The organism is Streptomyces sp. NPDC036813 (assembly GCF_055609245.1).
On the sequence record NZ_JBVJPV010000006.1, the window covers coordinates 1 to 226,875 of the forward strand.

General features: G+C 71.3%; 194 protein-coding genes, 10 pseudogenes and 1 riboswitch. Of the genes and pseudogenes, 95 read left to right on the top strand and 109 right to left on the bottom strand.

All coding sequences use genetic code 11. From position 1 onward, the window contains the following. Positions 1-229: 229 nt before the first annotated feature. Positions 230-427 (bottom strand): hypothetical protein, encoded by a 198-nt coding sequence (locus ACZ67Q_RS14430; RefSeq protein WP_471181110.1) that lies wholly within the window; start codon positions 425-427, stop codon positions 230-232. A gap of 298 nt (positions 428-725) precedes the next feature. Here ACZ67Q_RS14430 and ACZ67Q_RS14435 point away from each other — a divergent pair, with 298 nt between their 5' ends. Then, positions 726-1,628, top strand: coding sequence for a YhjD/YihY/BrkB family envelope integrity protein (locus ACZ67Q_RS14435; RefSeq protein WP_471181113.1), 903 nt, complete (start codon positions 726-728; stop codon positions 1,626-1,628). 28 nt (positions 1,629-1,656) lie between these two features. Here the strand turns inward: ACZ67Q_RS14435 and ACZ67Q_RS14440 are convergent, their stop codons facing one another. Together ACZ67Q_RS14440 and ACZ67Q_RS14445 are read right to left on the bottom strand one after the other, a co-directional pair. Then, positions 1,657-3,084 carry an MFS transporter gene (locus ACZ67Q_RS14440; protein WP_471181116.1) on the bottom strand — a complete coding sequence of 476 codons (1,428 nt, stop codon included), beginning with the start codon at positions 3,082-3,084 and terminating at the stop codon, positions 1,657-1,659. Further along, positions 3,077-4,993, bottom strand: a complete 1,917-nt coding sequence (locus ACZ67Q_RS14445; protein ID WP_471181119.1) for a glycoside hydrolase family 15 protein — start codon at positions 4,991-4,993, stop codon at positions 3,077-3,079. The genes ACZ67Q_RS14440 and ACZ67Q_RS14445 overlap by 8 nt, the downstream gene beginning before the upstream one ends. A 229-nt stretch (positions 4,994-5,222) precedes the next feature. On the opposite strand from ACZ67Q_RS14445, the gene ACZ67Q_RS14450 reads away from it, so the two are divergent. The 3 genes from ACZ67Q_RS14450 (at position 5,223) to ACZ67Q_RS14460 (ending at position 9,732) form a co-directional block, all read left to right on the top strand. Then, the gene (locus ACZ67Q_RS14450; protein WP_471181122.1) at positions 5,223-7,916 is read left to right on the top strand and encodes a winged helix-turn-helix domain-containing protein; all 2,694 of its coding nucleotides are present in this window, start codon (positions 5,223-5,225) and stop codon (positions 7,914-7,916) included. A gap of 344 nt (positions 7,917-8,260) precedes the next feature. Continuing rightward, positions 8,261-8,779: a hypothetical protein gene (locus tag ACZ67Q_RS14455; protein WP_471181125.1), complete on the top strand. Its 519-nt coding sequence runs from the start codon at positions 8,261-8,263 to the stop codon at positions 8,777-8,779. A 113-nt stretch (positions 8,780-8,892) separates the two neighbouring features. Then, complete coding sequence (locus ACZ67Q_RS14460; protein WP_471181128.1) at positions 8,893-9,732, top strand: class II glutamine amidotransferase; 840 nt, start codon at positions 8,893-8,895, stop codon at positions 9,730-9,732. A gap of 295 nt (positions 9,733-10,027) precedes the next feature. Here ACZ67Q_RS14460 and ACZ67Q_RS14465 read toward each other — a convergent pair whose 3' ends face one another. Beyond that, positions 10,028-10,921: a LysR family transcriptional regulator gene (locus ACZ67Q_RS14465; RefSeq protein WP_471181131.1), complete on the bottom strand. Its 894-nt coding sequence runs from the start codon at positions 10,919-10,921 to the stop codon at positions 10,028-10,030. A gap of 100 nt (positions 10,922-11,021) precedes the next feature. Between ACZ67Q_RS14465 and ACZ67Q_RS14470 the strand changes: the two genes are divergently transcribed. After that, a complete protein-coding gene (locus tag ACZ67Q_RS14470; protein WP_471181134.1) occupies positions 11,022-12,110 on the top strand; it encodes an alcohol dehydrogenase catalytic domain-containing protein in 1,089 nt (362 codons plus the stop codon). A gap of 81 nt (positions 12,111-12,191) precedes the next feature. Here ACZ67Q_RS14470 and ACZ67Q_RS14475 read toward each other — a convergent pair whose 3' ends face one another. From ACZ67Q_RS14475 to ACZ67Q_RS14485, 3 genes are all read right to left on the bottom strand, one after another. Next, positions 12,192-12,626, bottom strand: coding sequence for a VOC family protein (locus ACZ67Q_RS14475; RefSeq protein WP_471181136.1), 435 nt, complete (start codon positions 12,624-12,626; stop codon positions 12,192-12,194). 331 nt (positions 12,627-12,957) lie between these two features. Further along, a complete protein-coding gene (locus ACZ67Q_RS14480) occupies positions 12,958-13,683 on the bottom strand; it encodes a TIGR03943 family putative permease subunit (protein WP_471181141.1) in 726 nt (241 codons plus the stop codon). Continuing rightward, entirely contained in the window at positions 13,680-14,762 is a 1,083-nt protein-coding gene (locus ACZ67Q_RS14485; protein ID WP_471181143.1) for a permease, read from the bottom strand. The genes ACZ67Q_RS14480 and ACZ67Q_RS14485 overlap by 4 nt, the downstream gene beginning before the upstream one ends. Positions 14,763-15,195: 433 nt before the next feature. Here ACZ67Q_RS14485 and ACZ67Q_RS14490 point away from each other — a divergent pair, with 433 nt between their 5' ends. Together ACZ67Q_RS14490 and ACZ67Q_RS14495 are read left to right on the top strand one after the other, a co-directional pair. Further along, entirely contained in the window at positions 15,196-16,383 is a 1,188-nt protein-coding gene (locus ACZ67Q_RS14490; protein WP_471181922.1) for a S53 family peptidase, read from the top strand. 355 nt (positions 16,384-16,738) lie between these two features. Further along, a pseudogene (locus tag ACZ67Q_RS14495) lies at positions 16,739-17,580 on the top strand (IS5 family transposase). Positions 17,581-18,136: 556 nt separating this feature from the next. On the opposite strand, the pseudogene ACZ67Q_RS14500 reads toward ACZ67Q_RS14495, so the two are convergent. Beyond that, positions 18,137-18,318, bottom strand: a pseudogene (locus tag ACZ67Q_RS14500) (IS110 family transposase); the annotation flags it as partial. Positions 18,319-18,718: 400 nt separating this feature from the next. On the opposite strand from ACZ67Q_RS14500, the gene ACZ67Q_RS14505 reads away from it, so the two are divergent. After that, positions 18,719-19,393: a class I SAM-dependent methyltransferase gene (locus ACZ67Q_RS14505; protein WP_471181146.1), complete on the top strand. Its 675-nt coding sequence runs from the start codon at positions 18,719-18,721 to the stop codon at positions 19,391-19,393. Positions 19,394-19,579: 186 nt separating this feature from the next. Here the strand turns inward: ACZ67Q_RS14505 and ACZ67Q_RS14510 are convergent. Then, positions 19,580-20,271 (bottom strand): annotated as a pseudogene (locus tag ACZ67Q_RS14510) (methyltransferase domain-containing protein); the annotation flags it as partial. Between the two features lie 403 nt (positions 20,272-20,674). On the opposite strand from ACZ67Q_RS14510, the gene ACZ67Q_RS14515 reads away from it, so the two are divergent. The 4 genes from ACZ67Q_RS14515 (at position 20,675) to ACZ67Q_RS14530 (ending at position 25,789) form a co-directional block, all read left to right on the top strand. Continuing rightward, on the top strand, positions 20,675-21,232 hold the full coding sequence (locus tag ACZ67Q_RS14515; protein WP_471181149.1) for a DUF3291 domain-containing protein: 558 nt from the start codon (positions 20,675-20,677) through the stop codon (positions 21,230-21,232). Between the two features lie 220 nt (positions 21,233-21,452). Beyond that, positions 21,453-24,152: a beta propeller repeat protein gene (locus ACZ67Q_RS14520; protein ID WP_471181151.1), complete on the top strand. Its 2,700-nt coding sequence runs from the start codon at positions 21,453-21,455 to the stop codon at positions 24,150-24,152. A gap of 275 nt (positions 24,153-24,427) precedes the next feature. Further along, the gene (locus tag ACZ67Q_RS14525; protein ID WP_471181153.1) at positions 24,428-25,033 is read left to right on the top strand and encodes a dihydrofolate reductase family protein; all 606 of its coding nucleotides are present in this window, start codon (positions 24,428-24,430) and stop codon (positions 25,031-25,033) included. A 108-nt stretch (positions 25,034-25,141) separates the two neighbouring features. Further along, positions 25,142-25,789, top strand: a complete 648-nt coding sequence (locus ACZ67Q_RS14530; RefSeq protein ID WP_471181925.1) for an SDR family NAD(P)-dependent oxidoreductase — start codon at positions 25,142-25,144, stop codon at positions 25,787-25,789. 162 nt (positions 25,790-25,951) lie between these two features. On the opposite strand, the gene ACZ67Q_RS14535 is transcribed toward ACZ67Q_RS14530, so the two are convergent. Further along, positions 25,952-26,686: a dienelactone hydrolase family protein gene (locus ACZ67Q_RS14535; protein ID WP_471181156.1), complete on the bottom strand. Its 735-nt coding sequence runs from the start codon at positions 26,684-26,686 to the stop codon at positions 25,952-25,954. Positions 26,687-26,997: 311 nt separating this feature from the next. Here ACZ67Q_RS14535 and ACZ67Q_RS14540 point away from each other — a divergent pair, with 311 nt between their 5' ends. The 13 genes from ACZ67Q_RS14540 (at position 26,998) to ACZ67Q_RS14600 (ending at position 43,526) form a co-directional block, all read left to right on the top strand. Then, positions 26,998-27,699, top strand: coding sequence for a hypothetical protein (locus tag ACZ67Q_RS14540; RefSeq protein ID WP_471181159.1), 702 nt, complete (start codon positions 26,998-27,000; stop codon positions 27,697-27,699). A 254-nt stretch (positions 27,700-27,953) separates the two neighbouring features. Then, positions 27,954-29,663, top strand: coding sequence for a thiamine pyrophosphate-binding protein (locus tag ACZ67Q_RS14545; RefSeq protein WP_471181160.1), 1,710 nt, complete (start codon positions 27,954-27,956; stop codon positions 29,661-29,663). A 2-nt stretch (positions 29,664-29,665) separates the two neighbouring features. Next, the gene (locus tag ACZ67Q_RS14550) at positions 29,666-30,883 is read left to right on the top strand and encodes a CaiB/BaiF CoA transferase family protein (RefSeq protein ID WP_471181163.1); all 1,218 of its coding nucleotides are present in this window, start codon (positions 29,666-29,668) and stop codon (positions 30,881-30,883) included. Between the two features lie 39 nt (positions 30,884-30,922). After that, entirely contained in the window at positions 30,923-31,801 is an 879-nt protein-coding gene (locus ACZ67Q_RS14555; RefSeq protein ID WP_471181166.1) for a cyclase family protein, read from the top strand. Between the two features lie 35 nt (positions 31,802-31,836). Continuing rightward, complete coding sequence (locus ACZ67Q_RS14560; RefSeq protein WP_471181168.1) at positions 31,837-33,033, top strand: sugar ABC transporter substrate-binding protein; 1,197 nt, start codon at positions 31,837-31,839, stop codon at positions 33,031-33,033. A gap of 6 nt (positions 33,034-33,039) precedes the next feature. Continuing rightward, on the top strand, positions 33,040-34,608 hold the full coding sequence (locus tag ACZ67Q_RS14565) for an ATP-binding cassette domain-containing protein (RefSeq protein WP_471181171.1): 1,569 nt from the start codon (positions 33,040-33,042) through the stop codon (positions 34,606-34,608). Further along, complete coding sequence (locus ACZ67Q_RS14570) at positions 34,608-35,621, top strand: ABC transporter permease (protein WP_471181175.1); 1,014 nt, start codon at positions 34,608-34,610, stop codon at positions 35,619-35,621. The genes ACZ67Q_RS14565 and ACZ67Q_RS14570 overlap by 1 nt, the downstream gene beginning before the upstream one ends. Positions 35,622-35,712: 91 nt before the next feature. Next, a complete protein-coding gene (locus ACZ67Q_RS14575; protein ID WP_471181178.1) occupies positions 35,713-36,471 on the top strand; it encodes a cyclase family protein in 759 nt (252 codons plus the stop codon). Beyond that, positions 36,468-37,517 carry a hypothetical protein gene (locus ACZ67Q_RS14580; RefSeq protein ID WP_471181181.1) on the top strand — a complete coding sequence of 350 codons (1,050 nt, stop codon included), beginning with the start codon at positions 36,468-36,470 and terminating at the stop codon, positions 37,515-37,517. The genes ACZ67Q_RS14575 and ACZ67Q_RS14580 overlap by 4 nt, the downstream gene beginning before the upstream one ends. A 36-nt stretch (positions 37,518-37,553) precedes the next feature. Continuing rightward, a complete protein-coding gene (locus tag ACZ67Q_RS14585; RefSeq protein ID WP_471181183.1) occupies positions 37,554-38,267 on the top strand; it encodes a GntR family transcriptional regulator in 714 nt (237 codons plus the stop codon). A gap of 6 nt (positions 38,268-38,273) precedes the next feature. Next, on the top strand, positions 38,274-39,722 hold the full coding sequence (locus ACZ67Q_RS14590; protein WP_471181186.1) for a xylulokinase: 1,449 nt from the start codon (positions 38,274-38,276) through the stop codon (positions 39,720-39,722). Between the two features lie 314 nt (positions 39,723-40,036). Continuing rightward, positions 40,037-41,902 carry an alpha/beta fold hydrolase gene (locus ACZ67Q_RS14595; RefSeq protein ID WP_471181188.1) on the top strand — a complete coding sequence of 622 codons (1,866 nt, stop codon included), beginning with the start codon at positions 40,037-40,039 and terminating at the stop codon, positions 41,900-41,902. 103 nt (positions 41,903-42,005) lie between these two features. Continuing rightward, positions 42,006-43,526: a serine hydrolase domain-containing protein gene (locus tag ACZ67Q_RS14600; protein WP_471181191.1), complete on the top strand. Its 1,521-nt coding sequence runs from the start codon at positions 42,006-42,008 to the stop codon at positions 43,524-43,526. Between the two features lie 156 nt (positions 43,527-43,682). Here the strand turns inward: ACZ67Q_RS14600 and ACZ67Q_RS14605 are convergent, their stop codons facing one another. The 3 genes from ACZ67Q_RS14605 to ACZ67Q_RS14615 form a co-directional block, all read right to left on the bottom strand. Then, positions 43,683-44,948 carry a Cmx/CmrA family chloramphenicol efflux MFS transporter gene (locus tag ACZ67Q_RS14605; protein WP_471181193.1) on the bottom strand — a complete coding sequence of 422 codons (1,266 nt, stop codon included), beginning with the start codon at positions 44,946-44,948 and terminating at the stop codon, positions 43,683-43,685. Positions 44,949-45,301: 353 nt separating this feature from the next. Next, entirely contained in the window at positions 45,302-46,117 is an 816-nt protein-coding gene (locus ACZ67Q_RS14610) for a class I SAM-dependent methyltransferase (RefSeq protein ID WP_471181927.1), read from the bottom strand. Positions 46,118-46,332: 215 nt separating this feature from the next. Continuing rightward, positions 46,333-48,165 carry a cholesterol oxidase substrate-binding domain-containing protein gene (locus tag ACZ67Q_RS14615; protein WP_471181196.1) on the bottom strand — a complete coding sequence of 611 codons (1,833 nt, stop codon included), beginning with the start codon at positions 48,163-48,165 and terminating at the stop codon, positions 46,333-46,335. Positions 48,166-48,478: 313 nt separating this feature from the next. Here ACZ67Q_RS14615 and ACZ67Q_RS14620 point away from each other — a divergent pair, with 313 nt between their 5' ends. The 7 genes from ACZ67Q_RS14620 (at position 48,479) to ACZ67Q_RS14650 (ending at position 55,599) form a co-directional block, all read left to right on the top strand. Beyond that, positions 48,479-49,216 carry a flavodoxin family protein gene (locus ACZ67Q_RS14620; RefSeq protein ID WP_471181199.1) on the top strand — a complete coding sequence of 246 codons (738 nt, stop codon included), beginning with the start codon at positions 48,479-48,481 and terminating at the stop codon, positions 49,214-49,216. 587 nt (positions 49,217-49,803) lie between these two features. Further along, a complete protein-coding gene (locus tag ACZ67Q_RS14625) occupies positions 49,804-49,911 on the top strand; it encodes a keywimysin-related RiPP (RefSeq protein ID WP_219821928.1) in 108 nt (35 codons plus the stop codon). Between the two features lie 156 nt (positions 49,912-50,067). Beyond that, the gene (locus ACZ67Q_RS14630) at positions 50,068-51,924 is read left to right on the top strand and encodes a lasso peptide isopeptide bond-forming cyclase (RefSeq protein ID WP_471181201.1); all 1,857 of its coding nucleotides are present in this window, start codon (positions 50,068-50,070) and stop codon (positions 51,922-51,924) included. A gap of 115 nt (positions 51,925-52,039) precedes the next feature. Continuing rightward, positions 52,040-52,309 carry a lasso peptide biosynthesis PqqD family chaperone gene (locus tag ACZ67Q_RS14635; RefSeq protein ID WP_471181203.1) on the top strand — a complete coding sequence of 90 codons (270 nt, stop codon included), beginning with the start codon at positions 52,040-52,042 and terminating at the stop codon, positions 52,307-52,309. A gap of 97 nt (positions 52,310-52,406) precedes the next feature. Then, positions 52,407-52,823 (top strand): lasso peptide biosynthesis B2 protein, encoded by a 417-nt coding sequence (locus ACZ67Q_RS14640; RefSeq protein ID WP_471181206.1) that lies wholly within the window; start codon positions 52,407-52,409, stop codon positions 52,821-52,823. A gap of 2 nt (positions 52,824-52,825) precedes the next feature. Next, positions 52,826-54,751 (top strand): ABC transporter ATP-binding protein, encoded by a 1,926-nt coding sequence (locus ACZ67Q_RS14645; protein ID WP_471181208.1) that lies wholly within the window; start codon positions 52,826-52,828, stop codon positions 54,749-54,751. Between the two features lie 92 nt (positions 54,752-54,843). Next, the gene (locus ACZ67Q_RS14650) at positions 54,844-55,599 is read left to right on the top strand and encodes a DUF6585 family protein (RefSeq protein WP_471181211.1); all 756 of its coding nucleotides are present in this window, start codon (positions 54,844-54,846) and stop codon (positions 55,597-55,599) included. Positions 55,600-55,759: 160 nt separating this feature from the next. Here ACZ67Q_RS14650 and ACZ67Q_RS14655 read toward each other — a convergent pair whose 3' ends face one another. Further along, positions 55,760-56,713, bottom strand: coding sequence for a YihY/virulence factor BrkB family protein (locus tag ACZ67Q_RS14655; RefSeq protein ID WP_471181214.1), 954 nt, complete (start codon positions 56,711-56,713; stop codon positions 55,760-55,762). 220 nt (positions 56,714-56,933) lie between these two features. Between ACZ67Q_RS14655 and ACZ67Q_RS14660 the strand changes: the two genes are divergently transcribed. From ACZ67Q_RS14660 to ACZ67Q_RS14680, 5 genes are all read left to right on the top strand, one after another. Beyond that, positions 56,934-58,142 carry a phospholipase D-like domain-containing protein gene (locus tag ACZ67Q_RS14660; protein ID WP_471181216.1) on the top strand — a complete coding sequence of 403 codons (1,209 nt, stop codon included), beginning with the start codon at positions 56,934-56,936 and terminating at the stop codon, positions 58,140-58,142. A 402-nt stretch (positions 58,143-58,544) separates the two neighbouring features. Next, complete coding sequence (locus ACZ67Q_RS14665) at positions 58,545-59,408, top strand: SigB/SigF/SigG family RNA polymerase sigma factor (protein ID WP_471181219.1); 864 nt, start codon at positions 58,545-58,547, stop codon at positions 59,406-59,408. A 354-nt stretch (positions 59,409-59,762) separates the two neighbouring features. Then, positions 59,763-60,554 carry a bestrophin-like domain gene (locus ACZ67Q_RS14670; protein ID WP_471181221.1) on the top strand — a complete coding sequence of 264 codons (792 nt, stop codon included), beginning with the start codon at positions 59,763-59,765 and terminating at the stop codon, positions 60,552-60,554. A gap of 238 nt (positions 60,555-60,792) precedes the next feature. After that, entirely contained in the window at positions 60,793-65,250 is a 4,458-nt protein-coding gene (locus ACZ67Q_RS14675; protein ID WP_471181223.1) for an RICIN domain-containing protein, read from the top strand. 98 nt (positions 65,251-65,348) lie between these two features. Then, on the top strand, positions 65,349-66,038 hold the full coding sequence (locus tag ACZ67Q_RS14680) for a hypothetical protein (protein ID WP_471181225.1): 690 nt from the start codon (positions 65,349-65,351) through the stop codon (positions 66,036-66,038). Positions 66,039-66,326: 288 nt separating this feature from the next. Here the strand turns inward: ACZ67Q_RS14680 and ACZ67Q_RS14685 are convergent, their stop codons facing one another. Beyond that, a complete protein-coding gene (locus ACZ67Q_RS14685) occupies positions 66,327-67,445 on the bottom strand; it encodes an FAD-dependent oxidoreductase (protein WP_471181227.1) in 1,119 nt (372 codons plus the stop codon). Positions 67,446-67,498: 53 nt separating this feature from the next. Here ACZ67Q_RS14685 and ACZ67Q_RS14690 point away from each other — a divergent pair, with 53 nt between their 5' ends. Continuing rightward, positions 67,499-68,191, top strand: coding sequence for a TetR/AcrR family transcriptional regulator (locus ACZ67Q_RS14690; protein WP_471181230.1), 693 nt, complete (start codon positions 67,499-67,501; stop codon positions 68,189-68,191). A 188-nt stretch (positions 68,192-68,379) separates the two neighbouring features. On the opposite strand, the gene ACZ67Q_RS14695 is transcribed toward ACZ67Q_RS14690, so the two are convergent. Together ACZ67Q_RS14695 and ACZ67Q_RS14700 are read right to left on the bottom strand one after the other, a co-directional pair. Beyond that, a complete protein-coding gene (locus ACZ67Q_RS14695; RefSeq protein WP_471181232.1) occupies positions 68,380-69,213 on the bottom strand; it encodes a PIG-L family deacetylase in 834 nt (277 codons plus the stop codon). 310 nt (positions 69,214-69,523) lie between these two features. Continuing rightward, positions 69,524-70,198: a hypothetical protein gene (locus ACZ67Q_RS14700; protein WP_471181234.1), complete on the bottom strand. Its 675-nt coding sequence runs from the start codon at positions 70,196-70,198 to the stop codon at positions 69,524-69,526. Between the two features lie 232 nt (positions 70,199-70,430). On the opposite strand from ACZ67Q_RS14700, the gene ACZ67Q_RS14705 reads away from it, so the two are divergent. Next, the gene (locus ACZ67Q_RS14705) at positions 70,431-71,006 is read left to right on the top strand and encodes an antibiotic biosynthesis monooxygenase (protein ID WP_471181237.1); all 576 of its coding nucleotides are present in this window, start codon (positions 70,431-70,433) and stop codon (positions 71,004-71,006) included. Between the two features lie 238 nt (positions 71,007-71,244). Next, positions 71,245-72,078: a hypothetical protein gene (locus ACZ67Q_RS14710; RefSeq protein ID WP_471181239.1), complete on the top strand. Its 834-nt coding sequence runs from the start codon at positions 71,245-71,247 to the stop codon at positions 72,076-72,078. 83 nt (positions 72,079-72,161) lie between these two features. Here ACZ67Q_RS14710 and ACZ67Q_RS14715 read toward each other — a convergent pair whose 3' ends face one another. Further along, positions 72,162-72,830: a polysaccharide deacetylase family protein gene (locus ACZ67Q_RS14715; RefSeq protein WP_471181242.1), complete on the bottom strand. Its 669-nt coding sequence runs from the start codon at positions 72,828-72,830 to the stop codon at positions 72,162-72,164. A gap of 278 nt (positions 72,831-73,108) precedes the next feature. Between ACZ67Q_RS14715 and ACZ67Q_RS14720 the strand changes: the two genes are divergently transcribed. Further along, on the top strand, positions 73,109-74,548 hold the full coding sequence (locus ACZ67Q_RS14720; RefSeq protein ID WP_471181244.1) for a fascin domain-containing protein: 1,440 nt from the start codon (positions 73,109-73,111) through the stop codon (positions 74,546-74,548). A gap of 187 nt (positions 74,549-74,735) precedes the next feature. Here the strand turns inward: ACZ67Q_RS14720 and ACZ67Q_RS14725 are convergent. The 4 genes and pseudogenes from ACZ67Q_RS14725 to ACZ67Q_RS14740 form a co-directional block, all read right to left on the bottom strand. Further along, a pseudogene (locus ACZ67Q_RS14725) lies at positions 74,736-74,873 on the bottom strand (short-chain dehydrogenase); the annotation flags it as partial. Positions 74,874-74,901: 28 nt separating this feature from the next. Further along, positions 74,902-75,669, bottom strand: coding sequence for a metallophosphoesterase (locus tag ACZ67Q_RS14730; protein ID WP_471181246.1), 768 nt, complete (start codon positions 75,667-75,669; stop codon positions 74,902-74,904). 190 nt (positions 75,670-75,859) lie between these two features. Next, on the bottom strand, positions 75,860-77,266 hold the full coding sequence (pdxR, locus tag ACZ67Q_RS14735; RefSeq protein WP_471181249.1) for a MocR-like pyridoxine biosynthesis transcription factor PdxR: 1,407 nt from the start codon (positions 77,264-77,266) through the stop codon (positions 75,860-75,862). Between the two features lie 275 nt (positions 77,267-77,541). Continuing rightward, positions 77,542-78,474: an alpha/beta fold hydrolase gene (locus ACZ67Q_RS14740; RefSeq protein WP_471181251.1), complete on the bottom strand. Its 933-nt coding sequence runs from the start codon at positions 78,472-78,474 to the stop codon at positions 77,542-77,544. A 119-nt stretch (positions 78,475-78,593) separates the two neighbouring features. Here ACZ67Q_RS14740 and ACZ67Q_RS14745 point away from each other — a divergent pair, with 119 nt between their 5' ends. Both ACZ67Q_RS14745 and ACZ67Q_RS14750 read left to right on the top strand, forming a co-directional pair. Then, entirely contained in the window at positions 78,594-79,235 is a 642-nt protein-coding gene (locus ACZ67Q_RS14745) for a TetR/AcrR family transcriptional regulator (RefSeq protein WP_471181254.1), read from the top strand. Between the two features lie 205 nt (positions 79,236-79,440). After that, positions 79,441-79,857: an ester cyclase gene (locus ACZ67Q_RS14750; RefSeq protein ID WP_471181256.1), complete on the top strand. Its 417-nt coding sequence runs from the start codon at positions 79,441-79,443 to the stop codon at positions 79,855-79,857. 471 nt (positions 79,858-80,328) lie between these two features. Here ACZ67Q_RS14750 and ACZ67Q_RS14755 read toward each other — a convergent pair whose 3' ends face one another. Both ACZ67Q_RS14755 and ACZ67Q_RS14760 read right to left on the bottom strand, forming a co-directional pair. Beyond that, positions 80,329-80,499: a DUF5670 family protein gene (locus ACZ67Q_RS14755; protein WP_146464684.1), complete on the bottom strand. Its 171-nt coding sequence runs from the start codon at positions 80,497-80,499 to the stop codon at positions 80,329-80,331. A 181-nt stretch (positions 80,500-80,680) separates the two neighbouring features. Further along, the gene (locus tag ACZ67Q_RS14760; protein ID WP_471181259.1) at positions 80,681-81,313 is read right to left on the bottom strand and encodes a LysE family transporter; all 633 of its coding nucleotides are present in this window, start codon (positions 81,311-81,313) and stop codon (positions 80,681-80,683) included. Between the two features lie 498 nt (positions 81,314-81,811). On the opposite strand from ACZ67Q_RS14760, the gene ACZ67Q_RS14765 reads away from it, so the two are divergent. Further along, positions 81,812-82,636 carry an isocitrate lyase/PEP mutase family protein gene (locus ACZ67Q_RS14765; protein ID WP_471181261.1) on the top strand — a complete coding sequence of 275 codons (825 nt, stop codon included), beginning with the start codon at positions 81,812-81,814 and terminating at the stop codon, positions 82,634-82,636. 202 nt (positions 82,637-82,838) lie between these two features. After that, a pseudogene (locus ACZ67Q_RS14770) lies at positions 82,839-83,560 on the top strand (dienelactone hydrolase family protein). Between the two features lie 356 nt (positions 83,561-83,916). Here the strand turns inward: ACZ67Q_RS14770 and ACZ67Q_RS14775 are convergent. Continuing rightward, on the bottom strand, positions 83,917-84,450 hold the full coding sequence (locus ACZ67Q_RS14775) for a 2'-5' RNA ligase family protein (protein ID WP_471181264.1): 534 nt from the start codon (positions 84,448-84,450) through the stop codon (positions 83,917-83,919). Between the two features lie 259 nt (positions 84,451-84,709). Here ACZ67Q_RS14775 and ACZ67Q_RS14780 point away from each other — a divergent pair, with 259 nt between their 5' ends. Then, positions 84,710-84,994, top strand: coding sequence for a cupin domain-containing protein (locus ACZ67Q_RS14780; RefSeq protein ID WP_471181266.1), 285 nt, complete (start codon positions 84,710-84,712; stop codon positions 84,992-84,994). A gap of 161 nt (positions 84,995-85,155) precedes the next feature. Here ACZ67Q_RS14780 and ACZ67Q_RS14785 read toward each other — a convergent pair whose 3' ends face one another. After that, positions 85,156-86,604: an MFS transporter gene (locus ACZ67Q_RS14785; protein WP_471181930.1), complete on the bottom strand. Its 1,449-nt coding sequence runs from the start codon at positions 86,602-86,604 to the stop codon at positions 85,156-85,158. A gap of 177 nt (positions 86,605-86,781) precedes the next feature. Here ACZ67Q_RS14785 and ACZ67Q_RS14790 point away from each other — a divergent pair, with 177 nt between their 5' ends. Beyond that, positions 86,782-87,096, top strand: coding sequence for a DUF6980 family protein (locus tag ACZ67Q_RS14790; RefSeq protein ID WP_471181269.1), 315 nt, complete (start codon positions 86,782-86,784; stop codon positions 87,094-87,096). A 26-nt stretch (positions 87,097-87,122) separates the two neighbouring features. Here ACZ67Q_RS14790 and ACZ67Q_RS14795 read toward each other — a convergent pair whose 3' ends face one another. Further along, positions 87,123-87,539, bottom strand: coding sequence for a nuclear transport factor 2 family protein (locus ACZ67Q_RS14795; RefSeq protein ID WP_471181272.1), 417 nt, complete (start codon positions 87,537-87,539; stop codon positions 87,123-87,125). Between the two features lie 162 nt (positions 87,540-87,701). Here ACZ67Q_RS14795 and ACZ67Q_RS14800 point away from each other — a divergent pair, with 162 nt between their 5' ends. After that, a complete protein-coding gene (locus ACZ67Q_RS14800; protein WP_471181275.1) occupies positions 87,702-88,418 on the top strand; it encodes an alpha/beta fold hydrolase in 717 nt (238 codons plus the stop codon). Further along, the gene (locus ACZ67Q_RS14805) at positions 88,405-89,004 is read left to right on the top strand and encodes a cation efflux transmembrane domain-containing protein (protein ID WP_471181278.1); all 600 of its coding nucleotides are present in this window, start codon (positions 88,405-88,407) and stop codon (positions 89,002-89,004) included. Before ACZ67Q_RS14800 ends, ACZ67Q_RS14805 begins: the two co-directional genes overlap by 14 nt. Positions 89,005-89,271: 267 nt before the next feature. Here the strand turns inward: ACZ67Q_RS14805 and ACZ67Q_RS14810 are convergent, their stop codons facing one another. Beyond that, positions 89,272-89,682, bottom strand: coding sequence for a nuclear transport factor 2 family protein (locus ACZ67Q_RS14810; RefSeq protein WP_471181933.1), 411 nt, complete (start codon positions 89,680-89,682; stop codon positions 89,272-89,274). 692 nt (positions 89,683-90,374) lie between these two features. On the opposite strand from ACZ67Q_RS14810, the gene ACZ67Q_RS14815 reads away from it, so the two are divergent. Beyond that, positions 90,375-90,899, top strand: coding sequence for an HPP family protein (locus tag ACZ67Q_RS14815; protein ID WP_471181281.1), 525 nt, complete (start codon positions 90,375-90,377; stop codon positions 90,897-90,899). 242 nt (positions 90,900-91,141) lie between these two features. Next, entirely contained in the window at positions 91,142-92,410 is a 1,269-nt protein-coding gene (locus tag ACZ67Q_RS14820) for an extracellular solute-binding protein (RefSeq protein ID WP_471181284.1), read from the top strand. A gap of 126 nt (positions 92,411-92,536) precedes the next feature. Here ACZ67Q_RS14820 and ACZ67Q_RS14825 read toward each other — a convergent pair whose 3' ends face one another. Next, on the bottom strand, positions 92,537-93,073 hold the full coding sequence (locus tag ACZ67Q_RS14825; RefSeq protein ID WP_471181287.1) for an allene oxide cyclase barrel-like domain-containing protein: 537 nt from the start codon (positions 93,071-93,073) through the stop codon (positions 92,537-92,539). A gap of 106 nt (positions 93,074-93,179) precedes the next feature. Between ACZ67Q_RS14825 and ACZ67Q_RS14830 the strand changes: the two genes are divergently transcribed. Both ACZ67Q_RS14830 and ACZ67Q_RS14835 read left to right on the top strand, forming a co-directional pair. Continuing rightward, positions 93,180-94,079, top strand: a complete 900-nt coding sequence (locus ACZ67Q_RS14830; RefSeq protein WP_471181289.1) for a LysR substrate-binding domain-containing protein — start codon at positions 93,180-93,182, stop codon at positions 94,077-94,079. 501 nt (positions 94,080-94,580) lie between these two features. After that, the gene (locus ACZ67Q_RS14835; RefSeq protein WP_471181292.1) at positions 94,581-94,799 is read left to right on the top strand and encodes a DUF5133 domain-containing protein; all 219 of its coding nucleotides are present in this window, start codon (positions 94,581-94,583) and stop codon (positions 94,797-94,799) included. A gap of 118 nt (positions 94,800-94,917) precedes the next feature. On the opposite strand, the gene ACZ67Q_RS14840 is transcribed toward ACZ67Q_RS14835, so the two are convergent. Beyond that, a complete protein-coding gene (locus tag ACZ67Q_RS14840) occupies positions 94,918-96,180 on the bottom strand; it encodes a cytochrome P450 family protein (RefSeq protein WP_471181295.1) in 1,263 nt (420 codons plus the stop codon). 320 nt (positions 96,181-96,500) lie between these two features. On the opposite strand from ACZ67Q_RS14840, the gene ACZ67Q_RS14845 reads away from it, so the two are divergent. The 3 genes from ACZ67Q_RS14845 (at position 96,501) to ACZ67Q_RS14855 (ending at position 98,604) form a co-directional block, all read left to right on the top strand. Further along, entirely contained in the window at positions 96,501-96,908 is a 408-nt protein-coding gene (locus ACZ67Q_RS14845) for a YunG family protein (protein WP_471181298.1), read from the top strand. Positions 96,909-97,053: 145 nt separating this feature from the next. Continuing rightward, the gene (locus ACZ67Q_RS14850; protein WP_471181300.1) at positions 97,054-97,536 is read left to right on the top strand and encodes a DUF4231 domain-containing protein; all 483 of its coding nucleotides are present in this window, start codon (positions 97,054-97,056) and stop codon (positions 97,534-97,536) included. A 396-nt stretch (positions 97,537-97,932) separates the two neighbouring features. Beyond that, entirely contained in the window at positions 97,933-98,604 is a 672-nt protein-coding gene (locus ACZ67Q_RS14855; RefSeq protein WP_471181303.1) for a hypothetical protein, read from the top strand. On the opposite strand, the gene ACZ67Q_RS14860 is transcribed toward ACZ67Q_RS14855, so the two are convergent. The 3 genes from ACZ67Q_RS14860 to ACZ67Q_RS14870 form a co-directional block, all read right to left on the bottom strand. Further along, positions 98,586-99,185, bottom strand: a complete 600-nt coding sequence (locus ACZ67Q_RS14860; RefSeq protein WP_471181305.1) for an HD domain-containing protein — start codon at positions 99,183-99,185, stop codon at positions 98,586-98,588. The genes ACZ67Q_RS14855 and ACZ67Q_RS14860 overlap by 19 nt on opposite strands. A gap of 66 nt (positions 99,186-99,251) precedes the next feature. Next, entirely contained in the window at positions 99,252-99,710 is a 459-nt protein-coding gene (locus ACZ67Q_RS14865; protein WP_471181308.1) for a hypothetical protein, read from the bottom strand. A 119-nt stretch (positions 99,711-99,829) separates the two neighbouring features. Further along, positions 99,830-100,441, bottom strand: coding sequence for a hypothetical protein (locus ACZ67Q_RS14870; RefSeq protein ID WP_471181310.1), 612 nt, complete (start codon positions 100,439-100,441; stop codon positions 99,830-99,832). A 250-nt stretch (positions 100,442-100,691) separates the two neighbouring features. Between ACZ67Q_RS14870 and ACZ67Q_RS14875 the strand changes: the two genes are divergently transcribed. Further along, positions 100,692-102,200, top strand: a complete 1,509-nt coding sequence (locus ACZ67Q_RS14875) for a helix-turn-helix domain-containing protein (RefSeq protein ID WP_471181312.1) — start codon at positions 100,692-100,694, stop codon at positions 102,198-102,200. A 436-nt stretch (positions 102,201-102,636) separates the two neighbouring features. Here ACZ67Q_RS14875 and ACZ67Q_RS14880 read toward each other — a convergent pair whose 3' ends face one another. From ACZ67Q_RS14880 to ACZ67Q_RS14890, 3 genes are all read right to left on the bottom strand, one after another. Further along, positions 102,637-102,840, bottom strand: coding sequence for a cold-shock protein (locus tag ACZ67Q_RS14880; protein WP_361623846.1), 204 nt, complete (start codon positions 102,838-102,840; stop codon positions 102,637-102,639). Between the two features lie 325 nt (positions 102,841-103,165). Next, positions 103,166-103,834: an HAD family hydrolase gene (locus tag ACZ67Q_RS14885; RefSeq protein WP_471181316.1), complete on the bottom strand. Its 669-nt coding sequence runs from the start codon at positions 103,832-103,834 to the stop codon at positions 103,166-103,168. After that, entirely contained in the window at positions 103,831-104,373 is a 543-nt protein-coding gene (locus ACZ67Q_RS14890) for a GNAT family N-acetyltransferase (RefSeq protein ID WP_471181318.1), read from the bottom strand. The genes ACZ67Q_RS14885 and ACZ67Q_RS14890 overlap by 4 nt, the downstream gene beginning before the upstream one ends. 75 nt (positions 104,374-104,448) lie before the next feature. On the opposite strand from ACZ67Q_RS14890, the gene ACZ67Q_RS14895 reads away from it, so the two are divergent. Together ACZ67Q_RS14895 and ACZ67Q_RS14900 are read left to right on the top strand one after the other, a co-directional pair. Continuing rightward, positions 104,449-105,027, top strand: coding sequence for a TetR/AcrR family transcriptional regulator (locus ACZ67Q_RS14895; protein ID WP_471181321.1), 579 nt, complete (start codon positions 104,449-104,451; stop codon positions 105,025-105,027). Between the two features lie 123 nt (positions 105,028-105,150). Next, positions 105,151-105,852, top strand: a complete 702-nt coding sequence (locus ACZ67Q_RS14900; RefSeq protein ID WP_471181936.1) for a hypothetical protein — start codon at positions 105,151-105,153, stop codon at positions 105,850-105,852. A 205-nt stretch (positions 105,853-106,057) separates the two neighbouring features. Here the strand turns inward: ACZ67Q_RS14900 and ACZ67Q_RS14905 are convergent, their stop codons facing one another. Then, positions 106,058-106,648 (bottom strand): GNAT family N-acetyltransferase, encoded by a 591-nt coding sequence (locus ACZ67Q_RS14905; RefSeq protein ID WP_471181323.1) that lies wholly within the window; start codon positions 106,646-106,648, stop codon positions 106,058-106,060. A 126-nt stretch (positions 106,649-106,774) separates the two neighbouring features. Between ACZ67Q_RS14905 and ACZ67Q_RS14910 the strand changes: the two genes are divergently transcribed. Beyond that, the gene (locus ACZ67Q_RS14910; RefSeq protein WP_471181326.1) at positions 106,775-106,948 is read left to right on the top strand and encodes a hypothetical protein; all 174 of its coding nucleotides are present in this window, start codon (positions 106,775-106,777) and stop codon (positions 106,946-106,948) included. A gap of 93 nt (positions 106,949-107,041) precedes the next feature. Here ACZ67Q_RS14910 and katG read toward each other — a convergent pair whose 3' ends face one another. Further along, complete coding sequence (gene katG / locus ACZ67Q_RS14915) at positions 107,042-109,234, bottom strand: catalase/peroxidase HPI (RefSeq protein WP_471181329.1); 2,193 nt, start codon at positions 109,232-109,234, stop codon at positions 107,042-107,044. A 332-nt stretch (positions 109,235-109,566) separates the two neighbouring features. Here katG and ACZ67Q_RS14920 point away from each other — a divergent pair. From ACZ67Q_RS14920 to ACZ67Q_RS14930, 3 genes and pseudogenes are all read left to right on the top strand, one after another. After that, positions 109,567-110,350: pseudogene (locus ACZ67Q_RS14920) on the top strand (SDR family NAD(P)-dependent oxidoreductase). 10 nt (positions 110,351-110,360) lie between these two features. Then, on the top strand, positions 110,361-110,630 hold the full coding sequence (locus ACZ67Q_RS14925) for a hypothetical protein (protein ID WP_471181332.1): 270 nt from the start codon (positions 110,361-110,363) through the stop codon (positions 110,628-110,630). After that, the gene (locus ACZ67Q_RS14930; RefSeq protein ID WP_471181335.1) at positions 110,621-111,877 is read left to right on the top strand and encodes an MFS transporter; all 1,257 of its coding nucleotides are present in this window, start codon (positions 110,621-110,623) and stop codon (positions 111,875-111,877) included. Before ACZ67Q_RS14925 ends, ACZ67Q_RS14930 begins: the two co-directional genes overlap by 10 nt. 109 nt (positions 111,878-111,986) lie before the next feature. Here ACZ67Q_RS14930 and ACZ67Q_RS14935 read toward each other — a convergent pair whose 3' ends face one another. Next, positions 111,987-112,817 (bottom strand): dienelactone hydrolase family protein, encoded by an 831-nt coding sequence (locus ACZ67Q_RS14935; RefSeq protein ID WP_471181337.1) that lies wholly within the window; start codon positions 112,815-112,817, stop codon positions 111,987-111,989. Between the two features lie 121 nt (positions 112,818-112,938). On the opposite strand from ACZ67Q_RS14935, the gene ACZ67Q_RS14940 reads away from it, so the two are divergent. Next, positions 112,939-113,991, top strand: a complete 1,053-nt coding sequence (locus tag ACZ67Q_RS14940) for a GlxA family transcriptional regulator (protein ID WP_471181340.1) — start codon at positions 112,939-112,941, stop codon at positions 113,989-113,991. Between the two features lie 49 nt (positions 113,992-114,040). Here the strand turns inward: ACZ67Q_RS14940 and ACZ67Q_RS14945 are convergent, their stop codons facing one another. The 8 genes from ACZ67Q_RS14945 to ACZ67Q_RS14980 all read right to left on the bottom strand — a co-directional run bounded on the left by ACZ67Q_RS14945 (position 114,041) and on the right by ACZ67Q_RS14980 (position 122,688). Beyond that, positions 114,041-114,925 carry a TauD/TfdA dioxygenase family protein gene (locus tag ACZ67Q_RS14945; RefSeq protein ID WP_471181342.1) on the bottom strand — a complete coding sequence of 295 codons (885 nt, stop codon included), beginning with the start codon at positions 114,923-114,925 and terminating at the stop codon, positions 114,041-114,043. Between the two features lie 49 nt (positions 114,926-114,974). Then, the gene (locus ACZ67Q_RS14950) at positions 114,975-115,808 is read right to left on the bottom strand and encodes an ABC transporter ATP-binding protein (protein ID WP_471181345.1); all 834 of its coding nucleotides are present in this window, start codon (positions 115,806-115,808) and stop codon (positions 114,975-114,977) included. Next, positions 115,795-116,844, bottom strand: a complete 1,050-nt coding sequence (locus ACZ67Q_RS14955) for a taurine ABC transporter substrate-binding protein (RefSeq protein WP_471181348.1) — start codon at positions 116,842-116,844, stop codon at positions 115,795-115,797. The genes ACZ67Q_RS14950 and ACZ67Q_RS14955 overlap by 14 nt, the downstream gene beginning before the upstream one ends. 89 nt (positions 116,845-116,933) lie before the next feature. Further along, complete coding sequence (locus ACZ67Q_RS14960) at positions 116,934-117,812, bottom strand: ABC transporter permease (protein WP_471181351.1); 879 nt, start codon at positions 117,810-117,812, stop codon at positions 116,934-116,936. 322 nt (positions 117,813-118,134) lie between these two features. Further along, positions 118,135-118,998 (bottom strand): DMT family transporter, encoded by an 864-nt coding sequence (locus tag ACZ67Q_RS14965; protein WP_471181353.1) that lies wholly within the window; start codon positions 118,996-118,998, stop codon positions 118,135-118,137. A 346-nt stretch (positions 118,999-119,344) separates the two neighbouring features. Then, positions 119,345-120,007 (bottom strand): histidine phosphatase family protein, encoded by a 663-nt coding sequence (locus ACZ67Q_RS14970; RefSeq protein WP_471181356.1) that lies wholly within the window; start codon positions 120,005-120,007, stop codon positions 119,345-119,347. A gap of 117 nt (positions 120,008-120,124) precedes the next feature. Then, entirely contained in the window at positions 120,125-122,089 is a 1,965-nt protein-coding gene (locus ACZ67Q_RS14975) for an oxidoreductase (protein ID WP_471181359.1), read from the bottom strand. A gap of 20 nt (positions 122,090-122,109) precedes the next feature. Beyond that, positions 122,110-122,688 (bottom strand): TetR/AcrR family transcriptional regulator, encoded by a 579-nt coding sequence (locus tag ACZ67Q_RS14980; RefSeq protein WP_471181361.1) that lies wholly within the window; start codon positions 122,686-122,688, stop codon positions 122,110-122,112. A gap of 359 nt (positions 122,689-123,047) precedes the next feature. On the opposite strand from ACZ67Q_RS14980, the gene ACZ67Q_RS14985 reads away from it, so the two are divergent. From ACZ67Q_RS14985 to ACZ67Q_RS15000, 4 genes are all read left to right on the top strand, one after another. After that, positions 123,048-123,833 (top strand): alpha/beta fold hydrolase, encoded by a 786-nt coding sequence (locus ACZ67Q_RS14985; RefSeq protein ID WP_471181363.1) that lies wholly within the window; start codon positions 123,048-123,050, stop codon positions 123,831-123,833. 118 nt (positions 123,834-123,951) lie between these two features. Continuing rightward, positions 123,952-124,620, top strand: a complete 669-nt coding sequence (locus ACZ67Q_RS14990; RefSeq protein WP_471181366.1) for a HEAT repeat domain-containing protein — start codon at positions 123,952-123,954, stop codon at positions 124,618-124,620. 3 nt (positions 124,621-124,623) lie between these two features. After that, entirely contained in the window at positions 124,624-125,646 is a 1,023-nt protein-coding gene (locus tag ACZ67Q_RS14995) for a HEAT repeat domain-containing protein (RefSeq protein ID WP_471181369.1), read from the top strand. Between the two features lie 37 nt (positions 125,647-125,683). Further along, positions 125,684-125,908 (top strand): hypothetical protein, encoded by a 225-nt coding sequence (locus ACZ67Q_RS15000; RefSeq protein ID WP_471181372.1) that lies wholly within the window; start codon positions 125,684-125,686, stop codon positions 125,906-125,908. A gap of 50 nt (positions 125,909-125,958) precedes the next feature. On the opposite strand, the gene ACZ67Q_RS15005 is transcribed toward ACZ67Q_RS15000, so the two are convergent. The 9 genes and pseudogenes from ACZ67Q_RS15005 to ACZ67Q_RS15045 all read right to left on the bottom strand — a co-directional run bounded on the left by ACZ67Q_RS15005 (position 125,959) and on the right by ACZ67Q_RS15045 (position 132,060). Continuing rightward, positions 125,959-126,258, bottom strand: a complete 300-nt coding sequence (locus ACZ67Q_RS15005; protein ID WP_471181374.1) for a hypothetical protein — start codon at positions 126,256-126,258, stop codon at positions 125,959-125,961. 267 nt (positions 126,259-126,525) lie between these two features. Further along, on the bottom strand, positions 126,526-127,464 hold the full coding sequence (locus ACZ67Q_RS15010; protein ID WP_471181377.1) for an RNA polymerase sigma-70 factor: 939 nt from the start codon (positions 127,462-127,464) through the stop codon (positions 126,526-126,528). 138 nt (positions 127,465-127,602) lie between these two features. Then, the gene (locus ACZ67Q_RS15015; RefSeq protein WP_471181380.1) at positions 127,603-128,076 is read right to left on the bottom strand and encodes a carboxymuconolactone decarboxylase family protein; all 474 of its coding nucleotides are present in this window, start codon (positions 128,074-128,076) and stop codon (positions 127,603-127,605) included. A 194-nt stretch (positions 128,077-128,270) separates the two neighbouring features. After that, positions 128,271-128,840 (bottom strand): annotated as a pseudogene (locus ACZ67Q_RS15020) (hypothetical protein); the annotation flags it as partial. A gap of 146 nt (positions 128,841-128,986) precedes the next feature. Next, positions 128,987-129,445 carry a carboxylesterase family protein gene (locus ACZ67Q_RS15025; RefSeq protein ID WP_471181382.1) on the bottom strand — a complete coding sequence of 153 codons (459 nt, stop codon included), beginning with the start codon at positions 129,443-129,445 and terminating at the stop codon, positions 128,987-128,989. Positions 129,446-129,572: 127 nt separating this feature from the next. Further along, a pseudogene (locus ACZ67Q_RS15030) lies at positions 129,573-129,929 on the bottom strand (carboxylesterase family protein); the annotation flags it as partial. A 25-nt stretch (positions 129,930-129,954) separates the two neighbouring features. Beyond that, positions 129,955-130,766: pseudogene (locus tag ACZ67Q_RS15035) on the bottom strand (sensor histidine kinase); the annotation flags it as partial. 287 nt (positions 130,767-131,053) lie between these two features. Then, positions 131,054-131,881 carry a methyltransferase domain-containing protein gene (locus tag ACZ67Q_RS15040; RefSeq protein WP_471181385.1) on the bottom strand — a complete coding sequence of 276 codons (828 nt, stop codon included), beginning with the start codon at positions 131,879-131,881 and terminating at the stop codon, positions 131,054-131,056. After that, a complete protein-coding gene (locus ACZ67Q_RS15045) occupies positions 131,878-132,060 on the bottom strand; it encodes a hypothetical protein (RefSeq protein ID WP_471181388.1) in 183 nt (60 codons plus the stop codon). Before ACZ67Q_RS15045 ends, ACZ67Q_RS15040 begins: the two co-directional genes overlap by 4 nt. A gap of 345 nt (positions 132,061-132,405) precedes the next feature. On the opposite strand from ACZ67Q_RS15045, the gene ACZ67Q_RS15050 reads away from it, so the two are divergent. The 4 genes from ACZ67Q_RS15050 to ACZ67Q_RS15065 are packed head-to-tail and all read left to right on the top strand — an operon-like array spanning position 132,406 to position 136,245. Next, a complete protein-coding gene (locus ACZ67Q_RS15050; protein WP_471181390.1) occupies positions 132,406-133,323 on the top strand; it encodes an SDR family oxidoreductase in 918 nt (305 codons plus the stop codon). Continuing rightward, entirely contained in the window at positions 133,323-134,198 is an 876-nt protein-coding gene (locus tag ACZ67Q_RS15055) for an amidohydrolase family protein (RefSeq protein WP_471181393.1), read from the top strand. The genes ACZ67Q_RS15050 and ACZ67Q_RS15055 overlap by 1 nt, the downstream gene beginning before the upstream one ends. Positions 134,199-134,209: 11 nt before the next feature. After that, entirely contained in the window at positions 134,210-135,793 is a 1,584-nt protein-coding gene (menE, locus tag ACZ67Q_RS15060; RefSeq protein ID WP_471181396.1) for an o-succinylbenzoate--CoA ligase, read from the top strand. After that, entirely contained in the window at positions 135,790-136,245 is a 456-nt protein-coding gene (locus ACZ67Q_RS15065; RefSeq protein ID WP_471181399.1) for a MaoC family dehydratase, read from the top strand. Before menE ends, ACZ67Q_RS15065 begins: the two co-directional genes overlap by 4 nt. 90 nt (positions 136,246-136,335) lie before the next feature. Here the strand turns inward: ACZ67Q_RS15065 and ACZ67Q_RS15070 are convergent, their stop codons facing one another. Then, positions 136,336-137,907 carry an MFS transporter gene (locus ACZ67Q_RS15070; RefSeq protein WP_471181402.1) on the bottom strand — a complete coding sequence of 524 codons (1,572 nt, stop codon included), beginning with the start codon at positions 137,905-137,907 and terminating at the stop codon, positions 136,336-136,338. 316 nt (positions 137,908-138,223) lie between these two features. On the opposite strand from ACZ67Q_RS15070, the gene ACZ67Q_RS15075 reads away from it, so the two are divergent. From ACZ67Q_RS15075 to ACZ67Q_RS15085, 3 genes are all read left to right on the top strand, one after another. Then, complete coding sequence (locus tag ACZ67Q_RS15075) at positions 138,224-138,844, top strand: TetR/AcrR family transcriptional regulator (RefSeq protein ID WP_471181404.1); 621 nt, start codon at positions 138,224-138,226, stop codon at positions 138,842-138,844. Between the two features lie 141 nt (positions 138,845-138,985). Next, a complete protein-coding gene (locus tag ACZ67Q_RS15080; RefSeq protein WP_471181407.1) occupies positions 138,986-139,993 on the top strand; it encodes a YihY/virulence factor BrkB family protein in 1,008 nt (335 codons plus the stop codon). A 205-nt stretch (positions 139,994-140,198) separates the two neighbouring features. Continuing rightward, a complete protein-coding gene (locus tag ACZ67Q_RS15085; RefSeq protein WP_471181410.1) occupies positions 140,199-140,444 on the top strand; it encodes a DUF5133 domain-containing protein in 246 nt (81 codons plus the stop codon). 75 nt (positions 140,445-140,519) lie between these two features. Here the strand turns inward: ACZ67Q_RS15085 and glgX are convergent, their stop codons facing one another. The 7 genes from glgX to ACZ67Q_RS15120 all read right to left on the bottom strand — a co-directional run bounded on the left by glgX (position 140,520) and on the right by ACZ67Q_RS15120 (position 151,992). Next, entirely contained in the window at positions 140,520-142,613 is a 2,094-nt protein-coding gene (gene glgX / locus ACZ67Q_RS15090; protein ID WP_471181939.1) for a glycogen debranching protein GlgX, read from the bottom strand. Positions 142,614-142,793: 180 nt separating this feature from the next. Further along, a complete protein-coding gene (locus ACZ67Q_RS15095) occupies positions 142,794-143,369 on the bottom strand; it encodes a MarR family winged helix-turn-helix transcriptional regulator (protein ID WP_471181413.1) in 576 nt (191 codons plus the stop codon). Positions 143,370-143,413: 44 nt separating this feature from the next. Next, complete coding sequence (locus tag ACZ67Q_RS15100) at positions 143,414-144,418, bottom strand: SDR family oxidoreductase (protein WP_471181416.1); 1,005 nt, start codon at positions 144,416-144,418, stop codon at positions 143,414-143,416. Between the two features lie 4 nt (positions 144,419-144,422). Then, positions 144,423-146,189 carry a glycoside hydrolase family 15 protein gene (locus ACZ67Q_RS15105; protein ID WP_471181419.1) on the bottom strand — a complete coding sequence of 589 codons (1,767 nt, stop codon included), beginning with the start codon at positions 146,187-146,189 and terminating at the stop codon, positions 144,423-144,425. Between the two features lie 103 nt (positions 146,190-146,292). After that, the gene (locus ACZ67Q_RS15110; protein WP_471181422.1) at positions 146,293-148,116 is read right to left on the bottom strand and encodes a thiamine pyrophosphate-requiring protein; all 1,824 of its coding nucleotides are present in this window, start codon (positions 148,114-148,116) and stop codon (positions 146,293-146,295) included. 61 nt (positions 148,117-148,177) lie between these two features. Continuing rightward, complete coding sequence (locus ACZ67Q_RS15115) at positions 148,178-151,255, bottom strand: FAD-binding and (Fe-S)-binding domain-containing protein (RefSeq protein WP_471181425.1); 3,078 nt, start codon at positions 151,253-151,255, stop codon at positions 148,178-148,180. A gap of 311 nt (positions 151,256-151,566) precedes the next feature. Beyond that, positions 151,567-151,992, bottom strand: a complete 426-nt coding sequence (locus tag ACZ67Q_RS15120) for a DUF6003 family protein (RefSeq protein ID WP_471181428.1) — start codon at positions 151,990-151,992, stop codon at positions 151,567-151,569. 435 nt (positions 151,993-152,427) lie between these two features. Between ACZ67Q_RS15120 and ACZ67Q_RS15125 the strand changes: the two genes are divergently transcribed. Further along, positions 152,428-153,354: an NADP-dependent oxidoreductase gene (locus ACZ67Q_RS15125; protein ID WP_471181431.1), complete on the top strand. Its 927-nt coding sequence runs from the start codon at positions 152,428-152,430 to the stop codon at positions 153,352-153,354. Positions 153,355-153,478: 124 nt separating this feature from the next. Here ACZ67Q_RS15125 and ACZ67Q_RS15130 read toward each other — a convergent pair whose 3' ends face one another. From ACZ67Q_RS15130 to ACZ67Q_RS15145, 4 genes are all read right to left on the bottom strand, one after another. Then, a complete protein-coding gene (locus tag ACZ67Q_RS15130; protein ID WP_471181434.1) occupies positions 153,479-154,465 on the bottom strand; it encodes a GlxA family transcriptional regulator in 987 nt (328 codons plus the stop codon). Next, positions 154,453-155,100: an HD domain-containing protein gene (locus tag ACZ67Q_RS15135; protein WP_471181436.1), complete on the bottom strand. Its 648-nt coding sequence runs from the start codon at positions 155,098-155,100 to the stop codon at positions 154,453-154,455. The genes ACZ67Q_RS15130 and ACZ67Q_RS15135 overlap by 13 nt, the downstream gene beginning before the upstream one ends. A 209-nt stretch (positions 155,101-155,309) precedes the next feature. After that, positions 155,310-157,781, bottom strand: coding sequence for a S9 family peptidase (locus ACZ67Q_RS15140; RefSeq protein WP_471181439.1), 2,472 nt, complete (start codon positions 157,779-157,781; stop codon positions 155,310-155,312). Next, positions 157,778-159,559 (bottom strand): N-acetylglutaminylglutamine amidotransferase, encoded by a 1,782-nt coding sequence (locus ACZ67Q_RS15145; protein ID WP_471181442.1) that lies wholly within the window; start codon positions 159,557-159,559, stop codon positions 157,778-157,780. The genes ACZ67Q_RS15140 and ACZ67Q_RS15145 overlap by 4 nt, the downstream gene beginning before the upstream one ends. 275 nt (positions 159,560-159,834) lie before the next feature. Between ACZ67Q_RS15145 and ACZ67Q_RS15150 the strand changes: the two are divergent. Beyond that, a pseudogene (locus ACZ67Q_RS15150) lies at positions 159,835-160,182 on the top strand (SPW repeat protein); the annotation flags it as partial. A 68-nt stretch (positions 160,183-160,250) separates the two neighbouring features. On the opposite strand, the gene ACZ67Q_RS15155 reads toward ACZ67Q_RS15150, so the two are convergent. The 4 genes from ACZ67Q_RS15155 to ACZ67Q_RS15170 all read right to left on the bottom strand — a co-directional run bounded on the left by ACZ67Q_RS15155 (position 160,251) and on the right by ACZ67Q_RS15170 (position 164,261). Further along, positions 160,251-160,934: a polysaccharide deacetylase family protein gene (locus ACZ67Q_RS15155; protein WP_471181445.1), complete on the bottom strand. Its 684-nt coding sequence runs from the start codon at positions 160,932-160,934 to the stop codon at positions 160,251-160,253. An 8-nt stretch (positions 160,935-160,942) separates the two neighbouring features. Further along, the gene (locus tag ACZ67Q_RS15160) at positions 160,943-161,638 is read right to left on the bottom strand and encodes a glycoside hydrolase family 11 protein (RefSeq protein WP_471181448.1); all 696 of its coding nucleotides are present in this window, start codon (positions 161,636-161,638) and stop codon (positions 160,943-160,945) included. 342 nt (positions 161,639-161,980) lie between these two features. Next, a complete protein-coding gene (locus ACZ67Q_RS15165) occupies positions 161,981-163,186 on the bottom strand; it encodes a cation:proton antiporter domain-containing protein (protein ID WP_471181451.1) in 1,206 nt (401 codons plus the stop codon). Positions 163,187-163,322: 136 nt separating this feature from the next. Next, entirely contained in the window at positions 163,323-164,261 is a 939-nt protein-coding gene (locus ACZ67Q_RS15170; RefSeq protein ID WP_471181454.1) for a UTP--glucose-1-phosphate uridylyltransferase, read from the bottom strand. 146 nt (positions 164,262-164,407) lie between these two features. Between ACZ67Q_RS15170 and ACZ67Q_RS15175 the strand changes: the two genes are divergently transcribed. Beyond that, complete coding sequence (locus tag ACZ67Q_RS15175; protein ID WP_471181456.1) at positions 164,408-164,593, top strand: hypothetical protein; 186 nt, start codon at positions 164,408-164,410, stop codon at positions 164,591-164,593. Positions 164,594-164,595: 2 nt separating this feature from the next. Here the strand turns inward: ACZ67Q_RS15175 and ACZ67Q_RS15180 are convergent, their stop codons facing one another. The 10 genes from ACZ67Q_RS15180 to ACZ67Q_RS15225 form a co-directional block, all read right to left on the bottom strand. After that, positions 164,596-165,816: a GNAT family N-acetyltransferase gene (locus ACZ67Q_RS15180; protein ID WP_471181459.1), complete on the bottom strand. Its 1,221-nt coding sequence runs from the start codon at positions 165,814-165,816 to the stop codon at positions 164,596-164,598. Positions 165,817-165,956: 140 nt separating this feature from the next. Further along, on the bottom strand, positions 165,957-167,246 hold the full coding sequence (locus ACZ67Q_RS15185; protein WP_471181461.1) for a JmjC domain-containing protein: 1,290 nt from the start codon (positions 167,244-167,246) through the stop codon (positions 165,957-165,959). Next, on the bottom strand, positions 167,243-168,373 hold the full coding sequence (locus ACZ67Q_RS15190; protein WP_471181464.1) for a hypothetical protein: 1,131 nt from the start codon (positions 168,371-168,373) through the stop codon (positions 167,243-167,245). The genes ACZ67Q_RS15185 and ACZ67Q_RS15190 overlap by 4 nt, the downstream gene beginning before the upstream one ends. 50 nt (positions 168,374-168,423) lie before the next feature. Further along, entirely contained in the window at positions 168,424-170,778 is a 2,355-nt protein-coding gene (locus ACZ67Q_RS15195; protein ID WP_471181466.1) for a DUF4135 domain-containing protein, read from the bottom strand. 91 nt (positions 170,779-170,869) lie between these two features. Then, the gene (locus tag ACZ67Q_RS15200) at positions 170,870-171,025 is read right to left on the bottom strand and encodes a hypothetical protein (protein ID WP_361624005.1); all 156 of its coding nucleotides are present in this window, start codon (positions 171,023-171,025) and stop codon (positions 170,870-170,872) included. 184 nt (positions 171,026-171,209) lie between these two features. Beyond that, on the bottom strand, positions 171,210-172,226 hold the full coding sequence (locus ACZ67Q_RS15205; RefSeq protein ID WP_471181468.1) for an NADPH:quinone oxidoreductase family protein: 1,017 nt from the start codon (positions 172,224-172,226) through the stop codon (positions 171,210-171,212). Between the two features lie 126 nt (positions 172,227-172,352). Then, entirely contained in the window at positions 172,353-172,718 is a 366-nt protein-coding gene (locus ACZ67Q_RS15210) for a MerR family transcriptional regulator (protein ID WP_471181470.1), read from the bottom strand. Positions 172,719-172,735: 17 nt separating this feature from the next. Further along, positions 172,736-173,263 (bottom strand): hypothetical protein, encoded by a 528-nt coding sequence (locus ACZ67Q_RS15215; RefSeq protein ID WP_471181472.1) that lies wholly within the window; start codon positions 173,261-173,263, stop codon positions 172,736-172,738. Between the two features lie 112 nt (positions 173,264-173,375). Continuing rightward, on the bottom strand, positions 173,376-174,671 hold the full coding sequence (locus ACZ67Q_RS15220; protein WP_471181941.1) for a phosphatase PAP2 family protein: 1,296 nt from the start codon (positions 174,669-174,671) through the stop codon (positions 173,376-173,378). 210 nt (positions 174,672-174,881) lie between these two features. Beyond that, positions 174,882-175,361: a cupin domain-containing protein gene (locus tag ACZ67Q_RS15225; protein WP_471181474.1), complete on the bottom strand. Its 480-nt coding sequence runs from the start codon at positions 175,359-175,361 to the stop codon at positions 174,882-174,884. A gap of 171 nt (positions 175,362-175,532) precedes the next feature. On the opposite strand from ACZ67Q_RS15225, the gene ACZ67Q_RS15230 reads away from it, so the two are divergent. Then, positions 175,533-176,324, top strand: coding sequence for an SDR family NAD(P)-dependent oxidoreductase (locus tag ACZ67Q_RS15230; protein ID WP_471181476.1), 792 nt, complete (start codon positions 175,533-175,535; stop codon positions 176,322-176,324). Positions 176,325-176,746: 422 nt separating this feature from the next. Here the strand turns inward: ACZ67Q_RS15230 and ACZ67Q_RS15235 are convergent, their stop codons facing one another. Further along, entirely contained in the window at positions 176,747-178,750 is a 2,004-nt protein-coding gene (locus tag ACZ67Q_RS15235) for a flavin monoamine oxidase family protein (RefSeq protein ID WP_471181478.1), read from the bottom strand. Positions 178,751-179,057: 307 nt separating this feature from the next. Between ACZ67Q_RS15235 and ACZ67Q_RS15240 the strand changes: the two genes are divergently transcribed. The 3 genes from ACZ67Q_RS15240 to ACZ67Q_RS15250 all read left to right on the top strand — a co-directional run bounded on the left by ACZ67Q_RS15240 (position 179,058) and on the right by ACZ67Q_RS15250 (position 182,555). Further along, a complete protein-coding gene (locus ACZ67Q_RS15240) occupies positions 179,058-181,058 on the top strand; it encodes a CASTOR/POLLUX-related putative ion channel (RefSeq protein WP_471181481.1) in 2,001 nt (666 codons plus the stop codon). Positions 181,059-181,162: 104 nt separating this feature from the next. Next, positions 181,163-181,906 (top strand): SOS response-associated peptidase, encoded by a 744-nt coding sequence (locus ACZ67Q_RS15245; RefSeq protein ID WP_471181484.1) that lies wholly within the window; start codon positions 181,163-181,165, stop codon positions 181,904-181,906. A gap of 58 nt (positions 181,907-181,964) precedes the next feature. Then, positions 181,965-182,555, top strand: a complete 591-nt coding sequence (locus tag ACZ67Q_RS15250) for a histidine phosphatase family protein (protein WP_471181487.1) — start codon at positions 181,965-181,967, stop codon at positions 182,553-182,555. Between the two features lie 67 nt (positions 182,556-182,622). On the opposite strand, the gene ACZ67Q_RS15255 is transcribed toward ACZ67Q_RS15250, so the two are convergent. Together ACZ67Q_RS15255 and ACZ67Q_RS15260 are read right to left on the bottom strand one after the other, a co-directional pair. Continuing rightward, positions 182,623-183,375: a CbtA family protein gene (locus ACZ67Q_RS15255; protein WP_471181490.1), complete on the bottom strand. Its 753-nt coding sequence runs from the start codon at positions 183,373-183,375 to the stop codon at positions 182,623-182,625. A 19-nt stretch (positions 183,376-183,394) separates the two neighbouring features. Then, the gene (locus ACZ67Q_RS15260) at positions 183,395-183,616 is read right to left on the bottom strand and encodes a CbtB domain-containing protein (protein ID WP_471181493.1); all 222 of its coding nucleotides are present in this window, start codon (positions 183,614-183,616) and stop codon (positions 183,395-183,397) included. A 36-nt stretch (positions 183,617-183,652) separates the two neighbouring features. Further along, positions 183,653-183,795, bottom strand: a riboswitch (cobalamin riboswitch). A 121-nt stretch (positions 183,796-183,916) separates the two neighbouring features. On the opposite strand from ACZ67Q_RS15260, the gene ACZ67Q_RS15265 reads away from it, so the two are divergent. Then, positions 183,917-184,612 carry a GAF and ANTAR domain-containing protein gene (locus ACZ67Q_RS15265; protein ID WP_471181496.1) on the top strand — a complete coding sequence of 232 codons (696 nt, stop codon included), beginning with the start codon at positions 183,917-183,919 and terminating at the stop codon, positions 184,610-184,612. A gap of 90 nt (positions 184,613-184,702) precedes the next feature. Here ACZ67Q_RS15265 and ACZ67Q_RS15270 read toward each other — a convergent pair whose 3' ends face one another. Both ACZ67Q_RS15270 and ACZ67Q_RS15275 read right to left on the bottom strand, forming a co-directional pair. Then, positions 184,703-185,572 (bottom strand): class II glutamine amidotransferase, encoded by an 870-nt coding sequence (locus tag ACZ67Q_RS15270; protein ID WP_471181499.1) that lies wholly within the window; start codon positions 185,570-185,572, stop codon positions 184,703-184,705. An 86-nt stretch (positions 185,573-185,658) separates the two neighbouring features. Beyond that, positions 185,659-187,230, bottom strand: a complete 1,572-nt coding sequence (locus tag ACZ67Q_RS15275) for an alpha-L-arabinofuranosidase B (RefSeq protein ID WP_471181502.1) — start codon at positions 187,228-187,230, stop codon at positions 185,659-185,661. A 307-nt stretch (positions 187,231-187,537) separates the two neighbouring features. Here ACZ67Q_RS15275 and ACZ67Q_RS15280 point away from each other — a divergent pair, with 307 nt between their 5' ends. Further along, positions 187,538-188,074 (top strand): hypothetical protein, encoded by a 537-nt coding sequence (locus tag ACZ67Q_RS15280; RefSeq protein WP_471181505.1) that lies wholly within the window; start codon positions 187,538-187,540, stop codon positions 188,072-188,074. Between the two features lie 124 nt (positions 188,075-188,198). Here the strand turns inward: ACZ67Q_RS15280 and ACZ67Q_RS15285 are convergent, their stop codons facing one another. Then, entirely contained in the window at positions 188,199-188,579 is a 381-nt protein-coding gene (locus ACZ67Q_RS15285) for a hypothetical protein (protein WP_471181507.1), read from the bottom strand. Positions 188,580-188,778: 199 nt separating this feature from the next. On the opposite strand from ACZ67Q_RS15285, the gene ACZ67Q_RS15290 reads away from it, so the two are divergent. Beyond that, positions 188,779-189,690, top strand: a complete 912-nt coding sequence (locus tag ACZ67Q_RS15290; RefSeq protein WP_471181510.1) for a poly-gamma-glutamate hydrolase family protein — start codon at positions 188,779-188,781, stop codon at positions 189,688-189,690. Positions 189,691-189,745: 55 nt separating this feature from the next. Here the strand turns inward: ACZ67Q_RS15290 and ACZ67Q_RS15295 are convergent, their stop codons facing one another. Continuing rightward, positions 189,746-190,255, bottom strand: a complete 510-nt coding sequence (locus tag ACZ67Q_RS15295; RefSeq protein ID WP_471181513.1) for a GNAT family N-acetyltransferase — start codon at positions 190,253-190,255, stop codon at positions 189,746-189,748. Between the two features lie 220 nt (positions 190,256-190,475). Beyond that, a complete protein-coding gene (locus tag ACZ67Q_RS15300) occupies positions 190,476-190,886 on the bottom strand; it encodes an ATP-binding protein (RefSeq protein ID WP_471181515.1) in 411 nt (136 codons plus the stop codon). A gap of 228 nt (positions 190,887-191,114) precedes the next feature. Here ACZ67Q_RS15300 and ACZ67Q_RS15305 point away from each other — a divergent pair, with 228 nt between their 5' ends. Further along, positions 191,115-191,510 carry an STAS domain-containing protein gene (locus ACZ67Q_RS15305; RefSeq protein ID WP_471181518.1) on the top strand — a complete coding sequence of 132 codons (396 nt, stop codon included), beginning with the start codon at positions 191,115-191,117 and terminating at the stop codon, positions 191,508-191,510. Between the two features lie 86 nt (positions 191,511-191,596). On the opposite strand, the gene ACZ67Q_RS15310 is transcribed toward ACZ67Q_RS15305, so the two are convergent. Then, complete coding sequence (locus ACZ67Q_RS15310; RefSeq protein WP_471181521.1) at positions 191,597-192,031, bottom strand: hypothetical protein; 435 nt, start codon at positions 192,029-192,031, stop codon at positions 191,597-191,599. 241 nt (positions 192,032-192,272) lie between these two features. Here ACZ67Q_RS15310 and ACZ67Q_RS15315 point away from each other — a divergent pair, with 241 nt between their 5' ends. From ACZ67Q_RS15315 to ACZ67Q_RS15340, 6 genes are all read left to right on the top strand, one after another. Then, positions 192,273-193,454 (top strand): AI-2E family transporter, encoded by a 1,182-nt coding sequence (locus tag ACZ67Q_RS15315; protein ID WP_471181944.1) that lies wholly within the window; start codon positions 192,273-192,275, stop codon positions 193,452-193,454. A 581-nt stretch (positions 193,455-194,035) separates the two neighbouring features. Next, the gene (locus tag ACZ67Q_RS15320) at positions 194,036-194,956 is read left to right on the top strand and encodes an NAD-dependent protein deacetylase (protein ID WP_471181523.1); all 921 of its coding nucleotides are present in this window, start codon (positions 194,036-194,038) and stop codon (positions 194,954-194,956) included. A 163-nt stretch (positions 194,957-195,119) separates the two neighbouring features. Continuing rightward, a complete protein-coding gene (locus ACZ67Q_RS15325; RefSeq protein WP_471181526.1) occupies positions 195,120-196,208 on the top strand; it encodes a carboxylate-amine ligase in 1,089 nt (362 codons plus the stop codon). A 55-nt stretch (positions 196,209-196,263) separates the two neighbouring features. Continuing rightward, positions 196,264-196,398: a hypothetical protein gene (locus tag ACZ67Q_RS15330; RefSeq protein ID WP_471181528.1), complete on the top strand. Its 135-nt coding sequence runs from the start codon at positions 196,264-196,266 to the stop codon at positions 196,396-196,398. A gap of 135 nt (positions 196,399-196,533) precedes the next feature. After that, complete coding sequence (locus ACZ67Q_RS15335; protein WP_471181531.1) at positions 196,534-198,156, top strand: alkaline phosphatase D family protein; 1,623 nt, start codon at positions 196,534-196,536, stop codon at positions 198,154-198,156. A 112-nt stretch (positions 198,157-198,268) separates the two neighbouring features. Further along, positions 198,269-198,778 carry a phosphatase PAP2 family protein gene (locus ACZ67Q_RS15340; protein ID WP_471181533.1) on the top strand — a complete coding sequence of 170 codons (510 nt, stop codon included), beginning with the start codon at positions 198,269-198,271 and terminating at the stop codon, positions 198,776-198,778. 248 nt (positions 198,779-199,026) lie between these two features. Here ACZ67Q_RS15340 and ACZ67Q_RS15345 read toward each other — a convergent pair whose 3' ends face one another. Both ACZ67Q_RS15345 and ACZ67Q_RS15350 read right to left on the bottom strand, forming a co-directional pair. Next, positions 199,027-199,536 carry a DUF3618 domain-containing protein gene (locus tag ACZ67Q_RS15345; protein WP_471181536.1) on the bottom strand — a complete coding sequence of 170 codons (510 nt, stop codon included), beginning with the start codon at positions 199,534-199,536 and terminating at the stop codon, positions 199,027-199,029. After that, positions 199,533-199,904: a phage holin family protein gene (locus ACZ67Q_RS15350; RefSeq protein WP_471181539.1), complete on the bottom strand. Its 372-nt coding sequence runs from the start codon at positions 199,902-199,904 to the stop codon at positions 199,533-199,535. The genes ACZ67Q_RS15345 and ACZ67Q_RS15350 overlap by 4 nt, the downstream gene beginning before the upstream one ends. A gap of 404 nt (positions 199,905-200,308) precedes the next feature. Between ACZ67Q_RS15350 and ACZ67Q_RS15355 the strand changes: the two genes are divergently transcribed. After that, on the top strand, positions 200,309-204,412 hold the full coding sequence (locus ACZ67Q_RS15355) for a beta-galactosidase (protein ID WP_471181541.1): 4,104 nt from the start codon (positions 200,309-200,311) through the stop codon (positions 204,410-204,412). A 109-nt stretch (positions 204,413-204,521) separates the two neighbouring features. Here ACZ67Q_RS15355 and ACZ67Q_RS15360 read toward each other — a convergent pair whose 3' ends face one another. Then, complete coding sequence (locus tag ACZ67Q_RS15360; protein WP_471181544.1) at positions 204,522-206,087, bottom strand: phytoene desaturase family protein; 1,566 nt, start codon at positions 206,085-206,087, stop codon at positions 204,522-204,524. 230 nt (positions 206,088-206,317) lie between these two features. Next, on the bottom strand, positions 206,318-207,457 hold the full coding sequence (locus ACZ67Q_RS15365; protein ID WP_471181546.1) for a winged helix DNA-binding domain-containing protein: 1,140 nt from the start codon (positions 207,455-207,457) through the stop codon (positions 206,318-206,320). 132 nt (positions 207,458-207,589) lie between these two features. Here ACZ67Q_RS15365 and dnaN point away from each other — a divergent pair, with 132 nt between their 5' ends. Further along, positions 207,590-208,729, top strand: coding sequence for a DNA polymerase III subunit beta (dnaN, locus tag ACZ67Q_RS15370; RefSeq protein WP_471181549.1), 1,140 nt, complete (start codon positions 207,590-207,592; stop codon positions 208,727-208,729). A gap of 30 nt (positions 208,730-208,759) precedes the next feature. Here the strand turns inward: dnaN and ACZ67Q_RS15375 are convergent, their stop codons facing one another. Together ACZ67Q_RS15375 and ACZ67Q_RS15380 are read right to left on the bottom strand one after the other, a co-directional pair. After that, positions 208,760-210,316, bottom strand: coding sequence for a prenyltransferase/squalene oxidase repeat-containing protein (locus ACZ67Q_RS15375; RefSeq protein WP_471181552.1), 1,557 nt, complete (start codon positions 210,314-210,316; stop codon positions 208,760-208,762). A gap of 71 nt (positions 210,317-210,387) precedes the next feature. Beyond that, on the bottom strand, positions 210,388-210,873 hold the full coding sequence (locus ACZ67Q_RS15380) for an NUDIX domain-containing protein (RefSeq protein ID WP_471181554.1): 486 nt from the start codon (positions 210,871-210,873) through the stop codon (positions 210,388-210,390). 141 nt (positions 210,874-211,014) lie between these two features. On the opposite strand from ACZ67Q_RS15380, the gene ACZ67Q_RS15385 reads away from it, so the two are divergent. Further along, positions 211,015-212,301, top strand: a complete 1,287-nt coding sequence (locus ACZ67Q_RS15385; protein ID WP_471181557.1) for a cytochrome P450 — start codon at positions 211,015-211,017, stop codon at positions 212,299-212,301. On the opposite strand, the gene ACZ67Q_RS15390 is transcribed toward ACZ67Q_RS15385, so the two are convergent. The 12 genes from ACZ67Q_RS15390 to ACZ67Q_RS15445 form a co-directional block, all read right to left on the bottom strand. Continuing rightward, a complete protein-coding gene (locus ACZ67Q_RS15390) occupies positions 212,298-213,404 on the bottom strand; it encodes a ferritin-like domain-containing protein (protein WP_471181560.1) in 1,107 nt (368 codons plus the stop codon). The genes ACZ67Q_RS15385 and ACZ67Q_RS15390 overlap by 4 nt on opposite strands. A 211-nt stretch (positions 213,405-213,615) precedes the next feature. Further along, the gene (locus ACZ67Q_RS15395; RefSeq protein ID WP_471181562.1) at positions 213,616-214,032 is read right to left on the bottom strand and encodes an ATP-binding protein; all 417 of its coding nucleotides are present in this window, start codon (positions 214,030-214,032) and stop codon (positions 213,616-213,618) included. 131 nt (positions 214,033-214,163) lie between these two features. Beyond that, entirely contained in the window at positions 214,164-215,663 is a 1,500-nt protein-coding gene (locus tag ACZ67Q_RS15400; protein ID WP_471181564.1) for an APC family permease, read from the bottom strand. Between the two features lie 134 nt (positions 215,664-215,797). Continuing rightward, complete coding sequence (locus ACZ67Q_RS15405; RefSeq protein WP_471181565.1) at positions 215,798-217,165, bottom strand: aminotransferase family protein; 1,368 nt, start codon at positions 217,163-217,165, stop codon at positions 215,798-215,800. A gap of 55 nt (positions 217,166-217,220) precedes the next feature. Beyond that, positions 217,221-218,693, bottom strand: a complete 1,473-nt coding sequence (locus ACZ67Q_RS15410; protein ID WP_471181568.1) for an aldehyde dehydrogenase family protein — start codon at positions 218,691-218,693, stop codon at positions 217,221-217,223. Positions 218,694-218,988: 295 nt separating this feature from the next. Beyond that, positions 218,989-219,918 carry a LysR substrate-binding domain-containing protein gene (locus ACZ67Q_RS15415; RefSeq protein WP_471181571.1) on the bottom strand — a complete coding sequence of 310 codons (930 nt, stop codon included), beginning with the start codon at positions 219,916-219,918 and terminating at the stop codon, positions 218,989-218,991. A 39-nt stretch (positions 219,919-219,957) separates the two neighbouring features. Continuing rightward, positions 219,958-221,394, bottom strand: a complete 1,437-nt coding sequence (locus ACZ67Q_RS15420) for an MFS transporter (protein ID WP_471181574.1) — start codon at positions 221,392-221,394, stop codon at positions 219,958-219,960. A gap of 64 nt (positions 221,395-221,458) precedes the next feature. After that, positions 221,459-222,901 carry an aspartate ammonia-lyase gene (locus tag ACZ67Q_RS15425; protein ID WP_471181575.1) on the bottom strand — a complete coding sequence of 481 codons (1,443 nt, stop codon included), beginning with the start codon at positions 222,899-222,901 and terminating at the stop codon, positions 221,459-221,461. 88 nt (positions 222,902-222,989) lie between these two features. After that, positions 222,990-224,207, bottom strand: coding sequence for a M20 family metallopeptidase (locus tag ACZ67Q_RS15430; RefSeq protein ID WP_471181577.1), 1,218 nt, complete (start codon positions 224,205-224,207; stop codon positions 222,990-222,992). Between the two features lie 23 nt (positions 224,208-224,230). Beyond that, positions 224,231-224,905: a DUF1028 domain-containing protein gene (locus tag ACZ67Q_RS15435; protein ID WP_471181579.1), complete on the bottom strand. Its 675-nt coding sequence runs from the start codon at positions 224,903-224,905 to the stop codon at positions 224,231-224,233. Further along, positions 224,902-225,372 (bottom strand): RidA family protein, encoded by a 471-nt coding sequence (locus ACZ67Q_RS15440; RefSeq protein WP_471181582.1) that lies wholly within the window; start codon positions 225,370-225,372, stop codon positions 224,902-224,904. Before ACZ67Q_RS15440 ends, ACZ67Q_RS15435 begins: the two co-directional genes overlap by 4 nt. Before the next feature lie 10 nt (positions 225,373-225,382). Continuing rightward, entirely contained in the window at positions 225,383-226,669 is a 1,287-nt protein-coding gene (locus ACZ67Q_RS15445; protein ID WP_471181584.1) for a flavin-containing monooxygenase, read from the bottom strand. Positions 226,670-226,875: the final 206 nt, after the last annotated feature.

Here is a 226,875-nt window from a genome sequence, read left to right on the forward strand (position 1 = left end):
GGTGCTCATCTCTCTTCTCGCTTCCGGGCGGGCGCCCCGCCGCCGTCCCCGGCTGATCTCAGCGTGCACACGCCCACACCCACCCGACCTCACCCCCGGCGGGTGAAGTCCCCCGCCCCGCTCGGAACTGCGCCGATCAGGACGAGCAGGACGCCCGCGCACCGGCCGCGGCCGTCGCCTCGGGCCGGGTCCGCGCCGCTGCCCCGTGACAGCGGCTTCGCCGTCCGCATCAGTCGGGCAGCCGGCGCATCTCCAGCAACCGCAGCCCGAGCGACTGGCAGCGCTCCAGCAGCCCGTACAGGTGGGCCTCGTCGACGACGGGACCGTAGAGCACCGTCTCGTCGGAGATCACGACGTGGTCCAGCTCGGGGAAGACCTTGGCCAGTGTCTCCGAGAGGTGCCCCTCGACGCGGATCTCGTAGCGCATGTGCCGCTCTCCCGCCGACAGCCGATGGCAGTTTTCGTGCCGCTTCGTGTTCCAGCTTTCCGCCCTTCGGCGGCGTAGGGACTCACCCCGGGCAGGTGACCCGTGTCCGTCTGGTCATTCCGCTGGTGTCCCCGCCGCCCGCGGCGGGCGAACCGCCCGCGTCCGGTCGGCTGAAGGATCCTTGTGGCGCCCCCGAGGACGGGCGGACGACGGTTACGCTCGTGCCGGTTCGCACGTTTCGCGCACGTCTGGAGGCAGGGCGACGACTGGCATCGACCGCGACCGCCTCCTGCGGACGTTGACGTTCTGGTTGCGTCCCGCCTTTGCGCTGCGCGTCCTCAACCGCTTCCAGCGGGTCGTGGGGTTCGACCGCGCGATGGCCCTGGCGTCCAGCGCCTTCACGGCGCTTGTTCCGCTGGCCCTTCTGGTCGGCGTCGTGCTGGGCAGCATCGTCCACGTCGACGCCGCGCAGCGGATCATCCAGCGCTACGACCTCAGCGGCGCCGGATCCGACGCGGTGACCTATCTCTTCTCCCCCGCGCAGGGTGAGAGCGCCAGCACCGGCGTCTTCGGGGTGCTCTTCCTTGCGATCTCCGTGCTGAGCTTCGCGCGCGCCGCGCAGCGGCTGTTCGAGCAGACCTGGGAACTGAAGCCGCTCAGCGTGCGCAACTCGCGCAACGGCCTGTGGTGGATCCTCGCCCTCGGCGTCTACGCCTCGGTCAGCGGGTGGATCTCCGCGGTGCTCGGTGGGTGGGCGGCCGGTCTCGTGGCCGCCGTGTGCCAGGCGGCCGTGACGGCGGTGTTCCTCACATGGAGCGGCTGGATCCTGTCCGCGAAGCGGATCGCGTGGCGTGACCTGGTGCCGTTCGGAGTCACCGGAGCCGTGCTCACGTCCCTGTATTCCTGGGGCGCGGGCTTCTACCTGCCGCGTCTGTTCAACTCCTACGCCGACCGCTACGGGGTGGTCGGCAGTGTCTTCGCGCTGCTCTCGGCTCTCTTCGCGGCCATGTTCGTCCTCGTCGCGTCAGCCTCGGTGGGCCGCGAGGTGGGAGAGGAACTCGGCCGGATCCGGAAGGGCCGGCAGCCTTCCGAGCACGAGGTCCGGCAGCAGTGGGAAAGCCTGCTGGACCAGACACGTTCGCGATGGCGCGCGGCCCGCGGGGACATTTCTCGTCGCCGCAGGAAGGGCAACGGGTCGTGACGAGCGGGCCCGGGGCGCCGGCCTGTCGTCAGCCCTTCTTCCCGTACACGTCCGCGCCTCGCGGCGTGGGCACGGAACCATCGCCTCGCGTGCGCGGGAGGCGTGCGGCCGCGGCCAGACCGCCGAGTCCGGCCACGGCCAGAGTGAGCATCGCCGCCATGTAGGCGCCTGTGGTCAGACCCGAGACCAGGATGGTGCCGGCGATGGCGGTACCGAAGGAGGACCCGAGGTTCGAGACGCTGCGGGACAGTCCGGAGATCTCTCCCTGCTGCTTCTCGGGGAACTGCGACTGCACGACGTTGACCGAGGGTGTCAGCATGAGGCCCAGCCCCAGCCCGATCAGCAGCAGTCCCGGGACGAAGGCCCAGGCGGTGGAGAACGCCGCGACCAGGGCGACCAAGGCGGCCACACCGGCGTCGCACACGAGGAAGCCGGTCACGATGAGGGTTCGCTGCGGCGTCCGTCGTGCCAGTGGCTCGGCGGACAACGAGGTGACCAGCAGCCCCACTGTGGCCGCGGTGAACACGACCCCGGTCTGAACGGCGTCGTAGTGGCGCACGGTCTGCAGGTAGGCCGCCACCGTGAACGACGTGCCCATGAGCATCAGCCACTGGATGTTCTGGGTGGCCAGCCCGAGGTTGGAGACGCGGTCGCCGAACAGGCCGATCGACAGCAGGGGCTCCTTGCCGGACGCTTCCCGTGCCCGTACGGAGTGGAAGAACCAGGCGAGCACGGCCGCGCCGAGGAGCAGCAGGGCGATCATGAGCCAGATGTTGTTGTCCGCGGCCAGGATGCCCATGACGACGAGGACGAGACCCGCTGCGGAAAGGACCGCGCCGACGACGTCGAACGAACGGGTCGGGTCCGGCGGCAGTGGATCGTCGAGGCGGCGGCTGAGGACGACGATCACCCCGATCACCAGGGCTTGGAACACGAAGGCCGCACGCCAGCTGATGCCCGTGGTGATCAGTCCGCCGAGGAGTGGTCCGGTGGCGGCACCGATGCCGCCCAGCGCCATGACGATGCCGAAGGCGCGGGCGCGTTTGTTCTTGTCCGGGTTGAGGAGGGTCGTGAGGATGTAGACCGGCGGGATGAGCAGGGCGGTGCCGATGCCCTCGAGGAGCGAGTTGCCGAAGGTCAGGACACCCAGGTTGGGGGCAGCCGCGCTCAGCAGGGCGCCGATCGCGTAGACGACGAGGCCGGTGAGGAAACAGCGCTTGCGGCCGTAGCGGTCGGTCAGCCTGCCACCTGGGATCATCAGTGCCGCCATCACCACCAGGAAGACGGTGATGGCCACTTGCACGCCCTGGACGGTGGTGTGCAGGTCCTGGCTGATGTCGCTGATCATCACGTTCATGTTGGAGCCGGCGAAGCTGCAGATGAACTGGGCGAGGGCCAGCGCGGCCAGGGCCCGCCGTGGTCCGGCCGGTTGACGGCGCGCGGCTGGCTCAACCACTGCCGGGACTCGCAGCAGCGCTGTCGGTCGGCCCCCTCAGACCGTGCGTGGCGGGGTGCCGCTGGCCGTCGGCTCGGGGCCTGCTGCCCTCCTTGACCAGTTCCTCGTCCAGTGCCATGGCCGCGGTGACCAGGGCCAGGTGGGTGAACGCCTGCGGGAAGTTGCCCAGTTGCTCGCCCGAGGGGCCTATCTCCTCGGCGAAGAGGCCGACGTGGTTGGCGTAGGTGAGCATCTTGTCGAAGGCGTACCGGGCTTGGGCGAGCCTGCCGCTGCGGGCCAGGGCTTCGACGTAGAAGAAGCTGCACAGGTTGAAGGTGCCTTCGGACCCGCGCAGGCCGTCGGGGGACGCCGCGGGGTCGTAGCGGTAGACCAGGCTGTCGCTGACCAGTTCGTCGTCCATGGCGTCGAGGGTGCTGAGCCAGTCGGGGTCACGCGGCGAGATGAAGCCGACCTTCGGCATGAGCAGGAGGGAGGCGTCGAGAACCTCGGTGTCGTAGTGCTGTACGAACGCCTGCCGCTTCTGGTGCCAGCCGTGCTCGACGATCTGCCGGAACACCGCGTCCCGCGCCTCGGTCCAGCGGAGGGTGTCGCCCGGCCGGGAGAAGGCGTGGGCCGCCTTGATGCCACGGTCGAAGGCCACCCAGGTCATCAGCCGGCTGTAGGTGAAGTTCTGCCGGCCGCCGCGCGTCTCCCAGATGCCCTCGTCCGGCTGGTCCCAGTGATCGACGAGCCAGTCCAGGACGTCACTCAGCGCCTTCCAGCCGCGGATCGCGCCGATGTCCCCGCCGACGATCAAGGCGTCCGACGCTTCGCCGTAGATATCCAGCTGGAGCTGGTCCGCGGCCGCGTTCCCGGCCCGCACGGGATGAGAGCCCTGGTATCCCTCCAGGTGATCCAGCACTTCCTCCGTGAGATACGGATCGCCGTCGACGCGGTACATGATCTGCAGGGGATCGCCGCCCTGGGCGGTCTCCCGCGCATCGATACGGTCGCGCAGCCATCGGCGGAAGGCGTGCGCCTCCTCCTGGAAACCCAGGTCGATCAGGGCCCGGACCGACAGTGACCCGTCTCGGACCCACGTATAGCGGTAGTCCCAGTTGCGCTCGCCGCCGATCTGCTCGGGCAGCCCCATCGTGGCGGCGGCGATGGGAGCCCCGGTCGGCGCGTAGGTGAGCAGCTTCAACGTGATCGCCGAGCGGTTCACCATGTCCTGCCATCGCCCGCGGTACGTGCACGAACGCAGCCAGGACAGCCAGAAAGAGCGACAGGCCTCCAATTCGTCGGCGGCGCCGTCCAGCGAGGGGCGCGGTGGCGCGTAGTCGCCGGCTGCCGTGCTGGTCAGTACGACCGCGGCCGCCTGCCCCGCGTCGAGGGTGAACCGGGAGACGACGTCGTCACCCTCGGCATCCAGCGCGACGCCGGTGGAGGACTGCAGGTACAGGTCGGTGCCCGGGCCGTGGAACAGCGCCGTGTGCTCGTCGGCCATGTCGAGCTCGTGGGAGGCGCGGCCGTAGTCGAAACGCGGACGGCAGGTGAGGGTGAAGGGCAGACTTCCGCGTACCACGCGGGCGACCCGCACCAGACGGTGCCGGTTCTGAGGCGTCGAGGAGTCGATGGGCATCATGAAGTCGGCGACCTCACCGACGCCCTCGGCTGCCATGAAACGCGTGACCAGGATGGCTGTGTCGGACAGGTACAGCTGCCGGATCGTCGTGCCGTTCTCGGAGGGGAGGTCTGCGGCGAGACGGCAGTAGCCGCCGCGCCCGCTGTCCAGCAGTGAGGCGAAGACGCTGGGTGAGTCGAAACGAGGTGTGCACCACCAGTCGATCCGTCCGGTCGAGGAGACCAGAGCGGCTGTCTGCAGGTCGCCGATCATGCCGTGTTCGGCTATGGGCGGGTATTCGTTCACGATGTCCTCCGACTCGCGGACATGCCCTTCGGCACGATGCCGGTTCGCTCGCACCCCCACTCTTCGCGTCGGCCGCAGCGACGGCATCACCCACCATGGGTGAAGCGGGGCGACGCGCCCGGGCCGTTGAGCGCCGTCGCCTCCAGTGGCCGGCATCGGGGCGAGGGGCCACGGGATCCGGCAGGGGCCGCTCGGTGTCGGCTGGCGCGTTCGCGAGCCACGGGGTGTGATGGTGGTGGGCGAGGACAGCGACCGCGATCCGCGGGTGGTGAAAGCTGTGGCACCGGACCATGAGATCCCGCGACATCCTCCCGGCCGGGACAATGATCCGCTGGGCGATCCGTTTCTGCGAACCCGCTTCGTCCTGCCGACGAGACCGGAGACCTTTCTGCGCCGGGAACGGCTCGTCGAACACCTCGGGCATGCGTTGTCGACACCCTTGGTGATGGTCAACGGAGCCGCCGGGGCGGGCAAGACCCTGCTCGTCGCGGACTGGGCAGCGAATCTCGAGCAGCCGGTCGCCTGGCTGACCCTGGACGAGGCGATCCGCCGGCCCGGAATGTTCTGGTCCCATCTGCTCAAGGCCCTGCACACCGCGCAGGTGCCGATGCCCGCCGACATCGGTTTTCCCTCCGACGCGCGGCAGGTGGACCGCACCCTGCTGACCCGGATGGCGGCACGGCTCAGCAGCACCGACACCGATCTGGTCATGGTGATCGACGAGTACGACAAAGCCGATACCGAGGTCTCCGAACAGCTTGCGTTCGTCCTGCACCATGCCGGGCCGGGGTTGCACCTGGTCCTGATCAGCCGTACGGAACCGTTGCTGCCGCTGCACCGCTACCGGGCTGCCGGCGAGCTGACCGAGGTCAGGGGTGCCGAGCTGGCCTTCACGCCCGAGGAGGCCGTCGAGCTGCTGGAGCTGCACGGCCTGCGCGTGCCCCTGCCGGCAGCCGTCGCTCTGGTGGAGCGCACCCGTGGCTGGGCGGCAGGGCTGCGTCTGTGCGCCCTGGCCGCCCGGCACAGCCCGGACCCCGAGCGCTACCTGAAGGAGTTCGAAGCCGGCCACAGCACCGTCGCCGACTTCCTGCTGGCCGAGGTGCTCCAGCGCCAGCCGGCGCCGACTCAGGACCTGCTGCTGCGGGTCAGCGTTCTGGAACGCTTCTGCGCCGACCTCGCGGACGAGCTGACCGGCCGCCGTGATGCCGCGCCCATCCTGGCCGGGCTACACCGCGTGAACGCGTTCGTAGAGGACCTCGGGCACTCGTGGTACCGCCTGCATCCACTGTTCCGGGAGATCCTGCGCGTGCATCTGCAGGAGCGATGCCCCGGCCTCGAGCCGGAACTGCACCGCCGGGCAGCACAATGGTCGCGGCGGTCGGGGGCCCTTCCGGAAATGGTCAGCCACGGTGCCGCCGCGGGTGACTGGGAGTTCACCGCTCGCGCTCTGGTGGACGACCTGGCGATCGGACAGCTCTTCACCGGGCTGTGCTCCGACGACTTGGGCCGGCTGTTCGCCGACCTGGAACCCGCGGCGACGACGACGGAGTCCGACCTCGTCCAGGCGGCCTGTGACCTCTTCCGACACGACATCGACCGCGGCCTGGCCCATCTGCAGCACGCGAAGCAGCACCTCGCCGCCGAGGATGCCGGTCCCCCGACGGCACAGCTGAGCTGCGCCCTGCTGGAGGCCCTGGCGGCACGGCTGTCCGGCTCCCCGGGCAAGGCGGAACAGGCGGTTCAGGCAGCCCGGGAGCTCCAGCGGCAGGTCCCTGTGCACCTGCTCGAACAGCACCCGGAAGTTCCCGCCCTGCTGCTGACGAACGTGGGTACCACGCGGCTGTGGGCGGGGCGGCTGGAAGAGGCACGAGCGGCCCTGAGCGTGGTGACCGGCGGCACGGGCGGTGCCTCCACGGCGGTACCCCGCCGGGAGTCCCTCGTCCGCCTGGCTCTGATCGACTACCTGACCGGTTGGCCGGACAGGGCCCAGCACCATGTGTCGGCCGCCATGGCGGAGTCGAAACGGTTCAGTCTCCCTGTTGCCGACTCCGGTCTGGGAGGAGTGGTCATGGCAGCGGTGGCTGTCGAGCGGGACGAACTGGACACGGCGCAGACTCTGCTCGACCAGACACCCGACTGGGAGATGCCGGATCCGGTGACGGCGGCGGGCCGCTCCCTGGTGACGGCCCGGCTGCTGCTGGCCCGGGGCAGGGCGTCCGCCGCGATGGCAGCCACCGCTGTGGACGTGCCGGCCGATGTGGATTCTCCCTGGGCGGAGGGCAACGCCGCGCTGGTCGCCTCCGCCGCCCACCTGGCCGAAGGCCGGCCGGACGCCGCCGCGGAAGTGCTGCGCGAACTGGGCACGGAGCAGCCGGCGTGTGCGGTGGGCGCGGCTCGGGCCCACCTGGCGGCAGGTGACCGGTCGGCGGCCCTCGGGGCGCTCAACGCGATGCCCGGCGCACAGCACATCGGCCCCTCGGTACGCGTCCGCGCGACGCTGGTACGGGCGCAGGCCGCGCATGCCGACGGGGACGTCGGTACAACCCGCCGGTTGCTCACCGAGGCGCTCCTGACGGCCCGCCGCGACCTGCTGCGCCGGCCGTTCCGGGAAGCCGGTGGATGGATTGCGCCGTTCCTGGCGCGATCCCCTCTGCGGGAGCTGGCCACCGGGTGGCTGACGCCGGACGAAGGGACGGCCCGCGGGCGGGCCGAGCCCGAACCCGTACTGGTGGAACAACTGAGCGAACGTGAGTGTGATGTGCTCGAGCGCCTCGCCCGGATGATGTCCACCGAGGAGATCGCGGCCGACCTGTTCGTGTCGGTGAACACCGTGAAGACGCACGTCAAGAACCTCCATCGGAAACTCGCGGTGAACCGGCGGACGGACGCGGTGCGGCAGGCTCGCCGGCTGGGGCTCCTCTGACGGAGCGGCGACCGGGGTTTTCGCCGGGGTGGCGGCACAGCGCCCCGGGCCCGGCCGCACCGAGCACCCCCGCCCCGCTGTGGCAGCACGCCGACGAGCACACCCCCTTGGCTGCCCGTGGCGCCACCAGGCCGGGCACGGACTCGCCGTCGGCCCCGTCACGCCCGCCGCGAGGGCGCGCGCCATCCCCCGCCAGGGGTGAGGTGCCCCACAGGATTTTCGGGTGCGATGAAACGGCCCGGTTCTTGAAGGTGTCCTCGACACGCCTGCCGCGTGGACGGCCGGCAGCCGGTCCCGGGGCGATGCCCTGCGATCAGGGAGCCGACGTCCGAAAGGCAGCCGTCATGCTGAGACTCGACCCCACCGTCGCCCGTGACCGGCGCAGGGAGCGCCGCGCCCACGCCGACTACACCGGTGGTGTCTACGGCTCCATGCTCGCCGCCACCGTGGTGATCGGCGCCGGCGCACTGGGCTCCTTCCCACGCCTGGAACTGGTCGCACTGCTGCTCTTGAGCGGGCTTGCCTTCTGGATCGCGCACGTACACGCGCAACTGTTCGGCGCCCGGCTGGCGCAGCACCCCCTCGACCGCCACACCGTCCTGCACGTGTGCAGGGACGAATGGCCGATCGTCAAGGCGGCCCTCCCGCCGGCCGTGGCCGTGGCGATCAGCCCCCTGCTGGGGCTCGATGTGCCGGGCGCTCTGTGGCTGGCGCTCGCCGTGGCCGTTGCCGGGCAGGTGGGATGGTCGGTGGCGGCGGCGCGGCGGGCCGGTGCCTCAGGTCGCCTGCTCCTGCTCACGGCTTTGGTCAACCTGGTCCTCGGTCTGTTGATCATCTCCTTCAAGCTTTTTGTGAAGCACTGACGCAGTGACGGTGTGGGCGTCGGGTCCACGCCGCACCGCCATACCGGCCGGCGCCTCCGCCCGGTGCCGCCGGAACCGCTGTCGTTCCCGGGAGCGAAGGGATCTGAGTCACCATGTGCCGCTGGATCGCCTATTCGGGCACTGCTGTCCCACTGAGCAGGGTCCTGTTCGAGCCGACGCATTCTCTGATCGACCAGAGTCTGCATTCCCGTCTGGGGGTGGAGACGACAAACGGGGACGGTTTCGGGATCGGCTGGTACACCGGGAGCACGGCCGACACCCCGGCTGTCGTGCGGGACGTGGGTCCCGCGTGGAACAACCGCAACCTGCGGGAGGTCGCCCACCACGTCCGATCGGGTCTCTTCTTCGCCCACATCAGGGCGGCGACCGGGACAGCCGTGCAGCAGTCCAACTGCCATCCCTTCCGACACGGCCGCTGGATGTGGATGCACAACGGAATGATCAACGGCTACCGCCTCATGAGACGCGACCTCGCCGTCGCCGTCGATCCCGTGCTGTACCCCGACATCGAGGGATCCACCGACTCCGAGCTCATGTTCTTCCTGGCGCTCACCTTCGGCCTGACGGAAGATCCACCCGGTGCCGTGGCGCGCATGGCGGGCCTGGTCGAGGAAGCGGGGCACGCGCGAGGCATCCAGTACCCGCTCCAGATGACCATCGCGGTAGCGGACGGCGAACGCGTGTGGGCCTTCCGCTACTCCAGCGAAGGGCGCTCGCGGTCGTTGTACTTCAACACCGGGGTGGGCACCCTGCGTGCCCTCCATCCGGACGCGGCCTTCCTCCAGGACATCTCCGACGAGACCCGTCTCGTGGTGTCCGAACCGCTCGGCGAACTCGCCGGCGCCTGGAACGAGGTACCGGAGAACAGTTACGGCGTCGTCCAGCCGGGGCAGGACGCGCTGCACACCTTCCGGCCCGATCCGGCAGGCTGACACGCCAACGCCCGCCTGCACCGCTCGTGGCCACGCAGCGTGGCCTTCCGAACGGTGACCATGTGACCGGCGAGCCGAGTCACCCGGCCGACAAGCCCTCGCTGGGGCCGTGGTCATGAGCGGTGAGCGGAGCGGACTTCCCCGGCTTCTGACAGCGGCGGGGAGGGCGCGCCGGTGGATGCCGTCGCGGTTCCACGGGATGTGAGCCAGAATCCGAGTTTGGCCGTCAGTGGCGTACGGACTCGGCAGCAGCGGGGTGTTCCTGCTGCGGGACCTGGGTTGTCGGCGGCACGCATCAGGCGATCGAGGCAATCGCTCGGGTCACGGCCGTGATCGCCGGAGTTGGACGGCCTGGGAGTCGCGCCACGAGAACCCGGCGGATCTCGGGAGGTGCGCCTTCGACGTGCAGCAGGCTCACCCCGGAGGGCAGCATCGGCGAGAGCCGGAAGGGCACCGTTGTCACCCCGAAGCCGCCGGCGACGAGCTGAAGCTTCGTCAGCCAGTCGCGCGCGCAGTGGACGATGTGCGGCCGTCCGGGCAGACCGGGCCAGACGCCGAGCAGTGGCTCGGCGTTCGATGCCGGAGTGGCGATCCACGGGGCGTCGACCAGTTCGTCGACGTGCGCCGCGGTGCGGCCGGCGAACTGTCCGGTCGAGGACACCGCCACGGCCAGTTCGGTTTCCGCAACGGTCTCGACGTGCAGGCGTGGTGACTCACCGTCCAAGGGCCGGTGGGGCGGGCGGGACGTGAGGACGGCGAGGTCGATCGAGCCCGCGCGCAGTGCCCGGACCAGGGTGGGCGTGGTGCCCTCCGTGGTTGTGACGGTGATCTGTGGGTCGGTTGCCGCGAGGCGGGCGAGCGACGGGGGCAGGATGGCCGCGCCCGCGCTCAGGAACAGTCCGAGCCGCACCGGTTCGGTCCGCGAGACGGTGCCCGTGAGTTCGCGCTCGGCGGCCGTGAGGCAGTCCAGGATCGTGCGGGCGTGGCGCAGCAGGGTCAGACCCGCGGGGGTGAGCCGCACGCCGTCGGGGCGGCGCTCGAACAGGGCGGTGCCCGCGCTTCGTTCGAGGGTGGCGGCCTGGCGTGAGACCGCCGACTGGGTGTAGCCGAGCCGGGTGGCTGCCGCGGTGAAGCTGCCGGACTCGGCGATCTGCCGCAGGACCCGCAGTCCTGTGCTGGAGATGTCCATGCGGTATACGCATACCACGGATGCCTGATCGTCGCTTCCCGCATGTCCGACGGGCTCCTAGTGTCGATCGCGACGGACTCGGACGACACGGAGGCCCCACATGCAAGCAGCAGTTCTGACGCGGTTCGGTGCCCCGCTCACGGTGCGGGAGGTGCCCGACCCCGAGGCAGGTGGCGGCGAGGTGCTGGTCGAGGTGCTCGCCACCTGCGTGGCCCCGTATGCGGCCGAGGTGTTCAGTGGCGCGCGGAACTACCCCCTGGTCCCTCCCGTCGTGCCCGGGATCGGTGGCGTGGGTCGGGTCGTCCGCGCGGGCCCTGACGCCACCCGGCTGCGCCCCGGCGACCTGGTGTGGTGCGACTCCACGGTGCGCTCGCGGGACGAAGCCCTGACGCCCGACATCACGCTGCAGGGCTGGAGCTCTCGCGGCGAGGGCGGCGCGCGGCTCGCCCGGTACCTGCATGACGGATCGTTCGCCGAGCTCATGCGGGTCCCGACGGAGAACGTCTTCCCGCTGCCCGCAGCGGCGGGGGACGACCCGGCCCGCTGGGCCGCGCTCGGCGTGCACGTCATCCCTTACGGCGGGCTGCTGGCCGGCGGGCTCGCAGCCGGTGAGACGCTGCTCGTCAGCGGGGCCACCGGCAACCTCGGCAGCAGCGCGGTCGCGCTCGCGCTCGCAATGGGAGCAGGCCGTGTGGTCGCTCCAGGCCGCAACCGGGCCGCGCTCGACCTCCTCGTCGACCGGTTCGGTCCGCGTGTGCGCCCGGTCCCGCTGTCCGGTGACGAGGCCGGCGACCGCGCGTCGATGTCCGCGGCGGGTGACGGCCCGATCGACATGGTGATCGACCTGCTGCCGCCGAGCGCACCCAGCTCGGCGGCGCGCACGGCAGCCATGACCGTGCGCGGATACGGCCGCGTCGTCCTCATGGGCGGCATCGGCATGCTCGGCGGCGACGACCTCGCACTTCCCTATCCCTGGGTCATGCGCAACTCGATCACCGTGCGCGGCCAGTGGATGTATCCGCGTACTGCGAACGTCGGCATCATCCGGCTCCTCGCCTCCGGTGCCCTGGACCTCTCCCCCGAGCGGGTCCGGTCGTTCGGCCTCAATGCCGTCAACGACGCCGTCACGTATGCCGCTTCACATCGTGGCCCGTTCGACCGCACCGCCCTCATTCCACCGGTTCGCTGACAAGACCGGCTGATGCGCAGGCGGTCATACCGCTGCTGACCCAAAGGAGGCGGCTGCCCACCTCCCCGGCTCGGCGAGTGCTCAGTCGATACAGAACTCGTTGCCCTCGATGTCCAGCATCGGGATGCACGACTCGTTCTCCTCATCGGCATACAGTGTTTGCACATGGGTCGCGCCGAGCGCGACCAGTCGTGCGCACTCGGCTTCGAGCACGGCGAGGCGCTCGTCCCCCACGAGCCCGGTGCCGACCCGGACGTCGAGATGCACCCGATTCTTGACGATCTTGCCCTCGGGTACACGCTGGAAGTACAGGCGCGGGCCCACGCCCGAGGGATCACTGCAGGCGGACCATGATCCCTGCTTCTCGGGAGGCAGGGTGCGGTTGAAATCGTCCCAGGTGGTGAACCCCTCCGGTGGCGGCGGTATGACATATCCCAACACCTCACACCAGAAGCGAGCGAGGCGCTCAGGTTCCGCGCAGTCAAAGGTGACTTGGAACTTCTTGATCGCTGACATCGGCGCACCGTACCGCGCGCCAGGGGGACTCTGCCGCGCATTTTCCCAGGCGGTCCGCCGGCAACCCGTACCACCCGTGGCCGCAATTTGTCACCCACACTGACCGGCGAGCGGGTCCCGGCCCGGCATGAGACGCGCCTGACCGGCGGGCCCGATCCGGGAACCGTATCTGTCCGACCTTCGCCTGCTCATGGTCCACGCCGTACACCGGGGGTGATGTCGCAGTTCTCGGAACCGCGCCGTCTGTCCTGGGCCCCGGCGGACGCCGGCCTTCTTGAGCATCTTCAGTGCGCCGGTCAGCAGGGTGGGTCAGGTCTGAAGGTCGGACCTTTCACTCGTTCCAGCTCTCGTCGTACGGATCGCGCGGTGTCGGGACCGGTTTCGCCTCGGTGACCCGCAGGTACGGGATCGGACGGTTGTTCACCGGGTCCGTGGTCCGCCTCGGGGTGTAGGTGCCGGTCACGCGCAGCCAGGTGTCCGGTTGCAGGACCGGCGGGATGTCGCCCGTCAGGGCGAGCTTCACCGGCTGGGCGTCCGCGGCACAGCAGCTCAGGGACATGCGGACCAAGTAGGGAGCGCCTTTCGCGTCCAGGGCGACGAAGCCCGTGATCCGCACCTTTCGGTGGCCCAGTGACCGGCCGTGGTCGTACACCGCGCGGCCCGCGTAGTCGGCCAGGCCGATCGGCAGGGGGTCCGAGGCCGGGAGCTTCGTGTAGCCGTACGGCTGCTGCAAGGCCGTACCCGCGCGCATCGCACTGAAGGAGCCGAGTGCCGGCGGCGCCACCAGGATCAGCGCGAGGAGAGGGATCAGAAGCAGCCACGCGACGTGGGGTTCACGGTGGCCATGAGGGTCGTCCGCACGATGGTCGTGTCCCCTCCGGCTCTTGGCCTCGTACCACACCGCTGCCGCCGCTGCGGCCATGAGCACGGCCCCCGCCGCCAGCAGCAACGGCCGCAACCCCGCCTTCACATACCGCAGATACAGGTCCGTGCACCCGGAATGCAGGAGTACCGCACCGACCAGGAACATCACCACCGCCTGCGCCTGCCGGTTCACCAGAGCACCACCCCGGTCAGGACCGCTCCCGCGATCGCCAGCAGGAAAGTGGCCGGGGCGAAGCGGAGGGCGAAACCGCGGCCGAAGGTACCCGCCTGCATCGCGAACAGCTTCAGGTCGATCGTCGGGCCGACCACCAGGAACACCAGCTTCGCCGTCAGCGAGAACTGCGTCAGCGAGGCCGCCACGAACGCGTCCGCTTCCGAGCAGATCGACAGCAGCACGGCCAGGACGGCCAAAGCCCCCACGGCTGCCAGCGGGTTGCCCGCCGCCGTGCGCAGCCATTCCGCCGGGGCCACCGCCTTGAGCGTCGCCGCCGCCATCGCGCCCAGAACCAGGAAACCGCCCGCGTGCATGACGTCGTGCCGGACCGAGTCCCAGAACGCCGCGCCTTTGCTCCGCCCTTCGTCCCTCGCGCGTACCGGCGGACGCAACCAGTCAGTTCGGCCCAGTCGCTGCCACAGCCAGCCCATGGCGCACGCGACGAGCAGACCCCCCACGAGACGGCCCAGCACCATTTCCGGATGGCGTGGGAACGCCACCGCCGTCGCCGTCAGCACCACCGGGTTGATCGCCGGCGCCGACAGAAGGAACGCAATGGCCGCCGCGGGCGTCACGCCACGACGCACCAGCGCGCCCGCCACCGGGACCGACGCGCACTCGCAGCCCGGGAGTACCGCGCCCGCCATGCCCGCGACCGGCACGGCGAGCCAGACACGGCTGGGCAGTGCGCGGGCGAAGAACGAGGAAGGGACGAACACGGCGAGCGCCGCGGAGAGCAAGACGCCCAGCACCAGAAACGGCAGCGCCTGAAGCACCACCGCCACGAACACCGTCATCCAGCTCTGCATCACCGGAGCGGCGAGCGCCCTGCGGATCGGGCCCTGCACCATGACGGTCAGGAGCAGGACCGTGACCAGGACCAGGGAGGAGTTCCCATGTCGGCCGTCGCCGGCCCTACGTTCCCCGTCGGAACGCTCACCCGCGGTCTGCGCGGGCCGACTCCGGCCGTCCGGCGCCCGTACTTGCTCATCGCGGTCGTCCGTCCCGGTGATGGGGACCGGTCTCGTCGTGGCCACGGGTATGACGCCTCCGGCGGGCTGCGTTGCAGAAGTACCTGCCGCTGACTACGGCGGCCACAGCCGAGGCGTTCATCCCCGCTCGAACCGTGTGCGCCACGTCCCCAACCAAGGCCGCCACGGCGCTACGCGCGCAGCATGAACCCGGCGTGAACTCCGGCGGGGCGTCACCCGGTCCGTCAAGTAACGGTCGGGTCGAATCTCGGCCACGACTCGCACCGCAACAGCACATGAACACCTCAGGAAAGGCAAAGGAACGTTCCGGTTTCAATTGCAGCCTTGTTGTCGTGGCCCCGACATTCGTACGGTCTGCGCGGCCACGGTGCACACCCCGCACCGAGGTCGTATCGCGCACCCCCCACAGCCCTTCCCGGTTCACCCACCATGCGGAGGACGTACGTTGCGCAGAACCGTTTCCCTCACCGCCGCGGCCATGCTCGCCACGGCCGCTCTCGCCGTGGCCGCCCCCGTCGGCCAGGCGGCCCAGGTCACCACCTCCCCGGCCCACGGCGTCACCGTCGCCCACGCCTGCGCCGCCCCGACGAAGAAGGGCGAGATGGCCTGCAACGCCCTGCAGGTCACCGCGGGCACCCCGAAATCGGCACACACCGAGAGCGCACTGACCGCGGCCGCCGCTCCCTCCGGCTACGGCCCCGCCTCGCTGCAGGCTGCGTACAACCTGCCGTCGGCGAGCGGGGGTTCGGGCCAGACGGTGGCGATCGTCGACGCCTACGACGACCCGAACGCCGAGGCCGACCTCGCCGTCTACCGCTCCCAGTACGGCCTGTCCTCCTGCACCACCGCCAACGGCTGCTTCAAGAAGGTGGACCAGAACGGCGGCACCAGCTACCCGCGGGGTGACTCCGGCTGGGCGGAGGAGATCTCCCTCGACCTCGACATGGTCAGCGCGGCCTGCCCGAACTGCAAGATCCTGCTGGTCGAGGCCAGTTCAGCCACGATGACGAACCTGGGCACGGCCGTGAACACCGCGGTGCGACTGGGCGCGAAGTTCGTCTCCAACAGCTACGGCGGCTCGGAGTCCTCGAGCGACGCGACGTACGACTCCTCGTACTTCAACCACCCGGGCGTCGCCATCACCGTCTCCTCCGGCGACAACGGCTACGGCGTGGAATACCCGGCCGCGTCCAAGTATGTGACGGCGGTGGGCGGTACGTCCCTGACGACCGCCTCGAACGCGCGCGGCTGGACGGACACCGTGTGGAGCGGGGCCGGCTCCGGCTGCTCCGCCTACGACGCCAAGCCCAGCTGGCAGAAGGACACCGGCTGCGCCAAGCGCACGGTGGCGGACGTGTCCGCGGTCGCCGACCCGAACACCGGCGTCGCCGTCTACGACAGCTACCGCTCGGCCACCGGCTGGATGGTCTTCGGCGGCACCAGCGCCTCCTCCCCGCTGATCGCGGCGACCTACGCCCTGGGCGGCGCCCCGTCCTCCGGCTCCTCCCCTGCTTCCTTCCCCTACGCGCACACCTCGGCGCTGTACGACGTCACCGGCGGCTCCAACGGCAGCTGCGGCGGCTCCTACCTGTGCACCGGCACCACCGGCTACGACGGCCCGACCGGACTCGGCGTCCCGAACGGCACCGCCGCCTTCACGGGCTGAACAGCCCCGTGAACTGAGCCGGTCAGCAGTCCGTAGCACGCAGAGGTCCAGGACCGCCGCCGCCCGGTCGCGGCGGTCCTGGACCTCAACCACCCTGGTCCGAGTCGGCGACACCGCCGGGCCCGGCCCGCCGGCAGGTGCAGTCGCCACATCTCCCACGCGGTAGCCCTGCCGAGGGCCCGGAAACGGCGGGCAGCCACCGCCCTCCGCCCGCACGGGCCGCAGAGTTCCGCCCCATGGAGCAGCGCGGCAGCGAGGAGGACTTCCCGCCCATCGCCAATGGCCTGGCTCACCTCTTCAGCATCATCACCTCCCTAGGCCGTTTCCTTCGGATCATCTGATCGTTGGCTGATGTGTGTCGTTGACTGACGCCCAGTGGGCGAGGATCGAGCGTTGCTACCGGATCGGACTCCGAAACGGGGTGGGCGGTGGCGTGATCACCGGCAGGTGATCGACGCGATCGCGTTCAAGTACCGCACCGGGACGCCCTGGATGGACCTCCCCGAGCGCTTCGGCTCGTGGAAGGGCGCCCACAACCGGCTGCGGAAATGGGCCACCGACGGCACTTGGAAAAAGGTCTTCACCGCCTTGCTTGCCCAGGCCGACGCCGAAGGTGACCTCGACTGGGTCGTCGCGGTCGACTCCACCATCGTCCGCGCTCATCAGCACGCTGCCGGGGCCCGTCAAAAGGGGCACCGGCTGGCGAGCCGGACGATCATGCCCTCGGACAGTCCCGCGGCGGACTGACCACCAAGGTCCACCTTGCCGCAGACAGCCGCTGCCGCCCGCTCGCCTTCGTCCTCACTCCTGGCCAGGCCGGTGACGCGCCCGCGTTCCCCAAGGTCATGGCCCGCCTGCGAGTGCCGCGTCCGATCGGCCGGCCCAGGACCACCCCGGAGATGGTCCTGGCCGACAAGGCGTACTCATCCCGCGCGATCCGAACTCATCTGCGGCAGCGCGGATCCGGGCCGTGATCCGCAGCCCGCCGGCCAGGCTGCGAACCGCAAGCGGCGCGGCCGGCTCGGTGGCCGTCCGCCAGCCTTCGACCGCGAGGCCTACAAGCAGCGCAACACCGTCGAGCGGTGCATCAACAGGCTCAAGCAATGGCGTGGCCTGGCGACCCGCTACGACAAGACCGCCACCATTTACCTCGCCGGACTCCACATCGCCGCCATCTTCATCTGGTCAGCCAGGTGATTCCAGCGGCCGTCTAGACCCATCCCTCGTCGAGGTAAACCGTCCAGGTGTCTCCCACTGCCTTGTGCAGTTCAACCAGGGTCGCAACGTCGGCGATTGCTGCCGGGGCGTCGGACAGTCGCAACGGGGAGTTCGGGACGCTGCTCCGGGTGTAGACCGGCAGCTCGCCGTTGCAGCTGAAGGCGTGAAGCGATGAGGGAGCATCGTTGAACCATGCGGGACAGTTCTCCTCGGCCCATGCAGCCGCGGCGCCGACACGGTCCACATGCACCAGCAGATGCTCAGGAGCCGCCCCCCCCCACTGAACTGCACGAGGAAGCCCTGAGCGTCCACTGCCCACCAATCCCACATGAATCCAGGTCGGGGGTGCCGAAGGATTGTCGTCATGCCGTCACCGTATCCAGGCCGGACAAGACCGTTGAAGGTGATCCGAAGGAAACGCCCTAGCCAGGGACGAGGAGGAGTGGCAGCGGGTCAGTGCACGCGACCTGAAGGACGCCGTCCTGCACCTGTAGGCCGCCGAAGTGCTGCTCAAGTACCGTCTGCAGCAGGAGCATCGGACGTCGTCGCAGTGCTGCCGGGTCTGGAGGCGGTGGTGGAGCCGGCCGAGGAAACGGTTCAGGAGGTGGCGCTGGGCGGCGGCGCGCCGGTCCCCGTGTTCGCCTCGGCAGGGGTAGTGAGCGTTGGCTCCGGGAAGGCCCGGAGGGCGGCGAAGGCCCAGAGGACGCCGGCGTTCATCTCAGGATGTTCACGCCTCCGGCTTTCAACTCGGTCCTCATCTTCCCGGCAACCTGCTGAACCAGCGCCATCGTTTGCGCCAAAACCTCCGGAGGCGTGTCGAAGAGGTCCGCCGGCCCTCGCTGAAGAGGTCACGCAGCTGCGCCTCCGTGGCCCACCAGATCGGAGCAGCGGCCGGACACCTTTCTGGGGTGCACGCCAGACGGGAAGCGTCTTCGGCCGGTCAGCCGGCGTCATCGCTCTCCTTCGTCGTGCTGCCTGGAGGACGCAGCGCCCACTTACGAGACACTCCCCCTCTTCACCACCGACCTTCGACACCTCACCCGGCCCGGCGCCGGGGCTTCCGGCCTCGGCGCTCGGCATACGCTCGGTCGCGACAGGACTCGAAAGGACGGGGACCGTGAGCGACGACGGGCAGGACCTGGCCGAGATGCAGCGCGCGCACTGGGAGAGCACCTACAGCGGCCATCCCGGGATGTATGGCCGGCAGCCGTCGGCCCCGGCAGTGCACGCGGCCGCAGTCTTCCGTGCGGCCGGAGTCCGTGACGTCCTTGAACTCGGGGCCGGCCACGGCCGTGACACCTTGTACTTCGCCCGCGAGGGTTTCACCGTCCAGGCCACCGATTTCTCCCCCACCGGTCTGGAGCAGCTGCGGGCCGACGCGCGGCAGCAGGGGGTGGCAGGCCGTGTGACGACTGCGGTGCACGATGTCCGTGCACGGCTGCCCCTGCCGGACGCCTCGGTGGACGCGGTCTTCGCGCACATGCTGTTGTGCATGGCGCTGTCCACGGAGGAGATCCGGGCAGCGGTCGGCGAGGTACGACGCGTCCTGCGGCCCGGCGGGATCTTCGTCTACACCGTCCGGCACACCGGCGATGCTCACTACGGTGCCGGGATTGCGCACGGGGACGACATCTTCGAACACGGCGGCTTCGCCGTGCACTTTTTCGGCCGCGCCATGGTCGACGCCCTCGCCGACGGCTGGACACTCGATGAGGTCCAGGCCTTCGAGGAGGGGGACCTGCCGCGCCGCCTGTGGCGCGTGACCCAGACCCTGCCCAGGGAGCGCGCATAGCCTTCGGGCTGCCGGACACCGTCGGGGCTCGCCCGGCAGCCGCCGTCAGCTGTGGCAGCCGCACCCCGAGGCACTTTTTGCCTCGGAGACAGCCAGGATGGGGTCCGCGGAGTTCTCGGCCGAGGTGCGGCAGGCATTGACGCCGCAGCACACGCCGACCGCCTCATCCCCCGCCGCGGAGGTGTCTGCGGGCGCCGGCTTGGCCGCCCGGACGATGGCGGAGCGCATGCCGTCCGCGACCACCTGCGTCGGGGTGATCGAGACGTCCGTGAAATCGGCGGCCTCCAGGCCCGCTCGGTATTCGGCGAAGGACAACGCCCTGGCGATACAGTCGGCATGGTCGCCGCGGTCGGCCCGCTGCCGGGGCGTGAGGGTGCCGTCGGCGACGACGTCGGAGACGCCGATCCGGCCGCCGGGCTTGAGCACGCGGAAGGTCTCGGCGAAGACAGCGGGCTTGTCGGTGGACAGGTTGATCACGCAGTTCGAGATCACGACGTCGATCGTGTTCGCGGGCAGCGGGATCGCCTCGATGGTGCCCTTGAGGAACTCGACGTTCGTAGCGGCCGCCTTCTCGGCGTTGGCCAGGGACAGCGCGAGCATCTCCTCGGTCACGTCCAGCCCGTAGGCCTTGCGGGTCGGTCCGACGCGGCGGGCGGACAGCAGGACGTCGATTCCGCCGCCGGAGCCGAGGTCGAGAACGCGCTCGCGTCGCGCAGTTCGGCGACAGCGATGGGGTTGCCGCAGCCGAGCGAGACGGCGACGGCCTCTGCGGGCAGGGTGTCGCGATCGTCAGCGGTGTAGAGGGCCGAACCGAAGTTCACGTCGACCTCGACCGGCTCGGGTCCGCAACAGGCCGTGCGGTCCTCGGTCACCTTCACGCCAGCCGCACCGCTGGAAGAGGACCAGGCGGCAGACCTGGCCGCACGCGTTCGGCGGCACTCAGGGCTCTCGGACAGGGGTGCGGACGGGCATGGCGGGCGAACGGATCGGCTGAAGTGGATCAACGGCACCCCGCGCCTGCCCCTCCCGTCACCGCCCCGGCCCCGGCCCCCGCAATGACCAGTGCACGAGGCCACTCGGACAGGGAAAACGCAACTTCGACATGACTCGCAGAGCCAGCTACCTTCGCCTGGTCTTCGGCAATCGCCCACGGTCGGACGGGAGTTCCTTCACTCTGAACCGCCCGCGGCGGGATGAATCGCTCACGCCCCACGAACCTCGCGCCCAGGCGTAAGCAACTGAATCGGGTCCACACCAGGCACCCCAACCAGGGAGAGACGCATGCCCCATCTTGCGCTGTACACCTTCGGCGTCCTGAAGTCACCGCTCGCCGATCCCGCACCTCTCACGCGCGAGTTCTACGACATTGGTGAGGACGTCTACCGGGAGATCAGTCAGCACCCCGGGTACCTCGCGCGGGCTGAAGCGGCAGACGGCGACCGGGGCTTGCTCTTCGAGGCGGACTGGGGTGCATGGGGAGAGTTCGCCGTACCGACCTGGTACGACAAGGGCCGTACCGTGGAGACCACCGCCCTGGCCGCGACCCTCTCGCTCTGGACCGGCCTGCGCCCCGCCTTCGACGCCGTCTACACCGGTCTGCACCGTGCGGCGCTGAACAGGCGTTACGACTGGTTCGAGAGGACAGGGCACGCGAATCACGTCGCCTGGTGGATCTCCGACGACGTGCTACCCACCTGGCAGGACGGGGTCTCCAGGCTCGAGCATCTCCACGACCACGGCTCCGCACCGCACGCCTTCACCTTCCACCACCCGTTCGCCCCGGACGGAACTCCGACCAGGGTCAAAGACATCGAGCCGCAGAATGACCAGGTTCGCTGACAAGGAAGCCTGAATGAAGTAGCGAGGTTGGCCGATCTCGTCGGCACCGTCGACGGCCCGAAGTAGCCGTGGTTCGGCGGAGGTTCGGGTCCCGATGGGCCGAAAGGTAAACACCGCGCCATTTTTCGCCTGAGCCCCTTTGTGCGACTGTTGTGCTCACGCCAAGATCCCCCCTGCGCCCGGGACACCCCCATGCACCGTGGCGCAGGGAGGAGAGGGCATGCTGCCCCCGACACATCAGCGACGGTTCATCACCTGCACCGTCGTGGCTGCCGCTTTCGGACTGGTGAGCACCCAGTCGTTCGCGGCGTCGAGCGACACCAGACCCCGGCCCTGGCAGGCGCACCACCAGGCCGCCATCGGCCGGCAGCACATCAAGGCGGTGCACGCCGGCGACGCCATGTCCGCGTTCACCCCGGAAGGCGACGAGGACGGCGCCGACGAGGCCGAGAACTCCGCCGAGGCGACCGCCCAGTTCACCGAGGCCCGCACCGCGCCCGGCGTGGTCGCGCCCGGCGCCTACGGCGCTGCCTGGCAACAGCTGCAGTCCATGCGGCACACGCCCGGCAGCTGGGACCACGTCACCAAGAAGCCGTACGACTCCGACGACCCCCGCTACCGCGATGTGAACTCCAACTCCAGTGGCGGCGCGGGGCAGGTGACCGGTCGCATCACCGGGATCGCCGCCGACAGCCAGGGTTACGTGTACGCGGGTGGCGCCAACGGCGGTGTCTTCCGGTCCAGGACCGGCGGCGGGCACTGGAAACCGATCGCCGACAAGCTGCCCTCCCTGTCGACCGGCACGCTCGCCCTGGACGGCGGGAACCGGCTCTGGTACGCCACGGGCGAGTCCAACACCGGTGCCACGTCCTTCGTCGGTACGGGCGTGTACGTCCTGAAGGACCCGCGCCACGGGCAGTTCCAGCCCGGCGACCGCGTCGGCGGCGCGGAACTGGAGTCCACGGTCATCCACGCGCTGCGCTTCGCCGGCACCAAGGTGTGGGCCGCCACCAGCACCGGCGTCTGGTCGCACTCCACGACCACGCTGTCCGGGCCGTGGAAGCGGGAGTTCGCGCCCAACCCGGAGTATCTGCCGGGCGGTTCCAAGGCGGACGACCCGAGCGCGCCGTACAAGAACATCGCCAACGACATCGCCTTCGACCCCAAGGACCCGGACAAGGTCCTGCTCGCGGTCGGCTGGCGCGGCGGCGACACCTACAACGGGCTCTACGCCAAGCAGGGCAACGGCAGTTGGAAGCCGGTCAGCGGCCTCGGAGATCTGCCCACCAGCAGCGACGACGTGGGCAACATGACGTTCGCCGCGGCGGCCGACGGATCGCGCCTGTACGCCATCGACCAGTCCCCGGCGCAGACGGCCGCCAACCCGGACAGCGGGCTCAAGGGCGTGTACGTGTCCAAGAACGGCTCGCCGTTCGGCCCGTGGACGCTGATCGCGGACTACACCAAGCTGAAGGCGTCCGGCTCCGCCCTCCAGGGCGACGGCTACCAGCCTGGCATCCAGTCCTGGTACAACCAGTTCCTCCAGGTCGACCCGGCCGACGCCGACCACCTCTATCTCGGCCTGGAAGAGGTCTTCGAGACCAAGAACGGCGGCTCGACCTGGACCACCCCGGGCCCGTACTGGAACTTCCCCTTCCCCTGCTGGAGCATCGACCCGGCCAAGCAGACCGGCGACTGCTCACCCACCACGCACTCCGACCAGCACGCGGTCGCGATCGGCAGCTACAAGGGCAAGACCTGGGCGTACGTCGGCAACGACGGCGGCATCTACCGCCGCCCGCTGAACGGCGCCGTCGACTCCGGCGGGCACGCCAAGGACTGGCAGTCCCTGAGCGACGGCACCCTCGACACCCTCCAGTACTACTCGGTGGGCGTCGGTAAGGACCTCGCGGGCGGTGGCGTCTCGGTGACCGGCGGCCTGCAGGACAACGGCCAGTCGATCCTGCGCGGCCACGACAAGGTCATGGGCTCCGACTTCGGCGGCGACGGCGGCGACACCATCGCCGACCCCGCCAACGGCTGCAACATCGCCGAGGAATACGTCTACCTCGACATGTGGGTCACCCAGAACTGCGGTGTCAACGACGGCTCGTGGACGACCGACCCGGCCAAGGCCACCGAGTACGAGGTCGCCCCGCCGGACAAGGACCAGGGCGGCGCGGGCGCCCGCTTCATCGCGCCGATCACCGCCGACGCCAAGAACACCGGCACCTGGATCGCCGGCGGCCGGCACGTGTGGGTGAACACCAAGGGCTTCGCCATCCGCTCCGGCAAGGAGTGGACGAACGCCTACGATCTCGGTGAGGGCCACGTGGCCACCGCTGTGGCGTCCTCCGGCGGCACGGTCTATGTCGGCTGGTGCGGCCCCTGCAACAACCAGGGCTTCACCCGCGGCATCGCGGTCGGCGAGGCTGGGGGCACCTCCCGGACGAAGTCTGGGAGAGGAACCGGCTGGCACCAGCTGAACCTGCCGGTCGACGGCACCGTTCCGAACCGCTATGTCTCCGGCTTCGACATCGACCCGGCCGACGCCCAGCACGTCTTCGTGGCGATCAACGGCTTCTCCCGCAAGTGGACCGAGGGCCCCGGCGCGGGGGTCGGCCACGTCTTCGAGTCGAGGAACGGCGGCGCCGACTGGACGGACGTCTCCGCCAACCTGCCCGACGTTCCCGCCAACACCGTGAAGCTCCTCCCGAACGGCGGCCTCGCCATCGGAACCGACCTGGCCACCTTCTACCGCCCGGCAGGGGCCACCCAATGGGAGGTCCTGGGCCACGCCCTGCCGAGCACGGTCGTGATGCAGCTGCGCCTCGGCCCCGACGGCAAGCTGTACGCGGCCACGCACGGCCGCGGCATCTGGTCCTTCGACGTACGACGTCTCAAGGGCCGTAAGAACTGATCACAAGGCCTACGTCTCCACCGGCGGCCGGTGCACCCCCCTCGCGGGAGGCGCACCGGCCGCTCGACATCATGCTCAGGGACGGCACCTCGTACGAACCCTGCCCCCCGGGCCAGGGCCTCCGCCGTCTGCCGGGTCACCGCCGTGTCCTCGACGTCCAGCAGCAGCCCCACCAGCACTTCCGCACCTCACGGGCCCGACTCGCGCGCCGCCGGGGTTCCACCGATGAGTTTATGGCGGTCGTGCGGTCTACCTGCCGACGAAAGGAGCGCACCATGCGCGAGATCATCGTTTGCACGTTCCTGACGCTGGACGGCGTCATGCAGGCGCCAGGCGGTCCGGACGAGGACGTTCAGAGCGGCTTCGAGCACGGCGGCTGGCAGAAGCCGGTGTCCGACGACGAGGTCGGCGCGGCCATCTCCGGCTGGTACGAGCCCTCCGACGCGATGCTGCTCGGCCGCAAGACGTATGAGATCTTCGCGTCGTACTGGCCGACCGCCGATCCCGCCAACCCGTTCACTGACCGGATGAACAGCATGCAGAAGTACGTGGCGTCTCGGACCCTGACGTCCCTCGAGTGGCAGAACTCCACGCTGCTGGAGGGCGACATCGTCGACGCCGTACGCAACCTGAAAGAGTCCGACGGTGGCAACATCAACGTCGTCGGCAGCGGTGACTTCGCCCAGACTCTCATGCGGCACGGCCTTGTCGACGAGTACCGGCTGACCATCCATCCGGTGATCATCGGCACCGGCAAGCGGCTGTTCGCCGACGGAGCGATCCCCACGGCGCTGGAGCCGGTCAGCGTCTCGACGACGAAGGGGGGCACCATCGTCGGCGTCTACCGGCCGAACGGCAAGCCCACCTACGACAGCTACTAGGGGCTTCTTGGGCGGGTCGGTGTTCTTCATGAGCACGCTGCCTCAGAGCGCAAGGAGCCCGTCATCGTGTCTTCCGCATCCCGGAGCCGGCCGTGAGACGTTCACCGGCTGCCGTCCGCCGAGGGCCGGACCTTCCTGGTCACCGGGGGTAATGCCGGGATCGGCTACTTCGCCGCGGAGCAGCTCGCCGCCACCGGCGCGGTCGTCATACTCGGCAGCCGGGACCGCGCGAGGGCCGACGCCGCCATGGCCTCGATCCGCTCGCGCGTCCCCGGCGCGCGTGTGCGGCACCTTCCACTGGACCTCGCCGAGCTGTCGTCCCAGGACTATCGGCCCAAGCGCACCTACGCCCGTTCGAAGCTGGCGCCGATGTGCTTCGGCTTCGAACTCGATCGCCGCCTGCGTGCCGTCGGAAGCACGGTGCTCAGTGTGGTGGCGCACCCCGGTGGCGCACTCGACTCCCTCACCCCCTCCCGCCCGCCGGTAGCCGTGACACTCCCCGATGTGCGGCTGCGCGCCTTGCCCTGCGCGCTCCTGGTGCAAGGCAAGGACGCCGGAGCATGGCCCATCGTCCGTGCCGTCCTCGACCCCGAGGTGCAAGGAGGGCAGCTGTGGGGGCCGCGGGTCTTCGGCCTGCGTGGCAAACCGCGACGTGAGCCCGTTCCCTCCCACCTGGCCGACCCGGCCGTCGCCGCTCACCTGTGGTCCGCCGGCACGGAGTTGGCCGGTACCGAACCTCACCTCGGCTTCCGGTAGGCGCGAAGCCGCATCCCGGCGGCCAACCGGTGGCCGACCACACCGTCATGACGAGCCTTGCCCGGACGCGGCATGGATTCATGCACCACGACGGGTCGGATGGAGAGGTACGGCACGCTACCGCGCACCCCTCGTGAGCGTTCGAAAGCCCGGGCTGGAGCCTCAGCTGTCCGCCACGGTGCGGTCCAGGAGTGCGAGCAGGCGGTCCCAGTGGCGCTTCAGCCCGGAGGCGCTGAAAGCGTCGGTGTCGGACATGGTGAAGCCGTGGACGGTGCCGGGGTAGATCTCGGAGGTGTAGCCGACACCTGCCGCATCCAGGGCCCGGTTGAGCTCGCCGAGGACCTCAGGCGTCATGTCGCCTTCGGCATGGCCGAGGTGGACCTGGGCGGTGAGCTTGGAGAAGAGGTCGGCCCCATCGACCCCCACGGGACCGTGAAACGCGGCCACGGCCGCCACCTGGTCGGGGTGGGCCGCAGCGGTGCGCATCGCGTAGAGGCCGCCTATGCAGTAGCCGGTCACCGCGACCGGTCCGGTGCGGACCTCGGGCTGGGTGGTGAGGAACCTGAGGTAGGCGTCGGCGTCGCTCAGGACACGTTCGGCGGTGTGGGCCTCGATCAGGGGCATCAGCTGGGCGAAGACCGCGGGCCGGGCCTCTTCTCCGATGTACTCGGGAAGCTCGACCAGCGGTGCCGGGCCGTGCCGGTGGAAGGAGTTGGGGACGAGCACGTAGTAGCCGTGCCCGGCCAGTTCGCGGGCCATCTCGCGCAGCACGGGGCGGATGCCGGAGCCGTCGGCGTACATCAGCACCCCTGGGTGCCGCCCGCCACCTTCGGGGAAAGCGGCGAAGGCGTCGGCCTGGCCGCCCGTGGTGGGAATCCGCAGCGTCTTGGTGGGCATGAATGCTCCTGTCGTGGTTGATGTGCAGAGCCTGTGATCAACACGACGGAGGCGGAGCCCGCGCAGCAGCGCAAGAGTCTCGATCAAACAGCGGGCCCGAATCGGCCCGTACGGCGCTCAGAAGAGCCCCGGGTCACCGATCCGTGTGTGGCGCAAGGCCGTCCCGGTATTCATGACCGCACAGCGTACACCACCGGACACGAGCCGAGGCCGGCACTCCAGCCCGGTCAAATGCCGGTGCTGTCACGTCGATCGGCCGGGAGAGCCCGGGTCTGCGTACGGCTCCGACGGGGCCTGGAGAGAATCCCGGCATGGCGATGACACGGCACTGGTACTTCTCGTCCCCTGTCGCGGACGGGCACCCGCTCCTGGATGAACCCGGTTTCTGGCCCGCCTACTTGGTGGACCTGGCTGACGGGTTCGCGCCGGAGGCCTTCGGATCGGACGCGGGCGACGCGGAGGCCATGCTGGACACGCTCCATGACCCGTCGGCGTGGCCCGTGTTCACGGTGCCGCTGGCCGGCGGCTTCACGGTCGTCGTGCACTTCAACAGCGGCGAGGAGTTCACGACCAGGGACTACTTCCTCACCCATCCCGACTGGAGCCAGGATCTCGTCCTGGCCAGCGACGATCAGGACCGCATCGGCCCTGGACTGTGCTGGCCTGAGCTTGCCGCCCTGCTCGAGGCACCACCGGGCGCGGAAGGCGTTACCGACTCGCACGCCCGTCTCCTCCTTCTTCTGCCTGTTCTTGGCGACGCTGCGGTTCCGGAGGAGGCCGTGACTGCGGTGGTCGAGGCTCTGGTCGCCAACGGTGCCCCCGCGGCGAGCGAGGCGTTGGCCAGGCACCTGCTTCAGGGGCACCCCATGTGGGGAGCCGAGGACTGGTGGTACGACGATGACGAGCAGAGCTGGCTCTGCGAGGGCGGTCACAGCCCGCGGAAGGTCCCGCTGGGCGACCACCTGCCGCCGCAACAGCGAGCCGCCCTCGAAGCCTGCCTCGCTCCCCACTGACCATCTCGGACCCCGCTGGGAACGGCCCCGGCGTGAGGGACCCGAAGACCGAGCGCCTCGTCCTCAGTCGCGCCCCACACCTGGGGCATCGCGTCCGATGCCTACAGGTATGAGCGCCGGTCCCCCGCCCCCGGGGGCCGCGACGATCGTCCAGCAATCCCTTCTTGACATATGCCTCACATACGCCATCAATGGACATATCTAGACAACTAGATAGTTTTCGGGTGGGGCGCGGCGGAATGAAGGCAGGGGCCATGTCTGGATCGGTCACCGGTGGAGAGCTGGTCGTGAGGATGCTCGAGTCGTTGGGCGTCCGGACGGTCTTCGGGGTGCCGGGCGGTCAGACGCTCTCCATCACGGACGCGATCCTGGCCTCGCCGGTGATCGACTTCGTCACCGCCCGGCACGAGAACGCGGCGGCCGTCATGGCGGACGCCTACGGCCGGCTGACCGGGACGCCGGGGGTCTGTCTGGCGACGACGGGTCCCGGGGCGACCAACCTCCTCACCGGGGTGGGCGGGGCGGTCCGGGATTCCAGCCCGATGCTGGTGCTGACCTGCAACAACGCGGGCGAGAACATTCACCGGGATGACGCCCAGAACGCCGATCACGTCGAGCTGTTCCGGCCCCTCACCAAGTTCAGCCGCCTGGTGGCACACCCGAGCGCCCTGTGCCAGGCCGTCGAGGAGGCCTATCTGAACGCCATGTCCGGCAATCCCGGGCCGGCTCATCTGGACTTCGCCCGGGACACCATCGAGGGGCCGGTGGCCGAGGCGGACGCATCGGTGCCCGAGGGGGAACATCCGATGCGCCGGTGGGTGGTGCAGCGGCCCCGCGCCGATATGCGCGCGCTGGCCGATGTCGCCGGGCGGCTCTCGCGGGCCGAGCGGCCGGTGCTGTGGCTGGGCAACGGCTGCAACCGCTCCGGCGCGGGCGGGGCCGCCCTGGCGCTGGCCGAGGCCTTGCGGATACCGGTGATCACGACGTTCAACGGCATCGGGACCGTCCCGACCACGCACCCCTTGGTCTTCGGGGCACTGAGCCGGATGGGCACCCGGCTGTCCAGCCGTGTCATGGCCGACGCCGATCTGGTGCTCGCGGTCGGCAACAGCCTCAACGCCGTCTCGACGGGCCGGTGGCGGATGGACCTGCCGCACGTGATCCAGATCGACGTGGACCCCGCCATGCTCGGCCGCTACTACGGCCGCCGGACCACCGGGGTGGTGGCGGACGCGAGGGCCACGCTGGAGGAACTCCACAGTCTGCTGGCCGGCCGGGCCGACGAGTTCTCCGCCCGCCGCTCGGCCTGGATAGCCGAGCTGAAAGAGGCCGAAGAGCTCTGGTGGAAGGAGCCGGCCGCTGTGGTGGAGCCGGCGCAGACGGAGGGTCTGTCGCCCGCGGAGGTCGTACGACGGCTGCGCTCGGTCGCACCCGACGAGACCCTGCTCATCCCGGACGCCGGGAACCCGGGCGTGTGGTCGTACCTGTGGCAGATCCGGCAGCCGGGCAGCTACATCAAGCCGGTGGGCTTCGGGAACATGGGCTTCGCCGTCCCCGCCGCCGTCGCGGCCGCCGTGGCCGCCCCCGAACGCCCCGTCCTGGCCCTGGTCGGGGACGGTTCGCTCGGCATGAGTCTGGCGGAGCTGGAGACGCTGGTCCGGGTGGGCGGCCGCGTCGCGGTCGTCGTACTCAACGACGCGGGTTACGGCAACATCCGCCAGGAACAGATCGTCCACTACGACAACCGGACCATCGGCGTGGATTTCGGGCCGTCGGACTACGCCCGGGTCGCCCGCGGTCTCGGCCTGTCGGCCGAGCGGACCACCGGCCTGGAAGAGCTCGCCGAGCACGTCGCGGAAACTCTGGAGGGCCGCACGCCCGCCCTCTTCGACGTCCCCATCGACCAGAGCGTCAACGCCTGGACCTACCCCGCCTTCCGCCCCTATGAGCCGGAGGAGGGCTGATCATGACCGACAGCAGCACCGCCCGAGACACGGGCGCTTCCGGTGCACTGAACGGAATCAGGGTGCTGGACCTGTCCCGGTTCATCGCCGGACCGCTGTGCTGCCAGCTGCTCGGCGACATGGGCGCCGAGGTCATCAAGATCGAACGGCCCAGCGGCGAGGACGCCCGCAAGCACGCGCCGTTCCACCGGCAGCACAGCGTGTACACGATGGTCTACAACCGCAACAAGTACGGGGCCACGCTGGACACCCGCCGCCCCGAGGCACGGGCGCTCCTGGAGGACCTGGTCCGGCGCAGCGACATCGTGGTGGAGAACTACCGTCCCGGCACCATGGAGGCGATGGGCCTGCCCTACCGGCGGCTGGAGGAGCTGCGCCCCGGAATCATCCTGGTGTCCATCTCCGGCTTCGGGCAGACCGGGCCGCTCGCCCGCCGTGCCCTCTTCGACGCCATCGCGCAGGCCACGTCCGGGCTGATGAGCCTCACCGGTCCGCCGGACGGCGAGCCCACCCTGACGGGTACGTACATCGCTGACTACATCGCCGGGTTCCACGGAGCGATGGGGGCGATGCTCGCCCTGCTGCACCGGGACCGCACCGGGCAAGGACAGCACGTCGACGTGGCCTCCCTGGACGCGCTGTTCGCCTCTCTGGGCACTCGGCCCAGTGCCTACGCCATGCTGGGCGAGCATCCGCGGCGCAACGGCTCCCGCGACCTGCTCACCGGCCCGGCCAACGTCTTTCCCGCCGCCGACGGCTACGTGTACATCCACGCCGGGACCGACCCCCTCTTTCCCCGGCTGTGCCGGGCGATCGGCCGCCAGGACCTGGCGGCCGACGACAGGTACGCCTCGGTTCCGGGCCGTATGGCGCACATCGAGGAGCTCGAGGAAGCCGTCGCCGCCTGGACCAAGAGCCGTCCCTGCGACGAGATCGCGCACGTCCTGCAGGAGGCCGGCATTCCGTTCGGGAAGGTCAGCGACATCCCCGAAGTGGTCGACTCCGAGCAGATCAAGGCGCGGGAGATGATGCTCGACGTCGAGCACCCGGTCCTCGGCACCCTGCGTCTGCCGGGCATCCCGATCAAGATGAACGCCTCTCCCGGGTCGGTGCGCAAGGCGCCGCCCCTGGTGGGCGAGGACAACGACCACGTCTACGGGAACCTGCTGGGACGGTCCGAGGAGGAGATCGCCCGGCTGAAGTCCCTGGGGGTGATCTGAGTGAACACCTCCGCGCACCGGCGCCCCATCGATCCAGACATGGATCCCTCCGCGCACCGCCCCACCGGCCTGCGCGTGGACCCCTCCGTCCTGGCCCTGGCCGGTCAGGGCCGGGTGTTCGACCTGTCCTCCGGCTGGTGGCCCGGGATGCCGCTCGCGCCCGGTCACCCGCCGTTCCAGGTCCTCACCTTCCGGACACCGGCCGGTGAGCGTGCCCAAGGCGCCCGCGGTGAACTGGAGTTCCTGCGGGACAACGCCTCCCGGTTCGGGTTCATCTCCGAGATCCTGTCGTTCTGCGCCCACTCCGGCACCCATGTCGACGCCCTGGCGCACATCACGTCCGGGGAGAACGACGAGTGGTACGGCGGCTACTCGGCCCACGAGTACCTCGGCGACCACGGCCCCCTCACCCACGACGCGTCGACGCTGCCGCCCCTGCTGTGCAGGGCGGTCCTCGTGGACGCGCCCGGCGCGCTGGGACGTGACACGCTGCGGCCCCACCAGCACATCGACCCGGACCTGATCCTGCTGGCGCTGACACGGCAGCAGGTGCGGATCGAGGAGGGCGACGTGCTGCTGCTGCGCACCGGCACCATGAAGCACTGGCCGGACACCGGGGCGATGGCCACGGTCCAGGGAGCCGGGCTCGACCTGGACGGTGCGCGCATGCTCGCCCAGTACCGGCCGGCCGCCGTCGGCAGTGACACGGCAGCCGTCGAGGTCTCCCCCTCCGGTGTCCCGGGCGAACCCCAGCCGGTGCACCGGCTCCTGATCCGGGACCTCGGTATCCCCCTCATGGAATGGGTCTACCTCGAGGAACTCGCCGCGGCCGCGGTCCATGAGTTCCTGCTGCTCTGTCTCCCGCTCCCCATCACCGGCGCGACCGGCTCGCCCGTGCGGCCCGTCGCTGTCGCCTGATCCACCCATCCGTCCGTCACAGGAGACGCACCATCATGAAGACCACCCGCGGACGACACATACGCCGGACCGTCCTCGCCCTTCCGGTGGCGGCCGTCCTCGCCACCGGCACCGTGTGGGCCGGTGCCGCCTCGCACGCCCAGACCGCCTCGGGCAGTGGTCGCGGCGATCACGACACCGCGTCCTTCAGCGGCGGTCTGCCCACCGACCAGTGGAGCGACCTGCATCGCGCGGCGACCACCGAATCACCCTCCAAGTACCAGGGTCCGACCGCACCGGTCACCACCCCCAAGCACCTGAAGGTCGCCGTCATCACCTGCCTGAGCATCCTCAGCGGCTGCGTGTCGCCCGCCACGGGCGCCGAACAGGCGGCGAAGCAGCTCGGCTGGCAGGTCAGGGTCCTGGACGGCGGCGGGACGCCGGACAAGCAGAACGCCCAGATGCTCAACGCCCTGTCCTGGGGCGCCAACATCATCCTCAACATCGCCATCGACCCGAACGCGGTCCAGGACGGGCTGAGGGCCGCGAAGCACGCCGGCGTTCCGGTGGGCGCGGGATCCAACGGTCTGGACTCGCCCAACCCGCCCATCAAGCCGACCGGCAGCAACCTCGGTTACGCCTTCGACGTCGGGCCCGACTACGCCGCTCTCGGGACGAAGGCCGCGCAGTGGGTGCAGGCCGACTCCAAGGGCAAGGCCAACATCGTCGTCTACTCCGACAAGGAGTTCCCGTCCGTGCTGGCCCTGCAGAAGGGCTTGCTGGACGAACTGAAGAAGTGCAAGGACTGCACCGTGCAGCCGCTGCGCTACTTCACGGGGAACCAGGTGGCCCAGGTGCTGCCGCAGTCGGTCGTCAGCTACCTGCGTTCGCATCCTGACGTCGACTACATCTTCATCCCCTACGACCCGGCGGCGGCTGCGGTCGTGCCGGCGATCGCCCAGGCCGGCCTCGGCAACAAGGTGCGCCTGATCAGCGTGCTCGGCAGCCAGGAGAACCTGAACTTCGTGCGCAAGTCGCACGTCCAGGTCGCCGACGCCGCCTACGACAACCGGTACATGGGCTACGCGATGCTCGACCAGACATCGCGGCTGCTCACCAAGAAGCCACTGGCCGAGCCACACGGCGAGAACCTGCCCTTCGTCGTGCTGGACAAGGGCAACGTGCCCGCGTCCGGTTCCGACTGGCATGCCTCCTTCGACTACCCCAAGACATTCGACGGACTGTGGAAGTGATGTCCGATGACTGCCGCCCTGCACGGCGTCACCAAGCGGTTCGGGACCTTCGCGGCTCTGAACGAGGTGTCCCTGACCGTTGAGGACGGCGAGATCCACGCCCTGCTCGGCGCCAATGGCAGCGGCAAGTCGACCTTGGTCCGCACGATCACGGGAGTGTACGTACCCGACGCCGGGCGGATCCTGGTCGACGGCCGGGACGTCACCGGCGGATGGAGCCCGGCCGCCGCCGCGGCGGCCGGGGTGCGCGTGGTCCACCAGGAGGCCCCGCTGGTGGACCGGCTGTCGATCGCCGAGAACGTGGCCCTGTTCGCCGGCTATCCGCGTGCGGTGCCCGGCCGGATCGCCTGGCGAAAGCTTCGCGCCGACACCCAGCGGCTGCTCGACGACCTGTCGATCGAGCGGCGCAGCCGGGAACTGGCCGGGCGTCTCACCGGTGCCGAGCGGGCCATGCTCAGCGTGGAGCTGGCCGTACGCACCGCCGGCGAGGACCTGCGGCTGCTGGTGCTCGACGAGGCCACGGCGGCTCTGCCGGAGGCCGAGGCCGAGCCCTTCCTGCGGCTCGTGCGGGGGATTGCCGACGGCGGCCTTCCGGTCCTGGCCGTCACCCACCGCCTTGCCGAGCTCGCCTACGCGGACCGGGTCAGCGTGCTCGACGCCGGCCGGCTGGTGCTGGCGGGGCCCGCCGCCAAGGTGGAACGCTCCGAGATCGTACGGATGATGCGCGGCAGCGCCCAGGCAGCGCGCCCGGCCGAGGAGGCGCACGCCGGGGCGCGGACCGAGGCCGCCCGGGGCGTGACGGGGATCGCCGCCCTGTGGGGGCACACGGCCGACAGCCGCGGCCGCGCCCCTGTGCCGCAGCCGAAGAACGGTCCTGTGCTCCATGTGCGGGGCCTGAGCGGACACGATGTCGACGGACTCGACCTCAGCCTCATGCCGGGCGAGATCGTCGGGGTCATCGGGGTGCGCGGCAGCGGCCTGGAGGAGCTGCCACGGCTGCTCACCGGTGCGGAACAGCGCCGTGCGGGCACCATCGAGGTCGCCGGCCACCGGCTGCCCGGCACGCTGCCGCCGAGGGTGGCGATCCGCCGGGGTCTGGTGTTCCTGCCCGCAGACCGGCTCCACGAGGGCGGCATCCACACCCTCCCCGTCAGCGAGAACGTGATCCTCCCCGAAGCGCGCAAGTTCTGGCACCGGCGGGCCGCGATGCGCGCGGCGGTCCGGCAGGTCGTGTCCTACCTCGACGTGCGGCCCACCGACGCGTCCACTGTCTTCGGCCGCCTGTCCGGCGGCAACCAGCAGAAGGTCATCCTGGGCCGGCTGCTGCGCATGCGTCCGCGTGTCCTCGTCCTCGCCGACCCCACCTACGGCGTCGACCCCGCCGCTCGCGAGGTGATGTTCGACGCCATCCGCGACGCCGGCGCGAGCGGTGTCGCCGTCCTGATGACCTCTACCGAACCCGAGCAGATGGCGGGACTGTGCGACCGGGTCCTGGTGCTGCACCACGGGCAGCTCGCCGAGGAGATCTCCGGGCCTGCCATGACCGCCGAGAACCTCATGACGAAGGCCCTGTGATGTCCGACAAGACCATCCGGCACGTCGATGCCGCGTCCGCCCACGCCGGACGCGAACGCCTCGCCCCGGCCCGGCTGCTGTCCTGGGTGAGCGGCTACGAGACAGTGGTGCTCCTCGCCCTGCTCGTGGTGGTCTTCACCTTTGCCTCCGACCGGTTCCTGACCGCCGCCAACCTCCAGAACGTCGCCCTCGTGCAGGCCGTCACGGCGACCATGACCCTCGCCGTCCTGATGCCCCTGATCATCGGGGAGTTCGACCTGTCCGTCGGGTATCTCATCGGCTTCCTGGCGATGCTCGAAGCCGTCGTGGCCCAGCACACCGGCAATCCGGTGCTCGTCATCGGCGCGGGCCCGGTCGTCGGCCTGCTCGTCGGCCTGGTCAACGGCGTGCTGACGGTCTACTTCAAGATAAGTTCCTTCATCGCCACCCTGGGTGTCGGCATCCTGCTCAGCGGCGGGGCCCAGGGCATCAGCAACGGCAAGGTCATCTTCGAGAACATCCCCTCCGCCCTGACGTCCCTCGCGTCCGACGACTTCCTCGGCCTGTCGCTGGCGGTGTGGCTGACCCTGCTGCTCGCCCTGATCCTCTTCTACGTCCTGGAGCACACCCCGTACGGCCGCTTCTGGTACGCCATCGGTGGCTCGGAGCGCGTGGCCTACCTGGCCGGGGTGCGGACCAACCGGATGCGCATGACCTCCTTCGCCGCGGCAGGGCTGATCGTGGGCATCGCGTCCAACTTCGCTCTCGCCCAGGCCGGATCGGCCAACCCCGGTTACGGGCCCGACCTGCTGCTGCCCGCCTACGCCGCGGCGTTCCTCGGGGTGGCCACCTACCGGCCCGGCTACTACAACGTCCTGGGCGCACTCGTCGCGATCATCCTGCTGGCCATCGGGTTCAACGGACTGAGTCTGCTGGGAGTGCCGTTCTGGGTGCAGCCCATCTTCAACGGAAGCGTGCTGATCATCGCCGTCCTCGTCGCCCGGCAGGAGACCCGCCAGGTGCGGACCGGTTGACACAGGCCCGACCGCCCGGGCCACCGGAACCTCCGCCGGTGCCGGGCACCGAACCACTCGACGCCCTGCGCACTTCGCCAAGGAGGACGGGATGCGGACACCGACGGCGGGGCACGGCCCGAAGACCGCCCGGGCACTGGGCGAGATACTCGCCGGGGCCCGACTGGTCGACCTCAGCCGGACCCTGGAAGAGGGCATGCCCACCTATCCCACTCACACCAAGTACTTCCAGAATCCATGGCTGTCGATGGGCGACGTCGCCCGCATGAACCAGCTCGTGCTCGGCGAGCACACCGGCACCCACGTCGACAGCCCCTGCCACTTCCCGATCGAGGGCCCGCACGCCCGCGTCAGCGTCGAGGAGCTTGCGCTCACGGCGCTCACCGGACGCTGTGCGACCGTCACCCTGGACCCGCCGCCCGGACCCGACGAGATGGTCGGCCCACAGCCCCTGCGTGACTGGGAGGAGCACCACGGGCCGTTCGAGGCCGGCGACATCGTGCTGCTGGACTTCCAGTGGGGCCGCACCCGCTGGGGCCTGCACGAGGGCGGCTTCGCCCACCTGCAGAACTGGCCGGGCATCGCGCGCGAGACGGCCGAGCTGTTGCGCGAGCGCTCCGTGCGGGCGGTGGGCACCGACTGCGTCAGCCTCGACAGCGGCGACGGCGGACGCGGTGCACTCCCGGCGCACTACGTCCTGTTGTCCGCGGGTGTGCTCATCATCGAGAACCTGGCCAACCTCGACCGGCTGCCGGCGCTCAGCTTCTTCCTGGCGTTCCCGCTGCGCATCGCGCACGGCACCGGCTCCCCCGTGCGCGCTGTGGCCGTCGTGGAGGGAGAAGAGCAGTGACCGCACATCACACGGCGGTTCTCGGTCGCAACCTCACCGACCCGTCCCGCGCCGCACACGAGAAGGACCTCGAGGCAGGTCTGAAACCGCCGGTGTTCGACGAGATCGTCATTCCCGAGGAGTTCGGCCCCGTGGACCTGCTGGTGGACGACCTCAAGGTCAAGCGTTTCGCGTTCACGCAGGACGACCACGGCGACTGGTACCTGCGCGCCGGCCCCGACGGCCCGCGCATCGGCCACGCCGGACTGCTCGCCAACGACTTGCTGCAGCTGTTCACCCTGAAGTTCGCGGCCAGCCAGGTGGTGGGCCTGCACACCGAGGAGGAGCTCTGGTTCGACCGGCCCGTCCTGGTCGGGCAGCGCGTCCGGCTCGCCGGACGCTACGTCGAGACGTACGAGCGGCGAGGGCAGGGCTACGTCGTCATGGAGGCCGACGCCCGCGACGAGGAGGGCCGCACGCTGGTCCGCCACCGCGGTGTCGAGATCATGCGGACCACGCCGGGCGAGGTGGCCGGACGCGGCTCGGCCGGCCACGCCACCGGCCGCCGGGTCAGCGACGCGTACGACACCTCCGTACCCCTCGCGGAGCGTCTCGGCGGCAATGCGATGCCCGGCATGGGGCTGGAGCCGCTGCGCAAGGAGATCACGTTCGAGCAGATGGCCGTCTTCTCCCGCATCGGCGAGTTCGTCACCAACATCCATGACAACCTCGCCGCCGCACGGGCCGGCGGCCTACCGCTGCCCATCGTCCAGGGTCAGCAACTCGTCTGTTACGTGGCCGAGTTGCTCACCCGAGCCTTCGGCGCCGAGTGGTTTCGGACCGGCTGGCTGCACGTGAAGTTTCTGCGGCCCGTGAGCGCCTTCGACCGCGTCGAGGCCGCGGGGGCGGTGCGCGAGGTGGAGCGTGACGGCTCACGGACGCGGATCGGACTGGACGTGTGGGTGCGTCGCGGCGACGGAAGCCTGGCCGCGGTCGGATGGGCACGCGGCGAGGTGCCGACCCGCCGACCGACGCACGGAATTCCGCCGTTTGCGGGCATCATGTGACCAAAGCGCGCAATAACGACCCGAAGGAGGCACCGCGTGGCACGACTGCCCATGTACGAGGTGATCTACCGTGACCTCGACAGGCAGCTGTCCTGCGGCACCCTCAAGCCCGGTGACCAGCTGCCGTCCGAGGGGGAGATGGCGGAACGCTACGGCGTCAGCAGAATGACGGTGCGGCAGGCGGTGGGCCGCCTCACCGACGAACGCCGGCTGGTCCGCCGCCGCGGCGCGGGTACGTTCGTGGCCGACCATCCGGCCACCTTCCGCAAGGTGCACAGCCTCGGTCCGTACAGCGAGGACATCGGCCGGGGCGACGCCGTCATCGAGACCCTGGTCCATCTCCGCGAGGTCGCCGACGCACCCGAGGACGTCAGCGACAGACTCGGCCTCAAACCCCGGCAGAAAGTCATTCGGCTGCTGCGGCTGCGTGTCGTCGACGGACAGCCGGCGGCCATCCAGGACTCCTGGATCCCTTATGGATTGGCACCCTCCCTGGCCGATGACGAACTGCTCGGCGGCTCCCTCTACCGCACACTGGCCGACCGCTTCGGCATAAGACTCACCTGGGCCGAACAGGAGGTGTCGGCCTCCGCGGCCAGCGCCGAGCAGGCGGCACTGCTCCAGGTGCCACCGGGCACCCCGCTCATCGCCATCACCAGGCTCGCCCACGGTGACGGAACCGGGCCGGTCGAGTTCGCGCGCAGCTGGAGCCGACCCGAATTCCCGCTGCTCATCAGGCTGGAGAGGTGAGGCACCATGGCGACCGACGACGTCGTGTGTGCCGTGGACGTGGGCACATCGGCGCTGCGGGCCGCCCTGGTGGCGTCCGACGGGCAACGGCTGCTTCAGGCCCGCAGCCCGCGTGGCGCCCACGAGGGCACCGAGACCTTCGACGCCGAGCGGCTGTGGGACGACCTGTGCGACGTCCTGCGTCAGGTCACCGACCACGCCGCACGCCCGCGGCTGCGGTGTCTCGCCATCGCGGGGCATATCGGTCAGGTTCTGGTGGACGAGCAGGGCCATCCGCTGGGCCGGGCCGGCGGGTGGGCCGACTCGCGCGGCGTGCGTGAGGTCTCGGCCGCCTGGGCCGACCCGGCCACCCTCCGCCTGACCGGGCGGCCCGCGGTGACGGGCGGGGCCGTCCCCCTCCTGCACTGGCTGAAGGACACCGACCCGTCCCTGCACCAGCGCGTACGGTGGGCGCTCGCACCCAAGGACTTCCTGGTGCTGCGTCTGACCGGCGAGGCCGCCACCGACATGACCAGCGCCGCGTACACGCTCGGCAGCGACGTGATCCGCCGGGCCTGGGACCCCGGCCTGCTCGCCGTCGCGGGAAAGGGGCCGCAGCACTTCCCCGAGCAGCACGCCGCGACGGACATCGTCGGTGCCGTCACCGCGACCGCCGCGCGCATGACGGGCCTGCCCGAAGGCCTGCCGGTGGCCGCCGGAGGCCCCGACGGCACGGTCGGAGCCGCCGCTGTGGCAGGCTCGGCCCACCGCGCCGTCGTCGACGTGGCCGGTACGACCGACGTACTCACGCGGGTCATCGCATCCCCGCACGAACGCCCCACCGCTGCCGTGCTCAACCCCTTTCTCACTCCCGGGCTGTGGACCTGCGGCGGCGCGACCGGAATGACCGGCGGAGCGCTGGCCTACTGGGCCCGACTGCTGGGACTCGGCGACCCGGCCACCGCTCTGGACCGGCTGGGGTCCGCGCTCCGCGCCATTCCCGCGGGCAGCGACGGACTGTCCATGTCGCCGCTGCTCACGGGCAGCCGTTTCCCCGGCTGGGACCAGGGGGAACGGGGCGGACTGTGGGGTCTCGGCGAGCACCATGGCGCCGCCCATGTCCTGCGCGCCGCGCAGGAGGCTGCCGCGTACGTCGTACGCCAGGCCGTGGACATCCTCTTGAGCGACGACGCTCCCGACACCCCGATCGTGCTGGTCGGCGGGCCGTCGCACTCACCCGAACTGGCACAGCTGCGGGCGGACGTCCTCGGCCGACCCGTGCACGCCGGCTCCGAGCCCGACGCGAGCCTGCACGGTGCCGCACTCCTGGCGCTGGTCGCTGCGGGACTGGAGCCCAGCCTCGAGGCGGCGCAGGCCCGAACGGCACCCGGCCTGCGCCGGTTCACCCCGCAGGCCCCGATCGCGGCACGCTACGACGAGCTCTACCGGCAGTGGCTACGGGCCAAGGACGGATAGCCCTGGTGCGAGGCCACGCTCCGCCGGGCTGTCGGACGGCGGCGTCACCCGGGAATCGGCCTGGCGCCGGTCGCGGCAAGGGACATCCAGAGGCGGGCGGCCTCGTCGGGGGCGACGGCGTACTCCCGCACGCCGCCGTCGTCCATGGGTGCGAGGGCAGCGTCGCCGGCAGGCTCGTGCCTGACCCCATTGGGCCTGCTGGAGTGCGGGGCTCGAGTGGTCTTCGCAGTATGGCGTCTGACGATCCCCACCATGTGGCGACGAGTTCGATCGGTGCCGGTGCGTTGCCACCGGTAGCGGTTCGGAAGGACGACATGCCCATACGCAACCGCGGCACAGCTGCCGCAGCCGCCATGTTCCTGGCCGGCTTGACGGTGTTGTGCGCGGCTCCGGCCCACGGCACATCCAGCGTGGCCACCACCCGGCAGAAGCCCGCAGCGAAGGAGGGCGGCCCCCCGCTCATCAGCCGCCCACAGCCTGGTCCGCCGCCGGCACGGACGGCCGGTGAGCCCCTGTCCGCACGCGCGAAGGCCGGCACACACACCGTCGTCTCCGGAAACACGCTGTGGGACATCGCCCGGCAGACCCTCGGCACCGCACTGCGGTGGGACAGTGTCTACACCCTCAACCGGCAGACCATCGAGGACGATGCCCGCCGGCACGGATACGTTTCCAGTGACCGGGGCCACTGGATCTTTCCGGGAACCGTGCTCGCCCTGCCCCAGTCCCCGGCGGCACAGCCGCAGCCGTCGTCGCGGTTCGAGCCCGCTCCGTGCCCGACCACGTACGGAGAACTGAAGGACACCCGCTGCGGCTTCCTCGTCGTACCGGAAAACCGGGCCCGTCCCTCCACGCGAACCCTTCGCCTGGCCGTTGCGGTCGTCCGCTCGGCATCGCCGAAGCCGCACCCCGATCCGATCGTGTTCTTCACCGGCGGGCCCGGCGCGGACGCCCTCGGGAACATACCGGAACTCACCGAGGCCGGACTGAACCGCGACCGTGACCTGATCGTCCTGTCCCAGCGCGGAACGCTCTCGTCCCAGCGGCCGCTGACATGTCCCGAGATCGACCGGTTCTACAGGGAACGTGTGGGCCTCCTCTACGACGCACCCTCCACCGGAGACCGTTACGCCCAGGCGGCGGCCCGGTGCCGCGAGCGCCTGACAGCCCAGGGAGTCGATCCGGCTGCCTACAACACCAGCGAGAACGCCGCCGACGTGGCGGATCTGCGCAGGGCTCTGGGAATCCGGCAGTGGAACGTCCTCTCGCATTCCTACGGGACGCAACTGGCGCTGACCTACATGCGCATGTTCCCCGAAGGAATCCGCTCCGTGACCGTCGACGGCGTCGTACCGCCGTCCGTGGCGACGCCCGGATGGACGTGGAGCAGCATGCGGGAGGCGTTCGACAACATCGTGAGCGCCTGCGCGGCCCAGCCCTCGTGTCGGCAGCGCTACCCGGACGTCGGTGCCACCTTCCTGCGCATGGTGCGTCAGCTGGAGGCTCATCCGGTCACCACGCACGTGACGGTTCCGCAGGTCGGAAGGGTGAAGGTGGTCCTCGACGGCGGGGCACTGCTGAACTGGATGGTTCGTGCCAGTCACGCCCCCGACACCTTCCCGGTGGGCGTCGGCGAGTTGGCCCACGGTCATCCCGAGCGCATCGCCGAGCAGTGGGCGGCCGCCTGGCTTCCCGGCTCGCAAGGGATGTTCGCCCACGGGTTCTCGCTGAGCGTGTGGTGCAGCGAATGGGTTCCCTTCGAGACCCCCGGCGAACAGCTCGCCAAGGGACTGCGAGCCTTTCCCGAGCTCCCCCGCTCGGTCCTGGCCCAGGCGCCGCAGCTGCCGTTCCTGCGGCAGGCGTGCCAGGCCTGGAACGTCCCGAAGGCACCCGACTCCGTTCGTGCGGTCACTCGGAGCAGCATCCCCACCCTGGCCATCTCCGGGAGCTTCGACGCCCAGACCGGCGCTCAGTGGGGCAGTTACGTGGCCCGCACGCTCTCCCGCTCCACGGTGGTGACCCTGGCCGGTGTGGCCCACGGGACGTTCGACCAGCCGTGCGGGGCAAAGGTGATCACCTCCTTCTTCGACGACCCCGACCACCCCGACACCCGATGCGTGAGCTCGGTGAAACCGGCGCCGTTCGTCGTCGACGGCGAGGGAGCCGGAACCCGTGAATGAGGATCTGCTGTCGGCCGGCGCCGACACCGTCCGCTCTGCGTCGCCTGGACTTCCCGGGCCCCCACGGTGGTCTCGCCGCGGCTTTCTGAGCACTGCGGCAGCGGTGGGCTGCGCGACCGTCTCGCTGGGGCCGACGGCGTCGGCCGCGTCCCCGAATGCCGCTGCCCGCGGCGGCGGCACCGGCGACACCGGGAGCTCACTGTTCAGCGCCCTCGACGCCAGGATCGAGGAGGCCATGAGGGCGTACGCGATTCCCGGGGCGGCGGTGGGCGTGCTCCTGGACGGCCAGGAATACGTCAAGGGGTACGGAATCACCAATGTCGACCATCCGGTCCCGGTCGACGGTGACACCGTCTTCCGGGTCGGCTCAACCACCAAGACCTTCACCGGCACGACCATGATGCGGCTGGTCGAGCGGGGCGAGGTCGAGCTGGACGCCCCGGTGCGCCGCTACCTCCGTGGCTTCGCGGTGGCCGACCCGTACGCGTCGGCGCAGGTGACCGTGCGGCAGTTGCTCAACCACAGTGCCGGGTGGCTCGGCGACGACTACCAGGACTTCGGGCCCGGCGACGACGCGCTGGCCTGCTTCGTGGCTTCGATGGCGCGACTGCCGCAACTCACCACCCCTGGAGAGGTGTTCGCCTACAACAACGCGGCGCTGTGCGTGGCCGGCCGGATCATCGAGGTGGTGACGGGCACGACCTACGAGACGGCGGTGCGCAAACTGGTCATCGACCCGCTCGGCCTCGGTCACACCCGCTTCTCCAGTGACGAGATCGTGGGTTTCAACGTCGCCGCGTCGCACAACATCGTCGACGGCAAGGCCGTACTGGATCCGTCCTTCTGGCCCCAGCCACGCAGCCTCGCGCCGACCGGCGGCCTGATCTCCAGCGTGCGCGACCAGCTGAGCTGGGCCCGCTTCCACCTCGGCGACGGCACGGCCCTCGACGGCACACGACTGCTGAGCAGGGCATCGCTGGAAGAGATGCGCTCCGGACCTGGACCCGGCGGCACGCTGGTCGTGGAACTCGACGGCATGGGCGTCACCTGGATGCTGCGCCCGACGGCGCAGGGACCACGGATCGTGCAGCACGGCGGGACCTGGCCGGGCCAGATCTCGGGCTTCCTCATGGTCCCCAGCCGTGGCTTCGCACTGACCCTGCTCACCAACTCGGAAGGCGGAACGCGGCTCAGGGACGAGCTGTTCACCGACGACTGGGCCCTCAGCCGGTACGCGGGCGTGACCAACCTGCCGGCCAGGGCCACCGCCTTGAGCGGCCAGGAACTGGCCCCCTACGAGGGCCGTTACATCGCACAGCGGATCAACGACAAGGGGGCCGTGGAGGACGCCGTCATCGAACTGGCCCGGCACGACGGACGGCTGCGCGGCCCCCAGACGGTCCAGCACCCGACCACCGATCCCGGAGTCACCTCCGACCAAGAGGACGCGGTCGAGGAGCAGACCAGCGAGGTCGGAGTCGCCTTCTACCGAAAGGACTTCGCACTGGACCTCGGCCCCGACGGCAAACCGGTCGGCACCCGCTCCGACTTCGTGCGCGGACCCGACGGCAAGGTGGCCTGGTGGCGCAACCACGGACGGCTGCACCGCCACCAGACACCTTGACGGACACGAATGGAACACAGCGGAAGCCGGGGGGACCGCGGTGGAGGCCGTGGCCGCCGTGCGGGATAGCCGAGCATGGCGTGTACGCCCCAGGGGGCGCAGGGTCAGCCAGGCGATACGCGGGACGCGCCGGCCGTGCGGACCGAGGTCTGTCTGCTAGGCGCAGGACTCCTGCTCCAGGGCCCCTTGTGGCGAGAGCTGCTGATCCGGGGCTTGCTGCTGCGGGGTCTCGTGTCCCAGGGACCCGGACGCGGAGGAGCGGGTCACGATCCGGGAGGCAGGCCGGGTGAGCCGCAGGGCGACGGCGACCGTGGCCAGGGCGAGGGCGGTCATGGCGGCGCCGGCCCAGGCCGGGGAGGCGTAGCCGAGCCCGGCGTCGATGACGGAGCCGCCGAGCCAGGGGCCGCCGGTGTTGCCCAGGTTGAAGGCCGCGGTGGTGGTGGCGCCGGCGAGAGTGGGGGCGGCGCCTGCGACGTTGAACATCCGGGCGTTGAGGGCGGGCGCGGTGTAGAACGCGGACACACCGAGGAGGAACGTCAGCGTGATCGTGGCGACGGGGTGGGAGGCCAGCAGCGCGAGCGTCACGAGGAAGACGGTGGAGGCGGTGATGCCGGTGAGCAGCACGCCGAAGAGATGGGCGTCGGCGACCCGGCCGCCGATGTATGTACCGATGAGGGCGCCGATGCCGAACAGGGCGAGGACGGCGGAGACCCAGCCCGCGTCGAGGCCTGAGACATCCGTGAGCAGCGGGGCCAGGTAGGAGAAGGCGCAGAAGACGCCGCCCGCTGCGAGGGCGGTGATCAGAACCGACAGCAGGACTTGCCGGTCGCGGTAGATCACCAGCTCGCCCTTGAGACGCGGCCGGTTCTCGGGCAGCGGGATGTGCGGGATGCGGGTGACGACACCGCCGAGGGCGATCGCCGACGCGGCGGCGACGGCCCAGAACGCGGAGCGCCAGCCGAGGTGCTCGCCGAGGAAGGCGCCGGCGGGAACGCCGAGGACGTTCGCGATGGAAAGGCCGCCGATCATCACGGCCATGGCGCGGGCGCGCGCCCCGATGGGCACCATGGCGATGGCGACGGCGGCCCCGACCGCCCAGAACCCGGCGCACGCCAGTGCGCTGACCACCCGTGAGGCGAACAGCACCGCGTAGTTCGGCGCGAGCGCGCCGGCCACCTGACCGAGCCCGAACAGGCTGATCAGCGCGACGAGCGTGGTCTTGCGCGGCAGCCGCAGGGTGGCGACGGCGAGCAGCGGGGCGCCGACGACCATGCCGATGGCGAAGGCCGAGATGAGCAGTCCGGCGCGCGGGATGGAGACGTGCATGTCCTGCGCGATGGGCGGCAGCAGCCCGGAGAGCATGAACTCGCTCGTGCCGAGCGCGAACACGGACAGGCCGAGGATGTACACGGCGAGCGGCATGCGCGTGGAAGGCGGTGGCGACGCGGGAGGCGCTGCCGGGGGCTCGGCGGGGACGGGCTTCGCGGACTCGGCAGGCTCAGGCTTCATGGACTCGGCGGAGAAAGACGGCATGACATGGGCAACCAGGCCTTTTGTGCCTGTCATTCCCCCGTCGGTGAAACGTCTCGCCATACGGGACGGTGTCCGAGGCGCACCGGTGACGGGTATCGGGCGGGCGGGTGGGCCCACATCACCGTGCCCGTCCCGTCGGCGGAGTACGTACCGGCGGAAGCGCAGGCCCGCCATATGTCCCGTCGGGGTCGGCGGTTCCGAGCCGACGAGGTGGTCGTGCATCCAGGGAAGCGGGAGGCGCTCTACCGGCGGACCGCCGAGATCAGTCCGCCGGGCCGCTCCTCGCGCTGCGGTGGGGTGCTGATCGGGCGGCCGTAGGCGGCAGCGCGTTCGCGCAGGGTGTGGCAGTCGGCCTCCCAGCCGTGTCCGGCCAGCCAGCCCACCGGATCGTCGGGCATCTCCGAGACCCACATGGACGCCGCCGATCCCGGCACGGCGTCCGCGCCGAAGCGCTCGATCACGCCGCGCGAGCCCAACGTCAGCCCCATCCGACTGCCTGCCGCCGACTGCGCGCTGATCCGGGCCAGCAGCAGCTCCACCGCGTCCTCCGGCAGATAGATCAGCAGTCCTTCGGCGATCCACACGGTCGGCGCCGCCGGGTCGTGCCCTGCGGCGGCCAGCGCGCCTGGCCAGTCCTCACGCAGATCCACCGCGACGGGGATCCGCTCGCAGCGTGCGACAGCCCTCTCCCGGCGCAGCACCGACGCCTTGAAGTCCAGTGGCGCGGCGGTGTCGACCTCGAACAGCCGGGTGCCCTCGGGCCAGTCCATCCGGAAGGCCCGGCTGTCCATGCCGGCGCCGAGCAGCACGACCTGCCGGACCCCGGACGCGGAAGCCTGCTGCAACAGGTCGTCGAGGAACTTCGTCCTGATGACGATGGAGAACGACACGGCCAGCCGGCGGCGTCGTGCGGCCTCGTCGTCGGGCAGCGGCGGCGAGGAGGGCCACAGGCCGCCGGCGGTGGCGAAGGCCCGTGCCAGCGGGTCGCGGAACAGCGCGTCCTGCCGCTCGGTCTCCAGCGCCCGCACCCTGGCCACTCCCACCGCCGTGGCCCACACTCCCGACGGCCGCACCCGCTCCTGCTCATCAGTCACCGCGCCAGCCTAGGCGATCCACTTCGAGGGGCCCCAGGGGAACCTGATGGGTGGGGGCCGGCTTCGTGCCCGGCCGGCCTGTCATGCGGGCACTGACCGTGTCATGAGCACCCAGCCCTTCCCGGTCTTCGCCTCGGCCACCTCCCGCCAAGGGGTCAGGCGGCCACGCATTCCACCACTCAGCGCAGCAACGCGTCGTGGAACGGGCTCGACAGCACCCGGTGGGGATCCAGCCGGTCGAGGGTCGCGACCGCCTCGTCCCAGCCCGGGCCGCCGCCGGCACGGTGGCTGGCGGGGACGGCGCGGGTGAGGACATCCGGGTCGGACCACGCGGCGGTGTCACTGTAGGCCCAGCCCTTGGACCACTCCACGCGAACCGTCGCCCGGTCCCCGTCCAGGGCCAGGAGGAACTGCTCGATGTCGCGGTAGAAACGGTGCAGGGCGGGGGTGGCCGGCAGGGAGAGGACGTCGATCCACACCGCGGTGTCCACGTCAGGCCGGTCTGGGCGCGGCCGCAAAGCGGAGAGGAGCGGGGGCCGCGCGCCCGGGACACCGCACACGGACGGGTCCTCCAGACCCGTCACCCGGATCTCCACCTGGCCGTTGACCGGGTACTCGCCGCGCGCCGCGTACTGCGCGAGCAGCGTGCGGTAGAAGCCGGTGAACTGGCTGACCACCCACTGCAGATCGGCGCGGCGGGTGAGTACGGCGTAGCCGTTGGCGGTCTCGCGCAGCGTGGTGGGCCGCACGTACTGCAGCAGGTTGCGGGAGGCGCCCCACAGGTCCGAGCGCAGCCCGCCCGCCAGCAGGTGGGTGAGGACGTCGGCGGTCAGCACGTCCCGCACGAGGGTTCCCGAGAGCAGGACGTCGGTGATGTCGCCCGTCAGCGCGACCTTCGCCAGCAGGTACTGGACGTGTCCGAAGAGCGGCGCGCTCGCCCACGCCCCGGACACCAGGTCCCCGGCCAGCCGGGCCACGGGCTCGGGGAGGGAGTCGGAGAACGGGTAGTTGTACGGCTCGTCGACCGCCCGGGCGCTGAACGGCCGCTTCGGGGCGACGCTCCAGACCTTCAGCCAGGGGCGGTCGGTGAAGGCGAACCAGATCGCCTCCACCCGGCCGGTGCGGTCGACGAAGTCGGCGAGGGTCCGTGTGCCGGCCGGAGCGCCGGGGGCGGCGAACAGTTCGGTGGCGGGGATGTCCAGGAAGGACTGGCAGCGCAGGTTGCGGTCGGGGCCGACCCGCAGGACGGCCTCGATGACGAGTGCGCGGCCGAGGTGAGTGAGGAGCGCGGCGCAGTCGGGCTCGGCCCGGCCGACGGTGCGCAGGGCGTAACGGCCGGCTTCCTCGTCCCAGACGACCGCGGTCAGTTCGGTGACCAGGTTGCTCAGTGAACCGTAGCCGTGGCCGGATGACGGGCTCTCGCCGACGGCGGGGACGGCCGTGCCGTGTGCGCCGATGGCGAGCGCGCCACCGACCGAGAGGTCGCCGGGTGCCGGTGCGGAGGCGACCCCGTATCCGGCCGCGCCGGCGAACGCGAGCAGCGTCTCCAGCGAGGCACCGGCCTGCACCCGGATCGCGGCCGACCCGTCCGCGGCCTGCTGCTCCAGCGACATCGCGGTGAGGTGCGCGGTGGTGTCCAGCAGGACGACCTTGGCCGCGGCGGGGGTGCCGTCGGCCACCGTGAGGGGAGCCCAGCCATGCCGGTGCCCTTGCGCGCGCACTGTCCAGCCCACGCCGTGGGCCCAGTTGACGACGGCCAGCACCTCCTGCGGGTCGCGCGGCGCACACGTCCACAGCTGGTCCGTACGAATCTCGCCGGCCCAGTTCTCGTAGGTGCGCTGATGGACATCGATCCCGGCCGGGAAGCCCGGCGGCGGTGCCGAGGCCGCGTAGGCGCTGCCCGGGCGGACCAGTCCGCGCAGCATCCAGACCGCGCCGCCCGCGGCGGCCGACGATGCGAGCAGCCTGCGCCGCGACAGCCCGCCGCCCTGGTTCGAAGGACTGTCCGTCATCCCCGTATCCCCCTGACCCGCTCAGGACCGGCGCGTCCGGGCCGGTCGAGCATGCACGTTACCCAGCACAGACGGTCCCACGGTCACACGTTCGGCCGATTCACGTGAACGAGTGAACGACCTTCGAACCTGCTCATCCTCGGGGCCACTTCCATGTAGGGGCCGGGCACCGGCAGCTCGGGTTCGAGTCGCGGACCACCTGAACACGGATGGGGCACGGTGAATGGCGTCTGCCGCGAGTGCGCCGCACGCTGGATCCGGATGTGGACGCGCCGCCCGGCACTGCGCGGCGACCGGGCTCTTGGAGGACCGCGTGACTGCTTCGCCGCCCGCGACCGAGGCACCCCCGGCCCGGTACGACGACCTGCGGGCTCTGGTGATCAACTGCACCTTGAAGCGCTCACCCGAGACGAGCAACACCCAGGGGCTGATCGACCGCTGCACGGCCATCATGGCCGCGCAAGGTGTGCGGCTGGATGTCGTGCGGGCGGTGGACCACGACATCGCCACCGGTGTGTGGCCCGACATGAGGGAGCACGGTTGGGAGACGGACGCCTGGCCGGATCTGTACCGACAGGTGATGGCCGCCGACATCCTCGTTCTGGCCGGACCGATCTGGCTGGGTGACAACAGCTCGGTGATGAAGCAGGTGATCGAACGCCTCTACGCCTGCTCCAGCCTGCTCAACGCGGCCGGTCAGTACGCGTACTACGGCCGCGTCGGCGGTTGCCTGATCACCGGCAACGAGGACGGCGTCAAGCACTGCGCCATGAACGTGCTCTACAGCCTCCAGCACCTGGGCTACACCATCCCTCCCCAGGCGGACGCGGGGTGGATCGGCGAGGCCGGCCCGGGCCCCTCGTACCTCGATCCCGGCTCTGGCGGCCCGGAGAACGACTTCACCAACCGCAACACCACCTTCATGACCTGGAACCTCCTGCACATGGCCCGGGCGCTGAAGGACCTCGGCGGCATTCCCGCCTACGGCAACCAGCGCACCGCCTGGGACGCCGGCTGCCGTCACGACTACGAGAATCCCGAACACCGGTAGGCGCGCAAGTCGCCAGCTCGACGCGGAGCGCCACCACCGCGGCACGGCACAGGCTCACGGATTTCGCCCCCCGCCGGATATCGCGCGGCGACGGGCGAGCAGTGGGCGGTGATTGCACCTTCTATATTTGAATTCCACGAGAATTCGACTTTGTGTGCGACCCCAGCTCCGCGATGGCTGGTTCCGCACCGGGAGAAACCAGCAGGCGGCAGTATTCGACCTGCGAGAACGCGGTTGCGAGGAGCCGGTTGAGCGGGCCTCGGCCGAGTCCGGATCCGATCCCCCGGCGGCACGAGAACCCATCCGTCTACCCGCAAGTCCCGCCTCCATGGCCCTCGTTCAAAGAATTCCGATGCATTGAGCGGCGCTGAGAGGCAGAGTTCGCATCTCTGGGCTCCGATGCCCCGCTCGCGCACTGTTGTGATGATCCGATCGCCGCCCATAGTGTGATTCACCGAGTCGGCCGCCCGCGGGTCCGGAACCGCGGAATACACCGGCTGATTCGAACAGGCGCCTGTGCCGACGTTCCTCTTCAGACGACAGAACGGCGACCACTGACGTCGTCGTGGACGAAAGGAAGTGTGGCCATGACGTACGAGCGTCCGACCCTCACCAAGAACGGCGGCTTCCGCAAGACGACGGGCCTGGCCGGCGGCACCGCCAAGGACCTCCTCGGCGGTCACCAGCTCATCTGACCCGAGCTGAGCCGGGCCCTGTGCCCTCACGCACCCGTGGCGTGCGGGCACTGGCTCCGCCCACGGCGGCGGAAGGCGGTCACCGGCCGCCCTCCGCCGCCCCACCCTTCCCTCCCGCGCCGGCGGGCGCGCCAACGACCGGAGGTACGTGAGTCCATGAACAGCCCTGCGTCGCTCGCCGTGGTGCCCACCTGGCTCGTGGTGCTGCCCGATACCGACGCGGCGGCGGCTGCGGCGGCCAGGGCTCTCCCCCATGCCACCGGAAGCCATACGCACGCGTCCGGCCGGCCGTGGTTGATAGGCCGCTGGCGTCCCGAGGAGCTGACGGTCGGCGAGTGCGGAGGGGTGCGCCTGGCCGTGTGGGGTGAGCACGCCGTCACCCAGGAGGAGGCTGCCCGCGCGGCGGCCACCGCCACCGATCTCGCTTCCCTCGATCGCTTCGCCCTTACCTGGTGCGGCAGTTACCACCTCTTCGCCAGCCTGCACGGCCAAGTACGCGCCCAGGGAACGGTGACCGGTGTCCGGAGCCTGTTCCACGGCAGGGCACACGCGACACATCTGGCGGCCGACCGCGCCGACGTCCTGGCCGACCTCATCGGAGCCGAGCTCGACGAGGGACGGCTCGCCCTTCAGCTGCTCAGTCTGGGCGTTCTCCACCCGCTGTCCGCACGACCCGTGTGGCGCGGGGTGGACGCCCTGCCCGGCACCGACTACCTCGTTCTGGAACGCGACGGCCGGACCCGCCAGAAGCGCTGGTGGTGGCTGCCGCGCCGCGACGTTCCGCTGGCCGAGGGCGCGCCGATGCTGCGCGACGAACTGCGGCGTGCTGTCGACGTCCGCGTCCGGGGCCGGGGTCTGGTCACCGCCGATCTGGGCGGTCTGGACTCGACGGCCGTCGTGTGCACCGCCGTACGGGCCGGCGCCGATGTCGTCGCCTACACCGCGGCGACGCACGACCCTCGCGGCGACGACGTCCACTGGGCTCGCCGTACCGTCGAGGAGCTGTCGTCGGCCACCGGCGGCGCAGGGCGCATCGAGCACCACGTCGTTCCGGCCGAGGAGTTCCCGCTCACCTTCGACGGCGTCGACGAACTCACCGACGTACTGGACGCTCCTTCGCTGTACGCCGTGGACCGCAACCGGCGGATGAGTCTGCTCACCCGCGCCGCGGAGCGGGGATCCACCGTTCACCTGAGCGGTTTCGGCGGCGACGAACTGCTCGCCGGCGCTTCCGCCCGCGTGCACGACCTGCTGGTGCGCCACCCGCGCACGGCTGTGCGCCACGCCCGTGGATACCTGGCCAAGTACCGCTGGTCACGGCGAGAAGCCGTACGGCAGCTGCTGGACCGGCGCCCCTACGGGGCCTGGTTGGAACAGATCGCCGCCGACCTCACCCACCCCTTGCCTTCCGTGGAGGAACCGCTGTTCCAGTGGTGTTCGCCGGCCAGGATGCCGCCCTGGGCCACAGCGGACGCCGTCGACGCCGTACGCACTCTCATCCGCCAGGAGGCCGCGGTGGCGCAGCCCCTGGGACCCGGCCACGGAGAGCATCGCGAACTCGCCACCATGCAAGCGGTGTCGCGGTTCGCCAGACAGCTGAACCAGATGACACAGCCGGGCGGTCCTCTCTTCGCTTCCCCCTTCTATGACGACCGGGTCATCGAGACCGGCCTGGCGGTCCGGTCGGCGGAACGCGTGACTCCGTGGCGGTACAAGCCGCTGATCGTCGAGGCCATGCGCGGTGTCGTGCCCGAGGCCGGCCGCACCCGTGCCACCAAGGCCAACGCCACCTTGGAGGAGGAGGTCGGCCTGCGACGCCACCGCGAGGCCCTTCTGGCCCTGTGCGAGGAGTCCCGGCTGGCCAAGTGGGGCCTGATCGACGCCGACGTGTGGCGCACCTGGTGCTCCGGCCCGGTGTCGGCCGAGCTGGAGAACGTACTCCTTCACCCGACGGTCGGCTGTGAGGTGTGGCTGCGTACGCGCGAGACGCTGCCCCAGCACCGAGACGGCTGACACGCCGGCTGCCCGCGGCACCCGACAGGTGGCCTTCGACGCCTGAGGACACCACCGGCCGGCATCCCGTGGCACACCCGGCGCCCCCTGAAGTCCTCGCCAGGAAGGTCTTGAGATGAAAGCGACGAACGTGACACTGCGCGGTGGCGTCCTGATGGCCGAGACCGAGTACGGCCTCGCCCTGCTGGACGAGAAGAGCGGCGAGTACTGGACCCTCAATCCCACCGCCGCTCTGGTCCTGGAAACCCTGCTGGCGGGCCGGGACCCGGACCAGGCGGTGCATGCCCTGACCGAGCGGTACGACGTCAGCGCCGACATCGCCCAGCAGGACGTCGACCGCATCCTCACGGAGCTTCGGTCGGCCGGGCTCGTCAACGGCGACTGACCGGCAGAGCGGCCGGCGTCGGAGAGGGCCGGGACGCCCCGGGCGGTCTGAGCCGCCGCAGACACCCCGCGCGAGGAACGCGCAGAGAGGAATGGCCATGTCGATGCCCGAATCGGTGCCTTACCGGCCCCGTTCCGTACCGCTGCCCACCCGGTGGGCCGCCCGCCTCGCCGTGGGGTGTGCCCATGTGCTCGCGACGCTTCCGCCCTCCCGGATCCGCACTGTTCTGCGCCAGGTGCGCCGTGGCGCACGGCCGGCCACCGCGGCGCAGACCGCTGCGGCGCTGGACACCGTCCTGGCGGTGAGTCTGACCGCCGGCGGCCGCAAGGGGTGCCTGCCCAGGTCGCTGGCGACCGTCCTGCTGTGCCGTATGCGCGGTCAGTGGCCGACCTGGTGCGTGGGTGTGCGCAAGCAGCCGCCTTTTGCCGCGCACGCCTGGGTGGAGGCGGAGTCCGAACTGATCGGCGAGGACTGCCCCGTGGACTACTTCCAGCGCTTCTTCGCGGTCGACTGACCATGGCCGGACACCCGACCGTCACCACCCGGCCCGGCGCCGGGCCCTCGCCCCGGACTCCCTCGGCGGACGGCGACGGGGACGGCGAACCGGCCGCCGCCGGGGCCGGATCCGCAGTGTGCCCGCCAGGCACCTCCACACGCTCCTCCGCCTACCGGGCCCTGGCCACCTCGCTACGGCCCCACCGCCGAGCCGGACTGGCCGGAGCGCTGCTCGGACTGGCCGGCAGCATCCTCGCACTGGCCCAGCCCCTGGCCGCCAAGCGGTTGATCGACACGCTGGAGACCGGACGTACGACCATCGCCCCGGTGCTCGTCCTTGCCGCGCTCCTCGTCGGGGCCGCCGCGTTCTCGGCGCTGGGCCAGTACGTCTTGCACCGCACCGCCGAGGACGTCGTCTGTTCCGCCCGGCGGCGGATCACCAGACGCCTGCTGCGGTTGACCGTGCCCGAACTGGACCGCCACGAGCCAGGCGACCTGATCACCCGCGCCACCTCCGACACCCTGCTGCTGCGCCAGGCCGCCGCACAGTCCACGGCGCCCGCCGTCACAGGGGCTGCCGTGCTGGTCATGACGGTGGTGCTGATGGGCCTCCTGGATGTGGTTCTGCTGTCCGTCACGCTCATCGTCATGGTGCTCCTGGGTGCGGTCGTGGCGGCCACCGCGCCCGCCATCGGCCGCGCCACCCGGCAGGCCCAGGAGTCCGTCGGTGACATCGGCGCGGCTCTGGAGCGGGCCCTGGGGGCGGTGCGCGCGGTCAAGGCCGCCGGGGCCGAGCAGCAGGAGACGGAGGTCCTGGAGCGCATGGCGCAGGACGCCCGCCGCACCGGCGTACGCGCCGCCGGCTGGCAGGCCCTGTCGGCGGCCGCGTCCGCGGTGGCCGGGCAGGCGGCCTTCCTGGCGGTACTCGGCGTGGGGGGCGCCCGAGTGGCCTCGGGGGCGATCGACGTGTCCACCCTGGTCGCCTTCCTGTTGTACGTGTTCGCGCTGGCCCCGCGGATCAGCCAGCTCGCCGACGCGGTGGGGCAGTTCCAGATCGGTGGCGCCGCCGCCCTGCGCATCGAGGCGGTCCAGCACATGGACGTGGAGACCGGCACGGACGTGGAGACCGCCGACGTACCGTCGCAGACGAGCACCGGGGGGACCGGAAGCCCGCCTCGGCAACCGCCGGCGACGGTGCGCTTCGAGGACGTGGGCTTTCGGTATCAGCTCCGGCTTCCTGCCGTCCATCGCCGAGTGTCCTTCGCGGTGCCCGCCGGAGGGGTGACCGCCCTGGTGGGTCCCTCGGGCGCGGGCAAGACCACCCTCTTCTCCCTGCTCGAACGCTTCTACGACCCCGACAGCGGGCGCATCCTCCTGGACGGCCGCGACGTGCGGCGGTGGCCGCTGGCCGATCTGCGTGCGGCGATCGGTTACGTCGAGCAGGACGCGCCGGTCCTGTCCGGCACCCTGCGCCACAATCTCACCCTGGGCGTGCTGGACACCCCTGACGAGGCGTTGCACGACGTCGTGCGGCGGACACGGCTGGAAGCGGTCGTCGCCCGCCTGCCTCAGGGCTTGGACAGCCTCGTGGGCCATCGGGGCAGCCGGCTCTCGGGCGGTGAGCGCCAGCGCGTGGCCGTCGCCCGCGCCCTCCTGCGCCGCCCCAGGCTGCTTCTCCTCGACGAGGCGACCTCGCAGTTGGACGCCGACAACGAGGCGGCGCTGAGAGAGACCGTGGCGGAAGCAGCACGCGACACCACCGTGCTGGTGGTGGCGCACCGGCTGTCGACCGTCACCACGGCCGACCGCATCGTCGTCATGAAGGCGGGCCGGGTCCAGGCCGTGGGCACCCATGACGAACTGCTCGACACGGACCCCCTTTACCGCCACCTGGCGACGACGCAGATGGTCCTGGAGCCGCGAGCAAGGCGGTCTGGCGGGCCTTGACGACGAACAGGGGCCCCTGCGCGCACGGGCGTCGGCGCCGACCGCACAATGGTCGCCGCAGTCCCCAAGCACCACGATGAGGAGCACGGCTCATGGCAGGACCAACCGCTCAGCAGGAACCCGGGCAGACAGCCGCCGGTCACGCGGCAACCCCGGGGACCGAAGGGCTCGGACAGCTGCGCGGGACGTTCCTGCCGAAGCGTGCCGGCACCGTACGGCTGGCCGCCCTCCTCCTCATGGGAACCGTCTCCCTGATCGTGCCTCCCCTGGGCCTCTACTTCCTCTGGCTCGCCGCCCGGACGCCCGACCTCTCGCGCAAGCAGGCTGCCCGCAGACTGCACCTGTTCGAGCACGGCCTGGCCGAGGTGGGCAGGAACGGCGAGGTCTCCGTCTTCCGCTGGGACTCCATGTCGGTGCTGCAGGAGATCACCGAGCGGTACGCCAACGGCGTCTACGTCGGTACCACCTACGTCTACACGCTCCACCGCGAGGACGGCACGACGCTTAAGGTGACCGGCTTCTACGCGCAGCCCGAGCAGTGGGGCCCTGCGATCCAACAGGAGATCACGCGGGCGCAGCTGCCCGCGCTGCACGCCGGGCTGGTGCAGGGCGGGACCCTGGCCTACGGGGACCTCTCGGTGAATGTGGGCGGTGTGGCCACGGCAAGGGACAGCCTGACCTGGCCGGACATCGAGAAGGTCGAGGTCTCTCAGGGCGTGCTCGTGCTGCGCAGGAGAGGCAAGAAGCTGCCCTGGGCGAGGGTGCCGGTCAAGAAGATCCCGAACTTCTTCCTCTTCCTCGCCCTCGTCGAGCTCCTCCGGCACGGTGGCCCTGCCCAGGCCGTCTGAGGCACTCAACAAACCGGAGTGAACGGCGCGCGGCCGCTCCCTGACATCAGCTGTGACCGGCAGGCTTGCCCCGGAAGCTCGTTCCGCACGGGGCACCCGCACACGACGCCATGATGCTCCCGGCGAGGAGATGTCCTGTCCGTCGTCGCGTCGCGGCGGCTCAGACGCCGGGGTCGGGCTCGGCCGGGGCGGGCAGGCGGGCGCGCGCCGCCTCGAGTTGGGCGGCGAAGGCCAGCCCGAGGAACAGGGCGACCGAGGTCAGATAGGCCCACAGCAGCAGGGACATGAAGGCGCTCAACGGACCGTACAGCGTGTCGAACGAGCCGCTGAGGTCCAGGTAGAGGCTCAGCAGCCAGGTCAGCGTGGTCCACAGGACGATGTACACGGCGGCTCCGAACGCCAGCCAGGTGTAGCCGGGCTGCTTGCGTCGCGGTGAGCAGCGGAAGACGGCACTCGCCGAGATCAGCGCGAGCAGCAGCCCCACGGGCCAGCGCAGGACGTTCCAGGCCGAGAGGTCGCTGCCGTCGAGGTCGTAGACGGTCACCGCGGCCGCGGCGAGTGCGTCTCCGGCGATCATGGCGACGAACCCGAGGCCGAGCGGCAGACCTGCGGCGACGGACATCAGCAGGCCTCGCAGGTACTTGCGGTGGAAGGGCCGGTCGCGTTCGTTGCCGTAGATGCGGTTGGCGCCCCGCTCGATCTGGCACATGGCGGTGGTGACGTTGACGAGGCAGAAGGCGGCGCAGAGCCAGAGGGCCACGGCCGCGCCGTCGCCCGCCGTGCGACGGCTGCGGCCGAGGGCCTCGTCGACGACGTCCGCGCTGGGACCCTGGGCGATGCGCTGGATGGTCAGCTCGGCCAGCCTGCCCGCGCTCTCGGTGTGCAGGGTGGTGGACAGGCCGACGAACGCGATGGCGAGGGGGACGAGGGCCAGCACCGTCTGCAGGGCGAGGGCCCGGGAGTGGCTGAAGCCGTCGGCGTAGCGGAAACGGACGAAGGCGTCCCGCAGCAGCGACCAGCCGCCGTAGCGGCGCAGGGCTGCCCAGGCCTCGTCACCGGACAGTTCGTCCCCGCTCATGTCCCGTGTCACCGGGACCTTCGTCGCGGTACCCATCCACTTGTCTCCCGTCCGGCGACAGCACCGTTCCTCCTTGTGCCCCCGCCTCGGGGAACAGTCACTTCCTCTTCCGCCCGGTTCCTTTCGCCGCGCCGTGCGTCGGATACCGCCGGAGAGCTGCCGGGAGTGAGTCCGTGGCTGCAGGGCATCTGCTCTCTCGGGCTCGCCCGGCGGCCCGCGTTGTTCACTGTCCTCTTGGTCCGACGGGAGACTCGGCTTGATCCTCGACGGCATACCGGTGCCCTCCGCACGCGGCACCGATCCGGACGCGCGGGCCCGCAAACAGCGTCTGCGCCGCCGCCTGGAACGGCTGATCGGCGTGGCTGCCACCGAAGGGAACGAGCTGCTGCCCCTGCGCAACGGTGACGAGATCTTCCCCGCGATGCTCGGAGCGATCCGCTCGGCTCGGCACACGATCGACATGATGACGTTCGTGTACTGGCGCGGTCAGATCGCCCGCGACTTCGCCGCCGCCTTGGCCGAGCGCGCCCGCGCCGGGGTGCGGGTGCGGCTCCTGCTGGACGGCTTCGGCGCCAAGGAGATCGAACGGCGCCTGCTGGACCTCATGGACGAGGCGGGTGTGCAGGTGGCGTGGTTCCGCAAGCCCGTCTGGCTGTCGCCGTTCAAGCAGAACCACCGCTGCCACCGCAAGGCCCTGGTCGTGGACGAGCACACCGCATTCACGGGCGGGGTCGGCATCGCGAAGGAGTGGTGCGGTGACGCCCGAGGCCCCGGCGAGTGGCGGGACACGCATGTGCGGGTGCGTGGCCCGGCCGTGGACGGCATCGCCGCCGCCTTCGCGCAGAACTGGGCCGAATGCCACGAGGAACTCTTCGACGAGCGTGACCGCTTCACCGAGCACGAACAGGCGGGCTCGTCGGTCGTGCAGGTGGTGCGCGGCTCGGCCAGCATCGGCTGGCAGGACATGCAGACGCTCATCCGGGTCGTGCTCGAGTCGGCCGAAGAGCGGTTCCGTCTGGCCACCGCGTACTTCGCGCCCGACGACTACTTCGTCGACCTGCTGTGCCGTACGGCCCGCCGTGGCGTGCGCGTGGAGGTCCTGCTGCCCGGCGCGCACACGGATCAGCGTGCGTGCCAGCTCGCCGGCCAGCAGCACTACACCCGGTTGCTGCGGGCGGGGGTGCGCATCCGGCAGTACCAGCGGACGATGATGCACGCCAAGATCATGACGGTGGACTCGGTCGCGGCGCTCATCGGGTCCACCAACTTCAACCGTCGTTCGATGGACCACGACGAAGAGGTCATGCTCGCAGTCCTGGACGAGGAGTTCACCGCCCACCTCGATCGCGACTACGACGCGGACCTGGAGCACAGCGTCGCCATCGACCTCGCCCGCTGGAGACGGCGGGCCGCGTCGCAGCGGGTCAAGGAAGCGGCCGTGACGCCGATCCGACGCTTCCTCTGAACGGGCGCGCGACCAGGAGCGGTCCACGCGGAGTCGAGGCTGTCCGCCGCACCCTTCACACCGACCGTCGGCCTGCCCCGTGTTCCGGAGGTCGGACGGTGAGCCGCCCTCTGGTCGGAGCGCTGCAGGCAGCTGCGGCAGAGGCCGCCCATGGGCTCCGTTCGTGTGCCCGGCTTTGCTGCTGTCTCCGTCCGAGCACCCGCCGCACTGTTTGCACGCGCGACCCAGGGGCAAACGGAATTTCACGCTTCGGACCGGAGGCGCGCCCGGTGACGTCGGCCAGCGACGGCCCTCGCACGGCTTGGCACCGCACCGCGGCAGAACCTGACAGGTGACAGTCCCGTCGGGTCGTCCGGCACACGACGTCCGGGCCGACCCCCTGATCGTTCGGGGAGCGAACGCATGCCGACCGACATGTCCACCCGCCGTCCTGGCACGCCCACCACCCACGCCGCCCCCTCGGGGCACCACCGCCACACCCACGATGACGCTCCCGACACCGCGGCGCGCTTCGCCCGACTGGCAGAACTGGAGGACGGTCCCGCCCGCGATGCTCTGCGCGACGAACTCGTCGAAGCGTGGCTTCCCATGGCCCACCGGATCGCCACCCGTTTCCGCGACCGCGGTGAGTCCGTGGAGGACCTGCGGCAGGTGGCCGCGCTCGGGCTGGTGAAGGCCGTCGACCGGTACGACCCGTCGCGCGGGGCGTTCGAGAGCTATGCCGTGCCCACCATCACGGGAGAGATCAAGCGGCACTTCCGCGACCGGATGTGGGCCTTGCGGGTGCCGCGCCGGGTGCAGGAGCTGCGCAACCGGGTGCGCTTGGCCCGGCGCGAGCTCTCCCAGCTCCCCGGTGGCCACGAACCCACCCTCGGCGACATGGCAGCCCACACCGGGCTCACCGAGGAGGAGGTGTCGGCGGGCCTGGAGGCGCTGGACAGCTTCAAGACGCTGTCCCTGGACGCCGAGCTGACCACCGAGGACGACGGACACAGCCTCGCCGACACGCTCGGTACGACGGAGGCGTCCTACGACGTCGTCCTCGACCGGGAGGCCGTCAAGGAGGGACTGCGCCTGCTGCCCGAACGTGAGCGGGCCATCCTGTACATGCGGTTCTTCGAGGACATGACGCAGACCAGCATCGCCGACCGGCTGGGCATCTCCCAGATGCATGTGTCGCGTTTGATCAGCCGCAGCTGCGCCCGCGTCCGCGAGCAGGCGCTGGGGCAGCGGCGGACCCCTTCCGGGTCACGACGAGTGCTCTGACAGCTCCCACGAAGCCTGATGCCAACGTGCGGTCCCCTTCATCCAAGATGTCGCCGAGCGCGGGATCCTCACCGGCTGATGCGGTGGGGGTGCACGGATGGCGAGGTCTCGTCCGGGCGGATGCACGCCGGCGACCAGCGGAACACGGACCCACCGCACCCCGCCGTCGGCGGTGACCGGGCCCTGTCGCGTCACCCTCGCTCAGGGAACCGGCCGCTTGCTCAGCTCACTCGGTGGTGTGAACTGCCCGCAGCGACAAGGCCCGGACGGGCGGTGCGAACTGCCGAAAGCTGCACCCCGGGGTCGTGTTCGACTGGCTCTCGGGCCGTCGTGTCAGGCCTACACTCCGCCGACATGTCGCTGTGGCTGCTCAACCATTACAGCACCTTCACCCTCGCTGTCGTCACCGTCGGCGGGAGCGTTCTCCTGGCGGTCGGCGGCAGCATACTGCTGCGCCGCCGCTACCCGTCGCTCGCCCGCGGTGAGCACAACGACATGGTCGGCGTGACCCTGGGGATGTTCGGCGCCATCTACGGCATCATCCTCGCGTTCGTCATCGTCACCCTGTGGACCCAGCTGGAGGACACCCAGACCATCGTCGCCTCGGAGGCCACCGACGCAGCCCTCATCGCACGCGACGCCGCCGCCTTCCCGCCACCCGTCCGCGCTCACCTCGACTCCAGCCTCAGCGGATACGTGCACGCCGTCGTGGAGGATCAGTGGCCCCGCATGCGCGCCGGTCAACCCGCCTACGGCGCCACGGAACGTCACCTGAAGGCCGCGTTCCAGACGCTGCAGACGTACGAGCCGAGCGGACAGCGTGAGGAGGTCTTCTACGAACAGGCCGTCACCCACCTCGACGACATCGCCTCCCAGCGCCGCGCCCGCATCACCATGGCGCAACAGGAACTGCCGCCGCTGCTGCAGGTCCTGGCCTTCGGCGGGGCTCTCGTGCTGATTCCGCTCACCTTCCTGTACGGCATGCGCAAACTGCGTGTCCAACTCCTCTTCGTCGCGTCGGTCGCCGGCCTCGTGGGCTTCAGCCTGCTCCTCGTGTTCGTCCTGGACCGCCCCTTCGCAGGCGACCTCAGCGTCAGCCCGGCGCCCTACCGAGAAGGAGCCCTCGCCCAGTACTGGCGCCCATGAGGGCCACCGGCAGCGTGTCGGACAGCTCGTCACCCAGTTGAGAAAGCTGATCCGCAGGTCGCCCGCGCGCCGCTCGCCTCTGCCTTCAAAGTTTCCTCACAAGTAAGTCACAAACACTTCTCCTCACCCGTCACCCGTGCCTAAGGTGATCGCCGCGCCGGACGGAGCCGACCACTTCGTCAGCGCGCGCGTCAACTGGCGACCGGGGGAACACCGTCGCCACGGGGAGGACTTACCCATGCCGAGACATCGGCTTCTCACGCATGCCCGATTGCGATCCGGGCCACTGACCGCCCTGCTCACCACCGGCGTCGCCGTGGCCCTGCTCGGGGGACTCGCCGTACAGCCGGACCTGCTGAGCCGCTACGACCACGACCACCTCGTACCCGTCGCCGACAGCTACGACGGCTTCGACGCCCAGGCCGCCGAGCAACTGCGGCAGGACCAGTGTCTGCTGGGCGAGGCGCTGCGGATGGGCGGCCCGGCCATGTCCACCGTCGCGCAGGACGGGCTCAACCAGCCGCCGGACAAGCTGCACACCGCGGCGAACCGGCAGTACTGGGACCACACTCCGCTCGACGTGGCGTTCGAGCAGGACCGGGCCGTCGCCGACAAGGAGGGCACGGCCAACTACGAGCACATCCGCGACTTCGAGATCTCGGGCCTGCCCACGCCCGGCGGCTTCAAGTCGGTCACCGACTTCGAGTGGCCGCCGGGTCTGGGCGGCGACGACCGGCCGACGTTCTTCGGACAGACCGGCCTGTCCAAGTGGATCTGGGAGCAGTTCTGGAAGAGCGAGAGCGACTTCTACCGTGATCTGACCCCGAAGGCCGACGACGCCACCGTCAAGGCGGTCAAGGACCTCGGCACGCCGCTGTACGGCACCGACCCGGCCCCCGGTTCACCGGAGTGGAACCAGGGTTACGAGGAGCGCCGGGCCTGGGACGGCCTGGTCAACTGGAGCATGGAGCCGCTCAGCGCGGACAACGCCCGGCTCTTCCTCTCCTCAGGCGGCTTCGCGCGGACCGCGCCCGAACCGGGCACCGTCGAGTACCGCATCGCCGTCGAGGACCTGAAGTCCCGCTTCGCGTCGTGCGCCTGGCGCGGCCCCGTCGACCCCAACAAGGTCCTCGGCAAGGAGGTCGCCACCGCGTCCGCCGAGTGGCAGCAGGAGATCGCGGCCCAGGCCGGCCAGCGCAACCAGCTCCTGACCGCCAACCGCACCGCCACCGCGGCCCTCGCCGCCGGCTCCAAGGCGCTCGGCGAGATGCTCGGCCAGTCCTGGCGCGCCGACCACCTGGTGCGCTGGCAGGACTACTGGTCGGCCGGCGGCCCCGGCTGGATCGGCGACAGCCCCTTCGTGGTGCACCCCCACGGCGCGGCCGACAAGTGCCTGGACGTGGCCGGCGGCAAGAAGGACAACGGCACGCCCGTGCAGATCTACACCTGCAACGGCGGCGCCGCCCAGAAGTGGCAGATCTCGGGCGACTCCCTGGTGAACCCCGGTTCGGGCAAGTGCCTGGACATCAAGAGCAGCGGTACCGCGAACGGCACCGCGGTGCAGATCTGGACCTGCAACAGCTCCGCTGCCCAGAAGTGGGAGTACGGCACCCACGGCACCACCCGGCTCTACAACCCGGGCACCGCCAACTGCCTGGACCTGGCGACGTACAACAACAGCCAGGACGGCCGGATGTGGGACTGCACCGGCAAGGACCCGCAGAAGTTCGACATCGTCCCGTCCGGCCACAACGGCACGGACAGTCTGGACTACCCGAAGAAGGCCCAGTTCGACCGGGTGACGGCGGACGTCGCCAAGGCCCAGACCGAGGCGAAGAAGCAGCTCGACGTCATCAAGGCGCAAGCCGCGATCGCCAAGACGGCCGCCACCACGACGGACACCGCCATGCAGGCCGCGTACGCCGTCGCCGACAAGGCGGGTGCCCCGCGCGGCCGCGGTCTCCTCGTCGGGCAGCAGAAGGCACAGGTCACCAAGGCGTCCGCCGCCGCTATGGACGCGCTGTCCAAGGCGGGTGACACGGCCTACGCCGCGACCCGCGCGGCCGCCGGTGACAGTGCCACCGTCGCCGCCCGCGCCCTGACCCAGGCCGCCCAGTCGAAGGCCGCGTTCCGTACGGCCGCCGCGAACGAGGCCCGCGCGCAGGCGAAGGCCGCCGCCGACGCGGCCGCCGTGCAGGCGCAGAACGCCAAGGCCGCCCGCGATGTCGCCAAGGCCAAGCTGGCCGAGACGCAGAAGGCCGAGGCCGACGCGAAGGCGGCAGCCGCCGACGCGCACGCCAAACGGCTCGCGGCTCAGGCCGAGGAGGCCACGGCGAAGGCGGAGAAGGACACGGCCGCCGCCAAGCAGGCCGAGGCCGCCCAGCACAAGCAGAACGCCCAGGGTTACGCCACCCAGGCCACCGAGGCGAAGACCAAGGCCGAGGCCGCCGAGTCCACCGCCCGCACCAAGCGGCAGGACGCCGAGGCCGCCCGGGACCGGGCCAAGGGCAAGATGGACGACGCCTGGGACGCGGAGAACAAGGCGCACGCCGCCCGCGCCCAGGCCGACGCCAAGGACGCCTACGCCGACGCCCATGACTCCGACGCCGACGCGAAGGACTCCCGGGCGGCGGCCGACGAGGCGGACCGGCACGCCGACGACGCGGAGGCCGCCGCGAGGTCCGCGCGCACCGAGGCGAACGCCGCCTCACAAGCGGCGGCCGACGCGGACGCCGCGGCCACCCGCGCCGAGGCGGCCGCGAAGCGGGCCCGCTCGGACGCGGACGCGGCGCAGGCCGCCAAGCTGCGGGCGGACGCCGCCGTGAGGACGGCGACCAGTGCGGCGGCGGACGCCATCGCCGCGTCCCAGACCGCGGCCACGGCCGCGCGCAGCGCGGTCAAGCTCGCCGACGAGGCGGAGAAGCACGCCACCGACGCCAAGACGCAGGCCGACGCCTCCAAGGCCGAGGCGGCGAAGGCGGTCGCGGGTTCGGCCGACGCGGCCGGGCACGCGTATGTGACCGCGCAAGCGGCGGAGGACGCCGGCAACGCGGCCCTGCAGGTGGCGGCCCCGGCCAACGACGCCGTCCAACTCGGCTCGCCGTACATCACGACCGACTCGGCCGCGGGTCTCGCCGTGCTGGCGGGGCAGTCGTCGAAGACGATCGCCGAGCAGCAGCAGGCGGTCGCCCAGGCCCACGCCGCCAACGCCCAGAAGAACGCGGCCCAGGCCCAGAGCCTGGCGAACGCGGCGACCGGCGACGCGAAGGCCGCGTACACGCTGGCGGCGGAGGCCGCCGGGTTCGCGGCGACCGCCCGTACGTCGGCCAAGGACGCGCTCGGCTACTCGGCCGAGGCCGCCGGGTACGCGGCCGACGCACAGGCCTCTCTGGCCCGCGCCACCACCTACGACCAGCAGGCGACCGAGGACGCGACGGCAGCCGACCAGGCGGCGGGCCGCGCGGAGAGCTCCGCCACCCAGGCCCGCTCCTCCGCCGACCAGGCAGCCCTGGACGCCGCGGCGGCCCACACGGCGGCCTCGGAGGCGGAAGCGGCCGCGAAGGACGCCCGCGCGGCGGCCGACCGCGCCGACGCCGACGCCACCGCGGCCGAACAGGCCGCGAAGGACGCGCAGAAGTACGCGGAGTCCGCCCAGCAGGCGGCCGACGAAGCGGCGCGCACGAAGTCCAACGAGCAGGTGTCGAGCGGTGCCGGGACCGGTCACGACCACACCTTCTACGTGGTCGACAGCATCGAGCCGATCGGTGATCCGAAGCCGCTCAACGACTGTGTCCTCGGCATGGGCAACAGCAGTTGCCGGGTGACCTTCGAGGTGCACTTCAACGCCGTGGTGAGTTTCTACTACTGCGCCAACCCGGATGTGCCGGCCACCGAGTCCGGGTGCCCGAAGCAGGACACCGTCTTCCTCGGTTCGCAGCCGTACAAGGACCTCAAGCGGGAGATCACCCAGACGTACACCACGTGGGACTTCACGAAGATCATCTGGAGTGCGATCTGGGACGCCCTCAAGAAGGACTTCGTCGAGTGCTACCACCAGGCGACGCCGTCGAACGACGGTGGCACGGTCTCCGGGTGCGCGTGGGCTGCGGCCTCGTTCATTCCCGGTGAGAAGGTCCTTGCGGGGCTCAAGTACATCGGCCTCGTCGAGGACGCGATCAGGACCGGACGGGGCGCGGAGAAACTGCTGGGCGAACTCAAGGCGCTCATCGGTGAGAAGGCCTCCGCGAAGGACATCGCCGACCCGGACACCCTCGCCGGGATGGCCCGCCGGCTCTCCGAGCGCATGGCGGACCGCGCCAAGGCCGCGAACAGCCTCGACCTCGACCTCGTGAAGAAACTGGAGGCGAGCGGCGCGAACCTCAACCGGGCGAACGTCGTCATGGCCGTGCGCTACTCGCGCCCCGGCGTGCCCGTCGCGTGGCTGGAGGTCGGTGACACCCGGGCCGGGCTGGTGCACATCCTCTTCCGGCACGCGGGCGAGTTCATCGAGCGAGGTGTCGCCGCCGAGGACATCCCGCGATTGCTCAGCAAGGCCCTGGACGAAGGGAAGATCGTCGGCTACCAGGGCGCCGACAAGGGGCGGCCGATCTACGAGACCGTGTACAACGGAACGACCCACAGGGTGGCCATCACCGTGGGTGACAACGGATTCATCGTAGGGGCCAACCCGGCGTGACCCAGCCGCCGCAGGCCGCGGGGAGCCCTCGCCCGGACCGGGACCGGAGGGCCCCCGCGGCCGGCGGCGCGGCAGGACTAGGAGAAGAACCACAGCTCATGACCCGAGAAAGCGATCCGCGCCACCTCATGGTGCGTGCCCACGGCGGCATGTCACCTCTGTCCACCGCGGACGCCGGTGCCCACGCGGACCCGGACGACTTCATCCACGAGGTCCCCCTCGACGATCCCCTGCTGAGCCTGCCGCGCGATCTCTCCGAACGGCTTCGCCGGTGGGACCGGGCGCGTCCCGACGGCGGCTTCACCGACCGGCCGGCTCTGCGCCGCCACGTCAGACAAGGACTGGAGGCCGCCCAGGACTTGGCGCGGCATCTCGGCCCCGACTGGGTGGTGCGCTTCTGGGACGAACAGCACGGCCACGCGAAGTTCGTGTGCTGGGGGTGCCGGCAGCTGCACTGGACCGCCGACGCGCACGGCACGCCACCGCACCCACGGCACGTCGTGGTCGAGGGCGAGTACAAGTGGTTCCCGCTGCGCGCCGAAGGCTTCGGCGACTTCGCCCCGGACGATCCCGCCGCCGCGCTCGGACTGTCCGAGGACCTGGTGCGAGAGCTGTACCGGTGGGCGAAGGACATCGACTCGGTGATGGAGACCTGGCTGAGGAACCGGGACGACACCGCCCGCGAGGCCGCCTACGAACGTCTGGACAGGGAGGGCGAACAACTGGCCCGCCGCGTGGCCGACGAACTCGCTCCCGGGCGAACGGCCACCTACGGAGGCATCGGCTGACCCGCCTCCCGCGCGGACAGCACAGCGTCCGGGGTCCGTGCTCACACCCGAGTACGGGCCCCTACCTGTGCGGAGGAACGGTCAGCGACCGGATGATCAGCTCTCCGGCTCCGCGTCGGTCGCCAGTCGTGGGGGCAGATGCATGCCCCGGGAAACGTCGTCTCGGCCCGCCTCGAACAACGCCCCGCAGCTTCCCCTCGTAGCGGAAGCCGCACTTCTCCGCGACCCAGCGCATGCCCCCCACCCTGCGGTGGCCACTGTCGGTGCTGGTGCTCTCGCGCTCGGCCGTCAGGACGACTGGACCTGGTCGAAGAGGGCGAGGGCTTCGGCGGGGTCCGGGCTCACCAGACGTTCCAGACCGGCCGTGGTGATCTTCGCCCACCTGCCGGCCCGCGCCCACATCCGCTCCTCGAAGGCGCGGACGGCCTCGTCCAGATCCTCAGGGCCGGTGGCGATGGACTCGGCGAGTTCGGCGCCTTCCAGCATCGCGAGGTTCGCGCCCGCGCCCAAGGGGGGCATCAGATGGGCGGCGTCGCCCAGGAGCGTCACCCCGGGCACGTGGGTCCAGGTGTGGGACACGGGAAGGACGTAGAGGGGGCGGTGGACGAAAGCGGTGCCGTGGCGGATGAGGTCGAGGGCCGGAGCGGCCCAGCCGTCGAACAGAGACAGCAGGGTCGATCGCACGGCCGCGGCATCGGCCAGGTCCACGTTCGTGTGCCAGTCCAGCGGCGCGCGGAACTGCGCGTACACCTTGACGTGGCCGCCGCTGTTGCGCTGGGCGACGAGCGCGCGGTTCACGCCGTAGACGGCCATGGAACCGTCGCCGACCAGCCGGGCGAGGTCGGGGTGACGGGTGTCGACGTCGTCGAGAGAGGTCTCGACCGCGGTGACGCCCGTGTAGTGCGGCGTCACCGACGAGACTGCCGAACGGGTCCGGGACCAGGCGCCGTCCGCGCCGATCACGAGATCGAACGTCTCCTCTGTCCCGTCCGCGAACCGGACCAGCGCGCCGTCCCGGGTCCCCGGCACCACCTGCGTCACGCCCCGCCCCCACTGGACGTCGAGGGGGCCGAGGAGCAGGTCACGGAGTTGCCCGCGGTCGATCTCGGGATTGGCCCGCTCGTCCGGGCGGGGCCGCCAGTCGCGCAGGACGGTCCCGTCCGTGTCCAGGATGCGCATGGCCTGACCCTCGGGACGAGACAGCGCCCGGAACTCCGCCAGCAGCCCCGCCTTGTCCAGGGCGAGCTGGCCGAGGCCTTCGTGCAGGTCCAGCGCACCACCGGCGGGGCGGGCGTCTGGGGCCCGGTCGCGTTCGAGGACGACGACAGGGTGGCCATGCCGGTGCAGAACACGGGCGAAGGTGAGCCCGGCAGGGCCACCCCCGACCACGGCGATGCGATGTCTCATGTCGATACACTGTATTCGTCAGATACACTGCATCGCAACAGTACGATGTCATCATGACTGTGTGGGACCGGCCGGAGCCGCCGACTCAACCCGTGCCGCTCGACCGGGAGCGGATCGTCGCCGCCGCCGTCGCGCTGGCCGATGAGGGCGGGCTGGAGGCGGTGTCCTTGCGCAAGGTCGCCGCCCGCCTGGACGCCGGCCCGATGCGGCTGTACAGATACATCTCCACCAAGGAGGAGCTGTTCGACCTCATGGTGGACGAGGTCCAAGCCGAAATTCTCCCCGAGGAGCAGCCCGGCGACTGGCGGGAGGCGCTGCGCGTCCTCGCCCACCGCACCAGGCAGGCCGCTCTCCGTCACCCATGGCTGGCCGACCTGCTCGGCGGACGCCCGGCCCTGGGCCCGAACGGCCTTGCGGTGACCGAGGCGACGCTGGCCGCCCTCGACGGCCTCGCCGACGTGGACACCGTCATGCGTGCCGTGGAGACCGTCAGCGCCTACTTCATCGGCGCCATCAGACGCGAGATCGCGAACCTGCGGGCCGAGCGCGCCACAGGCATGTCCAAGCGCGACTGGCAGCGGGCCCGCGGCCCGCATGTGACGCGCATGCTGGCCACCGGCCGCTACCCGGCGCTGGCCAAGGCCGTGCACGACGGCACGCACGTGGACGCCGAGGCAACCTTCGCGACCGGCCTGGAATGGGTCCTCGACGCCGTGGCCGCCAAACTCGGCGCGCCGTCGGCGTAGCCCTTTGCGGGGGTGGACGAGCCGGGGACCTGTTGCTCCCCGTATCCACGGGTACGGCCCCCGGCTGTTCCCCGTGGATACGGGATGATCCCGAGTTACCGGTTCTCGGTCCCCGCCCACGCGTGTGATGACCCGCTCGATCGCGCCACGGGGTCGCTACGCCTTCCCGGCCGGGCCTGACGGGCGGATCAGCGCAGTCCGGCGAAGAGATCGTCCTCGGGTGTGGCCGCGCCCGTGCCGCCCTGGACACGCACGAAGGTCTCCACGCCCATCAACTCGCCGAACCTCTCCTTCCCCATCCTGAGGAAGAAGATGTTCTCGCCCTGGCTGGCGTGCGCGGCCAGCGCGTCGAACTTCTGACCGCTGAACGCGGTGGTGTCCACCCACGTGGTGATCTCATCGTCGGGGAGGCCGATCTCGGCCATCGCGGCGGCCTCGGCAGGATCCGGCTCCGGCATGTCCTCGTCGAACTCGCGCATGACCTCGCCGAACCGCTGCATCATCGAGCGGGGCATCGTGGTCCAGTACACCTTCGGGTCCAGCGCGGTCATCTCCAGCGCCGCCATCGTGATGCGGTGGGCCTGAATGTGGTCGGGGTGTCCGTAGAAGCCGTTCTCGTCGTAGGTGACGACCACATCGGGGCGATAGTGCCGCATGAGTTCCGCGAGTCGGGCCGCGCCCTCCTCCACGGGGGTCTGCCAGAAGGATCCGGGGGCGTCATTGCTCGGCCAGCCCATCATCCCGGAGTCGGCATAGTCCAGCATCTCCAGATCGCTGACCTTCAGGATCTCGCAGCTCGCCTCGAGTTCTTGCCGGCGCATCGAGGCAACAGCCTCCGGATCGTGCCCGGGGTCGCCCGGCTTGACACCCCCCGGTCCGTCACCGCAAGCGCCGTCGGTACATGTCACGAGAACCGTACGGATGCCTTCCGCCGCATACCGCGCGAGGACCCCTCCGGTCCCGGTGGCCTCGTCGTCCGGGTGGGCATGTACCGCCATGAGCGTCAAGGGCCGATCAGACATGAAGCAGTCCTCCTGCGGAAAATACGTCGTGGTCCGAGTGCGCGGCGGGCGTACCGCGATCCTGGGCCCGGCTCCTGGTGAGGCGCACGACCCTATGGTCTCCATGTTCCCCGCCCGGGCGGCGCCGGTTCCCCGGTCGATACAACCGTGTCGGCCGCCCCGGCTGTTCCCAGCGCGACCGCTTGCTTTTCAGGTTGGCGGGATTCGGCTATGAGCGCCGCCCGAGGGGGGAGCCGTCCAGCACGTGGGAGGCGTCCGGCACCGGGAAGGCGGTGTCGCGAAATTCGTTCAGGCGGCACCGTCCTGCTCGTCAGAGCGCGTCGGTCGCCGCGAACTCCCCCGTCAGACCTGCGCGGTCCAGCGCCCGGACGAGGGCAGGCCGGTCCAACGGATCGTCGTAGGTGTTGGTCTGGGCCAACCGTTCCAGCAGCCGGCGCGGATCCAGTCGGTACGCTTCTGCGTCGGCCAGGAGACTGTCCGCGCTCGGCCCGTCGACCGCGTCGTCCAGGTGATCCGTCAGTTCGCCCAGCACCTCACTGCGGTCGATGAAGCAGCTCATGCCGCAATCCAGACCGTCGTCGTCAAGGTCGTCCGGGTACGGGGCCCGGGCCCAGGCGCCGTTCTCGTACCAGTAGACGCAGCCGATTTCGCGTCCTTCGAGCCGGTCCCGCAGTTCCTCGTAGGGCAGCCAGTGCGGGCCGCCCGCCAGCACGTCGATCGCCGGTTCGTACCATTTGACGTCGCTCGCCTCGTCCTCGCCGTAGAGCACGAACCGGCCGTCGCCTGCCTTGGCCATGACCCACCAGGTGCAACCGCAGTCGTCCCAGTGGAGCCCCTCGTCATCGATCCACCGGCCGGTCCGGTGCCGCGGCGGGCGCTCCTCGTCCTCGGTGGTCGCCTGAAGGGCGGCAAGCAGCGCCCACCGCGCCCACAGCTGATCGGCCGGCGGCAGATCCTCCGGCAGTCCTGGCCGGTGAATGGTCATATGAGCCCCCGTGTGTGCGTTCCCAGAGTGATCGCCGCAACGATACGGTCTGCGGCTGACACGACCGTCCAAAGGGAGACCGACTCCGACGGGCATGTGGGTCCGCCGCAGGGCCCCTGCTCCGTCCTCCGCGAGTGGTCTGCGGCTTTACCCCCTCGCGGCCAGCGGCCCCGCACCCCGCGGCGAGCAACGCGTAGAGTGTCCACGGGCGCGGTGAGATCATGAGGAGTCTGTGTTGACTGCCGTCAGCCTTGAGCACACCACCGTCCCGGCCGACACCGGCGAGGTGACCCTGCTGATAGCCCGCCGGGTGGAGCCCGGTCACGAAGCCGCGTTCGAGCGGTGGGCGAAGGGCATCCTCGAAACCGCGGCAACCTTCCCCGGCCACCTCGGATACGGACTCTTCCGCTCCTCCGGCGGCGACGCACCCTGGTTCCTCGTCCATCGGTTCCAGGACGCGGCGGCCTGCCGGGCGTGGCAGGAGTCGCCCGAGCGGGCGGCCTGGTTCGCCGACTGCCAGGGACACCACCACACCGAGATCGCCCGGCGGCAACTGACCGGAATGGAGACCTGGTTCGCCAAGCCGGGCTCCACCCGCCCTGCACCGCCCCGGTGGAAGATGGCGGTCAGCGCAACCCTGGCCATCTATCCCATCTCCGTCGTCGGCAGCCTCTTCCTGGTGCCCCACCTGACCTCCCTCCCTGTCCTGGTCAGCAGCGCGGTCGTGGCCTGCGTCTTCAACGTGCTCATGACGTACGTCTCGATGCCGGCCGTCAGCCGGCTCCTGCGCGGCTGGCTCACCCCGTAGCACCGGCGGGGCGGGCCTCACGTGGCAGGACGACCGATGTCGCGGTGGGGGCAGTGTGCAACTGCTCCCCCAGCCGCAGCGTTCCTGCCCTGCCCCTCAGTCGTGCGCTGCTGGTGCCGTATCCGGCTGGTGGGCCGGCACACGCACCCTGAGATCGTCGCCTCGTTCGCCGCCTGGGAGGATCGGCCCGCCGCACACTGTCCAGCCCCTTGCGAAGGGGGAGACGAGGGAACCCTGCATGACCACCATCGACGCCTACCAGGACCGCTGCGAGCAGTTGTTCCTGGCCGGGGGAAACGCGGCTGTGCGGCGTGCGGCACAGCAGGGACTCGACGAACTCGGACCAGACGCCGACCTGTACTGCTGGCTGGCCCTGGGACACGCCGTCGAGGACGACGACGACCACGACGATCGCGCGGAGGAGGCGTTCAGGGCCGGACTGGCTCTGGACGGTGAGCATGCCGGTCTGCTCGCCGGTTACGCCGAACTGTGTCTGCGGGCCGACTCGTTCGAGTACCCGTCCCGTGCCGCGCGTGCCGTGGACCTCTCACGGCGTCTCAAGGAGGTGGCACCGCTCTCTGCCGAGGCTCAGCGGCTCGTCGCAGCCGAGCGCTGGGCGCGACGCGGCTACTGGGACGACCTGAGGATGCGGGCTGCGACCGCGGCGCTCGAGGGCCGGGCCACCCAGGCTCAGGCCCGTGACCTCGCCGAGGATCTGAAGCACGGGGGCGGGGCGACGGTGCCTGACGCCGACGCCGTCGACCGTGCCGCCACCGTGCGCGCCGCGACGCTGGAAGCGCTGTCTGGTCCGTGGAACGCACCAGTGCGCTTCCTGGGCCGGCATCGAACCGCCGCATGGGGGGTCTGTGCCGTCCTGAGCGTCGTCACCAACACGGTGCTGCGCCAGACCGGCGTAGTGCACGCCTTCAGCATGTGGGGCTGGCTGTGGGCCCTGCCTGTGCTGGTCGTCGACCGCAGGTTCGCGGCCGTCCGCAGGGAAGCGGAAGCGCGGTACGTCGCGAACCTCGAGGCCACGCTCACGGCCCAGTCCTCGGGGACGTTCTCCAAGTAGCTGACGAACAGGTCCTTGCCTTCGACGCCGGCCCATCGCCCCGCAGACCACCGGCCCACCAGCGCACCACCCGCACCTGCCGCCTACGCTCGAGGACGCGGCGGGGGGCTGAGGAGGGTGCGGAGGTCGATGACGCGGTAGCCACGGGCGGTGATCGCGTCGAGGATCCGGGGCAGGGCCTGGGCGTCGATCACGTCGGTTCGTCCCTCGGACGCGCCGACGTGCATCTGCAGGATCGCCCCGGGACGCAGGGCGTCCAGCGCCCTGCTCACCGCTCGGTCCACCGTCATGCCACCCTCGATGCCCATCCACCCGTTGGTGTCGGTGGTGAATTCGATGTCCGCGTATCCCAGCTCGTTGACCTCCCTGATGTGTGCAGGGCTGGTCTCGCTGTAGGGGAACCGGAAGAACGGCGTCAGGGCGCCGCCTGCCCCGGCCTCGCGCAGGGCGTGGTCCGCTGCCCGGACTTCGCGGCGTCGTCCGGCGGGGGTCAGGTCCTTGAAGTAGGGATGGCTGTAGGAGTGATTGCCCAGCCCGTGCCCCGCAGCCACGATCCTCTTCACTGCCTCGGGGTACCTGTCAGCGAAATCACCGGTCAGGAAGAACGTGGCAGGTGTGCTTCGGCGGGCGAGGTCATCGAGGATGCGGTCCAGGCCGGCGTCGTTCCAGGCCGCGTTGAAGGTCACCGCGACCACGCGTTCGCGCGTGGGCAGCACGCGGTTCTCCGATCCGAACAGTGCCGGCAGACCCATCTCTTCCGCGGGTGCTGCCAGGCGCGGTGAGTCCGCCTTGGCCGTCACTGCCTGGGGCCCGGGCACCACGGGCCAAAGGACGGAGAGCAGTCCAACGGCCAACCGGAGCAGAGGGCGGGACGCCAGACGGCGTGCGGCGAGGAGGGAAGGCGTTCTCATACCACCGACATCGGTCGGCAGCCGGCCGCTCTTGAGCCACTCTTCCGCTTGTCGCCATGGTGATCACGCCCTTAGCCTCAACATCGCTTGATCTTCAGCTTGTTGTTGAAAAAGGGAATATGCGAAGAATATCTCTGCTCCTGGCGGCGGTCCTGGCCGCCGTCATAGGCGTGGTGGCCCTGCCCACCACGCACGCGATCGCCGCCTCCGTCCCGCCGTCGTCCACCGGCCAGCGCTGGGCACTCAAGGTGAACGGCAAGTACGTCACCACCGAGGTCGACGACGCGGGCGACCAACAGGGCAAACTCCGGGCCGTCTCGACGTCCGTGACGAGCCTGGAGACGTTCACACTGCACACCGACTACATCGACAAGGTCGGCTACGGCACCACGATCTCCTTGCGCAGCGAGGCGAACGACCGCTACGTCACGGCGGAAGACAATTACACCGGGGTGCAGAAGGGCATGCTGCGTGCCCGGGGGACCAACACCGGTGCCTGGGAACGCTTCACCGTCGAACCCCAGGGCGGCGGGGAATACGCCCTGAAGTCCCTCACTTCGACCCTCTACCTGTCGGCCCGCTTCAACGCCACCGGTGCCGACATGGGCATCCTGCGCCCTTATGCGAGCTCGGTCGGCAGCTGGGAGCGCTTCACCTTCGAGAAGGTCGGGGGCACGGGCGCCACGGCCGGGCCGCCGGCGTCGTCCGTGACGGCGTCCGGGCGCCACGACATCGCCTCCTGGAACCTGTGCGCGAACAACAACACCAGTACCGAGTGCAAGCTCCAGTACGCCGACGACCAGACGGTCGCCACCGAGGTCGCGACCGACGTCGCGGGCTCCCTGAACCACCGTCCCGAGGCCGTCTTCTTCCAGGAGATCTGCGAGACGGCCGTGAAGCCGCTCGAGCTCCAGCTCGAAAGCCGACTGGGCGGTGGCTGGGACGTGCGGTTCGCTCCCACGTACTACAAGGTGATCGGCACGAACAACGCCACGGACCCGTATCTGCTGGCGCAGAAGAACTGCATGGACAGCAACGGCACGGACCGGGGCGCGTTCGGCATCGCGCTCGCGGTCAAGGACACCAACACGTGGTACCGGGGTTACACCCTCCCCTCCCCCGACCTGAAGGAGCAGCGTCCCGCGCTCTGTGCCACCGTCCCTGACGACGGCGCGGTCTTCTGCAACGCGCACTTCAGCAGCGGCTCCTACGTCGTCGACGGCCAGCAGAGGGGCGACGACCCCGACAACACCTTCCGCCCCCAGCAGGCCGACGCGCTCCGGCACATCGTGGACGGCTTGAGCAGCTCCGGCTACACCCCCTTCTACGGCGGTGACCTGAACACCACCACGGCCGACGTCGGCGCACTGTCGAGCCTCTACACGTCCCGGCAGGAGTGCGGCCAGACCACCCCGGACGCACCGCACACGGGCGCACCGACCGACGGCAACAACAAGATCGACTACATCTTCGGCCCGGCCGGCCCGAGTTACGGCTGTGAGGTCGTGGATCCCGCGCTATCGGACCACCGCCTCATCCACGCGACCGTCACCTTCTGACCCCGGCGTTCCCGGCGTCGTGGAAGGCGCTCCCCCGAGCCGTCTCCCCAAGCCGTCCTCCACGACGCCGGAGCGCGCGAGAGTCAGGTCGCACACCGATGCCCTCCAGGTCACACCGTTACGCCGGCAATGGCCGGCCTTCCACACGGTCGCAGCGTGAGGCTGCCTGGCCGAGGTGTCTCGTCGCCTACCGGGGCAGTTGGCCCGCCGCGTCGAAGGAGCCGCCGGTGGGGCCGTCCGGTCCCAGCCGCGCCATCCGAACGATGATCTCGGCTCCCTGCTCGACGCTCTGCACGCCCTCGTGCCGGTTCAGGTCGGTCGCGGTGCAGCACGACGCGGGCGAGATGATCCAGTCACGCCGTCAAGGGCGTGACCACAGTGCGGTAGTGAGTCGTCAGGCGCCCCGTGTCGTCGAGGACGTGGAAGGCGAGCTCCGGGGGCTGGTCGAGGTGGACGTGGTCCCCCGCATGGGCCCGCTGCTCCCAGGGGAGGCGGAGGGTGGAGACGGCACCGGGGGCGACGAGCAGCGGCCGCCCGGCGAAGGTGGTCGCTGCCGCGGTGTGGGCGTGGCCGCAGATGAGGCCGGCGATGTTGGCATGACGTTCGACCAGGGCGGCGAGCCGGTCCTCACCGAACTGCCGGAGGCCGTCGATGTACGGGCTGTGCAGCAGCGCGGGAGGGTGGTGGAACCCGACGAGAACGGGCAGGTGGCTTGGTGTCCGTGCCAGCACGTCCTCCAGCCAGTCCAGGGTTTCGTCCTCGATGAACCCTTCGTCCTTCCCCGGTACCGAGGAGTCGCACAGGGCGAGGGTGAGTCTGTCGGTGCGGAGGACCTGGTTGACGGGCGCCGTCGAGGCTAGTTGGCCGAGCAGGAATTCGCGGAAGGCGCCGCGCTCGTCGTGATTGCCCGGGCAGAGGAGCAACGGGTGCCGGGACGCCAGCAGTCGGCGGGCCTGTTCGTACTCCGACGGGAGTCCGTGGTCGGCGATGTCGCCGGTCACCACGACGGCGTCGAGGTCGTGGGGAAGGGCGTTGAGGTAGTCCATGACCGCCCGCGTGCGGTCGGCACTGCGCTTCTCCCCGTCGATATGGGTGTCGCTGAGGTGTGCTGTCACGATCATGGTTGTGCCTTGTCCTTGTCAGGGTCGACCCGCGTGCAATGGGCAACGGGCGGCCGGGCCTGCGGTCCGCCTCGTTGCCTCGGCAAGCGTAGGGAGGGACCGGACCAGCGGGCAGATCCAGTTCCGTGCCGAAAAGTTGGGCCGGTTCCGTGCAACCTGACGCCGGGAACGGTTTGTTGGTGGTCCCGGCTCACGGGGCGGGGGCCTCGGAGGCGAGGACGGTGAACAGGGCGTCGAGCGCCATGGGATAGGCGCGTTCGGATGGGGCGGCGAAGCCGATGAGCAGGCCCTGCGGGCCGGCAGCCGGGTCGTGGTGCAGTTCGCTCAGACCCCGCAGGGCGAGTCCGTGACGGTTGCACGAGGTCAGCAGCCGGTCTTCGGCGGGGCCGTCGGCGGGGAGGGTGACGAGGGTGTGCAGGCCGGCGGGGACACCGTGGGCAGTGAGCGCGGGGTGGGCGGCTACCCGGCTCATGAGGGCTTCGCGTCGGCGGCGGTAGCGCAGGCGGGCGGCGCGGACATGGCGGTCGTAGGCGTGCGTGGTGATCAGGTCGGCGAGGACGAGTTGGCCCAGGCTCTCGGTGTACAGGTCGGCTCGGCACTTGGCCTGCGCCATCGGGCGCACCAGATGCGGCGGCAGGACCATCCAGGCCAGACGGATGGCGGGTGCGAGGGCCTTGGAGGCGGTGCCGCAGTAGACGACGTGGCCGGGATCCATGCCCTGGAGGGCGCCGACGGGCCGGCGGTCGTAACGGTACTCGCCGTCGTAGTCGTCCTCGACGACCAGGCCGCCGGTGGAGCGTGCCCAGGCGCACACGGCCTGACGTCGGTTCGGATGGAGCGGGACGCCGGTCGGGTACTGGTGGGAGGGAGTGACGAACACCGCCTGCGTCTCCCGGTCCAGTTCGTGCGTGCGGGCGCCGTGGAGGTCGACGCTCAGGGGCATGATGGTGAGCCCGGCGCGCTGGACGACGTCGCGGTAGAGGTTGTGTCCCGGGTCCTCCATCGCCGCGGTGCGGGTGCCGCTCGCGGCGAGTACGCCGCTGAGCAGGGTCAAGCCCTGGTAGTAGCCGGAGGTGATCAGGATCCGGTCGGGTGTCGTGATCACGCCGCGCGTGCGGCCCAGGTAGTCGGCGAGGGCCTGGCGCAGCTCGATGCGTCCCTGGGGGTCCCCGGCGCCGAACACCTCGGGGCGGGCGCTCGTGAGCACGCGGCGGGTGGCGGAGAGCCAGGCCCGGGTGGGGAAAGCGGTGACGTCCGGGTGCCCGGGACGAAGGTCGTGCCGGGGGGTCTCCGGCTGCGGTGCCGGGCCCTCGGGAGCCTGGGTCCGCCGAGGAATCTCGGCCACTTTGGTACCTGATCCGGGGCGCGTGATCAGGTAACCCTCCTCGACCAGTTGGTCGTAGGCGGCGGTGACCGTGCCGCGCGAGAGTCCGAGCTCCTGGGCCAGCCCACGGGTGGACGGCAGGGACGTTCCAGCGGGCAGGCGCCCCTGGTGGATCGCCTCTCGGAGCGCGGACTCGAGACCGGAGCGCCGCCCGGTCGCGGCGTGGGGAGCTATGTGCAGGTCGAGACGGGAACTGGACCACGAATGCGACATGGACGCGGATCCTATTCCTGGACCGGCGGCGCAGGGCGTGACGCCCAGCCGGCGGCGGCCCGCGCCTTGCCGCCAGCCGACCGACCCCGGCCGGGGATCCGGAGGTTCGCCGGGCACCTGTGACGTGACCTGGACGCATCGAAGCGGGTGCAGAACGTTCCCCGTTCCCCGCCCGGACGCGGGCACGTGGGCCGGCTCCGCCCGGGCGGTCCGGCCGACGAGGCCGAGGCCGCCGCAGTCTTCGCGGGCACTTGCGTGAGCGGTGCAGAAGCGGCCTAGGCCGCCGTGTGCTCCAGGGCGTCGACGTCGTCCATGAAGCTCAGCAGGCGGGCGTTGACCACGTCCGGGTGGTCGATCTGGGGGCCGTGGCCGGTGGCTGCGACGATCTCGGCGCGGGCTCCGGGGATGACACGCGGCACGCGCTCCAGCTGGCGCTTGGGATGGACCAGCAGGCTGCGCTTGCCCATGATCAGATAGAACGGCGTACGGATGGAGCCCAGTTCGGCGTCGGACAGCGGCTTGGGCGCAGGGCGGCGGATCCGGAAAGCCCGCACCCCGGCGTGGATCCACTTGCGCAGTTCCGGGACGACGAGGACCGGCTGCTCGAGCCAGACCGCGAGGCGCGGGCGCAGTGCCTTCGGGGCGAAGGTGGCGAACAGGCTGGCGAAGATCCAGACGAAGAAGCGCAGGCCCACCTTCTCCAGGCCGCCCGGGTCGAGGGCGGTGACCGAAGCCAGCCGGCCGGGCCGCAGATGCGCCTGGTTGATGACCAGCCAGCCCCCGTAGGAGGACCCGACCAGGTGCACGCGGTCCAGGCCGAGCGCGTCGAGGGCCTCGTCCATCCACTGGGCCGCACGCTCGGGCTGCCACATCGGCTCGCGCTGCACGCTGCGCCCGGGGTCGCCAGGGGTGTCGAGGGCGTAGACGGGGCGCCGGGCGCTGAGTGCGGGGGTGTTGGGGTACCACTGGGCGGAGCAGCCGCCGGAACCGTGGATCAGGACGACCGGTGTACGGGACTCGGCCTCGGGGTCCGCGGGCCCGTACCGGTAGACGTGCGTGGTTCCGAAGCTGGTTTCGACGTCCGTCTCGGAGCGAAGGGGCGCGCCCATGGCGTAGAGGGCGTCGCAGGTGGCGAAGTAGCGGTCGCGCAAGGTGTCGTTCACGTAGCGGCCGACGTCGCGGCGCTTGCGGGTCTTGTTCTCGGGCACGGCGGCACCTCCCGGTGGGACCTTTCTCGGTCCTTGATCCGTTCTTCGTGATACGACCGTACCATGTTGTTGGTACGGCGGTACCATAAAGGCCCGCCGGACGAATGGAGACAGCACGCATGCCGAAGCGCGTGGACCACGAAGAACGGCGCGCCCAGATCGCGGAGGCACTCGTACGGGTCGCCGGGCGGCGCGGACTGCACGCCGTCGGCATGCGGGACGTGGCGGCCGAGGCAGGAGTCTCGCTGCGACTCGTGCAGTACTACTTCGAGACCAAGGAGAAGCTGCTCCTCCACGGGCTCCAGCACCTCACCGACCAGTTCACCGCTCGCGTCGGCGCCCGGCTCGCCGCCGCAGGACCGGCCCCCGGACTGCGGGCGACCGCCGAGGCGCTGATCCTGGCCTCGCTGCCCACCGACGACGAAAGCCGCACTTTCCACCTGCTCTACTCCTCGTACGCGATCCTCTCCGTGACCGATGAAGCGCTGGCCGCCCAGCCCTTCATCGACAACCCGGACGCCGCGGAGAACGCCCTGGCCGGGCTGATCGCGCAAGCACAGGCAGATGGTCTGGCCGACCCCGGCGCCGACGCGCGCATCGAGGCCATCAGCCTCCTCGCCATGGCCGGAACGCTCGGCACGAGCATTCTCGTCGGCCAGCGCGGTCCCGAGTCGGCCGCCACGGTGATCCGCCACCACCTGGACCGCATCTTCACGACCGACGGGACCGGACCGGCCGCCCAGCGGGTGTCCCCCCGTTGATGATCACCGCGCGACACGGCGCTCCCCCGGCTTCGGCCTGCCGCTGGGCTGGGACAGGCCGGCTACGGCAGTCGTCGCACAGCAGCGAGCACAGCCAGCCCGCAGCTTGCTCCAGTCGTGGGAGACTGCGGCCTTGCACCGGTCGTGGGTGGACCTGGGCGTGTCAAGGTGAACCGAACGGTTCCCACTTGGGCGGAGGCATCACGTGTCCACCGAAGCCAACAAAGCGCTCGTGCGCCGGTTGTACGACGAAGTTTTCAACGGTCGGCGCGTGGAAGTCGTCGACGAGCTGGCCGCCGCGGACTACGAAGAACATGATCCCTTCCCCGGCCAGGGCCCGGGCCGCGAGGGGCTGAAAAGTCGCGTGACCATGCTCCTGGAAGGGCTGTCTCCCAGGTTCACCATTCACGACGTCATCGCCGAGGCCGACCGTGTCGTCGTCCGCTGGACCAACAACGCCACCCACTCCGGCACCTTCCTCGGCATCCCTCCCACCGGACGAACGGCCAGCGTCGCCGGAATCGACATCTACCGGATCGACGGCGACCGGATCGCCGAACACTGGCACGTGGTCGATCAGCTCTCCATGCTCCAGCAACTCGAACTGCTGCCACCTGCTTGACCGCGACAACGGCTTCAGCCCACTGGACTTGCGGGCCTCTTCGAGCGCGTCGTCGTCCGCATCGCGCAGCGCGTGTGTCGACCGCGCCCCCCGGGATGTCGAAAACCACACTTCATCGTCCGGTCCGGCAAGGCGGCCCAGGCCTATACGGAAGCATGGGTGCGGCCCGGCAACTCCGACGAGCGCTGGACCACAAAAGCGGGCTCCGGGATCGCCGACTCACGTGGCCGATTTGTCGGGCCACCGACCGTAGGGAAAGAGCCTCCACGAGAGGCAGGAGCCACCGCCTGTCAGCGTGTATGCGAACGCACCCAGTCGCGGACACGCCTCCTCGCTGACCAAGTCAGGCGAGCAGGTAGCTCCGGCTGTCTTCGCAGTCACCTCGCCATAGTGCCCCTCCGCACGCATGCGGGCCCGGCCGCACTCGGCCGGGCCCGCATCGGCATGCTGACGCGTCTGCTGCCGCCTATGTCACCAGCGGTACCAGCGGCCCTTCCGGCCTGCGCCGTCTGCGGATCGAACGACGAAGCCGAGCAGCCACACGACCAACACGATCACCGCGATCCACCACAGCGCCTTCAGGGCGAAGCCCGCGCCGAACAGGATCAGAGCCAACAGAAGAACCAGAAGCAGGGGAACCATTGATATCAACCTCCTGGCCAGCGAATGCCCTTACATCAGCCTGCTAAGCACAGGATTCAGGCGTTAGTTCGTCGGCGTCGCGGGCATGAGCTTGCCCCCTACGGTCCCCCTGCCCTGTGCGACGCATGGCGCGCCGCCGCCGATCAGGTGCTGCGACTGCGCGACCGCAATCGCCCGCCGATCACGACCGGGACAGCAGCAGGCGGGCAGCGAGCCCCAGGATCACCATGCTGGAGATCAGGGCCGTGAACAGGCGCCCCTGGGGACCTGTCAGCGCGCGGCCAAGCAGCGCTCCGCCGCCGGCAAGGAGCAACTGCCAACTGGCGGACGCCACGAAGGCCGCCACGACGAACACCGCCTTGTCCCCCCGACCGGACACGGTGGTTCCTTGGCCGGCCATCACCAACGCCGCGAAGTAGATCACGGTGATCGGATTCATCATCGTGATGCCCAGGAGCGCGAGATACGCTCTGACCGGACTCACCAGTTCGCGATCGGCACCGGCGCTGACCTGCCGCTTGCGGTGCCGGACGATGGCGGTCACGGCACTCCTGCAGGCCAGGCCTGCGAGAACGACGGCCGACGCCCACTGCAGAGGCAGCTTGATCGACTCGATCCCGGGTGCGAGCGCCGAGCCGGCGATCACGGCGATCAGCGCATACAGACCGTCAGCGGTCGCCACGCCCAGAGCGGCACCGGCACCGACCCTCAACGAGGTCCGAGCAGTGAGGGCCGCGAGATATGTCGCAACCGCTCCCACGGGCATGGCGATGCCATAACCCGCCAGGAGCCCCGCGACCAGAGCCGCGCTCACGCGCGGTGCACATCGCACCTCCGCGGGCAGCCCGTCTGCTGCCGGCCCGATTCCGCAACGGCGGAGGAGGGCGTACGCAGCACGGGAACGGTCATCGTGGTCATGGGCAGATCCTCGGCGTCTCCCGACCACCCGGGCAACCGAATTACTCGGGTGCCCGCACCTCTGCTCGGGCTCCTCCGTTACCCGGCAGCGGCTTTGCGAGGTCGACGGGCAGGTGAGCAGTGCGGCGCGGACGTCGGCGCCGTCCGGGGCGAGCTGGGGGAAGGTGTGCTGCTGGGAGAGAGAGGCCGGCCGGGCCCCTGGGGCTCCGCATCGATCACTGCCGCGGACGGTTCCGGGGCTGGACCGCGGGAATCCATTGACGTCTCGTCAGGTCACACCCCCCCACCGAACCTGATCAGCCAAGACCCGGATCCACTCTCGCAACAGACTTCAGGCTACGTCAGTGTCGGATTCCTGCCGGACAGCAGAGTTGAGCGGTGGTTGGCTCACCGCATGAACGCAGCTCAGTCCGACCAGGCCCTGCTCTTCCGCTCCCTCCACACCACCGCACGCCCCCTCGCGCTCGCCAACGCCTGGGACGTCGCGAGCGCAGGTGTCATCGCGGCCGCGGGGGCGCCCGCAATCGCCACCACGAGCGCCGGGATCGCCTGGTCGCTGGGCTGTCCGGACGGGGAGGGCGTCGCCCCTGACCAGGTACTGGCGCTGATCGCTCGTATCGTCGCGGCGGTCGACGTGCCCGTCACCGCCGACATCGAGGGCGGGTACGGGCAGGACGCTGCAAGCGTCGCCGATACTGTCACCGGCGTACTGGAGGCTGGTGCCGTGGGAATCAACATCGAGGACGGCACCCGGCCGCCGGCCGAACTCGCGGCGCGGCTGGGGGCGGCCCGGGGCGCGGCGGAACGGGCGGGAGTGCCTCTGTTCCTCAACGCCCGAACCGACACCTACCTGCTCGGCCTCGGTGACCCCACCACCCGGCTGCGAAACACCCTGGAGCGGGCGCGCAGATACGTGGACGCCGGCGCCGACGGCATCTTCGTCCCCGGCGTCACCGACCCTGCCACCATCAAGGAACTGGCGGCGGGCATCTCCGTACCGGTGAACATCATGGCCGGCCCCGGAGCACCGGACGTCGCCGAGCTGGGTGCCCTCGGCGTCGCGCGCGTCAGCCTCGGCTCGGGCATCGCCCAGACCGCCTACGCCGCCGCCCACCGCGCCGCACAGCGGCTGTACGACACCGGCGACTACCGCCCGCTCGCCGACGCCATGACCTTCTCGGAGCTCAACGGCATGTTCCCGGCCCCGCGCTCACGCTGACGTGAGGCTCGAGAGGGCCACCTCCGCAATAACCCGTTGGTGAACCACCGCGACCCCTGCTAGCCTCCCCGAGGCCGTGCGAGAGAACGAGGAGGTGGTACCCGTGAACGCAGTATCGACATGGGTGCTCCCCTCCGGGGTCACGGTCGGGCGATAGGTCGTCCGGGAGCGCCGTTCAAGAGCACTCCCGAAAGGCACGACCGTGCAATTCACTTCCGAACAGCGTCTCGACGACGGCGTCCTCGAGCGCGAATTCGTCCTCGGCGAGATCCCCGGCACCCTGTGGACGTCCGGCTCCGCACCGGCCCCGCTGGTCCTGATGGCCCACAACAACGGTCTTCCCAAGGCGGAGCCCCGGCTGGTGGCCCGGGCCCGATACACCGCGGCGCGCGGCTACGCGGTGGCCACCATCGACGCCGCCGGGTGCGGTGAGCGTCCCCGTTCCGCCGCCGATGAGCAGGCCCGTGCCGATCTGCGGCGGGCGATGCAGGCCGGCGAGCCGGTGGACGAGATCCTGGAGTCCTTCATCGGTCCGCTGGTCGCCAACGCGGTCCCGGAATGGCAGACCACTCTGGACGCCCTTCTCGAGCTGCCCGAGATCGGGGGTCCGGTTGGGTACTCCGGGGGTGGACAGCCCTCGGCATTCGACTCGCGGCGGTCGAGCCGCGCATCGCGGCCGCAGGCTTTTTCGCCGGGGGGTACGTGCCGCGCGCCCAGCGCGAGGAGGCCCGGCGGGTCACCATTCCGCTGCTGTTCCTGTTGCAGTGGGACGACGAAGGGAACCCCCGGCAACGAGCCCTGGACCTGTTCGACTCTTTCGGCAGCAAGGAGAAGACGCTGCACGCCAATCTGGGAGGGCACACCGGCACCCCGTGGTTCGAGCTGGAGGACGGGTGCCGGTTCTTGGACCGACACCTGAAGTGAGGCCGGGCCGTCTGGCGGTCAGCAGCCGGTAGGCGGTCGTCGGCCAGACCGCCGATCTACGAGTACGAGTGCCTCCACCCCCCATGACGGTGGCCTGGGTGTACAGCCGCACCGATCGCCGCGGTACCGACCATCGGCGGTACCGGCCGGTCGGGGCGGCGTGCCACCGGTTTGACGTCGGTGAAAGGTTCACTGGTGTGGGTGTCGTGATCGCTCCACGAACCAGACGGCCTTCTGGCAAGGGGCCCGAAGACCCGCCAACGGGCTGGACGTCCGGCACGCACACAGCCACCCATGGACTCGACGGCCCGGCCCATCACTTGGCGAGAACTGACCGGTCGGTGCCGGGGGGCGTCTCAGGAACGCGGCTCCAGCACCTCCAGGGCCCCGGTTTCGGTGTCGTAGCTGCGCAGGGTGGTGAGCCGGGCCGACAGCGGCGGCGCCGGCAGCAACTCCGGGACCCGCCGACCGGCGAAGGCACCGGCCCGCCGGGTCCGGCCAAGGGTGATGTGCGGGCTCCAGCGACCGGGGTCGTGGAAAGGGTTGAGAGCCTCGGGCGGGCTGTCCGAGACCACCGCCTCCCAAACCCGGCGGTGCAAGTCGGCCAGTGCGGCGTCGAGGTCCAGCGCCCATGCCAGTACCGAGGTGGGCCGCTCGAAGCGGACCAGGCCGCTGAACCGTACCGGCAGCGGCAGGGCAGCGGCCACCTCGGCGAGCTCCCAGCGAATCGGGGCGGTCAGCTCCGGGCAGGCGGCCAGGGTGAGGTGCGGGCTGTTGGTCGGTGAGCGGTGCCTGGCCTGACTGGGCAGCCCCGCGTCCGCAAGCCGCCGCCAAGCCTCCCGGACCGCGAGATCCGCCGCTTCGTCCAACAGGAGTTCGACCGTACGCACCGCCGCAGCCTACCGGCGATCACCGCCGGTTCCGCCGCGCCTGGCGAGCGCACGACCCTCCTTTACGCCGCCCGCACCTGTCTCGATCTGGTTCAGGGCATGATCACTCCGGCCACCGATCTCCTCGCCCGGCGAAGCGCGATCACCGCCGCGTACAGCCCCACCCCGTCGTACAGCAGGCGGCGGCTAGCCTGCCACCTGGAATGTTGCCGCTCCGGTCCGCAGTACAGGCGCGGCACCGACGACAAGGAGATCAATCATGACGACCACCGCCCGCGCCACCTTGCAGCAGGAAGACGAGCGGGTACGGGTCACCCGCTGGGACTTCCAGCCGGGAGAGAGCACCGGCCGTCACGTGCACGAGTACGACTACGTCGTCGTACCCGTCACCGACGGGCAAACCGACGTGATCGCCCCCGACGGCACCGTCACCTCATCGCAACTGCGCGCAGGTCAGTCCTACGCCCGCCCGGCCGGGGGCGAGCACGAAGTCGTCAACAGTGGCACGACCCCGCTGGCCTTCGTCGAGATCGAACTGAAGTAGCGGGCACCCGAAGTCGACGCTCGGCGTGCCGGTGCACTCGATGCTGGACGTCGTGGTCGATCTCGGTGTGGACCCCGATGCGTGTGTGCGGGGCGGCCTCCGTGACGAAGCCGGTTGCGGGCCCGGTCGGCCCCGCTCGTGGAGGAGAGAGGGTGTGGTCGTCACGACCGCGTGCCTTCCATTCGGTTCTCTGCGGGAGCGGCGGTTCGCGGCGCAGGGGTTCCGCCCCGGCGGCGGGGTATCACACCGATCGCCACGATTGCCGCGAGAACGAAAAGGGCCGCGGCGATGGCCAGACCCAGGGCGTAGCCGTCGTTGAGCGCGGCGGGGTCGGTTGCCGTGCCGGTGTGGTGTGCGGCGATGGTGGACAGGGCGGCCAGGCCGATGCAGCCGCCGAGTTGGCGAGAGGTGTTCATGAGGCCGGAGGCCATGCCCGCCTCGTGAGGCGCGACGCCGGTGGTTGCGGCGGCGACGATCGGAGCGATGACCAGTCCGACGCCGATGCCGGTGATGATGCAGGGGCCGAGCACGTCGGTGAGGAAGCCGCCGTCGGGGCTGATGCGGGCGAACCAGCCCAGGCCCGCGGCGGCGAGCAGGGCGCCAGGCACCAGGGACGCACGGGGAGTGCGTGCTGCGGTGACGCGGGTCGCGACGAGGGTGCCCGCGACCAGGCTTATGGAGAAGGGCAGGAAAGCGGCCCCGGTTGCTGCGGCACCCATGCCCAGAACCTGCTGCATGTACAGCGACACGAAGTAGAACGCTGCGAACTGCCCGGCCGTGGAGAAGAAGACCAGCACGTTGGCGCCGGCGATCCAGCGGCTGCGCAGCAGGCCGAGACGCAACAGCGGTGTCGACGCCCTGGATTCGGTGACGACGAAGGCGTTCAGGAGCATGGCCGCGGCGACGAGCATCGTCCATGTGACCGGCGATCCCCACCCTTGAGCACCGGCGCGCACGACGCCGGTCACCAGCAGCCCGACTCCCCCCGTGGCCAGGACGGCCCCGAGCACATCCAGCCTCTCGCGCCGGGCGGGACGTGCTTCGGCGGGCACGCCCGCGCGGACCAGTGCGAGAGCCACCGCGACGATGGGCAGGTTGATCAGCATCACCCAGCGCCAGCCCGCATACTCGGTCAGCAGTCCACCCGCCAGCACGCCCAGCGCTCCCCCTGCCGCGTTCACCCCGCTCCACACGCCCAGCGCGCGCACGCGCCGTGGGCCCTCGGGGAACGTGATGGTGAGCATCGCCAGCGTGGCCGGGGTGGCTGCGGCCGCTCCGAGGCCCTGGCCGGCGCGGGCGGCGATCAGCTGCCAGGGCGCCTGGGCGAGCCCGCCCGCCAGTGAGCACAGCCCGAAGACGGCCAAGCCGAGCACGAACAGCCGTCGTCGGCCGTAGAGGTCACATGCGCGGCCTCCCAACAGCAGAAATCCTCCGAGCGTGAGCGCGTAGACGTGCACGACCCACGAGAGGTCGAGCGGTGCGAATCCCAGCGCGCTGCGGATCGCGGGCAGGGCGACGTTGACCACGGACAGGTCCAGGGCGACGGCGAACTGAGCGACGGCCACGGCTGCCAGTACCACTCCGGGGCGCCCCCGTTGGTTTTTATACATGTATAGAAAGTAGCGCGAGGGGGTCGGCGTTGTCGACACGTGGGGATGATGAGAGGCATGCCGCAACGTCCGCAGGGGGTGCCGGCGGAGGCGAGGAAGGTGCGCGGCTGCCCGGAGCGGTACATCACAGACGTGATCTACTTCTGGCTACGCTGCCGATCAGCCGGGACCGAGGTCATGACCCAACACTGCTGCGAGACGATGACCAGCCGCGTCAACGTGCGCTGCGACCAGCACGCCGACTCCTTCGCCTGCCCGGACGCGCTGGTCGGCTTCAGCGCCGAATTCCAGGAGTACGGGCTGATCATCCACGACGGTGGCACGTCGAGCATCACGATCGACTTCTGCCCCTGGTGCGGACGACGGCTTCCCGAGTCGCAACGGGACCGATGGTTCGACGAGTTGGAGCGCCGCGGGATCGATCCCTGGGAGGACGAGGTGCCTGCGGAGTTCCAGGACGACCGCTGGCTCGGCTCTCTCCCCCAGGAGTGACGTGCCGGCAGTTCATGCCGGCATTGTCAATGTTGCCGCGTCCTCGCTGCCGACGGTTCCTGCACGACGGTGCCCTGGTGGTAGAGGATCTTCCAATCGCGGGTGCTGCGCTGCCAGATCGACACCCGGCGTGTGGTCCTCCCATGGAGGACCAAGGTGTACGTCAGGAGATACAGGTCGGCAGCCAACTCCCGGCAATGGAAACCTGACGTCTCCCACTCCTCGGCAGGTGGCTCCCGGTAACGCTCTTCAAGGACGTCCAGTACGTGGTCACGACTGTAGCGCTGCCCCGACGCGCCTGTTTCCCAGAAATCCGGCGCCGTCATCGCTGCAAAGTCAGCTCTTGTCGTTCCGAACTCCGGCCTGTGGAAGAGTGGTTCCCTACGAGCGAGTTCGCCGAGGACGCCGTGCAGCCGCTCGTCGGTGACGAGATGTGGTTCCATCCTCAATAGCTAACATGCCTGAGCGGCCAAGCACCTGAGTGACGGCCCCCGGACGGGGGCACCACACTCGCCCCACGTGCAGGCTTGTTGTCATCGGTGGATGTGCGGGGGTTCTGGCCGATTGCGTCGACGGAGCGCTCGGCGTATGAGAAGGAGAAACGCATGGCGACGTTCGTCCTCGTGCCCGGCGGCTGGCACGGCTCCTGGGCCTTCGAGGCGGTGGTTCCGTTGCTGGAGCGTGCCGGTCATACCGTTCACGCCCTGACCCTGACCGGTCTGCGGCCGGACGAGGACGCGGCGACGGTCGCGGGCGCCAACCTCGACACCCACGCCGAGGACGTATTGCGGCTCCTCGATCGCGCCCACATCACCGACGCGACGCTGGTCGGTCACAGCTATGGCGGGATGGTGATCGCTGCCGCAGCTGACCGCGCCGGTGGCCGGGTCTCTCGACTGGTGCATCTCGACGCCTACGTCCCGCGTGATGGCGAGTCGTGCTGGTCTGCGACGACGGAGCGTTACCGACAGGCGTTCGTGGCAGGGGCTGCCGGCACCGGCTACGCCGTCCGCCCGCCGGACGGTGGCGATCCCCGCCGTCGCCCCCATCCCCTCGCCTCATTCCTGCAAACGATCCGGCTCACCGGCATGATCGACCAGGTCCCCCGTCGGGAGTTCGTCTACTGCTCGGGATGGGAAGACCGCACGCCGTTCGCCGACCTCCGCACCCGTCTTGCAGCCGATCCCGAGTGGTACGTTCACGACCTCCCCACCGGGCACGACGCCATGCGTGAGGCCCCGACGGCCGTCGCTGCACTGCTGCTCGGCGAAGGCAGTGCCGCTGCGGGCGGTCCGGGAGGATCTCGCCGTGACCAGCACTGATGGCACCGTCCGCCAGGCGCTTGTCCGCCGCGGCTTCGCCCTGGAGTACGTCACCCTCGGCTGGAACGTGATCGGCATCGTGGTGCTCGCCGTCGCCGCCATGACGGCGAGGTCCGTGGCGCTGGCCGGGTTCGGCCTTGACTCCCTGATCGAGATCGGCGCCTCGACCGTGGTGATCTGGGAGCTGTCCGGCACGGGCGAGGACCGCCAACGCCGTGCGCTGAAGCTGATCGGCGTCGCCTTCGCGCTGCTGGCGGTGTACCTGCTGGTGCAGTCAACCTGGGTGCTGGCCAGCGGCTTTCGGCCCCATCACTCGCCGCTGGGCATCGGCTGGACGGCGGTGACAGCCGCGGTGATGTTCGTGCTCGCCGCCGGAAAGGCACGTACCGGGACCGCGCTGGACAACCCGGTGCTGAAGACCGAGGGACGGGTCACCCTCATCGACGGCCTGCTGGCCACCGCCGTGCTGCTCGGCCTTCTGCTGAACTCCCTGCTCGGCCTCTGGTGGGCCGACCCGGCCGCCGGATACGTGCTGGTCCTCTACGCGCTGCGCGAGGTCAGGGAGATCTTTTTCGGCGCCCACTGACGGGACGCCTCGCTGCCGCTCTGGAAGACACGCGGCTGCGCAGGGCGCCCAACCAGCCTCAGTGGAGGGTGACTTGACGGAGGATCCGGGTTCAGCAGCGCGAGGTCGACCACTGGCCCCGCTGCCCCAGGCCATGCCGCCGGTGCGCGGCAGGCGCGGCCACGCCCGGACGTGGGGCTGAAGTAACTGAGGACTGAGGCTACGACCACGTCATGTACCGTCGCCATCCAATGCACGGCCGTGGAGCGCACGTGGCGCTCGCCCGGTTCAGACGCGGTCCGGGAAGAGGGTCGCGGCCACATGCTGGGTGTCGGCGTATTCGACGACGGCAGCGATCTTGCCATCGCGAACGGTGTAGATGCCGAGGCAGCGGTTGTCGTACGTGCCGCCGTACACGGTCTCGGCCTTGGAGGTCCATTCGGCCACCACCCGGTCGCCCTCGGCGATCGTGCTGACCAGTGTGATCTCCAGGGTGCCGGGGACGAGGAGCGGCCCCATGCCACCGAGGAAATCGTCGACGATCACGTCGCGGCCGTGCCATACCTTGGAGATGGGCAGGTCGCCCGGGTAGTGCCAGGTCGCGTTGGTGGAGAAGCTGTCGCGGATGACGTCGGCGTCGCCGTCGCGCACGGCCTCGATGTAACGGATGACTACGGCCCTGGGGTCGGTGGTGGTCATGGCTGTGCTCCTTGGGTCATCCCGGGTAGCGGTTACGGGACCATCTGACCGCGGGCAGTGGCGCCCCGGCCAACAACCAAGCCGCCGGGACGACAACGCGAGGTTGTCGCGAGAGGTCAACGGCCTCGGCCTCGCCCATGCGATCGCGGTCTTCAGCGCCCCCGAGGCGACGAAGTTGTTCGAGCAGCTCTCTCGCGGTCCGAACAGCATGGGGATCGGCATGTCCTTGGAGAAGAGGCGCGTTGCGGGCTTGTCCATGCTCACCACGTCCAGCAGCGCGCCCATGGCACGCGGATTACGGGCACGGACCGTCGCTTGCGGCAGTGCGGTCTGCTCGGCGAGCTTCTCGGGGCCGAGCATCGCGGACGCGTCGACTCCCCGCTCCTGCGTCCGGACGTCCCGACGCCGGTCGGAGCCTGCGAAGGATCCCGCGTGAGCCGTGGGGGGCGCCGCGGGGCCTTGGCGCGGCCGGCGGCCCAGGCCGTGGCGAGCGGGGCCCGAGGGTCACTGCCAGGGGCCGTCCGCAATACCGCCGTCACCTGCTGGTTTAATAAGGGGCAGGACTGCGCCGCCCCCATCGGATGCTCGGCGCAAGGTCAGCCCACGTCGATCACGGGGCGCGTTGCACGTCAGCACGGGACCGTTCCACATCAGCCGCAGTCAGGGCCCCAGGCCCAGGTCCCGAGAGACACATGAGTACCGACACCACACCACGACCGGCTGCCCAGCGCTTGCTCGCCGGCCGCGCGCCGGCCCCCGCTGGGCGCCGTCACGCACTTCACGCGACCACCTCGGTCATCTCCGTGCTGCTGCTGTTGGCCGCCGTAGGCGCTGTCCTGCACGAACCGCTGCTCATCCCGCCCCTCGCAGCCAGCGCCGCGCTCGTGCACAGCACCCCGCAGCTGCCGCTCGCGCAGCCGCGCAGCCTGATCGGCGGCCACCTGCTGTCGGCAATCGGCGGCTACCTGATACTGGCCGCCTTCGGGAGCTCCACGTGGGCTGCCGCGCTGGCAGGCGGCCTCGCCCTGGGCACCATGATGATCACGAGGACGCCCCACTCGCCGGCAGCGGCCACCGCCGTCATCGTCGTCCTCCAGTCACCCGCGCCGCTGAGGTTCCTCACCCTGCTGCTCACCGCGACCCTGCTTCTGGTCAGCGCCGGGACCATCGGCGGACTGCCCAAGCATGCGCCTCGATACCCCGTCTACTGGTGGTGACAAGCGACCGCGCAGGTTCGACCGACCCTCTCAGGCGTCCTGTGCGGCGGGCGAAACCCGGTAGCTGACCCTTCCGTTGCGCGGCCTACGGCACAGGGATCGGCGTAGGCATATCGGAAGACACCATTCGGAATCGGTGCAGTTGGAGCTATCGCCACAATTCCTTCACAGGGGGCGCATATCACCCTGAGCCGAGAGAAGATTCCGGATGCACTGTTGGAAATGATCAAAAGGAACGATCCGTGCGACCAAGACTCTTCGGCATAGCCGCCTCCGTGGCCGCATTCGGACTACTGGGCTCCCTCATCACCGCCTGCGGCTCATCCGGAAGTGAAGGGACGACGCTGCGCCTGGTGGTCCCCGAGTACGGCGACAGCCCGGCGAACAGCTCCAAGGCGTACTGGGACAAACTGACCGCCGCCTTCACCGCCGCCCACCCCGGCAAGAAGGTGGAGGTGACGCTCTACCCGTGGGCCGACGTCGACCGTGAGGTCACCCGCATGGTCCAGGAGGACGACGCTCCGGACGTGGCTCTCATGGGCGCGTACTCCGACTTCGCCGCGCAGGGCCGCCTCTACGCCGCCAGTGACCTGCTGCCGATCAGGGCGGAGGCGAACTTCCTGCCGCCGCTCGCGGAGGCGGGCTCGATCGACGACACCCTCTACGGCTTGCCGTTCGTGGCCAGCAGCCGGCTGCTCTTCTACAACGAGGAGCTGTTCGACAAGGCCGGAGCGAAGCCGCCCAAGACCTGGTCGGACCTGAAGTACGCGGCAAAGGCGCTGAAGAAGGACGGCGTGCGCTACCCGTACGCCCTTCCGCTCGGTCCCGAGGAGGCGCACGCCGAAGCCCTGATCTGGGAGCTGAGCAACGGCGGCGGATACACCGACGGCAGCGGCGGATACAGCATCGCGTCCCGGCAGAACGCCGAGACCTTCCGCTGGATCAAGGACAACCTGGTCACGCCCGGCCTGACCGGCCCGGTCCCGCCGGCCGAGCTCAACCGGCAGGACGCCTTCACCGCCTTTCTGCGCGGCGACGTCGGTATGGTCAACGGCTACCCCTCGCTCCTCAACGAGGCGAGGGCGAAGGGCATGAAGGTCGGCACGCTGACCATGCCGGTGTCGGACACGCTGAGCGAGGGGATCACGCCGCCGTCGGTGGGCGTCGCCGACTGGATGATGGCCTTCAAGCACGACGGCAACCGTGAACTCGTCGGCTCCTTCGTGAACTTCGTCTACGAGGACAAGAACCTCAGCGAGTTCGCCGAGCGCTACCACCTGCTGCCCTCGACGGTGACGGCCACCCAGGCCACGGCGACGGACCCCGACGCCGAGCAGTTCCTGACCGCGCTGCGCACAGCCCAGCTCTACCCGGTCAACGATCCCTCCTGGCTGCAGGTCAGCAACATCATCAAGCGGAACATCGGCAAGGCCGTCGCACCCACCGCCGACCCGAAGACCGTACTGGAGGACATCGCCCAGGAGGCCCGGGGCATCACCCAGCGGCAGTGATGCCCTTCCGCATCCGCGGGATTGTGCGTTCCCGCCATCGAGTCGGCACCCTGGGCGGCCACGGTGCCGACTCGACCGAGCAACGGCCCGGACCGCGTTCAGCTGCGTCCGGGCGCACTTCACCCGTCAGCGCTGGATCTCGGCGCGCATCCTCTCCGTCGGCGTCGCGATGTCCCAGTAGTGGGCCGTGCCCCGCGCGTTGCTGTAGACGCCTGTGCCGCCGGTGATGGCCATGTCGAGGGAATTCGTTCCGCTCGTCCAGAGGGACTGCATCGTCAGGGAGCCCCGCTCGAGTTCTATCGTGATCAGGCACTGTGTCGTGCGTTTCTCGCCCTCGATGTGGACGACCTGACACGACCCGCCCCCACGACCGACGCTGCGGCCGTCCTTGATGACGGTCCCGGAGTAGACGTCCATGTCCCCCAAGCTCGGCCCCGCCGTTCCGAGGTCGGCAGCCGCGTACTGATCGTTCCGAATGGCGAGTTCGAGGACCTCGGCTCGATCCCCTTCCGGGGTGTCGGCGTCCGCACTGCCGACCGCGCAGACGCCGACCACAGCCGCGACGAGCGATACGGCGAAGGACTTCTTGAGTGTCACCCGTGTCCTGCTCCCCCGCCCCCTGCGTCGCCGCACGTCAGCGGATTCCGGAGTGCTGGTGATCATGTGGATCTCCTCGCTGTGATCTCCTCTGCGAACACCCATGACGCTATGACCCGCTCGGTGATGCTGTCTAAGATCAATATCGCTATGGCGTTATGGCCACGGAGGCATGATGGAGCTGAACTCGCTCAGGCAATTCCTGGTCGTGGCGCGGCTGGAACACCTCAGCCGGGCAGCCGGAGAGCTGCGCATCGCCCAGCCGTCGCTGAGCCGCACCATCGCCCGACTGGAGAGCGAGTTGGGCGCCCCGCTGTTCGACCGGAGCAATCGGCTCCGGCTCAACGACGCCGGCAAAGTCTTCCGTGACCACGTGGAACGTGCCCTCGGTGAACTCCAGGCCGGACAGCGCGCAGTGGCCGAGGCTTCCAGCGAGGGCCTGGGCACCGTGAGGCTGGCGTCGGAAACCTTCCTCACCCTCACCGGCCCACTGGCCGCCTACAAGCGATCCCATCCTTCCGTCGAACTCGACCTCCAGTGGTCGCCGGTCGAGGACATGGCCCGTCGCCTGCGGGCCCAGCAGGTGGACCTGTGTGTCGCCTCTCAGCCGATCCAGGCCGACGGCCTGGAGGGAGTGCAGTTGTTCGACGAGGCAGTCGGGGTGAGCACGCCATTCGGCCATCCGCTTGCCGGCCGTACGTCCGTGAGCGTCCACGAACTCGCCGACCAGCCGTTCGTCACCGCCCGCGAGGGCCACTGGCTGCGCCGGCTGCTCGACCGGCTCTTCGCGGCCCGCGGCCTCACCCCGAAGATCGTCTGCGAGAGCGACGAACACAGCGCCCTCGCCGGCCTGATCAGCGCAGGACTCGGCATCGGCCTCGTCCCCTCCTTCGCCCGCCACCTCGCCGGGGACGCCTCCCTCGCCTGGATCCCCGTCGACAGCCCCGACTGCCGCCGCACGGTGACCCTGTGCTGGCGCGCCGACAGCCGGCTGCCGACCGCCGCCCGGCTGATGCGCACCACTCTCACCAACTGGCGCTGGGATGCCGAGGGACCGCAGGGCAGTCTCTGACGCCCGCACCGCGCCTCGCCGGGCCGCGACGATCCCCCGGGTCGGCGATGTGCGTGTTCGGCCCGTGGTTGTGGCGGAGGGTACGAAGTCGGCTGCGATGAGTGAGGAGAGGTCGTCCTCAGGTCTTTTGCACCGCGCTCGCCTGAACTAATGTGAGCGCCGTCACGCAGCGAGGGCGCTGGATCGAGACCCGGCCGATGCACCTCCGCGTGGTTTTCCGGAGTTGCTCTCCGCCCTCCCTGCCCCTGTCCGCCTCCTGGCGGCAGCCGGGGCGTTCAACGGCCCGGTTCGGAACCCTCACGGCTCGCGGACCGGCACGCTGACCTGGGAGTTGAACCGGCCTGATTCCTCGGACGCGGTCACGCCCGTTGTCCGGCGGAAGCACATGTCAGTGGGGGCAGCCAGCGGGCATCGATCGATCCCGCACGGGCTGCGTACGGCCCTCAGCAGCGCAGTCGAGACGACACGAAGGCAAGATCACGCACCTGTGAGGGTGCGGGAATGGAAGCCGAGATGCCTCTGATCAACCTTTCCGTACTTCGTGACCTGCTCAACGAGTTCGATGCGCTCACTCCCCAACCCGACCCGGAGCCGGACGCCCGACGGCGACTGGAGGACGTTCAGTACACCGTCTGCGTCTACACCGGCGTACGTGACCCCCAGCAGGCGGTGTCTCACGCGCGTGGGCTGCTCGGCGAGGCACAGGCTGGGTCCAGATGAGGCCGGCGGGGCTACCCTGCCTGAGGCGGAGCGGGATGTGCCCGATGTGCAGGACCGGCTGAGCGCGGAACTGACCCCGGCCGCCGGACGCCGGCAGGGGCCAGCCGGGCGGCTCGCCTCAGCGCCGGGCCTCGGGCACCGGGCGAACCGGGAGCGCTTCGACGCTGTTGCCGATGAAGCTGCGCTGGCGGGGCAGTTCGGCCTCGGGGACGGCGAGGTCGAGGTCCGGGAAGCGGGTGAAGAGACGTTCCAGGGCGATCGTTGCCTCGAGGCGGGCGAGCGGCGCGCCTACGCAGTAATGCGCGCCCTGACCGAAGGAGAGGTGCCGGGACGCGCCGGGCCGGGTGATGTCGAAGCGGTCGGCGTCCGGGCCGTGGAAGGCCCTGTCGCGACCGGCGGCGGTGTAACCGGCGAGAACCGGGGTGCCCTGCGGGATCACTGTGCCGCCGAGGTCCAGGTCGCGGGTGGGGTAGCGGAAGGGGAACCAGCTGACCGGGCCGTCCCAGCGCAGCGTCTCGTCCACCACGTCCGACCAGGTGGCCTTGCCGTCCAGCACCAGCGCCAGTTGATCGCGGTGGGTGCACAGGGCCCGTACGGCGTTGCTGATCAGGTTGAGGGTGGTCTCGTGACCGGCGACCAGCATCAGGCGCATCATGCCGATGAGTTCGGCCTCGCTGAGCCGGTCGCCGTCGTCCTCACGGGCGGCTGTCAAGGCGCTGGTCAGGTCGTCGCCGGGAGCGGCCCGGCGGGCTGCCGCGATCGTGCCGAGCAGTTCGACGAGCTCGCGTACGGCGGCCATCACCTCCGCCGGGGTGGTGTCGGTGGCGATGATCACCGTGTAGGTGAGGTCGTGCAGCCGGCCGCGGTGCTCCGGGTCCACGCCGAGCAGCTCGCAGATGACGCTCATCGGGAGCGGGAGCGCGAAGTGGGTGCGCAGGTCCGCGATGCCGTCCGGGTCCTCGGCGGCGGCCCGGCCGAGGTCGTCGAGGAGGCCGGTGGTCAGCTCCTCGATGCGCGGCCGCAGCCGCTCCACCTGGCGGGCGGTGAAGGCGTTGCCGACGAGGGAGCGCAGTCGGCGGTGGTCGGCGCCGTCGGCGGTGTGCATGCCCTGGGCGTTGGCGAAGACCCGCAGCGGCCAGTCCGCGGGGATCGTGCCGTCGTTCAGGGCCGGGCAGTGGCGGGCGTCCTTGGCCACGTCGGGGTGGGAGAGGAACTCCTTGAGCGCGTCGTGCCCCAGGACGACCGCTGCGGGCACCCCGCCCGGCAGGACGATGTCGGCAACGGGCCCCCGGGCCCGGAGGCCGGCGTTCAGGGCGTGCGGGCAGCCGCCGGCGGGATCGACGACGTGGGCTGGCGCGGGAACGGGGGTTTGGGATGACAAGCCGGAACTCCTGACCGTCTGAACGAATATCGGCCAACAGTGCGGTGCCGAAGGGTGATTGTACAAGTCCGCCACGCTGTTCCCGTGGGCCTGCCCCTCGGGTACACGGCCCCCGCCTACCCCCAACCTCCCGCCCACCACTGCGGTTTCGGCGGAGGCGCGCCCACCCTCGACGTCACCTTCCGGGCCCACCGCGGGCGGCACCGGTGACGTGATCTCGGCGACCGACCAGGATCCCAACGCCTGATCACGCCGCGGCGGTCCGCGCAGAGGCTGCCGGAATCCGGCCGTTGTCAGTGCCGGCTGGCAGGATCAGCGGCATGACACCGTTGCTTCTCACCGACATCGAGCAAGCCGTCCGCAGCAGTTGGAGCGCCGAAACGTGCACGCCCGAGTACCGATCGCGCTGGACCACGGACAATCCGGCCCGGGACCAGTGCGGGGTGACCGCCATGGTGCTCAATGACCTGCTCGGCGGCGAGTTGATCCGAGGAGAGGTCCACGTCGACGGAGAGCGCGTGGACTACCACTGGTGGAACCGCCTCGGCACGGGAATCGAGATCGACCTCACCCGAGAGCAGTTCCGGCCGGAGGAGGTCGTCACGGAAGGCATCGTGATTCCTCGCCCTCCGGTGACCGAGTGGCGCAGACTCCGCGAGGAGTACGAACTCCTCCGCGAGCGCGTCCTGGAAAAGCTCCATCGACAGCAGGCGGCGCCAGCACCTTGAGGATGAGAACCGGTAGGGGAACCGACGTCGCGACGTCAGGCCGTTTCTCCTCGTACCGAGCACGGTGGGATGTCGGGAACCGCACAGCGCGGGGTGGCGTCTGCCGGGATGAGCTGCAAGGTGGTGACAAATCTTTGGGGGCGAAGTGCAGCCGGACAGCAGACTCGGCGTCGGTCTCAGCCCGAGGGAGACGGCCGCTCTCCTGCTGAACAAGATTCATCAGGGCAACGACTACGCACGGGGCAAGAAGCAGAGGTTCCGTCGGAGCGCTTCGGCAACCAAGATGGCCACGCTCGCGCTGTCCGCCGCGTCCACCATCATTCTGGGCCTGCAGAATCTCAACACATGGGCGGGCCTGGCCTTCGCCCTGGTCGCCCTCGGGACGCTGCTCGGGGCCGTCGAGCCGTTCTTCAACTGGCGCTCGCGATGGGTCCTCATGGAGGAAACGCAGTACCGATTCCAGCGGCTGGCCGATGACCTGGAATACCTCATGGCATCCACGGCCGCCGAAGATCTCACGCACGATCACCTGCGGGAAGTCTTCGGTAGATACCAAACGATCTGGGACGACCTGAGCCGCACCTGGCTGGAGCATCGCCGGGAACCCTCGGTTTCGAGCAACGCCTAGTGCCGGACGGCTCCCTCGCATTCGTGGTCCTCCGGCCTGACCCTGAAACGGGCATCGGACGCGCACCCACAAGGCCGTGCGCCGAACATCACCCTCCGGGGGTGTGGGCGCGGCGGCCAACCGCTTCCGTTTCCGCTGCGCAGGTGGACGTTGCCCGGATGCGGCAAGAACCGGGCATGTGTTGCTGCCGCAGGATCTCGTTGCCTGTCTGACGGCAGCTGAACGAAGGTGGTGGGCCTTCGGTGAACTACGAACGGGAGACGAGCGATGACGAAGAGGATCGGTACCGTCCGAGAGCTGGACGGACCGCCGCGTCCTCCGAGGGTCGGCTGGAACCGACTGACGGGTGCGGCGCTGATCCTTCTCTCGCTGCTCGCGGCGCTGGCGTGCTCCTGGGTGTTCACCACCTGGTTGCCCGGCGAACGCGCACTGCACAGGGAATATCAGGCAGCCCGTGCGTGCCCCGCCCACACCGAGATACGACGGTCGGAGGACTGCCTGCGGCACGTCACGTTCACCGTGGAAGCCACCAGGACTGCCAGGAAGAACATGCGGGCGACCCTGCTCGGCCCACGCCCCCTGTCGACAGTCGTCGTCCGGTTCGGCGACCCGGGGCCGGTGCTGAGTGAGCTCCGAAGGGGCGACCGGATCACCGGTACCGTCTGGCGTGGCGTCGTCGTCGAGATCGCCCATGGCGACGACCGGCAAGCTGCAGCCGACGCACCGCGCGACGAACCCCAGATGACGGCCGCCATCGGCACCTTCGCGGGGCTGATGGCGGTGCTGGCGCTGGCGTTCGGTGCGATGCGTCTGGCCAGACCCGGCGACCCCGGACTCTTCGTCTGGCGCCCCTACGGCAAGGTGCTCCTCATCGTCACGGTGGCCAGTTGCGGTGTCATGGGGCTGGCCGCCGTCTGGGCGGCCCTCCCCTGGTTGCTCGTTCCCACCATCTGCGGGACGGCGCTCGTAGGTACGGCATGGTTCCTTCACCAAGACCTACGGAGAGGGGCCGTCACGCAGGACAGACCAGACGCGGCCTCGACTTCTGGTCACTGCTCCAGCGCGTGACCGTATTGCGTGGCCAGCGCCGCCACGTCCGGTTCACCGAATTCCGCGCGCAGGGCATCGAACGCGTCGACCTTCTCGTCACCGAATCGTCGGATGTACCGGGCGTAGGCGGCCGGGGACAGGAATTTCGGGGGGGTGGTTTTGCTGTGGAATTTGTCGGCGTACATGACGAGCCGTTCCTCAGCGGATTCGGCGAGGTAATCGCACGGCGGCAGCGGAAGACCTTGTGAGATGACGTCATGTTTGGTGATACCCACGCCGGTGTGGCATGAGCAGATCCGGCAGAGGTGCTCGGGGTATCCCTCACCGCTGAGGATTTCGTGGCCGAGGATGCCGTGACGGATGTAGTTGTCCCGGTCGACGTGTCCGTCCACGGTACAGAGGGAGTAGACCCCGATGTCGTGCAGGAGGCAGCCGGCCCTCACCAGTTCGAGGTCCACCTGCAGCGACGAACGCGCGACCAGGTGCTCCGCGACAGTCCAAACGATCTCGCAATGGGTGTGAACGAGGTCGAACGCTTCCGCTGTCGGCGCGTACTTCTTGTGCAGGGCGCGGATTTCTTCAACGCTGGGAAGGGACACGTGCGGAGCCTAGCAAGGGCTTGTGGGTGACCGGTGGCAGTCCCGTTGAACGGGACTGCCCGGCCGTCACTTCCCGCCGATGCCCTTGTCCCCGATGTGGAAGATCTTGTGGCTGGAGCGGTTCACGTCGACGACCAGCCTGGTCGTGCTTGACTTGCTCCAGGTGAGGGTGATCACGGCCTCCGTGTAGTCGGCGGTGCCGTTGTCGGTGACCTTCCAGGCGAGCGGCACGTTCTGGGCGCGCAGGACCCCATTGGCGTGGTTCTTGGCCTCCCAGGCGTTCAGTTCCTTCTGGAAGCCGGCGGTGAGGTAGTGGCTGCGCAGGGCCTCGCCGAGGCCGCCGCTGTCCTCGTCGGTCACGGCGTCGATGTAGGCACCGTAGAAGTCGGCGATCCGGGTGATGTTGTCGGACGGCTTGCCGCTGACACTGCGCGGAGTCCCCGCCGACGCCTGAACGGTGGCGCCGACGCCGAGGGCGACGGCAAGGACTCCGGCGGTGAGGGCGGTGCGGGTGGTGCTGTTCATGTCTGTTCCCCGTTTTCTTCTGTGATCGGGTGATCGAGTGGTCGGGCTGTGCCGTGGTTGCCGGTGCCCGGGCGGCCCTCCCGACCCCCGTGGCGGGAGGGCCGCCGCGGACGGCCTCGTCAGCGGAGTTTGTTGACGGCCGTGGTGGTCGTCTTCTTGAAGGCCCGCACCGGAGCGCCCTCGAAGCCGCCGAGCTGGGCCCAGTTCACGACCGTGACGGTGCGGCCGTCCCGGCCTACGGACACCAGGCGGACGTCGCTCGCGCCCCATGAGGTCTCGGTGTGGACGCCGTAGACATGGGCCCCGTCCTCGACGCGAAGCGTCCCGTAGTCCTTGCCGGTGGCGTGGGTGTCCGGCCGCTGTTGTCCGATGCGGGCTGCGCAGGACTTGATGTCCGCGTTCAGCCGGGACGTCAACTGCTCGGCCGTGCGGGTGTCGGCGAGGACGACGGTGATCTGCCGGGCGTTGGTGTCGAGGTCGGTGCGGAAGTCGCGGTGCCAGGCGGCCTTGTACCCCGGCAGCGCACGCAGGCATGCGTCCTCGCCCGTCTCCTGCGGTACGCCGGCGGTGACTTGGCCGTCCGTCCAGGGCGAGGCGGGGTGGGGCGGCAGGTCCGCGGCCGCGAGGAAGCCGGGCGCTTCCACAGCGGCGGCGGCCGGCCCGGCGAGCGCCACCGCCAGGCCCGTGACGGCGAGGGCGAGGAGCGTGCCTGCTCGGGTGCGTTTGGGCATGGGTGTCCCCCGTGAATGAGTGCGGTGCATTTCATCGGTGCGGTGCATGCGTGCAGTGCATGGGTGTGGTGCGTACGTGCGGTGCATGCGTGCGGTGCACGTGTGTCGGACCTCGCCCGAGGGCCGGTCGGTCTCTCCAGCGCCGGTCGGTGCGACACCAAGAGCATCGGCCGTGGCCGGGAGCCGGCGCAACGGTTGACGGCCCTTTGACGAGGGTGGAACCATCCCAGCCCGGTTGACGTGCAGGTATATGAGTGCCTGGGATGCGGGATCGCGGGCGGACGACGGGGGAACGGTGTCAGCTCGGGACGATGTCGAGGAGTTCACGGCTCTGCTGCGCCGGCTGAAGGACCGCACAGGGCGCAGCTACGACTCCTTGGCCCGCCGCGTCCACATGAACACCTCCACGCTGCACCGCTACTGCGCCGGCGAGGCCGTACCGCAGGACTTCGCGCCCCTGGAACGCCTCGCGGTCTTCTGCGAGGCGACCGCGCAGGAGCGCCTCGAACTGCACCGGCTGTGGTTGTCGGCGGTCGCGGCCCGGCAGCGGAGAAGTACGGCAAGTACGGCCGGTTCCGCGCAGGCGCAGGCAACTTCCGCGCCGACACCGCCCGCGGCACCGGCACCGGCACCGGCCTCAACTGCCGAAGTCAACGCGGACGGAGCACTCGCCGAGGGCGGCAGCTCCCCACGGCAGCCCGAGGACCAGCCCGGAACGGACCAGCCCGGCACGGACGGTCCCGGCCCGGATCACCCCTGCTCGGGCCATCCCGACCCAGGCCCTCCCGACCCGGACGAGCCCACCCCCTCCCCCGCTCCCCGCACCTGGTACCGGCGGCGGCGCGTCCTGGCATCCGCCGCCGTCATCTGCGCGCTCCTCGCCACGGTGGGAAGCCTGTCCGCTGTGTCGCACGACCGCGCCTCCCAGGCGGACGCCTCCCCCTCCCCGCTCCCCCGGACCACCGCCCCCACCCCGCCCCACCACTCGGCGAACGCCCCGGCCACCACCTCCCCCTCCCTCTCGCCCACCCCTTCGCACAGCTCCCCCTCGCCGGGCCCTGGGCGCACGTCGCCCGACCCGTCCGGCACCGGCCGCAACCACCCCACCGCGGCTGCGAAGCCGCCCACCGGACTGCCCGTCACCTACAGCGCCGACTCACAGGTCTGGGACATGGGCTGTGGCCACGACTACGTCATCGGCAAGCCGCCCGCGCAGGTTCCCCCGCCGCCGGTGCAGCAGGACGCCGGGGCGTGGGCGGCGTCGCTGGGCGCGGTGCACGGGCGCCAGACGATGGTGCAGGTCTCCGTGCAGGGCCGGTCGTCCACGGCCGTGGTCTTGGAGGCGTTGCGCGTCCGCATCGTCAGCCGGGGCAACCCGGCCGCGGGGAGCGCGTACGCCATGGACCAGGGCTGCGGTGGCGAGCTCACGCCCCGCCGCTTCACCGTGGATCTCGACGCCGACCGCCCCATCGCCCGGCCCAAGGACGGGGCCGACAGTGAACACAGCCTGCCGGCCGTGCACTTCCCCTACCGCGTCTCCGCCGAAGACCCCGAAGTACTGCTGGTCGACGCGACCACACTGAGCCACGACACCCGTTGGTACCTCGAACTCGACTGGTCGTGTCAGGGCCGCACCGGCACGATCCGCATCGATGACCACGGCCGCCCGTTCCGCACAGCCGGCATCAGCCACATGCGCCGCTACTGGTACGGCACGACGGACACGGGCGGACGTGCCTGGGTCCCCTACAGCAGCTAGAACCACCGCCTCCCTCCACCGCCGACTTCCCTGCACACGGCGGACGGCGACCGGCAGGGAACCGGCGTCCGGACCCCTCAGCGGCCGGGCTCCGGACGTCGGTGTTCCGCCCCGGGGCGGTGGGTGTCCAGCACGGTGCGCATGAGGCGGTGGGCGCGAACCGCGGCGCGCTCATCGCGGAGGAGTTGGATCTCCTGGTTGGCGGCCAGGGGCCGCCCATGAGACCTGGGGATCGCCGACGGCGTTGACGGCGGGGACGGTGGCGATGGTGACTCGCCGCCCTGGAGCGGTGGTGGAGATGTTGCGTCGTTGCGGCGTCCTGAGAACTCGACGGCCGGCCTGGCGACTTGCGCGACCGCCTGCACGCCCGTTCACCCGTGAGAACGCGACTGCCCCGGAGCATGTGCTCCGGGGCAGTTCGATCCATGCTGCGCGATCAGACGGCGGTGATGTTCTCCGCCTGCGGGCCCTTCTGGCCCTGCGTGATGTCGAACGTCACGGCCTGACCCTCGACGAGCTCACGGAAACCGGAAGAGTTGATGTTGGAGTAGTGCGCGAAGACGTCCGGACCGCCGCCGTCCTGGGCGATGAAGCCGAAGCCCTTTTCGGAGTTGAACCACTTCACGGTTCCGCTGGCCATGCCAATACCTCTCAGTCGATGTCGGGCCGCACCGCGCGGCCCGGAGGTGGTCGTCCTGGTCCGGTACTGCACAGCAAAACGCCCACGCCAAAGCGCGGGCAGGAACTGCGAACCACGACAGCTGAGAGTGAAACTACACGGTGAAACTCCTCATCACCATAGAGCAACGACTTCAAGCCTCCACTCGAGCGTACAGGCCACCGCTCGAGGCCGGTGAGCTCGGCTTGTCGGGGGACCTGCCGGAACGGCTCGGCGCGGTGATCACGCCCGCCCCACGAAGAACCTCCCCGAAGAACCTCGCCATGACGCCCGGCCGCGGGCAGGGTCAGACTGCGGCATTCGTGTGAGAGGCCGACACGAAGGCAAGGACGTGGGGAACCGCCTCACGCAGACTCACGAAGTGGCGGTGCACGCCCTCCACGGCGACGTCGGCGTTCACCCCCCACACCGTCATCCCGGCGCGCAGCCCGGACCGCACCCCGGACGGGGCGTCCTCGATCACCAGGCAGTCTTCCGGCTCGGCCCCGAGCTGCTCGGCGGCCAGCAGATACGGGACGGGAGAGGGCTTGCCCTCCTCGACAGCGGCCGCGTCCACGATCACGCCCGGTACCGGCAGGCCCGTCCGCAGGAAACGGCCGCGCACCCGGTGCTCGTAGTTCGAGGTCACCAGCGCCCAGGACTCCGGTGGCAGGCCGCGCAGCAGCTCCGACGCGCCGTCAAAGGCCGCGTAGACACCCGACCGCACGTCGTCGTCCTCCAGGTCGTGCAGCACGGCCAGGCACTCATGCGGATCACGGTCCGCAGCCACCTGGGCGAACGTCTCCATCGGCCTCGTCCGCAGGGCCACCTGGTAGACCTCGTCCGGATCAAGCCCGTACCGCTCCGCCCAGGTGCCCCAGACCCGGCGCTGGTTGCTCACCGCGTCGATCAACGTTCCGTCGACGTCGAACAGGACGCACTTCGCGCGGGCCGGCCGTGCCGTCTCACCGATCATTCGCCGATCATGCCAGGCGGCGTGCGTTCGGTGGCGTGCAGGTCGAGGGTCCAGTTCTGGCCGACGAGGTCGTGGCCGAAACTGTGGTGGTGTTCCTCGTCGGCGAGGGTGAAACCGAAGCTCTGGTAGATCCTGCGCGCCGCCACCAGCACGTCGTTGGTCCACAGCGTCACCTGTTCGTAGCCCGCGTCACGGGCGAACGCCAGGCACTCCCCGACCAGACGCGTCCCGAGACGCAGCCCCCTGCCTTGTGGGGTGACGAGCAGGATCCGCAGCTTGGCCACCTTCGGCTGGTCGCCGGCGACCAGGAAGACGCAGCCCACGCGCCGGCCGTCGACCTCGGCGATCCAGCCCGCCTCGCGGGCCGGGTCGTGCTTGGCTGCGTAGTCGGCGACGATCTTGGCCACCAGGGCCTCGAAGTCGGTGTTCCAGCCGAACTGCTCGGCGTAGACCTCGCCGTGGGCCATCACCACCCATCCCAGGTCGCCGGGGCGGTCGGCTCGACGCACGACGACATGTCTCTGATCCTGCTGCGACATGAGCTGCCCTCCCGGCCTCCGTGATCGCCGTCTCCACGGACTGAAACAGTTGTTTCAGTTAGCTAGGCTAGCCCCGTGCCCAAGGAAACGCCAGCCCCCTCCGCCCGGCAGCGCGAGCTGCTGGAGGCGGCGTACCAGTACGCCCTCGCCCACGGCCTGACCGACCTGTCGCTGCGCCCACTGGCCGAGGCCATCGGCTCCAGCCCGCGGGTCCTGCTCTTCCTCTTCGGCAGCAAGGACGGCCTGGTGCGGGCGCTGCTCGCGCGTGCCCGCGACGACGAACTGGCGCTCCTGGCCCGGGTCAGGCAGCCCGAACACCCCGCCGGCCTGGCCCCGGCCGTCGAACGGGTCTGGACGTGGCTCGCCGCGAAGGAGCACCGGCCCCTGCTGCGGCTGTGGGCCGAGGCGTACGCACGCTCCCTCGTCCAGCCCGACGGGGCATGGGCGGGGTTCGCCCGTGCCACGGTGGAGGACTGGCTCGGCGTCCTGGCCGACTGCCAGCCACCGTCCGAACGGGACGGCGAGGACGGTGCCGTCCGCCGCACCCTGGCCCTGGCCGTGCTGCGCGGCGCCCTGCTCGATCTCCTGGCGACGAACGACGAGCAACGGCTCACCGAGGCCGTCGAGCACCAACTCGCCCTGCTGCGGGACTGAAGCGCACGCCGGCCGTAATTCCCCTGACTCGGGGACGGGTTCGTGGGGTGGCTGTCCCAGGGCTGAAGGAAATTGTTCGACGGGCCGGGCCGGGACAGACCATTATGCGCACTCGTGAGGACGATGACGCAGTACGTGATCCAGGCCGCTGCCCGCAACAACGCCGAGTGGTGCGCGTCCATGAGCCGGTCCCACGGCTTGGCGGGCGAGTTCGGAGCGCAGGCCTGGGTTGTCCCGACCCGGCCACCGCTGTACTACCCCGACGCGGTGACGCTGGTGCCGGGGGCCGACGCCGCCGCGCTGGTGGACCGGATCGACACCGCCACTGCCGGCGCCTGCGTCAAGGACAGCTTCGCCGACCTCGACCTGGCGGGGGCCGGCTTCCGCGTCCTGTTCGACGCGCAGTGGATCCACCGCCCGGCGAGCGCGCCGGCCGTGTCACCGGATGTCGCCTGGGAGGTGGTCGGCGACCGGGACACGTTGCGGGCCTGGGCCCTTGCCTGGGACGACGGGGGCGGCAACGCGGACCTCTTCCGGCCCGAACTGCTCGATGACCCGGCTACGTCCGTCCTTGTCGAGCGCTCCGCCGACGGCCTGGTGGCCGCCGGGGCGGTGGCCGGCCACAACGAGCATGTGGTGGGAATCTCCAACGTCTTCGCGTCGGAGGGCGGCGCCGACCGGGCGTGGCCCGGCGTGCTGGACGCAGTGCACCGGTTGTTCCCGGACCTGCCCGTGGTGGGCTACGAGCACGGGGCGGATCTGGAGGCCGCTGTCCGCCACGGTTTCGAGGCGGTCGGTCCCTTGCGGGTCTGGCTGCAGGGGTAGCCCCCATCGTCAGCCTGCAGCACCCGAACGTGAGCCGGCACGCTGCGGGAACACCCGGGACTGCTTGATGCTGCCGCGCAGCAGGGGCAGTACGCGGCCATGCGTCCCGGTCCGGCCAGCAAGATCGCCGTCGGGGGTGACATCTTGACGCATCAGGAAGGGGGGCGGATGCGGCGATGTCCCTTGAATGGCCCTGCATGGGAGGTCAGGGCTGGTCTGCGGGCCGCCGTAGGGGGCGGGGTGGGGTGGTCGGCGGCACGGGCGAGGTCCGTACGCCGAACCACTGCTCGGCGCCGTACTCCTCGAACCGCTGCACCTCGGTGAAGCCGAGCTTCGCCGCGAGGCGCATCGCTGGGGCGTTGGCGGTCTGGGTGCAGAGCACCACTCGTTCGCCGGGGAGTACGTCGGCGAACCAGCCGAGTGCGGCCGCGCACGCCTCGGCGGCGTACCCCCGTCCCCACGCCCGCGGCAGCAGCATGTAGCCGAGCTCGGCCTCCCCCGCCTCCGGCCGGACGTGACCCGGACGCTCAGCGTCGCGCCGCTCGAGTGTGACCATGCCGATCATCGCTCCGTCGAGATCGATCACGAAAAGGCCGGGTCGCCGCCCGGGCACCTCGGGCACCGCGCGCTCGAGCTCATCACGCGGTCGGGGACCACCCAGGTAGGTACCCACCTCGGGCGACGCGAACAGCTCGATGAACGCCGCACGGTCACGTGCCTCGGATACGCGGAGCAGGAGCCGTTCGGTCCGTATCGGGGCGGGTGGCGGCCAGGTGACAGGTCCGAGTCCGGTCATGGCGGGCAACCTATCGCACGCCCGTGAGAGTCGTCCGGCAGCGAACGCCCCGGCGACTCGGGTGGAGCCGGTTTCCGCACGGTCGTCAAGGGCAGGCGGATGAGGGAAGCCCAGGAAGGGACCGACATGAGTACCGGAGAACGAGCCAAGGCCAAGGCCGAGCAGGTGCTCGGGAAGGCCGTGCGGAAGGTGGCCCACGCGGCCGGTAACAGGACCACCGAGGCCAAGGGCGCTGCGCTCGAGGCCCGTGGCAAGGCCCGCTCCGCCAAGGAGAGGGGCAAGGGCGCCTTCGGGCACTGACGACGCCCGTCCGAGGGCCCCGTCCCCTGCGGGCGGGGCCCTTGCCAGGACCCGGAGCCGGTCGGCCGATGGCGGCCGACCGGGGTGTCGGGCTCAGGCGAGGTCGAACCGGTCGAGGTTCATCACCTTGTTCCACGCGGCCACGAAGTCGCGCACGAACTTCTCTCCCGCGTCCTGGGACGCGTAGACCTCCGACACGGCTCGGAGCTGGGCGTGCGCGCCGAAGACGAGGTCGACCGCGGTGGCGGTCCACTTGACCTCGCCCGTGACGCGGTCCCGGCCTTCGAAGACGTTCTCGTCGGTGGCCGATGCCTTCCACTCCGTGCCCATGTCGAGCAGGTTGAGGAAGAAGTCGTTGGTCAAGGCCTCGGGCCGGTGGGTGAACACTCCATGCCGGGAGCCCTTGAAGCCGGTGTCGAGGGCCCGCATGCCGCCGATCAGCACCGTCATCTCGGGAGCGGTCAGCGTCAGCAGGTTGGCCCGGTCCAGCATGAGGGTCTCCGGCGAGAGCTTCTCGCCCGCCGGAAGGTAGTTGCGGAACGCATCCGCCTTGGGCTCCAGCACGGCGAACGACTCCGTGTCCGTCTGCTCCTGCGAGGCGTCCGTACGCCCCGGTGCGAACGGGACCGTGACGTCGTACCCGGCGTTCCTCGCGGCCTGCTCGACGGCCGCGCACCCGCCGAGGACGATGAGGTCCGCGAGGGAGATGCGCGTCCCGCCGGTCTGGGAGCCGTTGAAGTCCTGCTGGATCCGCTCGAGGGCGCGCACTGTCTCGGTCACCTCGGGGAGGGCGTTGAGCTCCCAGTCCTTCTGCGGCGCGAGCCGGATCCGTGCCCCGTTCGCCCCGCCACGCTTGTCGGTGCCGCGGAAGCTCGCGGCCGACGCCCAGGCGGTGGTGACCAACTGGGGGACGGACAGGCCCGAGGCGAGGATCCTGCTCTTGAGGTCGGCGACGTCCTCGTCCCCGACCAGCTCGTGGTCGACGTCGGGCACGGGGTCCTGCCACAGCTGCGGCTCGGGAATCCACGGGCCGAGGTAACGCGACAGGGGCCCCATGTCGCGGTGCAGCAGCTTGTACCAGGCCTTCGCGAACGCCATCGCGAGGTCGTCCGGGTTCTCGTGGAACCTCTTCGTGATCGGTCCGTAGATCGGGTCGACCCGCAGCGCGATGTCCGTCGTCAGCATCATGGGGGCGTGCCGCTTCGACGGATCATGGGCGTCGGGCACGGTGTTCCTGGCCGCGGGATCAGTGGGGGTCCACTGGTGGGCGCCGGCGGGGCTGCTCGTCAGTTCCCACTCGTACCCGTACAGGTTGTCCAGGTATCCGTTGTCCCACCGGGTCGGCTCGTTGGTCCACGCGCCTTCCAGGCCACTGGTGAGCGCGTCGGGGCCCTTGCCGCTGCCGTAGGTGTTCCGCCAGCCGAGACCCTGCTGCTCGAGGGGGGCGGCCTCGGGTTCCGGGCCGATGTAGCTGGGGTCGACCGCGCCATGGCACTTGCCGAAAGTGTGGCCGCCGACGATAAGGGCGACGGTCTCCTCGTCATTCATCGCCATACGGCCGAAGGTCTCGCGGATGTCCCGGGCGGCGGCCATCGGATCGGGGTTGCCGTTGGGCCCCTCCGGATTGACGTAGATCAGTCCCATCTGCACGGCGGCAAAAGGACCGGTGAGTTCCCTGTCGCCGCTGTAGCGCTCGTCTCCGAGCCAGGCGTCCTCGGGTCCCCAGAAGATTTCCTCGGGTTCCCAGATGTCCTGCCGTCCGAAGCCGAACCCGAACGTCTTGAACCCCATGGATTCCATGGCGCAGTTCCCGGCGAACACCAGAAGATCGGCCCAGGAGATTTTCCGGCCGTACTTCTGCTTGACCGGCCAGAGCAGCCGGCGTGCCTTGTCGAGGCTCGCGTTGTCCGGCCAGCTGTTGAGGGGGGCGAAGCGCTGTGCGCCGCTGCCGCCCCCGCCGCGGCCGTCGGCGATGCGGTACGTTCCGGCGGCGTGCCAGCTCATCCGGATGAAGAGCGGTCCGTAGTGACCGTAGTCGGCGGGCCACCAGTCCTGGGATGTCGTCATCACCTCGAAGACGTCCCGCTTCAGCGCGTCGACGTCGAGGGTCGCGAACTCCTTCGCGTAGTCGAAGTCCTCGTCCATCGGATTGGAGCGGGGCGAGTGCTGGTGGAGAACCTGGAGGTCCAGCTGATTCGGCCACCAGTCCCGATTCGTCCTGGGCCGCCGAGTCGGCGTGGGCGTCGGGGAAGGGATTGCGGGGTTCTCGCTTTCGCTGCCGGACATGCCCGTCCTTCTTCCTGTCTCGGTGTTCCTTCTGCTGGCTGCTGCTCTTGACGTCGTTCGCTTTTCACCGGTGTGAGCGGGTCGGCTCAGCCACTCGGCGCGCCATGGCGTCCACCGGTTCGAAAATGTGGTGTGCCGCGTCCGTATGGTCGCGCACCACAGACCACACCGCTATGGAACACGCAGAGCACACCCCCATCAAAGACCTGAGAGAAAGGGGCGGCATTTACTGCTTCCGCGCCGGCTTGCGGGGCCGAGCCGAATGCACGGGAGCCGGCCCCGGCGCCTGTGTCACCGCTCCGGCGCCGCCGCTCGGCGGCGGTGGCTCGGGTATCGGTGAGGCCACGGCCCGGTTGCTGCGCGAGCAAGGCCACCACGTGGTCGTCTCCGGGCGCCGGCCCGAACCGCTGCACCGGCTCGCGCGGGAGACGGGGGCGCTGGCGTTCCCGTCCGACGTCGGGGAGCCCGACGCGGCCGAGGGGATCGTCCAGGCGGCCGTCACCACGTACGGACGGCTCGACGGGGTCGTGCTGAACGCGGGCATCGGACGCGGCGGAGCGGTCGGGGACCTGACACTGCAGGACTGGGACGAGGTGATGCGCACCAACGTCACCGGGCCCCTCCTGCTGCTGCGCGCGGCCCTTCCGCGGCTGCTGGAGTCCCATGGGGCGGTGGTCGCCGTCGCCTCGGTCTCCGCGCTGCGCAACGGCACCAGCAACGCTCCCTACGCCACCTCCAAGGCGGCGCTGCTCCAGTTGTGCCGCTCGGTCGCCGTCGACTACGGGCGCCGCGGAGTGCGTGCCAATGTCGTGTGCCCGGGTTGGGTGCGCACGGAGATGGCCGACCGGCGGATGGCGCGCTTCGCCGAGGAGGCGGCCCTGCCGGGTGGTGTCGACGAAGGCTACCGGGAGGCGACCGTTCCTGCCGATGGGACGGCCGGGCGAGCCGCGCGAGGTCGCGCAGGCGATCGACTGGCTGCTCTCCCCCGCGGCTTCCTACGTCAACGGCGCGGCCCTCACCGTCGACGGCGGCACGACAGCCCTCGACCCGGGGACGATGGGTTTCGACCACCACATCGCCCCCCGCGCCTCCGACCCCTCCGGCACCGCTCTGTGAGCCCGCGGGCGTGCACGACATCTCCGCTGCCTCAGCTCCCGCGCCTTCAGGCCCGGTCATGAGCCGTGGCCGGGCGCCCCGGCCGGCCGCCTCGGTGCAGCGCACCCATGCGGGGCTCAGCCAGAAGGTCGCCGCGATGCGCGCGGGAGGCCGGGGCCAGACGGCCGTGGGCGATGACGCCCGTACCGAGAAGGTGACGCTCACCGACAATGCCCGCCGTGTCGTCGGTCGGCCGGCGGCGATCGCCGCGAAGCCGGCCGAGGATCGCGCATGGGCCTGAGACGCACGCTGATCGACGTGGCTCCGTTGCGGTCGTCCCCTCCGTTCCGGCGGCTGTGGATCGGCCAGGCCCTGTCCAGTCTCGGCAGCCAGATGACGCTCGTGGCCGTCATGTTCCAGGTCTGGCAGATGACGAAGAGCCCCACGTGGACGGGCGCCGTCGGGCTGGCGCAGGCGGTGCCGCTCGTCGCGCTCGGACTGTTCGCCGGCTCGCTCGTCGACCGAGTGGACCGCCGGACGTTCTACCTGCTCACGACCAGCGGACAAGCCGCGTGTTCGCTCCTGCTCGCCCTCCAGGGCTTCCTCGGGCACGTTCCCCCCGCCGGCGTGCTCGGGCTCGTCGCACTCCAGTCGTGTTTCGTCGCGGGAGGTGGCCCGGCCTCGCGCACCTTTATTCCGGAACTCCTGCCCAAGCACCAGCTGGCCGCCGGGCTGGCCTTGAGAGGCATCGCCTTCCAGGGCGCCATGCTGCTCGGTCCCGCGCTCGGTGGTGTGATCGTCGGCGGACTGGGAGTCGGCGCCTGCTGTCTGGTCGATGCCGTGACGTTCCTCGCCGCGCTCTACGGGGCCTTCGGCTTGCCGGCGATGAAGCCGGGGGACGCGCCTGCACGGCCGGGTCTGCGGGGCGTGCTGGACGGCCTGGCCTTCCTGGTCCGCACCCCCGTCATCCGCGGGGCCCTGCTCACCGACCTCGCCGCCACCGTGTTGTCGATGCCCATCAGCGTGTTCCCCTTGATCAACGGCGAACGGTTCGACGGCGACCCACGCACCCTGGGCCTGTTCCTCACGGCGATCGCCGTCGGCGGCGTCGCCGCGTCCCTCCTCTCGGGAACCTTCACCCGTTTCCCCCGCCCCGGCCTGATCATGCTGGGCGGTTCCGCCGTCTGGGGCGTGGCCTTGACGTTGTTCGGCATGTCACCGAACCCATGGGCAGGTCTCGTCTTCCTCGTCCTGGCCGGCGCGGCCGACACCGTCTCCGTCGTCTCCCGCAGCACCGTCGTCCAGCTGCACACACCCCAGGAGCTGCTGGGCCGGGTCAGTGCGGCCGAGCAGATCGTCGGCCAGGCCGGACCCGACATCGGCAACATGCGGGCCGGCCTGGTGGCGGATGCCACCTCGGGAACAGCGGCCCTGGTCAGCGGGGGCCTGCTCTGCCTCGGCGCCGTGGCCGTGGTGGCTGCCACAACGGCGGACCTGCGTACTTCCTCCGCGCCCCCGACGGCACGCCCGGCCTCGGCCGGCCCGTGAGCCGTGACCGCCCACCTGCCCCGGGCCGGCCCGTCAGCCCTCTCGCCGATACCCGACGAACGCCTGGCCGGAGCAGCCCTGCAGCGTCTGCGGGCCGCATCCGGTGGGGTCAGGTGGTGAGCATCGGTCCGTTCGCGTGCGGGTGCAGGCGGTCGGTCAGGAAGGCGAGGATCTCGTCACGGGCCCGGATCGTGGGGTGGCCGGCCTCGTCGACGAGATGGGCGGTGACGACGCTGTGCGGGGTGCCGACCAGGTCGGCGAAGAAGGGCGGCGGGGCCGGGTTCGCGGCGCTGTCCGGCAGCACGCGCCCGTCGAAGGCGTCGCCGAGCAGTGCGCGGTAGGCGGCGAATCGCTGTCCCGTGCACCAGCGGTCGCCCGCGAAGCGGTAGGCGAGAACGGTGAGCCCGTCACGATCGAGCCGGTCGCGTATCGCGCGCGCGTCCGCGTCGTCGAGTTCGAGTCCGCCGGGGTCGTCCAGCGGCAGCGACGGGTGGTTGACGACGGGGGCGATCACCGCCGGCTCCAGGGCCATGGTGAGGGCGAAGTTGCCGGTGAAGCACAGGCCGATCGCGCCCACCCCCGGCCCACCGCACACGGCGTGAGCCTGGCGCGCCAGGCCGCGCAGCCAGAGCGTGACCGGGCTGGTGCCGCCCCCGCCGAAGGCGCGGAACTCGGCGCTGACACAGGCGCGGCGGACGACCTCCCGGCCGCCCTCGACCGTGGGGAAGGCGCCGTCCGTTCCGAACAGAGAGGGCACATGGACGGTGAAGCCCGCGTCGCGCACCCAGCGTGCGAGCCGCAGGACGTCGGGACTGATGCCGGGCATCTCGGGCAGCACCACGACCGCGGGCCCGGCCCCGGCCACGTACACCGTCTTCTCCACCCCCTCCACGGCCACGCTCCGGCGGGAGAAGTCGGTGATCGGATCGTCGTCGCTCATGGGGCCAGCATGGCCGCGGGACCGGTCACCGGGTGAGGGGCGGGATCGCCAAGGCCGGCGGTAATCTCGCCACACGCAAGGCGCCCGAGCGGAAGACGGGTGGGGACACCAGGGGGTGGCGATGACGCATGACGGTGCCGGACGGGGAGCGCTGAGAGTCGGGGTCCTGGCGTACCCGGACTGCTTCGCGTCCGAAGTGTTCGGTGTCCCCGACCTGTTGACGATGGCCGGTCATGTCGCCGGAGCGGACGCGCCCGGCTACCGGGTGTCGGTCGTCTCGCCCCGCCGCCGGGTCACCGCCTCGGGCGGCGCGAGCCTGGACGTGCGGCCCCTGCGCGAGGTCGACGTCCTGGTGGTGCCCGGCTTCGAACTGCTCCCGGACACGGACCTCGACGCGCGCCTCGCCCGGCTCGCCCCCGAGGTCGCGGAGATCCGCGCGCAGGCCGCCGCGGGCACCGCCGTCGTCTCCCTGTGCGTCGGCGCGTTCCTGCTCGCCGAGGCGGGGCTCCTCGACCGGCGCCGGGCCACCACCTCCTGGCTGCACGCAGGCGAGCTGGCCAGGCGCTGCCCGGGTGCCGACGTGCGGCCCGAGCACCTGGTCGTCACCGACACGGGAGTGACGACGACGGCCGCCTTCAGCGCCATGTACGACTTCGCGCTCGACCTGATCCGCCGGCACCATGGCGCCCGGGTGGCCCGCACCACCGCGCGGCTGGCGCTCGTCGACGACGCACGGACCTCCCAGACCCCGTACGTCGATCCGCGGCTCCTCCCGCAGCCCGGCCGGCAGTTCTCCCAGCGGGTCATGCGGCGCCTCGACCAGAACCTCGCCGAGCGGTACGACCTCGCCGCGCTGGCCCACGCCTTCCAGGTCAGCACCCGCACGCTGCTGCGCCGTTTCGCCGAGGAGACCGGGCGGAGTCCGCTGGCCCATCTGCAGGCCTCCCGGGTCCGCCGCGCCCGCCATCTTCTGGAGACCACCGACCGCACCGTCGCCGCGGTGGCCGCGGCCGTCGGTTACCAGGATCCGGGCACCTTCGCCGCCCTCTTCGCCCGCCACACCGGCCACCGTCCGAGCGCCTACCGGGCCGCCTTCGGCCGCACGGGCAGGGGGTCCGGCCGGAACGGCGCCGCCGGGACCTCTTGCCGGTCGTCGGAGCGCAGTCCCGCTTGAGCGCATGCCCTTTGGCGACAGGCCGCGGCCGGGTCTCCCGCACGGGCCGTCAGCGGTGCGCGGCTATCGGTCCGACGGGTGTGTCGCCGCGCAGGGTGATGCGGTGCATGACCCGGTGCTGGTCGCCGTAGTCCCGGTTGGCGTAGTGGGCCGTGCTGCGGTTGTCCCACAGGGCGACGTCACCCGGCTGCCAGCGGTGCCGTACGACGTGTTCGGGCTTGGTGAGGTGGGCGTAGAGGATGTCGAGGAGACCCCGGCTCTCGTGCTCCGAGACCCCCACGATGTGCGAGGTGAAGCCCGGGTTCACGAACAGGCCCTTGCGGCCGCTCTCGGGGTGGACGCGCACCACCGGGTGCTCCACCGGCGTCAGCTGGGTGAACGTCTCGCCCTCCCACAGGTTGCCGCGGCCGCCTCGGCGCTGGGCCAGGTAGTACCCGAACTCGCGGGTGCCGTCGTGGACGGCGGTCAGCGTGTCGACGAAGTCCCGCAGGCCCGGAGACAGCGACTGGTACGCCAGCTGGCTGTCGGCCCAGTTGGTGTCGCCGCCGTTGGGCGGCAGCACCACCGCTCGCAGGACGGAGATCGCGGGGGGACGCCGTACGAACGTCACGTCCGTGTGCCACACGTCGGCGAACCCGTTGTCCTGGCTGTCCAGCGAGTACACCTCGGGGGCCACGTCACCGGAGTCGTGGATCGGATGCCCGACGGTGACCTCGCCCAGCCTTCTGCCCAACTCGATCTGCGCGGCGTCCTGAAGGTCGTGCTGGCCGCGTACGAAGAGCACCTTGTACGCCACCAGGGCTTCGCGCAGTGCGAGGACTTCGTCGTCGTCGAGGCGGGCGAGGTCGATGCCGTGGATCTCGGCGCCGAAGTGCGGGCCGAGTTCGGTGATCGGCAGCCGGGTCGCGGCGGGCCGTTCGCTGAGGATGCTCATCTGTGTGTCCTTCCTGGGCACGGGACGTGGGCTGTTCGAGTACGGAGGCTCAGCCGGCGGCGGCCTTGACGACGTGGGACACCTGGGCGCGCAGCTCGGCGAACTCGGCGGAGTCCCGCAACGCTTCGGCGTCGACGTCACCGCGAGGCAGGGAGATCGGGAGGTCCAGGGCCACGGTGCCCGGGCTCCGGGTCAGCACGATGATGCGGGAACCCAGGAACACCGCCTCGTCAGCGGAGTGCGTCACGAACACCGTGGTCCGGCCGGTCCGTTCGCTCATCCGGCGGACGTCCTCCTGGAGCCGTTCCCGGGTCAGCGCGTCGAGCGCCGCGAAGGGTTCGTCGAGCAGCAGGAGCGGGTTCTCGGCGGCGAGGGCCCGGGCGATGGCGACGCGTTGCTGCTGGCCGCCGGAGATCTCCCAGACGCGACGCCTCTCGGTGCCCTCCAGCCCGACGCGGGCCAGCAACTCGGCCCGTCGTGCCGCTCGTTGGGTCCGTTCCACGCCCGCGTACCGCAGCGCCAGATCGATGTTGCCCCGTACGGTCCGCCAGGGGAACAGCCGCGGCGTCTGGAAGACGACACCGGCCGCCGCGCCCGGCCGGGGTTCGGCACCGGAGACACGGACCGAGCCGCCCGTGGGCTGCTCGAATCCGGCGATGAGCCGCAGCAGTGTGCTCTTGCCGCAGCCGGAGGCACCGACCAGCACCAGGAACTCCCCGGCAGGGACGGTCAGATCGACGGGCCCCACGGCGGTGACCGCCTCGCCGCCCCGGCCGTACCGGTGGACGACCTGGTCCAGGCGGATGCTTCCGGCCTGCCCGGCGTCCGGCTCGGGCCGGGCCGCGGGCGTGGGCGCCGTGCGGGTGGCTTCACTTGAGGACATCGGGCAGCCCCTTGAGATAGAACGCCTTGCGGACGACGTCCGCGGACGGTGCGGTGTCGATCTGCCTCTGGTCGGCGAGGAAGTGCGCGGTGTCGGTGACGTAGGTGAGCAGCTTGCCGGGCCGGCCGTCGGTGCCCAGCCAGTCGGCGGAGGCCACCTGCTCCGGGGTGAGGAACACCCCCTGCCTGAGCTGGGCCCTGGCGTCCGCCGCGCTGATGCCGAGTTCGGCGGCGACCGCCGCGACCGAGCCGTCGGGGTCGGACGTGAGCAGGCGCAGGGCCTGGGCCTGCGCCTTGCGCCAGGCGTCGATCGCCTGCGCGTCCCGGGCGATGAGATCGTCCGACACGACGGCCAGGTCCAGCGTGGGCTTGCTGGCTCCGATCTCCTTGCTGCTGGTGAGCTGGGTGCCGGTGCGGCGCAGTTCGTCCAGGGTGGGCAGCCACACGTAGGCCGCGTCGATGTCGCCCCGCTGCCAGGCGGCGAGGATGGCCTGCGGCTGGAGGTCGACGAGCTTGACGTCGGAGGTCTTCAGTCCGACCGCGTCCAGGGCCGCCAGCAGGCTGTAGTGGGAGGTGGAGGCGAAGGGGGTGGCGACGGTCTTTCCCTTGAGCCCGGCGACGTCGCGGATGCCGGTGCTTCTACGGGCGACGAGGGCCTCGTTCTCCCCCGCGACGTCCAGAACCCACGCGACCTTGTACGGGATCGGTGAGCTGCCCGACACGCCGCGGGCGAACGGGCTGGAGCCCAGCGCTGCGATGTCGAGGGAGCGGCCGAGGAAGGCCTGGTTCACGGCGGCCCCCGAGTCGAACTTGATCCAGGTGATGCTGTGGTCGGGGAGCGCCTTCTCCAGCAGCTTTCTGTTCTTCACGAGCAAGTCGCCGCTGGGGAAGGCGAAGTAGCCGATGCGCAGCCGCTTGGAGCCGCCGGACGTCGCCGCCTCGTCGGCAGCGGAGCATCCGGTGACAGCGGCGGTGACCGCGGCGAAGGCGCCCGCCAACAGGAGGCGGCGGGAGGGGTTTTCGGGCACACGGGACATGGCGAAGCCGTTCTGTGCGGGGTTCGGTGTACGGATGGGGTGCGTGGGGCGGCCCGCGTGGTCCGGGCGGGCGCTCCACGGCCGGGGCTCTACGCGCGGCCGCGCCATGGCACGACGGTGCGCTCCAGTCGCAGCAGCAGGCCGTCGATGATCAGGCCGGAGAGCCCGATGGCGATGATGCCGACCAGCACGACCGGCGTGTTGTTGTAGTTGGCGGCGTCTTTGACCATGCCGCCGATGCCGGGCAGCCCGTTGACCAACTCGGCGGCCACGAGGGAGGAGTAGGCCACGCCCACGGCGAGCCGGACGCCGGTGAGTGTCTCCGGCAGGGCGGACGGGACGACGACGTCCTTGACCACGTCCCACCGCGAGGCTCCGAGGGCACGGGCGGCCTCGATCAGACTCCTCGGCACGGCCGCGACGGCCGTGGTGGTCGACACCGCCACGGGCGGGAACGCGGCCACCGCCAGCAGCGTGATCTTCGGCTCCTCGTTGATGCCCAGCCAGATGACGAGCAGGGAGAAGTACGCCAGGGGCGGCAGCGTCCGCAGGAAGGTGATCCAGGGCTCGAACAGCGCGCGCAGCCAGCCGACGGTGCCCATGAGCAGCCCGAACAGCACTCCGACGGCGATGCCCAGGCCGGCGCCGATCGCAATGCGGCGCAGGCTGATGCCGAGGTGTTCGAGGAGGAAGGTGCCGTTGTAGCCGCGTACGCCGTCGTGCGTCGTGGACACGGTGACGAACGCGTCCCACACCTTGGCCGGCGGCGGCACCAGTGTCTCGCTCCATGTGCCGCCGGCCGCCAGCAGCTGCCACAGCCCGAGGAATACGAGCAGGGAAGCGGACGGCAGCAGGACGGGGCGCACTCGTGCCCATATGTGCCGCAGTGGGAACGGGTGCCGGTCGGACGGCGCGTCGAGCCGCGGCTCGGCGTGTTCGGGCGTGGACAGGCGGGAAGGCGTGGACATGGGCGTCTCCATGTGGCGCCGGGTGGGGTACGGCCGTCCGTCTACCGACGGCAGCAGCCGTCCCCGGCGCATGTGATGCTGAACGATGCGGACTCCGCGCCCGGGGCAGGGCGCGGCGACGACCCTCGTCCGGGTGATGTCACCGGACGGCGAAGGGTGCGGGAACAGGTCGGATCAGCAACAACACGAGCCCGCGCGTCGGCACAGGTCGATGACCAGGCGTCGCACCAGGAGCTCGGAGATCATGAGGCCCATTTGTACAGCAGGCGCGGCCGCCGACCAAGAGGCCGTCCACTTTTCGGAACAGGGATCGGCCGTCTCGTCACTCGCTGTCGCCGCCGGGGTGGCCGGGCATCACCGGGTGGCGGGCCAGGACGAAGACGCCCGCGACGACCGCCGCCAGTCCCGACGCCTGCCAGGTGAGGGCGGCGACGTCCGTGCGGAGGCGGTCGCCGAGGAAGCCGACGCCGCACAGAATGCCCGCGAGGGGTTCGGCAGCCGTCAGGGCCGGCAGGGACATGCGCAGCGGCCCCTCCTCGAAGGCGCTCTGCACCAGCATCAGACCGGTCACGGCCAGGGCGACCACCCCGTACGGCTCCCAGCGGACCAGCAGTGCGCCGACCCCGCCGTCGCCGATGATCCCGGTGGACACCCGGGTCAGGGCGTCCTGCAGGCCGTAGAGCATCCCGGCGGCGGTGGCCAGCAGCGGCGGCTCCTCGAACAGCGGCAGATGGCGGGCGAAGGCGATCAGGACCAGCGACAGGCCGACGATCAGGCCGATGACCACCCATTGGCGGAAGACGCCCGTGTCCGCCGTCCCGGCACGGGGGCGGCCCGCGAGCGTGAACGCCGCGACACCGCCACCCAGCAGGAGCACGCCCGCCCAGCCGGACACTCCGATGCGCTGGCCGCTCAGGCGGCGTGCCAGCGCGAAGGCGAACAGCAGGTTGGTCGCCAGCAGGGGTTCGACCTGGGACAGATCGCCCGCGGCGAGGGCGAGGGCGCCGAGCACCTGGCCCGCCACCATGCAGCCGATCCCGCCGAGCCAGAGACCGTTGCGTGCGAGGTCCCACAGGATCCGGAAGCGCAGGACGTCACCGGCGGGCGCTCGCTCGGCAGCGTGCTGCTGCAGCACGAAGCCGATACCGAGCAGGCAGGCCGCGGACAGGCCGAACACGTACACCATGACATCGATGGTTGCCCATTCCCGGCCCGGCGATCGCGTACGCGCGCCGACTGCGGCGTCCGGGTCGTCCCGGCGGTGCCACCGGCGGGCCCCGCGCCCCGACGGTGATCTCCAGTCGTGGTGCCACGTCGGTCGGGGCTCTGGACGATGCCTCGGCGCCGGTCACCCTTTGCGACCTCCCGCAGGTCACTCCATCGGTCGCGATCCGCATGGCGGACCGGCTCACCGCGGCCGGGCTCCCCCGACCGGCAGCCCGCCGTCGAGCGGCCGCCGGGTTCAGCGGTGAGCGGAGAGCATGGTCACGACCGTGGCCGGCGCCCTGGCCGCACCGTCGAAGGAAGTGCCTTCAGATGTGCAGCTCGGGCGGAAATCCGGTCCAGCGCAGTTCGTCGGGCAGATGGCGCATGTCGTTGGAGAGGAGGACCGACGCGGGACGACCGGGTGCGTAGCGGATCACGGTGAGTGCGGCGTTGCCGTGGTTGAGGCCGAGCCAGCGCCACTTCGGGGCATGCATGGCGTCGCGGACGAGCCAGGCGACGAGGAAGTTGTGGGTGACGACCAGTTCGTGCCGGTCCTCTTCCCCGGCCACCGGCCCGGTGAACAGCTCCAGCGCCCGGCGGGCCAGGAGTGGGCCGTGCGTGCGTTCCTCGGCGGTGGCGCCGGCTAGGAAGCCGAGGTAGAAGTCTGCTGCATCGTCGGGGAGTTCGTCTGCTTCCGGCACGTGGGGAACGTAGTCACCGGCCACGTCCGTGCGGTTGAGGGGTACGTTCGGGAGGTGCCCGGCGATGAGGCGCGCCGTCTGTTCCGCGCGCGGCAGCGGACCGTGGTGCACAGCCGTGAGGGGGATGTCCCGGAGGCGTCGGCCGAGCAGTGTGGCCTGGCGTCGGCCGGCCTCGGTCAGCGTGGTCTCGTCGGGCGATGCCTCGCCGTGCCGGACGAGATAGAGGTAACGGGTGGCCGAGGGCCCGCTCGGCGTGGTCCCGGAAGACGTTGTGGCCGTGCCGGTCATCTCGGACTCCTCTGCGCCCACTGGTGATCTTGTGCTTCCATGGACGCCGCCTCCCCGCTTGCCAGTTCCCTCCACGCACCATCCTGTTCCGTGGCCCCTGGGCCCCTCGGCGGGACGTCAGAGCTCGGCCGCCACGGTCAGCCCCTCCAGAACCGCTTCCTCCACCGTGCGAGGAGCGACGCAGTCGCCGACGGTGAAGACGCGGTCGGCCGGGACGCCGAGGGCGGCGGGGTCGAGGTCGTTGACCGGGTCGTGCCCCTGTGCGAGGACGGTGCCGGCGATGCCTTCGAGCAGCACCGGCTCCTCGGTGAGGGTGTGCTGGAGGTACACGGTGTCGGTGTCGGCGCCGTAGAGCCGCACGTTGGGCACGATGTCGACGCGTGCCCGTGCCGCCTGGGCCAGCATGGCGGTGCGTACGTACTGCTGCAGGTGCTCACCGGCCGCGAAACCCGTGACGCACAGCGTCACCTTCCTGCCCCGGCCCGCCAGTTGGAGGGCGACGCCCAGGCCGATCCAGTCGCCGCGCCAGTCCGCCACCACGATCCGTCCGCGTGGCACCTCTCCGCCGCGGATCACCGTCCACGCGTCGAGCACCACGGGGTCGTCGATCAACTCCAGCCGGGGGCGGCGGGGGCGTGCGCCGGTCGCGAGCACCACGGTGTCCGGCGACGCGGCGGCGAGGGCCGCGCCGTCCACCGAGGAGCCGACGAGGATGCGGGCCCCGGCGCGTCGGGCCTCACCCTCCAGATTGGTGACCACACCTCCGAACTCGGCGCGCCCAGGAAGCAGTTGGGCGAGGAGCGCCTGTCCGCCGACGCGTCGCCCGGCCTCGTGCAGTTCCACTTCGTGACCGCGCGCCGCGGCCACGGCCGCTGCCTTCAGGCCGGCGGGTCCGCCGCCGACGACGAGCACCTTCTTGCGCCGTCCGACGGTCGGCAGGACTCCGAAGCGGCGCTCGCGGCCGGTCTCCGGGTGCTGGATGCAGGAGATCGGGTAGCCGAGCTGGAAGTGGCCGATGCAGGCCTGGTTGCAGCCGATGCAGGCGCGGATCTCCTCGGTGCGGCCGTCCGCGGCCTTGGCCGGCAGGTCCGGATCACAGATGAGGGCCCTGGTCATCGCGCAGGCGTCCGCCTGACCGCTCGCGACGATCTGCTCGGCTTCCTGCGGCTGGTTGATCCGCCCGGCCACCATCACGGGGACACCGACGACGGCGCGCACCCTGGCGGCGAGCGGGGCGGTGTAGCCGGCGGGCTGGAACATGGGCGGCGCGATGTGCTGGGCCCCGGACAGGCTGGAGGAACTGCCCGCACACACCGAGACGTAGTCGACGAGTCCCTCGGCGTCGAGGGCGGAAACGGACTTCAGGACCAGCTCGCCGCTGAGGCCGTCGTGGTTCAGTTCGTCGCCGGAGATGCGCAGGCCGACCACAAAGCCGTCTCCTCCCGCCGTCCGGGCGCTCAGCAGTGCCTCGCGCAGGAAACGCAGCCGGCCCTGCTCGTCGCCGCCCCAACGGTCGGTGCGGACGTTGACCTCGGGGTTGAGGAACTGCGCCGGCAGGTAGCCGTGGCTGGCGACGATCTCCACTCCGTCGAGCCCGGCCCGGCGCAGCCGGTGGGCTGCCCGGCCGTAGCCGTCGAGGACTTCGCGGATCTCCGCCTCGGTCATGGCGCGCGGCATGACGTGGAAGCGTTCGCTCGGTGTGGCCGAGGGCGCCCAGGCGACCGGGGCGCTGCCGTCCGCGGACTCCAGGATCTCCCTGCCGGGGTGGAAGAGCTGGCCGAAGACCTTCGCTCCGTGCCGCTGTACCGATTGCGCGAGCCCGGCGTAGCCGGGGACACATGCGTCGTCCGTGGCCATGAGCACATGGGTCGTGTAACGCGCTGATTCGTGCACGCCCGAGACCTGGAGCACGATCAGGCCGGCACCGCCCTTCGCGCGGGCCTCGTGGTAGGCGATCAGCTCATCGGTGACCTTTCCGTCCCTGACCAGGACCGTGTCGTGGCCCGAGGACAGGATCCGGTTGCGCAGGGTCGCCCCGCCTATCCGCAAGGGGCTGAACAGGTGCGGGAACCGTACTCCCATGGAATGCCCTCCCTGTGGGCCTAGGCGCGCACGCCGAGCAGGACGCGCGCGGTGCCGAGCATCACCTCGGCATAACGTCCGGCGGTGAGCCCGGACCCCGACGCCACCGCCATCTCGCAGCCGTCGACCAGGGCCATCAGCGACCCGATGGCGAGGTCGGCCGGGACGGCGGGTTCGAACTCCCCGCTTGCCAGGCCTTGTTGGACGATCTCGCGGATCAGCGCCTGCCACTCGGCATGGACCCGGCGCACCCCGTCGCGCAGTTCCTCGCGGCGGGAAGCGCTCGCGCAGAACTCGGTCCAGGTGGCGCAGCGCCGAGCGAGGGTGGGATCGCTGGTGAGCGCGGTGACGAGCAGTTCGAAGCGGCGCCATGCACTGGTCGCGTCCGCGGCCGCCGTCCGCCAGCGCCCGATCAGATCGTCGATCGACCAGGCGAAGGCTTTGCGGAAGAGGGCGTCACGGGTTTCGAAGTGGTGCTGCAGCGCCCCGATGGACACACCGGACGTCGTCGCGACGTCCCTCAACCGGCCCGCGTCGAAGCCGCGTTCGGCCAGGACCTCGGCCGCGGCCCGCAGGATGCGGTCCCTCTGCTCGTCCACTGTCGCTCCCCCCACTCGCCGCGGTCTCGCCGCCCTCCTGCCGTCCAATAATAACGCATTATTGTGACGCCCAACACAGTGCCGCGTGTCCCTCTCGATCGAGCAGGGCGATCGCCGTGCACCCCCGGGCAGCACTCCCCCGAGCCGCGCAAGCCCCTCACCCTTGACGCCGTCTTCGCCAGCCTGGTCGTCCTGTTGGAACCCGCCCTGCCCCACTGCGCCACCGCCTGGCGGGCGTCCCCCGGACCACGCCCAGGGGCCGGCGGTGCCGCCTCACCGCCCCGGGGACCAGCCACCGCAGTCCGCGCGGCGGCGGGCCCTGCATGCGCGGTCGGTGTACCTCTGGCAGCCTGGGAGATGTGAGCGTCACCTGGGACATACGCCGGGCGGGGCCGGCGGAGTCCGCCCACAGCGTCCTGCTGATTCCCGGCGGCATGTGCACCGCCGAGGCCTATGCGGACCTCATGGCCGAGAAGGCCCTGGCGGGCATCCGCCTGGTGGCCGTGACCCAGCCCGGTTTCGGGCCCACGCGACCGCCCGACGACGTCAGCATGGAGAACTACGCCCGCCTCCTCGCCGACGTCACGGCCCGCGAACGCTGCGACGTCGTCGCGGGCCACAGCCTGGGCGCGAACGTGGCCCTGGAAATGGCGGCCGCCGGCCTGTTCAAGGGCCCCTTGGTACTGCTCTCCCCCACCTTCTCCCGCGGCGACGAGGCGAAGGCGCTGACCGTGCTGAACACGCTCGGGCGGGTGCCGGGACTCGGCCCTCTCGCGTGGAGCGGCATGCTCAAGATGGTGCCCCGGGCCATGCGCGGCAGCCTGCCGCCCCGCCAAGGAGCGATCGTGGAGCGGGCGATGGCCCACAACGACGCGGCCGTCTGCCGACGGATGGTGCGCGAGTACTACAGGTATCTGGACCGGTATCCCTCTTTGGTGCCCCGGTTGTGCGAGGCCCGCGTTCCGACCTGGGTGGTGCGCGGTGAGCACGACGAGATCGGCCTCACCGAAGGCGAGCAGCGGGGTCTGGACGCCTGCCCGCACGTGAGGTACGTGACCGTGCCCGAGGCGGGTCACCTCTTCCCCGTCGAGCAGCCCGCACGGGTCGCCGACATCCTGCTGGAGGCGATCGCGGCGAGCCGCTGACCGCCCACCCGGGCCCGGAAGGGCCGACCGACCGCACACGAGGCGAGCCCTCTCGGCCCGGCGCCGCTTGACCTTGACACAGTGACAAGCCCTTCACTGTGGCCGAGGAGGTGGTCCCATGACCATGCCGAAACAGGACACCGTGCGGCGGGTCCTCCAGGGCCTTGAGAACAACAGCTCGTCGATCCGGCTGCAGTCGGCGCTGGCGGTCGGCACGGCCCCTGACCCGGCGTTCATCGGCAGGCTCGTCGAACGGTGCGCGATCGAGCCCGAGTTCTACGTACGCGAGATGCTGACGTGGGCACTGACCCGGCACCCGGCATCGCTGACGGTCCCGGTGCTGGTCGACGAAGTCCGCTCGGGGCGTGGGCAGGCACGGAGCCAGGCGCTGCACACGCTGTCCAAGATCGGGGACCGGCAGGCGTGGCCCGTGGTCACACCGGCGCTGCTGTCCGACGCCGACGACGAGGTGGCCCGGAGCGCCTGGCGGGCAGCGGTCGTACTCGTGCCCGACGGGGAGGAGCACGGGTTGGCCGTACTGTTGGCGGCACAGCTCGGGCGCGGCGAACGCGAGACGCAGCTGAGCCTCAGCCGGGCGCTGATCGCGCTCGGAGAGGTGATGCTGCCGGTACTGGGCGCCGCGACGACGGATCCCGACCCGGGCGTGCGCGCACACGCGATGGCCACGGAACGGCTGTGGCACGACCCGGATGCCGGTTTCGGGTTCGCGATCGAGGAGGCGAAGCGCGTCGTGGCGCTCGGCGGGGCCGGACACGGAGGGCGGTAGGCAGTGCTGATCGGCGATGTCGCGCGGCGGTCCGGGGTCAGCGCCCGCATGCTCAGGCATTACGAATCGCTCGGCCTGGTGCGGCCGACGGGTCGTACCGGCTCCGGCTACCGGGAGTACTCCAGCGACGACATCCGCCGCATCTTCCACATCGAGAGCCTGCGGTCACTGGGGCTGTCGCTGCGCGACGTCGGGCGTGCGCTCGACGATCCGGGCTTCGCGCCGGGGGAGCTCGTCGACGACCTCATCCGGCAGACGCAGGACCGCATCGCGGCGGAGAGGGAACTGCTCACGCGACTGCGCCGGATCGGCGCGGCGGAGCCCGGAGACTGGGAGGACGTCCTTCAAACAGTGGCGCTCCTCCAGGCGTTGGGGTCGAAGAGCGCGGGGGCGCGGCAGCGGGCGGCGCTGGCCGCGGGCGCGGAGGCTCCCGTGCCGGTGGAAGCACTGGTCGAGGCGGTGCTGCGCGAGTCGGACCCGAACGTCGCCGGAGCCCTGCGATGGGCGCTGGCGCAATCGGGCGCGGACGGGCTCGACCTGCTGGCGCGAGGTCTCTCCTCACCCCTTGCCGAGGTGCGTGAGCGTGCCGTCCGGTCCATCGCCGAGATGGCGGACGGCGAGGCGACCGCACTGCTGCGGCACGCCCTCGACAACCCCGACATCGTGGTGCGCAGGAACGCGGCCCTGGCGCTAGGGGCACGCGGCCTGGCCGACGCGGTCCCGACACTCATCGGCATGATCGTCGACGGGAGCAACGACACCGAGGCAGCCGACATGTTGAGCACGCTGGCGAGTGACCCCGCGGCGGCGGATCACATCGCTACCGGGCTCCTCGACCGCCTCGCCGACGACACCACGGCAGCATCCGCACGCGGACGGCTGACACAAGCGCTGGCGGACATCCCGGGGGCCACGACATCCCGTGCCCTCGCGGAACTCTCCCATGACCCCGACCGCGCGGTCGCGCTCACCGCGACCTACCTCCTCGAGCGACGCGGCACGCGACAGCCGGACGACATCAGGTGAGGCGACCGTTCTCCGCAACTTTTCCTACACTCGCCGGATGAACAACTACACATGCACCCAGTGCGGAACCGTCGGCCTGATGGACGGTTTCATCGAGGACGCCGGCGAGCATTCACGCGGCTACGCGCGGTGGATCGAGGGCGCGTTGGAACGGGGAATCCTGGGGGGTGCCAAGCGGATGGGGCGGCCCAGGCGGCAGATAGAGGCGTATCGCTGCCCCAAGTGCGGGCACCTTGAGCTGTTCGCCACGGGAGAGGTGTAGGGGCGACGCCCGCCGCCGTCACGGGGCTGGGCGAACGGCCGTCGCACCGGTCACCGGCTGCCCTTCCCGAACAGCGCGAGCTGGTCCTTGACCCAGGGGTCGAAGACGGCGAGCCGCTGGGTGGACGACGGGTAGAAGGCCGCCAGCTGGTCCTCGATCCACGGGTCTGTGGGCCGGCGGCCGGCATGGCTGCGGTCGGCCGAGTGCTCAGCGCCGCCCGGAGCGGCGGCCGCGTGGTGGGCGGGCGTCTGAGAGGTGGTGGCTGTCGCGGGACCGCCGCCGATCGCCATGGCGGCCGCGGCGAGCGCCGTGGAAGCGCCGACGATCGCTGTCCGTCCGGTCATCTGCATGATCTTCTCCTCCTTGCCATGCCCGCGTCGCCCTGTCCGTCCCGGCGGGACACCGGATGACGCGGACCCCGGTGATGGTCCGGGCGCGGTCAGACGGCGCGCGTACCCGCTCCTGTCACCCGGCACACCCACCGGGACAATCCGGACATCAAGGGATATTTCTGTGCAAATGTCACCTCGCTCGTCGTGTCAGCCGCTCACCCTGTGCAGCGTTGCGGGTCATCGGGCCAGGCAGGAGCCGCATCGCGGACGCACCCGAACCTCGGGCTACTTCGTCCGGTCGCGGGTCGTCCGGTGGCGGGTCTGTCTCACCTCTCGGTCGATGGCCCAGGCGTCGGCGACCGGCCCGAGGTGGCCGAGCTTGTCGGGGTTGATCACGGTGCGGATGGTCTGGATCTGCCCGTCGAGCACCTCGAGGGCCAGGACGTGGAGCACCTTGCCGTCCCGGTCGCGGAAGATCGCTCCCGGCTGGCCGTTGACCTCGTGCAGCTCGAAACGCACGTCGACCCGGGCCAGGAGGGGGAAGACGGCGGCGAGCAGCCGGGCCACGTTCTCGGCACCGACGACGGCACGGGCCAGCTGGGGCGCCTTGCCGCCGCCGTCCCCGACCATCGACACGTCGGCGGCGAGAAGATCCCGCAGGCCGACGACATCACCTTCGCGGAGGGCGTGGAAGAACCGCGACGCCAGCTCCTGCCGTTCCTGACGGTCCGCTTCGAACCGGGGCCGTCCGTCCTGCATGTGCCGCCGCGCCCGTACCAGCAGCTGCCGGCAGGCCGACTCCGACCGCCCGACCGCCGCGGCGACCTCGTCGAAGCCGAAGCCGAACACCTCCCGCAGCACGAACACCGACCGCTCCAGCGGGCTGAGCCGCTCAAGAAGCAGCAGTGCCGCCATCGACACCGAGTCGGCCAGCTCCGCCGAACGCGCCGGGTCCTGATAGGGATCGGCGAGCAGCGGCTCGGGGAACCACGGCCCCACGTACTCCTCCCGCCTCATCCGTGCGGACCGCAGTACGTCGATCGAGATCCGCGTCACCGTGGCGGAGAGGAAGGCCTTGGTCGACGTCGGCCGGGTCGCCGAGCCGTCGAAGCGCAGCCAGGTCTCCTGTACGGCGTCCTCGGCCTCACCCACGCTGCCCAGAATCCGGTAGGCGATCGAGAACAGCAGCGGCCGCAGCTCCTCGAACTCCTCGACTTTGCTCACGCCGACCCCCTGCGGTTCTTCCGCCCGGCCGGCTCGTCGGCGCGGGCATCTTCTGGTCATGATCATCCGGTCGGCCGGCGGTGCGCGGCAAGGCCCCGGGGCCCGCGGAGGCGCCCCGGGCCGGACCCCGGTCGCCGGTCAGTGGAACTGCCCGACCTCATAGTCGCCCGCCGGCTGCTGGGCGATGATGTTCAACCGGTTCACCGAGTTCATGAAGGACACCAGGAACACCAGTGCGGTGAGCTGTTCCTCGTCGTAGTGCTCGGCGGCTCGCGCCCACAGCTCGTCGCTGACACCGGTGGCCGCGTCCGCGACCCGGGTCCCCTGCTCCGCCAGCTCCAGCGCGACGCGCTCGGCCTCGGTGAAGACCGTGGCCTCCCGCCACGCCGCGACCAGGTGCAGCCGCACGGAGGTCTCCCCCGCGGCGGCGGCCTCCTTAGTGTGCATGTCGATGCAGACCGCGCAGCCGTTGATCTGGCTCACGCGCAGCGCCACCAGCTCCTGGGTCGCGGCGGGCAGCGGCGAGTCCTTCAGAGCCTTGCCCGCCGACATGAAGTACTTGAGGGCCTTGCCGGCGGTCGGGCTGGCGAAGTAGTTCAGTCGCGCGTCCATCGTGTTCCTCCGGGGTCGTCAGTGGCTACACCCCTGAGACGAGATGGCCCGACGCCCTGTGACACGGATGCATGTGACCCCGGTCACCTCAACGGGCCGGAGTCCCTCACTGTCTGGTGCACGGCCGGTGAGCCGGCGGGCAGGCGTCGGGGGGCGCTGCGGTAGGTGGAGATGCCCAGGGCGAGCATCCACTAGCTGAACAGCGCGCCCATGAGGGCGGTCGTACCCCAGCCGTTCGCCGCGTAGAAATGCGCGGGCGTGTTGCCGAAGAACAGGGACGGCACGAAGGCCAGGTCGACCCCGGCCAGGACGACGGCGGAGCGCGCGGTCCAGCGTGGCAGCAGCTTCGTACGGGAGATTCCGTAGCCCACGGTGGTCAGGAAGAGCGCGAGCAGGAGGCGGCCGATCGTCCCGTAGAGGATGTAGGTGCCGCTGACCGTGATGGTCGGGTCGATCGGGTGGTCGGCGGCGATGACCGCGCCCGCTTCCAGCCCGCTGGAGACCAGGGTGAGCGTCGTGTAGACCGGGCCGATGGCGAAGGCCAGGGTGCCGACCCATTCGCGGGTGGGATCCACCCTCCTGACCAGTTCGCGGAAGGCCGTCACGAACACGATCAGGAAGGCCGGCGCGAAGATGCCGATCAGAAGCCTGGCCAGGACGTTGGAGTCCGGCGGCGGGCCCGAGTAGAGGAAGTACAGGGGCACTTCGACGATGAAGGCGGCTGCGGTGGCGATGCCGGCCAGGCCTGTCAGGCGCCTGGCGATGGTTTCGTTCGTGGCTGTCCCCCTGGGGTTCGTGTGGGTTCCCCGTCGGTTCGTCGCCTACGGCGTACGGTCCGCCGGTCGAGCCTGCCTGCGCTCACGGCGGTCGTGTCCATGGCACGGGTGCGGTCGCCCGCCCGCAACCGGGATCACCCGAGGGTGTTCCAGAACGTGCAGTGATGGCGCGTCGCCACCGCCCGCGTGGGGACGATGTGGTCCGGCGCCAGGGACAGCACCGTCTGCCGGGGCCAGTGCGGCGACGACGGGCCGTTCGGGTCGGCGGTGCGGGCGAAACGGGTCCAGTAGTCGATCATGGTGTCGGCCAGCCGGTGCTGTGCCGCGGTCAGGTCGCGAGGACGGCCGCCCGGGTCGAAGAGGTACGGCAGTTCGCTCGCGTGCGGCGCGCCGAGCGGGAACGGCGGCGTGCCCGGAGTGAGCGGCGGGGCGTGCTCGTCGGCGAACTCGTAGCACCAGACGGGCACATGGGCGGCGAGCAGACCGCCGGTGCGTGCCGTCGGGCAGGCGAAGTCCGCGTCGCCGATGACCGCGCCGAACACCGGGCCGCCGTCGGTGCGGTGCACCGGGTACTCGCGGACGATCGCCCTCACCTGCCCCGGCGGGGGGGAAGAAGCCGGCACCGCCGCCGGGCCAGCTGTCCGCAGTGACGCGATGACCGGCCTGGACGATCCCGGCGGCCCAGCCGTTGCCCTCGTCGTGATCGTGCCCGATCAGCACCGGGACTCGGTGGAAGTGGCCGGTGGCGACGGCCACCGCGGGGTCGCTCGGCAGCAACGGGGTGGCACGAGCGGGCTGTTGATCCGCGTCCTGGGCCCTGAGCAGACGGGAGACGTGCACGCGCCGCAGGCAGGCCAGGACGTCACGGGCCGAGCCGCAGCCGACCCTGGCCGCGAAGTCCGCACCCGCGGTACGCGCCGTGGCCAGAAGGACGGACGACGGGGCGAAGGGCCGGTCGGGGCGGCCTGTGCACGGGCCGCTCTGGATGATCGCCCGGTCGAAGAGCCCCGCGGCGGCGGGCGAGGCGAGCTGGGCGCAGACGCTGTAGCCGCCCGCCGACTCGCCGGCCAGCGTCACATTGCGCGCATCGCCGCCGAAGGCACTCGTCCAGGCGCGTGAGCGAGGGCCCCGGCGCCCGCTGCTGCCCCGCGACCTCCTCCCGCGCGGCGTCCTCCTCCGCGTCCGGCCGGAACGCCCGCAGCATCAGGCGCAGCTCGCCCAGCGCGGACCGGGCGCCCGTCTCGATGGCCCGCAGCGCCTCGCGTGCCTGATCCGGCCGGTCGTGAACACATCGTCGGCGGCGCCCGCCTGAATGACCATCACCGACAGCGTGTGCGCCACCACGTCGTGCACCTCGCGCGCGATGCGCGCACGCTCCTCCACCACGGCTCGGCGCATCTCCGCCCTCGTCCGCTCCTGCTGCGCCCTGCGCCATTGCCCCGCCGTCCACGCCAGGACCACCGTCAGCAGATACACCGCCAGACCCGCGGGGCCGCCTGCCTCGAACGCCACCGGCGCAGGCAGGCACATCGCCGCGAGCGCCCGCGCCGCCACCCGCCGCGGGCTGGTGGCCGACAGCACGCACAACGTGATCTGCGCCGCGAGCAGCGCCCCCGTCAAGGTCACCGCGGGCAGCAGTGCCCACACCGCGATCCCCGTCACCGTGTCGGCGGCCAGTACGGTCAGCGGGGCGCGCGTCTGCCACCTCAGGGCGCAGACCTGTGCGAGGACCAGAGCCATGGCCACGTGCAGTCGACTGGCGTCCTCCGCACCGGCGACGAGCACCGGGGTGCCGAGCACGGCGAGCACCAGACCGGCCGACCCCCACCACAGCGCCCGGGCCGTCCGGGGCGACAGCTCACCCCGCGCGTCCGCGCCGGACGCGTCGTGCCGCTGCTCACTGCTGCGCTCCACGCCACGACCTTATCCAGCGGCGTACGGGGGCGCGGCCGAAGCGGAGCTCCCGGAGGCGGAGGTGGCGCTGTGACGGTGAACGTGTGCGACGGGGGGCGTCCGTGGTCAGGGCCGCTGCCGCACGACCGACGGTGAGATGGGCGTATCCCTCACCCTCGCGTGGCGCCCGGGTCCAGGACCGGGAGGTGAAGGTGCCGTGTCTGCCCAGGGACAGCGCGGAACGGCGGTGCCGTTGGCCAACGAGCCGGCCCTGATTCCGGTCGTCGGTGATCGGGCGGCCCGGCTGGTCAGGGCTGGGCCTCCCCGGGTTTCCAACCCCACACCGTGAGCATGCCGGCCGACAGCGCGGCGCAGTCCTCGGAGTCCAGGTAGCGGACCGCCTCATCGACAGCGGCCGCGTCGACCAGTCCGGTGTCGAGCATCGCCGCTCGGCTCCGCTCCCAGGTGTCCGCCCAGAACCGGCTGATGGGACTGCCCGGCAGCAGCGCAGGCACATGCATCTCGGCGGCGACGGGCCTGAGTCCAGCCTCATGCAACAGGTGGGGATAGGACGGCACCCAGGAGACATCCGTGCCGATGGTGGCCCGCAGCCCCTGCCACATGGCCCGCATCACCGCGGTGTACGGCGTACTCGGGGTCCGGTCGCTCGTCAGGTCGACCGCGTCGCTGAGGACCAGGACGCCGCCCGGTTCGACGAGTTCGGCCAGGGCCGTGACGAGGCGGCGGTGCTCGGGCAGGTGCATCAGCACGAAGCGGGCATGGACGAGCCGGAACCGCTCGGAGACGAAACCAGCAGCGGTGACGTCGGCCTCGCGCACATCGAGACCGGGCACGGGCCGCTCGGTGAGAAAGCGTGCGTCACGGTCCACGGCGACCACGCTCGCCACCTCGCACTCCCCCAGCAGCCGGCGCGACACGGTGCCGGTGCCCGCACCCACATCCAGGCAGCGCCATCCCGGGCCGACCCCGAGGGACCTCAGCCGGGCCAGGGTGATGTCGTCGTAGGCGAGCGCGCCGTAGTCGATGCGCTCGCCCTCACCCACCTGATCCGGGCGGAAGACGGCCTCGCCGTAACGTCCACCGCCCGGCGCGCCCGCGTCCCCGGCGGCGATCACAGCGCCGCCGCCATCACACCGAGGGGGCCGTCGAGCCGGTCGCACCCGGGGCGCAGGCCGGACGCGGGCACCGTCGGACGGATCAGCCGGCCGGACGCGGGCACCGTCGGACCGTTCAGCCCGGCGGACAGGGACCGAGCCGGATCAGCGAGCGGGTCCCCGCCGTACGAGTTCGTCACCGGACCTCCATACGCGGTGAGACGGGAGCGGACGGCCCGTCCCGAGACCGCCCGCCACCGATCCTCCACCAGCAGCCGCCCCCACGATCGAGGCGCGCCGCGCCGCCAAGGCGTTCTTCGGCAGGCTCCCGCCTTCACCGGCGGCGGCGCGCGTCTCGGCAGGCGCGGAAAAGATGTCGATCACAACTATTGACGAGCACAATGATTGTCCATAGCTTCGAATACGACGCCGCTCGCCACCGTCATCCGCACCGCACCGCTGCGGCGCATGTGTTGCGGCACCCTGCTGCGCCGCGCTGCTGCGGCGAGCCGGTGGCCGCCGTTCCGACCGAAAGGCACCCGCTCATGCCCCCCATCGATCTCACCGGCAAGGTCGCCGTCGTCACCGGCAGCGGCCGTGGTCTCGGCCTCGCCTACGCCCGGGCGCTGGCCGCCCGAGGCGCCGCCGTCGTCGTCAACGACATCGACGAAGCCGTCGCCGACCAGGCCGTGAAGTCCCTCACCGAGGCCGGCGGTACCGCCGTCGCCGAGGTCTCCGCCGTCGGCACGACCGAGGCCGCCGACCGCCTGGTGAACCGTGCCGTCGAGGAGTTCGGCCGACTCGACGTGCTGGTCACCAACGCCGGCATCCTGCGCGACAAGGTGCTGTGGAAGATGACCGACGACGACTTCGACGCCGTCGTCACCACGCATCTCAAGGGCACCTTCACCTGCGCCCGAGCCGCCGCCGTCCGCATGCGGGAGCAGGGCGAGGGCGGCAGCCTGATCCTGGTCGGCTCCCCGGCCGGGCAGCGCGGCAACTTCGGGCAGACCAACTACGCCGCCGCCAAGGCGGGCATCGCCGCCATGGCGCGTACCTGGTCGATGGAGCTGGCCCGCGCGCAGATCACCGTCAACGCGATCGTGCCGGTCGCCGCCACCGCCATGACCGAGACCATCCCCGCCTTCGCCCCCTACGTCGAGGCCCTGAAACAGGGCGAGGCGCTGCCCTCCTTCCTGCGCGCAGGCGAGGGGTTCGGCACCCCCGAGGACTGTGCGGCGCTGGTCCCCTTCCTCGCCTCCGAGCACGCCCGCTCCGTGACCGGCCAGTGCATCGGCATCGGCGGCGACAAGGTCGCCCTGTGGTCGCACCCGCAGGAGATCCGCGCCGCCTACGCCGACGGCGGCTGGAGCCCCGAGGCCCTGGCCGACGCCTGGCCCACCTCCGTCGGCGCCGAACTCCAGACGGTCGGCATCCCCGCACCCCGGCTGCCGGAGGCCTGATGGACCTCGAACAGCTCACCGCGATCGATGTCCACACCCACGCCGAGGTCTCCTCGAAGGGCCACGCCTCCCTGGACGAGGACCTGCACGCCGCCTCCGCCGCCTACTTCAAGGTGGCGGGCGAGCGGAAGCCCACCCTTCAGGAGACGGCCGCCTATTACCGCGAGCGCCGGATGGCCGCCGTCATCTTCACGGTGGACGCCGAGTCCGCCACCGGCACGCCGCCGGTGCCCAACGAGGAGGTCGCCGAGGCCGCCGCCGAAAACGCCGACGTGCTCATCCCGTTCGCCTCCGTCGACCCCTTCCGCGGCAGGGCGGGCGTGAAGCAGGCCCGGCGACTGGTCGAGGAGTACGGGGTCAAGGGCTTCAAGTTCCACCCCAGCATCCAGGGCTTCTTCCCCGACGACCGCCCGGTGGCGTACGGCCTGTACGAGGTGATGGAGGAGACGGGGACGATCGCGCTGTTCCACACCGGGCAGACCGGCATCGGCGCCGGCGTGCCGGGCGGCGGAGGGATCCGGCTCAAGTACTCCAACCCCCTTCATGTCGACGACGTGGCCGCGGACTTCCCTCATCTGAAGATCATCCTGGCCCATCCGTCCTTCCCCTGGCAGGACGAGGCGCTCGCCGTCGCCACGCACAAACCTGGCGTGCACATCGACCTGTCCGGCTGGTCACCGAAGTACTTCCCGCCGCAGCTCGTGCAGTACGCCAACACGCTGCTGCAGGACAAGGTGCTCTTCGGCTCCGACTTCCCCGTCCTGACCCCCGACCGCTGGCTTGCCGACTTCGCGAAGCTGCCGGTCAAGGACGAGGTCCGGCCGAAGATCCTCAAGGAGAACGCCGCCCGCCTGCTCGGGCTGACGACACCGTAAGGGGCGCGACGATGCGCAACACCGGACTCGGTTCCTGGCCCGCACGCCGGGCGCGCAAGACCCCGCACCGCACCGCGCTGATCCACGGCGGCGCCCGGATCAGCTACGCCGAACTGCACCGGCGTGCCACCCGGCTGGCACATGCCCTGCGCGCGCAGGGCGTGCGGCGCGGTGACCGGATCGCCTACCTCGGCCCCAACCATCCCGCCTATCTGGAGACCCTGTTCGCCGCCGGTGCCCTCGGTGCCGTCTTCGTGCCGCTCAACACCCGCCTCGCCGGGCCGGAGATCGCCTACCAGCTCACCGACTCCGGAGCCGGGCTCCTCGTCCACGCGCCGTCGTCGGCCGCCCTGGTCGCGGCACTGCCGGACACCACCGCAGTACGCGCCCGCGTCCAGGTGGGCCAGGAGTACGAGGAGTTGCTGGCATCCGGCGACGACGAGCCGATCGACCAGCCCGTCGCCCTCGATGACACCTGCATCATCATGTACACCTCCGGCACGACGGGGCGCCCCAAGGGTGCCATGCTCACGCACGGAAACCTCACCTGGAACGCCTTCGACGTGCTCGTCGACTTCGACCTGACCGCCGACGAACGGGCCCTGGTCTCGGCGCCGTTGTTCCACACGGCTGCGCTGAACATGCTCGCCCTGCCGGTGCTGCTGAAGGGCGGCGCCTGCGTCCTGGCCGAGGGCTTCGAACCGACGGCGACCCTGGACCTGATCGAGGAAGAGGGCATCACCTTCATGTTCGGGGTGCCCACGATGTTCGAGCAGCTGGCCCGTCATCCGCGCTGGCCCGACGCAGACCTGTCCACCGTGCGCCTGCTGACGTGCGGCGGCGCCCCGGCCCCCACCTCGCTCCTCACCGCCTACCAGGAACGCGGCCTGACCTTCCTCCAGGGCTACGGGATGACCGAGGCCTCCCCCGGCGTGCTCTCGCTGGACGCCGAGCACGCGCCGAGCAAGACGGGTTCCGCCGGGGTGCCGCACTTCTTCTGCGACGTCCGCGTCGTCCGGCCCGATCTCACCCCGGCCGGCACCGGCGAGACGGGCGAGGTCCTGGTGAGCGGTCCCCACGTCATGGCCGGTTACTGGGGTCTGCCCGAGGAGACGGCGGCCTCCTTCACCGAGGGCTGGTTCCGCAGCGGGGACGCCGCCCACGTCGACGAGGACGGTTACGTCTACGTCGTCGACCGCATCAAGGACATGATCATCTCCGGTGGGGAGAACGTGTACCCCGCCGAGGTCGAGGACCTGCTCCTCGCCCACCCTGGCGTGGCCGAGGCAGCCGTCATCGGTGTCCCCGACGCCACCTGGGGCGAGGTGCCCCGCGCGGTCGTGGTGCCCCGGGAAGGCGTCCCGCTCGATCCCGGCGACGTGCTCGCCTCTCTGGCCGGCCGTCTCGCCAAGTACAAGATCCCCAAGTCGGTCGTCGTCGTGGGCGAACTGCCCCGCACCGCGTCCGGAAAGCTCCTCAAGTCCCGGGTGCGCGCCCGGTACGGCACCCCTCTTCCCGGGCCCTTCCCCGCATCCCTCCCCGGAGTCCACAGCGAACTCCCCACCGTGCTCCGCCCCGAAAGGAACGGCTCATGAGCATCACCGTCAACGGCCTGGACGCCCTCAGGAAGCTGGCCGGCAGCGACCTCGGCACCAGTGCATGGATCGACGCCACCCAGGAGCGCATCGACACCTTCGCCGACGCCACGGATGATCACCAGTGGATCCACGTCGACCCGGTCCGGGCGAAGGACGGCCCCTTCGGTGCGACGATCGCGCACGGATATCTGACCCTGGCCCTCTTCATCCCGCTCTTCACGGACCTGCTCCAGGTCGAGGGCGTGACCACGAAGGTCAACTACGGCCTGAACAAGGTGCGTTTCCCCGCACCCGTGACGGCGGGCTCCCGGATCCGGCTGGCCGCGCGGCTGGCGTCGGTCGAGGACGTGCCCGGCGGAGTGCAGATCCAGGTCGACGGCACCATCGAGATCGACGGCGGCACCAAGCCGGCCGCCGTGCTGCAGAGCCTCTCGCGGTTCTACGCCTGACGGCCGCCGCTCCCGTGCCGAGCTCGACGCGGCCCCGGCCGGCTCTCCGGCCGGCCGGGGCCGCGTCTTCGATGCCTGCCTCCAGGGCGGTCACCCGCGGGGCGAAAGGCTCCGGGAGGCTTCGCCGTGACTGACGGGCGTGCCGTCGGAGGCGGGAGCGGGACCGGAACGGTCGGGGTGCTCTGCTCGCCGCATGAGCACCGCGACGGCGACGGCGGCCAGAACCGCTGTTACAGCGGCGCCCAGCAGAGCGACGTGCATGCCGTCGACGAAGGCGCCGGGGGCCTGCGCGGCGACGGGGCCGCCGACGGCGTGGGCGGCGGCCAGTGAGGACCGGGCGGCCTCGGCCACGGGTTCCGGAGCGCCGGTGAGATCGAGATGGCTGCGGTAGGAGGCACTGAGCATGCTGCCGAGGACGGCGATGCCGAGCGCGCCACCGAGTTCGCGGGAGAGATCGTTCATGGCCGACCCCACGCTCTGCAGGGACCGCGGCAGGGCGTCGGTGATGGCGGTGGTGGCCGGCGTCATGGCGAGGCCCATTCCGGCACCGAGGGGGACGAGGCCGGTGGCGATCAGCCAGTAGGAGCTGTCCGCGTCGACCTGGCACAGCACGCCCATGCCCACGGCGACGGCCACCAGGCCCAGGGTCCACGGTGCGCGGAAGCCGAACCTGGTCACCAGGCGCGGGGTGAGGCGCGAGACCGGCACCATGGCCAGTGCCATCGGGATCATCGACGTCGCGGCCACTAGGGCGCTGTCGCCCCGCACCAGTTGCAGGTACTGCATCATCACGAAGATGAAGCCGAAGAACACGAAGAACTGCAGCGTGATCGACAGCGAGCCCGCGGCGAAGGGCCGGTTGCGGAACAGACGCGGGTCGAGCAGCGGGTGCTCGCGGCGCAGTTCGTAGAGCACGAAGCCGGCCAGGATCAGCAGGCCCAGCCCGATGCCACCGACGGTCAGCGGGTCGCCCCAGCCCCGCGTGGGAGCCTCGATGACCGAATAGACGAGCGCGACCAGGGCGACGACCGTCAGCACGGCGCCGATGACGTCCAGCCGGGGCTGATCGGACTCGGCCGACTCCGGTACGAAGACCAGCGTGCCCACGAGTGCGATGACGGCCAGGGCCACGTTCAGCCAGAACACCGAGCGCCACGACCACTGTTCGAGCAGCGCTCCGGTGGTGAAGACCCCGAGCAGGGCGGAGGCTCCGGCGACGGCGGCCCACACGCTCACCGCGCGTGCCCGCTGGGCGCGCGGGAAGGTGCTGGTGATGGTGGACAGGGTGGCCGGCATGACCAGCGCGGCGCCCAGGCCCAGTACGCCGCGCAGCCCGATGAGCGCCGTGGGGGCGGTGGTGAGGACGGCCGCCGCTGATCCGGCGCCGAAGACGGCGAGCCCGGCGAGCAGCGCCCTGCGCCGGCCGAACCGGTCGCCGAGGGCACCGGCCGGCAGCAGCAGCGAGGCGAAGACGAGACTGTAGGCGTCGATGACCCAGGACAGCTGGGTCTGCGTGGCGTGTGTGTCCCGTGCGAGGTCGGGCAGTGCCACGTTCAGGGACGCCATGGCCGCGACCACGGTGCCCAGGGCCAGGCAGGTGACGACCAGCACCGGACGATGACGGACCGCCGGTGGGGTGGCGGGGGCGGTGGGCGAGGACATGTTGTTCCTGCTTTCCTCGGGGCCGGACCGGGCCGGACCCGTCTGTACGGGTGACCACCACCAGGTTCGGCGCGCGGCGCCGACGGCCGCCACGCTGATGAAATCGCTGCGCCCGAGATCGGAGCGTCTGCCACCTGTCGTCCCCGCACCGGCAGCGCGCTGATCTGCGGTGTGAGGTCTACGATGCCGTGCGGGTCGCCTCTGCCTGCCGTCGTCACCCCGGGAAGCTGTCCCGGGACCGCCCGCTTGATGAATTCGTACGGCCGGCCGAGCGGGACCCGGCTCGCCCGACGAGAGCGGGATTAGCATCTCGACCATGAGCGACGAAGGGCCCAGGCGCGGGCGCAGGCCAGGACGACCGGACACGCGCCGGAAGATCGCGGCCGTCGCCCGCCGGCGGTTCCTCGAGCACGGATACCGTTCGGTCACCATGCGGTCGATCGCCGCCGAGGCGGACGTCGACCTGGCCCTGCTCAGCTACTACTTCGGTTCCAAGAAGGGCCTGTTCGGCGCCGCCCTCGCGCTGTCGGCCAACCCGGCGGAGCTCGTGGCCCGGCTGGTACGTGAGGGCGACCGGGACTCCTTCCCCGAACGGGTCCTGCGGCAGGTCACCGCCGTATGGGAGGCCCCGGAGTCCGGGCCGGCTCTGGTCACCATGGTCAAGAGCGCCCTGCAGGACGACGCGGTCGCGGCGCTGGTCAGGGAGGCGCTGGAGGGCGAGATCGTGGAGCGGCTCGCCGAACTCGCCGGCGGGCCGCACGCGCGCCGACGCGCGGCCGCGTTCTCCAGCGTGCTGGCGGGTCTGATCACCACCCGCTACCTGCTGCGGCTCGAGCCTGTCGGTTCGATGAGCCGCGACGAGGTGATCCGCCTCTTCGAGCCGCAGCTGCGTCTGGCCCTGGAGATGCCGCCGCGCCGCCCGCCGCGCCGGCGCTGACGGCATCGAGCGTGCGGGCCATCGGCCGATGATCCGAAAGGCTCCTCTGCGGGCAGTGTGGGATCGGTCCCGTAGGGCACCGGAATGCTGCGGGCGTCCGCCGAGGGGCGGAACTCGCCCCCGAGTGTTGTGGGAGCGCACATGGACGTGCTGACCCGGCTGGACAGATATCAGCGACGGCACCGGTGGGCGGGCATGCCGCTGGCCGTGGCGTACAAGTTCTTCGACGACCAGGCCACCTACCTCGCCGCGCTGCTGGCGTACTACGGCTTCGTCTCGCTCTTTCCTCTCCTGCTGTTCCTGGTGGCCGTCCTCAGCGCCGCCCTGCACGGCAACCCGGACCTGCAGCACTCGGTGCTCCATTCGGCGCTCGGCGAGTTCCCGGTGATCGGCGACCAGTTGGGCCAGAACATCCACTCCTTCCACGGCAGCGGCGCTGCCGTCGCGGTGGGTGTCACCGGCAGCATCTACGGCGCCCTCGGGGTGGCGCAGGCCGTGCAGCACGCCCTGGACAAGATCTTCGCCGTACCGCGACATGCCCGGCCCGACCCGCTGCGCTCACGCATGAACAGCCTCTCCTTCCTGCTCCTGCTCGCCCTCGGCCTCGTGCTGACGACGGCGCTGTCCACCGCGGAGTCCGCCACCGGCATCTTCGGCACCCGCCTGGCGCTGGGCCTGCGGATCGCCATCGGCGCGGCGGGAGTCGTCATCAACGCGGCTCTCCTGCTCGTCAGTTACCGGCTCATGACCCATCGCCATCTGCCGCGGCGGACGACGTACGGACCGGCTCTGGGCGCCGCGTGCGCCTGGCAGGCGTTGCAGTGGGGCGGCTCGTACTACGTCGGGCACGTGCTGCGGGGTACCACGGCGACGTACGGCATGTTCGGCATCGTGCTCGGCCTGCTCGCCTGGATCTACCTCGCCGCCGTCGTGTACCTCATCGCAGCCGAGGTCATCGCCGTGCGCTGCCTGCGGCTGTGGCCGCGCAGCCTGCTCACACCGTTCACCGACCGGGTCCATCTCGCCACGGGTGACCTGCGCGCCTACCGCTCCTACGCGACGACGGAGTCCTTCAAGGGGTTCGAGAAGATCTCCGTCCGCTTCGACACTCCCCCGCCACCGACCATGGGCGACAAGGGCCCCCCGTGACATCGGAGCGGCGACATCGGAGCAGCGGGGACCTGTCAGGTCGGCGGAGCGCGCAAAGCGCCGTGCATACCGTGAGGCCGGCGGGGCACACGACTCACCGGATCAAGCGTGTGCTTCCCGTCAACTGCCGTACGTGCGGTCGGGTGCGCGCGCTCACATGTCGCGAGGACCGGTGACGGCTCGCCTGTGCAGAGAGGGTGTCGCTGTGTTGCTGCCTGCGGAGAAGGAACTGCGTGCGGTGCTGGCCCGTTTCGCCGAGGCCCGGTTCCGTCATGATCTGCAGCCCACCGGCCGCTCCAGCCGGGAACTCGAGGACAGCGGCTACACCCTGTGCGTCATGACCGGCACACGGTCGGTGGACGAGGCCCTCGCCGCCGCCGACGCCCTGCTGGAACGCCTGCGAGCCGACCGGGGTGCGGCCACCGGCACGACGCAGGTGCTGGCCGCCTGACCCCACCCCCGAACCACTGTCCGGCCCGACGCCCTCTCTTGGGCGACGGGCCGGACCCGGGTTGCGGCAGGGTGATCAGCCGTGCTCGTGGCCACGCAGGACGAACATGGCGCGGGCCTCGACCTCGACGTCGCTGCCGCCCTTGATCAACGGCCGGTACTCCACGTAGGGAATGGCCGTGTCCACCTCCACCGCCCACCAGGGGCCGAGGTCCTCCGGCAGCGTGAAGGTGAGGGCCTGGCTGTGGGCGTTGAACAGCAGAAGGAACGAGTCGTCCTCCACCCGCAGGCCCCGCAGGTCGGGTTCCGTGATGGCCTTGCCGTTGAGGTGGACCATCAGGGACCTGGCGAACCCGGTCTCCCAGTCCCCGTCCGTCATCTCCTGCCCGGCCGGGGTGAACCAGGCGATGTCCTTCGCCTCGGTAAGCGTTCCCCGAGGAGCCCGCCCCTTGAAGAACCGCCGGCGGCGGAAGACAGGGTGCTCGCGACGCAGGGTGATCAGCCTGCGGGTGAAGTCCAGCAGCTCGCTTCCCTCGATGGCGTCCGACCAGTCGATCCAGGTCAGTTCGTTGTCCTGGCAGTAGGCGTTGTTGTTGCCGTGCTGGGTGCGGCCGAGTTCGTCACCGTGCAGCAGCATGGGCACGCCCTGGGAGAGCAGCAGGGTGGCGAGGAGGTTGCGCTGCTGGCGGGCGCGCAGGGCGAGGACGTCCCGGTCGCGGGTGGGTCCTTCCACGCCGCAGTTCCAGGAGCGGTTGTGGCTCTCCCCGTCGCGGTTGCCCTCACCGTTGGCCTCGTTGTGCTTGCCGTCGTACGACACCAGGTCGCGCAGGGTGAAGCCGTCATGGGCGGTGACGAAGTTGACCGAGGCGTAGGGGCGGCGGCCGTCGCTCTGGTACAGGTCGGAGGAGCCCGTCAGACGGGAGGCGAACTCGCCGAGTGTGCCGCCCTCGCCCCGCCAGAAGTCGCGGACCGTGTCACGGTACTTGCCGTTCCACTCTGTCCACAGCGGCGGGAAGTTGCCGACCTGGTAGCCGCCGTCGCCCACGTCCCACGGCTCGGCGATGAGCTTCACCTGCGAGATGACCGGATCCTGCTGGACCAGGTCGAAGAACGACGACAGCCGGTCCACCTCGTGGAACTGCCGGGCGAGGGTGGCGGCCAGGTCGAAGCGGAAGCCGTCGACGTGCATCTCGGTGACCCAGTACCGCAGCGAGTCCATGATCAGTTGGAGGGTGTGCGGGTGGTTCATCCGCAGGCTGTTGCCCGTGCCGGTGGTGTCCCAGTAGTAGCGCGGGTCCTGCTCGGACAGGCGGTAGTACGCCGCGTTGTCCAGGCCCCGCAGCGACAGCACAGGACCGAGGTGGTTGCCCTCGGCGGTGTGGTTGTAGACGACGTCGAGGATCACCTCGATGCCGGCCTCGTGCAGCGTCTTGACCATCGCGCGGAACTCCTGCACCTGCTCGCCCCGCTGCCCGGAGGAGCAGTAGGCGTTGTGCGGGGCGAAGAAGCCGAGGGTGTTGTAACCCCAGTAGTTCGACAGGCCCTTCTCGACCAGCGCGTGGTCCTGGACGAACTGGTGGACCGGCATCAGTTCCACCGCGGTGACGCCCAGCTTGACGAAGTAGTCGACCATCGCCGGGTGCGCCAGCGCTGCGTACGTGCCGCGCATCGCGTCCGGTATCGCCGGGTGCGTCCGGGTCATGCCCTTCACATGGGCCTCGTAGACGACGGTCTCGTGGTACGGCGTCCGCGGCGGATGGTCGCTGCCCCAGTCGAAGTACGGGTTCACCACCACCGACTTCGGGACGTACGGCGCGGAGTCCAGGTCGTTGCGCCGGCCGGCGTCGCCGAAGTGGTAGGGGAAGAGCGCCTCGTTCCACTCCACTTCGCCCTCGATCGCCTTGGCGTAGGGGTCGAGCAGCAGCTTGCTCGGGTTGCAGCGCTCCCCACGCTCCGGCCGGTACGGGCCGTGCACCCGGAATCCGTAACGCCGGCCCGGGCCGATGTCCGGCAGGTAGATGTGGTGGACGAACCCGTCCACCTCCCTGAGTGGGATGCGCTCCTCGGTGCCGTCCTCGTCGAAGAGACACAGCTCGACCCGGTCCGCCACTTCCGAGAACACGGCGAAGTTCGTCCCCGCGCCGTCGAAGGTGGCGCCCAGCGGCGACATGTGGCCCGGTCGCGGGCCTACCTCCGTACTCTCCTGCCATATACGCACGGCCACGCCCCTCCCCGACGCGGCCGGTCGGCAGCCGCGCACCCGTGCGTTGCGTGTGCCCCTGACGTCGGTGAACATTCCTCCGCCGTGCGCTCACAGACCGCTCCGCGCGGACGCGGTGAGCAGTCCGCGTCACCGGCCGTCCGGAGCACTCTCACCAGCGGGCAGGTCGGCGTCCTGCGACGACGGGTCGGCAACCCGGGCGAGAGCGAGTTCGTCGGCGGCGGCGGTGAGGGCCGTGAGCGCGGGGACGAGGACGGCGCGTTCCCGCCCGGGGAGCCGCTCGACCAGGGCGCGGATCGCCGTGCGCCGGTGGTGCAGGACCCGGTCGACCAGCTCTCGCGCCTTCGGGGTCAGCTGGAGCAGGGTCTCCCGGCGGTTGTCCGGGTTGGCTCGTCGGTCGATGAGTTCCTGGGCCTCGAGACGCTCGACCATTCGCAGGGCCGTGGAGGGGTTGACCTCCAGGTCGGCCGCGAGGGTGGTCAGGGTGATCGGGCCACGGGTGCGCAGCGTCACCAGCGAGCGCAGCTGCGGCAGCGTGAGCGGCACGTCGACCGAGGCGAGGGCTCGTGCCGAGAGCGCGACGATGAGTCGCGACGCGGCCATCAAGGCCAGGGTGACGTCTTCCGCCTCCCGGTCCAGGCCCCCCTCGCCTGCCCCGGACGCCGAGGGAATGTCCGTCTCCGTCCCCTGCCGCTCCTCGGACATCGCCTCTCACTCCTCCTTCGGGGCTCGGGAACGAGACAGGGCGTTCACCTGCCGCGTCGGCCGAGTGCGGCCTTCGCGGTGACCGCGGCGCCGACTGCGAGCACGGACACCACCGCGGCCGGATGGCGGGTCAGCGCGGCCTCGAAGGAACGGCCGTGCGACTCGTCGTCGAACATGCCGTGCGCGCCGTGGTCGGTGCCGGGCGCGGCGTCCGCCGGTTCGAAGAGGTTGCTGACGCCGGTCGGCGGGCGCGCGTCCGTCTGCTGGGAGTCGAAGCCGGTGCGGGCCAGGTAGCGGTCCAGCAGAGCCGGGAAGAAGCGGTTGGCCCAGATGGTGGCCAGCGTGGTGGCTCCGACGTAGTACTGCTTGCGGCGCGGATGGTCGGCGGCGTAGACGACACCGCGCGCGGCGACCTCCGGCTGGTAGATCGGCGGGACGGGCTGGGGGTGCTTGGACAGCTTGCTGGTCACCCAGGAGAACTGCGGGGTGTTGACGGCCGGCATCTGCGCGATCGTGACGTGCACGTTGCTGCCGCGGTGCAGCAGTTCGGTGCGCAGCGAGGAGGTGAAGCCGTTGATGGCGTGCTTGGCTCCGCAGTACACCGACTGCAGTGGCACGGACCGCTCCCCCAGCGCGGAACCGACCTGCACGATCGTGCCGCGGTCGCGGGGCAGCATCCGCTTCAGCGCGGTCCGGGTGCCGTTGACGAAGCCCAGGTAGGTCACCTCGGTGGCCCGTCGGTACTCCTCGGCGGTGATCTCGTCGAAGGGGGCGAAGACGGTGCTGAACGCGCAGTTGATCCAGACGTCGATGGGGCCGAACCGCTCCTCGGCGGCCGCGGCGGCGGCCTCCACCTGGTCCGGGTCGGCCACGTCGGTCTCCTGCACCAGGGCCCGTCCACCCAGGGACTCGACTTCCTCGGCGGCCGCGTCCAGTCCGGCCCGGCCGCGGGCCATGAGGACGATGTCGGCGCCTCGGCCTGCGTACAGGCGTGCGGTGGCCCGTCCGATGCCGGCGCTGGCGCCGGTGATGACGACGGTCTCGGTCATGGGTTCAGCTCCCTCCTTGGCGGGGTGCGGGGTCGTGGGTGAGGCGGGCGGCGGTCTCCAGCAGCAGGGCGTGGACGAACGCCTGGGGTACGTTGCCGCGCAACTGCCGCTGGGCGATGTCGAACTCCTCCGCGTAGAGTCCGGAGGCTCCGCAGGCAGCCCGGTTGCGTTCGAACCAGCGGTGCGCCTCGACGGCGTCGCCCTGCTCCTGTTCGGCCAGCGCCATGAGGAAGCCGCACAGCAGGAAGGCGCCCTCGGCCTCCTCCAGCGGCCTGTCGTCGTGGCGGAACCGGTAGATGAAGTGGTCCTGGGTCAGGTGCTCGCGGCAGGCGGCCAGGGTGGCGCGGGTGCGCGGGTCGTCGGCGGGCAGAGCCCCGCGCAGGGCGGGGAGCAGCAGGGCCGCGTCGACGGCGGGGTCGTCGGGGGTGCGCTGCCAGTGCCCGTCGGGATGCACGCTGCTTCGCGCGGTGTCGGCGAACAGCGTGTCGGCGAGGTCGGTGCAGGTGCGGGCGAGGGGCCGGCGGGGCGCGGCGTCGGCCAGGGCGCGCAGCCCGGCGACGCAGGTGAGGCGGCTGTGCGTCCAGGGCCGGTCGTCCAGTTCCCAGATGCCGGCGTCGGGTTCGCGCCACCTCTCGGCGATGGCCCGGACGGCGGTCTCGGCGGCTTTCCAGCCGTCGCCGTCGAGCCGGCCGCTGCGTTCGGCGGCGGCGAACAGCAGGAGCGCCTCGCCGAAGCAGTCGAGCTGGAACTGCTTCTCGACGCGGTTGCCGATCCGGCTGGAGCCGCCCGGGTAGCCCGGCAGGTCGAGCTCGCGCTGGTCGGGGACCGGGGCGCCGTGCACGGTGTAGGCGGGCGTCAGGCGCGGGCCGTCGGCGAGCAGGCGGGCGCCGACGAACCGGACGGCGGGGTCCAGGAGTTCGGGGGCGCCGACGGCGGCCGCCGCCTGCCCGGCATAGCTCTGGTCGCGGATCCAGACGTACCGGTAGTCGTAGTTGCGGCCGGCCTCGGCGCGTTCGGGCAGGCTGGTGGTGGCGGCGGCGACCATGCCGCCGCCGTGGGCGGTCAGGCCGCGCAGGACGGCGTAGGAGCGGCGCGCGTCGCCGGGAGCGGCGGTGTGCTCGAGCCCGGGCACGGTCCGCCGCCAGGCCCGCTCGGTGTCGGCCCAGGCCCGCTCCGCCACCGGCGGGTCGTGCGGCAGCGGCGCGGCGGAGCACTCCAGCACCAGGTCGTGGCTCTCGCCGGGCTCGAGCTCCAGGTCGGCGCGCAGACCGTCGGCGCCGGCGACCGCCGACGCGGCGCCCTGCCAGCGCAGACGGTAGCGGCCGGTGGTGAGGTGCCAGACGCCGTCGTCGGAGCGGTGGGTGGACGCGACGGGTGCGCGGCCGTAGTCGGCGCGCGGGTCGAGGACGACCCTGACGCGGGCGGTGCCGTGCACGGCGCGCAGCCGTCGCAGCAGGACCAGCCGGTCGGCGTCGCCGGGGAAGGCCAGGGCCTCGCGGCACTCGACGACGCCGTCGGTGGTGACCCAGCGGCTGCGCCAGATCAGTGTGCCTTCCTCGTAGTAGCCACCGGGCACCCAGCGGCTGCGCGGGGTCACCGCGTAGACCCCCGCGCCGCCGATGAGGGAGGCGAAGACCGCGTCGTCGTGCCAGGTGGGCGCGCACAGCCAGTTCACGGCTCCGTCGGGCCCGATCAGTGCGCCGCGCTCCCCGTCGGCCAGCAGCGCGTAGTCGTGCAGCGCGTGCGGCGGGAAGGGCGTGGTGGTGCTCATCGGTCGCTGTCTCCTGCTGTCACGCGGGCCGGTGCGCGGGTGGTGGCGAGGCCGTGTACGGCGCCGGCCGCGAGGCCGACGCGCGCCGCGGCCGGGGCACTGCTCACTTGCCCCCCTCCGTGCCGGGCCGGCCCTCGCGGTGCCGGCCGCCGGGCAGGAACTCCTGGACCTTGGCCTTGAAGCCCTGGCGGACCATGCCCGCCCGGTCGCTGTCGCCCTTGAGGATCGAGGTCGCCGCCGCCTCGATCTGGTCGAGGGTGGCGTGCGGCGGGATCGGCGGGACGGCCGGGTCGGTGACGAAGTCCAGGACGCACGGCCTGTCGGCGGCCAGCGCGGTCTCCCAGGCGCCCCGGACGTCCTCGGGCTTGTCGACGCGGATGCCGTGCAGGCCGATCATGCGGGCGAAATCGGCGTAGGGGATGTCGGGGATCGACTGGGAGGGCAGGAACTGCGGCGCGCCGGACATGGCGCGCATCTCCCAGGTGACCTGGTTGAGGTCCTGGTTGTTGAGGACGGCGACGACCAGCCGCGGGTCGTCCCATTCGCGGAAGTACTTGGCGATGGTGATGAGTTCGGCCATGCCGTTCATCTGCATCGCGCCGTCGCCCACCAGCGCGATCGCCGGGCGGTCGCCGTGCGCGAACTTGGCGCCGATGACGTACGGCACTCCCGGGCCCATCGTGGCGAGGGTTCCGGAGAGCGAGCCGCGCATGGCCCCGCGCAGCTTCAGGTGGCGGGCGTACCAGTTGGCGGCCGAGCCGGAGTCGGAGGCGATGATGACGTTGTCGGGCAGCAGGTCGTTGAGGGCGTGCGCCACGTACTCGGGGTTGACCGGGTCGGCGTCGACCTCGGCCCGCCGCTCCATGACCTCCCACCAGCGGGAGGTGTCCTTCTCGATCTTCTTGCGCCAGCTCTTGTTCTTGCCCGCCTTGAGCAGGGGCAGCAGCCGGGTGAGCGCCGCCCGGGCGTCACCGACGACGTTGACCTCGAAGGGGTAGCGCATGCCGACCATGTGCGGGTCGATGTCGATCTGCACGGCCCGCGCCTGCCCGAACTCCGGCAGGAACTGCGTGTAGGGGAAGGAGGAGCCGATGACCAGGAGGGTGTCGCACTCCGTCATCAGCTCGTACGACGGCCGGGTGCCGAGCAGTCCGATGGAGCCGGTGACGTAGGGCAGGTCGTCGTCCAGGGCGTCCTTGCCGAGCAGTGCCTTGGCGACGCCCGCGCCGAGGCGTTCGGCGACCGCCATGACCTCCTCACGGGCACCGCGGGCGCCCTGGCCGACCAGGATGGCGACCTTCTCGCCCGCGTTGAGCACCTCGGCGGCACGCGTGATGTCCTCGTCGCTGGGGACCGGCGCGTAGTGGGGCATGCCGAGGCTGGAGGGGACCATCTTGAAGGCGTGCCCGGGCGGCGAGTAGTCCAGTTCCTGGACGTCGGCGGGGATGATGACGGCCGTGACGGACCGTCGTGCCATGGCGGTGCGCATCGCGCGGTCGAGCACGTTGGGCAGCTGCTCGGGGACGGTGACCATCTCGCAGAAGTCGGAGGCGACGTCCTTGTACAGGCTCAGCAGGTCGACCTCCTGCTGGTAGGAGCCGCCCATGGCGCTGCGGTTGGTCTGGCCGACGATCGCGACGACCGGGACGTGGTCGAGCTTGGCGTCGTACAGGCCGTTGAGCAGGTGGATCGCGCCGGGCCCGGACGTGGCCGCGCAGACGCCGACCTTGCCGGAGAACTTGGCGTAGCCGACGGCCTCGAAGGCGGCCATCTCCTCGTGGCGGGCCTGGATGAAACGGGGGTTGTCGTCGGCGCGGCCCCACGCCGCGAGCAGGCCGTTGATGCCGTCGCCGGGGTAGGCGAAGACGTGCTCCACCCCCCAGTCGCGCAGACGTTCGAGGATGTGGTCGGAGACCTTCATCGACATGTTCGAGGACCTTTCCGAAGAGTGTTCGCGCAGCGCGCGGGTTCCTGGCCGGGTGGACCGGTCAGCGGCCGCGCAGCCGCTTGTAGGCGGTGCGTACGGTGGCGGTGGCGGCCGACGCGGCGAGGACCGAGACACCCGCGGTGACCGCCCACCGGGCGGTGCGGGAGGGTGGCGCGGGCCGCGTCGCCAGTCGTTCGGGCTGCCGGCTCGGCAGGTTCCCGTCGAGGCCGAGGGCGAGCGCCTCGGCCAGGTGCAGGGCCCGGCGGCCGGTGTCGCCCTGCTCGATCTGGGTGCGGCAGCTGAAGCCGTCGGCGAGGACCAGGCTGCCGGGGGCCGCGGCCCGCACCCCGGGCAGGACGCCCTGCTCGGCGATGGCCATGGAGACCTCGTGATGGCCGCGTTCGAAGCCGAAGTTGCCGGCCAGGCCGCAGCAGCCCTCGTCCAGGACGTCGGCGTCGAGGCCCGCGCGGCGCATCAGTTCCCGGTCGGCGTCGAACTTCATGACGGCGTGCTGGTGGCAGTGCGTCTGCACGGTCGCCTGCCGGCCGAGCTGGGGTGGCCGCCAGCCGTCCGGCGCGTGGTGCACCAGTTGCTCGGCGAAGGTGCGGACCTGCACCGAGAGCCGTTTGACGTCCTGGTCGGCCGGCATCAGCTCGACCGCGTCGGCCCGGAACACCGCGGTGCAGGAGGGTTCGAGGCCGATGACCGGGGTGCCCGCCTCGATGTAGGGCCGCAGCACGGCCAGGGTGCGCCGCAGGGTCTTCTCGGCGACGCCGAGCTGCCCGGTGGAGATCCAGGTCAGACCGCAGCAGACGGGCTCGGTGGGCACGGCGACCCGGAATCCGGCGTCCTCCAGGACCCGCACGGCCGAGATCGCGATGGAGGGGTGGAAGTAGGTGCTGAAGGTGTCGGGCCACAGCACCACCGTGCGCGGATCGGCCGGGTCGGGCTCCTGCGCCCCGCGTTCCTGCCACCACTGCAGGAACGACTGGCGCGCGAACATCGGCGGCTGCCGCTCCTCGGCCACTCCGGCGAGCCGCTTGCCCAGCGTGGACAGCACCGGCGCCTGCATCGCGGTGTTGACCAGGCCGGGGGCCAGACGCGAGAACCGGGCCCACAGCGGCAGCCAGCCCAGGGAGTAGTGGGCGGCGGGCCGCAGACGCCCCTCGTAGTGGTGCGAGAGGAACTCGGCCTTGTAGGTGGCCATGTCGACGTTCACCGGGCAGTCCGACTTGCAGCCCTTGCAGGCCAGGCACAGGTCGAGGGCGTCCTTCACCTCGGTCGAGCGCCAGCCGTCGGTGATCAGCGAGTCGTCGTGGCCGTCCAGCATCTCGAACAGCAGCCGGGCCCGCCCGCGCGTGGAGTGCTCCTCCTCCAGCGTGGCCCGGTACGACGGACACATCACGCCGCCGGAGTGGCTGCGGCAGTTGCCGATGCCGACGCAGCGCATCACCGCGCGGGTGAAGGAGTGCTCGTCCTCCGGGTACTGGAAGTGCGTCGCGGGGTTGTCGGGCCGCCAGCTGGGGCCGAGGCGCAGCTGCCCGTCGACCGGGTTGGGGTCGACGACCTTGCCGGGGTTCATCCGGTTGCCCGGGTCGAACACCCTCTTGACCTCGCCGAAGGCGGTCACCAGCCGTTCGCCGAACATGCGGGTCAGCAGTTCGCCGCGGGACTGGCCGTCACCGTGCTCGCCCGACAGGGACCCTCCGTAGGAGGAGACGAGGTCGGCTGCGCGCTCGACGAAACGGCGGAAGCGGGCGACGCCTTCGGCGGTCTTCAGCCCGAACGGGATACGGGTGTGCACGCACCCCTGCCCGAAGTGCCCGTACAGCGACGGGTGGCCGTAGTCGAACTCGTCGAACAGCGCCTTCAGGTCCCGCAGATAGTCGCCCAGCCGCTCCGGCGGTACGGCGGAATCCTCCCAGCCCTCCCACGTCTCCCGTCCGTCCGGCGGGCGCGCGGTGACGCCGAGACCGGCCTCCCGGGCCTTGAGCATCTTGTCCTCGCGGGCCGGGTCGTCGGAGAACGCCACCCGCGGGTCCTTCTCGTCGCGGCCGACGGCGCGCAGCAGCGCGTGCGCCTGCTCGTCGACGTCTTCCTGGCTGTCACCGCTGAACTGCACCATCAGCCAGCTGTCGCCCTCGGGGAGGACCTTGAGGGAGTCGAGGTAGGCACCCTCCTCCCGCATCAGCTGCGCCATCCGGCCGTCCAGCGCCTCCAGTTGACTGGGCGAGCAGTGCTCCAGCAGGTGGGACACGTCGTCGGCGGCGGCGCAGATGTCGTCGTAGCCGAGGACCAGCAGCGACTGGTACGGCGGCACGGGCACGAGGTCCAGTTCCGCGCGCAGGACGGTGACCAGGGTGCCCTCGCTGCCGACGAGCGCCTTGGCCAGGTCGAAGCCGTTCTCGGGCAGCAGGGAGTCGAGGTTGTACCCGGAGACGCGGCGCGGGATCTTCGGGAAGCCGCGCCGGATGTCGGCCAGGTACTCGGTGACGACCCGGTCGAGGCCGGCGTAGATCTCGGCCTTGCGCCCGCCCTCGGCGGCGATCCTCGCCCGCTCGGCCTCGGAGGTCGGCCCCACCCACATGCGCAGTCCGTCGTAGGTCAGGATCTCCAGCCGGCGGACGTTGTCCACCGTCTTGCCGTAGGCCTGCGCGGACGCCCCGCACGAGTTGTTGCCGATCATGCCCCCGAGCGCGCAGTGGCTGTGCGTGGAGGGCTTGGGTCCGAACTGCAGCCGGTGATCGGAGAGGAGGCGGTTGAGTTCGTCGAGGACGATGCCCGGTTCGACCACACAGGTGCGGGCGTCGGGGTCCACCGAGATCAGGCGGTGGCAGTACTTCGTCCAGTCGATGACCACCGCCGTATTGGTGGTCTGCCCGGCCAGGCTGGTGCCGCCGCCGCGGGAGAGCACCGGTGCGCCGAAGCGCGCGCACACCTCGACCGCCTGCGCACCCGCCTCGACGGTACGGGGGACGACCACGCCGATCGGTACCTGACGGTAGTTGGAGCCGTCCGTGACATAGGCGCCCCGGCTCCCGGCGTCGAACCGCACCTCGGCGTCCACGGTCTCCCGCAGCGCCGCCTCGAGTCCGGTCACGTCCACGGCTGAGGCGTCGAGGGGGGTTGTGTCGGTCATCGGGAGTGTCCGCCTTTCTGCACCATGGGCCGCGCGGAGGCGGGCGCTGCCGGAGGCCGCCCTCCGCCGTCGCGGAGTGCGGGTACCCGCTCTTGCAGTATGCAAAGGTCCCTGTCGCCTCGCGCGTCGAGAACGGCGCCGTGATGACGGCGGCTGCTGCCCCGGCCACCGCCTGACCTGCGGCAGCTCGGTCACGTCGGCCGGTCCCCTCCCCTGCCGGTCACCTACTGTGGGCGGCCGGTGCCGTCAAAACGGTGGCGCTCTCCCCGGTGCGTCCCGGGTCGCTCGCCGGCCCGGGCGGCGCGCGGTCGTCACTTCCGAGCGGCCGCGTCCACCACGGACGGATTCTCTCCGGTCAGCTCGGCGACACGGTGCGCAGGCACGCCGGCGGCCAGGGCCCGGGTGAGCAACCTGTCGCGGCCGTCGGTGCAGTCTCGGTAGGCGAGCAGTTCGTCCTCCAGCGCCGCCACGGATTCGGGCGCCGCACGGTGGCGCAGCCGGCTCAGCTCCTCGTCGGTGAGCGGCACGGGCAGCCGTTCCGCGTCCTGCGGGATCGCCCCCGTCTCCTCCGGGGGCAGCAACCGCAGCCGCGGCGACGTAGCGGTCACGTCGTGAGCCGCGAGCCAGGCGCTGACCGCCGAGGTGTCCATGCACGGCAGGTCACCGAGCGCGGTCGGCGGCACGCCCAGGTGCGCGGTCGTCTCGTCCACGAGAAACAGGTAGGCGTCATCGGTCATGTTCAGCTCCTCCTCACGGCTCCTCGGCCGCTCGCCGTGCCTCTACCCCGTCTCGGCCCGCGTAGCGCACCCCTCCGCGTCACGTCCCCCCTCGGGAGCGATCCGCAGGCCGATGGAAAAGGCCACGTCGGCGCCCGTCGCGGACATCGGCAGCCTGACTGCGTCGGGGACGAGGATCGCGACGCGATGCGTGCCGCAGCTCACGGCCCCATCCTGAGGTGACCGGATTCGAGTGGGTCATGGCCCGCCCGAGGCGGCGCCGGACCCCCCGTGGTCGGCACCGTGGACAAAGGACGCACGGCCCACTCGCGGCCCATCGCATCGCCAGAGGCCGTCGGTGAATGACTGCAGGAATTCTTCTGCAGAGCCGCTCACGCGTCCGTGTCCAGCTGTCATCCATGTGCCAGGGCCAACGGGCCCGGAAAGGGAATGCTCGTGCAAGCCATCACCGTCCGCGATCGCGAGGCAGGGGTCACGGGGCTGGCCCTCGAGGACCTCCCCCACCCCCACACCGCCGAGAACGACGTCATCGTGCACGTGCACGCCGCGGGCTTCACCCGAGGAGAACTCGACTGGCCCGCCACCTGGACCGACCGCGCGGGACGCGACCGCACCCCGAGCGTGCCCGGACACGAGGTCTCGGGGGTGGTCGCGGAACTCGGCTTCGGCACGACCGGCCTCACCGTCGGACAGCGGGTCTTCGGGCTGACCGACTGGGCCCGCAACGGGTCGCTCGCCGAGTACGTCGCCGTGGAAGCCCGCAATCTGGCCCCGCTCCCCGCCGACGTCGACCACACGGTGGCAGCAGCACTGCCGATCTCCGGGCTGACCGCCTGGCAGGGCCTGTTCGACCATGCCCGGCTCGCCACCGGCCAGTCCGTCCTGATCCACGGCGCAGCCGGCGCGGTCGGCTCGATCGCCGTCCAGCTCGCTGTCGAAGCGGGCGCCCGGGTGATCGGCGCGGGCCGCTCCGCCGATCGGGAGACGGTCCTCGAACTGGGCGCCCATGCGTTCCTCGACCTGGAGGCCGACCGGTTCGAGGAGGCCGGCCAGGTCGACGTCGTCTTCGACGTGATCGGCGGCGACATCCTCGACCGCTCGGCCGCCCTCGTGCGCCCCGGCGGCACGCTGGTCACCATCGCCCAGCCGCCCACCGTGCGCCCCGACGACGGGCAGGCCGTCTTCTTCGTCGTGGAACCCGACCGCGCACGCCTCGCCGACCTCGCCCAGCGAGTACGGGACGGCAGGCTCCGGGTACGGGTCGGAGCGGTTCGGCCGCTGACCGAGGCGGTGGCCGCCTTCACCGAGCGCGAACGCGGCCGCGGCCGCGGCCGCACGATCATCCGCGTCACCGAGGACTGAGCCTGAGAGAGCGTGCCCGACGAGCAACACCTCCGCTCGTCGGGCCCGCCCGCCCCCTGCCGCGGACGGTGTCCCTGGGCACGACGGCCTCCGTCCGCCGAACGCCCCTCCCCGGACGGACCCTTCAAGCGCTCACGGCGGTGGAACGGAAGCGGGCCCGGTACACCGTGGGAGACACCCCGAAGGTGTTCTGGAACAGACGCCGCATGGTCTCCGAGGACCCGAAGCCGGCTTGCTGTGCGACCTCCTCCATCGAGGCGGTGCCACCGGACAGCAGGGCCTTGGCGGCTTCCAGTCGGACGGCGTCGACGTACTGCCCGGGCGTCATGCCCGTTTCCTGGCGGAACAGGCGCGTCAGGTGCCGGGTGCTGATGCCCACGCCGGAGGCGAGTGCGTCGATGCCGGACGGAAGGGAGGGGTCCGCGGTGACCTCGTCCATCACCCGGCGCACCAGTGGATGCCGGCTCGGCGGAGTCATGCGGACGCTGAACTGCGACTGACCGCCGGGGCGTGCCATGAAGACGACCAGCTGACGTGCCACGTCCCGGGCGACGTCCGCGCCGTGATCCTCCTCGACCAGGGCGAGCGCCATGTCGATTCCGGCGGTGACGCCGGCCGAGGTGACGACGTGCCCGTCGCGCACGAAGACCAGGTCGTGTTCCACCAGCACCGCCGGGTAGGCGGCGGCCAGCTGGGGCGCCAGTTCCCAGTGGGTGGTGGCGCGCCGCCCGTGCAGGACCCCGGCGTGCGCGAGCACGAAGGCACCCGCGCAGACCGAGGTCACCCTGCGCGTGCGGGCGGCGAGCGCGGTCACCAGCGGTACGAGGCCGGGGTCCGCCGTGGCCCGCTGCCAGTCCCTGCGGCCGGGAACGACCAGGGTGTGCGGGCTCTCCGGCAATTCCTCCAGGACGGTGTCGACGCAGATCCGCAGCCCGCAGGACGTGACGACGTCGCGGCCGTCCGGGGAGACGACCCGGACGTCGTAACCGGCGCCGGACCGGTTCGCCGTGGTGAAGACCTCCATCGGTCCGGCCACGTCCAGGAGCTGCACCTGGTCGAAGGCCACGATCACGACGACGTGTGCGCCGTCCGGGTGCGTCACTCCGGCCACGGCGAGTCGAGGATGGTGCGCACGAAGTCCCCCCGCTCGAACCCGGGCACGCAGTGCTCGAGGACGTCGGCCTTGACGTTGCCGAAGGTGGTCTGCGGCCTGGGGCGGATGCCGTCGGTGAAGGCGGTGAGGATGCGCCGCTTGAAGTCGGGGCGGGGATGCAGTGCGACGATGTCCTGGCGGTCCGCGTCGGAGATGTCCGCGTAGCCGAGGCCGAGGACGTCGTACTCCACGCCCGCGGTGACCAGCGCGACCTCCGGCTCCATGAACTCGGGGATGCCCGGCGTGGTGTGCAGGGCGATGGCCGTCCAGACCCGCCGCACGCTGTCCTCCGGGACGCCGTACGACCGCAGGAAACGACGCGCCTCGTCGGCGCTGTCGACCTCGAAGCGGCGGCCGCTGGAGCGGAACTCCTCGTTCAGACCGAGGTCGTGGAACATCGCTGCGATGTACAGCAGCTCCGGGTCGAAGCCGAGGTCCCGGTTGCGGCCCTGGAGGCTGCCGAAGAAGTACACGCGTCGGGAGTGGTGGTAGATCAGCTCGCCAGTGGTGTCGCGGACCAGTTCCGTCGCCTCGCGGGCCGGCTTGGTGTCGGGCACGTGGATTCCGGCCGCGAGGGTCGTGTCCGCGGTCATGGGTCACCTCTTCGTCGTTCGGGTGCGTGCGGTGCCGGGAGGTCCGGCTCACCCCCAGTGTTCGTCGTCGGCGGATGCACGCGCCATGTCCGTAGAGCCATGTATCCCACAGATTCGGACACCCGTGAGCCCTCGGAGGGGAACCGCGGCGGGAAGGTGCAGGCTCAGCTGCGGGACGACGAAGGGGGCAGCGGCGGACGATCGTGGGGTCAGCCGCTCGCCGGCCGGTCGACGAGATGCCGCTGCAGCCAGTCCGCTGCGGCGCGGCGGAACAGGCGGCGGTTGTCGGCGCGCAGGAAGTCGTGGCCCTCGTTGCGCAGCGTGAGCAGCTCGGCCACCTGGCCGCGTTCCCGCGCCGCCCGCACGAACTGCTCCGACTCCCGCGGCGGGACGTTGGTGTCGTGCTCCCCGTGGACGGCGAGCACGGGAACGCGCAGGGCGTCGATCCGGGTCATGGGTGACAGCGCCCGCAGCAGTTCGTTGTCGCGCTCCGGATGCCCGTACTTGTGGGCCGCGGACTGCGCGATCCACGGTTCGGTGCCCTCGAAGAACGTCGCGAAGTCGGACATGCCGCAGACCGCCACCCCGGTGCGGAACAGCTCGGGGTGCCAGACGAGGGAGGCGAAGGTGAGATAGCCCCCGTAGGAGCGGCCCATCACGGCCAGCCGTGCGGGATCGGCGGGGCCCGCCAGTACGGCGTGGGCGGCGCAGTCGGCCACGTCGTCGAGTGCGGCGAACCGGCCCCGGCCCAGGTCGGCGTCCACGAACGAGCGTCCGTGTCCGGAGGAGCCGCGCACGTCGGGCGCGAAGATGTCGAGCCCTCGTCCGAGGATCTCGTGGTACAGCGGGTTGAAGACGGGACGTTCCTGTTCCTCGGGGCCGCCGTGCAGGTGGATCACGCAGGGTGCGGGTTCGCCGGGGCCGCGTCCCGGCGCGCGGTAGTACCAGCCGTGCAGCGCCAGCCCGTCCCGTGCGGTCACTCCCACCGGCACCGGCCGCACGGGCGGGCGGCCCGGAGGCACCGCGTCCTCGTCCCTCGACGACCAGGGCGTGCGAAGAAGCTCGACACCGGAGGACAGCCACCACACGCCGGGGCGACGCTGCGATCCGGACAGGGCCAGCAGCAGCCGTCCCCGGCCGGCACCGACGATGCGGGTGACGACTTCGTGCGGCAGCGGCACGGGATGGGGTACGCCGACACCGCCGGCGGGCGTACCGGAGGCGGCCAGGTCGACGATCTCCGTCTCGCTCGCGCCACGGACGTTCCAGGCCAGTACCGCGGTGCGACCGTCGTCGGCGAAGGCCAGCAGCTCCAGCTCACTGCCCTCCCGCTCGACCGCCACGGACCAGTCCCGGGGACGGCCCTCGTCGTCCAGGCGTGCGGTGATCAGGGCGGCGAACTCGCGCTCGGCGTCGCTGCGCAGCCACAGGGTGTCCGCCTGGGGCGAGAACCGGCCGATCCACGGATCGCCGTCGGCCACGGGCACGACGCACGTCGTGGCGAGATCCGTCGTGCGGACCACGACCGCCTCACGCCGTCCACGCGGTCCGCGGCGCAGCAGCGCCAGCTTGCCGTCGGGGCTGAGGTCGCACACGCGCAGCGTCGCCGCGTCCTGCTCGGTGGCCAGCAGGACGGGGGCGGCCGCGCCGTCGGGGTCGATCAGGTACGCCGACAGCCCGTCTCCGAATCCGGCCGTCGGCGTGAACGGGCCGTGCCGTGGGTCGTCGCGGACCGAAGTGACCCGGCCGTGATACGCGGGGGTGAGCAGGTCCGCGATGCGCGGGTGGCGGTTTTCGGCGGGCGCCGCGCCCTCGGTCTGCGGCCTGGTCCTCGGCTCCGTGGTGGTGAGCGGAGTCGGGCCGAGGAGTACGGCGTCGCCGCCACGGCCCGACCAGCCGTGCGGCAGGCCGCTGCCGGGGCCGCCCTGTGCGGCCGGTGCCTGGACGGCCGCGTCCAGGAGCGGGCCGGCCGGGACGGCCACCGTGACCGCGACGGCCGATCCGTCATGCGCCCAGCAGCCGAGGTAGGCCGTGGTGCCGGGTTCGGCTCCGGCCAGGATGCGGCGGTCGGTGCCGTCGGGGCGTACGCACAGCACCCGTGAGTGCTCGCCGCCGCCGGGGGCGGTGGTGTAGGCGATCCAGCGGCCGTCGGGCGACCAGGACACCTCACGGACGGGGTCGGGTCCGGCGTCGAGGAGCCGTACCTCGCCGCCGTCGACGGGCCCCGCCCACAGCTGCGGTACTCCTCCCCGGTCGCAGATGAAGGCCACCTGCACCCCGGCGGGGTCGGCCGACGGGTACCAGCAACCGTGTGCGGTGAGCCGCGTCGTGCCCTCGCGCGGGCCCGAGGCGTCCGTGAGGGGGACATGGGTGGGGGCGGCATACGGGACATCACGCCCCCCGTCCGGGCCCAGGGTGGTGGACGAGAGGCCAGGCCGGTTCACATCCGTGAAGGCCTGCGGGCCCTTGAAGGCCTGCGGATCCGCGTGGGCCCGCGGATCCCCGAAGGTCTGCGGATCCCCGAAGGTCTGCGGATCCCCGAAGGTCTGCGGGTCCGCGTAGGCCTGCGGATCCGCGTGGGCCTGCGGATCCGTGAAGGCCTGCGGGAGGACCCGCCCGTGCGGATCGGGGGCCGGCCTCGGGGCGTCGTCCGCGCCGTCGGTGATGCGTTCGCCGGTCATATTCCGTGCGTCTGAAGCCATGTCTCCAGCAGAGCCACCTGCCACAGGGCGTTCGCCCCGCGCTTGGTCCGGTGTTCTTCAGGTGCCGCCAGCAGTTCGGCGACGTACGCGTCCCGGAAGAGTCCGCGCCGCCGTGCCTCCGGCGCCTGGAGGGTTTCGCGGACCCGCTCCAGAACGGGTCCGGCCATATGGGTGATCGCCGGGACGGGGAAGTAGCCCTTGGGCCGGTCGATCACCTCGTGGGGCAGCAGTTTGCGGCCCGCTTCCTTCACCACGCCCTTGCCGCCGTCGGCCAGTTTCAGCTCCGGCGGGCAGGCGGCCGCCAGTTCCACGAGTTCATGGTCCAGGAAGGGCACGCGGGCCTCCAGGCCCCAGTCCATGGTCATGTTGTCGACCCGTTTCACCGGATCGTCGACGAGCATCACATGCGTGTCCAGTCGCAGCGCGGCGTCGAGCGCCGTGTCCGCCCCGGGCGCCGCCATGTGGTCCCGGACGAAGCGTCCGGAGACGTCGTCCGGCGGGAGCATGTCCGGCTGCAGGATACGGGCGAGGTCGGCGTGGGGCCGGTCGAAGTAGGTCTCCGCGTACCGGTCGGCCGCCCCGGCCCGGTCGGCGGCGGCCAGCTGCGGATACCAGTGGTAGCCGGCGAAGACCTCGTCCGCACCCTGCCCGCTCTGGACGACCTTCACCTCCTTGGCGACCTGTTCCGACAGCAGGTGGAACGCGACCACGTCATGGCTGATCATCGGCTCGCTCATCGCCGCGATCGCTCCGTCGAGGGCGGTCGAGACCCGCTCGGAAGGCACCCGCAACCGGTGGTGGTCGGTGGCGAACTCCCGGGCGATGAGATCGGAGTAGGGGAACTCGTCCCCGTCGGTGCCGCCCTCCGAGTCGAAGCCCACGCTGAACGTCGCCAGGTCCCGCTGGCCCTCGTCGGCCAGCAGCGCGACGATCAGGCTCGAGTCCAGGCCGCCGGAGAGCAGGACCCCGACGGGCACGTCGGCGACCATCCGCCGGCGCACGGCGGTGCGCAGGGCGTCGAGCACCGCGTCGCGCCATTCGTCCGGCCCCATGTCCGCGTACTCGGGACGGCGGGTGTACGACGGCTGCCAGTAGCGGTGATCCCGGTGGCTGCCGTCCGGCTCGACCACCCGCACGGTGGCGGGCGGCAGCTTGCGCACACCGTTCAGCACGGTGTGGGGCGCGGCCACCGTCGCGTGCCAGCTGAGGTACTGGTGGACGGCCACGGGATCCAGCGAGGTGTCGACGTCGCCGGCCGCGAGCAGGGCCGGGAGCGACGAGGCGAACCGCAGGCGACCGGGCGTCTGAGCCAGATAGAGCGGCTTGATGCCCAGCCGGTCACGCCCCAGGACCAGCCGGCCGGTCCGGTGCTCGGCGAGCGCGAAGGCGAACATCCCGTGGAAGTGGTCGACGCAGTCGGTCCCCCACTGCCGGTACGCCTTCAGGATGACCTCGGTGTCGGAGGTCGACTCGAAACGGTGCCCCAGCCCGATCAGCTCCTCGCGCAGCTGCCGGTAGTTGTAGACGCATCCGTTGAAGACGCCGGTGACCTGCTGCTCGGCGTCGGTCATCGGCTGGGCGCCGAGCTCCGACAGGTCGATGATCTTCAATCGCCGGTGGGCCAGCGCCACGGGGCCGTGCGACCACACCCCGTGGCCGTCGGGACCGCGGGCGACGAGCCGGTCACTCATGCGCCGGACGGCCGCGAGATCCGGCCGTTCGCCGTCGAAGCGTATTTCTCCGCTCAGGCCGCACATCACGCACCACCTCCCCGGCGCGCGATCGGTACCTGGGCCTGGGTGGTCGACATGTACTGCTTCACCTCACGAGAACGCACGGCTACGGACCACCCAACACAGGGTTCCCTGGTGACCGGCGAATACGCATGTGCCGCTCTGGTGACATGGACGAGCCGCAGGTGAGCGGGCGGCTCGGGGTGGCGCGGCGGAAGAGAAATGATCCGAAAGGGAAACAACAGGCCGAAAAAACCTGATTCCGCCGCAGCGCTGGGGTACCCGGCGCCGTCTGGCCATATCTGGCGGCGTCCCCGTGGATCACGGGGTTCAACGGGCTGTCCACCCTGACCGTCAACAACCTGCTCGGACTCGCCTACGCCCTGTTCATGAGCGGCGGACTCGGCCGGGCCCACGAGCCCACCCACAGCATGGCGTGGGGGGCCTGCGCGCTGGGCCTGTGGACGATCGTCGCACCGTGGGCGGTGGCGGGTGATGTCAGCACGACCAGGACCATCGTCAACAACGTCGTCACGGGCGCGCTCGCCCTTCTGCTCGCGTGCGCCGCCGGCGCGGCCGCCCGCGCGGCGGAGTCGCAGAACGCACGTCGTGGCCTGTCGGCACCGTTCACACCCGGCCGCGGCTGACCACGCGACAGCACACACGCGATCAGGCGCAGACCCTCCCGGGTCCGCGCCTGTCCGTGTCGGCCCGCTCAGGGAGCCACGGCACGACCCGTCTGCGGGGAGATCCTGCCCGCGCACAGGCCCCTGCTCGCCAGAGTCTGCGCGATGCGCGGGATCGCCGCGAGGGTGTTGGCGGGCCACTCGTGCATGAGAATGACCTGGCCGTCGGTGAGCCGGGCGCTGGCCTGCACGATCGCGTCGACACCGGCGCCGTTCCAGTCCTGCGAGTCGACGTCCCAGATGACCTGTCGCAGGCCGTACTTGGCGGCCACGGACTGCACGGTGGCGTTGGTCTCGCCGTAGGGCGGCCGGAACAACTGCGGCGTGCCACCACCGGCGTTCGCGATGGCCTGCTGGGTGCGGGAGATCTCGGAGTCGATCTGCGCCTGGCTCAACTGCGTCAGATGCGGATGCGTGTAGCTGTGGTCACCGACCCACATGCCGGCGGCGATCTCGGCCCTGACCTGGGCGGGGTAGGCGGCGGCGAACCGACCCTCGTTGAACATCGTCGCGCGCAGTCCGTACTGCTTGAGGGCGCTGAGCAAGGCCGGTGTGCGGTCGTTGGACGGCCCGTCGTCGAAGGTGAGTCCGACGTAACCGGTACAGGCCGCGGCGCGCGCCGGGGCGGCGTCGGCGGTCGCAGTCACGGTGCTCGCCACGGCGGTGGCCGCGACAACCAGGGGCACCGCGAGGGAGCGTGGCTTCGAAGGCATGCGGACCGTCACCCGCTCACCGTGATCGAGGAGCTTCCGCTGCTCTGGTAACCCTCGGTGGCGAGGATCATGTAGTACGTGAAGCTGCCCAGCCGCATGCCGTACCGGGACCAGGCGTCGAAGTGGTTGCCGGTGGTGATGGTGCCACCCGTCCTCTTGGACTGGCGCACGCTCCAGTACTGGTTGAAGGTCTTGACGCCTTCCACGGACGGGGCGTTGTAGCGGGTGGTCTGGTAGATGTCGTACGTGCCGCCGTCGCTGGTGACCGTGCCCTTGTAGGTGCCCGTGGGCCGGTAGGTGCCCCAGTTGTCGACGATGTAGTACTCGACGAGCGGGTTGGACGTCCACCCGTACAGCGCCAGGTAGCCGTTGCCGGACGGCGCGAAGCTGCCCGAGTAGCTCACGGTCCGGCGCCCGCCGTTGCTCCAGCCCTTGCCGGCCACGAAGTTTCCGCAGTTCTGCCATGAAGTGCTGTACCCACCGCCGGATCGCAGGGTCATCGAGACCGACCCGCCGCCGTCCGTCCAGAACGAGTAGTAGAAACCGTTGTTCGTGCCGGTCTGGTTCGTGGTGATGGTGGTGTCCGCGTGAGCGGTGCCGGGCAGCAGCAGCCCGGACGCGGTGGCGCCCACGGCCAACGCGCCGGTCCGGCCGAGGAAGCCCCTCCGGCTGAGGGGGTGCCCGAGAGCATCGTCCATGTTCATGTCTCCTCCGTGGATGGTCGGTTGGCCCGGCGGGACAAGCCGGGCGTGACTGAGGGGGTGGCAGCGGCGGACCACGTCGCGCACGGCATGCCCATGCCAATGCACTAGGACGCGCCTGCCACGGAGAACTCGAACGCTGGACAGTATGGGCGCCCTTCAGGACGCCGGTCAATGACTCGGTTTCCGAAATTTCTTCGAACGTTCGAATGCTGTCCGGCACCTTGCCTCTACGGAAAACGCAGCTCTACAGTGACGAGTCGATCCGCATCAGGGTCCTCCGGTTCGCTCGTGCGACCTCACACAGCTGGGCGATGTAGAAGGCGTCCGAATGTTTCGAAGAACTCAACGGTCGCTTGAACGTCCCTGCCGAGCGTAGAAACGGGCGATCGGCTCGGCGCTCAGGCCGTGGAGGACGATGCTGAGGAGGACGGTCATCACCATCGCCGGGGCGATGAAATCCGCCTGCCGCGCAGGGAGCTCGACGACCGCGAGCGTCCCGAACACGATCGAGGTCACCCCGCGCGGCCCCATCCACCCCAGGAACAGCCTGTCGGCGAGACTGATCTCCGTGCCCGTGAGCGAGAGCAGCACGGGCACCAGACGCACCAGCACCACGGCGACGAGTCCGTAGAGCACCACGGCGCCGGGAACGTCGCCCCCGAACACCTCGTTGACGATCTGCCCGAAGATGAACCACAAGGCAAGGGACAGCAGGGTGACCAGGTCGTCGGTCATCTCCACCGCGGTCTCGGGCAGGTGGCGCATCGCCGGGGCGAAGCTGACGCCGGCCACGAAGGAGGCCACGAACCCGTTGCCGCCCACAGCACCGGACAGGGTGTACGCGGCGACGGGCACGGCGAACACGCCCAGCCGCACCGCGGTCGGGCGGGTCCATCCGTGCAGCCAGGACTTGCCCAGCAGCCATCCGCTCGTCCAGCCCACCACGACTCCGGTGGCGACGGCCCACGCGGACGCGACGACCGCCGTCAGCAGCGCGTCGACATAGTCGGTGTGCGTTCCGTGTGCCTCGACGCCCAGAGTGATGCACAGCAGGAACACCGGGGAGAGGATGCCGTCGTTGAGCCCTCCCTCCACGTTCAGCACCTCCCGCAGCCGGCCCGGGATCCGGCGATCGCGGACGACGGACGCGGTGGGCGCGAGATCCAGCGGCACGACGACGGTCGCCAGGACGGCGAGCAGCCACAGAGGCTGAGCGGGGAAGAAGAGGTATCCGACCGCGAAGGCCGCGCCGAGGGTGAGCGGCAGAGCCACGCCCAGCAGCCGTACGAACAGGCCCCTGTCCCGTCTGATGACCGACAGGGGGACCTCGACGGCGTCGACGAAGAGCAGCAGCGCGAGCACGACCTCGACGGCGTGCTCGAACGCCTTCGTGTCGAAGTCGAAGTGCAGCGGTGGGTCCGACCCCGCGGTCAGCGCGACGCCGGCGCCGATCATGGCGATGGGCGCGGTGATGCTCCACCGGGAGAGTCGGTGCGCGAGCAGCGACCAGACGAACAGGATTCCCGCGATGACCGCTACGGCGAGCACGGCACCTCGCCTTCCCAGACTGCACGCTCCGATTCCGCGCAGAGCCTAGGACACCTGATCCACTTCCCGGCTCCGCCACTGCCCGGCACGCACGGAAAACCGCCCGGGCAGTGGCGTCACGCAGGGCGGGAGCAGGTCAGGTGGTGGTGCCGGGGTCGGTGTGGGTGACCGCGTCGAGCCGCTGGACCAGGTCGCGCAGGACGGGGCCGTACTCGGGGTGGGCCAGTGCGTGGGCCATCTGGGCCACGAGGTAGTCGGCGGGGTTCCCGGTGTCGTACCAGGTGCCCTGGATGACCTGCCCGTAGACGGCGCGGCCGGCGGCGTAAGCGTTGATCGCGTCGGTCAGGTAGACCTCGCCGACCGGGCGGCCGCTGTCGCGGGCCTCGTACCAGCGGCGGGTCTGCTCGCGCAGCTCGTCCACGATGCCCGGGGTGATGACGTAGCCGCCGATGGCCGCGAACGCCGAGGGGGCGTCGGCCGGCTCGGGCTTCTCCACCAGGCCGGTGATCCGCAACTGGCCCTGGCCCAGGTCCTCCTTGACGATGGGCACGCCGTAGCGCTGGGAGTCGGCGGGGGCCATGGGCATGAGCGCCAGGACCGGACAGCCGGTCTGCTCGTAGGCGCGGATCAGCTGCTGGGCGCGCGGCACCTCGGCGACGAACACGTCGTCGGGCCACAGGACGAGGGCCGGCTCGTCACCGAAAGCACGGGCGGCGTTGAGGACGGGAGTGCCGTTGCCGTACGGGCCGTGCTGGTCGAGGTAGGTGATGTGGCCGTCGCGGGCCAGCTCGGCGACCTCCTCGACCGCGTCGGCGTACGCCGTCTTGCCGTCGGCCCGCAGCTGCCGCACCAGGGCCGGATTCGGCCGGAAGTGGTCCTGGATCAGGGACTTTCCGCCGGAGACGACGATGGTGATGTCGGTGATCCCGGAGTCCACCAGCTCCCGCACCGTGTGCTCGATGACCGGCTTGTCGCCGACCGGGAGCATCTCCTTGGGGATGGCTTTGGTCAGGGGCAGCAGGCGGGAGCCGAGTCCGGCGGCGGGGATCACGGCCCTGCGGATCGTCGGGGACATCAGGTCTCTCTCGTCGGTCGACGCGCCGCGCCGGCCGGCACGGTACCTCCCGACGCTACGCCGGTACCGCCGCCGTTTCACCGAACCGGCGCCGTCGGCGGGAGCGTCCTTGCTGCAACGGGGCTGCCACAAGGTCTCGGGGCCCCTTGACCTCGCCCCGGAGCGACGGGCGACTCTGTCTGTTCGTCGACGACGCCGCGGCGGACGTCGAGGCCGCCCGGGCGGTGGGCATGCGGGCCCACCCCTTCGAGGACAACGCCGGGACGATCCGGCGTATCGCGGCTCATCCGGACGCTCGTCGGCGGGGCGCGCGACGCCTCCCGCTCGCATGACCTCAGAACCAGTGCAGGCAGTGCGGAGGGCGCTCGGCGCGGAAAAGGGTGTCGGCACGGGTGGCCGCTTCCGGGTGGTGAGCCCGGATGTGACCGGCGCGTACGAGCGTGCTCGGGGTGGTGCCGCCCAGGTAGAGGGAGCCCAAGTCGCTCACGTCCAGGGAAAGGTCGGGCTCCCGGTCCGTCGGGACGCAGTCGGCCTTGCCGTCCCGGACCCTCAGCAGATGGCGGCCGTGCTCGCCGAGGAACGGGTCCTCGACGTCGAGGACGAGCTCACCGTCCGTGAGCCAGCCGCGCGCGGTCAGCGCGCGAGGGACGTCCAGCAGCCGCACCCAGAGCCAGTCGGTGTCGCCGCCCACCTCTCCGGCGCGGAAGTCCGCGAGCTGCCAACGCAGCGGGTGACCGGGCGGGAAGTGCTTGAACACGACCTCGGTGACCAGGTCGTGTCCGAGCAGGAACCGGGCCAGGGCCGTGAAGACGGCGTCGTCGGTGGCGACGGTCTCGTCGACGGTCAGGGTGTCGGGCTCGCCGAGCGCGTAGCTGGCGTAGCCGTCCGGTACGCCGTCGGCGTCGCGGTGGACGGCGACGTAGCGCTGCGCCGCAGACACCGGGGGCTGACCCGCGCCCGACTCCCACCAGTGGTGCGGCCGGGACAGCGCGCCGGGCTGGCTGCGGCGGTACCGGTCGTAGACCTCTTCCAGGATCTCACCGCACTCGGCACGCCGGAGCACCTCGACCGGGGCGGCGTCCGGACCGTCGGCCGTCCCCCGCACCCGGGGCGCGGCGAGAGCGGCCCGGTGACGGGGCACCGTCAGCCGCCGTGTGTAGGTCGCCGGTCCGTACCCGAACCTGCCGTAGATGGGCGCCTCGGAGGCCAGCAGCACGGACACGAACTCCCCGCGGGCCCGCAACTCGGTGAGCTGATGCCGCATCATCGCGCTGAGCACGCCCCGGCGTCGGTGCGAGGGCACGACCCCGACGGCCGTCACCCCGGCGGCGGGGGCGATGGCCCGACCGGGCAGGGTGAGCTCGAAGGAGTACGCACCGGCGGTGCCGACGGGTCGCCCGTCCGCCGTCACGGCGAGCAGGTTGCGGTCCATTTCGAGCGCCGACCACCAGACGCCACGGCCCTGCGACGGTGTTTCCGGGAAGCGCGCGAACGCGGCATGGAGCGTGTCGACGAAGACGTCGAGGTCCTGATCGGTGGTAGAACGAATCTCCACAGCTGCCGCCGCCTCCCCCGGGTTCCAGGCACCACGGCCCGTGGTGTCCCGCCACAGTGCAGCGTCGTCCCGTGACCGGGGTCAAGCGAATTACGGCCCGTCCGCGACGGGGTGACACGGCGCATGGCTTCGCCCGCCGATCACGGTTCCCGGTGCACGGCGCGGAAGCTCTCCAGCACCTCCAGCAGCGTGCGGGCGTCTTCGCGTCGCGTGCCCGGGCCCACGGCGGTCAGCAGGTCGCCGACCGGCACGGGGCCGAGTCCGGACAGCGCGCCGGTCAGTCGGCACAGCTCGTGGTGGTCGAGCGGGGTGCGGGTCTCGTGGCCGTTCGCCGCGCAGACGGTGCCGGCGGGTGCGTCCGGGGCCCACCTGATGCGCGCGTGCCGGTCGCCGCGCAGCCGGTCCGTGTCCGTGAGGGCTCGGGGAGTGGCGGCGGGCGGTACGGGTTCGAAGCCGCCCGCGGTCCAGCGGCGCAGGGAGAGGACGGTGACGCGGCGGCCCATCGCCACGGGGCCGGCGAACTCGTGCAGTGCGCGCACGGCGGTGGTGAACGCCTCGGGGAGCGCGGGCGCGAGGAGGCCGCCGCGGCCGGCGCCGGGAGCGGTCAGGGCGGCGTCCGGTGTGGCCAGCAGCGTGTCCAGGCCGCCGTGACCCGCGAGCCGGGCCGGGTCGAGGTCGGCGAGCAGATCCTCGACTTCGTAGCCCGCATGGTGCTCGTCCCGGGGGACACCGACGTTCACGCTGGTCGCGGGGGCGGCGCCGGCGCTCTCGCCGACGTGGTAGTAGTCGGCCGGCCAGTACAGCAGCTCGCCGGGGCCCACGTCGGCGTACACCGACGCGGCGGTGTGGCGGGCGTAGTCGGTCTTCGTGGACACGGCCTCGTCCCACGGCCTGCGCGGCCAGAACCGCATCCGCTTGCGGCCGCGCAGGCCGAACATGAAGGTGGCGAAGCGGTCCTTGTGCACACCGACGGGGCTGTGCTCGTACGTGCCGTGGAACAGCGTGGTGATCGCGCCGGTCAACGGCAGGCCGACGGCCTGCCACAGGGGGTCGAAGAAGGCACGTTCGCGGGACCAGAGCGCGGGGTCGAAGGCGTGGAATCCGTTGACCACCAGGGCGTGCCGGCGGCCTTCCAGACGGGCCGCGAGCCGCGCGTCGTAGGCGTCGAAGGAGCTGTCCTCACCGGCGGGCAACACACCGTCGGGGGCGTCGCGTTGGACGTGTTCGACGGTGAACTGCACATTGGGCGGCATACGGTCGTCCACTCGCGCGGGACGGCTGCCGGCCACGGCGGCGCGGAACACCTCCGACGTCTCGAAGGGCGCCGGTGCCACGGAACGGAACAGCACCGGGCGCCGGTCCCAGTACCGCTCGACGAGGGTGTCCCAGGAGAACTCCGCCTCGACCGCTACGATCGGTTCCTCGCTCATGCCGTGTCCGTCCTCCCGACCGTGTCCACGCCCCGCAGGGCGTGCAGTTTCTCCAGCAGGGCGACGACCTGTTGCTCGCGGCCGGGCCCGGCCGCCGCGCACAGCTCCGCCACCGTGCGGGTCCCGTGCTCCCGCAGCAGGTCCAGGACCCGTTCGCCCAGCGCGCCGCGCAGGGAGAAGGCGTGGCCGTCGACGGCCCAGATGCAGCCGTGGCCCTCGTCGAGGGGCATGCTCACGACGGGCGAGGCAGCCCGCAGCCGGTCGCCGGGAGCGAGGCGGACCGGGGGCCGTGGCGCGGGGGCGGGTTCCAGGGCGGCGGCGCTGACCCGGCGCGCCCACAGGACGCGCAGGACGAAAGCGAGCCGGTCCTCGTCGGTCACCTCGCGCAAGCCGGCTCCCGTCTCCCCCAGTTCGGGCACCTCGGGTGCCCGTGCCTCGTCCTCGGGGGGCGGGTACGACAGGTAGGGCACCCGGTCGTGGCCGCGCCGCTCGTGCAGCATTCCGGCGACGACGTCCTTGACGGCCTCGGTCAGCAGACGGGCGTCGGCGGGCACCAGCAGCCGCAGCGCCAGGGTCCGCGCGCCGTAGCGCAGGGCGTGCGGTCGTCCCGCCGGCCAGTGCAGCAGTTCCCCGGCCCGGGCGGTCGTCGTCGGTCCGTCCTGCTCGCGGGCCGGGACAGCGGTGACGCTGCCGCGCAGCACCCAGACGAGGCCCGCGTGCACCGGCTCCCGGCGCAGGCCGTCGCCGTCGGTGATGCCCTCGCCGAGGGCGAGTTCGGTGACGACCGGCAGCACGGGGTGCCCGATCCGCTCCCACAGGGGCACGACCAGGTCGCGCACCTGGGTCCACAGAGCGTGGTCGAGCAGGAGCGGCTGCTCGACGGCGAGCAGCCGGCCGTTGCCGCGCAGGCGGGCGTCGAGTCGCTCGGCGTACTGCTCGGCCGTGCCGTCCTCGGGGCCGGGCAGCAGGTCACCCGGGGTCCGGATCCGTCCGCCCTCGACGAGGAACCGCACGTCGGGCAGGGCCCGGAACCGGGTGCCGGCCCGGAAGGGGCGCGCCGCCTGGACCATGACCGCGTACGCGCGGTCGGCGTCGACGGCCTCAAGGCCGCCCGGCGCGGGCAGCACGGCGGGCGCCTGCTGCCAGTGCCGGACGGCGAGGTCGTACCGGGCGTCGGTCAGCCGGTCGGGGGCTGGTAGCGGCGGCGCAGGCGGGCGGCGTAGCGGGCGAGCGGTTCCATCCCCAGGCTGCGGCGCAGTTCGTCCACCCGGTCGGGCTGTTCGATGGGACACGGCTCCAACTCCCCTTCACGCATGCGGAACTTGGTCCCGTACACCTGCGGTCTGCCGTCGTGGACGCGGAGCGCGTCGGTGACGTAGGCGACCTGACGCCACGGCAGGTCGCCGTCGTGGGCGGCCTGTTCGATGAGGTCCAGACACTCGTACCGGAAGCCGGACGGGCCCTCGGCGTGCTGGACGAGCCGGCAGGCGGCGGCCGCGGCCGCCGGGCCGGCGAGGGCATGTCCCGGCCAGCCGTGCGTCGCCACGACGTCCGCCAGCCAGCGCATGCCGGCCTCGGTCAGGGAGCGCAGCCGTTTCTCGGTCTCCTCGTCCGCGAAACCGGAGGCGACCCAGCGTTCACGCAGTGCCGCGTCCATCCGGTCGGTGCGCAGCAGGCGGCGTCGCACCTCCGGTACCGGGGCGGGACGCACGAACGGCTCCGCGCGGATCCGTACCGTGTCGCCGGCCCAGCTGTAGACGATGCGCCGTCCCGCTGCCGCCCAGGTGAAGCAGGCCTCGCCGGTGTGGCGGTCGGTGATGCGGACGCGGACGCCGTCGCCGTGGAGCGTGCCGGGCCCGACGGTGTCGTGGGCGTAGGCGACCGCGTCGCGCAGTGCCACGCCCAGCCCGGCCAGGTCGCGGCCACGGTCGTCGGCGACGGCGGCGGACGGGGGCCAGCCGGGGTGCGGGTCGCCGGGGACGGGAAGGTGCGTCGTTTCCACGGCGCGGAGCAGGGGGCCGCCGTGCGCGGAGCGGAAGAAGTAGGGGACGTCCCCGGCGTCGAGTTGGGCGGTCTCGGCCGCCCCGAACCCGGTGGCGGATCCGGGAGCGGTTGCGGTGAGCCGGTCGGCGAGGGCCTCGGTGTACGCCGCCGTCGGCTTGAGCAGCACGCGCACATACGTGTCCGCCGGGGCCTGACCCAGGAAGGCGCGGATGCGGCCGTGGTGGCGCGACATCAGCGTCCACGCGTCGAACATGCCGCGCAGGAAGGAGGGCAGGTACGGCCCGTATCCGGTGCGCCCCCGCGTGTCGGACACGACGGTGCGGGAGCCGCCGCGGGTACAGGGCCGGCGTCGCCGTACGAGCCGTAGGCCTCCGTCGGCGGTCTCGGTGAAGCAGGCCACCGGTCCGTCGACCGTGCACCAGCGGGCTCTGTCCTCCAGTCCCGGGTGATGGTGGTCCCCGGCGGCGGCGTCGGCGACGAGCCCCGTGTCGTACAGGCGCGGCAGCGGGGTGAGGAAGATCTCCAGGTCGACCGGGTGGAACAGGGGCTCCTTGTCCTCCGGCCGGGTCCCGGCCAGCAGGTTGCCCTCGCCGAGGTCGGCGATGCCGAAGCGGAACGCGGCGGCGGCGAGGGAGCCCGCCCGGTGCCAGAACCGTTCCGCCTGACGGGGCCCGAGTCGGGTGCCGTACAGCCGCCGGTCGGGCGCCGAGCGGATCACGCCCCACTGCGCGGGCGGCTCGATCCACTCCTGCCAGGTGTACTGCCGTCCGTCGGGGCCGGTGCCCGGCGTGCAGCGCAGCACGGGCAGACGGACGGGACCGGAGGCGGGCGGCAGGCTGTTGAGAAGGGCGAACACGGACGTGTCCGGGGTGAGGAACAGGACCTCGCCGCCTGCCGGGCGTGGCTTGTAGGCGATGCTGCCGCCGCCGCTCAGGCGCACCCGCAGCACCCGGCGCCGGCCGTTGTGGGTCTCGCCGTCCTGGGCTTCGATGCCCGTCACCGGTAGCCGCAGCAAAGGCCGGTCGAAGAAGGAGGTGCCGGTGGACGTGTCGCCGCAGATGCCGGTGTCCCGGGCGAGGCGTTCCAGGAACCGGTCCAGAAACCCCGTCCAGCGGGCGCATTCCTCCTCGGCCGGGTAGGCGACACCCGCGGCGCAGGCGGTGAACGCCTCGCTCACCAGCGGCCCGAACAGCGCGCCGTCGGTGACGTCGAGGACGCCCGGGGCGAGCAGCCGCGCGGTGCGGGCGGTGGTACGGCGGCACCAGGCGTCGAGGGTGTCCAGCAGCGTGCCGAGCGGGGCGAAGCGGGGTTCGGCGAGTGCCGCCGCCAGCAGTTCGGCGTCCGTCTCACCGGTCGGGAAGCGAGCGTGCGCGAGCAAGCCGTCCTCGACCGGCCGCAGCACCGGTGGGAACAAAGGGCCGGCGGTGCCCGCCCGCACGGCCTCGATCACCTTGCGGACGGCGGAGCCGTGCACCGGGGCACCTCCCCGACCGGTCGGCGCGACGGACTCCCACAGGACCTCGGTCATGGCGTCCTTCCTGCGTGGTGCCGTCCCGCCGGCAGCGGAACGGCACCCGGTTGCCGTGCCGTGGCGGCCGGTCTCCCGGCCGCGGCCGGCGTCAGATGCAGTAGACGCGGATACAGGTGCCGGGCGTCGCTCCGGAGCGGGCCGGGATCTCCTGCTCCAGCTCGCCGATGACGAGGTCGAGCTCCTCCTCGGCGGAGGCGAGGGCTTCGGTGCGGGACTGGCCTTCGTGGGTGGTGGCCTGGTTCACGGTGGTCCTCCTGGATCGTCAAGAGACACTCGGTGATGCCGCGACAACCCGGCCGAGCTTAGGCAGCCGGAGACGCGGGAAACAGGGGCGGGGGCGATGACTTCTCGCCAATTACCGACCGTCCTGAAAGGGGTGGACCGAGTTCCGCTCATGGCCGTGGCGGCGCCGTGCGGCAGAGGTCTGCCTAGCTCCACGGGTCGAGGGCGTGCTTGCCGCTGGTCCGGCCGGCTTCGAGTTGCCGGAGCACCGCCGGTCCCTCCGCCAGGGGATGCACCTGAGGGGAGCCCGGCGGGTACACACCCTCGGCGATGAGCGTCTCGATCTCGGCGAGCAAGGACCGGTAGAGGGACGGTGCCGCGGCCGCCAGCGCACCGATGTGCAGGCCCTTGATCTGGACCTGGTGTGTGAAGACCAGGTCGTGCGTGGTCACGGTGGCGTCGCCGGAGGCGGCACCGAACACGACGACGCGTCCGCTGAAGGGTTTGGTGACCGCCAGACTGGTCTCGAAGGTGGCCCGCCCCACCGATTCCAGGACCAGGTCGACCCCGCCGGTCAGGCGGGTGATCTCCGCGGCCAGATCGGGGCGCGCGCCGTCCAGGACCTCGTCGGCGCCGAGCGCCTTGACCGTGTCGTGCTTGGACGGTGACGCCGTGGCGATCACGCGAGCGCCGTAGTGGCGGGCGAGACGGACAGCAGCCTGACCCACGCCTCCGGCGGCGGCGTGGACGAGTACCGCGTCACCTGGCTCGATCCCGCCCAGCGGCTTCAGTGCCGCCAGTGCGGTGGCCCAGTTGAGCACCAGGCCGAGAGCTTCGGCGTCGCTCCAGCCGGCGGGCACCGAAAGGACACCCGCGGCCGGCATCGTCATGTACTGCGCGAAGGCGCCGGGGCCGGCTCCGACGACATGTGTGCCGGCCGGCAGTGGACGTGCGACGCCGGGACCGACCCCCACGATCTCGCCGGCGGCTTCGAAGCCCGCCACGTACGGCGGCTGCGGACCACCCGCGTACTTTCCGTGGGCCTGCATGACGTCGGCGAAATTGACCCCGGCGGCGCCGACACGGATCAGGTACTCGCCGGGTCCCGGCGTGGGGCGCGGCCGATCGGTCGTGAGGGCCGCGTCCCCCGGCCCCCGGTGGGACCGCTGGACCAGTGCGCGTACCGGCTGCTCGGCGGCGTGCCGCTGCTCGTTGATCTCCATGCCGTGACGGTAGGAGTCTCACACTTGTGTCAAGGTCAAGCGGTGGTCGGGGACCGGTGCGGCGGGCCTCCGGCAGGCGTGGCGTTGGGGCCTGTTGCGGAAAACAGGCCCTGGTGCCGCCCGCGGTCAGGGGCCGGTGTTGCGGGCCTCCCGCAGGTAGGCGTCGAGTGCCGCCTGCTGTTCGCTGAGAACGGCGATGCGTGCGGCGAGCCGGTCGCGATAGCGCTGCACTTCGCCCAGGAACTCTGCGCACTGCGCATCCGTGCCGGCACGGGGTGCGTCCGTGAGGCGGGGCAACAGGTCCCTGATCAGCCGGACGGGCAGCCCGGACTCCAGCAGGGAGCGGATGACGAGCACCCGGTCGATGGTGGACCTGCAGTAGTCGCGGAACCCGTTGCCGCACCGGCCGGGGACGATCAGGCCCTCGTCCTCGTAGTGCCGCAACGATCTCGCGCTCACGCCGCTGACTCTGGAGGCTTCACCGATCTTCATGCCTGCCCCGGCCCCTCTCAGCCCACCCACTCGCGCAGCAGGCGCTCCCGCTCCGCACGGCCGGGCGAGCCGCCTTCCCACGCGCGGCCCCACTGCGACATCGCCGCCAGCGTGGTGGCCATCGTCGCGGCGCCCTCGGTGAGGCGGGACAGCAGGGCGCGGGAGAGGTCGGCCTCTGCCGGGGAGTAGCCGACGGCTGCGGCGGTGTACGCCATCAGCTCGTGGTCGCCGTCGGGTGTTCCCACGCGCAGCGTCATCATCGGCGGGGTGTCGTCCGTCAGGGCCGGGCCCATGGGCATGGCCAGGTTCGCCACCGTGTCCACGGCGAAGTCCCTGACCGCGCCGATCTGCCGCTTCAACGTCTTCACCGGCACGCCCGCCACGGTCAGGGCCTGCACGCCCTCCCACAGGAAGAAACCGGACTGCCCGTCGCCGAGGGCCACCACGCCCTCCGGGGTCAGACGCACCCCTGGCGCCAGACCGGACGGCTTCGCGCCCAGGTACACGTCGCCCTCGGTGATCCAGAACAGGCCCACCATGGCCATGGCTTGCTCACTTCCCCCCGGCGGCGAGGCGCCGTCGTGTCACACAGCAAATGATCAGGTCGTCCTCAGCAACGCGCCGACGAGCCGGGAAGTTCCCCTGGCCGGGGCCGGCTCACACCGGTTCGGGTTGCGGCTCCGGTTGCCGCATGGGTACGGCCGTCGGTTCCCAGAGTCTGGTCGTGCGGACGTAGCCGTAGATCACCGAGGTCATCGCCAGGAGGAGAAGCGGCCCGAACAGACCCGGGTGCCCGGCCAGTTCCTGTGGCAGGAAGCGGTACGACAGCAACAGCGCGGTGAAGACCGTGGCGCCGTGGGCGACCAGCCCGATTCCCGGGCGGTCCCAGCCGCGGTCGAAAGCGCGCAGTCCCGCCTCGACGGTGAGCGCGAAGACCACGCCGGCGACGAGGTCCACACCGTAGTGGTAGCCGAAGCCCAGCGTGGCGCAGAGCGTGGCGATCAGCCAGAACGCTCCCGCACAGCGCAGGAGCCGTGGGCCTTTACGGGAGTGGATGAAGATCGCGGTGGCCCACGCCGTGTGCAGGCTGGGCATGCAGTTGCGGGGGGTGAGGTCGTCGTAGGGCACCGGGTGCAAGGCGGTGATCTGCGGTGGTGTGTGGGGCCACAGATTGGCCACCGCCCACTGCACGCCGCCGGTGCCGGATGCGCCCGGGCCGTAGGCGAAGACCGGGCCGACCACCGGGAAGATCATGTAGACGGCCGGGCCGAGGAGCCCGATCACCAGGAAGGTGCGCACCAGATGATGGCGGGGGAAGCGGCGCTCGGCCGCCACGTTCCGCAGCTGGTACAGCGCGACGACGATCGCGGCCACCGCCAGCTGCGCGTAGACGACGGCGAGGAGATGGGTGCCGATCGGAGCGGTGGCCTCCAGGATCCGGCCGGCCAGCCACGACGGGTTGCCCAGCGCGTGATCGGCGGTCGCCACGTACGGGTCGAGCACCGACGGATGAGCCTTCGCCGTGACCAGCAGCCAGGTGTCGCCCGTCTTGCGGCCGGCCACCAGGAGCAGCCCCAGCCCGACGCCCTTCAGCAGGAGGACGCGTTCGGGGCCGGTGCGGCGCGTGACGGCGATGACCGCGCAGCCCAGCATCACCCACATCGCGCCGTTGCCGAAGGTGTGCCCGTCGGTCATCTTGACGCCGGCCGCCCACCGCACGAGCACGAAGACGACGTCTGTGCCGATCGCGACACCGGCCGCGATGAAGCGCTGCCGCCAGGTGAGCACGACCATCATCAGCGCCAGCCCGCCGTACAGCGGCCCCGGTTTCGGCGCGAATATCATGCCGCTCAGCTGGTCGGTGATCGGCCCCGGCTGGCCGTAGTGGCGCGCGGCGATCTCCAGCGCGACAAGGAGTCCAAGAGCCGCCAGACCCGCCGCGGCCCACAGCATCACCCGCCGTTGACGCCCTGCGGTCAACGGACTGCTGTCGTCTGTGCGCGGAAGTTTCCGCAACTCTTTGGATATCAATCTATTTGGCCAATTTGTTCGTCATGGGTTCACTGAGTCAGGGCGATGAGTTCCATCCCCCGCGGATCCGGTCATGTTATGGGAGGGCTGCGGGCGGCTTTTGTCCGGTCAGGGATTGCGGGCGGCTTCCGGTCAGGGGTGCGGGTACGAACTGGTCCGGTACCGGCTGCGGAATTCGGCCAGCAGTTCGTCGGTCGCCTCGGCTCCGGCTGCGACCGCGGCGTGCACCTCGCGGAAGTAGTTCTCATAGCCGGCGGGCGTGTACAGACACAGGGCGCGGGTGGTGACCGGGCCCGCGTTGCGGAAGCCGTGGGGAGTGCCGCGGGTCGCGGCCAGCAGGTCCCCTGGGCCTGCCGTGACCTCCCCGTCCCCGGTGTGGAGCGTCAACTCACCCTCGAGCACGTAGAAGTACTCGTCGTGCCCGTCGTGCACGTGCGGCCTGGCGCCGACGGTTCCGGGCGCGAGGCTGAACTCCTCGAAGGCGAAGTGTCCGCCCGTGTGCTCGCCGGTCAGGCGGAAGAAGTGCGCGACACCGGCGACGTCCATCAGTTCGCCCTCCGTGGGGCGGCGCAGCAGCGGGCGGGCCGCGGCCCGGGAGTGATCATCTGTCATGCGCGCATTGTGGCCCAGGGCCGTCTTCCGCGTCCCGAAGTGGCCGAACCCGTCCGCGGCCTGGGGTCCCCGGGTCTGGATGTTGGCGGTTGACTACAATGATGGCAGTGCCTACATTGGCCGGGTCGGGCCGTTCAGTTCCCGTCCGGACCTCTCAACCGGAGCGCTGCCATGTCCCCCTTTGCTTATCAGGGCACTCGCGCCCTGATCACCGGCGCCAGCGCCGGCCTGGGCGCGGAGTTCGCCCGCCAGTGGGCCGCGCGCGGCGCGGACGTCGTGCTGGTGGCGCGCCGCCTCGACCGGCTGGAGGCCCTCGCGGCCGAGCTGGAGAGCACGTTCAACATCACGGCCACGCCCGTCGCGGCGGATCTGACCGGACCCCGGCCCGGTCTCCGGCTGAAAGAGGAGCTCGACGACCGGGGGCTCACCATCCAGACGCTGATCAACAACGCGGGTTTCGGCAGCCACGGGCCTTTCCAGGACCAGGACCCGGACGAGATCTCCCGCATGATCCAGCTGAACGTCGGCGCGGTCACCGACCTCACCCGCGCCTTCCTTCCGCAGCTGGCGGCCGACGGACGCGGCGCGCTGGTCACGGTCGCGAGCACCGCCGCCTACCAGCCGACTCCGGCCATGGCCGTCTACGGCGCCACCAAGGCGTTCGTCCTGAGCCTCACCGAGGCCATCGCCTACGAGACACGCCACTCCTCGCTGCGCGTGCTGGCCGTGTCCCCGGGGCCGGTGGACACCGAGTTCTTCGACGTCGTGGGCACCCGGGACGCGGCGGTCGGACGTGTTTCCGCGCCGTCCGACGTCGTCACGGCGACGCGCAGGGCGCTGGAACAGAGCAGCACTCCGCCGAGCATCGTCGCGGGACTCGGCAACCGGCTTTCGGCTCTGGGAGCGCAGCTCGCCCCGCGCCGTCTCACGCTCAGCGTGGCGGGCCGCTCACTCAAGGCCTGACGCCCCGCCCGCCGACCGACGACCGCCCCGTCCAGGACGGCCCGATCCTGTACGACGACGAGTTGCTGGTCGGTGACGACGCGTTCCGAGTCGGTGATGTGCTGCGCGTTTCCGTCCACCGTCGTCCATGTGACGGCGGTCGACCATCACGGTCCTGTGCTGGAGACGGGCTGGCCGGCACGCCCGCGCCCGACCGTGTCGGTGCTCCCCGCGGCCTGTCCTACCGGCGGTGCCCGGACGACAGCCACGTGGACGACAAGGGATCCCCCTTCACCCGAGCGACGGCAGCCCGTTCACCTTCTGGCTGCTGATGCGGCCGTACTCTCCTTTCTTCGGGTGGGTGACGACTCTGCGCCTCTGGATGTCCCTCCCCGACGCGTCCCCCGCACCGTGACGCCCGCGGGGCCGCCGCGTCGCGCGACTCACGCCGTGTGGACCTCCAGCGCCGCGCGCACCGCCGACTCCAACGCCCCCTCGATCCAGGCCGGTTTGACCGAGGTGTGGTCGCCCGCGAAGTGCAGCGGCCCCTCCGGTGCCGGAATGGAGGGGAGCAGTTCCGTGTGCTGCCCCGGCAGGAGGACGGACGCCTCGCCGTAGGCGTACGGGTCGCGCAGCCAGCTCTGGGTGCGGCCCGCGCCCGTGTAGAACACCTCGATCCGCTGGCCGTACACCTCCTGCAGGCCGCACAGGGCGTGCGGATAGCGGGCATCGTCGTCGAGGGAGTCCCAGCGCAGCGCGTCGTCCGCCCAGCTGTAGGAGGCCAGCACCACCCCGCCCTCGCTGCCGGGGACGGGGTGGGAGGGGTGGTACATGAAGCGGTTGGCGTTGTCCGACACCGAGCCGCCGCCGATGACGTCGACCGCTTCCGGCTGGTCGCGTGTGACGGCTCGGTTGGCGGCGTAGTGGACGCGCTGCCCGGGGGTGATGTGGCCGGGCGGCACGGACGGGTGGGCGCCGAGCAGTCTGCCGTCGCCGGGCGTCCGTCCGGTGCGGTAGGCGTCGTGGAGTCCGGGTTCGATGCGGTCCAGCTCCCGCTTCCAGTCGGCCTCGTCGAACTCCCACCAACGGCGGCTGAACTCCAGCAGCACCTTGGTCGCGCAGTCGTAGTGGAGCTCGGTGATCGCACGGCGCTTGGTGTACGACATCAGCGGGCTGATCTGCACATGCCTGAGGCCGGAGAACGGCACGGTCACCACGGCGGCGTCGGCGGTGAACTGCTCACGCACGACCGGGCCGCCTCGCCCTTCGGAGACGGTGTCCACCCACACGTGGGGCCCCTTGCCGTGGACGTGCGGGGTGTCACGGCCGGCGCGGTCGGGGTCGTGGTACTCGATCCGGGTGACCCTGCGGTCGAACCTGACCTCCTCGCGGACCTGGGCCAGCAGGGCGTCCGGCAGTACGGCCGTGCCGCCCTCCAGTTCCCAGAACGCCGTGTCCGGGCTGATCAGGGAGGAGCCGATGAAGTTGTGGATGAAGGACAGCGGCAGCCGTGACGTGAGGTTCTCGACGGTGCCGATGAGGTCGACCGTCCGCTCGTCCAGGCCCGCGTGCTCGGTCAGGAAGCGGAACATCGACCAGTCGCCGAAGCGCTGGATCACCCTGGCCCAGCCCTGCACCCGCTCGGGCAGCGGCTTGTCGACGCGCTTGCCGTCGGGGCCCACCGTGCTGAACTCGTCACGCACGGGGTCGAGCACCGAGCGCAGGATGACCGCGGCCGGAGTGTCCCAGTGGGCGCGCGGGACGCCGAACGAGCGGTTGACGCGCCGGGGTGCGCGAGCGTAGTCGGCGCGCCGCATGCGGACGCCGTTGACATGGATCCAGGTGTGGGAGGCGGGGCGTCCCTCCGCGTCCACGTCGACGTAGTAGAAGGGCCGCTTCTTCAGGCCGAGCCGGCCGATGAGGTCCATCACCAGGGGGTGGCTGCCGGGCAGGCGCATCGCGCCCGCCTCGGCGTACTGGTGGGGGTCGGCGAACGGCTGCGCCGCCTTCTCGTGGCCGCCGCTGCGGAAGGTCTTGACGCGTCCGCCCACCCGGTTGCCGTTGGCCTCCAGGACTCTCACCCGGTGTCCGGCCCGCTTCAGCAGCCACGCCGTCACGAGGCCGGCCGGGCCCGCTCCGATGACGAGCACGCTCTTCGGCCCGCCGGCCCTCCCCCGAGGAAGGCCGTTCTTGAGGACGTCCCGGTAGCCGGGTACGAGGGGCCGGTCGCCGGAGTCGACGACGAGCAGGGCCCGTGCGACGGCGAGACAGCGGTCGAAGTCCGCGCCGCGCGGCGCGGAGGGAGCGGCCGGTGCGGGTGCCCGTCCGGGCAGGGCCGCCGCGCTGCCGGCGCCGAGGAGGGTGGCCGCGGCGGCGGTGCCGGCCGCGGTCGTGAGCGTACGCCTGGTCAGGCCGCCGTTGCCGGCGCCCTGGTGATCTTCGGTCATGGCGTACTTCTACTGGCATGACGGACCGGTGCGCCCACGGTTCGCGATCCCATTGCCACGGACGAGGGAAAGACGCATTTCAAACCGGTGGGGGCGGGGTGTGCGGGGGCACGCCGGGCGGGGCCCTGCCCCGGGTTACGGCGAAGGGATGAATCGGCGCGGAGATGCCCCTGGCGGGGGTCCCCGGTCAGGACACTGCCCGGTACGAGCGGGCCGCGCAGAGGGCGACGCGGCCGGGAGCCGGGGGCGGCGGCCGAGCCCGGTGGGTTCCGGGCCAAAAGGTGCGGCGCGGCAAGGAGGGGGCAGGGTGGAACATCGGCGTCCTCGGGTGGGTGCCCGAGCGCGGTACTGGTTCGACACGACCCTGGCGCGGGGGACGCCCGCCCTGGTCGGCTGGCTCGTGCTGGTCGTCCTGGCCGCCGTCGTACCCGCGAGCGCGGTCCTGGTGTGGACGAATCCCCACGCCCCCGCCTCCCTTGCGGGCAGGCTGGCCGCGGTGTGGCGGCTGACCGGGGAGACGCTGCGGCTCGGCGGGGCCACCGGTACGCCGTTGCAGGTGCTGTTGTCGGTCCTGCTGGCGCTGGTCGCCCTGTTGTACGTCTCCACGCTCGTCGGACTCATCACCACCGGGTTGACCGAGCGGCTCATCGCCCTGCGCCGCGGGCGCTCCATGCTGGTGGAGCGCGGTCACGTGGTGGTGCTGGGCTGGTCGGAGCAGGTGTTCACGGTGGTGAGCGAGCTCGTCGCGGCGAACGCCAACCAGCGCGGTTCGGCCGTCGCCGTGCTGGCCGTCCGGGACAAGACGGCCATGGAGGAGGCCCTGCACGCCAAGGTGGGGCCCACCGGCCGGACGCGGCTGATCTGCCGGAGCGGCCCGACGACCGATCCGGCTGTGCTGGCGCTGACCAGTCCGGGCACGGCCGACGCGGTGCTCGTGCTGCCGCCCGACGACGGACGCAGCGACGCGGAGGTGGTCAAGACCCTGTTGGCCGTGCGGGCGACGGCGTCCGGGGACGAGGGCGGCGCGCCCGTCGTGGCCGCGGTCCGGGACAGCCGCTATCTGCTGGCGGCGCGCCTGGCGGCGGGAGAGCGGGGCGTGGTGGTGGAGAGCGAGACCCTCACCGCCCGGCTCATCGCCCAGGCGGCGCGCCGCCCGGGGCTGTCCCTCGTCCATCGCGAGCTCCTCGACTTCGCCGGCGACGAGTTCTACCTGACCGCTCATCCGTCGCTGGCCGGCCGGGACTTCGGTCACGCGCTGCTCTCCTACGCCAACGCGAGCGCCGTGGGGCTGGTCCGTGACGGGAGGCCCTGGCTGAACCCGCCCCCGCGGACGGTGATCCGGCCGGACGACCGGCTCATCGTCATCGCCGCCGACGACGACACCGCCCAACTGGCCGACTGCGCCGACGCGGTGGAAGCGCAGGCGGTGGCGAGTCCCCGGCCGTCGCCCCCACGGCCCGAGCGCGTGCTGCTGCTCGGCTGGAACCGCCGGGCACCGCTCGTGCTGCGGGAGTGGGGCCGCAACGCGCCGCCCGGTTCCGTCGCCGACGTGGTGGCGGACGAGGACGAGGCCACGATGCGCGCCGCGGACGACACCGGTGGCCCGGCGGGCGCGCGGGTGTACCGCAGGGGTGACGCCACCTGTCCGCAGACCCTGCGCGGCCTGGACATCGCCGGCTACGACAGCGTCGTCGTGCTCGGACACGACCCGCTGCCCGGCGAACCGCCGGAGGAACCGGACAACCGCACCCTGGTGACGCTGCTCGTGCTGCGCCATCTCGAGCAGGAGATCGGGCGGGAGTTGCCGGTGGTGACCGAACTGGCCGACGACGGCAACCGTCCCCTGGCGCCGCTCGGACCGGGAGCGGACGTGATCATCAGCGGCAAGCTCATCGGGCTGCTGATGGCGCAGATCTCGCAGAACCGTCATCTGGCGGCCGTGTTCGACGAGCTCTTCTCGGCCGGCGGTACGCAGATCCACCTGCGGCCGGCCGCCGACTACGTCCTGCCGGACTGCGAGGCGTCCTTCGCCACCGTCGTCGCCGCGGCACGCGAGCGTGGCGAGTGCGCCATCGGCTACCGCAGCCACGCCCGGGCCGACCGAGGTCCCGCATACGGGCTGCGCATCAACCCGCCCAAGACCGATCGCCGCCGCTGGGCCACCGGGGACGAGGTCGTCGTCATCGCGGGCAGCCGCGACGGCGCCGTTCCGCGCAGCCGCGACGCCGGGCACGAACGCGGAGAGGAACGCGGCCCTGGGGAAGGGGCCGAACAGTCCCGGGACGCCACCGAGCCGCCGACGCGGTGACCCCCCGCGTGGTCCGGCACGCCCCGGGGGGCTGCACCGGCGACATGCGCAGGGCGACTCCCCAGGTCTCTCGCAGGGGCAGGACGTCGTGGCACAGTGGCCCCATGTGCGGCCGCTATGTCTCCACCCGCAGTCCGCAGGACCTGAGCCACCTCTTCGACGTCGCCGAGTGGCGCCCCGACGAGACCCTGGCGCCCAGCTGGAACGTCGCCCCGACCGACGACGTCTACGGCGTCCTGGAACGCGCTCCGCGCACGGAGAGCTCCGGCGCACCCCCGCGCAGGGAGCTGCGGCCGCTGCGCTGGGGACTGGTGCCGTCCTGGGCCAAGGATCCGTCCGTCGGCTCCCGGATGATCAACGCACGCGTGGAGACGGTGCACGAGAAGCCCGCCTACCGCCGCGCCTTCGCCCGGCACCGCTGTCTGCTCCCGGCCGACGGTTTCTACGAGTGGACCGAGGTCAGGGACGCCACCACCGGCAAGAAGCGCAAGCAGCCGTACTTCATCCACCCCGCCGACGGGGGGATCATGGCGCTCGCCGGCCTGTACGCGTACTGGCGCAACCCCGAGGTCGACAACGACGACGACCCCGCCGCCTGGCTCACGACCTGCACCATCATCACCACCGAGGCCACCGACGCGGCCGGCCGGGTCCACCCCCGCATGCCGCTCGCCCTCACCCCGGACCACTACGCCGCCTGGCTCGACCCCCGGCACGACGACGCCGGGGAACTGCGCGCCCTGCTCACCCAGCCCGCCGGCGGCCACCTCGACGCCCGCCCCGTCTCCCCCGCCGTGAACAACACCCGCAACAACGGCCCGCAGCTCCTGGACGAGGCCACGCCGTAGTCCCGCCCTCGCGGACGATATCTTCGAGGCCCGTGACAGCCACCGCCGGAGCAGCCAGGTGACCAGCCGTGTCCTCTTCGTCTCGCCCGCGTCGAGCCCGGCGCTGCGGCAGGCCCGCTTCGACGACGGTGACGCGATCGACGCCGTGGGGGCGGCCCGGGCCCGGAAGGCAGCCGGGTCCCTTCCTGCTGCCGCCCGTGTGCTGACGTCACCGGGCGTGCGCTGCCGGCAGACGGCGCAGGCGCTCGGCCTCGACGGCGTGCCCGCGCCGGAGCTGGCGGCCTGGGACGTGGGCCGGTGGCGCGGTCTCACGCTGGAGGAGGTCGCGGCGGCCGAGCCGGAGGCGGTGACCCGCTGGCTCGCCGATCCGGACAGCGCCCCGCACGGGGGTGAGTCCGTGCACGACCTGTGCGCGCGGGTCGGCCGCTGGCTGGACACCGTGCGGGACTTCGACGGCCGTACCCTCGTCGTGGTCGAGCCGGAGGTGGTACGGGCCGCGGTGGTGCACGCCCTGGCACTGGGCCCGGCGGCCTTCTGGCGGCTCGACGTACCGCCGCTGACCGCCACCGAGCTGAGCGGACGCTCCGGACGCTGGAATCTGCGGCTCGGGCGGCACCTGACCGCGACGGACGGCCCGCCCCCGGGCTGAGTCCGCGCCGGTCACCACGGACAGGGCCCCGCGTGGTTGCGCGGGGCCCTGTGCCGTCCGGAACGGATCAGCGCGCGGCCGGAACCGCTCGTCCGGTGCCCGTCTTCGCCGGCTCGGGCTGGAGCAGGCGCTCGGCCAACTCGCCGAAGAGCAGGCCGAATCCGGCCCACATCGCGGTCTGGATGCCCAGCGCGGACAGCCGGAACCGCCACAGCAGCGCGGCCGGGAAGTCCTTCGGCACCTCGTCGACGACGGGGAGGAACTGGTAGGCGAGGCCGATCACCGCGGCGAACGCGGTCACCGCGACCACGGTCGCCCACCAGGTGCCCAGGCCGCCCGCGAGCCGCTTGCCCACCATGGTGGCGGCGACCGCGAGGAGGACGCTGAGCAGCATCATCAGGAAGTAGAGGGTGGTCCGCTTGCCGATGGTGTCCGGGTCGCCGACCGACGGCGGGTTGGCCGGGTACTTCAGGAACGGCACGACGTAGACGGTCAGGAGCGCACAGCCGGACAGCAGCAGCGCGGTCGCCCGGGGACCGAAGCGGCCGACCCGGCCGAGCGCGAAGGCGTACGCGAGCGCGGCGATACCGCCGAAGGCGACCCCGTAGACCAGGACACCGGTGGCGAGACCGGCGGTGGACTGCAGGGAGCGGGAGACGACCTCCATCTCGTGCTCGTGGGAGTGGGCGTCCTCGAAGGCGATCGCCTTGCCGACGCTGGGCTCCCCGAGGAGGTAGGCGACGACGAGGGCGAGCACGCCGGCGGCCAGGCCGGCGAGCATGCCCCGGACGAGAAGGTTTCTCACCGTTGCGGAGTTCATGGGTGCGGCGTCCCTGACGTCAGTGGCAGGGGAAGCCGAGCAGGTGGCGGGCGTCGTGCACCCACTCGTGGACGTCCGTGCCGTTGAACACGGAGGTGGCGCCCTGCTCGGCGCCGACGAAGTACAGCAGGACCAGCATCAGGACACCGAAGAAGACGGCCCAGGGGGCGATCGCCTTCAGCGGCAGCGTGGCGGGAACGGCGGGGGTGGTGGCAGACGGCTGGGCGACGTGCTGCGCCATGGCAGGGCCTCCTCTGGGAGTTCGCGTCCCATCTCGGTGGTGCACTGGACGACGGCCACGGGTCTGACTCGCGAACGCCTCTCCTGAGGGCTTCGCACACAGTGGCGCGACCGTGCCGGTTTCCCACCGGCTTCCGTCTCGCCGTCGTCGATATCGGACAGACCGTACCGTGTGACGCGTGCACGGCCAAGACCGCCTCCCCCCGGCGTGATCTCCCTCTCGGGCCCTGGCCGGAGGCGGCGGTGCGGGCGGCAGGACGGGACTAGGGTGGGCGTAGGGGCGAGCGAGGCGGGTGTGTGGATGGACTGGCGGGAGTACGCCGAGCAGATGGCCCAGCTGGCCAGGGATCTGCTGGCCCAGGACTCGGTGCAGGGGACACTGGACCGGATCACGGAATCGGCGGTACGGCTCGTGGAGGGCTGTGACGCGGCCGGCATCCTGGCGGTGCGCAAGGGCAAGGCGATCACGCTGGCAGCGTGCGGCGACATGGTCGAGGAGTCCGACCGGTTGCAGGCCGAGCTGGGTGAGGGGCCCTGCTTCGATCTCGCCCGCCGCAGGGGCAGCGGGGAGCGGGTGTTCCGCATCGCGGACATGACCACGCCGTCGCCGTCCTGGCCGCGGTACTCCGAGGCGGCCCGGGAGCTCGGCGTCGGCAGCATGACCGGCGTCCTGCTGTACACCGAGGACGAGGATTTCGGCGCGCTGAACCTGTACTCCCGCCGCCCCGGCGCCTTCACCGAGGAGTTCGAGACCGCCGGCTGGCTGCTGGCCTCCCACGCGGCCGTCGTCCTGTCGAGCACCCGCACCATCGACCAGCTGGAGCAGGCGGTGGAGACCCGGCACGCCATCGGCGAGGCCATGGGCATCCTCATGGAACGCCACCACCTCAGCGAGGAGGAGGCCTTCGGCGTGCTGCGCCGCCTGTCGCAGCACCACAACGTCAAACTCCGCGACGTCGCCCAGCAGGTCCGCACCCCGCGCCCTCGGGCCGACTGAGCCGCGTACCGACCGGGGCGACGGTCGCTCTCTTGTCGCCGTGACCGAACGATGCGTGCGGAGCGCGGTGTCGCCGCGGTCCGGACTCGGTCAGGCGGCCTTCTGCGAGGCTGCGGCGTCCGGATGCAGGTCGTCGAGGGTGAGCTGGTGTGCCGGCGGGTCCGGCAGGACGACCCGGTGGGAGGTGTGCAGGTCGGGGCCGACGTGGAGCAGTTCGCCGGATTCCATCGGGCGCCAGTGCGGGTTGTCGTCCATGCGCTCGCTGGCGACGACGACGGCGGGGTGGTCGGCGAGGGGCTCGGAGTGGACGCGCATGCGGCCGCCGCTGCCGCTGTGGTCGAGGTGCCTGCTGCCGTGCTCGCCGCCCGCCGGGCGCTGGAGGACGTACAGGTCGTGGGTGTCCGGGTAGCGCAGCGCCCACAGCTCCTGCGGGGTGATGAGGATCAGGTTCATGGCGAAGACGGGCAGGTGTGCGGCGATCCAGCGGGCGGCCTGCCGGATGCCGGTGGTGACATCGCCGTCGTGCCGCCGGGTCTCCCGGGTGATCAGGGCGAAGAAGCGCTCGGAGTCGGTGTCGCCCCGGACGAGCGAGCGGTCCTCCCCCAGGTGGTCGTCGAGCGCGTCGAGGCCCTCGATGACCCCGTTGTGCGCGAAGAGCCGCCCCTCCTGCTCGAAGGGGTGGGTGTTGCGGACGTCCAGGCTGCCGGTGGAGGCGAAGCGCACATGGGCGATGAAGGTCGCCGACTCCTCCTGCCGGGCCTCCCGTGCGAAGGCGTGGTCACGGTAGGCCGCGATGGGCGCCTTGTCGACGTGCGGGGTGCCGTCCGCGGCGAAGTGACCGAGACCGGTGCCGTCGGGGTCGCGGTGACTCTGCCGGCTGAGGCTGTCGGGGGCGTCCAGGAGCCAGAAGGTGGCGTGCGTACGGCGCGGAGCGCTGCTGAGGCCGAACAGGCGGCACACGGGAACCTCCTCCGTCGGGGCCCTTCGCGGCGTGCGGGGCGGGTGAGGGTCCTCCGCCGAGTGCCCCCACCCGCCCCGGGTACGCGTCAGGCCCAGGGGGCGGTCACGGCCCAGCTGGTGTCGTCGGCCCAGAGTGCGGCCGCGTCCCAGGCGTGAGATCCTCCGTCACCGGCGATGTAGACGGCGTGGTCGTAGTGGCGCACGAAGTCGCCGGGATAGTTGGCGGACCGGAGCGAGATGCCCTGCCCGGTGTGACCGGCCTGCGGGCAGAAGGTGGCGTCCTGACGGGACACCGCGCTGTTGTCGATGGTGTCGACGCGCAGCCGGAAGTCGTAGTGGCGCAGATACTGGCCCGGCTTGTCGGCGGACTCGAAGGAGACGCAGGAGGCGTCGCCCAGGCCCGCGCGTACGGTCCAGGTGGCGGCGCCCTTGTCGGCGGAGGAACTGGCCGAGGAGACCGCCGAGATGGCCGCGTTGCTGTCGGCCGTGTTGTGCCGGAGGTACTCACCGGTGCAGCAGGACGTGGTGGCGCGCAGCGAGACCCTGGCGCCCGGCGTGAGGCCGCCGACCGGGGCGGGCGCCGTGTAACCGACCGCGTTGATGTTGGCCTGGACCGCGTTCTCGGTCGCGTCCGACGGGTAGCCGGACGTCATCACGCCTTCGTAGAAGGTGCCGGCGGAGCCGTTGCTGTTGTCGCCGCCGATGCCGAGGATGATGGCGCCTTCCTTCTTCATCGGGTTGTAGCCCGCGGCGTTGGGGCGCGGTCCGCTGTAGTAGGTGGACAGGCCCCCTGACTGGGCGTTGCCGGCCCGGATCGCCCACTGGTTGGGTCCGCCCTTGACGATCGCGGTCAGGAACCGGTGGCTGACGCTCGGATCGTTCGCGTTGTAGCCCGGGTTGACGCCCGAGAACAGGCCGTTCTCCAGGTCGGCCATGACCCAGGGCCCGTTGCCCGTTCCGTAGCCCCAGACCTTGATGTTGCCGAAGTAGATGGCCTCCATCGTGCCGTTGCCGTTGTCCCGGCTGTTGGTCTCGGCGTTGCCGTAGTCGAAGCAGCAACCGCCGTTGTGGTGGCTGCCGTCGAGGATCGCGTACATGCCTTCCGGCTGGTCCCCGGTGGCGATGCCGCTGGTGTGGTTGTTGCGGTAGCCGGTGCCGGGGGCGATGAAGACGCCGTACGCCTTGTGGCCGCCGACGGTGACCGGTGCGGCGGATGCTTCGGCGAGGTTGTCGTATCCGCCGGCGGCGGGGCCGGAGAACCCTCCGGGCGGTGCCTGGGTGAGGTGGTTGCCGCGGCCGGACTGGTCGTAGATGACGGTGATGAGGCAGCTCGTTCCCGCGCAGAAGGAGTCCTGCGCGCCGGCGTCGGCGTAGCCCCCCGCGCCGAGCGCGCCGATGTCCCGGGTGGCGCCGTCCGAGGCGCGTTTGACCTGATAGAGGCGGCCGCTGTAGGAGGAGTACAGGGCGCGGGTCGTACTGTGCGCGGCCACGCAGGGGGTGCCCCCGGAGGCGTAGAGGTCGCAGGGGAGGGTGCCCGCGGCCGCGGCTTGCGGATCGGCGGAGGCCGGGCCGCCGAGCAGGGCGGTGGCCAGGGCCAGCGCGAGCGCCGGCAGAGCGAGTGAGGCGGCCCGCAGTGAGCGGGTCGGGCTGAACGGCATGCACGGTCTCCTGGGGTGAGTGGGGGGCGGGGTCAACCGCCGAGGACGTGCGAGCGGTCATGCACCTGACACATAGCTGCTCGATATATCGAACATTGGTCGTAGTTGCGGACAACGAATGATGATAGGAAGCCGCCCCGGGCTGTCAACACGTTGCGCACGGGTAGTCGTTGGCCGCCCGTCGGACGGCTCGCTCACACCTTGCGGGAGCGGCTGATCCCGGATTCGCCCGACCCCCGCCCCGGCAGCCGTCTACTGTTCGGACACGGCGCAGTTGCCCATCGAGGTCACACGAGGAGGAAGTCCCGTGCCGTCACCCTGTGACCCCCTCAACGCCCCCGCCGGTGATGTGAGCGCGGCGCTCATGATGGTCGACTCCCGGCTCAAGGCCGTCTACGACCGCCGGACCCGGACCGACCCCGAACAACAGGCGCTGGTCGACCAGTTCGCCGCGTCCCTGGGCCCCGGCGGCGTCGACGACCTGCTGGACGGCGCCTGCACCCTCATCTACATGTTCATGCAGTGGCTGCGGATGGCGTACGAGGACCACGACAAGGACGTCATCGAGTGCGTGGTGCCCAACCTCGTCGCCTCGATGCGCATGATGACCAAGAGCGTCCGCCCCGAGGCCATCCCGACCATGGCCGGCCTGGTCGTCGCCGCGGCCACCGGCCTGAGCCCCAGCCTGTGGCGCAAACAGTACGGTTACTGGACGGAGCCGGAGCTGACCCCCCTGGAAGCCACCGCCTTCCTGCTCGCGGAGCACATCAACCGCATCACCGACGACCAGGACTTCGCCACCCGCATGATCACGGAAGCCCTCTCCCAGGTGACCGAGGACTGACGCGCCGGCCCGGCGCGCCGGGCGCCGAGCCGACCGGCGTCACCCGGCCGCGCAAGCGAGGAAGGCGGCGGCAGGTTCTCGTGCGTCTGCGGCGGCAGGGCGTGCCCCATGTCCGCGACGGTCATCAGCCGCTCCCCCGGGATCTGCTCGGCGATGGACGCGCCATGGCCCGGATTGTCGGCTCATGACCGCCCTCGACCATCAGGGTCGGCGCCTGCACCTGGTGCAGGACACCCAGCGGCTCGAAATCCGGCTTGGCCATCGCGACCGGCCGGTGGTCGGCCGTCGCCGACAGGTCGCGAGCCCGGTCGCAGATCCTCCCCCGGAGGCGACGCGCCGCGTCCTCGTCGAACGGCAGCCGGGTGCCGTGCAGCACGCGCCGCTCGGCGATCACGCCGTTGGCCCGGGCGCGGCGGCCCTGCGCCGGTGGGGCGGCGATCAGCGCGCGGCAGAAGTCCACGAACTCCGGCGTCGGTTCGGGCAGGCTCCCGGCGGGTCGCGGCATCCCCGCCAGGGTCCGCAGGAGCACCCACGGCACGAGACGGCCCTGTCACCCCGTCAGGCACGCACGGTGTCCCCTGGCGCATGGCCGAGCGGCACTCATACCCCCAGGTGGAGGGGTACGCCGGACTCCGTAAGCGGATTGTCATGTTCAGGGGGACCCCGCGTTCGGGGTCACCGGGCCATGGTGCAAGATCGCCGACGTGAAGAACACCAGCAGACGCACCGTCCTCGCTTCCGTCGCCGCCGTCGCCGCCGCCGTGCCGACGCTCAACGCCGTGATGGGCAATGGCGCCACGCCGGCCGCCGCGGCCGACCAGTACAGCTCCAACACCAACCTCTACACCCTCACCGCGGACAAGGAGGGCACCGACTGGATGCGCCGATTCCGCATCGGCGCCCCGGCTCAGATCACCGACAATGCCCGCACCACCAGCAACCCCGTCAACAGCACCGCGGTGATCGCGCCGCACGGCGGCGGGATCGAGTCGGGTACCAGCGAACTCTGCATGGCCATCGCGGGGTACACGCCCTTCGACTACAACACCGACCCGTCGACCGCGGCGGTGCCCGGTGAGACGCAGCGGGACTACTGGATGTTCGAGGCCCTGGCCAACTCCTCCTCGCAGCACGTGACGTCCACCCACTGCGACGACCCGGCCGCCCTCGCCGTCACCACGGGCAACCTGTACGCCGTGTCCCTGCACGGCTTCGACGACACCACCGTGAAGAAGATCAACATCGGTGGCCGGGACGAGCGGCTCAAGCGGAACCTGAAGGCCGCCTTCACGAAGTACGGCCTGACCACCGGCACGGGCAACGCCGACTGGGAGGTGACCGTCGTCTTCGCCGGCACCACCGACCCGATCAACGGCGACGACCCGGCCAACATCGTCAACCGCACCCGCACCGGCGCCGGTGCCCAGCTGGAGATGTCCACCGCCCTGCGCAAGGCGATGTTCGGCGACTTCTCCGGCGCGTCCAAGCGCCGGACGACGGCCGGCGTGCCGAGCACCGACAGCCCCTACGCCGACCGCTTCTGGAACGGTTTCGTGGGCGCGGTCCGCGAGGCGATCAAGAACCACGAACTCGGTCTCGACTCGCCTCAGGCCTGAGCCCCCAGCCCCGGCGCCTCCCCGAGGCGCCGGGCCGTCGCGGTGCCGCGCGGGGTCAGATACCGAACGGGGCCGCGTAGTGGACGGTTCCGCCGGGCAGCGGGTGGGCGGCGTCCAGGGCGAGGGCCATGAAAGCCTCGTCCGGGACCTCGACCGGCAGGCCGATGCCGTGGGCCGAGGCGCGGGTGAAGCCGAACCGGGGGTAGTAGGCCGGGTGTCCCAGGACGACGACGTGGTGCTCGCCCATGTCCCTGGCCGCCGTGAGCGCCGCGCGCACGACCGTGGAGCCGGCGCCGCTCCTTTGCCGCTCGGGCCGTACGGCCACCGGTCCCAGGGCCAGGGCCGGCACGTCACCGATGTGGCAGCGCGTCAGCAGGGCGTGCCCGACGAGGTCGCCGGTGCCGTCCGAGCAGACAAGGGACAGGCCCTCGATCCAGGAAGAGTCCGCGCGCAGCGCGTCGACGAGGTCGGCCTCCATCCCGGTCTCGAAGGCGGCACGGTTGATCTCACGGACGGCGGGGATGTCGGCGCCTGTCTCGGCACGCGTGATCCAGTTGTTGCGCATGGTGAGGGAAGTTCCGTTCAAAGGGTGTTCGGACGGGCGCCTCGCGGGCTCACGCTCCCGGCGAGGGCGGACAGGGCTGGGTCAGGCCACGGCCCGGGACGTGAGGGAGACCTGGGCGCCGCACGCGGTGGCCGCGAGCGCGGTCATCAACCTCACCTCGTCTCCTCGCACCTGATCGAACACCTACGGGTGCCAGAGTACAGGGGTCTCGCGCAAGCGGTCAGGCCCTGTCGGCCGCACTGTCGTACAGAGCGATACGGGCGGCGACCCGTTTGCCGACCGGCTGCCGTTGCACTTCGAAGGTCTGCGCTACGGCCCGGACGATCTCGAGGCCGTGCTGACCCACCCGGGCCGCGTCCGCCGTCCGGGCCTCCGGCAGGGTCGGATCGGAGTCCCGGACGGCCACCTCGACCAGGTCGTCGACGATCCTCAGATCCATCGTGACCGGGCCCGGCGCGTACTTCTGCGCGTTGGTGACCAACTCGCTCACCACGAGCTGGGTCACATCCAGCGCCCGCTGCGAGACCGGCACCCCGTGATCCTCCCGCATGCGCGCGAGAAAGGCCGCCGCCCAGTGCCGGGCCTGGGCGATACGCGCGCTGTCCCCGCCCAGGGTCACCGTGGTCCGCAAACTCCGCGCATCCACTATCACACCGACGTCACCCCACGGGACCGAATCCACCCTGACCGCCTTCACTCTGTGCTTCACACCCCACCGCGTACCCCAGCACGCCCGAACAGCCCCTCATACCCCTCTCCCGGCCCACAGACCCGCCACTCCCTGCCCCGGACCCGCACCGCGGCCCCGCCGCCGGACCAGGCGTTTCCGCCGGGGCGCAGGTATGCCAGTATCGCCCGCATGGCAGAGGAGAGACGTGCGCACCCCGGAGACGGCGACGAATACGGCACGCCCGCACAGCCGCGGAGCGGTCTGTCGGTCGAGTCGTCGACCGCTGCGGACATCCAGGTGCTGACCGTGGCGGGCGAGATCGATCACGACACCGGCAGGCAGTTGAGGGAGGCGCTGGATGCGGCACGCGCGGCCCACACCAGAGTGGTCGTGGATCTGGCGCGGGTGACGTTCATGGACTCCACAGGCATCAACATCCTTCTCACCGCCCACAACGCGCTCACCGAGGCGGGTGGCTGGCTGCGTCTGGCGGCGCCGACGGGGCCCGTCCTGCGCACCCTGCAACTCGTCGCCATCGACACGGTCATCGCCTGCCGCCCCACGGTGGACGCGGCACTCGCCTGACGGAGCGGCGAGCCGGACGGCGCCCGGATCCTGGCCGGGCCGACGGCAGGGGCCCGGCGGCGTACCGGTGCCGGGCCCCTGCTCCGTCAGATACGGCCGCCCGTCAGGCGGGTGAGCGGCCCCTGCGGGCCTCGTGAGGAGCGGCGGCCCAGGACGTAGGACGCCGCGCTGAGCGCCGTCGCACCGGCGCCGACCCCCGCCGCGACGAGCTTGCGCCGGGCAATGACCGTCCATGCCGTCTTCGCCGCCGTGCCCACCTGCCCGGAAGCGGTGACCACCGCGCGCCGGCCCGCGTCGAGTCCCTTGGCCGCCACGTTCACGGCGCCGGCCGCCTCGTCCGCGGCCCGGCCCGCTCCGGTCCTCGCGGTCGACACTCCGTCACCCGCCTTGGCCTCCGCCTTCTTGACGGCGCGGGAGGCCGTCGACGCGGCCCCCTTGCCGGCGGTGCCACGCGACCGGGTGGCGGACGCCGGCTTCGTGGTGTCTGACTTCTGATCCGTTCCCTTGTTCGCTTGACTCATGGAGTTTCGGCTTGCCCCGGACCACGCGCACAAACCCGGCCCGCCCTACGGACCGGGCCGCGGCCCTGTGTTGACGGTCCGAGTGGCTGCGGACACCGTGACGACCACCGTCCGTGGCACCCGCAGTGCCCCACCGAGCGGGTGCCCCTCCCGGCGTTGCAGACCGTTCCCCGCCCCGATCGTGCATACGGTGCTCTGCAGGTGACCGGTCTCGCGGTGAACGAAAGAGGCATGCGGCGTGGTGGCGGAATCGGGCCGCGGGGCGGCCGGCGAGGGACGCGGGGGCCGCGCGGGCGGCCGTGTGGCGCTGGGCAGCCGCCCCGGGTACTCGGTACGGCTGTCCACGCGCCGCCCACGCGGCGCGACCGCTCCCACGATCGATCACACCGGTCCCTGGCTGCGGTCCGCCGCCGCCCACGCCTGGCGGCTGATCCTCGTCGGCATCGTCGTCTACGGTGTCTTCACGGTGCTGGGCCGCTTCCAGATCATCGCCGTGGCCCTGTTCCTCGCCCTGGTCATCACGTCGGTGCTGCGTCCTGCCACGGACCTGCTCGACCGCTTCCTGCCCCGGCCGCTCGCCGTCGCCCTCGCGCTGGTCGGCAGCATCGTGGTGCTGCTCGGACTGCTCGCCCTGGTGGGCGACGCGGTGGCGAACGAGTCCTCGAAACTGGCCGACGAATTCCGCGACGGCGTGCACCGGATCGAAGTGTGGCTGCGGCGCCCTCCGTTCCGGCTGAGCCAGAGCAAACTGTCCGATCTGCAGGACCAAATCGTCCACTACATCTCCGCCCACCGGGCGGGGCTTCTCAGCAGCGCCCTGAGCGGCATCGGGCGCGCCGTGGAGTTCGTCACCGGGGGCGCGCTCGCGCTCTTCGCCTCGGTCTTCTTCCTCCATTCCGGCGAACGGCTGTGGACCTGGTCGCGTGACGAGGTGGTGCCCGGCCGCGCCCGGTCGGCGTGGGACAAGGCGGGACGTGCGGCCTGGAGGGCCTTCGCCGGGTACACGCGGGGCATCATCATCGTGGCCTCCACCAACGCCGTGCTGGTCGGGATCGCCCTGCTGGCACTGGAGGTGCCGTTGGCGTTGCCGCTGGCGCTGCTGGAGTTCTTCGCCGCCTTCGTGCCGCTGGTCGGCTCGCCGTTCGCGCTCGGCGTGGCCACGGTGGTGGCGCTGGCCGGGCGGGGGCCGGTCATCGCGCTCGTCGTGCTGGCGCTCATTGTGATCGTCGGCCAGCTGGAGGGGCACGTCCTGCACCCCCTGGTCATGAGCTGGGCGGTCCGCCTCCACCCGCTCGTCGTGGCCGTGTCCGTCCTCGCGGGCGGCACCGTGGCGGGCGTGATCGGCGCGGTCGTGGCGGTGCCGTTCATCTCGGTCGCCTGGGCGGTGTTCCGGGCACTGAGACCGGGGCCTCCCGCAGTGTGAGTGTGACGGGGGGCGCGCCGCTCCCCCGCGCGGAAGGGCACGACAGCTCGCCCCCGCGAGGGGACGGGACGGCTTGCGCCGTGGCCGGGCACGACGGCTCCACCGGGCGGCGGGACGGGACGACCAGCCGCCGTGGCGGGACGCGACGAGTCCCCGCCGTGGCGGAACGCGACGGCTCGCCCTACGTTGCGGGTCGCTACGGCTCGTCGCCAGGCGTGGTGCTGTGGCTCGTCCCCTGGCGTGCTGCCATGGCTCGCCAAGTGACGGGGCGGGGCAGACCGCCCCCACGACGGGGCGCTATGGCTCGCCCAGTGGCAGGCCGGGACAGCCGCCCCGTGAGCGGGCACGACACCCCCCGTGGCCGGGTGGCCGGACACGACGGTCCCGTGACCGGGCACGACAGCCGCCCCGGGACCGGGCACGACACACCCCCGTGGCCGGGCACGGCTCGCCCCGTGCCAGGCGCACCCCGCCGAGCCGCGCCCCGATGGCCTCGCCGCGCGTCGCGCCCGCTCGGGGCGGTGCCGAGGGCCTGATCGGCAAGACGCACCGACGGCAGCCGGTTTCCGTACCCTGGCGGCATGCGCATGCGCCCGACACTGAGCTGGACCCCGCCCCAGGACCTCCCGCCAGGCACCACCGATCTCCAGCCGGTCGCCGACGCGCTGGGCGCCGGCGGTGTGCTGGTGCTCAGCGGGGCGGGCATCTCCACCGAGTCGGGCATCCCCGACTACCGGGGCGAGGGCGGCAGCCTGAGCCGGCACACGCCGATGACCTACCAGGACTTCACCGCCAGTGCCCAGGCCGGGCGCCGCTACTGGGCGCGCAGCCACCTCGGATGGCGCGTCTTCGGCCGTGCCCGCCCCAACGCCGGGCACCGGGCCGTCGCCGCGTTCGGACGGCAGGGCCTGCTGGCCGGCGTGATCACCCAGAACGTCGACGGGCTGCACCACGCCGCCGGCAGCGAGGGCGTCGTGGAACTCCACGGCAGCCTCGACCGGGTCGTCTGCCTGTCCTGCGGCGCCTACAGCCCGCGCAGCGAGCTCGCCCGGCGCCTGGAGGAGGCGAATCCGGGCTTCGGTCCGGTGGCCGCCGGCATCAACCCCGACGGTGACGCCGACCTCAGCGACGCGCAGGTCGGAAACTTCCAGGTGGCGCCCTGCACGCTCTGCGGCGGGATCCTCAAGCCCGACGTGGTGTTCTTCGGGGAGAACGTCCCGCCCCGGCGGGTCGAGCAGTGCCGCACGCTGGTCCACGAGGCGGCCTCGCTGCTGGTCCTGGGCTCCTCGCTCACCGTGATGTCCGGGCTGCGTTTCGTCCGCCAGGCCGCCCAGGCCAGGAAACCCGTACTGATCGTCAACCGCGACCCCACCCGCGGTGACCCGCACGCCGTCACCCGCGTCGCTCTCCCCCTGGGAACGGCCCTGACCACGGTCGCGGACCGCCTGGGCATCCCGGTCGAGCCGGACGCGGCGGCCGGGCTGGAGTCGCCTCTCCTGTGACGCGCCGGGCCGCTTCGGACGCCGGCACCACGTTTGGGACGGGGCGGGCAAGGCACTCTTCAGCCACGGCCCCACGCAGTCGGCACGCACGAGGTACGACCGGTGTCGGGGCCCGGACAATCGCACTGCTGCGAGGCGGTGCCTGGCGGTTGGGGTACGGCTGATGACAACCGTCGGTGTGGAAGAGGAGTACTTCCTGGTCGACGCGGCCACAGGACGGCTGAGTGCGTACGGCGAGAAGGTACGGGCCGCGGCCGGTCTCGAGCAGTTCGTGGCCGCCGGGGAGATCCAGCTCGAGCTGTTGCAGGCGCAGGTGGAGGTCGCCACTCCGGTCTGTCACACGCTGGAGGAGGTCGGCGGGCACCTGCTGCGGCTGCGGCACGCGGTGGTGGAGGCGGCCGAGAGGTTCGGCTGCCGTGTCCTCGCCAGCGGCACCTCTCCGATGGTGCACGACGCTCCCGTGCAGGTCACGGACAAGGCCCGCTACAAAGCCATGCTGCGCCAGGCGCCGCAACTCGTGGCCGAGCAGATGGTCAACGGCATGCACGTGCATGTGGCCGTGCCGAGCCGGCACATGGGCGTGGAGGTGCTGAACCGTATGCGGCCGTGGCTGCCGACACTGACCGCCATGGGGGCGAACTCTCCGTTGTGGGACGGTGACGACACCGGCTTCGCCAGTTGGCGCACCCTCGTCTTCGACCGGTGGCCGGTCAGCGGCATCCCGCCGTACTTCGCCGACGACGTGGACTACGACCTGCGGGTCGAGCGCCTGCTGGCCACCGGCGTGATCGCGGACCGCGGGCAGCTGTACTGGCAGGTGCGGCTGTGCGAGCGCTATCCCACGGTCGAGGTGCGCTGCGTGGACGTCCAGCCGCGTACGGACGACGCCGTACTGTTCGCAGGACTGGTCCGCGGCCTCGCCCTGACCGCCATGCGCGAGGTCTCGGAGGGCCGTACGACGCCGGACGCCGAGCTGCTGAAGGCCGCGATGTGGCAGGCCGCGCGGCACGGGCTGAGTCAGGAACTGATCGACCCGGAGGGCAGGCGCTGTCGCGCCGGTGACGTGGTGTACCAGCTCCTGGAACACGTCGAGCCGGCGCTCGCCGAAGCGGGGGACGGCCGCCAGGTTACCGCGCTGGTCCACCGCCTGCTGCAGCAGGGGACGGGAGCGGACCGGCAGCGCATGGCGTGGGCGCGGGGCGGACTGCCCGCGGTGATGGACATGCTCGCCGAGGCGACCGTGCTGCCGTGACGTCGCCGCGGCCGGACCTCGATGACCGGATACAGGATCAGGATCGGAGCGGGACATGGACCAGGTGGGCGACAAGCCGGAGGAGGTGCGCAAGCACCTCGAGCGGGAACAGGCCGAGACCGAGAAGAAGCAGCCGTCCGAGGACGCCCAGCGCGAGAGCGAGGACTCGAAGGAACAGAGCGGTCGGTAGGCCCCCGGCCGCAGCGGCCGCTGCCGCCGCGCGCACCTGTGCGCTGACCGTCCGCCGCCGCGCCCTGTACGGTTCAACGGTCGTCGTTTCCACCATCGTTCCGTCCGTACGGTGCGCCACAGGAGGTCCGTCGCCGTGGTCGATCTGTGTCTGGGACCGCTGCTGAGGTACACCGACAGCTCGTGCGCGACGGTATGGGTGGAGGCGAGCCGGCCGTGTGTCGCGCAGGTGCGCTGTTCGGACGGCGCGGGCGGCTCGGCGCCGACCTTCCAGGTCGCCGGCCATCACTACGCGCTCGTCACGGTGACCGGTCTGCAACCGGGCACCGCACCGTCGTACGAGGTCTTCCTGGACGGCACCCGGGTGTGGCCCCTGCCCGACTCCCGTTTCCCGCCCTCCGTCATCCGGGTGCGGGCGCCCGAAGACGCCGTCCGGGTCACCTTCGGATCCTGTCGCTGGGCCGCTCCCCCGGCCGACGGCAAGGACCCCGTCGGCGCGGACGCCCTCGACTCCCTGGCGGAGCGGCTGTCGGCCGACCCCGGCGCGGAGCGCCCCGACGTCCTGCTGCTGCTCGGCGACCAGGTGTACGCCGACGAGACCAGCGAGGCGACGCGCAGCTGGCTGGCCGGCCGCCGGGATCTCCGGGTGCCGCCGGGCAGTCAGGTCACGGACTACGAGGAGTACTGCCGCCTCTACCACGAGTCCTGGCTCGACCCGGAGGTCCGCTGGCTGCTGTCCACCGTCCCCAGCTTCATGATCTTCGACGACCACGACATCGTCGACGACTGGAACACCTCCGCCGCCTGGCTCGCCGACATGCGCACCACCGACTGGTGGCAGAAACGGCTGCTGAGCGGCCTGATGTCCTACTGGGTGCACCAGCACCTGGGCAACCTCTCCCCCGCCGAACTGGCCGACGACCCCACCTATGCCGCCGTGCGCGCCACGCCGGACGGCACGGACGCGGTGCGCGCGCTCGCCGAGAAGGCCGATGCCGACCCGTCCTCCATCCGGTTCAGCTACCGGCGCGATGTCGGCCGGGTCCGGGTGGCGATGGTGGACTCCCGGGCGGCGCGGGTCCTCCAGGAGGACGGCCGTGCCATGCTCGACCCGGGTTCGGCCGACTGGCTGCGCGAGCAGGTGCTGGACGACGTGGGGGCGTACGACCACCTGCTGATCGGCACCTCGCTGCCCTGGCTGCTTCCCCATCTCGTCCATGACGCCGAGGCCTGGGACGCGGCGCTGTGCGCCGGAGAACGCGGACAGCGCTGGGCACGGTTCGGTGAACGCCTGCGCCGGGCGGCCGACTTGGAGCACTGGGCCGCATTCCCCCGCTCGTTCGCCGACCTCGCCGACCTGATCGCCGAGGTCGGCTCGCGGCCCGAGGCACCCGCCACCGTGTGTGTGCTGTCCGGGGACGTGCACCATGGTTACCTCGCACAGGCCTCGTGGCGCTCGGGCGGGCCCGCCCTCCCTGTCGTCCAGCTCACCTGCTCCCCGGTGCACAACTCCGTTCCGCTGTCGATGCGGCTCGGCTTCCGCTTCGGATGGAGCGCGCCGGCGCGTCTTCTGGGGCGCGTCCTCGCCCGGCACGGCCGATGCGCCCGGCCGCCGGTGAGATGGCGCAAGAAGGGCGGCCCGTGGTTCGGCAACCAGCTCATGACCCTGACGATGCGTGGGCGCTCGGCCCGGCTGCGACTGGAACGCACGGGGGCCGACACGTCCCTGCACACGGTGGACGCGCGCTCCCTCGCCTGACGGCCGAGGCCCCCGCTGAGGCCGTGGCCAAGCGGGTTGCTTACCCTGCGCGGCTTCGGGATACCTGCGGTCCATGGACGTGCTACGAGGCTTGCATCGAGTCGATGGAGAGGTGACGCGGCAGACTGCCTGGCGCGTTCCGGCACCGCTGGGCAGGGTCCTGTCCGGGGTCGAGGAGCTCGCGGAGAGCACCAAGCTGTGGTGCGGCGCGAGCGTGGTGATGGCCTGTGTCGGCGGGTGGCGTGGCCGCAGGGCGGCCGCCGCGGGGCTGGGGGCCGTGGCGGTGGCGCAGCTCGTGTCGAACGGGCTGTGCAAGCAGCTGGCCGATCGCCCTCGGCCGCCGCGGGACTGGTTTCCGCACGACGAGGTCGACGACCGTCCCGACTCCTCGTCCTTCCCTTCCGGGCACACCGCGGCCGCGGTCGCCTTCTGCGCCGCCGTGACTGACACCTGGCCGATCGCGGGCCTGCTGTGCGCCGGGCCGGCCGCAGCGGTGGCGCTCGAGCGCGTACAGTCCGGCGCGCACTACCCGAGCGACGTCGCGGCCGGCTCGCTGATCGGCCTGGCCGGCGCGTGGTTCGCCCTGCGCTCTCCCCGCCTGCTCGTGCGTCGGTGGCTGTGACGGCGCCGTAAGAGCGTCACCGGCGGCCGGGCATCGCCGTGACCACGCCACCGGCGGCCGGGGCGTCGCCGGGAGCACCACCAAGGGGCTGTGACAGCTTCGTAGAGCGCCACCGGCGGCTGTGAGCAGCGCCGTACACCGATCAGGCCGGAGGGCCGACTGCTCGTGGCAGCCGGCCCTCCGTGTTCGCCGCGGGCGTCCGCCGCGCCAGGTGCCCGTCAGTCGGCGCCGGCGCGGTCGACCGCCGCTCAGCTCCTCCGGCGGTACAGCAGCCAGATCCCGGTCGCCGCGGCGGCCGCCAGCAACAGCCCGCGGTTGTCCCGGACGAGCCGGCCGCCCCGGGCCGTCGTGCTCCGTACCGGCTCGGGCGCCTTGTCCTGCCAGAGCCGGCCCGCCCGGGCCGCTGTACCGCGCGCCTGATCGGCGGCCTGGGCCGCCTTGTCCTTCACCGGATCGGGCAGCTTGTCCTGCACCCGGGCGGCTGCCTCGGCGGCTTTGGCCTTCACCTCGGCGGCCTTCAGCGCCGCCTGCTCCTTCACCTCGGCGGCCTTCAGCGCCGCCTGCTCCTTCACCTCGCCGGCCCTCGCGGTGGTCTGCTCCTTGACCTCGGCGGCCTTCTCCTGGGCGCGAGCCTTGACGTCCGTCCTGGCCGACAGGGCCTCCACGGTCTCCCCGAGTTCCTTGCGGGTCTGCGCCACCTGCTCGCGCAGCTCCTCGGGGCCCGCGGCGGTCGGCTCGTCGTGCGGGGGCTGGGTCATCGGTGGGCACTCTCCTTGATCTCGGCCACGTCGGCCTTGACGTTCTCGATGGTCTGCTGGGGTGCCGGGGGTGCGGCCCGGTCGACCTGCTTCTTCCCGGTGAGCGCCATCACCGCGGCGATCACCCCCAGGCAGGCGGTGACGATGAGGGCCGCGGCCCACACCGGGAGCGGCACCGCCAAGGCGGCGATCGCGGTGGCCACCAGGGCCTGGAGCATCAGGAACCCGACGAGACCGGCTCCGCCGAACAGCCCGCCGCCCTTGCCGTACCGCTTCCCCTTCTCCTTCATCTCCGCCTGCGCCAGGCGCAGCTCGCCGCGTACCAGTTCGGTCAGCTGCTGCGAGGCCCGCTGCACCAGTTCGGCCACCGGCTCACCACCTGATGTGTGCTGCCCGGGGCCGGTATGGGGTTGCGTACTCGGCACGACGATCACCTCCCGTCTGTTGCTTCGTCTGCCACCGGACGGTGCCGTGGCACGGCCCGGTGCGCGCGCGAGTACCCCCACTCGGCGAGTTCAGAAGGCATGTCTCGAATTCCGGTCACATCTCGGGACCTTCACCGGCCGCCTGCGACAACGGTCTGGAACGGTCGTGTCGGGTTGTGAGCGCCGCGCTCCCGGGCGACACACATGCATGCCCACCGTGTCGAATCTGTTGCGTTCCGCACACGGGGATGCCACACTGCCGGACGCTAAGCCACTCAATCGAACATATGGCAACAGACCTCAACACGGGCTTTGCGGTTGAGTCGTTCGCCGCCAGGGAGGTGGGGATGATCCGAAGACTCCTCGCGGGATGCGCCGCCGTCGTGATGACGGTCGGACTGGGCCTCGGCACCGGATCCGCCGCGAGCGCAGCACCGCCGACCGGAGCGGCCAGGGGCACCACGGACAGCGGCGAGCGTTCGGCGCACTCGGTCACCTATGACGGTTATTCATTCATGATCGACGGCAAACGGACCTATCTGTGGTCCGGGGAGTTCCACTACTTCCGGCTGCCGAGCCAGGACTTGTGGCGGGATGTCCTGGAGAAGATGAAGGCGGCCGGTTTCAACGCCGTCTCGCTCTACTTCGACTGGGGCTACCACTCGCCGGCCCCCGGCGTCTACGACTTCACGGGCATCCGTGACGCGGACAGACTCCTCGACATGGCCGACGAGTTGGGCATCTACGTGATCGCCCGCCCCGGTCCGTACATCAACGCAGAGGTGGACGGCGGCGGCTTCCCGGGCTGGCTGTCGGCGAAGCCCGGCGCCACCCGCACCAGCGATCCCGAGTATCTGAAGTACTCCGACGAGTGGCAGACACAGATCGACAAGATCATCGCCCGCCACCAACTCACCGACGGCACCGGTTCCGTGATCCAGTACCAGGTGGAGAACGAGTACTACAACGGCAGCGCCGCGGGCCGCACTTACATGAAGCATCTGGAGGACAAGGCCACCGCCGACGGCATCACCGTGCCGCTGGTCGGCAACAACAACGGCACGTTCAACGCCGGGGACGCCGCCCTGGCCGTGGACGGCGCCGACTCCTACCCGCAGGGCTTCAACTGCTCCAGCCCCGGCTGGTGGAGCGGCGTTCCGGACATCTCCTACGACCACCCGCCGGGCAAGCCGCTGATCTCACCGGAGTTCCAGGGCGGCGCCTTCGACCCCTGGGGCGGGCCCGGTTACGACAAGTGCGCCCAGCTCATCAACGACAAGTTCGCCGACGTCTTCTACAAGCAGAACATCGCGGTCGGCGCGACCGAGCAGAGCTTCTACATGACCTACGGCGGCACCAACTGGGGCTGGCTGGGCATGCCGCAGAACTACACGTCGTACGACTACGGCGCCGCGATCCGCGAGAACCGGCAGCTGGATGCGAAGTACTACACGGACAAGCTGATCGGCTACTTCACCCAGGCCCTCACCCCGCTGGCCAAGACCGACCCGCTGCCGTCGGCGCCCACCGACAACGCGAAGACCGTGGACACCGCTCGCGGGAATCCGGACACCGGCACCCAGTTCCATGTGCTGCGCCACGCCGACTCCACGTCGAACGACAAGGACTCCACCCACCTCACCCTCGACCTCGGTGCACACTCCGGCTACACCTACGACGACCGCGACACCGCGCTCAGCTACCAGGGCACCTGGTCGCACGTCGGAGCGGAGCAGTCGTACACCAGTGGTGACTACCGGCGCACCGAGTCCTTCTCCAACACGGCCGGCGACAGCGCGAGCGTCGACTTCACCGGCACCGGCGTGAAGTTCATCAGCAACCTCGCTCCCAACCACGGCAAGGCCGACGTCTACCTGGACGGCACCAAGGTCACGACCGCCGACCTGTACGGGGCGACGAGCAAGAGCCAGTACGTGGCCTACCAGGCGAGCGGGCTGAAGAACGGCCCGCACACCCTGAAGATCGTCGTCACCGGGAACGGGTTCGTGAGCATCGACGCCATCGACGTCCTCACCGGCAGCGCGCAGGCCGCCCCCGTCTACACCGTTCCGCAGCAACCGGGCACCGGCATCACGCTCGACGGCCGCGCCTCGAAGATCATCGTCGCGAACCACGACCTCGGCGGGAACAAGCTCCGGTACTCCACCTCCGAGATCATGACCGACGCGCTCATCGGCAACCGCGAGGTGGCCGTCCTCTACGGAGACACGGGGACCGACGGCGAGACGGTGCTCAACTACCGCACCCGGCCCCAGGTCACCTCGGCCGACGGCACGGTGACGTCGACCTGGGACCCGGACACGGGCGACCTGCGGCTCAACTACCGGCACACCGGGCTGACCCGGGTGCAGATCAGCGGCGGCGGCCACCCGCTGCTCCTGCTGCTGGCCGACTCCGACACGGCCAAGACCTTCTGGCGGCAGGACACCTCCGCCGGACCGGTGCTGGTGCGCGGCACCCACCTGCTGCGCGGTGCCGCGGTGCAGGACGGCCGGCTGGACCTGACCGGCGACACCGGCGACGACGGAGCCGTCGAGGTGTTCGCCGACGCCGCCTCGATCACCTGGAACGGCGCCCCGGTCGCCACCCGGGTGACCGCCACCGGCAGCCGCACCGGCACCCTGCCGACGGCGGCTGCCGTCACCCTGCCCGCGCTGACGAACTGGAAGCACACCGAGGAGTCACCCGAGGTGCAGCCCGCGTTCGACGACTCCGGCTGGCAGGTTGCCGACAAGACCACGACCCACAGCATCACCACCCCGGGCTCGAACGGTCCGGTGCTCTTCGCCGACGACTACGGCTTCCACACCGGAAGCACCTGGTACCGCGGCCGCTTCACCGGCACCGGCAAGGAGACCGGCATCACCCTGTCCACGCAGAGCGGCGGCGGCGCGGCGGCGTCCTCGGTCTGGGTCAACGGCGTCTTCCTCGGCAGCTCCACCAAGGACGGCCGGCAGACGTACACCTTCCCCGAGGGTGTGCTGAAGAGCGGCGCGGACAACGTCGTGTCCGTGCTCACCGTCAACATGGGCCATGAGGAGGACTACACCCCGCACAGCGGCAACAAGGCCGCCCGCGGTCTGACCGGCGCCACCCTGCTCGGCACCTCCGTCAACAGCCTCACCTGGCGGCTCCAGGGAGTACGCGGGGGCGAGAGCCCGCTCGACCCGGTGCGCGGTCCCCTGGCCACGGGCGGGCTGTACGGGGAGCGGGCCGGCTACATGCTGCCGGGCCACCCCACCGACAGCTGGCAACCCGTCACCCTCCCCGCCACCGACACCACCCCGGGCGTCTCCTGGTACACCACCGACGTCCCCCTGGACCTGCCCAAGGGCCAGGACACCTCCCTCGGCCTGGAGATCAGCGACGACGCATCCCGCCAGTACCGCGCCGAGATCTACGTCAACGGCTGGCACATGGGCAACTACGTCAACTACCGCGGCCCGCAGCACGGCTTCCCGGTACCGAACGGGGTGCTGAACCCGCACGGCCGCAACAAGATCGCCATCGCGGTGTGGAACCTCGACGGCACGACCGGCGGCCTCGGCAAGGTCAGCCTGGTCAACTACGGCAGCTACGCCTCCTCGCTGAAGGTCGCCCAGAACGACAGCCCCGGCTACAGCAAGAAGCGGTACGCCATGCCGCCGGCCCCGTCGACGACGGTCGCCCTGCACGTTCCGGGCGTGGTCAGCGGGGGTCAGAAGTTCACCGCGACCGCGACCGTCGCCGTGCCGGAGGGCAAGCCCACCGCGCACGACGTCACGGCCGAACTCGTCCTGCCGAACGGCTGGACGGCGAGCGGCACCTCCACACCGCCGGGTGTGCGCGGCATCCCCGGTGGCAGCTCGGCCACGCTGAGCTGGGAGGTCACCGCACCCGCGACGGTCCCGAAGACGAGCGCCCTGCGCGTGGTCACCCACCAGACACAGGCCGGCAAGGCCACCTCGGCGTCCGACGAACGCACGCCGGGCGTCGTCCCGCAGCCGCCGAAGGGCACCCAGCAGGTCAGCGACCTGGAGTTCCTGTCCGCCGACAACGGCTGGGGTCCCGTCGAACGCGACCAGAGCGTCGGCGGCACGGCGGCCAACGACGGCACACCGCTGAAACTCGGCGGCAGCGTCTACGCCAAGGGTCTGGGCACCAACTCGCCCAGTGACGTGGCGGTCTACCTCGGCGGGAACTGCAGCAGATTCACCGCCACGGTCGGCGTCGACAACGGCGATCCCGGCAGCGTCACCTTCAGCGTCGGGCTCGACGGCAAGGTGCTGACCACCACCCCGGTCCTCAAGGGCGACTCGGCCCCGGTCACCATCGACGTCCCGGTGACCGGGGGTCAAGTCCTCGACCTGTCGGTCGGCGAGGGCGGGGACGGCAACGGAAACGATCACGGCGACTGGGCCGACCCGGTCCTCACCTGCGACGCCGCCTGATCCCCTCACCGCGGCAACCGACCGCCCCCGGGTCCCGGGCCCGGGGGCGGTCGTTTCAGCAGCGGGGTCTTTCAGCGTGGTGCCCCGGCCGGCCGGGGCCGCCGCCTGCTCATGCGCCGAGCACGGCCATCGCCGCGTTGTGGCCGGGGATGCCGCTCACCCCACCGCCGCGCACGGCGCCGGCGCCGCACAGCAGCACATTGGGGTACGCGGTCTCCACGCCCCACCGTCCCGTCTCCTCGGTCGCGAACGGGAAGGCCAGCGCGCGGTGGAAGATGTTGCCGCCGGGCAGCCGCAGCTCGCCCTCCAGGTCGAGGGGTGTCTTGGCCTCGATGCAGGGACGCCCCTCCCCGTCGAGGGCGAGGCAGTCGGCGATGGGCTCGTCGAGCACCGAGTCCAGCTCGGCCAGCGCCGCCTTGGTCAGGGCCTCGCGGGCGCCCTCGTTGTCCTCGACGAACAGCCTCGCCGGGACGTGCAGCCCGAACATCGTCAGGGTGTGGTAACCCTGTGCGGCCGGCTCGGGACCGAGGATGGTCGGGTCGGTCAGCGAGTGGCAGTAGATCTCCGACGGCGGGGCGGACGGGAGCCGGCCGGCGTCGGCCTCCCGGTAGGCGCGCGCCAGCTGGTCGTAGCTCTCGGAGATGTGGAAGGTCCCGGCGAAGGCGTCCTTGGGGTCGACGGCGGTGTCCCGCAGCCGCGGCAGGCGGCGCAGCAGCATGTTGACCTTGAGCTGGGCACCCTCGGCGGGCTCGGCGACGGTGTCGCCGAGCATCGCGGCCAGCGCCTCGGGCGAGGCGTTGACCAGGACCTTGCGGGCTCCGACGGTGGCCTCGCCGGACCCGTCGTCGTACGTCACCGAGCTGAGGCGCTCGTCGGGCTCGATCCGGACGACCTCGTGGCCGGTGACCAGCTCGGCGCCCGCTTCCCGGGCCACCCGGGCCAGCTCGCCGGTGAAGGCGCCCATGCCGCCGACCGGCACGTCCCAGTCGCCGGTCCCGCCGCCGATGACGTGGTAGAGGAAGCAGACGTTCTGGGCCAGCCCGGGGTCGTGCGCGTCTGCGAAGGTGCCGATGAGCCCGTCGGTGAGGACGACACCGCGCACGACGTCGTCCTGGAAGCGGTCCTCGATGGCCACGCCGAGGGGCTCCTCGAACAGCATCCGCCAGGCGTCGTCGTCGCCGATGCGGGCCTGCAGCTCCTCCCGGCTCGGCAGCGGCTCGGTGAGCGTCGGGAACACGCGCCGGGCGACCCGCGCGGTCATGCCGTAGAAGTCCCGCCAGGCGGTGTACTCGGCGTCGGAGCCGGTGAACTCCCGGAAAGACGCCCGGGTCCGCTCCTCGCCGCCGCCGACCAGCAGACCGGTGGCGCGCCCCTCACGCACGGCCGGGGTGTACGACGAGATGGACCGCTTGCGCACCTCGAAGCGCAGCCCGAGGTCGTTCACGATCTTCGCGGGGAGCAGGGACACGAGATAGGAGTAGCGCGACACTCGGGCGTCCACCCCCGAGAAGGCGCGGGTGGAGACCGCCGCGCCGCCCGTGGTGCCGAGCCGCTCCAGCAGGAGCACGGAGCGCCCGGCGCGGGCCAGATAGGAGGCGGCGACCAGGCCGTTGTGGCCACCGCCGACGATGACGACGTCGTAGACGTCCCGGGAGATCGAGGGGTTGCGAGGCATGTCTCTTGCTAACACGCACGGAGCACGGCAACAAGAGCGCGAGCGACCGGCTTCGCCGCAGCTCACAGCGTGGTGAGGGAGCCCCGGCTGACTGTTCCGTCAATCAGCCGCGAGCGGCGAAATCCTGCCGGCGGGCCGGCGGCAGGGTGACCGGGAGGAGCACGTCGAGGGCGTACGGCGGTCCGTCGACGAAGTCGCCGGGGTTCCCGCACAGAGGTCCGGTGACCGTGCTACGCCTTGACCGTGCGGGTCTCGACGCCAGGGAACCCCTTGGCCCACCAGTGGCCGTAGTAACCGTAGACCGCCGGATCACGCGCGGCGAGCACCGCCGTCAGTCTCTCCGCCTCCTCGGTGAGTCCGCGCCAGGCGGTCCTGCCGAGCCGATGGAAGGCGGTCAGCTCCAGCCCGTCGTCGTGCGCGCGCCACACTCCGGCGACCTGCCCGTCGACGAGCAGGCACGGGAGCGTGTCGCCGTTGCGCCGGGCGACCAGTGGCCGGTACTCCTCGGGGACGAGCCGACCGGGGCCGGCGTGGGCCAGGAGGGCGCTGTCCCACATGGGCAGCAGCCGTGGCGGCGCCGGGGTGTCCTCGGCCGGCACGGTGGCGTCCGGCACGTCGAACAGCGGGGCGCGGCCCGGGCCCGCCACGCGCACGAGCTGGTCGCCGAGCTCGTGCACCGCCTGTGTGATCACCGGGCTCGTCAGCAGCGTGAAGCGGGCGAAGTCCCGCGTCGACGCGGGGCCGAACGCCCGCAGGTAGGCGAGCAGCAGCCGTCGTACGCCGGCGGCCGCCTCCTGCGGCTCGGCCTCGAAGGCGGCAGGAGCGGCGAGGTAGGCGTTCCGCTGCCTGAACGACCACGGTCCGCCGGTCGGCGCGTGGTGCACGGGCGCGTAGGTGCGCAGCGCCCACCACACGCGCTGCGCGTGCTCGCCGAACCGTGCGGTGATCTCCTCCTGCACCTCGGCGCCGGTGCGGGGGTGCGCCAGGAACCCGGCGAGCTCGGGCAGCAGCGCGTCCGCGTCCGCGGGGGTCAACCCCGTCGCGGTGAACCGGCGGTCGTACAGCCGGGCCCCGCGCAGCGTGCTCAGCATGGCCGCGCGGAAAGGGATGTAGTCGTCGGCGTGCACGGCGTGCAGTGTGATCCGCATGAGGGTCGCCTTCACGATCCGGCGGTCCGCGAACGCCGCGTCGAGATCTTCGGGCGCGAAGTCCCGCACGCGGTTCCACAGCGCCAGGTACGGCGACGCCGGTGACTGTGCCTGGAGGGCGCAGACGCGGCGGACCGCCTCGACGACGTCGAGGCGCCGGCGTTCGAGCAGGAACTGGCGGTCCAGGGTGGCCAGGGCGAGTTGGCGCGCGGTGAGTCTCACCCCCGGATTGTGCCGCGTCGGCCGGGGGACCGTCGGCCGCACCCGGAAGCGGTGTGCTTCAGAGCGGGTGTTGTCAGTGGTGGCGTATAGCGTGCGCGATCAACTGGTGTCGGGCGGTGGGGAGTAGGACAGATGCGGTTCCGGATCGAACGCGACGCTCTCACGGAGGCGGTCACCTGGGCGGCCAAGTCGCTCCCCGCACGGTCGCCGGTGCCCGTGCTGGGCGGCCTGATGCTGGAGGCGGACCAGGGGCGGCTGCGCATCTCGGGGTTCGACTACGAGGCGTCCGCGAAGATCGAGGTGCCGGCGGACACGGCGTCCGCGGGGCAGGTGCTCGTGCTGGGACGCCGGCTGCTGGACATCTGCCGGGTGTTGCCTGACGCGGTGGTGGCGTGCGCGCTGGAGAGCACGCGTTTCACGGTCGAGGCCGGTGGTACGCGCTTCGGCCTGTCGATCCTGCCCCGGGAGGAGTATCCGGCCCTTCCCGCGCTTCCCCCGTCGCGCGGCACGGTGGATGCGGCGGAGTTCGCCGCGGCCGTGGCGCAGGTGGGGATCGCCGCGGGGCGTGACGAGTCGCTCCCGGTGCTCACCGGGATCCAGCTGCGGCTGGACGCCGGGTCCATGACGCTGGCCGCGTCGGACCGGTACCGGTACGCCGTGCGGTCGGTGCCCTGGAAGCCGGAGTCGGCGGACACGGACGGGGTGGAGATCGTGGTGCCGGGTCGCAGGCTGGCCGAGATCTCCCGTTCGCTGGCCAAGGCGGGGATGATCCGGATCGGGCTGAACGGCCCCGGGGACTCGGGGGCCGGGCTGATCGCCTTCGAGGGTGACGGCATGCACACGACGGTGCGGCTGCTCGACGGACGGCTGCCGCGCTACGACAGGTTGTTCGCCCTCGACGGTCCGGCGGTGGCCGTCACCGAGCGCGAGGCACTCGCCGAGGCCGTCCGCCGCGTCTCGGTCGTGGCGGAGCCGAACAGCCCCGTCCGGCTGGACTTCTCCGCACGGGGGACCGTCCTGCTCCAGGCCGGCTACGCCGACGATGTCGCCTCGCAGCAGGTCGCCGCCACGCTCAGCGGTGCCGACGACCTGACCGTGGCCTTCAACCCCGCGTACCTGCTGGAGGCGCTGCAGTCCTTCGACGCGTCCCAGGTGCGCTTCGCACTCCTCGGGCCCGGACAGCGCACACTGCTCAGCGCCGCGCCCCAGGCGGACGGGGCGCCCGGGGAGGACCACCGTCACCTGCTGATGTCGGTACGGCAGCTGAGCTGACAGGCATGCACGGCCGGTCCTCGGACGACGTCATCGCGCGGCGCCCGCGGCCGGGGGCGCGGTGGCGTGGGCCAGGGCGAGCAGCACGAAGACGTCCGCCAGGACCGGTACGTCGAACAGCAGCGGCCGGGGGCCCGCCTGGTCGGGGCGGCTGCGGTAGCCGCCGTCGGGCTGCTGCCGGGCGACGAGGTGGGCCAGCGCCCGGTCGCGTGCGGTGCGGTGGCCGGGCAGGCTGCTGAGGGCGATGACGGCGTAGGCCGTGGTGACCGGGTCGCTGCTGTCGCCGCGGGTGTGGCCCCAGCCCCCGTCCGGGTGCTGTGTGGCGGTCAGGTGGCGCAGCGCCCGCTCGGCCGCCGCCGTGAAGGCCGGCGTCTCGGGGTGGTGCGGGTCCGTGCAGCGCAGGGCGAGCACCGCGCGGAAGATCGCGTTCGTGGCGCTGCGGCTCCAGCTGCGCTCGAACGTGCCGTCGGCCTGCTGACGCCGTGCGACGTGGCGGACGGCCGCGTGGACTGCTTCCCGATGGGCCGGGTTGGGGGCCAGCGCGGTGGCCGCGGCCGCCGTCATGGCGATCTCGGAGCTGGTGCCACGGGCGAAGGTGGGGAAGCCGCCGTCGGGGTTGCGGACGCCGAGCAGGTACGCCTCCGCCGCGCCGATGGTCGCCCGGTGCCGCTCGGGCGCCGCCCGGCGCAGGAACTCCAGTGCGTAGCAGGTGTCGTCGACGTCGCTCTGCCGGACGCCGGGGTGGAAGCCGAATCCGCCGTCCGCGTTGCGGCGGACGGCCAGGGCGTCGGCCATGGCCGCCACTTCGGCGGCGGTCGGCTCGACGCGGCACAGGGCGAGTCCGGCGACCGCGGTGGCGAAGAGGTCCAGGCCGTCGACGAAGGGCACGCCGCCGTCCGGGCGCAGCCGGCCGGCGATGTGCTTGAGGGTGTCGCCGAGGGCGGCGCGGTGACGCGGGCAGTGGCGCAGGGCGAGCAGGGCGAGCAGCTGCGCGAAGTTGTTGCGTTCCCAGGCAGGCCCGGCTTGCAGGGCCGGCAGGAGAGCCTGCCAGTCCGCGTCGTTCACCATGGCGGTGCGGTGGGTGCCGTGGGCGGTGAGCACCTTCAGCGCCGCCATCTCCATCCGGAGCCAGCTCTGCTGGCCCGTCGCGTCGTACGCCTCCCAGGACGCCACGGGGTACTCGGTCGCGCCGAGCGCGGCGAGCAGGGTCTGGAACATCAGCCGCTTGCGGTCGGCGGTGAAGTGGTCGAAGGCACCGAGTCCGTCACGCAGCGCTCCTTCCGCGTCGCAGTCGCGGCCGAGGGCGGCGTGGGCGACAGCACGCTGCAGGGGGTCCGGCGGATCGTTGTGCAGCGAGGTGTGCAGGAAGGCGGTGAGGCGGCGGGCCGCTTCCGGTTCGGCGTGTTCCGCGTTCAGCAGGGCGAGGGCGAGCGCGGATTCCAGGACCCTGCCGGCGCACGGGGCGGGCAGGAGGCCGTCCGGTCCTACGGCGGCGGCGATCCGCCGGGCCAGCCGGTCGCGGCAGCGGGTGACGGCGGCGTCGAGGTGTGCGGGCGTCGTGCCCGTGGGCGTCGGTGATGCGGTCACGGTGTCTTTCTCGCGTCGGGCGGGTGGGGGTACCCGGACAGGGTGGGGACAGGTGCGCGCCGTGGCCCCGGTCAGGCGAACAGGCGGGTCAGGACGCGGTGTCCTTCGGGGACGAAGGGGCTCGGCATCCGTGCGAGCAGCCGGCGCGGCGGAACGAAGAAGTGCTCGGCGATCTCCCGCGGGTTCACCCGCAGCCCGGTCGGGATCTCGGCCACATGCACGGCGAGCCAGCAGTCACCGACCGGGGACGCGCACCGGGTGCGGAGCACCTGGCGTGGTGCGGCTCGCACGCCAAGCTCCTCGTGCAGTTCACGGACGGCCGCCTCCCGGTAGCTCTCCCCGGCTCGGGGGCAGCCGCCGATCAGGATGTCGTGGTGGGCGGGGTAGACCGGGGCTCGCGGGGATCTGCGGTAGACCAGGAGACGTCCCGACCGGTCCAGGCACACGGTCGCGGCGACCCGGTAGCACAGGCCGTGAGCGGCGGCGCCTCCGCGTGGACCGCATGCCACGGGGCGGTCGTCCGCGTCCACGTAGTCCACGGTTTCCAGTGCCGTCACGCCGGTGTCCTCAGCTGCCGATGGCCGTTCCGCCTGCGGATACTACTGCACGTGATGATCAAGATCCGCAGGGTAATATCCCGGCCTGTCGCCGCGGTGCCGTCCCACGGGTGCCGCCGGGCCGTCCGACTCAGGAGCGCCATGACCCTCGACGAAGCCAGGAGCACGCCTGCGCACGCTCCGAACGACATGATCGAGCTGCTGCGGGAGGCCGCCGAAGCCGGCCCGCTGACCGCCTTCCGCATCAGCGACCGGCCCTGCGTCCTGGTCACCGGTCCCGAGCAGACGCAGCAGGTCCTGGCCCGGCGGCCGGACGTCTACGTCAAGCGGGGGCACCGCGCCCGGCGGCTGCTCGGCGACGGTCTGATCTCCGCCACGGGCGAGGCCTGGAAGCGGCAACGCAGACTGCTGCAGGCGCAGTTCACCGTCGCCGGGACCAGACGCTGGGGGCTGCACATCGCCGCGGCCGCCGAACGCGTCGCCCACCGCTGGGAGGCGGCCGTCACCGCCGCCACGCCCGTGGACGTCGGGCAGGACATGCGGCTCTTCGCCCTCGACACCATCTGGCGTTCGCTGACCGGCACCGCCCTGGACGAGGTGACGCGGCGCGAACTCGACGCCGTCGACACGGTGGTCGCCTCGCTGCCCACCACCGCCGGCGGCGCGCCCGACCCTTCGCTCGCCGTCGACGAAGCTCTGCGGCAGATCGACACCACCGCCCACCGCGTCATCGCGACGGCCCGGGCCCACCGCACGCGGGACACCTCCGACCCCTCCCCCACGTTGCTCGGCCTGCTCCTCGACGCGTCCGGAACCGACCCGCGCTACACGGACGCGCTCATCCGCGACGAGCTGGTGACCCTGCTCGTCGCCGGTCACGAGACGACGGCCCAGACGCTGTGCTGGCTGTTCGTCCTCCTCGACCAACACCCCGACGTCCACGAGCAGTTCCTCACCGCCTACGCCGGCGCACAGGACGCCGCCCGCCGCGATGCCCTGCTCACCGCCCTGGTCCAGGAGACGCTCCGGCTGTATCCGGCGGTCTGGCTCATCCCGCGGCACGCCGCGCGGGACGACGTCCTCGACGGGCATCCGGTGTCCGCGGGGACGAGCGTGCTGGTCTGCCCGTATCTCACTCACCGCATCCCGGCACTGTGGCCGGAGCCCGAACGCTTCGACCCGTCCCGGTTCCTCCCGGAGGGCCGGCGGCCCGACCACCCCGCCGCTCACCTGCCGTTCGGCAGCGGGGCCCGGGCCTGCCTCGGACAGCACTTCGCGCTCCAGGAGATGGTCACGCTGCTGCGCCTGCTGCTCCCCGCCTACCGGCCGCACCTCACCGCTGCGCCCCGCACGGCCGTCTTCGGTGCGAACCTGCGGCCCCAGGGGTCGCTCCGGGCGACCCTCACCAGGGTGCGGGGCGCCGGCTAGGCGAGGACGCGGAACTGGGGGCCGTACGTGGCCCGCGTGCCGGGGATCTCGGTCTCCATCAGCCTCACGGCGGGCTCCTCCAGCCCGCGCATGGCGTGGACGGCCGCGCCCAGGGTGCGGGGGTCGCCGCCCGCCCAGGACTCGTCGAGGGTGTCCAGCAGCGTGGTGTAGACGGTGTCGAAGCGGTGCAGGAGCTGCTGTACCGGCGCCGGTGGCCGGGACCAGCCGCCGGCCGGGACGCGGGCCATCGGGCGCGCGTCGGGGAAGGGCACGGGCGGGCCGGTGAACTTCCAGCCGTTCTTCGTCTCCCGCAGCTGCCGGCCGTGGTAGATCTCGCTGAATGCGTAGTAGTGCGCCGGGTGGTCGTCTTCGAAGGAGTCGGCGGGCGACCGGCTCGTGCCCTCGCCCTGCTCCCTGATGATGTCGAGGGAGCGCTCGACGTCGAGGAGGGTCTCGACCGGCCTCAGTTCGTCGGCGCCGACGTGCGCGGACAGCTGTCCCCGCGCCGACAGCTCCGGCGCCACGGCCCAGAAGCCGTTCAGCAGGTGACCGTAGAAGGTACCGACGGTGGGCGAGGTGCTCCCGGCCCGGGTGAGTGCTTCCTCCGGGGCTTCGACGGCCATCATCACGTCGTGGAGGAAGGGCTTGGTGAGGCCCGACAGGTACAGGCTCACCCCGGCGCGTACGCCGCCGGGCAGCGGGCCGGGGTACGCGGGCGCCGCCGCCTTGATCCGCGGCCGCCCGCCCACAGCCACGAGCAGGTTGCACACCACGCCCAGGTGGTACATCTCGTCGTCGACGATGCGCCGAATCAGGCGCGCCGCCTCGCCACGGCGGTCCCTGACGGACCACCAGGCGCACAGGTACGGCGGGATGACGCAGAGCTCCAGCTCCACGGCGACCTGAAGGGCCGCCCTGAGCCATTCGAGGCCGCGGCCCTCCTCGGGTACGGACAGCAGGCGGGCCACGGAACCGGGATTCGACGGTTCGGGTGCGCTGCCGGGCAGTGCGGCGGCGGCCGCCGGGCCGGCGACCGCGGTGGTCGACGCGCCGGCCGCCACAGCGGCGGACGCCAGGAAACTCCTGCGCTTGAACGGAGCCACAGCCGGCCTCTCCGCGTCTTCCCTCACACCCGCCACCCTCGCCTCGGCTCACAGTCGTGGCCCCGCCTGCGCTGGAGGCGTCCGGGCCCTCGGAACAGCTCGCGAAGCTAGCAGGGATCACCGCGGCCGAGAGGCTTGACGGGCGCGAGCGGCGGCTTCACCACCCTGTCGGGCCAACCCGGCGAAGTGCCGGAGGCGGTCCTCTTCCCCGTCAGCCGTCCTGGCGGGACGGTGGCCGGAAGCAGGCGATGACGCTCTTGCCGTGTGGGCAGGACTTGGCCGCCCAGTGGTCGGCCAGCGCGTCCATGAGCAGGATGCCGCGGCCCCCCGGCTGCAGCGCGTCGGGCCGGCGGGGGGCCGGCAGGACGGGTGAGGAGTCGTGCACGGCGACGTGCAGGCACTGGCCGTCCCAGGACATCACCAGCTGGGCGGAGCTGTGCCCGTGCACGTGTGCGTTGGTCACCAGTTCCGACACGACCAGCAGGACGTCGTCCGCCGTATCGGGTGCGCTGCTGGTCCAGCCGAGTTCGTCCAGATGGGCCCGCGCCCAGTCGCGTGCCGTCTTCACCTGACTGCTGAGCGGCAATGAGCGCGCCCAGCCCACCGCGCGAAGCGAACGTCCGTCCACGTTTTCCCTGCCTGTGCCGATGTCGGGGTCGACTGTCCGGCTACCCGCGCAGGGCGCGGGTAGCCATTCCACTTCGGGTGGTCAGGGGTTCGCTTGTTCGGGCGGTGCGGCCGGCCGTCCCGGCGGGCCCGTCAGGAGGGGCGCGTCGTCGCAGGTGAGGCTTCCGCGCGGCGGGCCACCGCCACGCCGATGACGCCGACGACGAGCAGGAGGGCGACGGTGCCGAGGGTGAATGCCTCGAAGGCGGTGCGGGAGACGCCCCAGACGTCGCGGAAGACGTAGTCGAGGCCGAAGAGCTGTTCGAGGACGCCGGGGAAGAGAGCCGACCACGAACCGATCAGGATCCATGCGTAGACGACCGCCGCGCAGAGCAGGAAGCCGCGGTCGCCGAACGGGACGCGGTAGGGCCGCGGGACCTCCGGCCGGCGGACGCGGAGCAGCACCAGCGCGGGGACGACGACGAGGTAGGACAGCAGCAAAGTGGTGACGGCGACGGTGAGGACCACGGCGAACACGTCGGCCGCGTCACCGCCCGCGAACCGCATCGCGGCGAGCATGAACAGCGTGGCCACGGCTCCGGAGAGCAGGTTGGTGCGCACCGGTGTGCCGAGCCGGGGATGGAAGGCGCCGAGGGCGCGGGTGAAGAAGCCCCCGTCGGCCGCTGCCATGGCCTGCATGCGGTCGCTGACGATCATCCAGGCGCTGCCCTGGGTGAGGAGGGCGAAGACGAACATCACGGCGGTGGCCTTCAGCAGAGGGCCGGCGGCGGCGCCGTAGACGGTGAAGACGAGGCGGGCGCCTTCCATGAAGCCGCCGATGCCGGTGACCTGGCGGGCGGGCACGACCGCCAGAAGGGCGAGGACGGGCAGCAGGTAGCAGCAGGCGGCGACGGCTGCGGAACGGCCGAGTGCGGCGGGCACGTCGCGCTGGGGGTCGTGCATCTCCTCACCGGCGGCGTTCGGCGCCTCGAAGCCGACGTAGGCGAACAGCAGGATCGGCACCAGGGCGAGGAAACCGGCGGTGGTCGGCGCGAAGCCGGTGCCGGTCAGACCGTGGAAGCCGTGCCGCACGCCGTAGAAGAGGGCCGTGAGGGTGAACCCGGCGAGGGCGAGGACCTTCGTCGCCGCGCCCGCCGTCGTGATCCACTTGCCGCGGCGCAGGGAGACGACGGCGGTGAGGATGGCGGCCCAGACGAACAGCAGCTTGAAGGCGTAGTCGGCCACCGTGCCCGAGCCCAGGGGGAAGACGAAGCCGTCCCAGGTCTGCGCGGCGAGGAAGACCAGGGAACCGCCCAGCCAGATGGGGTTGGTGACCCAGTACATCAGGGTCGTCAGCGCGGCCGCCGGACGGCCGAGGGCCAGCTTGACCCAGACGTACGGGCCGCCCTCCTGGGGGAACGCGGCGCCGGTCTCGGCGAACAGCAGGGCGTAGGGGACGAGGAAGAGCAGGGCGATGACCGCGGTCCAGGTGGCGGCCTCGCCGCCGCCGGTGGCGATCTGCCCGACGGTGTCGAAGGAGATGACCGCGGCGATGGCCATGGCGGTGATGTCGAAGCGCTTGAGGCTGCGTTGCAGGGTGCCGTCCGCGGGCTGGGACGCGCGGGGACGGGGCGTGGAGAGCTTGGAGGACACGGGCAGTTCCTAGGAGGGGAGGGAAGAGACTGCGGGGGGCGCGTGCGGAGCGCCGCTACGGTGCGGGGTCCGTGTCGGATGGTGCCGGGTGCGGAGGGCCCGGCCGGCGTGGCCGGGCCCTCGGAGCGCGGGTGTCAGGCGGCGCGGATCTCGCCGGTCGGCTCGGTGCGCTCCAGGACGCTGCGCAGCGCGGAGGCCGCTTCCTTCGCCTCCGCCTCGGTCATGATCAGCGGTGGGGAGAGCACCAGGCTATGCGCGGAGTCGCGCACGATGACACCGGTCTCGCGGCGGATGACGTCGTGCGGCATCCGGTCGGGGCGCAGGGGCAGGGGGGCGCGGGTGGCGCGGTCGGCGACCAGCTCGACGGCGAGCATCATGCCGACCGAGCGGATCTCGCCGACGATCGGCAAGTCGCCGAGCTGAACCTGGAGTTCGCCGTGCAGGGCGGCGCCGAGGCTGGTCGCGCGGGCGAGGAGGCCCTCCTTCTCGATGATGTCCAGGTTGGCGGTGGCCACCGCGGTGGCGACGGGGTGGCCGTTGTAGGTGTAGCCCATGGGGAAGCCGTGGTCGCGCAGCAGGACCTCGGCGACGTGGTCGCCGACGAGCAGCGCGCCGAGCGGGACGTAGCCGGAGGTGATGCCCTTGGCGGTGACGATGATGTCCGGGGTGACGCCGAAGTACTGGGCGGCGAACCACTCGCCGACGCGGCCGTAGGCGGTGACGACCTCGTCGAAGATCAGCAGGATGCCGTGCCGGTCGAGGACCTCGCGCACCCGGGGCCAGTAGTCGGCCGGCGGGACGAGCATGCCGCCGACGCCCATGATGGGCTCGCCGATCATCGCGGCGATGTTCTGCGGGCCGATCTCCGCGATGCGCTCCTGAAGTTCGCCGACGAGGAAGTCGGTGACCTGTTCGGGGCTCAGGGGCTGGTCGCCGTACAGCTCGGAGCGGTACGGCCACGGGGGCGTGAGGTGGGAGACGTGCGGCATCATCGGCGCGAAGCCCTCGTGGTAGACGGGGAAGCCGGTGGCCGAGCCGCCGCCGTAGCCGATGCCGTGGTAGGCCTTGCTGCGCGCGAGGATCCAGGTGCGGCTGCTCTCGCCGCGCCGGTGGTGGTGGTAGCGGGCCATCTTGATGGCCGCCTCGTTGCCCTCGGAGCCGCCGGACGTGAAGTAGACGTGGTTCAGCGGGTCGGGGGCGAGGGAGGCCAGGCGCGCGGCGAGTTCGATCGCCCGCTCGTTGGAGAACTCCCAGAAGCTGGTGAAGTACTCCAGCTGCTTCATCTGCTCGTGGGCCACGTCGGCCAGTTCGGTGCGGCCGTGGCCGACCTGGGCGAGCCAGAGGCCGCCGGTGGCGTCGAGGTAGCTGCGGCCCTCGGTGTCGGTGAGGCGGCAGCCGGAGCCGGAGGTCATGACGACGCGTTCGGTGGCGCTGCCCGGCAGGTAGGGGTGGATGATGTGCGCGCGGTCCAGGCGGACGAGGTCTGCGGCGTCGAGGGTCATGGGTGGTGCGTCCTTTGCTGCGGTGGTGGGTGGTGGGGCCGTCGGGTCCGCGCGGTCAGCCGTGCGCGATCCAGGTCGTCTTGCGGCCCGTGTACTTGTCGAAGGAGTGCAGGGAGAGGTCGCGGCCGTAACCGGACTGCTTGAAGCCGCCGAAGGGGGTGGACGGGCTGAGCGCGTCGACGGTGTTGACGGACACGGTGCCCGCGTGGAGGGCGTCGGCGACGCGGTGGGCGCGGGCGAGGTCCCGGGTCCACACGGACGCGGCCAGTGCGTAGGCGCAGTCGTTGGCGAGGCGTACCGCCTCGGCCTCGTCGTGGAAGGGCAGCACGGTGAGCACCGGGCCGAACAGTTCGTCGCGCCACAGCGGTGCGTCGGGGCCGAGGCCGGTGACGACGGTGGGGTCGAGATAGGCGCCGTCGCGTTCGGGGCGGGTGCCGCCGCACACGAGGGTGCCGTCCGATGACGCGAGGGCGGCGAGGATGCGGGCCACCTGTGCCTCGTCGACGAGCGGTCCGAGGCGGGTGGCCGGGTCGAGCGGGTCGCCCGGCTGCCAGGTGCGGGCGTGCCCGGCGACCCGGGCGGTGAACTCCTCGGCCACGGAGGCCTCGACGAGCAGGCGGGTGTTCGCCGAGCACACCTGCCCGGCGTTGTAGGCGAAGCCCCACGCGGCGCGTTCCGCGGCGGCCTCGAGGTCGGCGTCGGCGAAGACCAGGTTGGGGCTCTTGCCGCCGGCCTCGGGCCAGACCTGCTTCAGGTTCGACTCGGCGGCGTAGGCGAGGAAGCGCTTGGCCACGGCGGTGGAGCCGGTGAAGACCAGGGTGTCGACGTCCGGGTGAAGACCGAGCGCCCGCCCGGTGCGCTCCCCCGGGCCGGGGACGACGTTCAGCACGCCGTCCGGCAGACCGGCCTGCGCGGCGAGTTCGGCCAGCAGCAGTGCCGACAGCGGGGACTGCTCGGCCGGCTTCAGTACGACGCTGTTGCCGGCCGCCAGGGCGGGCGCCAGTTTCCAGCTCGCGATGTCCAGCGGAAAGTTCCACGGCACCACGGCGCCGACGACGCCCAGCGGAGCGCGGCGCACGAGGGCCAGGTTGCCGGGCGGGGCCGGGGCGATCTCGTCGTAGAGCTTGTCGACGGCCTCCGCGTACCAGGCGAAGACGCCGGCCGCGCCCGGCACGTCGGTGCCGTGCGACTCCGCGATGGGCTTGCCCATGTCGAGGGTGTCGCAGAGGGCGAGTTCTTCGCCGTGCTCCTCGATGAGGCGGGCCAGCGCGACCAGGACCCGCTTGCGCTCCGCCGGTGCGGTGCGTGACCAGCGGCCGTCCTCGAAGGAGGTACGGGCGGCGGCGACGGCACGGTCGACGTCGGCGGCGGAGCCGGCGGCCACCTGGGCGGTGACCTTTCCGGTCGCCGGGTTGACGGTCGGGATCCAGTGGTCGTCGGCGGGGTCGGTCCACGTTCCGTCGATGAACAGGCGCGTGCGGGGCGCGAGGTCGGCGGCGCGCTGCCGCCAGTGGGCGTATGTCTGCATGCTGTGGCCTTCGATTGCGTCGTCGGGCGTGGCGTACCGGTGCCGGGTTCGGCTCGGAGGTGACTCCGGGCCGTCTCGGGGGGTGCCGCCTCGAAACGGCGGGGCGCGGCAGGGGTGGGGGGCTCCCGGGAGGACGCCCACACCATTCTTTGAGTTGAAATTCAAACAATAGGGGAACCACTCGTCAATGCCGTGGGCAGAAACTTCTCGCCGGGATTGAAGCGCACAGCAAAGAACCGGCCCACCCTGCAAGACAGGGTGGGCCGGCTCGTCGGACGGCAGCGATGTGCGGCGCTCAGGCCTCGGTGGGCGAGGCGGCGGCGATCCCGCGCAGCAGCTCCATCACCGCTCGGGCGCGGGCGGTCTGGGTCATGCCGTCCACCGAGGCGATCTTGACCTCGAGCGGGGGGCCGCCGTCCCGCAGCCGGAGTTCGGCGACCTCGCCGCCGCCGTAGGTCTGACTGGTCGCGGGCCGCTGGTTGAGCACCGAGTAGCCGAGCCCCTGGGCCACGAGGGAGCGCACGGTCTCGTAGCTGCGGGTGCGGTAGCGGACGTCGGGCGCGGTGCCGGTGGCGGCCACCAGCGAGCGGAAGTAGTCGCGGCTGTGGGCGAGGTCCAGCAGGACGAGCGGTTCCGCGGCCAGTTCGGCCAGCTCCACGCTGTCCTGGCCGGCCAGCGGGTGATCGGCGGCGACGATGACGTAGGCCGGGGCCCGGGCGATGGTCTCGCCCCGCAGGCCGGGCTGGGCGGACAGGCCGAGGTCGTAGGTGAGCGCGAAGTCGACGCGTCCCGCTGTCAGCGCCTCGACGAGCTGGTCCGTCTCCGCTTCCAGCACGTCGATCTCGATGCCGGGATGACGCCGGGTGCACTCGCTGAACAGGGGCGGCAGATAGTAGGGGGCCAGGGTCACGAAGCAGCCGACGGTCACGGGGCCGGAGATCGTCTCACCGTCGCCACGGGCCTCCCGTGCGACCTCGCGGGCCCGGGCCAGCAGGTCGCGCGCCTGCTGCTGCAGCCGCTCGCCGGCGGGGGTGAGGGTCAGGCCCCGGCCCCGCCGGCGGATGAACAGCTGCACGTGCAGGTCCCGCTCGAGGTTGTAGATGGCCGCGGACACGGCGGACTGCGCGATGTGCAGCTCCGCCGACGCCTCCGTCATCGAACCCCGCTCGGCCGCGACGAGGAAGTAGCGCAGCTGAACGAGCGTGAAACCCACTGGTGACGTCATACGTGAACCTCGCGCCGGTGACCTGTGTCCGGGACGACCTTATGCGGCTCCCGCCCCGGGCCGGCCGGTCCCGGGGGCGGACGGCGCCCCGGGCACGTCCTGCGGGGCCGGCTCCTTCCGCACCTCCTCGCCGCCGGCCGTGCCCTCCGCCCCGTCCTCGGGGCGCAGCAGGGCCGACCCGGCGGTCTCCCGCAGGGACAGCGCGGCGACGAGCCCGCCGGCGGCGAACACCATCAGGTACGGACCGGGCACCAGGGTGCTGCCGGTCGCGGAGATGAGCACCGTCATCAGGTACGGCACCGTGCCGGCGAACAGCGCGGCGGTGAGGTTGTACGCGATGGACAGACCGCTCTGCCGGGTGCGGGTGGGGAAGATCTCCGCCGACCACACCGCGTACGTGCCGAGGATCGCCGCCAGGATCACGCCGAGCAGCAGCCCCGCGACCCAGGTCCCGGTGAGCCCGGTGCGCATCAGCCAGAAGGCCGGGGTGGAGCCGACCAGGAGGGCCGCCGTCGCGCCGACGAACACCGGCTTGCGCCCCACCCGGTCGGACAGCAGACCGAACACGGGCACGAGGACCAGTCCGAGCAGCGAGATCACCGTGGACAGGAGGGCGGCGCTGTCGGCGGAGTGGCCCAGGTGGTCGGTCTCGTAGGTGACGAGGTAGGTGAGCACGGCGTAGAAGGGCACATGCATCGCCGCCATCAGGCCCGCCGCCTGGAGCAGTTGCCGTTTGTGGGAGCGCAGCAGCTCTCGTGCGGGGCTGCGCGGGATCGAGCCGCCCGCTTCGAGCATCCGGTACTCGGGCGTGTCCTCGATCCTGTTGCGGATGACGTAGCCGATGACGCCGAGCGGCGCGGCGACGAGGAAGGGGATGCGCCAGCCCCAGGACGTCAGCTGGGCGTCGTCGAGTCCGGTGGACAGCAGCAGGAAGGCGAACGAACCGGCGAGGAAGCCCAGCAGGGAGCCGACCTCCAGCCAGCTGACGCCGAATCCGCGACGGCGCCGGGGCGCGCTCTCGGCGAGGAAGCTCGCCGCGCTGCCGAATTCGCCGCCCGCGGCGAAGCCCTGGATCAGGCGCAGGACGACCAGGAGCACCGGGGCGGCGGTGCCGATCGAGGCGTAGCCGGGCAGCAGTCCGATCGTCAGGGTCGCGCCGGACATCAGGAAGATGACCAGGGACAGGGTGCGCTTGCGGCCGATCCGGTCGCCGAGCGGCCCGAGCACCAGGGCCCCGATCGGCCGGATGCCGAACGACACGGCGAACACGCCGAAGACGGCGAGCAACCCCGTCGTGCTGTTCTCGGCCGGGAAGAACACCGTGGCGACGGTGCCGGCGAGATAGGCGTAGGCGGCCCAGTCGAACCAGTGCACGAACACGCCGACGGCACCGGCGGCGACGTTTCTGCGCAGGGCGACCGCGTCGGCGGCCACCACGGCCTCGGTCGGCGGGACGCCGATGTTTCTGGTGCGCATGCGCACCTCCTTGGGGATGGGGTGGGAAGCCGGAGCCGAGCGGGGGCTGCCGGCGCGGTCGCCCTCAGTGCGCGGGCAGGCCGGTCAGGGCGGCGGGGCTGGTGAGGTCGCGCAGTTCCGCCTCGGTGAGCAGCGCGCGCTCGCGGACGAGGTCCAGCGCGGGCCGGCCGGTGTGGTGCGCCTCCAGCGCGAGGGCGCAGGCGGTCTCGTAGCCGAGTGCCGGGCTGAGAGCGGTGACCACGCCCGTGGAGGCGGCGACGGTCCGGGCGAGCCGGTTCCGGTCGGCGGTGATGCCGCGGACGCAGGCCTCGGTGAGGACGCCGATCCCCGCGGTGAGGTGGTCGAGGCCGGCGCTGAGGGACCGGTAGATGACCGGCTCGAAGGCGTTCAGCTGGAGCTGGCCGCCCTCGGCGGCGAGGGTGACGGTCACGTCGTTGCCGATGACCTCGAACGCGATCTGGTTGACCGCCTCGGGGATCACCGGGTTGACCTTGCCCGGCATGATGGACGAACCGGCCTGGCACGGGGGCAGGTTGATCTCGCCGAGGCCGGCCTGCGGCCCCGAGGACAGCAGGCGCAGGTCGTTGCAGATCTTCGACAGCTTCACGGCGATGCGCTTGAGCACCCCCGACAGCTGGACGAAGACGCCGACGTCCTGGGTGGCCTCGATGAGGTCGGGCGAGGACACCAGGGTCGGTATGCCGGTCAGCCGGCGCAGGTGCTCCAACGCCCGCTCGCGGTATCCGGGGCGGGCGTTGAGGCCGGTGCCGATCGCCGTGCCGCCGAGGTTCAGCTCGTGCAGCAGCAGCCGGGCCTCCGCCAGCCGCCGCTCGTCCTCGCCGAGGGTCGCGGCGAACGCCCCGAACTCCTGGCCCAGCGTCATGGGTACGGCGTCCTGCAACTGGGTGCGGCCCATCTTCAGCACGTCGGCGAACTCGGCGGCCTTCGCTGCGAACGCCTCCCGCAAACCGGCCAGCGCGACGAGGAGTTCGGCGATGTGCGCGTCCAGTGCCAGTTTCAGGGCGGTCGGATAGACGTCGTTGGTGCTCTGCCCGAGGTTGACGTGGTCGAGGGGGTGCAGGACCGTGTACTCCCCGCGGTGCCGGCCCAGCAGCTCAAGGGCCCGGTTGGCGACGACCTCGTTGGCGTTCATGTTGGTCGAGGTGCCCGCACCGCCCTGGATGAGGTCGACGACGAACTGCTCGCGCAGCGCGCCCCGGCCGATCTCGGCGCAGGCGTCCGCGATCGCCGACGCCCGTGTGCCGTCCAGGGCACCGACCTCGGCGTTGGCACGGGCCGCGGCGTGCTTCACCGCCGCCAGGGCGGCGATCAGGTGCGGCCGGGCGGCGAGTGTCTCCCCGGTGAGGGGGAAGTTGGCCACCGCCCGGGCGGTGTGCGCGCCGTAGTAGGCGTGCGCCGGCACGTCCACCTCGCCGAGCATGTCGTGCTCGGCGCGGTGCCCGTGGTCCGCCGGGGCGGGGCGCTGGGGGCCGGTCGTCAGGGACATCGGTGTCCTTCGGGTCGTGGGAAGTCGGGGATCACGGCGGCAGCTGCTGCGCGGCCGGTCCACGCGGGCGGGCAAGCCGCTGCCCGCGTCACGTCTCCCCTCCCCCGCCCGCCGTGGCGCGGTCCACGCCGGACCAGGCCAGCGCGATGGCCCCGTCGAGCAGAGCCCGTTGAGCCGGCCCGCCCACGCAGTACGCGGCGAACTCGTGCTGGTGATTGGTCGCGGGCAGCGAACCGATACCGATGTAGGGGTGGATGGCCGGCACCACCTGGGAGACGTTGCCCATGTCGGTGGAGGCGCGGTTCATCCGGGCGGCCTGGCCGGGCGGCGCGAACTCCCGCCCCAGAGCAAGGGCGTTGGCGCGATAGTGCCCGAGGGCTCTGTCGTCCGTGCGGAACTCCGCGTACGGCTTGCTCTCCGGTTCGACCTCCAGCGCGCAGCCGGTCGCGAGGGCACCGGCCTCGAAGGCCCGCATGACGCGGGGCTCCAGCTCGGCCAGTTCGGCGAGGGTCTCCGCGCGCACGTACCAACGCCCCGTGGAACGTTCGGGGATGGCGTTCGGCGCGTCCCCCGCGTGCGTGACCACGCCGTGCACACGGGCCGAGGCCGGCAGCTGCTGGCGCAGCAGGCCGATCGCGACCTGGGCCACGGTGAAGGCGTCGGCCGCGTTGACCCCGGCCTCCGGATAGGCCGCGGCGTGCGCGGACTTGCCGGTGTAGGAGATCCTGGAGTGGCTGACGGCGAACGGGCGGGCCTCGGCGACGTCGACCGGGGCCGGATGCACCATCATCGCGAGGTCCACTCCGGCGAACGCGCCCCGGTCCAGCAACTCGATCTTGCCGCCGCCGCCCTCCTCGGCCGGCGTGCCGTAGACCTCCACGGTCAGGCCGGCGTCGTCGGCGACGGCGGCCAGGCCGAGCGCGGCCCCGACCGAGGACGCCGCGATGAGGTTGTGCCCACACGCGTGGCCGAGGCCGGGCAGCGCGTCGTACTCCGCACACAGCGCGATCCGCAGGGGCCCGGTGCCGAACCGGGCGTGGAACGCCGTGTCCAGGCCCAGGTACGACGAGGTGACGTCGAAGCCGGTGCGGTCGAGCAGGTCCGGCACGCGGGCGGCGGCGCGGTGTTCCTCCCAGGCGGTCTCCGGGTCGGCGTGCAGCCGCTCGGACAGGCCGATCAGCTCCTCGGCGTGCCGGCCGACCGCCTGCCGGGCGGCCTCCTTCAGCGCGCCCACGGCCACCTTCTTCGGCGCGGCCGCGGCTGTCTCCGTCGGCACACCCGCGGCCGTCTGCCGCGACGCGCCCACGGCTGTCTCCTTCGGCCCGCTCATCACAGGTCGCCCGGGACGCCGTACGAAGGTGCGGAGGCCGGGTCGAGGCCGCGCCGCACGTAGTCGTCGCGCTGCGGCAGCCAGACCGCGACGAGTTCGGCGAGCCGCTCCACGGGATCGTCGGCCCAGTCCACCCGCAGGTCGGTCACCCGCCAGTCCACGTCCGCGACGACCGCCAGACCGGCGGAGTGCACCGGCCCCTCCTCGCCGCCGGCCGCGACGGCGGCCCTGAGCGCGGTGAGCAGCCGCTCCTCCAGCTCACCGGTGGCCGAGGCGTACGCGTCCAGGAGGACGCCGGGGATGTGCGCGCCGGAGAGCATGTTGCCGGCCGCCACCGCGCCGTCGGCGGTGACCGAGGCGTGCGTGCCGAGCGTTCGCGCGCCGCTGTGGGCGAATCCGGGGCCGGTGCGGCCCAGGACGGTCAGCTGACGGTACTCGATGGTCTTCGCGGTGTCCGGCGCGCCGGTGACGTCGGCCAGGGCACGCTCGGCGTCGCCGTGGCCGGCCAGCCCGTCGAGCAGGCGCGCGCCGAGGGTGGGGTCGGTGACGTTCTGCGACGCGGCGGCGCCCACCCCGGGCCGCAGATGGGCGACGCGGGCGGCGACCGCCGGGCTGGACGAGCTCACCACGACACCGAACCGGTCACCGTCGCGTACCACCAGGGAGAGGGTCATGCCCGGTCCTCCTCGGGGATCACGGCGACGGCGTCGATCTCGCACAGCCACTCCGGGCGGGCGAGGGCGGAGACGACCAGGCCGGTGGAGATGGGGTGCACGCCCTTGGTCCAGCGGCCCACGGTGCGGTACACCGCCTCGCGGTAGCGCGGGTCGATCAGGTAGACGGTCAGCTTGACCAGGTGCTCCATCCGGCTGCCCGCTTCCTCGAGCAGCATCTTGATGTTGGCCATGGCCCGCTCGGCCTGCGCCTCGGCGTCGCCGATGCCCACGGACTCGCTGGTGTCGAGGTCCTGGCCGATCTGCCCCCGCACGTACACGGTGTCGCCGGCGACGACGGCCTGGCAGAGGTCGTTGTCCAGACTCTGCTCGGGATAGGTGTCGCGGGTGTTGAACGGACGGATGCGGGTGTGCCCGCCGGCGACGATCGGGGCGTTCACCGTGCGGCCCTCGCTCGTGGACGTCATCGTCTCCTCCTCAGTTCCCGGCGGTCGCCGGCGCGGCGCCGGACCGTTCGGTGGTGCCGTATGCGAGGTAGCCCCGCTGGATGGTGATGTGGTCGGCGATGTACCGGGCGTCGTGCCACACGCCCCACAGGAAGCTCGACCCGCGACGGGACAGCCAGGGCAGGCCCAGGAAGTAGACGCCGGGCTCGCGGGACACGCCCCGCCGGTGACTGGGCCGGCCCTTGTCGTCGAAAGCGTCGACCTGGAGCCAGCCGTGGTCGGTGGCGAAACCCGTCGCCCAGACGATCGAGGTGACGCCGGCTGCGGCCAGGTCGAGTTCCAGACGTGGTGTGCTCACGCAGTCGGGGTCCGGCCCGAGGCGGTGGGCTTGGGGCTCCTCGGGGAAGTCGAGCCCGTTGCGCTCGACGTACGCGTCGGCCGCCTTCAGGAAGGCGAGGTACTTGGCGTCGCCGTCCGCGATGTTCGTGGCGAGATCCGGCGCGAAGCGCAGGACGCCGTTGTCGTACGAAGCGGTCATGCCGACGAGTTCGACACCGCAGGCGGCCAGGGCGCGGAAGTCCACGGTGTGGCCGCCGCGGGCGCCGCTGACCGCGATGGTGACGTGCTCGGCCCCCTGGGGAGGCGTCTCCGCGTCCCAGATCCCGAGCACGCCGAGCCACCAGCAGAAGTCCCGTCCGCGGTACCGGCGGGGAGGACGGTCGTGGGGTCCTACGGAGAGGAGGACCCGTCGACCGGAGCGGCGCAGTTCGTCGGCGATCTGCACGCCCGAGGATCCGGCTCCGACCACCAGGACCGCTCCCTCGGGCAGCTGCTCCGGGTTGCGGTACCCGCTGGAGTGCAGTTGCACGGGGACGGCGCCGTCCGGAACGACGGGCGGGATCACCGGCCGCTGGAACGGTCCGGTCGCGGCCACGACGAACCGCGCCTCGACGACGCCCTCGGAGGTCTCGACGCGGAAGCCGGGCCGGCCGGTGTGCCGGCGCACCGAGGTCACCTCGACGCCGCACCGGACCGGGGCAGCGATCTTCTCGGCGTACGCGGCCAGGTAGTCCGCGACCTGCTCCTTCGAGGCGAACCCGTCGGGGTCGACGTCGGGGAATTCCAGGCCCGGGAAGCGGTCGTGCCACGCGGGTCCGTTCGCGACCAGGGAGTCCCACCGCTCCGAGCGCCACCGCTCGGCGACCCGGTGCCGTTCCAGGACCATGTGCGCTATGCCATGGGCTCCCAGGTGCTCGCTCATCGCCACGCCGGCCTGACCGGCCCCGACGACGACTACTTCGGTTACTTCACTCGGCATGTCAGCCTCCACTCAGGCGGTAGCCCATCCCGGTGTCGCGTTGACTGTGCTACCGCACGGAACATCCTGTGGGCCGCCCGAAAAGCTGTCCAACAGATGTTTCCGGGGAAGGCGATCGGATTTACCGATGCAGAGTCCGATGCCATTCCGATGCAGATTCCGGGTCCGGAAAATCGCTGAGAAAATTCCCGGCGGTGATGTCGAGA

Coding starts and splice junctions, on each gene's coding strand:
- ACZ67Q_RS14430 (WP_471181110.1), bottom strand. CDS start 427: ATGCGCTACGAGATCCGCGTCGAGGGGCACCTCTCGGAGACACTGGCC.
- ACZ67Q_RS14450 (WP_471181122.1), top strand. CDS start 5,223: ATGGTGGTGGGCGAGGACAGCGACCGCGATCCGCGGGTGGTGAAAGCT.
- ACZ67Q_RS14455 (WP_471181125.1), top strand. CDS start 8,261: ATGCTGAGACTCGACCCCACCGTCGCCCGTGACCGGCGCAGGGAGCGC.
- ACZ67Q_RS14460 (WP_471181128.1), top strand. CDS start 8,893: ATGTGCCGCTGGATCGCCTATTCGGGCACTGCTGTCCCACTGAGCAGG.
- ACZ67Q_RS14465 (WP_471181131.1), bottom strand. CDS start 10,921: ATGGACATCTCCAGCACAGGACTGCGGGTCCTGCGGCAGATCGCCGAG.
- ACZ67Q_RS14470 (WP_471181134.1), top strand. CDS start 11,022: ATGCAAGCAGCAGTTCTGACGCGGTTCGGTGCCCCGCTCACGGTGCGG.
- ACZ67Q_RS14475 (WP_471181136.1), bottom strand. CDS start 12,626: ATGTCAGCGATCAAGAAGTTCCAAGTCACCTTTGACTGCGCGGAACCT.
- ACZ67Q_RS14490 (WP_471181922.1), top strand. CDS start 15,196: ATGCTCGCCACGGCCGCTCTCGCCGTGGCCGCCCCCGTCGGCCAGGCG.
- ACZ67Q_RS14515 (WP_471181149.1), top strand. CDS start 20,675: ATGCCCCATCTTGCGCTGTACACCTTCGGCGTCCTGAAGTCACCGCTC.
- ACZ67Q_RS14520 (WP_471181151.1), top strand. CDS start 21,453: ATGCTGCCCCCGACACATCAGCGACGGTTCATCACCTGCACCGTCGTG.
- ACZ67Q_RS14525 (WP_471181153.1), top strand. CDS start 24,428: ATGCGCGAGATCATCGTTTGCACGTTCCTGACGCTGGACGGCGTCATG.
- ACZ67Q_RS14535 (WP_471181156.1), bottom strand. CDS start 26,686: ATGCCCACCAAGACGCTGCGGATTCCCACCACGGGCGGCCAGGCCGAC.
- ACZ67Q_RS14540 (WP_471181159.1), top strand. CDS start 26,998: ATGGCGATGACACGGCACTGGTACTTCTCGTCCCCTGTCGCGGACGGG.
- ACZ67Q_RS14545 (WP_471181160.1), top strand. CDS start 27,954: ATGTCTGGATCGGTCACCGGTGGAGAGCTGGTCGTGAGGATGCTCGAG.
- ACZ67Q_RS14550 (WP_471181163.1), top strand. CDS start 29,666: ATGACCGACAGCAGCACCGCCCGAGACACGGGCGCTTCCGGTGCACTG.
- ACZ67Q_RS14555 (WP_471181166.1), top strand. CDS start 30,923: ATGGATCCCTCCGCGCACCGCCCCACCGGCCTGCGCGTGGACCCCTCC.
- ACZ67Q_RS14560 (WP_471181168.1), top strand. CDS start 31,837: ATGAAGACCACCCGCGGACGACACATACGCCGGACCGTCCTCGCCCTT.
- ACZ67Q_RS14565 (WP_471181171.1), top strand. CDS start 33,040: ATGACTGCCGCCCTGCACGGCGTCACCAAGCGGTTCGGGACCTTCGCG.
- ACZ67Q_RS14570 (WP_471181175.1), top strand. CDS start 34,608: ATGTCCGACAAGACCATCCGGCACGTCGATGCCGCGTCCGCCCACGCC.
- ACZ67Q_RS14575 (WP_471181178.1), top strand. CDS start 35,713: ATGCGGACACCGACGGCGGGGCACGGCCCGAAGACCGCCCGGGCACTG.
- ACZ67Q_RS14590 (WP_471181186.1), top strand. CDS start 38,274: ATGGCGACCGACGACGTCGTGTGTGCCGTGGACGTGGGCACATCGGCG.
- ACZ67Q_RS14595 (WP_471181188.1), top strand. CDS start 40,037: ATGCCCATACGCAACCGCGGCACAGCTGCCGCAGCCGCCATGTTCCTG.
- ACZ67Q_RS14605 (WP_471181193.1), bottom strand. CDS start 44,948: ATGCCGCTCGCCGTGTACATCCTCGGCCTGTCCGTGTTCGCGCTCGGC.
- ACZ67Q_RS14615 (WP_471181196.1), bottom strand. CDS start 48,165: ATGACGGACAGTCCTTCGAACCAGGGCGGCGGGCTGTCGCGGCGCAGG.
- ACZ67Q_RS14625 (WP_219821928.1), top strand. CDS start 49,804: ATGACGTACGAGCGTCCGACCCTCACCAAGAACGGCGGCTTCCGCAAG.
- ACZ67Q_RS14630 (WP_471181201.1), top strand. CDS start 50,068: ATGAACAGCCCTGCGTCGCTCGCCGTGGTGCCCACCTGGCTCGTGGTG.
- ACZ67Q_RS14635 (WP_471181203.1), top strand. CDS start 52,040: ATGAAAGCGACGAACGTGACACTGCGCGGTGGCGTCCTGATGGCCGAG.
- ACZ67Q_RS14640 (WP_471181206.1), top strand. CDS start 52,407: ATGTCGATGCCCGAATCGGTGCCTTACCGGCCCCGTTCCGTACCGCTG.
- ACZ67Q_RS14645 (WP_471181208.1), top strand. CDS start 52,826: ATGGCCGGACACCCGACCGTCACCACCCGGCCCGGCGCCGGGCCCTCG.
- ACZ67Q_RS14650 (WP_471181211.1), top strand. CDS start 54,844: ATGGCAGGACCAACCGCTCAGCAGGAACCCGGGCAGACAGCCGCCGGT.
- ACZ67Q_RS14655 (WP_471181214.1), bottom strand. CDS start 56,713: ATGGGTACCGCGACGAAGGTCCCGGTGACACGGGACATGAGCGGGGAC.
- ACZ67Q_RS14665 (WP_471181219.1), top strand. CDS start 58,545: ATGCCGACCGACATGTCCACCCGCCGTCCTGGCACGCCCACCACCCAC.
- ACZ67Q_RS14670 (WP_471181221.1), top strand. CDS start 59,763: ATGTCGCTGTGGCTGCTCAACCATTACAGCACCTTCACCCTCGCTGTC.
- ACZ67Q_RS14675 (WP_471181223.1), top strand. CDS start 60,793: ATGCCGAGACATCGGCTTCTCACGCATGCCCGATTGCGATCCGGGCCA.
- ACZ67Q_RS14680 (WP_471181225.1), top strand. CDS start 65,349: ATGACCCGAGAAAGCGATCCGCGCCACCTCATGGTGCGTGCCCACGGC.
- ACZ67Q_RS14685 (WP_471181227.1), bottom strand. CDS start 67,445: ATGAGACATCGCATCGCCGTGGTCGGGGGTGGCCCTGCCGGGCTCACC.
- ACZ67Q_RS14690 (WP_471181230.1), top strand. CDS start 67,499: ATGACTGTGTGGGACCGGCCGGAGCCGCCGACTCAACCCGTGCCGCTC.
- ACZ67Q_RS14695 (WP_471181232.1), bottom strand. CDS start 69,213: ATGTCTGATCGGCCCTTGACGCTCATGGCGGTACATGCCCACCCGGAC.
- ACZ67Q_RS14700 (WP_471181234.1), bottom strand. CDS start 70,198: ATGACCATTCACCGGCCAGGACTGCCGGAGGATCTGCCGCCGGCCGAT.
- ACZ67Q_RS14710 (WP_471181239.1), top strand. CDS start 71,245: ATGACCACCATCGACGCCTACCAGGACCGCTGCGAGCAGTTGTTCCTG.
- ACZ67Q_RS14715 (WP_471181242.1), bottom strand. CDS start 72,830: ATGGGTCTGCCGGCACTGTTCGGATCGGAGAACCGCGTGCTGCCCACG.
- ACZ67Q_RS14720 (WP_471181244.1), top strand. CDS start 73,109: ATGCGAAGAATATCTCTGCTCCTGGCGGCGGTCCTGGCCGCCGTCATA.
- ACZ67Q_RS14730 (WP_471181246.1), bottom strand. CDS start 75,669: ATGATCGTGACAGCACACCTCAGCGACACCCATATCGACGGGGAGAAG.
- pdxR (WP_471181249.1), bottom strand. CDS start 77,266: ATGTCGCATTCGTGGTCCAGTTCCCGTCTCGACCTGCACATAGCTCCC.
- ACZ67Q_RS14745 (WP_471181254.1), top strand. CDS start 78,594: ATGCCGAAGCGCGTGGACCACGAAGAACGGCGCGCCCAGATCGCGGAG.
- ACZ67Q_RS14755 (WP_146464684.1), bottom strand. CDS start 80,499: ATGGTTCCCCTGCTTCTGGTTCTTCTGTTGGCTCTGATCCTGTTCGGC.
- ACZ67Q_RS14765 (WP_471181261.1), top strand. CDS start 81,812: ATGAACGCAGCTCAGTCCGACCAGGCCCTGCTCTTCCGCTCCCTCCAC.
- ACZ67Q_RS14780 (WP_471181266.1), top strand. CDS start 84,710: ATGACGACCACCGCCCGCGCCACCTTGCAGCAGGAAGACGAGCGGGTA.
- ACZ67Q_RS14785 (WP_471181930.1), bottom strand. CDS start 86,604: ATGTATAAAAACCAACGGGGGCGCCCCGGAGTGGTACTGGCAGCCGTG.
- ACZ67Q_RS14790 (WP_471181269.1), top strand. CDS start 86,782: ATGACCCAACACTGCTGCGAGACGATGACCAGCCGCGTCAACGTGCGC.
- ACZ67Q_RS14795 (WP_471181272.1), bottom strand. CDS start 87,539: ATGGAACCACATCTCGTCACCGACGAGCGGCTGCACGGCGTCCTCGGC.
- ACZ67Q_RS14800 (WP_471181275.1), top strand. CDS start 87,702: ATGGCGACGTTCGTCCTCGTGCCCGGCGGCTGGCACGGCTCCTGGGCC.
- ACZ67Q_RS14810 (WP_471181933.1), bottom strand. CDS start 89,682: ATGACCACCACCGACCCCAGGGCCGTAGTCATCCGTTACATCGAGGCC.
- ACZ67Q_RS14815 (WP_471181281.1), top strand. CDS start 90,375: ATGAGTACCGACACCACACCACGACCGGCTGCCCAGCGCTTGCTCGCC.
- ACZ67Q_RS14825 (WP_471181287.1), bottom strand. CDS start 93,073: ATGATCACCAGCACTCCGGAATCCGCTGACGTGCGGCGACGCAGGGGG.
- ACZ67Q_RS14830 (WP_471181289.1), top strand. CDS start 93,180: ATGATGGAGCTGAACTCGCTCAGGCAATTCCTGGTCGTGGCGCGGCTG.
- ACZ67Q_RS14835 (WP_471181292.1), top strand. CDS start 94,581: ATGGAAGCCGAGATGCCTCTGATCAACCTTTCCGTACTTCGTGACCTG.
- ACZ67Q_RS14845 (WP_471181298.1), top strand. CDS start 96,501: ATGACACCGTTGCTTCTCACCGACATCGAGCAAGCCGTCCGCAGCAGT.
- ACZ67Q_RS14865 (WP_471181308.1), bottom strand. CDS start 99,710: ATGAACAGCACCACCCGCACCGCCCTCACCGCCGGAGTCCTTGCCGTC.
- ACZ67Q_RS14870 (WP_471181310.1), bottom strand. CDS start 100,441: ATGCCCAAACGCACCCGAGCAGGCACGCTCCTCGCCCTCGCCGTCACG.
- ACZ67Q_RS14875 (WP_471181312.1), top strand. CDS start 100,692: ATGAGTGCCTGGGATGCGGGATCGCGGGCGGACGACGGGGGAACGGTG.
- ACZ67Q_RS14880 (WP_361623846.1), bottom strand. CDS start 102,840: ATGGCCAGCGGAACCGTGAAGTGGTTCAACTCCGAAAAGGGCTTCGGC.
- ACZ67Q_RS14885 (WP_471181316.1), bottom strand. CDS start 103,834: ATGATCGGTGAGACGGCACGGCCGGCCCGCGCGAAGTGCGTCCTGTTC.
- ACZ67Q_RS14890 (WP_471181318.1), bottom strand. CDS start 104,373: ATGTCGCAGCAGGATCAGAGACATGTCGTCGTGCGTCGAGCCGACCGC.
- ACZ67Q_RS14900 (WP_471181936.1), top strand. CDS start 105,151: ATGACGCAGTACGTGATCCAGGCCGCTGCCCGCAACAACGCCGAGTGG.
- ACZ67Q_RS14905 (WP_471181323.1), bottom strand. CDS start 106,648: ATGACCGGACTCGGACCTGTCACCTGGCCGCCACCCGCCCCGATACGG.
- ACZ67Q_RS14910 (WP_471181326.1), top strand. CDS start 106,775: ATGAGTACCGGAGAACGAGCCAAGGCCAAGGCCGAGCAGGTGCTCGGG.
- katG (WP_471181329.1), bottom strand. CDS start 109,234: ATGTCCGGCAGCGAAAGCGAGAACCCCGCAATCCCTTCCCCGACGCCC.
- ACZ67Q_RS14930 (WP_471181335.1), top strand. CDS start 110,621: ATGGGCCTGAGACGCACGCTGATCGACGTGGCTCCGTTGCGGTCGTCC.
- ACZ67Q_RS14935 (WP_471181337.1), bottom strand. CDS start 112,817: ATGAGCGACGACGATCCGATCACCGACTTCTCCCGCCGGAGCGTGGCC.
- ACZ67Q_RS14940 (WP_471181340.1), top strand. CDS start 112,939: ATGACGCATGACGGTGCCGGACGGGGAGCGCTGAGAGTCGGGGTCCTG.
- ACZ67Q_RS14945 (WP_471181342.1), bottom strand. CDS start 114,925: ATGAGCATCCTCAGCGAACGGCCCGCCGCGACCCGGCTGCCGATCACC.
- ACZ67Q_RS14950 (WP_471181345.1), bottom strand. CDS start 115,808: ATGTCCTCAAGTGAAGCCACCCGCACGGCGCCCACGCCCGCGGCCCGG.
- ACZ67Q_RS14955 (WP_471181348.1), bottom strand. CDS start 116,844: ATGTCCCGTGTGCCCGAAAACCCCTCCCGCCGCCTCCTGTTGGCGGGC.
- ACZ67Q_RS14960 (WP_471181351.1), bottom strand. CDS start 117,812: ATGTCCACGCCTTCCCGCCTGTCCACGCCCGAACACGCCGAGCCGCGG.
- ACZ67Q_RS14965 (WP_471181353.1), bottom strand. CDS start 118,998: ATGGTGTACGTGTTCGGCCTGTCCGCGGCCTGCCTGCTCGGTATCGGC.
- ACZ67Q_RS14970 (WP_471181356.1), bottom strand. CDS start 120,007: ATGACCGGCACGGCCACAACGTCTTCCGGGACCACGCCGAGCGGGCCC.
- ACZ67Q_RS14975 (WP_471181359.1), bottom strand. CDS start 122,089: ATGGGAGTACGGTTCCCGCACCTGTTCAGCCCCTTGCGGATAGGCGGG.
- ACZ67Q_RS14990 (WP_471181366.1), top strand. CDS start 123,952: ATGACCATGCCGAAACAGGACACCGTGCGGCGGGTCCTCCAGGGCCTT.
- ACZ67Q_RS15000 (WP_471181372.1), top strand. CDS start 125,684: ATGAACAACTACACATGCACCCAGTGCGGAACCGTCGGCCTGATGGAC.
- ACZ67Q_RS15005 (WP_471181374.1), bottom strand. CDS start 126,258: ATGCAGATGACCGGACGGACAGCGATCGTCGGCGCTTCCACGGCGCTC.
- ACZ67Q_RS15015 (WP_471181380.1), bottom strand. CDS start 128,076: ATGGACGCGCGACTGAACTACTTCGCCAGCCCGACCGCCGGCAAGGCC.
- ACZ67Q_RS15050 (WP_471181390.1), top strand. CDS start 132,406: ATGCCCCCCATCGATCTCACCGGCAAGGTCGCCGTCGTCACCGGCAGC.
- ACZ67Q_RS15055 (WP_471181393.1), top strand. CDS start 133,323: ATGGACCTCGAACAGCTCACCGCGATCGATGTCCACACCCACGCCGAG.
- menE (WP_471181396.1), top strand. CDS start 134,210: ATGCGCAACACCGGACTCGGTTCCTGGCCCGCACGCCGGGCGCGCAAG.
- ACZ67Q_RS15065 (WP_471181399.1), top strand. CDS start 135,790: ATGAGCATCACCGTCAACGGCCTGGACGCCCTCAGGAAGCTGGCCGGC.
- ACZ67Q_RS15070 (WP_471181402.1), bottom strand. CDS start 137,907: ATGTCCTCGCCCACCGCCCCCGCCACCCCACCGGCGGTCCGTCATCGT.
- ACZ67Q_RS15075 (WP_471181404.1), top strand. CDS start 138,224: ATGAGCGACGAAGGGCCCAGGCGCGGGCGCAGGCCAGGACGACCGGAC.
- ACZ67Q_RS15080 (WP_471181407.1), top strand. CDS start 138,986: ATGGACGTGCTGACCCGGCTGGACAGATATCAGCGACGGCACCGGTGG.
- glgX (WP_471181939.1), bottom strand. CDS start 142,613: ATGTCGCCGCTGGGCGCCACCTTCGACGGCGCGGGGACGAACTTCGCC.
- ACZ67Q_RS15095 (WP_471181413.1), bottom strand. CDS start 143,369: ATGTCCGAGGAGCGGCAGGGGACGGAGACGGACATTCCCTCGGCGTCC.
- ACZ67Q_RS15100 (WP_471181416.1), bottom strand. CDS start 144,418: ATGACCGAGACCGTCGTCATCACCGGCGCCAGCGCCGGCATCGGACGG.
- ACZ67Q_RS15105 (WP_471181419.1), bottom strand. CDS start 146,189: ATGAGCACCACCACGCCCTTCCCGCCGCACGCGCTGCACGACTACGCG.
- ACZ67Q_RS15110 (WP_471181422.1), bottom strand. CDS start 148,116: ATGTCGATGAAGGTCTCCGACCACATCCTCGAACGTCTGCGCGACTGG.
- ACZ67Q_RS15115 (WP_471181425.1), bottom strand. CDS start 151,255: ATGACCGACACAACCCCCCTCGACGCCTCAGCCGTGGACGTGACCGGA.
- ACZ67Q_RS15120 (WP_471181428.1), bottom strand. CDS start 151,992: ATGACCGATGACGCCTACCTGTTTCTCGTGGACGAGACGACCGCGCAC.
- ACZ67Q_RS15135 (WP_471181436.1), bottom strand. CDS start 155,100: ATGACCGCGGACACGACCCTCGCGGCCGGAATCCACGTGCCCGACACC.
- ACZ67Q_RS15140 (WP_471181439.1), bottom strand. CDS start 157,781: ATGACCGGCGAACGCATCACCGACGGCGCGGACGACGCCCCGAGGCCG.
- ACZ67Q_RS15145 (WP_471181442.1), bottom strand. CDS start 159,559: ATGTGCGGCCTGAGCGGAGAAATACGCTTCGACGGCGAACGGCCGGAT.
- ACZ67Q_RS15155 (WP_471181445.1), bottom strand. CDS start 160,934: ATGCCTTCGAAGCCACGCTCCCTCGCGGTGCCCCTGGTTGTCGCGGCC.
- ACZ67Q_RS15160 (WP_471181448.1), bottom strand. CDS start 161,638: ATGAACATGGACGATGCTCTCGGGCACCCCCTCAGCCGGAGGGGCTTC.
- ACZ67Q_RS15170 (WP_471181454.1), bottom strand. CDS start 164,261: ATGTCCCCGACGATCCGCAGGGCCGTGATCCCCGCCGCCGGACTCGGC.
- ACZ67Q_RS15185 (WP_471181461.1), bottom strand. CDS start 167,246: ATGAGCGAGGAACCGATCGTAGCGGTCGAGGCGGAGTTCTCCTGGGAC.
- ACZ67Q_RS15195 (WP_471181466.1), bottom strand. CDS start 170,778: ATGACCGAGGTCCTGTGGGAGTCCGTCGCGCCGACCGGTCGGGGAGGT.
- ACZ67Q_RS15205 (WP_471181468.1), bottom strand. CDS start 172,226: ATGGAGATCAACGAGCAGCGGCACGCCGCCGAGCAGCCGGTACGCGCA.
- ACZ67Q_RS15210 (WP_471181470.1), bottom strand. CDS start 172,718: ATGAAGATCGGTGAAGCCTCCAGAGTCAGCGGCGTGAGCGCGAGATCG.
- ACZ67Q_RS15215 (WP_471181472.1), bottom strand. CDS start 173,263: ATGGCCATGGTGGGCCTGTTCTGGATCACCGAGGGCGACGTGTACCTG.
- ACZ67Q_RS15220 (WP_471181941.1), bottom strand. CDS start 174,671: ATGCTGTGGGCCGCGGCGGGTCTGGCGGCTCTTGGACTCCTTGTCGCG.
- ACZ67Q_RS15225 (WP_471181474.1), bottom strand. CDS start 175,361: ATGACAGATGATCACTCCCGGGCCGCGGCCCGCCCGCTGCTGCGCCGC.
- ACZ67Q_RS15230 (WP_471181476.1), top strand. CDS start 175,533: ATGTCCCCCTTTGCTTATCAGGGCACTCGCGCCCTGATCACCGGCGCC.
- ACZ67Q_RS15235 (WP_471181478.1), bottom strand. CDS start 178,750: ATGACCGAAGATCACCAGGGCGCCGGCAACGGCGGCCTGACCAGGCGT.
- ACZ67Q_RS15245 (WP_471181484.1), top strand. CDS start 181,163: ATGTGCGGCCGCTATGTCTCCACCCGCAGTCCGCAGGACCTGAGCCAC.
- ACZ67Q_RS15255 (WP_471181490.1), bottom strand. CDS start 183,375: ATGAACTCCGCAACGGTGAGAAACCTTCTCGTCCGGGGCATGCTCGCC.
- ACZ67Q_RS15260 (WP_471181493.1), bottom strand. CDS start 183,616: ATGGCGCAGCACGTCGCCCAGCCGTCTGCCACCACCCCCGCCGTTCCC.
- ACZ67Q_RS15265 (WP_471181496.1), top strand. CDS start 183,917: ATGGACTGGCGGGAGTACGCCGAGCAGATGGCCCAGCTGGCCAGGGAT.
- ACZ67Q_RS15275 (WP_471181502.1), bottom strand. CDS start 187,230: ATGCCGTTCAGCCCGACCCGCTCACTGCGGGCCGCCTCACTCGCTCTG.
- ACZ67Q_RS15285 (WP_471181507.1), bottom strand. CDS start 188,579: ATGCCGCGACCCGCCGGGAGCCTGCCCGAACCGACGCCGGAGTTCGTG.
- ACZ67Q_RS15295 (WP_471181513.1), bottom strand. CDS start 190,255: ATGCGCAACAACTGGATCACGCGTGCCGAGACAGGCGCCGACATCCCC.
- ACZ67Q_RS15305 (WP_471181518.1), top strand. CDS start 191,115: ATGGCAGAGGAGAGACGTGCGCACCCCGGAGACGGCGACGAATACGGC.
- ACZ67Q_RS15310 (WP_471181521.1), bottom strand. CDS start 192,031: ATGAGTCAAGCGAACAAGGGAACGGATCAGAAGTCAGACACCACGAAG.
- ACZ67Q_RS15320 (WP_471181523.1), top strand. CDS start 194,036: ATGCGCATGCGCCCGACACTGAGCTGGACCCCGCCCCAGGACCTCCCG.
- ACZ67Q_RS15325 (WP_471181526.1), top strand. CDS start 195,120: ATGACAACCGTCGGTGTGGAAGAGGAGTACTTCCTGGTCGACGCGGCC.
- ACZ67Q_RS15330 (WP_471181528.1), top strand. CDS start 196,264: ATGGACCAGGTGGGCGACAAGCCGGAGGAGGTGCGCAAGCACCTCGAG.
- ACZ67Q_RS15345 (WP_471181536.1), bottom strand. CDS start 199,536: ATGACCCAGCCCCCGCACGACGAGCCGACCGCCGCGGGCCCCGAGGAG.
- ACZ67Q_RS15355 (WP_471181541.1), top strand. CDS start 200,309: ATGATCCGAAGACTCCTCGCGGGATGCGCCGCCGTCGTGATGACGGTC.
- ACZ67Q_RS15360 (WP_471181544.1), bottom strand. CDS start 206,087: ATGCCTCGCAACCCCTCGATCTCCCGGGACGTCTACGACGTCGTCATC.
- dnaN (WP_471181549.1), top strand. CDS start 207,590: ATGCGGTTCCGGATCGAACGCGACGCTCTCACGGAGGCGGTCACCTGG.
- ACZ67Q_RS15385 (WP_471181557.1), top strand. CDS start 211,015: ATGACCCTCGACGAAGCCAGGAGCACGCCTGCGCACGCTCCGAACGAC.
- ACZ67Q_RS15405 (WP_471181565.1), bottom strand. CDS start 217,165: ATGACCCTCGACGCCGCAGACCTCGTCCGCCTGGACCGCGCGCACATC.
- ACZ67Q_RS15410 (WP_471181568.1), bottom strand. CDS start 218,693: ATGCAGACATACGCCCACTGGCGGCAGCGCGCCGCCGACCTCGCGCCC.
- ACZ67Q_RS15415 (WP_471181571.1), bottom strand. CDS start 219,918: ATGACGTCACCAGTGGGTTTCACGCTCGTTCAGCTGCGCTACTTCCTC.
- ACZ67Q_RS15420 (WP_471181574.1), bottom strand. CDS start 221,394: ATGCGCACCAGAAACATCGGCGTCCCGCCGACCGAGGCCGTGGTGGCC.
- ACZ67Q_RS15425 (WP_471181575.1), bottom strand. CDS start 222,901: ATGTCCCTGACGACCGGCCCCCAGCGCCCCGCCCCGGCGGACCACGGG.
- ACZ67Q_RS15435 (WP_471181579.1), bottom strand. CDS start 224,905: ATGACCCTCTCCCTGGTGGTACGCGACGGTGACCGGTTCGGTGTCGTG.
- ACZ67Q_RS15440 (WP_471181582.1), bottom strand. CDS start 225,372: ATGACGTCCACGAGCGAGGGCCGCACGGTGAACGCCCCGATCGTCGCC.
- ACZ67Q_RS15445 (WP_471181584.1), bottom strand. CDS start 226,669: ATGCCGAGTGAAGTAACCGAAGTAGTCGTCGTCGGGGCCGGTCAGGCC.